Origin of the sequence: Serratia fonticola (genome assembly GCF_001006005.1) — a bacterium.
GTDB classification, from domain to species: Bacteria; Pseudomonadota; Gammaproteobacteria; order Enterobacterales; family Enterobacteriaceae; genus Chania; species Chania fonticola.
Genome location: NZ_CP011254.1, coordinates 3,744,124 through 3,974,809, shown reverse-complemented (window position 1 = coordinate 3,974,809; position 230,686 = coordinate 3,744,124). Strand labels below are relative to the sequence as shown.

The 230,686-nt window shown below is 51.6% G+C and carries 205 protein-coding genes, 1 pseudogene and 1 other annotated feature (1 of these 207 cut by a window edge); of the genes and pseudogenes, 92 read left to right on the top strand and 114 right to left on the bottom strand.

Translation table 11 applies throughout. From position 1 onward, the window contains the following. Both WN53_RS17705 and lrp read right to left on the bottom strand, forming a co-directional pair. Positions 1 to 2,324, bottom strand: partial view of a DNA translocase FtsK 4TM domain-containing protein gene (locus WN53_RS17705; RefSeq protein WP_024485998.1) — the 5' portion only. The gene continues 1,144 nt to the left of window position 1, outside the view; only the first 2,324 of its 3,468 coding nucleotides appear in the window; the start codon lies at positions 2,322 to 2,324; the stop codon falls past the left edge of the window. A gap of 120 nt (positions 2,325 to 2,444) precedes the next feature. Continuing rightward, positions 2,445 to 2,939, bottom strand: coding sequence for a leucine-responsive transcriptional regulator Lrp (lrp, locus tag WN53_RS17700; RefSeq protein WP_021804943.1), 495 nt, complete (start codon positions 2,937 to 2,939; stop codon positions 2,445 to 2,447). 224 nt (positions 2,940 to 3,163) lie between these two features. On the opposite strand from lrp, the gene WN53_RS29050 reads away from it, so the two are divergent. The 6 genes from WN53_RS29050 (at position 3,164) to infA (ending at position 9,541) form a co-directional block, all read left to right on the top strand. After that, a complete protein-coding gene (locus WN53_RS29050; RefSeq protein ID WP_255417737.1) occupies positions 3,164 to 3,286 on the top strand; it encodes a hypothetical protein in 123 nt (40 codons plus the stop codon). A gap of 351 nt (positions 3,287 to 3,637) precedes the next feature. Further along, entirely contained in the window at positions 3,638 to 4,609 is a 972-nt protein-coding gene (trxB, locus tag WN53_RS17695; RefSeq protein WP_024485999.1) for a thioredoxin-disulfide reductase, read from the top strand. Between the two features lie 345 nt (positions 4,610 to 4,954). Next, entirely contained in the window at positions 4,955 to 6,721 is a 1,767-nt protein-coding gene (gene cydD, locus WN53_RS17690) for a heme ABC transporter permease/ATP-binding protein CydD (RefSeq protein WP_024486000.1), read from the top strand. A 2-nt stretch (positions 6,722 to 6,723) separates the two neighbouring features. Then, positions 6,724 to 8,460, top strand: a complete 1,737-nt coding sequence (gene cydC, locus WN53_RS17685) for a heme ABC transporter ATP-binding protein/permease CydC (protein WP_024486001.1) — start codon at positions 6,724 to 6,726, stop codon at positions 8,458 to 8,460. A gap of 30 nt (positions 8,461 to 8,490) precedes the next feature. Continuing rightward, complete coding sequence (gene aat / locus WN53_RS17680; protein ID WP_024486002.1) at positions 8,491 to 9,216, top strand: leucyl/phenylalanyl-tRNA--protein transferase; 726 nt, start codon at positions 8,491 to 8,493, stop codon at positions 9,214 to 9,216. A 106-nt stretch (positions 9,217 to 9,322) separates the two neighbouring features. Next, a complete protein-coding gene (infA, locus tag WN53_RS17675) occupies positions 9,323 to 9,541 on the top strand; it encodes a translation initiation factor IF-1 (protein WP_002211347.1) in 219 nt (72 codons plus the stop codon). A gap of 268 nt (positions 9,542 to 9,809) precedes the next feature. Here the strand turns inward: infA and clpA are convergent, their stop codons facing one another. After that, positions 9,810 to 12,089, bottom strand: a complete 2,280-nt coding sequence (gene clpA, locus WN53_RS17670) for an ATP-dependent Clp protease ATP-binding subunit ClpA (RefSeq protein ID WP_024486003.1) — start codon at positions 12,087 to 12,089, stop codon at positions 9,810 to 9,812. Between the two features lie 26 nt (positions 12,090 to 12,115). After that, on the bottom strand, positions 12,116 to 12,436 hold the full coding sequence (gene clpS / locus WN53_RS17665) for an ATP-dependent Clp protease adapter ClpS (protein WP_021804950.1): 321 nt from the start codon (positions 12,434 to 12,436) through the stop codon (positions 12,116 to 12,118). 344 nt (positions 12,437 to 12,780) lie between these two features. On the opposite strand from clpS, the gene cspD reads away from it, so the two are divergent. Then, positions 12,781 to 13,002 (top strand): cold shock-like protein CspD, encoded by a 222-nt coding sequence (gene cspD / locus WN53_RS17660; protein WP_021804952.1) that lies wholly within the window; start codon positions 12,781 to 12,783, stop codon positions 13,000 to 13,002. Positions 13,003 to 13,078: 76 nt separating this feature from the next. On the opposite strand, the gene macB is transcribed toward cspD, so the two are convergent. After that, positions 13,079 to 15,025, bottom strand: a complete 1,947-nt coding sequence (gene macB / locus WN53_RS17655; protein WP_046808138.1) for a macrolide ABC transporter ATP-binding protein/permease MacB — start codon at positions 15,023 to 15,025, stop codon at positions 13,079 to 13,081. Next, on the bottom strand, positions 15,025 to 16,140 hold the full coding sequence (macA, locus tag WN53_RS17650; RefSeq protein ID WP_024486524.1) for a macrolide transporter subunit MacA: 1,116 nt from the start codon (positions 16,138 to 16,140) through the stop codon (positions 15,025 to 15,027). Before macA ends, macB begins: the two co-directional genes overlap by 1 nt. A 196-nt stretch (positions 16,141 to 16,336) precedes the next feature. Between macA and WN53_RS17645 the strand changes: the two genes are divergently transcribed. Beyond that, complete coding sequence (locus WN53_RS17645) at positions 16,337 to 17,278, top strand: VirK/YbjX family protein (protein WP_024486523.1); 942 nt, start codon at positions 16,337 to 16,339, stop codon at positions 17,276 to 17,278. Here WN53_RS17645 and WN53_RS17640 read toward each other — a convergent pair. Next, positions 17,275 to 18,930, bottom strand: a complete 1,656-nt coding sequence (locus WN53_RS17640) for an ATP-dependent endonuclease (RefSeq protein ID WP_024486522.1) — start codon at positions 18,928 to 18,930, stop codon at positions 17,275 to 17,277. The genes WN53_RS17645 and WN53_RS17640 overlap by 4 nt on opposite strands. A 179-nt stretch (positions 18,931 to 19,109) precedes the next feature. On the opposite strand from WN53_RS17640, the gene WN53_RS17635 reads away from it, so the two are divergent. From WN53_RS17635 to WN53_RS17610, 6 genes are all read left to right on the top strand, one after another. After that, positions 19,110 to 20,006: a LysO family transporter gene (locus tag WN53_RS17635; protein ID WP_024486521.1), complete on the top strand. Its 897-nt coding sequence runs from the start codon at positions 19,110 to 19,112 to the stop codon at positions 20,004 to 20,006. A gap of 180 nt (positions 20,007 to 20,186) precedes the next feature. Beyond that, positions 20,187 to 21,836: a hydroxylamine reductase gene (gene hcp / locus WN53_RS17630; protein WP_024486520.1), complete on the top strand. Its 1,650-nt coding sequence runs from the start codon at positions 20,187 to 20,189 to the stop codon at positions 21,834 to 21,836. Positions 21,837 to 21,891: 55 nt separating this feature from the next. After that, entirely contained in the window at positions 21,892 to 22,896 is a 1,005-nt protein-coding gene (hcr, locus tag WN53_RS17625; RefSeq protein WP_046808137.1) for an NADH oxidoreductase, read from the top strand. Positions 22,897 to 23,021: 125 nt separating this feature from the next. After that, positions 23,022 to 24,743: a ubiquinone-dependent pyruvate dehydrogenase gene (gene poxB, locus WN53_RS17620; protein ID WP_024486199.1), complete on the top strand. Its 1,722-nt coding sequence runs from the start codon at positions 23,022 to 23,024 to the stop codon at positions 24,741 to 24,743. Positions 24,744 to 24,851: 108 nt separating this feature from the next. Continuing rightward, complete coding sequence (gene ltaE, locus WN53_RS17615; protein ID WP_024486198.1) at positions 24,852 to 25,868, top strand: low-specificity L-threonine aldolase; 1,017 nt, start codon at positions 24,852 to 24,854, stop codon at positions 25,866 to 25,868. 91 nt (positions 25,869 to 25,959) lie between these two features. Further along, positions 25,960 to 26,952, top strand: coding sequence for an MBL fold metallo-hydrolase (locus WN53_RS17610; RefSeq protein WP_099049927.1), 993 nt, complete (start codon positions 25,960 to 25,962; stop codon positions 26,950 to 26,952). Between the two features lie 62 nt (positions 26,953 to 27,014). Here the strand turns inward: WN53_RS17610 and WN53_RS17605 are convergent, their stop codons facing one another. Next, positions 27,015 to 27,362 carry a DUF1294 domain-containing protein gene (locus WN53_RS17605; protein ID WP_024486196.1) on the bottom strand — a complete coding sequence of 116 codons (348 nt, stop codon included), beginning with the start codon at positions 27,360 to 27,362 and terminating at the stop codon, positions 27,015 to 27,017. 194 nt (positions 27,363 to 27,556) lie between these two features. On the opposite strand from WN53_RS17605, the gene WN53_RS17600 reads away from it, so the two are divergent. Both WN53_RS17600 and WN53_RS17595 read left to right on the top strand, forming a co-directional pair. After that, complete coding sequence (locus WN53_RS17600) at positions 27,557 to 28,999, top strand: DUF2867 domain-containing protein (protein ID WP_024486195.1); 1,443 nt, start codon at positions 27,557 to 27,559, stop codon at positions 28,997 to 28,999. A gap of 277 nt (positions 29,000 to 29,276) precedes the next feature. Then, entirely contained in the window at positions 29,277 to 30,287 is a 1,011-nt protein-coding gene (locus WN53_RS17595; RefSeq protein WP_024486194.1) for an NAD-dependent epimerase/dehydratase family protein, read from the top strand. Between the two features lie 210 nt (positions 30,288 to 30,497). On the opposite strand, the gene WN53_RS17590 is transcribed toward WN53_RS17595, so the two are convergent. Together WN53_RS17590 and WN53_RS17585 are read right to left on the bottom strand one after the other, a co-directional pair. Then, positions 30,498 to 31,334 (bottom strand): N-acetylmuramoyl-L-alanine amidase, encoded by an 837-nt coding sequence (locus WN53_RS17590; protein WP_024486193.1) that lies wholly within the window; start codon positions 31,332 to 31,334, stop codon positions 30,498 to 30,500. Positions 31,335 to 31,533: 199 nt separating this feature from the next. Continuing rightward, positions 31,534 to 31,857 carry a heavy metal-binding domain-containing protein gene (locus WN53_RS17585; RefSeq protein ID WP_024486192.1) on the bottom strand — a complete coding sequence of 108 codons (324 nt, stop codon included), beginning with the start codon at positions 31,855 to 31,857 and terminating at the stop codon, positions 31,534 to 31,536. 176 nt (positions 31,858 to 32,033) lie between these two features. On the opposite strand from WN53_RS17585, the gene WN53_RS17580 reads away from it, so the two are divergent. From WN53_RS17580 to artJ (WN53_RS17555), 6 genes are all read left to right on the top strand, one after another. Next, a complete protein-coding gene (locus tag WN53_RS17580; RefSeq protein WP_024486191.1) occupies positions 32,034 to 32,582 on the top strand; it encodes a lipoprotein in 549 nt (182 codons plus the stop codon). A 265-nt stretch (positions 32,583 to 32,847) separates the two neighbouring features. Further along, complete coding sequence (gene artP, locus WN53_RS17575) at positions 32,848 to 33,576, top strand: arginine ABC transporter ATP-binding protein ArtP (RefSeq protein ID WP_099049968.1); 729 nt, start codon at positions 32,848 to 32,850, stop codon at positions 33,574 to 33,576. A gap of 32 nt (positions 33,577 to 33,608) precedes the next feature. Next, entirely contained in the window at positions 33,609 to 34,340 is a 732-nt protein-coding gene (artJ, locus tag WN53_RS17570; RefSeq protein ID WP_046808136.1) for an arginine ABC transporter substrate-binding protein, read from the top strand. A gap of 9 nt (positions 34,341 to 34,349) precedes the next feature. Further along, the gene (gene artQ, locus WN53_RS17565) at positions 34,350 to 35,066 is read left to right on the top strand and encodes an arginine ABC transporter permease ArtQ (protein ID WP_024486188.1); all 717 of its coding nucleotides are present in this window, start codon (positions 34,350 to 34,352) and stop codon (positions 35,064 to 35,066) included. Next, positions 35,066 to 35,734 (top strand): arginine ABC transporter permease ArtM, encoded by a 669-nt coding sequence (artM, locus tag WN53_RS17560; protein ID WP_024486187.1) that lies wholly within the window; start codon positions 35,066 to 35,068, stop codon positions 35,732 to 35,734. Before artQ ends, artM begins: the two co-directional genes overlap by 1 nt. Before the next feature lie 194 nt (positions 35,735 to 35,928). After that, a complete protein-coding gene (artJ, locus tag WN53_RS17555; RefSeq protein WP_046808135.1) occupies positions 35,929 to 36,663 on the top strand; it encodes an arginine ABC transporter substrate-binding protein in 735 nt (244 codons plus the stop codon). 37 nt (positions 36,664 to 36,700) lie between these two features. On the opposite strand, the gene rlmC is transcribed toward artJ (WN53_RS17555), so the two are convergent. The 8 genes from rlmC to WN53_RS17515 all read right to left on the bottom strand — a co-directional run bounded on the left by rlmC (position 36,701) and on the right by WN53_RS17515 (position 44,576). Continuing rightward, a complete protein-coding gene (gene rlmC, locus WN53_RS17550; RefSeq protein ID WP_046808134.1) occupies positions 36,701 to 37,828 on the bottom strand; it encodes a 23S rRNA (uracil(747)-C(5))-methyltransferase RlmC in 1,128 nt (375 codons plus the stop codon). 144 nt (positions 37,829 to 37,972) lie between these two features. Beyond that, the gene (gene potI, locus WN53_RS17545; protein ID WP_024485538.1) at positions 37,973 to 38,818 is read right to left on the bottom strand and encodes a putrescine ABC transporter permease PotI; all 846 of its coding nucleotides are present in this window, start codon (positions 38,816 to 38,818) and stop codon (positions 37,973 to 37,975) included. Continuing rightward, positions 38,815 to 39,777 (bottom strand): putrescine ABC transporter permease PotH, encoded by a 963-nt coding sequence (potH, locus tag WN53_RS17540; protein ID WP_021804975.1) that lies wholly within the window; start codon positions 39,775 to 39,777, stop codon positions 38,815 to 38,817. Before potH ends, potI begins: the two co-directional genes overlap by 4 nt. Positions 39,778 to 39,801: 24 nt before the next feature. Then, on the bottom strand, positions 39,802 to 40,935 hold the full coding sequence (gene potG, locus WN53_RS17535) for a putrescine ABC transporter ATP-binding subunit PotG (RefSeq protein WP_024485539.1): 1,134 nt from the start codon (positions 40,933 to 40,935) through the stop codon (positions 39,802 to 39,804). A 222-nt stretch (positions 40,936 to 41,157) separates the two neighbouring features. Then, positions 41,158 to 42,267, bottom strand: a complete 1,110-nt coding sequence (gene potF / locus WN53_RS17530; protein ID WP_024485540.1) for a spermidine/putrescine ABC transporter substrate-binding protein PotF — start codon at positions 42,265 to 42,267, stop codon at positions 41,158 to 41,160. A 395-nt stretch (positions 42,268 to 42,662) separates the two neighbouring features. Then, positions 42,663 to 43,142, bottom strand: a complete 480-nt coding sequence (locus WN53_RS17525) for a type III secretion system chaperone family protein (protein WP_024485541.1) — start codon at positions 43,140 to 43,142, stop codon at positions 42,663 to 42,665. Between the two features lie 174 nt (positions 43,143 to 43,316). Continuing rightward, positions 43,317 to 44,219 carry a 30S ribosomal protein S6--L-glutamate ligase gene (rimK, locus tag WN53_RS17520; protein ID WP_024485542.1) on the bottom strand — a complete coding sequence of 301 codons (903 nt, stop codon included), beginning with the start codon at positions 44,217 to 44,219 and terminating at the stop codon, positions 43,317 to 43,319. A gap of 57 nt (positions 44,220 to 44,276) precedes the next feature. After that, entirely contained in the window at positions 44,277 to 44,576 is a 300-nt protein-coding gene (locus WN53_RS17515) for a YbjC family protein (protein ID WP_024485543.1), read from the bottom strand. A 237-nt stretch (positions 44,577 to 44,813) separates the two neighbouring features. Here WN53_RS17515 and WN53_RS17510 point away from each other — a divergent pair, with 237 nt between their 5' ends. Further along, on the top strand, positions 44,814 to 45,077 hold the full coding sequence (locus tag WN53_RS17510; RefSeq protein WP_021804981.1) for a GrxA family glutaredoxin: 264 nt from the start codon (positions 44,814 to 44,816) through the stop codon (positions 45,075 to 45,077). 62 nt (positions 45,078 to 45,139) lie between these two features. Here WN53_RS17510 and WN53_RS17505 read toward each other — a convergent pair whose 3' ends face one another. Further along, positions 45,140 to 45,520: an inner membrane protein YbjM gene (locus tag WN53_RS17505; protein ID WP_024485544.1), complete on the bottom strand. Its 381-nt coding sequence runs from the start codon at positions 45,518 to 45,520 to the stop codon at positions 45,140 to 45,142. A 344-nt stretch (positions 45,521 to 45,864) separates the two neighbouring features. Here WN53_RS17505 and WN53_RS17500 point away from each other — a divergent pair, with 344 nt between their 5' ends. Continuing rightward, positions 45,865 to 47,556: an aspartate:alanine antiporter gene (locus WN53_RS17500; protein WP_071680847.1), complete on the top strand. Its 1,692-nt coding sequence runs from the start codon at positions 45,865 to 45,867 to the stop codon at positions 47,554 to 47,556. Positions 47,557 to 47,851: 295 nt separating this feature from the next. Here the strand turns inward: WN53_RS17500 and WN53_RS27575 are convergent, their stop codons facing one another. Beyond that, the gene (locus WN53_RS27575; RefSeq protein WP_071784985.1) at positions 47,852 to 48,070 is read right to left on the bottom strand and encodes a DNA-binding transcriptional regulator; all 219 of its coding nucleotides are present in this window, start codon (positions 48,068 to 48,070) and stop codon (positions 47,852 to 47,854) included. An 83-nt stretch (positions 48,071 to 48,153) separates the two neighbouring features. After that, positions 48,154 to 48,270: pseudogene (locus tag WN53_RS28015) on the bottom strand (phage tail protein); the annotation flags it as partial. Positions 48,271 to 48,742: 472 nt separating this feature from the next. Here WN53_RS28015 and WN53_RS17495 point away from each other — a divergent pair. After that, positions 48,743 to 49,222: an Hcp family type VI secretion system effector gene (locus tag WN53_RS17495; RefSeq protein WP_024485546.1), complete on the top strand. Its 480-nt coding sequence runs from the start codon at positions 48,743 to 48,745 to the stop codon at positions 49,220 to 49,222. A gap of 447 nt (positions 49,223 to 49,669) precedes the next feature. Here WN53_RS17495 and WN53_RS28685 read toward each other — a convergent pair whose 3' ends face one another. From WN53_RS28685 to WN53_RS29160, 3 genes are all read right to left on the bottom strand, one after another. Beyond that, positions 49,670 to 49,951: a hypothetical protein gene (locus WN53_RS28685; RefSeq protein ID WP_158645284.1), complete on the bottom strand. Its 282-nt coding sequence runs from the start codon at positions 49,949 to 49,951 to the stop codon at positions 49,670 to 49,672. Positions 49,952 to 50,287: 336 nt separating this feature from the next. Beyond that, positions 50,288 to 51,166, bottom strand: a complete 879-nt coding sequence (locus WN53_RS17490; RefSeq protein ID WP_024485547.1) for a DUF4225 domain-containing protein — start codon at positions 51,164 to 51,166, stop codon at positions 50,288 to 50,290. Between the two features lie 253 nt (positions 51,167 to 51,419). Next, positions 51,420 to 51,560 carry a phage tail fiber protein gene (locus tag WN53_RS29160; RefSeq protein WP_425313907.1) on the bottom strand — a complete coding sequence of 47 codons (141 nt, stop codon included), beginning with the start codon at positions 51,558 to 51,560 and terminating at the stop codon, positions 51,420 to 51,422. Between the two features lie 458 nt (positions 51,561 to 52,018). On the opposite strand from WN53_RS29160, the gene WN53_RS17485 reads away from it, so the two are divergent. Beyond that, complete coding sequence (locus tag WN53_RS17485; protein WP_024485548.1) at positions 52,019 to 52,603, top strand: hypothetical protein; 585 nt, start codon at positions 52,019 to 52,021, stop codon at positions 52,601 to 52,603. Between the two features lie 215 nt (positions 52,604 to 52,818). Here the strand turns inward: WN53_RS17485 and WN53_RS17480 are convergent, their stop codons facing one another. Then, entirely contained in the window at positions 52,819 to 53,244 is a 426-nt protein-coding gene (locus WN53_RS17480; protein ID WP_024485549.1) for a universal stress protein, read from the bottom strand. A 232-nt stretch (positions 53,245 to 53,476) separates the two neighbouring features. On the opposite strand from WN53_RS17480, the gene WN53_RS17475 reads away from it, so the two are divergent. Next, positions 53,477 to 54,157, top strand: coding sequence for an isochorismatase family protein (locus WN53_RS17475; RefSeq protein ID WP_024485550.1), 681 nt, complete (start codon positions 53,477 to 53,479; stop codon positions 54,155 to 54,157). A gap of 371 nt (positions 54,158 to 54,528) precedes the next feature. Next, positions 54,529 to 55,320, top strand: a complete 792-nt coding sequence (lpxA, locus tag WN53_RS17470) for an acyl-ACP--UDP-N-acetylglucosamine O-acyltransferase (RefSeq protein WP_024485551.1) — start codon at positions 54,529 to 54,531, stop codon at positions 55,318 to 55,320. Positions 55,321 to 55,403: 83 nt separating this feature from the next. On the opposite strand, the gene eco is transcribed toward lpxA, so the two are convergent. Next, positions 55,404 to 55,916, bottom strand: coding sequence for a serine protease inhibitor ecotin (gene eco / locus WN53_RS17465; protein WP_046808133.1), 513 nt, complete (start codon positions 55,914 to 55,916; stop codon positions 55,404 to 55,406). Between the two features lie 159 nt (positions 55,917 to 56,075). Between eco and WN53_RS17460 the strand changes: the two genes are divergently transcribed. Continuing rightward, positions 56,076 to 56,834 (top strand): phosphatase PAP2 family protein, encoded by a 759-nt coding sequence (locus WN53_RS17460; RefSeq protein WP_099049926.1) that lies wholly within the window; start codon positions 56,076 to 56,078, stop codon positions 56,832 to 56,834. Between the two features lie 6 nt (positions 56,835 to 56,840). Then, the gene (ybjG, locus tag WN53_RS17455; RefSeq protein ID WP_024485553.1) at positions 56,841 to 57,446 is read left to right on the top strand and encodes an undecaprenyl-diphosphate phosphatase; all 606 of its coding nucleotides are present in this window, start codon (positions 56,841 to 56,843) and stop codon (positions 57,444 to 57,446) included. Between the two features lie 32 nt (positions 57,447 to 57,478). Here ybjG and WN53_RS17450 read toward each other — a convergent pair whose 3' ends face one another. Then, on the bottom strand, positions 57,479 to 58,297 hold the full coding sequence (locus WN53_RS17450; protein ID WP_024485554.1) for an aldose epimerase family protein: 819 nt from the start codon (positions 58,295 to 58,297) through the stop codon (positions 57,479 to 57,481). A 227-nt stretch (positions 58,298 to 58,524) separates the two neighbouring features. Here WN53_RS17450 and deoC point away from each other — a divergent pair, with 227 nt between their 5' ends. From deoC to WN53_RS17430, 4 genes are all read left to right on the top strand, one after another. Further along, on the top strand, positions 58,525 to 59,205 hold the full coding sequence (gene deoC / locus WN53_RS17445; RefSeq protein WP_024485555.1) for a deoxyribose-phosphate aldolase: 681 nt from the start codon (positions 58,525 to 58,527) through the stop codon (positions 59,203 to 59,205). A gap of 177 nt (positions 59,206 to 59,382) precedes the next feature. After that, the gene (gene deoR, locus WN53_RS17440; protein ID WP_024485556.1) at positions 59,383 to 60,147 is read left to right on the top strand and encodes a DNA-binding transcriptional repressor DeoR; all 765 of its coding nucleotides are present in this window, start codon (positions 59,383 to 59,385) and stop codon (positions 60,145 to 60,147) included. Between the two features lie 956 nt (positions 60,148 to 61,103). Continuing rightward, complete coding sequence (locus tag WN53_RS17435; protein ID WP_024485557.1) at positions 61,104 to 62,402, top strand: HAAAP family serine/threonine permease; 1,299 nt, start codon at positions 61,104 to 61,106, stop codon at positions 62,400 to 62,402. Between the two features lie 134 nt (positions 62,403 to 62,536). Next, positions 62,537 to 63,904 carry an L-serine ammonia-lyase gene (locus WN53_RS17430; RefSeq protein WP_024485558.1) on the top strand — a complete coding sequence of 456 codons (1,368 nt, stop codon included), beginning with the start codon at positions 62,537 to 62,539 and terminating at the stop codon, positions 63,902 to 63,904. 828 nt (positions 63,905 to 64,732) lie between these two features. Here WN53_RS17430 and WN53_RS17425 read toward each other — a convergent pair. After that, positions 64,733 to 65,938, bottom strand: a complete 1,206-nt coding sequence (locus tag WN53_RS17425) for a serine hydrolase (RefSeq protein WP_024484085.1) — start codon at positions 65,936 to 65,938, stop codon at positions 64,733 to 64,735. Between the two features lie 416 nt (positions 65,939 to 66,354). Here WN53_RS17425 and WN53_RS17420 point away from each other — a divergent pair, with 416 nt between their 5' ends. Together WN53_RS17420 and WN53_RS17415 are read left to right on the top strand one after the other, a co-directional pair. Further along, positions 66,355 to 67,011 (top strand): HAD family hydrolase, encoded by a 657-nt coding sequence (locus WN53_RS17420; protein ID WP_024484086.1) that lies wholly within the window; start codon positions 66,355 to 66,357, stop codon positions 67,009 to 67,011. A 73-nt stretch (positions 67,012 to 67,084) separates the two neighbouring features. Next, positions 67,085 to 67,705 carry a glutathione S-transferase family protein gene (locus tag WN53_RS17415; protein WP_024484087.1) on the top strand — a complete coding sequence of 207 codons (621 nt, stop codon included), beginning with the start codon at positions 67,085 to 67,087 and terminating at the stop codon, positions 67,703 to 67,705. 130 nt (positions 67,706 to 67,835) lie between these two features. Here WN53_RS17415 and WN53_RS17410 read toward each other — a convergent pair whose 3' ends face one another. Next, entirely contained in the window at positions 67,836 to 68,939 is a 1,104-nt protein-coding gene (locus WN53_RS17410) for a PQQ-dependent sugar dehydrogenase (protein ID WP_046808132.1), read from the bottom strand. A gap of 131 nt (positions 68,940 to 69,070) precedes the next feature. Between WN53_RS17410 and WN53_RS17405 the strand changes: the two genes are divergently transcribed. Together WN53_RS17405 and WN53_RS17400 are read left to right on the top strand one after the other, a co-directional pair. Further along, on the top strand, positions 69,071 to 69,490 hold the full coding sequence (locus WN53_RS17405; protein WP_024486982.1) for a GNAT family N-acetyltransferase: 420 nt from the start codon (positions 69,071 to 69,073) through the stop codon (positions 69,488 to 69,490). Between the two features lie 11 nt (positions 69,491 to 69,501). Further along, positions 69,502 to 70,482 carry a magnesium and cobalt transport protein CorA gene (locus WN53_RS17400; RefSeq protein ID WP_024486983.1) on the top strand — a complete coding sequence of 327 codons (981 nt, stop codon included), beginning with the start codon at positions 69,502 to 69,504 and terminating at the stop codon, positions 70,480 to 70,482. Positions 70,483 to 70,597: 115 nt separating this feature from the next. Here the strand turns inward: WN53_RS17400 and WN53_RS17395 are convergent, their stop codons facing one another. After that, on the bottom strand, positions 70,598 to 71,776 hold the full coding sequence (locus WN53_RS17395) for an HNH endonuclease (protein WP_235167098.1): 1,179 nt from the start codon (positions 71,774 to 71,776) through the stop codon (positions 70,598 to 70,600). 198 nt (positions 71,777 to 71,974) lie between these two features. Next, on the bottom strand, positions 71,975 to 72,358 hold the full coding sequence (locus WN53_RS17390) for a hypothetical protein (RefSeq protein ID WP_046808131.1): 384 nt from the start codon (positions 72,356 to 72,358) through the stop codon (positions 71,975 to 71,977). Between the two features lie 424 nt (positions 72,359 to 72,782). On the opposite strand from WN53_RS17390, the gene rimO reads away from it, so the two are divergent. Next, positions 72,783 to 74,114: a 30S ribosomal protein S12 methylthiotransferase RimO gene (gene rimO, locus WN53_RS17385; protein ID WP_024486320.1), complete on the top strand. Its 1,332-nt coding sequence runs from the start codon at positions 72,783 to 72,785 to the stop codon at positions 74,112 to 74,114. 77 nt (positions 74,115 to 74,191) lie between these two features. Here rimO and WN53_RS17380 read toward each other — a convergent pair whose 3' ends face one another. From WN53_RS17380 to WN53_RS17370, 3 genes are all read right to left on the bottom strand, one after another. Beyond that, positions 74,192 to 76,585 carry a glucose/quinate/shikimate family membrane-bound PQQ-dependent dehydrogenase gene (locus WN53_RS17380; RefSeq protein ID WP_024486321.1) on the bottom strand — a complete coding sequence of 798 codons (2,394 nt, stop codon included), beginning with the start codon at positions 76,583 to 76,585 and terminating at the stop codon, positions 74,192 to 74,194. 118 nt (positions 76,586 to 76,703) lie between these two features. Further along, on the bottom strand, positions 76,704 to 78,872 hold the full coding sequence (gene pqqU / locus WN53_RS17375; RefSeq protein WP_024486322.1) for a TonB-dependent receptor PqqU: 2,169 nt from the start codon (positions 78,870 to 78,872) through the stop codon (positions 76,704 to 76,706). A 323-nt stretch (positions 78,873 to 79,195) separates the two neighbouring features. Next, positions 79,196 to 80,020: an SDR family oxidoreductase gene (locus WN53_RS17370; RefSeq protein WP_024486323.1), complete on the bottom strand. Its 825-nt coding sequence runs from the start codon at positions 80,018 to 80,020 to the stop codon at positions 79,196 to 79,198. Positions 80,021 to 80,302: 282 nt separating this feature from the next. Between WN53_RS17370 and hisL the strand changes: the two genes are divergently transcribed. The 9 genes from hisL (at position 80,303) to hisIE (ending at position 87,582) form a co-directional block, all read left to right on the top strand. Further along, complete coding sequence (hisL, locus tag WN53_RS28470) at positions 80,303 to 80,350, top strand: his operon leader peptide (protein WP_100396937.1); 48 nt, start codon at positions 80,303 to 80,305, stop codon at positions 80,348 to 80,350. Further along, positions 80,326 to 80,461 (top strand) — a sequence feature (His leader region). Its footprint overlaps the gene before it by 25 nt. A 70-nt stretch (positions 80,462 to 80,531) precedes the next feature. After that, the gene (hisG, locus tag WN53_RS17365) at positions 80,532 to 81,431 is read left to right on the top strand and encodes an ATP phosphoribosyltransferase (protein ID WP_021179966.1); all 900 of its coding nucleotides are present in this window, start codon (positions 80,532 to 80,534) and stop codon (positions 81,429 to 81,431) included. Between the two features lie 4 nt (positions 81,432 to 81,435). After that, positions 81,436 to 82,743, top strand: a complete 1,308-nt coding sequence (gene hisD, locus WN53_RS17360; protein ID WP_024486324.1) for a histidinol dehydrogenase — start codon at positions 81,436 to 81,438, stop codon at positions 82,741 to 82,743. Further along, the gene (hisC, locus tag WN53_RS17355) at positions 82,740 to 83,804 is read left to right on the top strand and encodes a histidinol-phosphate transaminase (RefSeq protein WP_024486325.1); all 1,065 of its coding nucleotides are present in this window, start codon (positions 82,740 to 82,742) and stop codon (positions 83,802 to 83,804) included. Before hisD ends, hisC begins: the two co-directional genes overlap by 4 nt. Before the next feature lie 8 nt (positions 83,805 to 83,812). Next, positions 83,813 to 84,880: a bifunctional histidinol-phosphatase/imidazoleglycerol-phosphate dehydratase HisB gene (hisB, locus tag WN53_RS17350; protein ID WP_021179969.1), complete on the top strand. Its 1,068-nt coding sequence runs from the start codon at positions 83,813 to 83,815 to the stop codon at positions 84,878 to 84,880. Then, entirely contained in the window at positions 84,880 to 85,470 is a 591-nt protein-coding gene (gene hisH, locus WN53_RS17345; protein WP_021179970.1) for an imidazole glycerol phosphate synthase subunit HisH, read from the top strand. The genes hisB and hisH overlap by 1 nt, the downstream gene beginning before the upstream one ends. Before the next feature lie 5 nt (positions 85,471 to 85,475). After that, positions 85,476 to 86,213, top strand: coding sequence for a 1-(5-phosphoribosyl)-5-[(5-phosphoribosylamino)methylideneamino]imidazole-4-carboxamide isomerase (hisA, locus tag WN53_RS17340; protein ID WP_021179971.1), 738 nt, complete (start codon positions 85,476 to 85,478; stop codon positions 86,211 to 86,213). Beyond that, complete coding sequence (gene hisF, locus WN53_RS17335) at positions 86,195 to 86,971, top strand: imidazole glycerol phosphate synthase subunit HisF (RefSeq protein WP_024486601.1); 777 nt, start codon at positions 86,195 to 86,197, stop codon at positions 86,969 to 86,971. Before hisA ends, hisF begins: the two co-directional genes overlap by 19 nt. Continuing rightward, positions 86,965 to 87,582, top strand: coding sequence for a bifunctional phosphoribosyl-AMP cyclohydrolase/phosphoribosyl-ATP diphosphatase HisIE (gene hisIE, locus WN53_RS17330; protein ID WP_021805010.1), 618 nt, complete (start codon positions 86,965 to 86,967; stop codon positions 87,580 to 87,582). Before hisF ends, hisIE begins: the two co-directional genes overlap by 7 nt. 74 nt (positions 87,583 to 87,656) lie before the next feature. Here hisIE and gndA read toward each other — a convergent pair whose 3' ends face one another. The 30 genes from gndA to galU (WN53_RS17180) form a co-directional block, all read right to left on the bottom strand. After that, a complete protein-coding gene (gene gndA, locus WN53_RS17325; protein WP_024486600.1) occupies positions 87,657 to 89,063 on the bottom strand; it encodes an NADP-dependent phosphogluconate dehydrogenase in 1,407 nt (468 codons plus the stop codon). A 415-nt stretch (positions 89,064 to 89,478) separates the two neighbouring features. Next, positions 89,479 to 89,829: an acyltransferase family protein gene (locus tag WN53_RS17320; RefSeq protein WP_024486599.1), complete on the bottom strand. Its 351-nt coding sequence runs from the start codon at positions 89,827 to 89,829 to the stop codon at positions 89,479 to 89,481. 99 nt (positions 89,830 to 89,928) lie between these two features. Beyond that, positions 89,929 to 90,777 (bottom strand): glycosyltransferase, encoded by an 849-nt coding sequence (locus tag WN53_RS17315; RefSeq protein WP_024486598.1) that lies wholly within the window; start codon positions 90,775 to 90,777, stop codon positions 89,929 to 89,931. A 227-nt stretch (positions 90,778 to 91,004) separates the two neighbouring features. Beyond that, the gene (locus WN53_RS17310; RefSeq protein WP_046808130.1) at positions 91,005 to 92,261 is read right to left on the bottom strand and encodes a glycosyltransferase; all 1,257 of its coding nucleotides are present in this window, start codon (positions 92,259 to 92,261) and stop codon (positions 91,005 to 91,007) included. Between the two features lie 7 nt (positions 92,262 to 92,268). Continuing rightward, positions 92,269 to 92,844, bottom strand: coding sequence for a glycosyltransferase (locus WN53_RS17305; protein ID WP_046808129.1), 576 nt, complete (start codon positions 92,842 to 92,844; stop codon positions 92,269 to 92,271). Next, entirely contained in the window at positions 92,844 to 93,890 is a 1,047-nt protein-coding gene (locus WN53_RS17300) for a hypothetical protein (protein ID WP_046808128.1), read from the bottom strand. Before WN53_RS17300 ends, WN53_RS17305 begins: the two co-directional genes overlap by 1 nt. Position 93,891: 1 nt before the next feature. Then, the gene (locus WN53_RS17295) at positions 93,892 to 95,856 is read right to left on the bottom strand and encodes a class I SAM-dependent methyltransferase (RefSeq protein WP_051346297.1); all 1,965 of its coding nucleotides are present in this window, start codon (positions 95,854 to 95,856) and stop codon (positions 93,892 to 93,894) included. A 2-nt stretch (positions 95,857 to 95,858) separates the two neighbouring features. Continuing rightward, on the bottom strand, positions 95,859 to 97,220 hold the full coding sequence (locus WN53_RS17290) for an ABC transporter ATP-binding protein (RefSeq protein ID WP_024484857.1): 1,362 nt from the start codon (positions 97,218 to 97,220) through the stop codon (positions 95,859 to 95,861). After that, positions 97,210 to 98,031, bottom strand: coding sequence for an ABC transporter permease (locus WN53_RS17285; protein WP_037412243.1), 822 nt, complete (start codon positions 98,029 to 98,031; stop codon positions 97,210 to 97,212). The genes WN53_RS17290 and WN53_RS17285 overlap by 11 nt, the downstream gene beginning before the upstream one ends. Positions 98,032 to 98,856: 825 nt before the next feature. Beyond that, positions 98,857 to 99,723: a dTDP-4-dehydrorhamnose reductase gene (gene rfbD / locus WN53_RS17280; protein ID WP_024484859.1), complete on the bottom strand. Its 867-nt coding sequence runs from the start codon at positions 99,721 to 99,723 to the stop codon at positions 98,857 to 98,859. Continuing rightward, the gene (gene rfbC, locus WN53_RS17275; RefSeq protein ID WP_021805020.1) at positions 99,720 to 100,256 is read right to left on the bottom strand and encodes a dTDP-4-dehydrorhamnose 3,5-epimerase; all 537 of its coding nucleotides are present in this window, start codon (positions 100,254 to 100,256) and stop codon (positions 99,720 to 99,722) included. The genes rfbD (WN53_RS17280) and rfbC (WN53_RS17275) overlap by 4 nt, the downstream gene beginning before the upstream one ends. A 1-nt stretch (position 100,257) precedes the next feature. Continuing rightward, positions 100,258 to 101,127, bottom strand: a complete 870-nt coding sequence (gene rfbA / locus WN53_RS17270) for a glucose-1-phosphate thymidylyltransferase RfbA (RefSeq protein ID WP_024484860.1) — start codon at positions 101,125 to 101,127, stop codon at positions 100,258 to 100,260. A 14-nt stretch (positions 101,128 to 101,141) separates the two neighbouring features. Further along, positions 101,142 to 102,206: a dTDP-glucose 4,6-dehydratase gene (rffG, locus tag WN53_RS17265; RefSeq protein WP_024484861.1), complete on the bottom strand. Its 1,065-nt coding sequence runs from the start codon at positions 102,204 to 102,206 to the stop codon at positions 101,142 to 101,144. Between the two features lie 241 nt (positions 102,207 to 102,447). Next, entirely contained in the window at positions 102,448 to 103,461 is a 1,014-nt protein-coding gene (gene galE, locus WN53_RS17260) for a UDP-glucose 4-epimerase GalE (protein ID WP_024484862.1), read from the bottom strand. Positions 103,462 to 103,677: 216 nt separating this feature from the next. Next, positions 103,678 to 104,538, bottom strand: a complete 861-nt coding sequence (gene rfbD / locus WN53_RS17255; RefSeq protein WP_024484863.1) for a dTDP-4-dehydrorhamnose reductase — start codon at positions 104,536 to 104,538, stop codon at positions 103,678 to 103,680. Beyond that, positions 104,535 to 105,071 carry a dTDP-4-dehydrorhamnose 3,5-epimerase gene (gene rfbC, locus WN53_RS17250; protein ID WP_024484864.1) on the bottom strand — a complete coding sequence of 179 codons (537 nt, stop codon included), beginning with the start codon at positions 105,069 to 105,071 and terminating at the stop codon, positions 104,535 to 104,537. The genes rfbD (WN53_RS17255) and rfbC (WN53_RS17250) overlap by 4 nt, the downstream gene beginning before the upstream one ends. A gap of 1 nt (position 105,072) precedes the next feature. Next, positions 105,073 to 105,942: a glucose-1-phosphate thymidylyltransferase RfbA gene (rfbA, locus tag WN53_RS17245; RefSeq protein WP_024484865.1), complete on the bottom strand. Its 870-nt coding sequence runs from the start codon at positions 105,940 to 105,942 to the stop codon at positions 105,073 to 105,075. Between the two features lie 19 nt (positions 105,943 to 105,961). After that, complete coding sequence (gene rffG, locus WN53_RS17240; protein WP_046808127.1) at positions 105,962 to 107,026, bottom strand: dTDP-glucose 4,6-dehydratase; 1,065 nt, start codon at positions 107,024 to 107,026, stop codon at positions 105,962 to 105,964. Between the two features lie 262 nt (positions 107,027 to 107,288). Continuing rightward, positions 107,289 to 108,722 carry an undecaprenyl-phosphate galactose phosphotransferase WbaP gene (gene wbaP / locus WN53_RS17235; protein ID WP_024484866.1) on the bottom strand — a complete coding sequence of 478 codons (1,434 nt, stop codon included), beginning with the start codon at positions 108,720 to 108,722 and terminating at the stop codon, positions 107,289 to 107,291. Positions 108,723 to 108,749: 27 nt separating this feature from the next. Continuing rightward, on the bottom strand, positions 108,750 to 109,679 hold the full coding sequence (locus tag WN53_RS17230) for a glycosyltransferase family 2 protein (protein ID WP_024484867.1): 930 nt from the start codon (positions 109,677 to 109,679) through the stop codon (positions 108,750 to 108,752). Between the two features lie 14 nt (positions 109,680 to 109,693). Next, positions 109,694 to 110,923 carry an O-antigen polymerase gene (locus WN53_RS17225; protein ID WP_024484868.1) on the bottom strand — a complete coding sequence of 410 codons (1,230 nt, stop codon included), beginning with the start codon at positions 110,921 to 110,923 and terminating at the stop codon, positions 109,694 to 109,696. Positions 110,924 to 110,925: 2 nt separating this feature from the next. After that, positions 110,926 to 111,714 carry a glycosyltransferase family 2 protein gene (locus WN53_RS17220; protein ID WP_024484869.1) on the bottom strand — a complete coding sequence of 263 codons (789 nt, stop codon included), beginning with the start codon at positions 111,712 to 111,714 and terminating at the stop codon, positions 110,926 to 110,928. Further along, positions 111,711 to 112,679 (bottom strand): glycosyltransferase, encoded by a 969-nt coding sequence (locus WN53_RS17215; RefSeq protein WP_024484870.1) that lies wholly within the window; start codon positions 112,677 to 112,679, stop codon positions 111,711 to 111,713. Before WN53_RS17215 ends, WN53_RS17220 begins: the two co-directional genes overlap by 4 nt. 9 nt (positions 112,680 to 112,688) lie before the next feature. Next, positions 112,689 to 113,975, bottom strand: coding sequence for a lipopolysaccharide biosynthesis protein (locus WN53_RS17210; protein WP_024484871.1), 1,287 nt, complete (start codon positions 113,973 to 113,975; stop codon positions 112,689 to 112,691). Further along, positions 113,968 to 115,110: a glycosyltransferase gene (locus tag WN53_RS17205; protein WP_046808126.1), complete on the bottom strand. Its 1,143-nt coding sequence runs from the start codon at positions 115,108 to 115,110 to the stop codon at positions 113,968 to 113,970. Before WN53_RS17205 ends, WN53_RS17210 begins: the two co-directional genes overlap by 8 nt. A 61-nt stretch (positions 115,111 to 115,171) precedes the next feature. Then, positions 115,172 to 117,316, bottom strand: a complete 2,145-nt coding sequence (gene wzc / locus WN53_RS17200; protein WP_024484874.1) for a tyrosine-protein kinase Wzc — start codon at positions 117,314 to 117,316, stop codon at positions 115,172 to 115,174. A 12-nt stretch (positions 117,317 to 117,328) separates the two neighbouring features. After that, positions 117,329 to 117,763 carry an arsenate reductase/protein-tyrosine-phosphatase family protein gene (locus tag WN53_RS17195; protein ID WP_024484875.1) on the bottom strand — a complete coding sequence of 145 codons (435 nt, stop codon included), beginning with the start codon at positions 117,761 to 117,763 and terminating at the stop codon, positions 117,329 to 117,331. A gap of 9 nt (positions 117,764 to 117,772) precedes the next feature. Beyond that, on the bottom strand, positions 117,773 to 118,909 hold the full coding sequence (locus tag WN53_RS17190; RefSeq protein ID WP_024484876.1) for a polysaccharide export protein: 1,137 nt from the start codon (positions 118,907 to 118,909) through the stop codon (positions 117,773 to 117,775). 313 nt (positions 118,910 to 119,222) lie between these two features. Next, positions 119,223 to 120,119 carry a UTP--glucose-1-phosphate uridylyltransferase GalU gene (gene galU, locus WN53_RS17185; RefSeq protein WP_024484877.1) on the bottom strand — a complete coding sequence of 299 codons (897 nt, stop codon included), beginning with the start codon at positions 120,117 to 120,119 and terminating at the stop codon, positions 119,223 to 119,225. Positions 120,120 to 120,165: 46 nt separating this feature from the next. Next, positions 120,166 to 121,065 (bottom strand): UTP--glucose-1-phosphate uridylyltransferase GalU, encoded by a 900-nt coding sequence (gene galU, locus WN53_RS17180; protein WP_021180603.1) that lies wholly within the window; start codon positions 121,063 to 121,065, stop codon positions 120,166 to 120,168. 666 nt (positions 121,066 to 121,731) lie between these two features. On the opposite strand from galU (WN53_RS17180), the gene WN53_RS17175 reads away from it, so the two are divergent. Then, complete coding sequence (locus WN53_RS17175; protein WP_024484878.1) at positions 121,732 to 123,309, top strand: TerC family protein; 1,578 nt, start codon at positions 121,732 to 121,734, stop codon at positions 123,307 to 123,309. Positions 123,310 to 123,424: 115 nt separating this feature from the next. After that, a complete protein-coding gene (locus tag WN53_RS17170) occupies positions 123,425 to 125,188 on the top strand; it encodes a hypothetical protein (protein ID WP_046808125.1) in 1,764 nt (587 codons plus the stop codon). Between the two features lie 61 nt (positions 125,189 to 125,249). Here WN53_RS17170 and dcuC read toward each other — a convergent pair whose 3' ends face one another. After that, positions 125,250 to 126,602, bottom strand: a complete 1,353-nt coding sequence (gene dcuC, locus WN53_RS17165; RefSeq protein ID WP_024484880.1) for an anaerobic C4-dicarboxylate transporter DcuC — start codon at positions 126,600 to 126,602, stop codon at positions 125,250 to 125,252. A 569-nt stretch (positions 126,603 to 127,171) separates the two neighbouring features. Here dcuC and WN53_RS17160 point away from each other — a divergent pair. From WN53_RS17160 to araD, 7 genes are all read left to right on the top strand, one after another. Further along, the gene (locus WN53_RS17160) at positions 127,172 to 128,239 is read left to right on the top strand and encodes a zinc-binding dehydrogenase (RefSeq protein ID WP_024484881.1); all 1,068 of its coding nucleotides are present in this window, start codon (positions 127,172 to 127,174) and stop codon (positions 128,237 to 128,239) included. Between the two features lie 133 nt (positions 128,240 to 128,372). Continuing rightward, positions 128,373 to 129,290, top strand: coding sequence for an ABC transporter substrate-binding protein (locus WN53_RS17155; protein ID WP_021180599.1), 918 nt, complete (start codon positions 128,373 to 128,375; stop codon positions 129,288 to 129,290). A gap of 182 nt (positions 129,291 to 129,472) precedes the next feature. Then, on the top strand, positions 129,473 to 130,963 hold the full coding sequence (locus tag WN53_RS17150; RefSeq protein WP_024484882.1) for a sugar ABC transporter ATP-binding protein: 1,491 nt from the start codon (positions 129,473 to 129,475) through the stop codon (positions 130,961 to 130,963). Then, positions 130,960 to 131,949, top strand: coding sequence for an ABC transporter permease (locus tag WN53_RS17145; RefSeq protein ID WP_021805043.1), 990 nt, complete (start codon positions 130,960 to 130,962; stop codon positions 131,947 to 131,949). Before WN53_RS17150 ends, WN53_RS17145 begins: the two co-directional genes overlap by 4 nt. A 16-nt stretch (positions 131,950 to 131,965) precedes the next feature. Then, positions 131,966 to 133,456, top strand: a complete 1,491-nt coding sequence (locus tag WN53_RS17140) for an FGGY-family carbohydrate kinase (protein WP_024484883.1) — start codon at positions 131,966 to 131,968, stop codon at positions 133,454 to 133,456. Next, positions 133,443 to 134,312 carry an L-ribulose-5-phosphate 3-epimerase gene (locus WN53_RS17135; RefSeq protein ID WP_024484884.1) on the top strand — a complete coding sequence of 290 codons (870 nt, stop codon included), beginning with the start codon at positions 133,443 to 133,445 and terminating at the stop codon, positions 134,310 to 134,312. The genes WN53_RS17140 and WN53_RS17135 overlap by 14 nt, the downstream gene beginning before the upstream one ends. Then, positions 134,306 to 134,998, top strand: coding sequence for an L-ribulose-5-phosphate 4-epimerase (gene araD, locus WN53_RS17130; protein WP_024484885.1), 693 nt, complete (start codon positions 134,306 to 134,308; stop codon positions 134,996 to 134,998). The genes WN53_RS17135 and araD overlap by 7 nt, the downstream gene beginning before the upstream one ends. Positions 134,999 to 135,271: 273 nt before the next feature. On the opposite strand, the gene WN53_RS17125 is transcribed toward araD, so the two are convergent. The 4 genes from WN53_RS17125 to udk form a co-directional block, all read right to left on the bottom strand. After that, positions 135,272 to 136,276 (bottom strand): LacI family DNA-binding transcriptional regulator, encoded by a 1,005-nt coding sequence (locus tag WN53_RS17125; protein WP_024484886.1) that lies wholly within the window; start codon positions 136,274 to 136,276, stop codon positions 135,272 to 135,274. 155 nt (positions 136,277 to 136,431) lie between these two features. Then, on the bottom strand, positions 136,432 to 138,273 hold the full coding sequence (gene asmA, locus WN53_RS17120; RefSeq protein ID WP_024484887.1) for an outer membrane assembly protein AsmA: 1,842 nt from the start codon (positions 138,271 to 138,273) through the stop codon (positions 136,432 to 136,434). A gap of 34 nt (positions 138,274 to 138,307) precedes the next feature. Then, complete coding sequence (gene dcd, locus WN53_RS17115; RefSeq protein ID WP_024484888.1) at positions 138,308 to 138,889, bottom strand: dCTP deaminase; 582 nt, start codon at positions 138,887 to 138,889, stop codon at positions 138,308 to 138,310. A gap of 126 nt (positions 138,890 to 139,015) precedes the next feature. Next, on the bottom strand, positions 139,016 to 139,657 hold the full coding sequence (udk, locus tag WN53_RS17110; RefSeq protein ID WP_021180590.1) for a uridine kinase: 642 nt from the start codon (positions 139,655 to 139,657) through the stop codon (positions 139,016 to 139,018). A gap of 256 nt (positions 139,658 to 139,913) precedes the next feature. Between udk and WN53_RS17105 the strand changes: the two genes are divergently transcribed. After that, positions 139,914 to 140,555, top strand: a complete 642-nt coding sequence (locus tag WN53_RS17105; protein ID WP_024486866.1) for a phosphatase PAP2 family protein — start codon at positions 139,914 to 139,916, stop codon at positions 140,553 to 140,555. 457 nt (positions 140,556 to 141,012) lie between these two features. On the opposite strand, the gene apbC is transcribed toward WN53_RS17105, so the two are convergent. Continuing rightward, the gene (gene apbC / locus WN53_RS17100) at positions 141,013 to 142,125 is read right to left on the bottom strand and encodes an iron-sulfur cluster carrier protein ApbC (protein WP_021805051.1); all 1,113 of its coding nucleotides are present in this window, start codon (positions 142,123 to 142,125) and stop codon (positions 141,013 to 141,015) included. Between the two features lie 160 nt (positions 142,126 to 142,285). On the opposite strand from apbC, the gene metG reads away from it, so the two are divergent. Further along, positions 142,286 to 144,316: a methionine--tRNA ligase gene (gene metG / locus WN53_RS17095; RefSeq protein WP_024486865.1), complete on the top strand. Its 2,031-nt coding sequence runs from the start codon at positions 142,286 to 142,288 to the stop codon at positions 144,314 to 144,316. Positions 144,317 to 144,627: 311 nt separating this feature from the next. On the opposite strand, the gene WN53_RS17090 is transcribed toward metG, so the two are convergent. Continuing rightward, positions 144,628 to 144,993, bottom strand: coding sequence for an endonuclease domain-containing protein (locus tag WN53_RS17090; RefSeq protein ID WP_037412849.1), 366 nt, complete (start codon positions 144,991 to 144,993; stop codon positions 144,628 to 144,630). Positions 144,994 to 145,222: 229 nt separating this feature from the next. On the opposite strand from WN53_RS17090, the gene WN53_RS17085 reads away from it, so the two are divergent. The 7 genes from WN53_RS17085 to sanA all read left to right on the top strand — a co-directional run bounded on the left by WN53_RS17085 (position 145,223) and on the right by sanA (position 152,688). After that, positions 145,223 to 146,296: a sugar ABC transporter substrate-binding protein gene (locus WN53_RS17085; protein ID WP_021805054.1), complete on the top strand. Its 1,074-nt coding sequence runs from the start codon at positions 145,223 to 145,225 to the stop codon at positions 146,294 to 146,296. A gap of 135 nt (positions 146,297 to 146,431) precedes the next feature. After that, positions 146,432 to 147,655 (top strand): MFS transporter, encoded by a 1,224-nt coding sequence (locus tag WN53_RS17080; protein ID WP_024485742.1) that lies wholly within the window; start codon positions 146,432 to 146,434, stop codon positions 147,653 to 147,655. A 139-nt stretch (positions 147,656 to 147,794) separates the two neighbouring features. Then, positions 147,795 to 148,202: a CidA/LrgA family protein gene (locus WN53_RS17075; RefSeq protein ID WP_024485743.1), complete on the top strand. Its 408-nt coding sequence runs from the start codon at positions 147,795 to 147,797 to the stop codon at positions 148,200 to 148,202. Next, positions 148,199 to 148,894: a CidB/LrgB family autolysis modulator gene (locus tag WN53_RS17070; protein WP_021180583.1), complete on the top strand. Its 696-nt coding sequence runs from the start codon at positions 148,199 to 148,201 to the stop codon at positions 148,892 to 148,894. The genes WN53_RS17075 and WN53_RS17070 overlap by 4 nt, the downstream gene beginning before the upstream one ends. A 137-nt stretch (positions 148,895 to 149,031) precedes the next feature. Beyond that, a complete protein-coding gene (gene cdd / locus WN53_RS17065) occupies positions 149,032 to 149,916 on the top strand; it encodes a cytidine deaminase (RefSeq protein ID WP_024485744.1) in 885 nt (294 codons plus the stop codon). Positions 149,917 to 150,072: 156 nt separating this feature from the next. Continuing rightward, positions 150,073 to 151,770 (top strand): NAD-dependent malic enzyme, encoded by a 1,698-nt coding sequence (locus WN53_RS17060; protein WP_024485745.1) that lies wholly within the window; start codon positions 150,073 to 150,075, stop codon positions 151,768 to 151,770. A gap of 165 nt (positions 151,771 to 151,935) precedes the next feature. Then, positions 151,936 to 152,688: an outer membrane permeability protein SanA gene (gene sanA / locus WN53_RS17055; protein WP_024485746.1), complete on the top strand. Its 753-nt coding sequence runs from the start codon at positions 151,936 to 151,938 to the stop codon at positions 152,686 to 152,688. 302 nt (positions 152,689 to 152,990) lie between these two features. Here sanA and mglC read toward each other — a convergent pair whose 3' ends face one another. The 7 genes from mglC to WN53_RS17020 all read right to left on the bottom strand — a co-directional run bounded on the left by mglC (position 152,991) and on the right by WN53_RS17020 (position 161,453). Next, on the bottom strand, positions 152,991 to 154,001 hold the full coding sequence (mglC, locus tag WN53_RS17050) for a galactose/methyl galactoside ABC transporter permease MglC (protein WP_046808124.1): 1,011 nt from the start codon (positions 153,999 to 154,001) through the stop codon (positions 152,991 to 152,993). Between the two features lie 11 nt (positions 154,002 to 154,012). Beyond that, positions 154,013 to 155,521 carry a galactose/methyl galactoside ABC transporter ATP-binding protein MglA gene (gene mglA / locus WN53_RS17045; protein ID WP_024485748.1) on the bottom strand — a complete coding sequence of 503 codons (1,509 nt, stop codon included), beginning with the start codon at positions 155,519 to 155,521 and terminating at the stop codon, positions 154,013 to 154,015. Between the two features lie 127 nt (positions 155,522 to 155,648). Next, the gene (gene mglB / locus WN53_RS17040) at positions 155,649 to 156,641 is read right to left on the bottom strand and encodes a galactose/glucose ABC transporter substrate-binding protein MglB (protein WP_021180577.1); all 993 of its coding nucleotides are present in this window, start codon (positions 156,639 to 156,641) and stop codon (positions 155,649 to 155,651) included. Positions 156,642 to 156,898: 257 nt separating this feature from the next. Next, a complete protein-coding gene (gene galS, locus WN53_RS17035; RefSeq protein ID WP_024485749.1) occupies positions 156,899 to 157,936 on the bottom strand; it encodes an HTH-type transcriptional regulator GalS in 1,038 nt (345 codons plus the stop codon). Between the two features lie 129 nt (positions 157,937 to 158,065). Next, positions 158,066 to 159,247, bottom strand: coding sequence for a DUF418 domain-containing protein YeiB (gene yeiB / locus WN53_RS17030; protein ID WP_024485750.1), 1,182 nt, complete (start codon positions 159,245 to 159,247; stop codon positions 158,066 to 158,068). Positions 159,248 to 159,314: 67 nt separating this feature from the next. Continuing rightward, positions 159,315 to 159,980, bottom strand: a complete 666-nt coding sequence (gene folE, locus WN53_RS17025; RefSeq protein ID WP_021180574.1) for a GTP cyclohydrolase I FolE — start codon at positions 159,978 to 159,980, stop codon at positions 159,315 to 159,317. Positions 159,981 to 160,295: 315 nt separating this feature from the next. Next, positions 160,296 to 161,453, bottom strand: a complete 1,158-nt coding sequence (locus WN53_RS17020) for a YbfB/YjiJ family MFS transporter (RefSeq protein WP_024485751.1) — start codon at positions 161,451 to 161,453, stop codon at positions 160,296 to 160,298. A gap of 105 nt (positions 161,454 to 161,558) precedes the next feature. Between WN53_RS17020 and ptrR the strand changes: the two genes are divergently transcribed. The 3 genes from ptrR to fghA all read left to right on the top strand — a co-directional run bounded on the left by ptrR (position 161,559) and on the right by fghA (position 164,535). Beyond that, a complete protein-coding gene (ptrR, locus tag WN53_RS17015) occupies positions 161,559 to 162,461 on the top strand; it encodes a putrescine utilization regulator PtrR (RefSeq protein ID WP_024485752.1) in 903 nt (300 codons plus the stop codon). Between the two features lie 91 nt (positions 162,462 to 162,552). Beyond that, on the top strand, positions 162,553 to 163,677 hold the full coding sequence (locus tag WN53_RS17010) for an S-(hydroxymethyl)glutathione dehydrogenase/class III alcohol dehydrogenase (protein WP_024485753.1): 1,125 nt from the start codon (positions 162,553 to 162,555) through the stop codon (positions 163,675 to 163,677). A gap of 15 nt (positions 163,678 to 163,692) precedes the next feature. Continuing rightward, complete coding sequence (gene fghA, locus WN53_RS17005) at positions 163,693 to 164,535, top strand: S-formylglutathione hydrolase (RefSeq protein ID WP_024485754.1); 843 nt, start codon at positions 163,693 to 163,695, stop codon at positions 164,533 to 164,535. A 184-nt stretch (positions 164,536 to 164,719) separates the two neighbouring features. Here the strand turns inward: fghA and gsiD are convergent, their stop codons facing one another. From gsiD to WN53_RS16975, 6 genes are all read right to left on the bottom strand, one after another. After that, on the bottom strand, positions 164,720 to 165,625 hold the full coding sequence (gene gsiD / locus WN53_RS17000) for a glutathione ABC transporter permease GsiD (protein ID WP_024485755.1): 906 nt from the start codon (positions 165,623 to 165,625) through the stop codon (positions 164,720 to 164,722). A gap of 12 nt (positions 165,626 to 165,637) precedes the next feature. Continuing rightward, the gene (gene gsiC / locus WN53_RS16995; RefSeq protein ID WP_024485756.1) at positions 165,638 to 166,558 is read right to left on the bottom strand and encodes a glutathione ABC transporter permease GsiC; all 921 of its coding nucleotides are present in this window, start codon (positions 166,556 to 166,558) and stop codon (positions 165,638 to 165,640) included. Positions 166,559 to 166,953: 395 nt separating this feature from the next. After that, complete coding sequence (gene gsiB / locus WN53_RS16990) at positions 166,954 to 168,489, bottom strand: glutathione ABC transporter substrate-binding protein GsiB (RefSeq protein ID WP_024485987.1); 1,536 nt, start codon at positions 168,487 to 168,489, stop codon at positions 166,954 to 166,956. A gap of 25 nt (positions 168,490 to 168,514) precedes the next feature. Further along, positions 168,515 to 170,392, bottom strand: a complete 1,878-nt coding sequence (locus WN53_RS16985; RefSeq protein WP_024485986.1) for a dipeptide ABC transporter ATP-binding protein — start codon at positions 170,390 to 170,392, stop codon at positions 168,515 to 168,517. Between the two features lie 19 nt (positions 170,393 to 170,411). After that, positions 170,412 to 171,371: an isoaspartyl peptidase/L-asparaginase family protein gene (locus WN53_RS16980; RefSeq protein WP_024485985.1), complete on the bottom strand. Its 960-nt coding sequence runs from the start codon at positions 171,369 to 171,371 to the stop codon at positions 170,412 to 170,414. Positions 171,372 to 171,710: 339 nt separating this feature from the next. Continuing rightward, positions 171,711 to 172,247, bottom strand: a complete 537-nt coding sequence (locus tag WN53_RS16975) for a DUF924 family protein (protein WP_024485984.1) — start codon at positions 172,245 to 172,247, stop codon at positions 171,711 to 171,713. 118 nt (positions 172,248 to 172,365) lie between these two features. Between WN53_RS16975 and moeA the strand changes: the two genes are divergently transcribed. The 3 genes from moeA to WN53_RS16960 all read left to right on the top strand — a co-directional run bounded on the left by moeA (position 172,366) and on the right by WN53_RS16960 (position 175,342). Beyond that, positions 172,366 to 173,604 (top strand): molybdopterin molybdotransferase MoeA, encoded by a 1,239-nt coding sequence (gene moeA, locus WN53_RS16970; protein ID WP_024485983.1) that lies wholly within the window; start codon positions 172,366 to 172,368, stop codon positions 173,602 to 173,604. A gap of 2 nt (positions 173,605 to 173,606) precedes the next feature. Further along, entirely contained in the window at positions 173,607 to 174,368 is a 762-nt protein-coding gene (gene moeB, locus WN53_RS16965; RefSeq protein ID WP_024485982.1) for a molybdopterin-synthase adenylyltransferase MoeB, read from the top strand. A gap of 290 nt (positions 174,369 to 174,658) precedes the next feature. Continuing rightward, positions 174,659 to 175,342, top strand: a complete 684-nt coding sequence (locus WN53_RS16960; protein ID WP_024485981.1) for a YdhT family protein — start codon at positions 174,659 to 174,661, stop codon at positions 175,340 to 175,342. A gap of 233 nt (positions 175,343 to 175,575) precedes the next feature. Here WN53_RS16960 and WN53_RS16955 read toward each other — a convergent pair whose 3' ends face one another. The 3 genes from WN53_RS16955 to cynR all read right to left on the bottom strand — a co-directional run bounded on the left by WN53_RS16955 (position 175,576) and on the right by cynR (position 179,465). After that, positions 175,576 to 177,168, bottom strand: a complete 1,593-nt coding sequence (locus WN53_RS16955; RefSeq protein ID WP_021180561.1) for an ABC-F family ATPase — start codon at positions 177,166 to 177,168, stop codon at positions 175,576 to 175,578. Positions 177,169 to 177,547: 379 nt separating this feature from the next. Further along, complete coding sequence (locus WN53_RS16950) at positions 177,548 to 178,207, bottom strand: hypothetical protein (protein WP_024485979.1); 660 nt, start codon at positions 178,205 to 178,207, stop codon at positions 177,548 to 177,550. A gap of 373 nt (positions 178,208 to 178,580) precedes the next feature. Next, complete coding sequence (gene cynR / locus WN53_RS16945) at positions 178,581 to 179,465, bottom strand: transcriptional regulator CynR (RefSeq protein ID WP_024485978.1); 885 nt, start codon at positions 179,463 to 179,465, stop codon at positions 178,581 to 178,583. A gap of 118 nt (positions 179,466 to 179,583) precedes the next feature. Here cynR and WN53_RS16940 point away from each other — a divergent pair, with 118 nt between their 5' ends. Together WN53_RS16940 and cynS are read left to right on the top strand one after the other, a co-directional pair. Next, on the top strand, positions 179,584 to 180,237 hold the full coding sequence (locus WN53_RS16940; RefSeq protein ID WP_024485977.1) for a carbonic anhydrase: 654 nt from the start codon (positions 179,584 to 179,586) through the stop codon (positions 180,235 to 180,237). Positions 180,238 to 180,261: 24 nt separating this feature from the next. After that, complete coding sequence (cynS, locus tag WN53_RS16935; RefSeq protein ID WP_024485976.1) at positions 180,262 to 180,732, top strand: cyanase; 471 nt, start codon at positions 180,262 to 180,264, stop codon at positions 180,730 to 180,732. A 64-nt stretch (positions 180,733 to 180,796) separates the two neighbouring features. On the opposite strand, the gene WN53_RS16930 is transcribed toward cynS, so the two are convergent. After that, positions 180,797 to 181,141 (bottom strand): antibiotic biosynthesis monooxygenase family protein, encoded by a 345-nt coding sequence (locus WN53_RS16930; protein ID WP_024485975.1) that lies wholly within the window; start codon positions 181,139 to 181,141, stop codon positions 180,797 to 180,799. Then, positions 181,122 to 182,099, bottom strand: coding sequence for a cytochrome P450 family protein (locus tag WN53_RS16925; protein WP_024485974.1), 978 nt, complete (start codon positions 182,097 to 182,099; stop codon positions 181,122 to 181,124). The genes WN53_RS16930 and WN53_RS16925 overlap by 20 nt, the downstream gene beginning before the upstream one ends. A gap of 79 nt (positions 182,100 to 182,178) precedes the next feature. Here WN53_RS16925 and WN53_RS16920 point away from each other — a divergent pair, with 79 nt between their 5' ends. From WN53_RS16920 to WN53_RS16900, 4 genes are all read left to right on the top strand, one after another. Further along, a complete protein-coding gene (locus WN53_RS16920; RefSeq protein WP_024485973.1) occupies positions 182,179 to 182,862 on the top strand; it encodes an ArsR/SmtB family transcription factor in 684 nt (227 codons plus the stop codon). 77 nt (positions 182,863 to 182,939) lie between these two features. Beyond that, a complete protein-coding gene (locus WN53_RS16915) occupies positions 182,940 to 183,647 on the top strand; it encodes a glutathione S-transferase N-terminal domain-containing protein (protein ID WP_024485972.1) in 708 nt (235 codons plus the stop codon). Positions 183,648 to 183,785: 138 nt separating this feature from the next. Then, positions 183,786 to 185,198: an alkaline phosphatase gene (gene phoA / locus WN53_RS16910; protein ID WP_046808122.1), complete on the top strand. Its 1,413-nt coding sequence runs from the start codon at positions 183,786 to 183,788 to the stop codon at positions 185,196 to 185,198. Positions 185,199 to 185,785: 587 nt separating this feature from the next. Beyond that, positions 185,786 to 186,229, top strand: coding sequence for a helix-turn-helix domain-containing protein (locus WN53_RS16900; RefSeq protein WP_021180553.1), 444 nt, complete (start codon positions 185,786 to 185,788; stop codon positions 186,227 to 186,229). A 267-nt stretch (positions 186,230 to 186,496) separates the two neighbouring features. Here the strand turns inward: WN53_RS16900 and WN53_RS16895 are convergent, their stop codons facing one another. From WN53_RS16895 to WN53_RS16880, 4 genes are all read right to left on the bottom strand, one after another. Then, a complete protein-coding gene (locus WN53_RS16895; protein ID WP_024486930.1) occupies positions 186,497 to 187,528 on the bottom strand; it encodes a fimbrial protein in 1,032 nt (343 codons plus the stop codon). Further along, a complete protein-coding gene (locus WN53_RS16890; RefSeq protein WP_046808120.1) occupies positions 187,525 to 190,083 on the bottom strand; it encodes a fimbria/pilus outer membrane usher protein in 2,559 nt (852 codons plus the stop codon). The genes WN53_RS16895 and WN53_RS16890 overlap by 4 nt, the downstream gene beginning before the upstream one ends. 74 nt (positions 190,084 to 190,157) lie before the next feature. After that, on the bottom strand, positions 190,158 to 190,889 hold the full coding sequence (locus WN53_RS16885; RefSeq protein ID WP_024484530.1) for a fimbrial biogenesis chaperone: 732 nt from the start codon (positions 190,887 to 190,889) through the stop codon (positions 190,158 to 190,160). A 169-nt stretch (positions 190,890 to 191,058) separates the two neighbouring features. Then, the gene (locus tag WN53_RS16880; RefSeq protein WP_037412058.1) at positions 191,059 to 191,616 is read right to left on the bottom strand and encodes a fimbrial protein; all 558 of its coding nucleotides are present in this window, start codon (positions 191,614 to 191,616) and stop codon (positions 191,059 to 191,061) included. Positions 191,617 to 192,087: 471 nt separating this feature from the next. On the opposite strand from WN53_RS16880, the gene WN53_RS16875 reads away from it, so the two are divergent. Further along, positions 192,088 to 192,804, top strand: coding sequence for an EAL domain-containing protein (locus WN53_RS16875; protein WP_024484532.1), 717 nt, complete (start codon positions 192,088 to 192,090; stop codon positions 192,802 to 192,804). Positions 192,805 to 192,825: 21 nt separating this feature from the next. Then, positions 192,826 to 193,416: a helix-turn-helix transcriptional regulator gene (locus WN53_RS16870; protein ID WP_024484533.1), complete on the top strand. Its 591-nt coding sequence runs from the start codon at positions 192,826 to 192,828 to the stop codon at positions 193,414 to 193,416. A gap of 77 nt (positions 193,417 to 193,493) precedes the next feature. Here the strand turns inward: WN53_RS16870 and WN53_RS16865 are convergent, their stop codons facing one another. Genes WN53_RS16865 through WN53_RS16855 form a run of 3 tightly spaced genes read right to left on the bottom strand, consistent with a single transcriptional unit; the run spans position 193,494 to position 195,243 of the window. After that, positions 193,494 to 193,784, bottom strand: a complete 291-nt coding sequence (locus WN53_RS16865; RefSeq protein WP_024484534.1) for a pentapeptide MXKDX repeat protein — start codon at positions 193,782 to 193,784, stop codon at positions 193,494 to 193,496. Positions 193,785 to 193,844: 60 nt separating this feature from the next. After that, complete coding sequence (locus WN53_RS16860; protein ID WP_024484535.1) at positions 193,845 to 194,633, bottom strand: molybdopterin-dependent oxidoreductase; 789 nt, start codon at positions 194,631 to 194,633, stop codon at positions 193,845 to 193,847. 10 nt (positions 194,634 to 194,643) lie between these two features. Further along, a complete protein-coding gene (locus WN53_RS16855) occupies positions 194,644 to 195,243 on the bottom strand; it encodes a cytochrome b/b6 domain-containing protein (RefSeq protein WP_024484536.1) in 600 nt (199 codons plus the stop codon). Between the two features lie 150 nt (positions 195,244 to 195,393). Between WN53_RS16855 and WN53_RS16850 the strand changes: the two genes are divergently transcribed. Beyond that, the gene (locus tag WN53_RS16850; RefSeq protein WP_024484537.1) at positions 195,394 to 196,107 is read left to right on the top strand and encodes a response regulator transcription factor; all 714 of its coding nucleotides are present in this window, start codon (positions 195,394 to 195,396) and stop codon (positions 196,105 to 196,107) included. A gap of 3 nt (positions 196,108 to 196,110) precedes the next feature. Next, positions 196,111 to 197,577, top strand: a complete 1,467-nt coding sequence (locus tag WN53_RS16845; protein ID WP_024484538.1) for a HAMP domain-containing sensor histidine kinase — start codon at positions 196,111 to 196,113, stop codon at positions 197,575 to 197,577. 92 nt (positions 197,578 to 197,669) lie between these two features. Here WN53_RS16845 and WN53_RS16840 read toward each other — a convergent pair whose 3' ends face one another. The 10 genes from WN53_RS16840 to ygbI form a co-directional block, all read right to left on the bottom strand. Then, positions 197,670 to 199,763 carry a fimbria/pilus outer membrane usher protein gene (locus tag WN53_RS16840; RefSeq protein ID WP_080949241.1) on the bottom strand — a complete coding sequence of 698 codons (2,094 nt, stop codon included), beginning with the start codon at positions 199,761 to 199,763 and terminating at the stop codon, positions 197,670 to 197,672. 88 nt (positions 199,764 to 199,851) lie between these two features. Beyond that, positions 199,852 to 200,340: a hypothetical protein gene (locus WN53_RS16835; protein ID WP_024484541.1), complete on the bottom strand. Its 489-nt coding sequence runs from the start codon at positions 200,338 to 200,340 to the stop codon at positions 199,852 to 199,854. A 414-nt stretch (positions 200,341 to 200,754) separates the two neighbouring features. After that, the gene (locus WN53_RS16830; RefSeq protein ID WP_244887724.1) at positions 200,755 to 201,369 is read right to left on the bottom strand and encodes a LuxR C-terminal-related transcriptional regulator; all 615 of its coding nucleotides are present in this window, start codon (positions 201,367 to 201,369) and stop codon (positions 200,755 to 200,757) included. 146 nt (positions 201,370 to 201,515) lie between these two features. Beyond that, a complete protein-coding gene (locus WN53_RS16825; protein WP_037412060.1) occupies positions 201,516 to 202,175 on the bottom strand; it encodes a fimbrial biogenesis chaperone in 660 nt (219 codons plus the stop codon). Positions 202,176 to 202,184: 9 nt separating this feature from the next. Next, positions 202,185 to 203,828 (bottom strand): fimbrial adhesin EcpD, encoded by a 1,644-nt coding sequence (gene ecpD, locus WN53_RS16820; protein ID WP_024484544.1) that lies wholly within the window; start codon positions 203,826 to 203,828, stop codon positions 202,185 to 202,187. Beyond that, positions 203,818 to 206,301 (bottom strand): fimbrial biogenesis outer membrane usher protein, encoded by a 2,484-nt coding sequence (locus WN53_RS16815; RefSeq protein WP_046808118.1) that lies wholly within the window; start codon positions 206,299 to 206,301, stop codon positions 203,818 to 203,820. The genes ecpD and WN53_RS16815 overlap by 11 nt, the downstream gene beginning before the upstream one ends. Before the next feature lie 115 nt (positions 206,302 to 206,416). Continuing rightward, a complete protein-coding gene (locus tag WN53_RS16810) occupies positions 206,417 to 207,085 on the bottom strand; it encodes an EcpB family pilus assembly chaperone (protein ID WP_024484546.1) in 669 nt (222 codons plus the stop codon). A gap of 77 nt (positions 207,086 to 207,162) precedes the next feature. Next, positions 207,163 to 207,753 carry a common pilus major fimbrillin subunit EcpA gene (gene ecpA / locus WN53_RS16805; RefSeq protein ID WP_024484547.1) on the bottom strand — a complete coding sequence of 197 codons (591 nt, stop codon included), beginning with the start codon at positions 207,751 to 207,753 and terminating at the stop codon, positions 207,163 to 207,165. Positions 207,754 to 208,833: 1,080 nt separating this feature from the next. Beyond that, positions 208,834 to 209,622 (bottom strand): winged helix-turn-helix domain-containing protein, encoded by a 789-nt coding sequence (locus WN53_RS16800; RefSeq protein WP_024484548.1) that lies wholly within the window; start codon positions 209,620 to 209,622, stop codon positions 208,834 to 208,836. A gap of 729 nt (positions 209,623 to 210,351) precedes the next feature. Continuing rightward, positions 210,352 to 211,116 carry a DNA-binding transcriptional repressor YgbI gene (ygbI, locus tag WN53_RS16795; protein WP_024484549.1) on the bottom strand — a complete coding sequence of 255 codons (765 nt, stop codon included), beginning with the start codon at positions 211,114 to 211,116 and terminating at the stop codon, positions 210,352 to 210,354. Positions 211,117 to 211,377: 261 nt separating this feature from the next. Here ygbI and ltnD point away from each other — a divergent pair, with 261 nt between their 5' ends. The 6 genes from ltnD to WN53_RS16765 all read left to right on the top strand — a co-directional run bounded on the left by ltnD (position 211,378) and on the right by WN53_RS16765 (position 217,081). Next, positions 211,378 to 212,292 (top strand): L-threonate dehydrogenase, encoded by a 915-nt coding sequence (gene ltnD / locus WN53_RS16790; RefSeq protein WP_024484550.1) that lies wholly within the window; start codon positions 211,378 to 211,380, stop codon positions 212,290 to 212,292. Continuing rightward, complete coding sequence (gene otnK, locus WN53_RS16785; protein WP_024484551.1) at positions 212,292 to 213,554, top strand: 3-oxo-tetronate kinase; 1,263 nt, start codon at positions 212,292 to 212,294, stop codon at positions 213,552 to 213,554. The genes ltnD and otnK overlap by 1 nt, the downstream gene beginning before the upstream one ends. A gap of 2 nt (positions 213,555 to 213,556) precedes the next feature. After that, positions 213,557 to 214,189, top strand: a complete 633-nt coding sequence (otnC, locus tag WN53_RS16780; RefSeq protein WP_024484552.1) for a 3-oxo-tetronate 4-phosphate decarboxylase — start codon at positions 213,557 to 213,559, stop codon at positions 214,187 to 214,189. Between the two features lie 3 nt (positions 214,190 to 214,192). Beyond that, positions 214,193 to 214,969 (top strand): HPr family phosphocarrier protein, encoded by a 777-nt coding sequence (locus tag WN53_RS16775; RefSeq protein ID WP_024484553.1) that lies wholly within the window; start codon positions 214,193 to 214,195, stop codon positions 214,967 to 214,969. A gap of 111 nt (positions 214,970 to 215,080) precedes the next feature. Beyond that, positions 215,081 to 216,451, top strand: a complete 1,371-nt coding sequence (locus WN53_RS16770) for a GntP family transporter (RefSeq protein ID WP_024484554.1) — start codon at positions 215,081 to 215,083, stop codon at positions 216,449 to 216,451. 99 nt (positions 216,452 to 216,550) lie between these two features. Further along, on the top strand, positions 216,551 to 217,081 hold the full coding sequence (locus WN53_RS16765) for a GNAT family N-acetyltransferase (RefSeq protein ID WP_024484555.1): 531 nt from the start codon (positions 216,551 to 216,553) through the stop codon (positions 217,079 to 217,081). Here the strand turns inward: WN53_RS16765 and WN53_RS16760 are convergent. Next, on the bottom strand, positions 217,064 to 217,939 hold the full coding sequence (locus WN53_RS16760; RefSeq protein ID WP_024484556.1) for a LysR family transcriptional regulator: 876 nt from the start codon (positions 217,937 to 217,939) through the stop codon (positions 217,064 to 217,066). The two genes, WN53_RS16765 and WN53_RS16760, sit on opposite strands and share 18 nt — an antisense overlap. Positions 217,940 to 218,032: 93 nt before the next feature. Between WN53_RS16760 and WN53_RS16755 the strand changes: the two genes are divergently transcribed. After that, positions 218,033 to 219,034 carry a nitrilase family protein gene (locus WN53_RS16755; RefSeq protein ID WP_024484557.1) on the top strand — a complete coding sequence of 334 codons (1,002 nt, stop codon included), beginning with the start codon at positions 218,033 to 218,035 and terminating at the stop codon, positions 219,032 to 219,034. 202 nt (positions 219,035 to 219,236) lie between these two features. On the opposite strand, the gene ompX is transcribed toward WN53_RS16755, so the two are convergent. After that, positions 219,237 to 219,755: an outer membrane protein OmpX gene (gene ompX, locus WN53_RS16750; RefSeq protein ID WP_024484558.1), complete on the bottom strand. Its 519-nt coding sequence runs from the start codon at positions 219,753 to 219,755 to the stop codon at positions 219,237 to 219,239. Between the two features lie 393 nt (positions 219,756 to 220,148). Here ompX and rhtA point away from each other — a divergent pair, with 393 nt between their 5' ends. Then, positions 220,149 to 221,036 carry a threonine/homoserine exporter RhtA gene (rhtA, locus tag WN53_RS16745; protein ID WP_024484559.1) on the top strand — a complete coding sequence of 296 codons (888 nt, stop codon included), beginning with the start codon at positions 220,149 to 220,151 and terminating at the stop codon, positions 221,034 to 221,036. A gap of 133 nt (positions 221,037 to 221,169) precedes the next feature. Next, entirely contained in the window at positions 221,170 to 221,637 is a 468-nt protein-coding gene (gene nanQ / locus WN53_RS16740) for an N-acetylneuraminate anomerase (protein ID WP_024484560.1), read from the top strand. A 43-nt stretch (positions 221,638 to 221,680) separates the two neighbouring features. Here the strand turns inward: nanQ and WN53_RS16735 are convergent, their stop codons facing one another. From WN53_RS16735 to WN53_RS16710, 6 genes are all read right to left on the bottom strand, one after another. Beyond that, a complete protein-coding gene (locus WN53_RS16735; protein WP_024484561.1) occupies positions 221,681 to 222,886 on the bottom strand; it encodes an aldose 1-epimerase family protein in 1,206 nt (401 codons plus the stop codon). A 271-nt stretch (positions 222,887 to 223,157) separates the two neighbouring features. Then, positions 223,158 to 223,691, bottom strand: a complete 534-nt coding sequence (locus WN53_RS16730; protein WP_024484562.1) for a shikimate kinase — start codon at positions 223,689 to 223,691, stop codon at positions 223,158 to 223,160. A 66-nt stretch (positions 223,692 to 223,757) separates the two neighbouring features. Then, positions 223,758 to 224,720, bottom strand: coding sequence for an aminoimidazole riboside kinase (locus tag WN53_RS16725; RefSeq protein ID WP_024484563.1), 963 nt, complete (start codon positions 224,718 to 224,720; stop codon positions 223,758 to 223,760). A gap of 23 nt (positions 224,721 to 224,743) precedes the next feature. After that, positions 224,744 to 226,111 carry a carbohydrate porin gene (locus WN53_RS16720; protein ID WP_161629426.1) on the bottom strand — a complete coding sequence of 456 codons (1,368 nt, stop codon included), beginning with the start codon at positions 226,109 to 226,111 and terminating at the stop codon, positions 224,744 to 224,746. Between the two features lie 181 nt (positions 226,112 to 226,292). Beyond that, complete coding sequence (locus tag WN53_RS16715; protein ID WP_024484565.1) at positions 226,293 to 227,726, bottom strand: glycoside hydrolase family 32 protein; 1,434 nt, start codon at positions 227,724 to 227,726, stop codon at positions 226,293 to 226,295. An 18-nt stretch (positions 227,727 to 227,744) separates the two neighbouring features. Beyond that, positions 227,745 to 228,986, bottom strand: coding sequence for an MFS transporter (locus WN53_RS16710; RefSeq protein WP_024484566.1), 1,242 nt, complete (start codon positions 228,984 to 228,986; stop codon positions 227,745 to 227,747). A 245-nt stretch (positions 228,987 to 229,231) separates the two neighbouring features. Between WN53_RS16710 and WN53_RS16705 the strand changes: the two genes are divergently transcribed. Next, complete coding sequence (locus WN53_RS16705; protein ID WP_024484567.1) at positions 229,232 to 230,239, top strand: LacI family DNA-binding transcriptional regulator; 1,008 nt, start codon at positions 229,232 to 229,234, stop codon at positions 230,237 to 230,239. The last annotated feature ends 447 nt before the right edge of the window (positions 230,240 to 230,686 follow it).

Here is a 230,686-nt window from a genome sequence, read left to right as displayed (position 1 = left end):
ACTTCGCGCAGATACACGGTTTGCCGTTTGACGTTCGGTAATTCCAGGCCGACGTAAGGCTTACCCGGGATCACCTCCACCACACGTACGGCGGAAGTTGACAATGAACGGGCCAGATCGCGCGACAGGTTGGAGATACGCGCGGCCTTGACGCCAGGAGCCAAATCCAGTTCGAAGCGGGTAATGACCGGGCCAGGCAGAATATCGACCACGTCGGCCTTGACGCGGTAATCTGCCAGGCTGGCTTCCACCAGCCGCGCTTTCTGTTCCAGCGCAAAGGTATCGACCGGTTCGACCTCTTTCGGGGCCTCGGTCAACAGATCCAGCGTTGGCAGTGGCGTAGTCGGTTTCTGCAGCGGCATATCATTGCGCATCAGGAATGGATGGATCAGGCTGTCCATCGCTGGTGCTGGCGGTTGCTGCTGAACGGGTGGCTGATAAGTCTGTTGCGGCTGGTAACCAGGCGCAGGGTTGGTTTGCGGACGCGGTGCCTGATAAGCGGGCACCTCAGGCTCAAACTGCCCGAACGGCACATCGTCTTCCAACTCGCTTTCCTGCTCGATGCTATCCTCAAGCTGTGGCGACAGAGTAAACAGCGGCTCGGTTGGGCCGTCATCCACCAGATCTGCCATCGGTGAGAAACTGTAGGCCTGGCGAGTATCCACCGGACGAGTCACAGGAGCCGGTTCTGGTTCAGGCTGCGGTGCTTCTACGCCATAGCGTGCCTGTTGTTGCGCGGCAAATGCCTGACCGAGTTCGGCCTCACGCTGCGCATCTTCGTCATCTTGTTGTTCTTGCGAATACTCTTCGCCATAGCGCTGGCTTTGCTGTTCGGCAAAGGCCTGACGCAATGCAGCTTCTTGCAGGACTTCATCTTCTTCCTGCGGATTGCTGACCAGTTCTGGCTGCGGTTCATCCCCACGGTTGCGCTGCTCCTGCTCCGCGATCCGCTGCGAAGGCAGCTTGATGCCGTAGGAGGCCAGCTCACGCCGGGTTGGAATACGCACCGGATTTGGCCGTGGCAGTTCCGGGCCGATGCCCTGCTTGATCTGCGAGCTTGCATCGCTGGTGGCAGTGAACGCTGGCATGAAGGTGTTGTTTACCACGCCAGCGGTCACTGCGGCTGCGGCAGTTGCCGCTGGTTTCACGACCTCTCTGGCGCTGAAACCCGTTGAGCCAATGACATCGTCGCTATCCCGCTGGGCCGCAGAGAAATCAAACGGTGACGGCTCTGGTTTTGGCGTAACGGGGGTCTGCCAGTCACCCAGGCGCGGCTCATGTTCCTCACGATAAGGCTCCGTTACGCGCGTCGTTCTCGGTGCCGGGGTCTCTTCTGGCAGTTCAAACGAATACAGCGGCGGCGTGTCTTGTGGTTGCGCAGGAGTTAATGGATGCTGACTGATGGAAGCAGGCGCCGTCGGAGCCACGGTGACCGGAGCTTGAACAGCCGCTTTCGGCATTACCGGGATATCGGTAACGACCGGCGCTGGCTCGGCAAGCGGGAGGTCATCATCGCTGGCACGCAAGCCACTCAATAAAGGATCTGCGGCATCTTGCGCTTCTTCTTCGGCGGTTTCGGTCACGGAAGAGGCAGAGAACAACGCGTCGTCCTCATCTACTGCCGTAGCAGCAGGTGCCACAGGTTGGCCGCTTTCTTCGCGATCGTCGAACACGACATCGTCATCGTCGTGATAGCGGTCTTCACGGCGTGAACGGTTAGTCATAAAGGTAGCGGCACCCAGCACGACACCACCAATCTTTTCCGCAATCACCAGCCATGACCAACCGGTGAACAGGGTCAGCCCCACCGCCCAAATGCCGAGCAGCGCCAAAGTGGCGCCAATGCCGTTAAACCACGGCAACATGGCATTGCTTAGCAGGCTGCCAATCACCCCGCCTGAAGCGAAGTAATAGAGATCGTCAACGTTCAACGCCGCCAGGCCACACGAGGTAAGCACCAGCGCCAATGTGCCGATCAAACGTAACGAGAGCCCAAAGAAATCGACGTAATCGCCGTTATCGCGCCGACGGTAACCCGACAGGCACAACACCAGCATAATCGGTGGGATCGCATAGGCAAGGACCCCAAAGGTGAAGAACAACGTGTCGGCCAACCATGCACCTACTCCGCCGCCCAGATTGTGGATAGGCTCATGCCAGGCAGTTTGCGACCAACTAGGATCGGAAGGATTGAAACTGACCAACGCAGCCATAAGGTAAACGGCAAAAATTGCCACCACGATCAACACAGCCTCGAGCAAACGCCGCCCACTGCTGAGTTTTTTCAGGGTAACTTCTTTATCTTCTGTGTATTCCTGGCTCAAGAAAGGCACTCCAGGTTCCTGTTGACGGATAGAGTAACGGCGCCGAGAAATTTCCCCGGCGCCAAAACTGTATGAATAAACAGGAGTGTAACGAATTTAATCAGGTTTTGCACCTGCACCTTACCGTGTTTTGATAACCAGACGGTTACTCTGTTTGACTTCTTCCATCACGACGTAAGTACGGGTGTCATTAACCCCCGGTAAACGCAACAGAGTTTCGCCTAACAGCTTACGGTAAGCTGACATATCTGGCACACGGGTTTTCAACAGATAGTCGAAATCACCGGAAACCAGATGACACTCCTGAATTTCTTCAAGTTTTTGCACCGCAGAGTTGAATTGCTCAAACACATCCGGCGCGCCGCGGTTCAACGTGATTTCCACGAAGACCAGCAGGGAAGCATCCAGATAATGCGGGTTAAGCAATGCGGTATACCCATGAATAAAGCCTTGACGCTCAAGACGGCGCACACGCTCCAAACAAGGGGTTGGGGATAACCCCACGCGCTTTGAAAGTTCGACGTTCGAAATGCGCCCATCCTTCTGCAACTCATTGAGGATGTTGCGATCGATACGGTCGAGATCTTTCCCCGGGCGTTTTTTAGTATCTACCATTATTATTGTCTCTCTTATGTTCTTCCCTGCACTTGCCACACCCTAGCCAACGTCAATGTGCAAGGATTTGTTCCAAGCGAAGACCCGATGCCAGTGTTAAGCGGTTCATCCCCCTGAGGGGACAGGATACGTAATACCAACCGCCCTTGTGCTTCGTCACTATTCGTCACTACCATCTTCCGCCGTTGCCCAGCCTGTCTGTCACCTCTGGACAACGAATTCAAATGATTTACGTTCAGAAATCCATCAACTCCCGCCAGGGCAAACCCTCCCTCACCCATCGCGACCCGGCAATGTTTTGCCTGGGTGGCGAAAATGCCTACGATTTGCTGCTGGCACGGGGTTAATTTCTTCTTCCTATGATGTTTTCGCAAATGCGCAGCGGATTGTCAAAGTAAAAGAAGTAAAATCAGTAGAACGTACCGCAAGCAAAACTGAGCACCTGATTTTTTGTTAGGAATTTCCCCCATTCAAAACCGGGCAGTTACCCTCATAAACCCGGCAATAATCGCGTTTTTAGCCTATTGCTGTACAAAATTATCGCGTTCACTCCCCCGCCCTGCCGGGGGATAAAAACCCGGCTAATAGGCGCTGGTTATCAAACAAATCGGTAACAACATCCCCTGGCGCTTTTTTTACTGCCGCATTTTCCCTACAATCGGTTCCATTGTCCGCCATTGTGGGAAACGAGGTTATTCATGGGCACGGCTAAACATAGCAAATTATTGATCCTGGGCTCTGGCCCGGCTGGCTACACCGCAGCGGTTTATGCAGCGCGCGCGAACCTGAACCCGGTATTGATCACCGGTATGGAGCAAGGCGGTCAGTTGACCACCACCACCGAAGTCGAGAACTGGCCAGGCGATGCCGAAGGCTTGACCGGCCCGGCGCTGATGGAGCGGATGCGTGAGCACGCAGAAAAGTTCGACACCGAGATCGTGTTTGACCATATCAACAGTGTCGATCTGCAGAACCGCCCTTTCCGCCTGTTGGGTGATAGCGGTGAATATACCTGCGATGCCTTGATTATCGCGACTGGCGCATCGGCCCGTTATTTAGGCCTGCCATCAGAAGAAGCTTTCAAGGGCAAAGGGGTCTCCGCCTGTGCTACCTGCGATGGTTTCTTCTATCGCAACCAGAAGGTCGCCGTGGTCGGTGGTGGTAACACCGCCGTGGAAGAAGCGCTGTATCTGTCAAACATCGCCTCTGAAGTTCACCTGGTGCACCGCCGCGACACTTTCCGCAGTGAAAAGATCCTGATCAATCGCCTGATGGAAAAAGTGAAAAACGGCAACATCATCCTGCATACGGACAGCACGCTGGACGAAGTGTTGGGCGATCAGATGGGCGTCACCGGAATGCGCCTGCGCAGCACCAAAGATGCTGAGCAGACCAAAGAGTTAGAGCTTGCTGGCGTATTTATCGCGATCGGTCACAGCCCGAACACCGCAATCTTTGGCGGGCAGCTTGAGCTGGAAAACGGCTATATCAAGGTGCAGTCCGGTATTCACGGTAACGCGACCCAGACCTCCATTCCGGGCGTATTTGCCGCAGGTGACGTCATGGATCACATTTACCGCCAGGCGATCACCTCAGCCGGAACGGGCTGTATGGCCGCACTGGACGCCGAACGCTATCTCGACGGTATCGCGCAGGCCGAATGCAAATAACCCTTCAGCGATAAACGTTACCGAGGCGGCCGATTGGCCGCCTTATTTATTTCCAACCACGCCCACGCTGAAAGCGTGACTGCTGCCCGAATGATTAAGCTGCTGGCTCAGTAGGTAGGGGCACTGCATGCTGCGCCTATTTAGATAATCAATCGGTTAGCTAGGAGCCTCCCTGGAAATTCAGCATCGTTGCCACTTTGCCATCAACCTCAGATTTATTTCACGTCTACCGAGTGACGAGGTAACATTAGCGTTCACTTGTCTTATTTCCCGCTGAGACAAACACTTTTTTAACAGTACGTTAACCAAGCCTGCTACAACAGGCATCGGCGACGCAGACACCTGATGAAAAAAACCAGACAGCACCAGTTAACCCGTTGGCTCAAAACACAGAGTACGTTGGCGCAGCGTTGGCTGCGTTTATCCATGCTGTTAGGTCTGGCAAGCGGCATTTTGATCGTCGCCCAGGCCTGGCTGTTGGCCTCATTGCTCCATGCGCTGATTATTGAGCATCAGCCCCGTGGCGAACTGGTTTCGTCGTTTATCTGGTTGGCCGCCACCTTTGCCTTGCGCGCCTTCTTGAGCTGGCTGCGCGAACGGGTCGGCTTCATCTGCGGGCAGGTTATTCGCCAGCGTATGCGTGCGCAGGTGCTGGCTAAGCTGCAACAGCTTGGCCCCGCCTGGATCCAGGGCAAGCCTGCCGGCAGCTGGGCCAGTATCATCGTTGAGCAGATTGAGGATATGCAGGATTACTATTCCCGCTATCTGCCACAGATGTATCTGGCCGTGTTTATTCCGGTGCTGATCCTGATCACCGTCTTCCCGATCAACTGGGCGGCCGGGTTTATCCTGCTGGCTACCGCCCCGCTAATCCCACTATTTATGGCGCTGGTCGGTATGGGGGCAGCCGATGCCAACCGCCGTAACTTTGTCGCGCTGGCAAGGCTCAGTGGCAATTTCCTCGATCGCCTGCGCGGCCTGGATACCCTGCGTCTGTTTAATCGCGGCCAGGCTGAAACCGACCACATTGCCAAATCCTCAGAAGATTTCCGCCAGCGCACCATGGAAGTGCTGCGTCTGGCCTTCCTCTCCTCCGCCGTGCTGGAGTTCTTCGCCTCGATTTCCATCGCCGTGGTGGCGGTCTATTTTGGCTTCTCCTACCTCGGTGAACTGAACTTTGGCAGCTATGGCATGGGCGTAACGCTGTTTGCCGGTTTTCTGGTGCTGATCCTGGCACCGGAGTTTTTCCAACCGCTGCGCGATCTGGGCGCCTTTTACCATGCCAAAGCCCAGGCCGTGGGCGCTGCTGAAGCGCTGGAAACTTTCCTGGCCGCCGAGGGCGAGCAGGTTGGTAATGGCTCTCAAACGCTAAATAGCGAAGAACCACTGACCCTGCAGGCACAACAGTTGGAAATCCTCTCACCCAATGGCGTAGTGCTTGCAGGGCCGCTTGATTTTACCCTGCCAGCCAATCAGCGTATTGCCTTGGTCGGGCTTAGCGGTGCCGGGAAAAGCTCGTTGTTGAACCTGCTTCTGGGCTTCCTGCCCTACCGGGGCTCGTTGCTGATCAACGGTATCGAACTGCGCGAGCTGGCTGCGGTTAACTGGCGCCAGCAACTGGGCTGGGTGGGGCAAAACCCCCATCTGCCAGCTCAAACTCTGCGGGACAATATTCTGCTCGGCTATCCGCAGGCCAGCGAGGCCCAATTGCAACAGGCGGTTGAACAGGCTTACGTCAGTGAATTCCTGCCGCATTTACCAAAAGGGTTGGCAACCGATCTGGGTGATGGCGCTGCCCGCCTTTCCGTTGGGCAAGCTCAGCGTGTGGCCGTGGCGCGGGCGCTGCTCAGCCCCCGCCGTTTGCTGTTACTGGATGAACCTGCGGCCAGCCTGGACGCCCACAGCGAGCGTTTGGTGATGCAGGCGCTGAATGCCGCCTCCCATCAGCAGACCACGCTGTTGGTCACGCACCAGTTGGAAGATACCGAAGATTATGACCAGATTTGGGTGATGGACAGCGGCAAAATCGTGCAGCAGGGCAACTACGCCACGCTCAGCACCCAGCCCGGTCTGTTTGCCAAACTGATTGCACACCGCATCGGGGAGCTATAATCATGCGCGTTTTGCTGCCATTCCTGGCGTTGTATCGTCGCCACACGTTTCTGATTTTACTGGGTATCGTGCTGGCTATCGTCACCCTGCTGGCCAGTATCGGCCTGCTGGCGCTGTCCGGCTGGTTCCTGGCTGCCTCTTCGCTGGCCGGGCTGGCGGGGTTGTATACCTTCAACTACATGCTACCGGCCGCTGGCGTACGGGGTGCGGCAATCTTCCGTACCGCCGGGCGTTATGCAGAACGGGTCGTCAGCCATGACGCCACTTTCCGGGTGTTGTCCCATCTGCGGGTATTTACCTTCCGCAAGATCCTGCCGCTGTCACCGGGTGGTATTGCCCGCTTCCGTCAGGCTGAGCTGCTCAACCGCCTGGTTGCCGACGTCGATACGCTCGATCACCTCTACCTACGCGTTATTTCGCCGATGGTCAGCGCTGCGGTGGTGATTGTGGTGGTCACCTTCGGCCTCAGTTGGCTGGATGTTCCACTAGCCCTGACGTTGGGCGGAATTCTGTTATTGCTGTTGCTGGCCGTTCCGCCGGTCTTCTATCGCGCAGGTAAGCCCATCGGGGAAGAGTTGACCCTGTTACGCAGCCAGTACCGCACCGACCTGACCGCCTGGCTCCAGGGTCAGGCCGAACTGGTGGTGTTTGGCGCGCTGGACGGTTTCCGGCATAAGCTCAACGCAACCGAACAGCGCTGGCAGAGCCGTCAGTGGCAACAGGCTTCGCTAGGGGGGATTGCCCAGGCACTGATGATCCTGGCAAGTGGCCTCACCGTCACGCTATTAATGTGGCTAGCCGCCGCGGGGATCGGTGGCGATACCCAACCTGGGGCCCTGATTGCCCTGTTTGCCTTTGCCGCTCTGGCCTCTTTTGAAGCCATGATGCCCGTCGCCGCCGCGTTCCAACATCTGGGCCAGGTGATCGCTTCGGCGACCCGGGTCAAGCAGATCATCGATCAACAACCGGAAGTCACCTTCCCTGCCAGCGGTCCAGCCTCACAGCCGGGTGCAGAGCTGCAACTGAGCGAGGTGTCCTTCACCTATCCCGACCAGCCGCTGCCGGTGTTGAACAACGTGACGTTGAACATCGCCGCTGGTGAGCACATCGCGCTGTTGGGCCGTACCGGCTGTGGTAAATCGACCCTATTGCAATTGCTGACCCGCGCCTGGAATGCTGACAGCGGCCAAATCCTGCTCAACGGCCAACCACTGGCCAGCTATGATGAAGCTACGCTGCGCGCCATGACTACGGTCGTGAGCCAACGGGTGCATATCTTCAGCAGTACCCTGCGTGAAAACCTGCGTATCGCCGCACCTGCGGCCAGCGATGAGGACTTGAACCTCGCACTGCAACAAGTTGGTCTGGATAAGCTGCTGGAAAATGAGGGGCTGAATGCCTGGCTGGGTGAAGGTGGCCGCCAGCTTTCCGGTGGTGAGCAACGTCGTCTGGGCATTGCCCGCGCCCTGCTGCATCAAGCCCCGCTATTACTGCTGGATGAGCCGACCGAGGGGCTGGATGCCGAGACGGAGCAACAGATCCTGGCCCTGCTGCGCCAGCATTGCCGCGGCAAGACGTTAATTCTGGTGACTCACAGACTCTATGGGCTGGAGCATTTCGATCGCATCTGCGTGATGGACGGCGGCAGTATCGTGGAACAAGGCAGCCACGCAGCGCTGATGCGCCAGCCTGGCCGTTACGCCCAATTCCGCCAACGTATCAGTAATGTATCGCTGTAAAACCGCCTGTGGGCGACGCTAAGAGGTTTTATGCGCATTGTTAAGCTGTCATCGCAGTCTGTAGCGTTTCCTTCACCAGAGACCGCCCTGCACGATCCTAACGGACTGCTGGCCATCGGTGGCGATTTAACGCCTGCGCGGCTGCTGGCAGCCTATGAACGCGGTATCTTCCCCTGGTATTCGCCTGGGGAAGCCATACTCTGGTGGTCACCGGACCCACGGGCGGTGCTGTTCCCAGCGCAATTCCATGTCAGCCGCAGCCTCAAGCGATTGCTGCGCAACCCGCCTTTCCGTATTACTCTCAATCATGACTTTGCCGCCGTGATCGCCGCATGCTCATACCGGCCCGATGAAGGCACCTGGATCGGCGAAGAGGTACAGCAAGCCTATTTACAATTGCATCACCTCGGGCACGCCCATTCCATTGAGGTGTGGCAGGGGGAAGAACTGGTCGGCGGCCTGTACGGTGTCGCCCAGGGAGCGCTGTTCTGCGGTGAATCAATGTTTAGCCGCACTACCAACGCATCAAAGTGTGCTTTATGGGCGTTTTGCCGCCATTTTGCCGGTTATGGAGGAGAATTGGTTGACTGTCAGGTGCTTAACGCTCACACTGCCCGGCTTGGAGCGAGAGAAATTCCCCGCCGCCAATTTTTGCAGCAGTTGAGCAACCTTCAGCGCAGAGTGTTAGCGCCGGAATGCTGGACAGCGCAAGTCATACCCCCACAGCTGGTTGAACTGCCCTCCCAAACTGACTAATTTTGTGGAATCGGTGCATTGTTCACCGACACTCCTTTACATAATGTGGGTTTTTCGGCATTATCTTGCCGGTTAAAAACTAAGGTAGTTAGACCTAGAGGATTCGATGGCCAAAGAAGACAATATTGAAATGCAGGGCACCGTTCTTGATACGCTGCCGAACACCATGTTCCGTGTTGAATTGGAAAACGGGCACGTGGTTACCGCTCATATCTCCGGTAAAATGCGCAAAAACTATATCCGCATCCTGACGGGTGACAAAGTCACTGTAGAGCTGACCCCGTACGACCTGAGCAAAGGCCGCATTGTCTTCCGTAGCCGTTAATCGGCTCACCCGTCGCCAGCCACTGGCGACACCGAGGATGTGATCCCTCAAAAGAGCCCTTTCCGTTTACCCCCGCAGCAACGTTCTCCACCGAGTTGTGTTGGCGCAGGTAAACTGAGAGGGCTCACTCATTTTGTTGGAGGCGAATATTTTCGTCCCGACGGGCGCAGCATGCAGCGCCCCTACGCAGTTTAGTTCCGTAGTTAGTGACGTTTACGTATAAAAAAAGCGATGCCAAGGCATCGCTTTTTTATTACCGGTCTACCGCTTAGTGCACAGCACCTTCATCCGCTTTACGCTTCTGGGCGCTGAGGAAGTGGTAAGTCAGCGTTTTCTTGTCTGCGTCCAGCTCGACTTTCACCGAGCCGCCGTCAACCAGAGAACCAAACAGCAGTTCGTTGGCCAGCGGTTTTTTCAGGCTTTCCTGCATCACACGCGCCATTGGACGAGCGCCCATCGCACGGTCATAGCCTTTCACCGACAGCCAGTCACGCGCTTCGTCGCTCACTTCCATCGACACGCCCTTGGCATCCAGCTGTGCCTGCAGTTCGACGATAAACTTGTCGACCACCTGCTGGATCACCGCAGGGGACAGATGGTTGAACCAGATGACGTTGTCCAGACGGTTACGGAATTCTGGCGTAAACACCTTCTTGATCTCGTCCATCGCATCGATGCTGTTGTCCTGTTCGATCAGACCAATCGATTTACGCTCCGTTTCGCGTACCCCGGCGTTGGTGGTCATCACCAGGATCACGTTACGGAAATCTGCTTTACGGCCGTTGTTATCGGTCAGCGTCCCGTTGTCCATCACCTGCAACAGCAGGTTGAACACGTCCGGGTGCGCTTTCTCGATTTCATCCAGCAGTACCACCGCGTGCGGATGTTTGATCACCGCATCGGTCAGCAGGCCGCCCTGATCGTAACCGACGTAGCCCGGAGGCGCGCCAATCAGACGGCTGACGGTATGACGTTCCATATATTCGGACATATCAAACCGCAGCAGTTCGATATCCAGCGCTTTCGCCAGCTGCACGGTAACCTCGGTTTTCCCAACCCCGGTCGGCCCAGCGAACAGGAAGGAACCCACAGGCTTGCGATCCTGGCCCAGACCGGCACGGCTCATCTTGATCGCTTCGGTCAGCGCCTCGATGGCAGGATCCTGTCCAAACACCAGCATTTTCAGGCGGTCGCTCAGGCTTCTCAACACGTCGCGATCGCTGGCGGAGACAGTTTTTTCCGGGATACGCGCAATGCGTGCGACCACGGATTCGATATCCGCCACGTTGACCGTTTTCTTACGCTTGTTCACCGGCAGCAACCGGCTACGCGCACCAGCCTCATCGATCACGTCGATCGCCTTGTCCGGCAGATGACGGTCGTTGATGTATTTCACCGACAGCTCTACCGCAGCACGTACCGCTTTAGCGGTGTAACGCACGTCATGGTGCGCTTCGTACTTGGTTTTCAGACCGTTGATGATCTGAATGGTCTCTTCCGGCGTCGGCTCGGTAATGTCTATTTTCTGGAAGCGACGCGCCAGCGCACGGTCTTTTTCGAAAATATTGCTGAACTCCTGATAGGTGGTGGAACCAATCACCCGGATTTTACCGCTCGACAGCAGCGGTTTGATCAGGTTGGCGGCATCCACTTGCCCACCGGAAGCCGCACCGGCACCGATGATGGTGTGAATTTCGTCGATAAACAGGATGCTGTTCTTATCCTGCTCCAGCTGTTTGAGCAGCGCCTTGAAGCGCTTTTCGAAGTCGCCACGGTATTTGGTGCCCGCCAGTAATGAGCCGATATCCAGCGAGTAGAGCGTGCAGTCTGCCATCACCTCTGGCACGTCGCCCTGCACGATCCGCCACGCCAGCCCTTCGGCAATGGCGGTTTTACCTACGCCTGATTCCCCCACCAACAGCGGGTTGTTTTTACGGCGGCGGCACAGCACCTGAATAGCGCGCTCCAGTTCACGGTCACGGCCAATCAGCGGATCGATACCGCCGACGCGGGCCAGTTGGTTGAGGTTGGTGGTGAAGTTTTCCATACGGTCTTCCCCTCCAGGCTGCTCTTCGTTTACCGGGTTTTCCGCATTAGGTGCCTGGCCCGGCTCATCTTTACGTGTACCATGTGAAATGAAGTTCACCACGTCCAGACGGCTGACGTCGTGTTTACGCAGCAGGTATGCCGCCTGGGACTCCTGTTCGCTGAAGATCGCCACCAACACGTTGGCACCGCTCACTTCGCTCCGGCCGGAGGACTGCACGTGGAATACCGCACGCTGCAGTACACGCTGGAAGCTGAGCGTCGGCTGGGTGTCGCGCTCCTCTTCGCTGGTGGGCAGCGTTGGTGTGGTTTGTTCGATAAAGGCTTCCAGCTCCTGGCGTAACGCAGCCAGATCCACCGTACAAGCCTCGAGCGCTTCGCGCGCGGCAGGGTTGCTGAGTAACGCCAGCAACAGGTGCTCCACGGTCATAAACTCATGTCTGTGCTCGCGCGCTCTGGCGAAAGCCATGTTGAGACTGAGTTCCAATTCTTGATTGAGCATAGGCACCTCCCCAATAGATTGCCTTTTCAGGCTTTTTCCAGCGTACAGAGCAACGGATGCTCATTCTCCCTTGCGTAACGGTTCACATGGACCACCTTGGTTTCTGCGACCTCGGCGGTGAAAACACCGCAGATCGCCTTGCCTTGATAGTGGACCGTGAGCATCAGTTGCGTTGCACGTTCAATATCATAAGAAAAGAACTTTTGCAGAACGTCAATCACAAATTCCATCGGTGTGTAATCGTCGTTGTTAAGTATAACTTTATACATTGACGGCGGTTTTACCGCATCGATTTGTTTTTCTTCGGCCAAGTGTTCAATATTTAGCCAATCGTTGCTATTGCCCATTGCTGCTCATCTTCTCTGCCATGCCTCAGTATATGGGGCCATGTTCGGGTTATTCAAACGGGAGTATCAAGACTATTTTACCATCTTCGCGGTTAACGTGCCGCAGCACAACGCGATTAATCGCCCTTATCGCAGCCACAATTTGTTACCAAACCATGTCAATAGCGTTAACTACTTCAAACTTTGGTGAACTGCCCGACGCGGTCATTGGCCGATCCCTTGACGTGTTGATCATTTGCTCTAGAGTGTAATTTTGTGAGTTGTTGGTCTTTTGACCAGTTGGTACTCACCTGGATCAGTTATTCATCTCATTTTAAAAATAGCATTGCGAGGGATGTAGCAGCATGGAGACGGGTACTGTTAAATGGTTCAATAACGCCAAAGGGTTCGGCTTTATCTGCCCGGAAGGCGGCGGTGAAGATATCTTCGCGCATTATTCAACAATTAAAATGGATGGCTACCGAACGTTGAAAGCGGGCCAACAGGTCAGGTTTGACGTACATCAAGGGCCGAAAGGGAACCACGCGAGCCTGATTATGCCGCTGGAAAGCGAGGCAATGGCCTAAACGCTCCCCTTCAGCCACTTCTGCACTGCCAACTCAAAATGCCAGCCGCCGTACGACTGGCATTTTATTTTTGCTGTTACTCACGTGCCAACGCATCAATCGGATTCAACCGCGCAGCGCTACGTGCCGGCAGATAGCCGAACACCACGCCAATACCGGTGGAACACAAGAACGCACTCAGCAAGGCCACCGGCGGGAAGCTGATCTGCCAGCCCGGCATCGCTAACTGCACCAGCAGGCCAATCGCGAACGACAGCGCTATCCCCAACGCGCCCCCCACCAGGCAGACCAGCACCGCCTCGATCAGGAACTGTTGCAGGACATCGCCAGAGCGCGCGCCCACCGCCATGCGAATGCCGATTTCACGCGTCCTTTCCGTTACCGAGACCAGCATGATATTCATCACCCCAATCCCGCCAACCACCAGCGAAATCACCGCCACCAGGGTCAGGAACAGTTGCAACGTGCGGGTGGTTTTCTCCGCGGTTTGCACCAGGCTGTCCATGTTGTAGGTGAAGAAGTCTTTCTTGCCGTGGCGCAGCGTCAGCAACCGCGTCAACTGCTGTTCCGCTTCCTGGCTGTTATAACCCTCACGGATACGCACGGTGATCGAGTCAAAATAGTCGTTGCCCATCAGGCGATTGGCCATCGTGCTATAGGGCACCCATACGCTCAGCGCCTTGCTGCTGCCGAACATCGACTGCTTTTCCTGCGCCACACCCACTACCGTGGCTGGCATATTGCCGATCAGGATCACCTCACCCACCACGTTTTTTTTATGCGGGAACAGCCGCCGCTGAGTATTGGCGTCGATCACCACCACCTGCGCCTGGGATTGCACCTGGAGGGTATCGATACCGACCCCCTGGGAAAGCGTCATGCCGTAAACTCGAAAATATTGTTCACTGACGCCCGCGACGTTGGCGGCAACATCAATATTGCCAAACCGTAGCCGCATGCTGCTGCTGATATTCGGCGAAAGCGCACTGACATAAGGCTGCTCACGCAACGCGCTTAGATCGCCATACTTCAACGCCTGGCGGAAGCTGGGATCATCGTCTCCAAAGTCTTTACCGGGATAGATGTCCACGGTGTTGGTGCCGATGGATTTGATGTCTGCCAGGATCATCTGTTTGGCCGCGTCGCCGATCACCAGAATCGAGACCACTGAGGCAATGCCGATGATGATCCCCAACATGGTTAACGCCGTGCGCATCTTGTTGGCTGCCATAGCCCGCCAAGCCATGACCAACGCTTCACGGAAACGACCAGCTACCTGCTGCCAGGAAGGCGCTGGCGTGGCCATATCCAGCATTTTGGCCTGCGGGTTACCCTGCGCCTGTGGCCGAGAGTCGGCGATGATTTCACCGTCGCGGATCTCGATAATCCGCTCCGCCTGCTGTGCTACCGCCGGATCGTGCGTGACGATAATCACGGTGTGCCCCTGCTCGCGCAGTTGCTTGAGGATCGTCATTACCTCTTCACCGGAATGGCTGTCGAGCGCACCGGTCGGTTCATCCGCCAGGATCACCTGACCACCGTTCATCAAAGCCCGCGCAATACTGACACGCTGCTGCTGCCCGCCCGAAAGCTGGCTTGGCCGGTAGGTAATACGTTCCCCCAACCCCAGACGTTGCAACAAGGCCGCCGCCCTTTCGCGCCGTGCTGCCTTGCTTAGCCCGGCATAAACTGCAGGCACCTCCACGTTATGCGCCGCACTCAGATGGGGTAGCAGATGATAACGCTGGAAGATAAAGCCAAAATGCTCGCGCCGCAGCTGGGCCAGCGCATCGCCATCAAGCGTTGCCACATCCTGCCCGGCTACGCGGTAAGTCCCGGCGCTGGGCTTGTCCAGGCAGCCGAGAATGTTCATCAGCGTCGATTTACCGGAGCCAGAAGCCCCCATAATCGCCACCATCTCACCAGCATCAATGCGCAGACTGACGTTTTTCAGCACGTCTATGGTCTGATCGCCGGAGAGGTAGCTGCGCCGGATATCACTCAGTTCTAACAGTGCCGTCATCAGCTGGCCTCCGCGCCGCCGCGGCTGACAATCACTTCTTCACCGGCCTGCAACCCGCTGACAATCTGCACATCCACATTGTTGCGAATGCCGATCGTGACTTCCCGCTTCTCTTCCTTGCCCTGTTTCAGCACCGAAATGTGGTAACGGTTATCGGCGATCTGATCCCCCAATGCCGCCAGCGGGATCACCAGCGCATCGCTGACGCCAGCCAGCTGAATATGCACCTGTGCGGTCATTTGCAGACGCAGCAAGCCCTGTGGGTTTGGCACTTCGAAACGCGCGTAATAGAAAATGGCGTTGTTGACCTTCTCTGGCGTGGGCTGAATGTCTTTCAGCTCGCCGTCAAAACGTTTGCTCGGATCGCCCAGCACGGTAAACCAGGCTTTCAACCCCGGCTTGAGGTGGATCACGTCCGCCTCGGAAACCTGGGCCTTCACCATCATGCTACTCATGTCTGCCAACGTCAGAATGTTGGGCGCTTGCTGCGCGGCGATCACCGTCTGGCCCTGTAAGGTGGTGATCTGAACCACATCACCGTCCATCGGCGCTTCGATACGGGTATAGGCAAGATTGATCTTGGCGGTATCCAGGCTGGCCTGATTTTTGGCGATCTGCGCTCTGGTGGTTTCAACCTGCGCTTTTTTTACCGCCAGCTCAGTGGTGAATTTATCCAAATCCTGGCGCGACACCGCCTGCACCTTGGCCAGTTCGCGGTTACGCTGCAAGGTCACCGCCGCCAGTTGTTGCTCTGCCAAAGCCTGTTGCAGCTGGGCTTGCAGTTGCTGCAGGGTGGCTTCGCCTTCGCGAATGCTGTTTTGTGCCTGTTCGGGATCGATAATGCCGAGCAGTTGGCCTTTTTGTACCTTATCGCCAATCTCGACCTTCAGGCTCTCCAACTGTCCGCTGACCTGAGCCCCCACATCAACCTTACGCACCGCATCCAGTTGGCCGGTTGCCAATACGCTTTGCTCCAGATCGCGTTTAGCAACCTTGACGGTCTTAAACTCCACCGGGGCCGGATGGCTAAAGTGCCAATAAGCCACAACGGCAAGCACCACCAGAACGGCACACACCAGCAACCCGCGTTTCTTACTTTTGAATAACCACGTCAATGTTTGTTCCTACCTGTTTCCTGTCGTTCTCAGGCTGCCAACCATGGCAACCCAAGTAAATTAGCATGTTGCGTTTCCGATAATTAAACCCAGGCTCAACGTATTTCGAGCAAGGCAATTTTGCCCTGCCGTATTGAACTCCTGTTTAGTGAAACCTTGATGAAATAGTCTTTTAGACACAAACCAGGATTTCATCATGTCTCAGCTAAGCTATCCACTCATATCGGCCAAACCGGCCAGCCAACTGATGACGGCACTGATCAACGGCGAGAAAGTGCCCAGCAATGCCTGGAAAAAAACGTCATTCCGCCTTAAGTTTCTTGGCCGTTCGCTGCTCTGCTGGCCCACGACTAGCAGCCTGCTCAATACGCTGGCCGCCAACCCGCTGCTGGATGAGATTTTAAACGCACAGCCCAATCTGCCCTGCAAGCTGCATCGCCCCTATCTGGCGAACAACATGAGCCGCATCGACCGTCTGTTTGCCCTGCGCGATCACTACGATCTGCTCGCCCAACGCATGCCGCTGAAGATGCACCTCGGCCAACTGAGCAGCCATCCCTTTACCTTAAGCCGCGCACAGGACAAAAATGGTGAGCACATCTGCCTGCAACTGGCCTCTCTGGACCACTTGAATAAAGAGGGGGAAACGACCCTGCTGTTGCGCAATAGCCAAGGGGTCATGCTGGCTGAAATGACCTTCACCTTGATGAATTACCAGCAACAACCCACGTTATTTATCGGCGGTATGCAAGGCGCCAATTCCACGGTGCCGCACGCTGAAATCCAGAATACGACTAAAGCCTGCCACGGCCTGTTTCCAAAACGCCTGGTGTTGGAAGGCATTTGCCACCTGGCACAACAGTTGGGTATCCGGCAGTTGATCGCGGTAGGCAACACCACCCATATTTACCAAAACTGGCGTTACCACCACAAAAAGAAAAGTCAGCTGCATGCTGATTACGATCAGTTCTGGCTTTCCATGGGCGGCAAGCAACTCGATAACGGCTATTTCCTGTTACCCGAGCGCATTGGCCGCAAGCCGATGGAAACCATCGCCAGCAAAAAACGCGCGGAATATCGTCGCCGTTACCAGTTACTGGATGAGCTCCAACAGGGGATTAGCAAACACTTTTCTTAATCCGCCCGGCCCCGCGCCAGCCACATCACGCGGGAGAACATTTTCTTCAACAACGGGGGCACCGAGTCGGTGCCCCACACCCCGGCCTGCATGGCCACCTCAATCGCCAGATCGGGTTTTGAAGTGTGATGCACCGCTTTGATGATCACCTTACGCACCGGCATCTGTACCTTTAGCGGTACCGAAGCCACCCGGTGATAGACCGAGCTGAATCCCTCCCGATACATGAAATGCTCCATATCCGGCGCAGGTAGCGCGGTCAAACGATCGCGCTCGTTATCTTCGTGATTATCCAGCATGCTGCGCACGGCATTGGCATATTTCTTCCCGGCTTCGTCACCATCTACCAGGGCGTGCCATTCAATGCCCATGCGCCGGGCAAACTTCAGCAAGGGTTTCAGCCCGCATTGGGCAAACTCGATCACCCTTACGCCTTCGGACTCGAAACGATAGCCACACTGGCGCGCAAGCTCGTTGAGCAACCAGACTTCGGTTTCCCCTTCCACCAGCAGCCAGCAGCGGGCAAACAGCGAGGCCGGCCGGTTAAAGCGGATGTGGAACGCAATGCGCCGCCCATCCTCCGCACTTAGCCCCTTTGGCCCAAGGCGATAGGTGGCAACCCGGGCAGATTCGCGCACCAGACGGCAAATATGCTCCACCGGCACCAGCGACACCAGCTCGCTGGAGTTGGTGGTGGTAATGCGCTGCAACGGCATCTGGTTGAGCAACCCCCAGGCTACCGACAGCATGATGGGATGCAGGCGCGTTTCCGGGTCTTCAACCAGCAATAATGGCCGGGCATGGGGATCGAGTTTTACGTTGCCCTTGGCCTGCAGCAACGTAGAGAACATCCCCAGCAGGATCAGTCGCATGCTGCGGCTGTTAGGTTCGGCAATCATGCGGTTGATGCTGTCCAACGATCGCCACGCCTGTTGTTCCGGTTGGCGACGATGGCGAGGCCCGGCAATCTGCGAACCTTGCTCGGCAAAATAGTGTTCCAGCAACTGCTGCATCGCCGCCAGCCCCTGCCGTAGTTCGGCATTGGTCAGCTTTTGCGGGTTGCGCACCAGTTCACGCGTCAGTTGATCCAACTGCTGTGCCAGGGCTTCGTTATCGGCAGGAAGGCGATCGCTGAGTGAGCTGGGCCGCAGGCGGCGGATAAAGCGCGCATCACGCAGCCGCAGCACCGGATGAATACGGATCAGGGCGTGTACCAGTTGATCGATATGGTGCAGGTGCAAGGCGTTGCCATCGGCATCAAGAAAACGCCGCCAGGTGCATACCGTGCCATCATCGTCTAATTCCCCCACGCAGCAGTAGTGAATGCGGCTCAGGTTATCTTCCCCCTTCGACCACAGAGGTGAAAGATGGCGATAGCGCGGCAGATGCGCATGGCCGGTATCCTTTTCACAAAAGGTAAAGATAATCTGCAAATGACGATCTTTGGCCGCCTCGTCGCCAGGTGGGAAGTAGAAATCTTTGGCTTCAAAGCGGTACAGCGTCTGTTCGGGGGCCAGCAAAAAGGTCATGGCGTCCAGCAGGCTGGACTTGCCCCAGGCATTTTCCCCGAGTAGCACGGTATTATCATCCAACGTCAGTGAAAGCCGGTTGATACCGCGGAATCCTACAATCTCAATACGCTCCAGGTACATCTGCTGACTCCTTTATTCGCCTGATACCTTGAGGATGAGCAATAAAGCCATTACAGGTCAAGCAGACATTGCCACAGCGTGCTGCAAACCACGTAAATACGCCACTTTACTCCTTAGCCCATTTTGGTTAGCGTGTTAGGTTTGCCGCATTATCCCAACTTAAAGGACGCTAGTTTCACATGTATTCAGGACTGCTGATTATACTGATACCGCTGATCGTCGGTTATCTTGTCCCCTTGCGTAGCGTCACCCTGATCCGGGCCATTAACCGCCTGCTGAGCTGGATGGTGTATGTGATCCTGTTCATTATGGGGATCAGCCTGGCATTCCTGGAAAACCTCAGCAGCAACCTGATGCTGATCTTTCAGTACACCCTGGTGTTTTTTCTGTGTATTTTCTGCGCCAATCTTCTGTGGTTATCGCTGTTTGAACGCCGCCGCCCCTGGCACAGTACCCACAAGCAAGAAACGTTGCCCTCACGCCTGCATATGGCATTGGAATCCCTGAAGCTTTGTGGGGTGGTAGTGGGTGGCTTTGCCTTGGGTCTCACCCAGTGGCACTGGCTGCAATATGCCGGTCAAGGCAGTGAATACGCCCTACTGTTTCTGCTGCTTCTGGTAGGCGCACAGCTACGCAACAGTGGGATGACGCTGCGCCAGATTGCCCTCAATCGCCGTGGCATGATGGTCGCCGTGGTGGTGGCGCTCAGTTCGCTGGCGGGCGGTGCAGTGGCAGCATTGCTGCTGGGGCTGCCGCTGAAAGCCGGTTTGGCGATGGCTTCGGGTTTTGGCTGGTACTCCCTTTCCGGCATCCTGATCACCGACGCCTATGGCCCAGTGATGGGCAGCGCCGCCTTCTTCAACGATCTCGCTCGTGAGCTGGTGGCAATAATGCTGCTCCCTACGCTGGTGCGCCGTAGCCGCTCCTCTGCATTGGGTTTATGTGGTGCCACTTCGATGGATTTCACACTGCCGGTTCTGCAACGCAGCGGCGGGATAGAAATGGTGCCTCCCGCCATCGTGCACGGATTCTTGCTGAGCCTGTTGGCTCCGGTGTTAATCGCCCTATTCTCCTGACACCCACGGGCGCGGATCGCCGCGCCTGCTGATCAAAACGTAATAATTCCCATCCGCACGCCAACTTGTTCTAAATCAAACTTTGTTAAAGTTGTATCACAAAAGCCTTTTTAAGGTTGCGTCATCGATCTATGCTTCAAAACAAGCATTATAAATGCAACTTTAAAAAAGGAAGCGATTATGTTCTGTGTGCAATGTGAACAAACCATCCGGACACCGGCAGGTAACGGCTGCTCTTACGCTCAAGGGATGTGCGGCAAAACGGCAGAAACCTCCGACCTGCAGGATCTGTTGATAGCGGCGTTGCAAGGGCTCTCTGCCTGGGCCTTGCAGGCGCGCGCGTTGGGCATTATCGATCATGATGTCGACAGTTTCTCCCCACGCGCCTTCTTCTCTACGCTGACTAACGTTAACTTCGATTCCGAACGCATTATCGGTTATGCACGTGACACTATTGCCCTGCGTGACTCGCTGGCGGTTCGCTGCCGCCTGCTCGACGCCAGTGTGCAGGTCGATCACCCGCTGGCTCAGCTGCAACTGGCCGGCGACGATATGCCTGCGCTGTTGCAACAGGCTGCACAGTTTGCTCTCAATAAAGATAAAGCCGAGGTAGGCGACGATATCCACGGTCTGCGGATGCTGTGCCTGTACGGCCTGAAAGGGGCCGCCGCCTATATGGAACATGCCCATGTGCTGGGCCAGTTCGACAACCAGATCTATGCCGATTACCACGCCTTCATGGCCTGGCTGGGCACCCAACCGAGCGATCTGGACACCCTGCTGAACAACTCGATGGCCATCGGCAAAATGAACTTCAGCGTGATGGCTATTCTGGATCGCGGCGAAACCAGTGCCTTTGGCGACCCACAGCCGACCACGGTCAACGTGCGCCCGGTGGCGGGCAAGGCGATCCTGATCTCCGGCCACGATCTGAAAGATCTGCGCTTGCTGCTGGAACAGACCGCGGGTACCGGCATCAACGTCTATACCCACGGCGAAATGTTACCGGCCCATGGCTATCCAGAGCTGAAAAAATTCCCGCACCTGGTGGGTAACTACGGCAGTGGTTGGCAAAATCAGCAGACCGAATTCGCCAAATTCCCGGGCTCGATCGTCATGACCTCCAACTGCATTATCGATCCGAACGTCGGCAACTATGGCGATCGCATCTGGACGCGCAGCATTGTTGGCTGGCCTGGTGTCAACCATCTGGAAGGGGATGATTTCAGCACCGTGATCGCTCAGGCGCAGCAGTTGGCTGGCTTCCCTTATAGCGAAATCGAACAACTGATCACCGTCGGTTTTGGCCGCCAGGTACTGCTCAGCGCTGCCGATACCGTGGTTGACTTGGTAGTACAGAAAAAACTGCGCCACGTATTTCTGGTGGGTGGTTGCGACGGCAGCCGTGATGAACGCAGCTACTTCACCGATTTTGCCCGCAGCGTGCCACAAGATTGCCTGATCATGACGCTGGGGTGCGGTAAATACCGCTTCAACAAGCTGGACTTCGGCACGCTGGAAGGCCTACCGCGCCTGCTGGACGTTGGCCAATGTAACGATGCCTATTCCGCCGTAATGCTGGCAGTCAAACTCGCCGAGAAAGTCGGTGGCACGGTCAACGATCTGCCGCTCAGCCTGGTGCTGTCGTGGTTCGAGCAGAAAGCGATCGTCATTCTGCTGACGCTGCTGTCGCTAGGGGTGAAAAATATCGTCACCGGCCCAAGTGCCCCGGCCTTCCTGACCGACAATCTGTTGGCGGTGCTGAATGAAAAATTCGGCCTGCGTTCGGTCACCACCGTAGAGCAGGATATGCAAACCCTTCTCGGCTAAGGCCGTTGTTTCGGGGCTGCCCATCGCGGCGGCCCCGTTTGTTTTGAGGTGCCCTATGAGCCAACCCAGCCCACTTTGCCCTAACCCGATGCAGGTGCACTCCTTGCAACAGGAAACCGCCGACGTCTGGACGCTGAACCTGATCAATAACGACTTTTATCCTTATCAGCCCGGACAGTTTGCGTTGGTCAGCATTCGCGACAGTGAAGATACGCTGCGCGCCTATACCCTCTCCTCTTCGCCCGGCCTGAGTCCTTTTATCAGCATCAGCGTACGTTGCCTGGCGGATGGCCTCGGCTCACGCTGGCTGACGCAAGAGGTCAAACCTGGCCAAACACTTTGGCTATCAGATGCCCAGGGAGAATTCAGCTGCGTGCAACACCCCAGCGATAGCTACCTGATGCTGGCTGCCGGCTGTGGCGTCACGCCGATCATGTCGATGTGCCGCTGGCTGGTGGTGAACAAGCCGCAATGTGATATCCGGGTGATCTTTAACGTCCGCACCCCTGCCGATGTGATTTTTGCCGAACAGTGGCAACGGCTATGTGCCGCCCATCCACAATTGCAATTGACCTTGATGGCAGAGCAGGATGCGCAACCCGGCTTCCTGTCTGGCCGCATCAATGAGCAAGTGTTGCAACAGGCCGCGCCGGATATTGCCTCACGTACCGTGATGACCTGCGGCCCGGCCCCTTACATGCAACAGGTTGAACAGCTTTGCCTGGGGCTCGGCGTCCCCACAGCCAACTTCCACCAGGAACAGTTCCACACCTCGGCGCAGTTGGATGATGGGAAAAGCGAACAGTTAACATTGCGCATCGGTCAGCCGCTGCGTGAATTCCACGTGCCCGTCGGCAGCACCTTGCTCGCCGCTTTAGAAGCCCATAAGTTACCGGTCAATGCCGCCTGCCGTGCTGGCGTTTGCGGCTCGTGCAAAACCCGTATTATCGATGGCCAATACACCACCACCAGCACCATGACGTTAACCCAGGCGGAAATCGAACAGGGCTACGTGCTGGCCTGTAGCTGCCAGCTACAGGGTGACGTCACCCTCGCCTGACGCTTTGGCCCCATCTTCCCGATGGGGCACATATCGGCAAGCGTATCCCCTAATGCCCTTCTACACTTTCTGTTTGCCTCTAACCGGGCGAGTACCCCTCATTTTGGATAATGACTGGAGGAACGATGAAGCAAACAGTAGCCACGCTGATCGCCAAAACGCTGGAACAGGCAGGTGTAAAACGGATCTGGGGCGTTACCGGCGATTCGCTCAACGGCCTGAGTGACAGCCTGCATCGGATGGGAACCATCGCCTGGATGGGCACCCGCCATGAGGAAGTCGCCGCCTTTGCTGCCGGTGCCGAAGCGCAGCTCACTGGCCAACTGGCGGTCTGCGCAGGTTCCTGCGGCCCCGGCAACCTACACCTGATCAACGGCCTGTTCGATTGCCACCGCAATCACGTCCCGGTGCTGGCTATCGCCGCCCATATTCCTTCCAGCGAGATCGGCAGCGGCTACTTCCAGGAGACGCACCCGCAAGAGCTGTTCCGCGAATGCAGCCACTACTGCGAGCTGGTGTCCAATCCTGAGCAACTGCCGCGAGTGCTTGAGATTGCCATGCGCAAAGCGATCCTCAATCGTGGCGTCTCGGTGATAGTGCTGCCGGGGGATGTCGCCCTGCAAATGGCCCCAGAAGATGCCAGCATGGTGTGGCATACGCCCGCGCACCCACTGATGCAGCCACCGATGAGCGAGCTGCAAAAACTGGCAGAAACGCTGAACAGCGCCAAAAACATCACCCTGATGTGTGGCAGCGGCTGCGCCGGTTCGCATGACGAAGTCGTCAAACTGGCCGAACTGCTGCAGGCCCCGATTGTGCACGCCCTGCGCGGTAAAGAGCATATCGAATGGGATAACCCTTACAGCGTCGGTATGACCGGGCTGATTGGTTTCTCTTCCGGCTATCATGCCATGATGAACGCGGATACCCTGGTGCTGCTAGGCACTCAGTTCCCTTATCGGGCGTTTTATCCTAGCAATGCCAATATCATTCAGATCGATATCAACCCCGGCAGCATCGGCGCCCATTGCCCGGTCAATATGGCGCTAATGGGCGATATCAAAACGACGCTCAGCGCCTTGCTGCCGCAGTTGCAAGCCAAGAGCGACCGCAAGTTTCTGGATAAAGCGCTGGAGCATTACCGGGAAGCGCGTAAAGATCTCGACGGGTTGGCTACCGCCAACGATGACCAGCCGATCCATCCACAATATCTGGCACAGCAAATCAGCAACTCAGCCACGGATGACGCCATCTTCACCTGCGATGTCGGCACGCCGACGGTGTGGGCAGCGCGGTATTTGAAAATGAACGGCAAACGCCGCCTGCTCGGCTCGTTCAACCATGGCTCAATGGCCAACGCCATGCCGCAGGCGATTGGTGCCCAAGCCACCGAACCGGATAAACAGGTGATCGCCATGTGCGGTGACGGTGGCTTCACCATGCTGATGGGGGATTTTCTGTCGCTGGCCCAGTTGCAGCTGCCGGTCAAGGTGGTGGTATTCAATAACAGCGTGCTGGGCTTTGTGGCGATGGAGATGAAAGCCGGTGGCTATCTTACCGACGGCACCGATCTGCACAACCCAGACTTTGCCGCCATCGCCAATGCGGCAGGTATCAAAGGCATTCGGGTAGAAAAGGCCTCCGAGCTGGACGCGGCATTGCAGGAAATGCTTGCGCATCCTGGCCCGGCCTTGCTCGACGTGGTCACGGCCAAACAAGAGCTGGCGATGCCGCCGCAGATCAAATTCGAACAGGCTAAAGGGTTCAGCCTGTATATGCTGCGCGCCATCATCAATGGCCGGGGCGATGAGGTCGTCGAACTGGCTAAAACCAACTGGCTGCGTTAATCGCTTCTGGGGGCAATGAAGTTGGTTGTCCCCTGCATTTTCCGCTTTTGCCCCGCGCTAATCCGGTTATGATGAAAGCCACTTCCTCATCAGCTACCAAGGACCCGTATGCTTATCGATTTACGCAGTGACACCGTTACCCAACCTAGCGCAGAGATGCGCACCGCCATGGCGCAGGCTGACGTCGGCGACGACGTGTATGGCGACGATCCCACCGTCAACGCCCTCCAGGCTGAAGCGGTCAGACTCTCTGGCAAAGAGGCGGCATTATTCCTGCCTACCGGCACCCAGGCCAACCTGGTAGCCCTGCTGAGCCATTGCCAGCGTGGTGAGGAATATATCGTTGGCCAGCAGGCGCATAACTACAAATATGAAGCCGGTGGTGCCGCCGTGCTGGGCAGCATCCAGCCCCAGCCGATCGAAGCCAATCCCGATGGCACGCTGCCGTTAGATAAAGTCGCCGCCGCCATCAAGCCTGATGATATTCACTTTGCCAAGACTCGTCTGCTGAGCCTGGAAAACACCATCAGCGGCCGCGTGCTGCCGCTGGAATATCTGCAACAGGCCTGGCAGTTCACTCGTGAGCACAAACTTGCTCTGCACATTGACGGCGCGCGCATTTTCAACGCGGCGGTGGCGCTTAACGTACCGCTGAAAACCCTTGCCCAGTATTGCGACACCTTCACCATTTGCCTGTCGAAAGGCCTGGGGGCACCGGTTGGCTCGCTGCTATGCGGTAGCGAAGAGTTTATTCAGCGTGCCAACCGCTGGCGCAAGATGACCGGTGGCGGTATGCGCCAGGCCGGTATTCTGGCGGCTGCCGGGCTCTATGCCTTGGAGCACAACGTCGAGCGGCTGAAAGAAGATCATGACAACGCCAAATGGCTCGAACAGCAGTTGCGTGACATTGGCGTGGATATTGCCGAGCCGGGCGCACAAACCAACGTGCTCTATCTGCGCCAATCCCCGGAGCTGGCGGCCAAGCTCGGCCCCTGGATGCGCGAACGTGGCGTGTTGATCAGCGCCGGGCCGTTAACCCGTATCCTGACGCATCTCAACGTTAGCCGCCAAGATCTGCAAAAAGTGGTCGATCTGTGGCGGGAATTCTTGCAGCAGCACGCCTAACTTTTTTGCAGTAACACCGGGAGGCCCGCTTCCCGGTTCTCGCCAAACCCGCCATCTCAGCCTAGTTCCAATACCTGAAGGGATATCCTCTATGAGTCATAAATTTCGCCAGACGTTATTAGCTCTCACCCTCGTTAGCAGTGGAATGATGTTTACCTTGCCAGCTAGCGCCGCCCCAGCGCCGGCCCAACAGCAAACGCAGGCTCCCGGCTATTACCGCATGATGTTGGGTAACCTAGAGGTGACAGCGCTGTACGACGGTTACGTCAAACTGGACGCCAAGCTGTTCCATGGTGTCAGCGAACCGGATATGCAAAAGTTGTTCGCCCGCATGTTTACCGACAGCAAGTCAGGCATTCAGACAGCGGTTAACGCGTTTCTGGTGAATACCGGTACGCATCTGGTTCTGGTTGATGCCGGTACCTCGCAGTGTTTTGGACCGACGTTGGGGGCCATCAAAAACAACCTGCGCGCGGCAGGTTATCAGCCAGAGCAGGTTGATATGATATTGCTGACGCATCTGCACCCCGATCACGCCTGCGGCATCACCGATCAGGGCAAGGCCGCCTTCCCTAACGCCACTGTCTATGCCTCCAAGGCCGACGGGGATTATTGGCTGAGTAAAGAGATGGCGTCCAAAGCCCCGAAGGACGCGCAACCGATGTTCAAGATGGCCCGGGACGCCGTGGCCCCTTATGCCGAACAGGGCAAGCTGAAACTTTACAGCCCTGGGGAGCAGTTACTTCCTGGGCTGGAGGTGATAGCGACACCGGGCCATACGCCTGGACATACTTCTTACCTGTTCAGCTCCGGCGGCCAGAAACTGCTGTTGTGGGGGGATATCGTCCACAGTCACTCTTTGCAGTTTGCCAAACCTGAAGTCGCGGTGGACTTTGACACGGACTCCAAACAGGCGATCGCTACCCGGCAGAAGGTGTTTGCCGATGCGGCTGAAAACAAGCTGTGGGTTGGCGGAGCGCACTTACCTTTCCCTGGCCTGGGCCACGTGCGCGTCGAAGGTAAAGGCTATGCGTGGGTGCCGGTTGAATATGCTCCAGTGGTAGTCGGCGAGAAGAAACCTTAACGCAGATTGATGACAACGGGCGTCACATACGGCGCCCGTTTAATTGCGCACATTGCGGTAACTTAAACCACCATCCGGCCATAGAGCCAGTAACCCACAGCCAGTATCAGCAGCAGGTTCAGCACTACGCTGAGGATAAAATAGGTTTTGAACGGCTGTTTCTGCGTTTTATGACGGAACAGTCGTTGCCCGATAATGGCCCCTATCCAACCGCCCAACACGCCGAACAGCAGCAGGGTGATTTCCGGTACCCGTTGCCAACTTTTGCAGGCGGCCAGCTTATCGACGCCGTAGATTAGCAGGGTCAGCAAGTTTACCAACAGCAACCACGTCCACAGCGGAGCGGGAAAACACAGGCTGCCAGCCAAGGCAATTAGCAGCAGCAAATAACACAGAGAATTGATTTTCATCGGGCATAGGCTCATTGCTTGATCGCCGCGTAGTGTGAACTGCCCTACGTGCAGATGCAACTTTTGATACCCATACAAAAAGTGCATTTAGCTCGCTAATTTGTCATTCTATACCCTATGGATTTCAAGCCGCAGCTTGAAAGATGACGAGTAAAACTACGCTCACATTAACATCAATAAACTAAGGCAGCGCAATGACCTCCCAACGTATTCTGGTTCTTGGAGCCAGCGGTTATATTGGCCAACACCTGATCCCCCGGTTGACCGAACAGGGCCACGAAATCACCGCAGCAGCACGCCGCATAGAATGGTTGGAAGAGCAAAACTGGCCGCACGTAAGCTGCCGCTACGTGGATGTCTACCGTCCAGAAACGCTAACGGCGGCGCTATGGCAGATCGATGCCGTTTACTACCTGATCCACGGCATGGGCGATGGCGATGATTTTATCGAAAAGGAGCGCCAGGCGGCGGAGAACCTGCGGGATGCCTTGCGAGGATCCAACGTTAAACAGGTTATTTTCCTTGGTGCACTGCAACCAGAGGGCAGTAGCTCCCCTCACCTCATCGCCCGTAAGCTGACCGGCGAAATCCTGCGCCAAAGCGGCATTCCCGTCACCGAATTACGCGCCAGCATCGTGGTTGGCCCAGGGTCAGCCGCGTTCGAGATTATGCGCGATATGGTCTATAACCTGCCGATCCTGACGCCACCGCGTTGGGTGCGGTCAAAATCGTCCCCGGTCGCACTGGATAACCTGCTCACTTACCTGACCGGGCTACTGCAACATCCAGCGCAGGAAAACCGGATTTTTGACGTGGCCGGGCCGGAGTACATCAGTTACCAAACCATGTTCGAGCGCTTTATCAAGATCAGCGGCAAAAAGCGCTGGCTGATCCCGGTGCCGCTGCCGACACGCTTTATCTCGGTATGGTTTATCAGCATGATCACCTCTGTGCCAACCTCGATTGCCAGCGCGCTCATTCAGGGGCTGAACCATGACTTACCTGCCGATGGCAAACCGCTGCAAGCCTTGATCCCACAGCCACTACAAACCTTTGATGAGGCCGTGAAGGAGACGCTACGCCGCGAAGACGAGGTGGTCGACTCTGCCGACTGGGGTTACGATCCTGAAGCCCGAGCCCGCTGGCGCCCCGGTTACGGTTTCTACCCCAAACATGCAGGCTGCGAACTGGATACCCAGGCCTCCAGTGAAGCGCTATGGCACGTCGTGCAGCAGTTGGGCGGCAAAGAGGGATACTTCTACGCCAACATTCTGTGGCAAATCCGTGCCCGCATGGACGATATGATCGGCAACGGCGTCGTTTATGGCCGACCGCAGCGTGATACCCTGGAAATCGGCGATCTGGTCGATGGCTGGAAGGTGATCACCAAGAAGCCATTGCGCCAGCTGGCATTGATGTTCGGGATGAAAGCTCCGGGGCTTGGTCGCCTGACCTTCAGTATCAAAGACCTGGGCGATCGCCGCCAGCTCGATGTCCGCGCCTGGTGGCATCCTGCCGGTTTCAGCGGGCTGTTATACTGGTTTGTCATGATGCCTGCCCACCTGTTTATTTTCCGTGGCATGGCCAAACGGATTGCCCAATTGGCCGAAGAGTACGATAACCAGCGTCCTCATTAGTTTCTACCCTATGGATTTCAAGCTGCAGCTAGGCGACAAGCTTACTCATCCTCAGGAGCTTACTTTTCGTAAGTGACTGGGGTGAGTAAGTGCAGGTAACAACGCTGCAGCTTGAAAGACGACGGGTATAATTGTTGATCAATCGCACAGTTTTCTGTCTCGGTTAGGTCCTTTCTCATTGCATAGCGCACAAAATCACGAAAGAATGGCACCTTATTTGCTGGGGCGCGCTAAAACGCCCTCAGCATCCTGATTTTTGGTGAGAACAGAGTGAGTTATGAAGGTATTGGTCACCGGTGCAACCAGTGGGTTAGGCCGTAACGCCGTTGAATATCTCCGCCGCCAAGGCATAAAAGTACGTGCCACCGGGCGCAATCAGGCCATGGGTTGCCTGCTGGAAAAAATGGGTGCCGAATTCATCCATGCCGATCTCACCAACCTGATCTCTTCGCAGGCCAAAGCCATGCTGGCGGATGTGGACGTGCTGTGGCACTGCTCCGGTTTCACTTCCCCATGGGGTACAGAAGAAGCCTTCGAACTGGCCAACGTCCGCGCTACCCGCCGTTTGGGGGAATGGGCTGCGGCCTACGGTGTGGAACGGTTCATTCATATTTCGTCGCCGGCGATTTACTTTGATTATCACCATCACCGCAATGTGGATGAAGACTTCCGCCCGATTCGTTATGCCAACGAGTTTGCCCGCAGCAAGGCCGCCGGGGAACAGGTGGTGCAACAGTTGGCGCTGTCCAACCCGCAAACCCATTTCACTATCCTGCGCCCACAGGGGCTATTTGGCCCACACGACAAAATCATGCTGCCGCGCCTGCTGCATATGATCAAACATTACGGCAGCCTGCTGCTACCGCGTGGCGGGGATGCACTGGTCGATATGACCTATCTGGATAATGCGGTACACGCCATGTGGCTGGCCACCGTGAAGGAAGAGACTCCTTCTGGCCGGGCCTACAACATCTCCAACCAGCAAGCTTGCACGCTACGCACCGTGCTGCAACAGCTGATCGATGAGTTGGGCATGAAGTGTCGCATCCGCTCGGTGCCCTACCCGATGCTGGATATGATGGCTCGTGGCATGGAAAAGCTGGGCAGTAAAAGCGATAAAGAACCCGTATTGACCCATTACAGCGTCGCCAAGCTCAATTTCGATCTGACGCTGAACACCACTCGCGCACAGCAGGAACTGGGTTATCAACCCGTGGTTTCGCTAGAAGAAGGCATTAGCCGTACCGCTCGCTGGTTAAAAGATCACGGTAATCTGCACGGGCTATAACTAACCCCTCACCCCAACCCTCTCCCACAGGGAGAGGGAGCTGTTAGTCCCTGCACATTTGGTAGTAAAAAGATAATCTCAGCAAACTCGAACGATCCCCTTCCATACGGAGAGGGAGCTGTTAGTCCCTGCACATTTGGCAGTAAAAAGATAATCTCAGCAAACTCGAACGGTCCACTGTGGGAGAGCGTGAGGGCATTTCTTTTGGCGTTAGCGCATAGCTCCGTATCTGCTTAGCAACGCCTCAATAATCGCCTCGCTTTCTGCATCCGGCTCACCGCGATAATCGCTGGGCCGGAAATGCATCTGAAACGCCGCTACCAGATTCCGCTGCTGCTTGGCATCCCATGTGGGATCAACGCCATAGCCGTAGCGCGCCAGCTTTTCCAACAGTGATGCCATCGCCACCGGCTCATGCTTATCACGACCTGCCAGGTAACGTTCCACCTCCCGCTCATCCGGCCAGGCACCAATGCCTGCCTGCGCCAGCTGTTGCCATGGGAAGAGTGGGCCAGGATCCTGCTTGCGCTGCGGTGCGATGTCACTGTGCCCTACCACGTCCGTCGGTTGCAGCGCGTAACGCTGCACAATATCTCGGCTAAGTTGGATCAGTAACGCAATTTGCTCTGGCGTATAAGGCTGCCAGTCTGTCTCCAACAAGTTACGCGTAAAGCCCCGGTTGACGATCTCAATACCGATCGAGGTATCATTCAAATTGGTACGCCCACGCCAATTGCTGGCCCCGGCATGCCAGGCCCGCAGTGCTTCGGGTACCAGTTGATAAGCCACCGGTTTGCCGCCCTGCTTTGAAGGATGCGCAGGCAACAAGTAATGGGCGCTGACGTGCTCGTCCGTCAGCGTTTTTAGCGATGAGTGAAAGTTTTCTGCGGTGTAATGCATCACCAGGAAGCGAATACGCTGATCGGCCCCTGGTGCCTGATGCTGCGTTTCCAACTGATAGCTACCGTGATCCACCAGCGTGCTGGTGGATTGCTGTTGGCAACCCGTCAAAACTCCAATCGCAGCGATCCACAACCACTTAACCAAAATACGCTCCTTCCTGCTGTGAAATTCCGCCATCAGGATATGACAGGATTTGGCGCAGTCGACTAACTTTCTGTTGCAGTTCACAGCTTCCCTGCTCGGCATTTGCCATTTAACTTCCTTGTTATCGCACCGCACTGCCGCACATATTTGACCGTAGGGTGCCGCATGCTTAGCAGAATTGTGTGCCTGTCGGTAAATGTCAGCGGCTGACTTTTACCGCAGTACCACTGACGCTGACCATCAGCATGGTGCTATCTTTACCTACGGTTTGATAATCGATATCGATGCCGACTACCGCGTTAGCCCCAAGTTCTTTGGCCTGCTCCTGCACCTCCTGAAAGGCTAACTGACGCGCCTTGCGCAGCTCTTTCTCATAGGCACCGGAACGGCCACCAACGATATCACGCACGCCAGCAAAGAAATCACGGAAAATATTGGCACCCAGAATCGCCTCGCCGGTAACTACACCGCAATATTCGGTGATGGTAAACCCTTCCAGGGTGTGGGTAGTGGACAATTGCATCAAGAACTCCTTATAAAATCAAATCATTGCTGTGGTAGGACAGCTAATTTAAGCGGATGTTCTGTGGCACAATGGCACACAGCACCAATGCAAGGACCAAAAACGCCTTTATACTGTAGGCTAGTCCCGAGGTTTTCGGTCTTCATGGTTGAGAGACTTTTACATAAGGTTATGAGATGAAAACAAAAACGCTTGCTGTTGTTTTACCCTTGGCCCTGTTCTTAAGCGCCTGTACCACCGTCGAACCGGCCTTTAAGGATGTTGGCGTTCGCACTGGCGCCTGCGTAGAGGGTGGCCCGGATACGGTGGCCCAGAAATTCTATGACCTGCGCATTCAGCAAGGCCCAAGCACCGCACTGCCGGACAGCAGTCGTCTGGCACAGTTGCAGCCTTACCTGAGCCAGGTGCTGTATCAGGATCTGGTCAGTGCCGCTCAGCACCCTGGCAAACATACCATCACCGGCGATCTGTTCTCTGGCAATGCCCAGGGGCCAACCAGCGCATCAGTTGCCAGCGCCTCCACCATTCCTAACACCGATGCCAAAAACATCCCGCTGCGTGTACAGCTGACCCACCAGAAAGAAGGTGCCAGTGCAATCAACTGGCAGGACGAAGTACTGATGGTCCGTGAAGGCACCTGCTGGGTGGTTGACGACATCCGCTTCCTCAACATCCCGCAGCATGCCGCCAGCGGTACGCTGCGTCAGGTTCTTGAGAACCAGTAACACCAAGATGGCAGCCGGGTGTATCACCTTCCCGGTTGCCAATTCCCCCCCCCTCAGAAATGCTCAAAAATCCATCACCTTGAGAAAAATAGCTAGCTATCTCACAGTGTGCGCGACAAATCAGCCATTCAGCCAGCGCTCACGGTATCTTCTGCTATTATTTAGTCATTCTGCGACGTACTAATAAATTTTAACTCACAAAGATTGCATAAGTATTCTGTGGAAGTTACCATTCCCGGCATCAATGTCTATTCAATTTCAGCGCATGAGTATTCAACTAAAAGATATCAACTGCTTTTACGGCGCACATCAGGCGCTGTTTAACATTACACTGGATTGCCCTGCCGGCGAGACTCTGGTGCTGCTTGGTCCAAGCGGTGCGGGTAAGAGTTCGCTGCTGCGGGTGCTTAACCTGCTGGAAATGCCACGCTCTGGCCACCTGCGAATCGCGGGCAATCAGTTCGACTTTAAACAGTCACCGGGGGAGAAATCCATCCGCGAACTGCGCCAAAACGTAGGCATGGTGTTCCAGCAGTACAATCTCTGGCCACATCTGACCGTGGTGCAAAACCTGATCGAAGCGCCCTGCCGCGTACTTGGCCTGACCAAGGCACAAGCGATGGCGCGTGCCGATAAGTTGCTGACCCGGTTACGCCTGACCGATTTTGCCGATCGTTTCCCACTGCATCTCTCCGGTGGCCAACAACAGCGCGTAGCCATTGCTCGTGCGCTGATGATGGAGCCTCAGGTTCTGCTGTTCGATGAGCCTACGGCCGCGCTGGATCCGGAAATTACCGCGCAGATCGTCAGCATCATTCGCGAGTTGGCGGGCACCGGTATCACTCAGGTGATCGTCACCCATGAGGTTGAAGTAGCGCGTAAAACCGCCAGCCGCGTGGTGTATATGGAAAATGGCCATATCGTCGAACAGGGCGATGCCAGCCACTTTGCACAACCGCAAACCGTAGAGTTTGCCAATTACTTATCACACTAATAGCGATATTTGCTGTTCTCAGGGAGTTTGCGATGAAAAAACTACTAATCGCCGCCGTTCTGGCTGGCATCAGCGTTTCTGCCTCAGCAGCCGAAACAATTCGTTTCGCTACCGAAGCTTCCTACCCTCCGTTCGAATTTGTCGCGGCGGATAACAAGATCCAGGGCTTCGACGTCGATCTGGCCAACGCTCTGTGTAAAGAGATGCAGGCTGAGTGTACCTTTACCAACCAGGGCTTCGACAGCCTGATCCCAAGCCTGAAGTTCAAGCGTTTCGATGCCGTGATGGCCGGTATGGATATCACCCCTGAGCGCGAAAAGCAGGTACTGTTCAGCAAGCCTTACTACGATAACTCGGCCCTGTTTATTGCCGAGAAAGGCAAAGTGGCCGACGTGGCCGCGCTGAAAGGCAAACGCGTTGGCGTACAAAACGGCACCACGCACCAGAAATTCCTTACCGATAAACACCCGGAAATCACCACCGTGGGTTACGACAGCTATCAGAATGCCATTCTAGATTTGAAAAATGGCCGTGTTGATGCGGTGTTCGGCGATACCGCCGTGGTTAACGAGTGGCTGAAAGAAAACGCTGCGCTGACCGCCGTGGGCGATAAAGTGACGGATAAAGACTACTTCGGTAGCGGTCTGGGCATTGCCATGCGCCTGCAAAATACCGAACTGCAGGGCAAATTCAACGCCGCCCTGGATAAAATCAAGCAGGATGGGACTTACGAAGCCATCTACAAAAAATGGTTCCAGCAGTAATCATTATCCATGAATGAAATCCAACCTTTAGCTAGCGCCGCCGGGATGACCGTCGGCCTTGCCGTTTGTGCCCTGGTCCTCGGCCTGATCCTGGCGATGCTGTTTGCCGTCTGGGAGTCATCCCGCTGGAAAGCGGTCAGTTGGCTCGGCACCGCCTGGGTGACCCTGCTGCGCGGCTTGCCAGAAATTCTGGTGGTGCTGTTTATCTACTTTGGCTCCTCACAGCTGCTGATGATGCTGTCCGACGGCTTTGTCCTGAACTTCGGCCTGTTCCAACTGCCGGTGCAGCTGTCCATCGATAATTTCGAAGTCAGCCCGTTCCTGTGCGGCGTTATCGCCCTGGCTCTGCTCTATTCTGCCTACGCATCGCAAACGCTGCGTGGGGCGCTGAAAGCGGTGCCACAGGGCCAATGGGAATCCGGCCAGGCTTTGGGACTAAGCAAGACGGCTATCTTCTTCCGCTTGATCATGCCACAAATGTGGCGTCACGCGCTGCCGGGGCTGGGCAACCAGTGGCTGGTGCTGCTGAAAGATACCGCACTGGTGTCGTTGATTAGCGTTAACGATTTGATGTTGCAGACCAAAAGTATTGCCACCCGCACCCAGGAGCCGTTTACCTGGTATGTGATTGCTGCGGCAATCTATTTGGTTATCACCCTGCTGAGCCAATACATCCTTAAGCGGATCGAGCTGCGCACCACACGTTTTGAGCGGGGGCCAGCCTGATGCTTGAGTTCATCCCCGAAATCATCAAAGGCTTGCATACCAGCCTGTCTCTGACGATTGTCGCACTGATTGTTGCCTTGCTGATGTCGCTAGTGCTGACGGTGATCCTGACGTTAAAAACCCCGGTGCTGACGCAGTTGGTGAAGGTCTACATTACGTTGTTCACCGGTACGCCGTTGCTGGTGCAGATCTTCCTGATTTACTACGGCCCTGGCCAGTTCCCGGCGATCCGTGAGTATCCCTGGCTGTGGAACCTGCTGTCGCAACCCTGGCTCTGCGCGATGATTGCGCTGGCGCTGAACAGTGCGGCCTACACCACCCTGTTGTTCCATGGGGCGGTGCGCGCTATCCCGGCGGGCCAATGGCAATCCTGTGAAGCGCTGGGCATGTCACGCCAGCAAACGCTGCGTATTCTGCTGCCGTATGCCTTCAAACGTGCCTTGTCATCCTACTCCAATGAAGTGGTGCTGGTGTTCAAGAGTACCTCGCTTGCCTATACCATTACGCTGATGGAAGTGATGGGCTATAGCCAACTGATGTACGGCCGGACTTATGACGTGATGGTCTTCGGTGCCGCTGGCATTGTGTACCTGTGCGTCAATGGCCTGCTGACGTTACTGATGCGTATAGTTGAACGCCGCGCATTGGCATTTGAACGGCGTAACTGAGCCAAGCCTCGCTGAACTAGCCCTGCCTTGCGCAGGGCTTTTTTATGGCTGAAAATAATTTTCTAGTCATTTATATTGAATAGTCATTCACTAAATGGCATTGTTATCGGCATAGCCACTCACAATGCCCTTGGGGCGTTGTCAGAAAAAAAGGTGGCGAGACAACAATCAAATTTACGACAGGAGCCGTACCGATGAAAAAGCTGTTACTTGCCGCCACCATTCTCGCCGGGATCACCTTTAACGCTGCCGCCGCAGACACTATCCGTTTCGCCTCTTCAGCGACCTACCCGCCGTTTGAATCTCTGGATGCCAATAACCAGATCGTCGGTTTCGATATCGATTTGGCCAAGGCCTTGTGCAAGCAGATGCAGGCCGACTGCACCTTTACCAACCAGGCCTTTGACAGCCTGATCGCCGCGCTGAAATTTAAAAAATATGACGCGGTGATTTCTGGTATGGACATTACTCCGGAGCGCAGCAAGCAGGTAACCTTTACCCAGCCCTATTATGCCAACTCGGCCATCGTCATTGCTCAGAAAGGCAAGTTCGCTACGCTGGCGGATTTGAAAGGCAAAAAGCTGGGGATGGAAAACGGCACCACGCATCAAAAATACATGCAGGACAAGCACCCGGAAATTAATACCGTGTCTTATGACAGCTACCAAAATGCCGTGCTAGAGCTGAAGAATGGCCGTATTGATGGCGTGTTCGGTGACACTGCGGTGGTTAATGAGTGGCTGAAGAATAATCCGGAACTGGCCGCCGTAGGTGAGCACGTAACCGATGCGCAGTACTTTGGTACCGGCCTGGGCATTGCCGTACGCCCCGACAATCAGGCACTACTGGCCAAGCTGAATGCTGCGCTGGATGCGATCAAGGCGGATGGGACCTACAAGGCGATCAACGATAAGTGGTTCCCGCAGTAATACCTCAGCTAGACTACAGGCCCTCACTGGAGGGCCATTATTTCCGGACTAGCAGCGTCAACACTTCGTAATGGGCAGTATGCGGGAACATATCAAATAGCTGAACACGCTCAACTCGGTAATCCGGCAACATCGCCAAATCCTTCGCCATACTTAGCGCATTGCAGCTGGAATAAAGAATAAAACCCGGCGCCATGCGGTTGAGATAATCACACAGCTCGTTGCCAATCCCCCGACGCGGTGGGTTCACCAAAACCAACTCAGGAACCTCTCCCTCAGCGGTGGCAAATCGGGTCGAATCCAGCGCCTGAAAATCTACCTGCTGTAAGCCGAGAGTTTGTGCCGACTGTTTGGCACAGGCAATCGCCTCTGCGCTGATTTCAATGCCGGTCAGCCGGGTTTGCGGCTGTGCGCAATGCAACCCGAAGCCGCCAACGCCACAGAACAGATCCCACATGCTGGCAATCCCCAGCGCCCGTACCCAATCCCGTGCGGTGGCATACAGCTGGCTGGCCACCTGCGGATTGGTTTGAAAAAAGCTCTGCGGGCGAATGTATAACGGCACCTGGTTGAACCGCTCTTCCAGCGCCTGCTGTTCGGTCAGCGGGATTTCATGCTCACCTTCCATGATCGCCATGTGTACTGGCTGAATATTGGCGGAGATCACCTTCAACTGCGGCAACTGCTCTTGTAACCAAGGCAAGGCCGCACGGAGTTGCGCCAGCTTGCTTTCGGAACGCAGCACAAAGCGCAGCATCAGGCCGCCGCTGAAGGTGCTTTCCGTCAGTAGTAAATATTTCAGCTCGCCACGTTTGCGCGCCACGTTATAAGGCGTTAATCCAGCGCGGGGGATAAAGTCTTTCAAGACCGCGAAAATCGGGGCAAAGCTGGACGGATACAACGGACAATCACACAGGTCTACCGGCGTGCCATCACGGTGCAACATGCCAAGCAACGGCCGCTCAACGCTACCGCTGACCACCATTTTCGCCTTGTTGCGAAATGCACTCTGTTCACCCGTCACCGGTTCCAACCACTGCGCGACATCGCGATCCGCCAGCAAGGATTGCAGATGATGTTGTTTTTCTTCCAGTTGCTGGGGATAAGGCTTTTCCAGCCACTGACAGGAACGGCAGGTGCCCGCCGAGTACAAAGCGCAATGCATGAATAGTAACCGTTAACTCAGGATGACCAATGGGGGCGCAGATTGTACCACCCAATGCGGACAAAAACTTATTTACGAGGTCAGAACAAGATAAAACGCCGCCCGGTCAGGCGGCGCTTGAAGCTCGATTAATCGTCAACAGCATCAGCCACGAGCAGCCCTTTGCAGTTCACGCGCGCGCTGTTTTTCCGCCCGCGCCATAAACCACCAGGCAATAAACCCGAGGATCCCAACCACCAGCAGGATCAGCGTCGCCAAAGCGTTGATTTCCGGGTTAACTCCCATACGCACACTGGAGAATACCAGCATTGGTAAGGTGGTAGCCCCAGGCCCGGCCACGAAGCTGGCAATCACCAGATCGTCCAACGAAAGAGTAAACGCCAGCATCCAGCCCGAGATCAGCGCCGGGGCAATCATCGGCAAGGTGATCACGGAAAACACTTTCAGCGGCGTCGCGCCCAGATCCATAGCTGCCTCTTCGATCGAACGATCCAGTTCACGCAGGCGCGAACTGATAACGACCGACACATAGGCGGTACAGAAGGTGACGTGCGCCAACCAGATGGTGAACATTCCACGCTCAGAAGGCCAACCAAAGGTGTGCCCCATCGCCACAAACAGCAGCAGCAGCGACAAACCGGTGATCACGTCTGGCATAACCAGCGGTGCGGTGAGCATAAAGGCAAACCCGGTCGAACCCCGGAAACGCCCAAAGCGCACCATCACCATCGCGGCAATGGTACCGAGGATCACCGCTGCCGTGGCGGAAGCAGCCGCAATGGTCAAACTCAGGCCAACTGCGCTGATCATCGCCGAATCGTGGAACAATTCGATATACCAACGGAACGACCATCCCGCCCAAACGGTAACCAGCTTGGAGCTGTTGAACGAGTAGATCACCAGCATCAGCATCGGTGCGTAGAGGAAGGTGAAACCGACCACCAGAATCGCTATGCGCCACGGTGAGCGCACTACCGGCAAGTTATTCATCCCTGCCCTCCCATTTCCTTGTTCTGGTGCTTGTGGAACCAGAGAATAGGTACAATCAGCAACAGCAGCATCACGGTAGCAACCGCCGAGGCGACCGGCCAGTCACGGTTATTGAAGAACTCCTGCCAGAGCACGCGGCCAATCATGATGCTGTCTGGCCCGCCGAGCAGTTCCGGGATCACGAACTCCCCCACCGCCGGGATAAACACCAGCATCGAGCCGGCAATGATACCGCCACGCGTTAACGGCATGATCACGCTGAAGAAGGTTTTCAACGGCTTGGCCCCCAGATCCAGCGAGGCTTCAACCAGCGAGTAATCAAGGCGCGTCAGCGCGGTATAAATCGGCAACACCATAAACGGCAGATAGGAATAAACGATACCGATATACACCGCCAGATTGGTATGCAGGATCACCAGCGGCTGATCGATCACCCCCAACCACATCAGGAAGTTGTTCAACACCCCGTTGTTCTTCAGTATCCCCATCCAGGCATACACGCGGATCAGGAATGACGTCCAGGAAGGCAGGATCACCAACAGCAGCAGAATGTTGCGGGTCGACGGTTTACTGTGTGCCACCGCCCACGCCAGCGGATAGCCGATCACCAGGCAGCATAACGTTGAAACCGCCGCTATCTGCAAGGATTGCAGATAGGCATCGATGTATAACGGGTCATCGGTCAACTGCAGGTAGTTGGCAAAGTTCAGTGCAATATCGAGTTTGCCGTCTGCCCAACTCATCAGATCGGTATAAGGCGGTACCGCCAAGGCCAGCTCTGAGAGGCTGATCTTGAACACGATCAGGAACGGCAGCATAAACAACAGCAGCAGCCACAGCAGCGGCAGCGCGATCACCAACTTGCGGCCATGGGCCATCTGCAAACGTTGGATAAACGCCTTAATCGGGCCGGGTACTCTTGCCGGAGGCTCCGGCGAACGTTCAGAAAGCAATGTCATGGTGGTTACTCCTCACGTTCTCAACTACACCGTCAGAACCACACAGCTGTCGGTTTCCCAACACAGGCGCACTTCATCACCCCAGGTCGGCATCCCTTTGCGGAAGCGATGGCCGTTTTGCAGCTGCGCACTGATCATCTGCCCGCTGAGCAGTTTGACGTGGTAGATCGACAGATCGCCCAGATAGGCGATGTTCACCACCTCTCCCACCGCAAAGTTGCAGCCGTCTTCCGGCACTTCCTCACACAGCATGATCTTTTCCGGGCGGAGCGCGACCTGAATAGGCACACCGTCTACCACCGATGAATCAGGATCGACCTTAAGCGCATGGCGTAAACCCGGACTTTGCAGGATCAATGCATCATCCCGCCGCTCCTGCAACACGCAATCGAACACGTTGACCGAACCGATAAACTCGGCGCTGAAACGGCTGTTCGGGTGCTCGTAGATCTCTTCCGGCTCACCGATTTGCACAAACTTGCCGCGGTTCATGATGGCGATACGGCCAGCCATGGTCATCGCTTCTTCCTGATCGTGGGTGACCATGACGCAGGTCGCGCCCACGCGCTCCAGGATATCCACCACTTCCAGCTGCATACGATCGCGCAGTTTCTTATCCAGCGCGCCCATTGGTTCATCCAACAACAACAGCTTTGGCCGTTTAGCCAGGCTACGCGCCAGTGCCACACGCTGGCGTTGACCGCCGGAGAGCTGGTGCGGCTTACGTTTGGCGTATTCCTGCATATGTACCAGCGTCAGCATTTCTGTGACGCGCTCGTTAATTTGCGCGCGCGGCATTTTGTCCTGCTTGAGGCCAAACGCGATGTTCTGCTCCACCGTCATATGGGGGAACAGCGCATAGGACTGGAACATCATATTGACCGGGCGCTGGTATGGCGGCACATGGGACATGTCCTGGCCATCGAGGACAATTTGCCCTTCCGTCGGCTGTTCAAAACCGGCCAACATACGCAGCAACGTCGATTTTCCGCAGCCAGAGGGCCCCAACAGCGCAAAAATTTCGCCCTTGTAGATCGTCAGGCTGACGTCTTCTACCGCGTTCTGGCCGTCAAAGGTTTTGGTAAGGTTACGGATTTCCAGCAGAGGGGTGAAGACCTTCTGCGATTTGGCTAGCGGACGAGGGGTAACATCGTTCAATCGGGGTGCTCTCCGGCTAAAGCAGTGCGAACAACCACAGCAATTGCCATGGCCCAAAATGGCAATGCAGGCGGGTTAACCCCACCTGCTTATCAATACCCTATGGATTTCGAGCTGCGGCTAGGCGACAAGCTTACTCATCCCCAGGAGCTTACTTTTGGGTAAGTGACTGGGGTGAGTAAGTGCAGGTAACAACGCTGCAGCTTGAAAGACGACAGGTATTTACTTCCCGCTTTTAACTTTAGTCCATGCCCGGGTAACAACACGGTCAAGTTTTGGCGACTGCACATTCAGCGTGAACAGCTTGGCACGAATATCTGCCGGTGGGTAAACGTTCGGGTTATCACGCACCTCGGCATTCACCAGCGGCGTTGCGTCTTTCACCGCGTTAGCATAAAACACGTGGTTGCTGATATCCGCGATCACCTCTGGCTTGAGCAGGAAGTTCAGGAACTGGTAGGCCGCATCTTTGTTTTTGGCATCGGCTGGCATCGCAAACATGTCAAAGTAGGTCAGCGCCCCTTCTTTTGGAATGGAGTAGGCCACATTGACGCCGTTTTTGGCTTCCTTGGCACGGTTGGCGGCCTGCATGATGTCGCCAGACCAGCCAATGGCCACGCAAATATCCCCGTTAGCCAGATCGTTAATGTACTGGGAAGAGTGGAAATAGCGGATATTCGGACGCAGTTTCATCAACAGATCGTTGGCCGCACCGGTGTAATCTTCCGCACTGGTGCTGTTAGGATCTTTACCCAGATAGTGTAAGACGGTGGCATACACTTCGCTTGGCGCATCCAGGAAGGAGACACCACAGCTTTTCAGTTTCTCCAGGTTTTCCGGCTTGAGGATCAGGTCCCAGCTATCGACCGGGGCATCTTTACCCAGCACCGCTTTGACCTTATCGACGTTATAGCCAATGCCGGTGGTCACCATCATGTAAGGGATACCGTACTTATTATCCTTGTCGTTATGCGCAACCAGTTGCAGCATCTCGGGATCAAGGTTTTTGTAATTAGGTATCTTGCTCTTGTCCAGCGCTTCAAAAATACCGGCTTTGGACTGACGCTCAAGGAAGTTGGAGGAAGGAACCACCAAGTCATAACCGGTGCTGCCCGCCATCAGTTTGCCTTCCAGAACCTCGTTGGAATCAAAGACGTCATACACCACTTTGATGCCGGTTTCTTTCTGGAATTTGGCCAGGGTATCCGGCGCAATGTAGTCGGACCAATTGTAGATGTGCAGCGTATTGTCTGCGGCCGACGCGGTGAGGCAAGCCGTCATCAGCAAGCCGCCAACCACACCCGATAACCACTTTTTACGTTGGGTGACCATCCGTAACTTCCTCCAAAACAAGGGGTAAATTTGTATCTTGAAAGGATACAACGCCTTTGATTAGCCGAGCGCAATCGTTGCGATCGCGAGTGAATAGCTATGCAGTTGATTGCATGCGATTTTCTCACCTGCCAGCCCACGAGGTCACAAACAGGAGCGTGAGCCTTTAGCAAGATCAGCAGCATAACCGGAGTTGCCAGACGGTGCCAGCCTCCAGGGTAAAAAACGCCGTTTATCGATTAATTATGCACGGGGTCTGTATGTGATGCGGCAATAACGGCCTAAAAGACGAGAAATATCTGGCAATAAGGGCTGAAACGCAGAATATCTGGTTGTGGGGGAAAGTCCGGGCTGCGTGCCGCCAGAGCTGCGGCACACATAATGTACAGCGAAGATTAATGCAGCATCGGTTGGCTGGCTACGGTAGCCGGGTTATCTTCTTCATCACCCATAAACAGCAGATCGTTCGCCCTGGCTTCCAGGATCACCATCGAGATCTGTTCTTCGCCCTGTTGCATAAAGTGGGCAAACTGCTCATAGGCTACGCCCACGGCAATGCTCAAAGACTGGCAAACAATCAGCTTTGGCAAGTTATCGTCTTGAATATCAACAAAGGCCTTGATGGTCAGCGAGCTGGCATTGATTTGACTGAGATCGGCCACCAGCGGGATCAGTGCGGTTGGCTTGACTTCGGCCAGCGCGGAAAACAGGATCACATTGTCCACCAGATCGAGCTTGGCATCGAATACGCCGTCAAAGTTTTGCATGTGCGGCAGGTGTAGCGCCTGGCAAGAGTCACATTCAAAAAACGAGATCCCCAACTGATCCAACCAACGTCGTAATAACGCCAAATCGGGGACGATGAGTGAATCCATAAATTACCAGCCTCACAGGGTTCAATGACATGAAAAGGCGCATAGCTTACGGAATATTCAATCGAGATGCCACGATCAAAGCCGCTTAATTCACTAATACGACAACATCGCACAACCTATCCGCACCTGCGATCCCCCGTACACGCTTGGCGCGACAGAGGAAAGCGCAATTTATCATCCGCCAGATTTCAGACGAAAGCCAGGCCGGGCTTGTTGCTCAATGTACTCGATCATCATGCCTGCAATATCCAATCCGGTGGTGGTTTCAACGCCTTCCAACCCCGGCGATGCATTCACTTCCATCACCAGCGGGCCACGATCGGCACGTAGGATATCAACCCCGGCAACATCCAGCCCCAGCGTCTCCACGGCCTTGATCGCGGTTGCGCGTTCCTTGCCGGTGATATGCACTTTACGAGCCGTGCCACCACGGTGCAGGTTCGACCGAAACTCCCCAGGCTTTGCCTGGCGTTCAATCGCGGCAACTACCCTGCCGCCAACGACCAGGCAGCGAATGTCACAGCCGTTGGCTTCGCGGATATACTCCTGCACCAGGATATGGGCATTCAGGCCACGAAAGGCGTCGATCACGCTCTCCGCCGCCTGACGAGTTTCGGCCAATACCACGCCGATCCCCTGTGTCCCTTCAACCAGCTTCACCACCAGCGGTGCGCCACCCACCAGTTCGATCAAATCACCGGTGTCATCCGGCGAATGCGCAAAGCCGGTAATGGGCAGATCAATCCCCTGGCGCGCCAGCAGTTGCAGCGAACGCAGCTTGTCACGGGCGCGGGTAATGGCTACAGATTCATTGAGCGGATAGCTGCCGAGCAGTTCAAACTGGCGCAGCACGGCAGTGCCATAAAACGTAATAGCAGAACCGATACGCGGGATCACGGCATCGTAACGTTCCAACTGGCGGCCACGATAATGAATGCTAGGTGCCGCCGGGTTGATATTCATATAACAAGACTGCGGATCGATAACATCGATACGGTGCCCACGCTGCTCTGCAGCCTCACGCAGTCTTTTACATGAGTACAGCGAACCATCGCGTGAAAGAATGGCAATTTTCACTCGTCACCCCTAAAGGCGTTGATCACCTGCATTGGCAGGCATTCCCCATAGCCGCGTTTAGTCTTGCGGTCCCTGGTCTTGTTTATCTTTCGGCGGGGTACGCCGATCGTTCTGCGGCGGCTGGCCACCGCGCAGTAGCGGGCCGAACCCTTGAACTACGCGCCAGACCAAAAACGCGGCTGCCGGAACCATCATGAAGACGCCAAGAAAGATCATGCCAACCGCCGCCTGTTGCGAAGCCAGTATACCCGGCAAGCGCACGTAGTCATGAATACTCAGATAAGAGAGTATCAACAGCACCATGCCCAATCCTTCAAGCACCAGCACAGAACGCGGTAAGTCACCGAATGAACGCATATTTTTTTCTCCAGACTCACTGTGTCCAGTGTAGTAAATTCGCCATCACAGCAACAGCCCTAGTTGATTAATCGGTTCTATAAATCAAACCAAGAGGCAGATCCTGCTTTTTTTTAGCTCCACCAACGGGCATAGTAAGCGCCATGACGTGAGTGATAGCGCAACTGAAGTCTTTTTATGACGGAAGGAATGTCGTTACAATACGGTTAATTATTAATAACAGACTAGGAGTGTTACATGTTTGCTGTAATCTTCGGGCGTCCGGGCTGTCCTTACTGTGTCCGTGCTAAAGAGCTGGCAGAGAAATTGACTGAAGAGCGTGACGATTTCAACTTCCGTTATGTTGATATTCACGCAGAAGGCATCACCAAGGCCGATTTGGAAAAAACCGTGGGCAAACCGGTAGAAACCGTGCCGCAGATCTTTATCGATCAGACCCACATTGGCGGCTGCACCGATTTTGAAGCCTACGCCAAAGAAAATCTGAACCTGTTCCAGTAAGCTTCAAGCTCGAACAAAAAAAGGCCACCGAACGCAGGTGGCCTTTTTTACGATTAGGGTTTTTACCGCCGATAGAACTGTTGCAAAGCATGCAACACCATGCGCATTAATAAATACAGCATCCCACCGAACACACACCAAAATACGGCGCTGACCGCATAAGCCAACTCCTGCCAAAACGAATGGCCGGGCGTTAACCAAAAGTGGCGAATGAGCAAACACAGCGGTACCGCACACAGTGCGCCAAGCAACGGACACAGGATACGCTGCTTGCTCGACAAATAGCTGGCGATAAAACCGGGAATAATAAACAACAGCAGGCCGGTTTCACCATGATGCTCAGGCTCTGTCACGCCGAGGGCACCGCTCTTCTGGCCCAGAAAAACCAGGCTAAACAACAGAAAACAGCTGAAAATGCCCACCCAGTATCGATAACTCACCATCCACCTCTCCCCTCCATACCCGAAAAACGACGGATATCGCGATGTGACCGCTCACTACATCGTAAAAAACAGCCTATCGCACAGACCTTGCGACACACAGCCGAAATCGACAGCGCTGGCTGAACTTTTTCCTTGGTCAAAAAGGGTTAAATACGTATGCCGACACAGCTTTATGCTGGCTGTCATACGTGATAGCGACTAGAATAAGCGCCGCCATTCGATGGTTCGGATCGCCTTCCGATGGTTGGTTGTTATCTCAGTTTTATCCATATACTCTATGGCTGAATCTAACTCTTATAGTGTTCTTTATCAAGAACTTACTGGTAAACAATAAGTTATCCCCCGTGAACATAAACGTCGCAAGTTTGTTAAATGGTAACTACATCCTGTTACTGTTTGTGGTACTCGCCCTGGGGCTCTGCCTCGGAAAGGTTCGTCTTGGCTCCGTTCAACTCGGTAATTCCATTGGCGTTTTAGTGGTCTCGCTGTTGCTCGGCCAGCAACACTTTGCCATTAACACCGAAGCGTTAAGCCTCGGCTTCATGCTGTTTATTTTTTGCGTCGGTGTTGAAGCTGGCCCCAATTTCTTCTCGATTTTTTTCCGCGACGGCAAAAACTACTTCATGCTGGCGCTGGTGATGGTCGGTTCAGCGATGGTGATCGCTATCGGTCTGGGTAAGCTGTTCCACTGGGATATCGGCCTTACTGCCGGCATGCTCGCCGGTTCGATGACCTCCACACCGGTGTTGGTGGGTGCAGGCGATACGCTGCGTAATACCATCACCAGCGGCCCGGCACTGCTTGCAGCCCAAGACCATCTGAGCCTGGGCTACGCCCTGACCTACCTGATTGGCCTGGTCAGCCTGATTTTCGGCGCACGTTACCTGCCTAAGCTACAGCATCAGGACCTCTCTACCTCTGCCCAACAAATCGCCCGTGAGCGCGGTCTGGATACCGATAGTCAGCGTAAGGTTTATTTGCCAGTGATCCGCGCCTATCGCGTTGGCCAGGAACTGGTTGCCTGGGCAGACGGCAAGAACCTGCGCGAGCTCGGCATTTACCGCCAAACCGGTTGTTACATCGAAAGAATTCGCCGCAACGGCATTCTGGCCAACCCAGACGGAGATGCGGTGTTACAGGTCGGGGATGAAATCTCACTGGTCGGCTACCCTGATGCTCACGCACGCCTGGACCCAAGCTTCCGTAACGGTAAGGAAGTGTTCGACCGGGATCTGCTGGATATGCGCATCGTGACCGAAGAGATCGTGGTCAAAAACAGCAATGCGGTAGGCAAGCGCCTGAGCCAGTTGAAGCTGACCGATCATGGTTGCTTCCTCAACCGCGTGATCCGCAGCCAGATTGAAATGCCGATCGATGACAGCATAGTGTTGAACAAAGGCGATGTGCTGCAGGTTAGCGGCGATGCCCGCCGGGTAAAAAGCGTGGCAGAGAAGATCGGCTTTATCTCCATTCATAGCCAGGTTACCGATCTGCTGGCGTTCTGCGCCTTCTTTATCATCGGCCTGCTGATCGGCCAGATCACCATTCAGTTCACCAGCAGCTTCTCCTTTGGCATCGGCAACGCCGCAGGGCTATTGATGTCCGGCATCATGCTGGGCTTCCTGCGTGCCAACCACCCGACCTTTGGTTATATCCCTCAGGGCGCGTTGAACATGGTGAAAGAGTTCGGCCTGATGGTGTTTATGGCCGGTGTAGGCCTGAGCGCAGGGGCAGGTATTGGCAATACCCTAGGCGCAGTAGGTGGCCAGATGCTGATCGCAGGCTTGATCGTCAGCCTGGTACCGGTAGTGATCTGCTTCCTGTTCGGTGCCTACATTCTGCGTATGAACCGTGCCCTGCTGTTTGGTGCCATTATGGGGGCACGTACCTGCGCTCCGGCGATGGAAATCATTAGTGACACTGCACGTAGTAATATTCCAGCATTGGGATATGCAGGCACCTACGCCATCGCTAACGTGTTGTTAACCTTGGCAGGTTCGCTCATCGTGGTGATCTGGCCAGGTATCATGGGGTAGCAAGGCGGTCTGAGAAGTGGTGCTACGGCGACATATTTTTTAATTTTTCTAGCAACAGGTAGAACTTTTCGATCGGGACATAGTCTGAATTAGTGCCACTGCTTTTCTTTGATGTCCCCATTTTGTGGAGCCCGTTAGTCCCGCCTTTTTAGGTTCAAGATTAGCGGGTTTTTTGTTGCCTGAATTTTACACCCCTTAAAAACAGTCACTTAGGGAACGTCATTTTACTGAGTGGCGACAAAATGGCGGCACACGATTTGCAGCCATAAAAAAACCTGCTTTCGCAGGCTTCTAGTCAGATCCAAAGTGCTCCCTGATTTCCCCTGGTTGGGTGTGGCGGCACGATATCAATCTTCTCCGGTGTCACGATTTGGCGTTGGATAGACTCCAGGGTTACAAACGTACAACTACAGTTTATATTCTGGCACTGGTGATAACGCTCTTTAGTGTTCTCACTCAGATAACGACTGGTGCGGGCATGTGCTGCAGTTCGGCAAATCGGGCAATGCATCATTAGGTATCCCCTCCTCTATCCCTTAATGCTGGCGATAATACCTCTCAAGATCGGGAACGAAACTACCTTTGATACGCCGGTGATCATGACAAGAAGCCCCCCACCTTTCCGGCCAGCTCCCCGGCTTGCCCGTACCGCTCACCCGCCTGCTGTCGCAGGTCGCCAAACATCGCTGCCAGGGACTCATCGACCCGTTTTACGTCAGGGTAAACTCGGTGCAGCGCGGGCTGTTCCGGGGCCATGACGGATGCCATCGTTGATTTCGATGACACGCACGCCGTGATGATAGTCAGCCATAAGCGGCTTGATCCGTTGTGAGTTGGTGCAAACAGCATGCCACCAGGTAGACAAGGCTGCACGTGGTGACAGATGGAATGCCGACCAGATAACAGCCTGTAGAAGGGAAGCAAGGCAATGCAGGGAGTACGATCGTTTTCACCGATCAATATCGTGTTATTGATCTAGCGAATCGATTGGACGGGTTTTAGCCATTCCTCTAGGGTTAATGGGCTTCTTGTGGCAACACCAGGGAAACGCCACAACCCCAAGAGCCCGCATTTTATGCGGGCTTTATTATGGGTGCTTATGTTACATTCAGCAGGTTCACTTAATGATATAAACCTCTACGCTTCGTGGCACCAAGTCACATTGTTAATATAAGGATATTGAATAATGGCTAACGTAATCTATGCGACATTGAAAGGTAAACAGCAGGGACTTATTTCTGCCGGATGTTCCTCTATGGATTCCATTGGTAATAAGGGGCAAACCGGTCATTTAGACCAAATCCTGATTAATAGCCTGAACTATGCAATGAGCAGGGAACAGCATGTCAGCCATCACCCTGTCGTGTTTACCAAACCTATCGATAAATCCTCGCCTTTGCTGGGCGTGGCTATTTCCAGCAATGAATCGCTTGAAGTCCTGTTTGAGTTCTACAGAACCAATGCGTCCGGTGCGCAAGAGCTTTACTTCACCATCTTACTCACTGATGCCACCATTTCCGATATCTCAGGCTCACACCCTCACTCAATTACCCACAGCGGCGCACAACCGCAAGAAACTATCTCTTTGAAATACAAGAGCATTACCTGGAGTCATATCATTGCGGGCACCAGTGGTTACAGCATTTGGGATGACAGAGTCTATTGATATTAAGGGGGGATGGTTAATGCCATCCCTTACTATATCAGCAGCTTTTTATAATAGAAATCAATTCAAACATTAATGCTGAGAATAGATAATTCACTGTCTACCTTTACCATGAGCCAACATGCTTATCACTACACATAATAGAGCATAAATGAGCGGGCCATAGTACATGAAGTCGTCGTCTTCTGGAACGGGGATCCCCAAAATGGGGATCACATGAACTCTCAAAACTATCATATGGAAAAGAACAAACAAGAAGGAAATCATGACTCCATAAAAATTATGCAGAGGGTAGTAAGACGATGTCAACCTTCTATTTGCAATAGTATAAAATAACAAGACCTATGATAGAGAAAATAGAGTATATATAGCCCATGAAATCACTTAGAAACTTTATTAAAAAAACAGAGACAGAGAGATACAGTCTTCAATCCTCTCTGCCATTGATTAGTTTTTACTTTTATTATGAGCCACTGCACAGACGGCAGCGGTCAACAATCCATACAAATACGGGGCATATGACATGAACTCGTTATCTTCTGGTACGGCAATACCAAGAACAGGAATTTTTTGGAAATTAAAGACATAGATATGGAACAGCATAAATAATGATGCGACTAAGATGGCACGAAATTTAGTGTATGGATAATCAGATGACGTCAGTCGCTTTATAAGCCAGTACAAAGGTACTATTGATGCAATTGAAATCAATGAATAAATATAGTTCATACACTCTCTCGAAAAATCAAACAATACAACCAAAACACATCATAAACTTGGCTGTCCATATATAATTTAACTACTTAAATGCTTTCATACTCACTATCGTACATAATAATCCATAAAGAAAAGGCGCGTATACCATAAACTCATTATCTTCTGGAACGGCTACCCCTAAAAATGGAATCTCTTTGAAATGGAAGATATATAGATGAAACACCATAAACAAGGTAATTACAACTAATGCACCGAACCTAGTGTAGGGATAAAATGATGATGACAACTTACGAACAATCAAAAACAAAGGCCATAAGGTGACAACTGAAAAAAGTGAATATAAGTAGCTCATTTTGCAGCCTTATATGAGTTATACTGCCCAATTATAGTATTAACATCACCATAATATTCTAATAGCAATTCATTTCTAGTCATTAACTTAATGCCCATTTCTTTCATTCCCCAAAGTAGATCAGTGTCAATATAGCGGTATAATCGCACGGCATCCTCCTCTAATCGCAGGCCAAGCAAACCATTTATTGATAGACTTAGATCGACAACCGTATAGATAACATCTGCATCCTTGGCACTTATACCTAACAAAGCCCCAACACCTTCATAAATAAACTTAAGCGGGCCAGTATAACTTTCCCGATAAAGAAGAAAATACCCATTCTCAACGACATTATTTATGCCGTGGGCAATTAACAGGCCCCCAATAGGTGCACTTGCTCCGCTACTGGCAACACCAACTCCCGTTACAAACTGCAATCCACCACTAACAAAACCGACACCGGCAACAATTAAATCGACATCAATAACATCCTTGCCGTTTTTACCTTTAGAAACTTTATTCACTACAGGTTTAACAACCACAGCTTGCCGATATTGTTTTCTTGTTAAGGTTTCATCTTGCTTTCTTAGGTTTGCGATTTCCTGGTCTAACGATCTCATCGCTTGATCTTGTGTTATTTCACCCGTATTGACTTTGGATGTAATGTCATTGGAGTAGGAAACAACCTCACTAATAAATTTATCCTTTGCCAAGCTCCACTTCATATACTTACTGGCAACGCTGTTCATTACCTGCATAAGCTCATTTTGCTTATAACTGATAATAACGCCAATGACTTTTTGCTCTCCTCGCTCCCTGTCCTCTCGATTTATATACGGATCGCGTTGGATGTCTTCCAACTCGTCATACATTTCTTGCATCAATCTATCCATGAAAAAACCACTCTCTAATCTATCGTTTATCCCAAGACCGCTTGGTTTATATAATTGATAAGCATACCTTACGCAAGATATTTCGATTGCCAGGCAGATCACAGAGCGAGCTTTAGACTTGCTAATCAGATCCCTCAAGATGAAAACCCGATTATTAGTGGGTCATTACTTAAGCATCAGGCGATAGCGGCCAATCAATATCCGGCGTTGCCGTCACCGCTGTGAGTAGCCTGCCCAACCTTGAGATTGGCGCTCACAATGGCGTTATGCCCAAAACCACATCACCATTCTTTACGTTGACCGAGAAAGGCCGTAGCGCGTTATAGGGACCACATGGGGCTTTAGCATTGGTCATAAGAAAATACAGACTGTTACTATCATTGCGCCAATACATCCCATAATCGCCGCCAACAATCGGTAGTTATCCGAGGTAGTCGACTAGGTTTCAGCACTAGTCTTTAACTTTACACCAGCAGCATATTGTTTATTGGTCAAAGTATCCTAACAGAAATATTAATGCGATATAAAATACTGAAGGTAGATGTACATGAACGCAAGAGGAGAGATCTGTTACCAATAGCGTTAACCCTATCTCATATTTTAAACTGACAGAATTTAACCTATCGAGGTTATTGACAACACTATTCTTTTAATGACAACGTAGTGAAACACCGAGGTAATGTCGCTCAACGAAGGGAGTCTGACATCGGTTACAAATATCATTAATGCCAGGGAGGTGAGCATGTAAAACCAATACAATAACAGCACCAGAAATAAAATACCGAGTTTTGGCAGTTTAATGATTTTTTATGTATCATTTCACAATCCCGAAAGGATTTATAGGATTGCATCATGAAAGTGAGTTTTTTAGGGTACCTTTTTCTGGTTTTAACCAGCTCCTTTTTTTGTGGGAGCTTAAGCGCAGTCGGCACCGGCACGCTTACGGTGAAGTTTGGTCAGACAACGGAGGATAGTTTTAAGGCGACTCACCCGGAAGCGGTCAATGTGGGTTATAATAACGAACTGAAAGGAAATATTTATAAAGAAACACCCGATAACAACAAGGACAAACGAAGCGGTATCATTTTTGAAAGTACCAAAGATGTTTTTGTCTTGTTTGATCAGAATAAGAATTTATCCGCACTGCAGTTACAATTTAAAAACGATCAGTTTGGTCTCATTAGTGCGATTTTAGCCAGTAAGTACACTACCACCGTAAAGAAAACCCCATTTATCGGCACTGACTATATGGAGCTATACAATGAAGGGGTTTCTATTTACTTGATGGATCCTATTTTCTATTCAAACACGTCACTCTTCTTTATAAGGACCGACATTAGAAATAAAATCCTAAAAGACCTCTCCACGGAGATGCTCAATGATGATATTGATGTACTGAATTACCTCGTGGAAAGAAGCTTCCCTTCAAAAGAGTAATCCAATAAGTGCCCCTGCTATTATGCAGAATATCAAAATAACATAATAGCGGGCGGAGTAAAAATCAGCATCCAATCACCAAGGGGTGTAACAACAATAAGAACATCTAGAGCTGGGGTATGGCAATGACGGGCTGTTGAAACAGTTCCGCAATGATACCGCTCGGCCTCTTATTGTGATGCCTTTCTCCATGCCATTCAGATCCAACACTCCCCTCAATGTTTTTCGATCGGCACCACCAGCATATCAACCGCAATATGGTTTATCGTGCGGCGCGTACTGGATACCAAACGGCTCCACATATCGTGGTGGTGACCAAAAATCACCAAATCAATCCCCTTCTCACTGATGGCATTGTTCAGCGCTTCGCATAGTTCACCACGGCCAATGATCACTTCACTGATGGGATACTCCGCCTGCTGCTGGATAGCGTTAAGCATGTTCTTTACTCGTTCGGTGAAAGTCTTATCGGTATAGTTGAATTCGCCACTACCAAACTCGCTATAGTGGTTAGCTTGCTCATCGATATAAATCAACGACAGTTTGGCCTGCAGTGCGCCAGCCAATTCAGAACCTTTACGCACCAGCAGTTCGGCATCGTCACTCAGATCGGTTGCAATAGCGATATGTTGATAAGTCATATTGTCGACCCTCCGTATTACCTAATACCCAGCCTGATAACCTACCTATTAATTCTAGTCTAGTCTGAGAGTAGCTGCTCATCCTCTTATCGTTCTACTACTGGAACAATCCATCTCGGCATCAGGCACTACTGCAAAATCTGCACGTGGCTAAACTCTCTCTTATGCACAGGACATCCCTGTTGCCACAGAGAATCATGTGACGAACAACCACTAATTGAGAGGATTGACGATGAGTACTCCAGCTAACTTTAATGGCCAGCGTCCTGTTATTGATGCCAATGATGCGGTGATGCTGCTGATCGACCACCAAAGCGGTCTGTTCCAAACCGTAGGCGATATGCCAATGACCGAACTGCGCGCCCGCGCTGCAGCATTAGCTAAAATCGCCACGCTGAGCCAGTTGCCAGTGATCACCACCGCCTCCGTACCGCAAGGGCCAAACGGCCCCCTGATCCCGGAAATCCATCAAAACGCACCACATGCCCAATATGTGGCACGCAGAGGCGAAATCAACGCCTGGGATAACCCTGAGTTTGTCGCTGCGGTTAAAGCTACCGGGCGCAAGACATTGATTATTGCCGGCACCATTACCAGTGTATGTATGGCGTTCCCGGCTATCAGCGCAGTCTATGAAGGCTATAAAGTCTTTGCTGTCGTTGATGCCTCAGGCACTTACTCCAAAATGGCTCAGGAAATCACCCTGGCGCGAGTCGTACAGGCTGGCGTCGTTCCTATCGACACCGCTGGTGTCGCTTCCGAGTTACAACGCACCTGGAATCGTGAGGACGCCATGGCGTGGGCAGAGGTCTACACCCATATCTTCCCGGCCTACCAACTGTTGATTGAAAGCTATACCAAGGCGCAGGAAGTGGTGCAAAACCAGGAAAAGCTGGACTCCCAAGCGTCTTAAGCGCCATAGCGTGCGTTAGCTAACCTATTGGTTCCCAAACGGGCGCGGCATGGTGCTGCGCCCCCGTATGTTGTGACGCCGGAGAGGGAATGTCTGCGGTCTTGGTTAACCGCTCCGCATCTAGCCCCCCAGCCCCATCTCCCATTACAGAAAGGTTCAGAAAATAAAGAAAATATATGATGGTGTGATATGCCTGGTAACTCCTTATACTCGGCCCTGTCGATAAGAAAAATCACCTGACCACCAACGCCCAACTCTTTCCCCTCCCATTCGACGCTTACTCTCAGATTAATCCAGACTTCGGCTTAATCATTTACCCGTGATTGGCCCTGAGTGCCGGAAACGCCACGCGCCATTATCAGGATAACGCAATGTCAATTTCACCCTCTGCCCGGGTCGCAAGCAGCAGCTTGATTGAACCGGGGGCGATTATCGGTGCGCGCGTCAGCATTGGCCCTTTCTGCATCATTGCAGCTGGCGTCGAGATTGGTGATGACACGGTGATAGCCTCTCATGTCAGCATTAACGGCCTCACCCGTATTGGCTGTAATAACGTTATCGGGCAATTTTCCACCATCGGCGAAGTGAATCAGGATTTGAAATATGCTGGTGAAGCGACGGACGTGGTCATCGGCGACAGAAACAGGATCGGCAAGAATGCGACGATTCATCGCGGCACCGCTCAAGGCTATCGGCGAACGACTATCGGCAATGACAACCTGTTCTTGAACAACGTTCACATTGGCCATGATTGCATTGTCGGCAATACCACGGTTATCGGTGATAACTCGGGGCTAGCCGGGCATGTTGAGCTGGATGATTTTGTGCAGATAGGCAATATATGCGCGATACATCAGTTTTGTCTGTTGGGTGCCCATGCCCATATCGCCCATCAGTCCGGCGTGGTGCAGGATGTTCCACCTTTTGTCAGTGCCAGTGGCAACCGCGCGGCCCCCATCGGTGTTAACGAGTCAGCGGCAGCCTTCCAAGCGCTGGACGATCGGCAACAGCAAGTGATCCAAGCCCTGTATAACATGCTGTATCACAATGCATTGGCGATCGATGAGGTGAAGCAGGAGGCGCAGCGCTTGAGCGAAATCTATCCGCTACTGCAATGGTTTACTTCTTTCTTCTCTCGCTCGGCGCGCGGCATTATCCGTTAGGTAATCCATTGATTATTCAGTGGAGCATGGCAGGCAAGCGGGCGCAGCATGCAGCGCCCCTACAATGCGTAGTCTACAGTCGTTTATTTAATTACCGCACGGCCAGTATTTTCGCTGGCAGACCAGATACGATAGCGCACCTCGACGTCCTTCGGCACGTAAACCACGATCGGCAAGCGGCTGTTATAGCGCTGCATCGCGGCATCCCCCAGATGAGCGGCAACGAACTCCTGACGCTTAGTATTATCCGGGCAAGCCATCATGGTAGAGGCCGGAGCCGAGAGCTTCGGCAGTACAAAATAGTTGTAACCCCAACCGGCCAGCGTTTTACTCTCCAGGTTGCCGCCCATCATGTGACGATTGCAATCCACTTCCAGCGTTTGGCCAATCAGCAGCTCAACCTTAAAGTTTTCTTCATTCTCCTGCTTGGGTAAATAAATGACCTGCCGGCTCATGCCCGGCTCTGCTTTCGGGAACGGTGCTACTTTTTCCAACGGCTGCATATTGAGATCGTCATTACTTGCGGTGGTTGCAGCAACGGCGCTGACAGACGCGGCCATCAGCAGGCTGGTCACTACCATAGAAAGCTTGTTCATTTTTTATCCTTACAATTCATAACCTAAATACCCAACTACGCTAGCATACTTTACGCCGTTAAATTATAGGTCAAATCTGGATATCACCCTCAGACCCCTGCCATCCATTAAGGTTTTCTTAAGACGGGATGATTACAGTAGCCTGATCCGTTACCGCCTATGAGCCTTCGTGTGAACCCATCAAACGCCAAACAATCGTCATTAAATCAATCCTCAACGGCTAGCCAAATTCAGACTGACGCCCTTTACTCCTTGCCCGCATCCTTTTACCGTTGGCAAGCCTTTGGGCTGATGATGGCTGCGCTGCTGTTTATCTGGCTGTCACGCAATGAACAGTTGGATTGGGCAATCAGTAATTATTGGTATGACGCCGCCAGCCAGCGTTTTCCTTGGCAGAACAACTACTGGCTGGATCTGATCAACCATCGGTTGTTAAAGATTTCGGTGATCGCCGGAGCGGTGCTGGCGCTGTTTTGGGGCATTTATCGCCGTAATGTGCGGCTGATTGTCGCCATGCTGTTGATCGGCATTGGGCCGTTGGTGGTGGGGATCCTGAAGGCAACCAGCGCACACTCATGCCCTTGGGATCTGCTGGAGTACGGTGGTAAAGCGATGTCGTTTCCCCTGTTTGGCAGCACGCCAGCCTTTCCGGGGCCTGGCCGTTGCTTCCCCGGTGGCCACGCTTCCAGCGGCTTTGCCGTGATGGCACTGTTCTTTCTGTTTTATCCGCAACGCCCGCGCCTGGCTTACTGGTGCTGGCTGGGCGGCATCACGCTTGGCATGCTTATGGGCTTTGGCCAGGTCATGCGGGGCGCACATTTTCTTTCCCATAACCTGTGGGCCGGGTGGTGGGTTTGGTTCAGCCAATTGGCTGTTTATTGGTGTATTAGCGGCTATTTTCGCCGTAAGACGAGGTAATACTTAATGGAGCAGTTGAACTATCTTCTTTTCGCCTGGATCGATGCCACTCCGGCCAGCCCGGAATGGTTGATCGATCTTGCCACCTTCATCGCACGGGATCTGATCGTCATTATCCCGCTGCTGATTGTCGGCCTGTGGTTCTGGGGGGCGCATAGCCAACTGGCAGCACAGCGAGAAGTGGTAGCCAAAACGACCATTGCCCTGTTATTTGCCATGAGCGCTTCGGCCGCTATCGGTGCGCTGTTGCCCCATGAGCGCCCGTTTGTCACCGGCATCGGCTATACCTTCCTGGCGCATGCACCAGACAGTTCTTTCCCCAGCGATCATGGCACCGCCATCTTCACCTTCGCCCTGGCCTTCCTGTGCTGGCATCGTGTCTGGTCAGGTATTTTGCTGATGGTCGCGGCAGTCGCCATTGCCTGGTCCCGCGTGTTCCTTGGTGTGCACTGGCCGCTGGATATGGTGGGCGGTTTCCTGCTGGCCTGTGTAGGGTGTCTGTTTGCCCAATTGGTGTGGAACCTGTTTGGTGAGGCTATCGCCCAACGTCTGACGCGTCTGTACCATTTCCTGTTCGCCTTCCCGATCCGTAAAGGATGGGTGAAGGAGTAATACCTGCCCGCGGGGGGCTTGCCCCCCGCCAGCTATAGCATGCCGGTCGTCACGCGAAACTCCCGCATCTCCCCCGCTTTTAACATCACTGCCATTGGCATTGCTGCAACCTCTGGGCTGCAACTGGCCGGCTGGACAAACGCCGTCGCCCGCGAGTTGGCTCGTGGCCGCTGTAAGACGGCATAGCTGAATTGGCGGGTGGCAAAACGGGTTACATACCTTCTGCCGCACGGCGCCAGCATAAAGAACTCGGCCTGATCGACATACAGCGAGAGGTCGTCAGAGCAAATGACCCGCTGTGGATTATCACGGATATTGAGCGCACAGCCCGGCAGATTTTGGCGGAAAACGGCACCCTCTGCGCAGGCGTAGTTCATATGGCACATATAACTTAATGGCTGGGCCTGCTCGGCCAGGTTGTTGATCACCATTTCAATACTGAACTGTGTGCTGTTGGCGGCTAGCTGAACGGCCGGTTGGATGCGGCAAGGGCCATCGGCCGTGCTGGCTCGTACAGTGATTACCTCCTCCTCGACCTCCAGCCAGACATCAATCACCGGACCATAATTAGCTGGCAAGCCTTGGTGAGAGGCAAAGCAACCACGGGCATCATTACGCAGTGGCTGCGCCTGGCTGGCTTTTGCTTTGAGAGACTGGCCGTCAAACACCGCATCCCAAATCATCAAATCCTGGTAGGGCAATAACGTTAAGGTACCCCGCTGGTTTTGCAGCGCCAACGCGGCGATGTCACCAGGAAACATAAACGCGGTCACCGTAAAACCAGCGCCGCAATACACTTCATTCGGCTGTATGCCGAACAATCCAGGGCTCAGATTAATGATCGTCTTCATCTTCTTTCCTCAGGGAGCAGCCGTTGCTCAGTGAACGGATTGGTCAAGGTGTAATCTATGTTATTTAAATAACATTTACCAGCGCATTCTGTGGCAGGTTATGCTCATTAATTCCGCTTATGACTGAAAAATTAGTGTTAATACAGCTACCAATCACGATGTGACAATGTTAGGATTATAACATCACTAACATCCCAAAGCGTTATTACACCCACTGAGGAATTACCATGACTACTGAACAGATTGATTACGCTCGCTATATCGACCATACCCTGCTGGCTATGGACACCACGGAAAGCCAGATCAACCAACTGTGCGAAGAAGCGCGTCAGCATAATTTCTATGCCGTTTGCGTTAACTCGGGTTATGTCCCGTTGGCCGCTCACCTGTTGCAGGAAAGCAACGTTAAAGTATGCTCGGTTATCGGCTTCCCTCTGGGGGCTGGTTTGACCGTCTCCAAGGCTTTCGAAGCCAAAGCGGCCATTGCCGCCGGCGCCCAGGAAATCGACATGGTGATCAACGTCGGTTGGCTGAAAAGCGGCCTGAATGACGAAGTGAAGGCCGATATCGCCGCGGTGCGTGAAGTTTGCGCGGCTATCCCGTTGAAGGTAATATTGGAAACCTGTCTGCTCAGCGATGAACAAATCGTTGTAGTTTGTGAAATGTGTCGTGAACTGGATGTCGCTTTCGTTAAAACCTCTACCGGTTTCAGCACAGGCGGCGCTCGTGAAGACCACGTCAAACTGATGCGTGCTACCGTAGGCAGCGAGATGGGCGTCAAAGCCTCTGGCGCAGTGCGCGATCGCGCTACCGCAGGGAAAATGATTGCCGCCGGTGCAACACGTATCGGCACCAGCTCGGGCGTTGCGATCGTTTCTGGCGATGCAGCTGACACCGGTAGCTACTGATTTTCGCTAGCTCTATCTAGGTATAGCGACATCTAATGCGGGGTTGTGCCCTCAGTGCGAACTGGGTCTGCACTACTCCGCATTATTGTGTTGGAGCGAACGAAAGAAACTTTTGGCTCCTTTATCCCTTTCGGCCACACTTGAGAAACTTGGGGTATAAACCTGTAGGAAAAACTGATGGAAACCCGGCGCGACGAACGTATCAACCGGCTAGTTCAGGCTCTAAAGCGTTCTGACAAGATCCACTTAAAAGAAGCAGCCGCACTGCTCGGCGTCTCGGAAATGACCATCCGGCGCGATCTCAGTGCCGAACCTGCGGCAGTGGTCTTGCTTGGGGGTTATGTCGTAGCCGATCCGCGTATCAACGGGGTCACCAATTATTTTGTCTCCGACCAGAAAGCCAAACAGGTGGCGGAAAAGCGCCGTATTGGCATGTTGGCGGCACCGCTAGTCAACGAAAATGACACGGTGTTCTTTGACTGTGGCACCACCACCCCGGCCATTATCGACGCCATTGCCGATGAACTCCCCTTTACAGCCATTTGCCACTCACTCAACACCTTTCTGGCGCTGCAGGACAAGCCCAACTGCAAGGTGATCCTGTGCGGCGGCGAATTTAAACCGAGCAACTACATTTTTACCGCTGTTGGCCAACATAACGAGTTGGACCACATCTGCCCTAACGTGGCCTTTATCTCAGCGGCAGGCATCACTTTGCAGCACGGCGCAACCTGTTTCAATCTTGATGAACTGGCGATGAAACACAAAGTGTTGGACAAGGCGCAGCAAAAAATCCTGGTCGCCGACCACAGCAAATTTGCCCAAACCAAGCCTGCCTGCATCGGGCCGCTGGCATTGTTCGACAAAGTCATCACCGATCGCCAGCCTGACCCCGAATTCATCGACTTTTTCAACCAACACGCGGTCACTTTGCGTTTCTGATCTTGGCCTCACTGCCAATTTTATGCCGTGTCCCTGGTGCTACTTGAGGGGCGCGGTTGCCAATTTCTGGTTAAACTCAGGTTTTTTTTTAAGCAATTAAACTTAAATTATTCCTAATGGCCGATAATTACAGGTTAATGGATTGCAACAACTTGCCAGCGTTATTATTTCCCGCAGAACATTATTGCAGTAATTTGCATCAAATCTCCCCCGGATAAAATGGCTCCTTACCTTCACCAGCCTTGTTATGCTGCCTTTTGTTTAAAAATTATCAGCTATTTTTAATCAAATTATCAGGATTTATCCTTATTCATATGATGATTAAGAACGTCTTATTAGGTCCGTCATCTTCCAGCCATATTGACAATGAAAATCACTAAATAAGTGTAAAAACAATCAGATAAACATTTCCCCCTCAATAACAAAACGTGATCTAAATCACTAAAACAGCTTAATCCGGCATTTTAGCTAGATCCAAACCATCACATAAAATATATTGCTCGCCCTGCCACACAAGACAGGTTTTTATCCGGTTAAACATCATACAAACCGGATAAAGGTTGTGGGATTAGTGAGAACGGTTGCAGCATGATGTTTCGCACAAACGCGCAACATTTGCATGAAAATTTACAATAAAAGCCATTAACCGCACACATAACGCATTTGGGAGCAAGATCACGGTTGTTTCTGCTGTAAATCGTTATCTTGCCGCCAACAAAATCGGTGGGCAGTTGCTCCTCCGACAGAAACATCGGCGTTGACCCCGTTAACAGCAGAAACCATTTAGGCAGGTTAGCAACATCATTAGCCTGTTAAACAATTCAGAGGCGCAATTCAACCTCTAGTTGTAACAACTGATTTTACCACTGGCGGGATAGCAACTTATTTCACCAGCGGATTTTAAACTTAAGTTTTTCTTTTTATTTTAAATTATCGTGTTCACCTCGGAGATATTTATGGACACTACACAGACCGGCACTATCGCCTCTGCAGCCTCAGGTTCCAGCACGGCCTGGCGTAAATCAGATACCATGTGGATGTTGGGCCTCTACGGCACCGCCATCGGCGCTGGCGTCTTGTTCTTGCCAATCAACGCCGGTATCGGTGGTTTGATCCCGCTGATCATCATGGCCATCATCGCCTTCCCGATGACCTTCTTTGCCCACCGTGGCCTGTGCCGTTTCGTTTTGTCCGGCAAAAACCCAGGTGAAGACATCACCGAAGTGGTAGAAGAACACTTTGGTATCAGCGCAGGTAAACTGATCACCCTGCTCTACTTCTTCGCCATTTACCCAATCCTGCTGGTTTATAGCGTTGCGATCACCAACACCGTGGACAGCTTCATCACCCACCAGTTGGGTATGGCCTCGCCACCACGCGCCATCCTGTCGCTGATCCTGATCGTTGGCCTGATGGGCATCGTGCGTTTCGGTGAGCAGGCGATCGTGAAGACCATGAGTATCCTGGTATTCCCGTTTGTTGCGGTGCTGATGCTGCTGGCGCTTTATCTGATCCCTAACTGGAGCAGTGCCATCTTCGAAAACGTCTCACTGGCCGGTTCTGGCGGCAGCCTGGGCCACGGCCTGGTGATCACCCTGTGGCTGGCAATCCCGGTTATGGTGTTCTCGTTCAACCACTCACCGATCATCTCCGCCTTTGCTGTAGCAAAACGCGAAGAGTACGGCGTGGACGCTGAGAAGAAATGTTCCCGCATCCTGGGCTATGCACACATCATGATGGTGCTGACCGTGATGTTCTTTGTTTTCAGCTGCGTGCTGAGCCTGTCCCCGGCGGATCTGGCCGAAGCCAAAGCGCAAAACATCTCCATCCTGTCTTACCTGGCTAACCACTTTAACAACCCGGTGATCGAGTACATCGCACCAGTCATCGCTTTCATCGCCATCACCAAATCCTTCCTGGGCCACTACCTCGGTGCTCGTGAAGGCTTTAACGGCATGATTGCCAAATCGATGAGAAGCCGTGGCAAGACTATCACCACCAACAAGCTGAACCGCATCACTGCCATCTTCATGCTGGTGACCACCTGGATCGTTGCCACGCTGAACCCAAGCATTCTGGGCATGATCGAGAACCTGGGTGGCCCAATCATCGCGATGCTGCTGTTCCTGATGCCGATGTATGCGATCCGTAAAGTGCCTGCCATGCGCAAGTACAGCGGCCATATCAGCAACGTATTTGTGGTCGTGATGGGCCTGATTGCCATCTCCGCCATCCTGTACACACTGTTCGGTTAATAGCGCTCAGCCGGTGCCCAATGGCACCGGCTATCTCGAATCTCCCCCTCCTACCCCGCCGCGAACTCAAGCATGACCCATATGCCCCCTAAACGGCAGGCTGAGGGAATTAACTTCAAGAAGGAAGCGAGACTATGGTCAGCGTTTTCGATATTTTCAAAATTGGCATCGGCCCTTCCAGTTCCCACACCGTCGGCCCGATGAAAGCCGGTAAACAGTTTGTCGATGATTTGCAGGCTGCCGGGCAACTCCACGATACAACACGGGTGGCGGTTGACGTCTACGGCTCACTGTCACTGACGGGTAAAGGGCACCATACCGACATCGCGATTATTATGGGCCTGGCGGGCAATCTGCCCCATGACGTGGACATCGACAGCATCGCCGGCTTTATTCGTGATGTGGAACAGCGTGGCCGCCTATTGTTGGCAAAGGGTGAGCACGAGGTTGATTTTCCACAGATTGGTGGCATGAACTTCCACAGCACTAACCTGCCGCTGCACGAAAACGGCATGTCGATCAGCGCCTATGCTGGCGATCGGTTGCTGCACAGCAAAACCTATTACTCCATCGGCGGCGGATTTATCGTTGATGAAGAAAACTTCGGCCAATCGGCCAACAATAGCGTCGCGGTCCCCTACCCTTATCGTTCCGCGCTGGATTTGCAGCAGCACTGCAAAGATACCGGGCTGTCACTTTCCGGGTTGGTGATGCAGAACGAACTGGCATTGCGCAGCAAAGCAGAGATCGAAGCGCACTTTGCCGACGTCTGGCAGGTGATGCGTGCCGGTATCGAACGCGGTATGAATACCGAAGGGTTGCTCCCCGGCCCGATGAAAGTACAGCGCCGTGCCGCCGCCCTGCGCCGCATTCTGGTAACCGGTGACAAGAACAATATCGACCCGATGAACGTAGTGGATTGGATCAATATGTTCGCGTTTGCGGTCAACGAAGAGAACGCTGCGGGTGGCCGAGTTGTCACGGCACCCACCAACGGAGCCTGCGGTATCATTCCAGCGGTGCTGGCGTATTACGACCAGTTTATCCGCCCGGTGAACACCAACTCCTACAGCCGTTACTTCCTGACTGCCGGTGTGATAGGCACGCTGTACAAGATGAATGCTTCCATCTCCGGCGCCGAAGTGGGCTGCCAAGGGGAAGTCGGCGTGGCCTGCTCGATGGCGGCAGCTGGTCTGGCGGAGTTGATGGGCGGTAGCCCGGCACAGGTTTGTATCGCCGCAGAGATTGCCATGGAGCACCATCTGGGGCTGACCTGTGATCCCCTGGCCGGACAGGTTCAGGTGCCTTGTATCGAACGTAACGCGATTTCTGCCGTGAAGGCAGTCAACGCCGCACGTATGGCACTGCGTCGCACCAGCGAGCCACGCGTTTGCCTGGATAAGGTGATCGAAACCATGTACGAAACCGGCAAGGACATGAACTCCAAATACCGCGAGACATCACAGGGCGGATTGGCCATCAAGGTTGTGGCGTGTAATTGATTTTTTGCCCGCTGAAGTAATCGCTGTTTCCCCTCACCCCAACCCTCTCCCACAGGAGAGGGAGCTGTACGGAGTTACATTCAGGTACAGGCGTTAATCTGTGGCACTGCGTAGTAGCGTTGCCTGTGAGGTCAAACACGAGAGTTTATTTGTAGCACGGTAAGTCCCCTATCCCTTTTGGAGAGGGAGCTGTACGGCGTTACATTCAGGTACAGGCGTTAATCTGTGGCACTGCGCAGGGGCGTTGCCTGTGGGGTCAAACACGAGAGTTTATTTGTAGCACGGTAAGTCCCCTCTCCCTGTGGGAGAGGGAGCTGTACGGAGTTACATTCAGGTACAAGCGTTAATCTGCGGCACTGCGTAGTGGCGTTGCCTGTGAGGTCAAACACGAGAGTTTATTTGTAGCATGATAAGTCCCCTATCCCTTTTGGAGAGGGAGCTGTACGGAGTTACATTCAGGTACAGGCGTTAATCTGTGGCACTGCGTAGTAGCGTTGCCTGTGAGGTCAAACACGAGAGTTTATTTGTAGCACGGTAAGTCCCCTATCCCTTTTGGAGAGGGAGCTGTACGGAGTTACATTCAGGTACAGGCGTTAATCTGTGGCACTGCGTAGTGGCGTTGCCTGTGAGGTCAAACACGAGAGTTTATTTGTAGCGCGACAAGTCCCCTCGCCCTTTGGGAGAGGGAGCTGTACGGAGTTACATTCAGGTCTGCGGCACTGCGTAGTGGCGTTGCCTGTGGGGTCAAACACGAGAGTTTATTTGTAGCACGGTAAGTCCCCTCTCCCTTTGGGAGAGGGTTAGGGTGAGGGGTATATTGGCCGAGGATCAGCCGAAAATACCGCCAAACCACTGGGTCAGCTTCATCATCACAAAGTCCCACATGCGGCTAAAGAAGTTCCCTTCCTTCACTTCCTGCATCACCACCAGCGGGTGCTGATCGATAGTTTTGCCATCCAGCTGGAAATCGATGGTGCCTACCACCTGATTTTTGGCCAGCGGCGCTTCCAGCGTCGGTTGGTTAAGCTTGTAGCTGGCCTTCAGGTTTTTCATCTGCCCCTTAGGAATAGTCACGGCGGCATCCTTCGCCACGCCCAGCGGCACTTCGCCCACGTCGCCAAACCACACTTTCTGCGTCACAAAGGCTTTATCGGCCTTGATCGGCGTTGCGGTTTCATAGAAGCGGAAGCCCCAGGTCAGCAACTTCTCGCTTTCGCTAAAGCGCACACGGTCACTCGGAGCCCCTAGCACCACCGAAATCAGGCGCATTGGGCCATCGGTGGCCGAGGCGACGAGGTTATGCCCAGCCCCGCCGGTGTAACCGGTTTTGATACCATCCACATTCAGGTTGGTGCTCCACAGCAGGCGGTTACGGTTTATCTGGCGGATCTTGTTGAAGGTGAATTCTTTTTCTTTATGCAACGCGTACTCATCCGGCACGTCGCGGATCAGCGCCTGGCTCAGCAACGCCATATCGCGTGCGGTGCTGTACTGCCCTTCGGCATCCAGACCATGCACGGTCAGGAAGTGGGTATTTTGCAGGCCGAGGGACTTGCCATAATTGTTCATCAAGCCAACGAACGAATCCTGGCTACCCGCCACGAAGTCTGCCAAGGCGATGCTGGCGTCGTTACCTGACTGGATGACAATGCCTTTATTGAGTTCCGATACCGGCACCTGATCGCCGGGTTTGATAAACATCAAAGAAGAACCACGCAACACCGGGTTGCCGGTTGCCCAGGCATCTTTGCCCACGGTGACCAGATCGTCCGGTTTGATCTTACCGGCTTTCATCGCCTGGCCAATCACGTAACTGGACATGATTTTAGTCAGGCTCGCGGGATCTAGACGGGTATCCGCATTACCTTCTGCCAGGATCTTGCCGCTGTCGTAATCCATCAATACATAGGCTTTCGCATCGACCTGCGGTGCGGCCGGAGCCTCTGCTGCCTGTACGGTAGGCACAACCAACAACATGACACCTACGCTGAGGGCCAATTTACCAAGAGGAGTGGAACGGTTATTTTTCATCATGACGTCGCCAGAGTGTCCATTCAAACCATTGAAATAGCGTTAACTTTCAAACATGTTCACGTTTTCAGCCAACCAGCGAGAGTGGCACGAGGCCGCGCTGCCAACCGCGAAATACCCAGCGGCTCCCATTTGGGCCAACGCGGCACCGAAAGTGCCCTCGTTGTGAGTTTATTAGATTGCTCTTATTTTTGCAGGGTTTAGGCTGATTTTTCTGCATTTTTACATAACTGTACGTTACCGCAGAGAAATTGGCTGGAAATCAGGCTATGTGCCAGGTTATGCAAACTTTCAACAAACCGTCGCCGCACTGTCATCAAAGTTACTTATGCTCTGAGCATTTCACCGCGGCAACTGGTTCACAGCCGCGCGTATCCGTTATCCTATAGCCCGCAGCATTCCTTGCCGGAGAAATATTGATGGATTTAGCCCTGTTCGACCTGGATGAAACCCTGATTGATGATGACAGCGCCAGCCTTTGGGTTCGCTGGCTGGTAGCCGAAGGATTCGCACCGGCAGAGTTGGAACGCCAAGAGCAGCTGTTGATGCAATCCTATTATCAGGGCCAGCTGTCGATGGAAGATTATATGCAGGCAACGCTGGTTCCGCTGGCGGGTCTGAGTACCCAGACCGTCGCTGGTTGGGTGCAGCGCTATATTCGCCGGGATATCCTGCCCCGCGTCTACCCCGCGGCACGCGAACGCATGCAATGGCATCGCGAACGCGGCGACTGCATTCTGGTGATTTCAGCAACCGGTGAACATCTGGTTGCCCCCATCGCCGAGCAACTGGGGGCCGATGGCGCGCTGGCTATCGGTGTCGAAGTGTCAGAGGGCCGTTTTACCGGCAAGACCTACGGCACCATGACCTATCAGCAGGGTAAGGTCATCCGCCTGCAACAGTGGTTACAGCAACACCCTGAACTGCAATTTGCCCATAGCCACGGCTATAGCGACTCCATTAACGATAAAGCCATGCTGGAATACGTCGACAGCGCCACCGTTATCAACCCGAATAGCGATCTTGGCGCGTTGGCAGAGCTGCACGGTTGGGAAGTCTGCCACTGGGAACGCTGATTTCAAGGTGACAAAAACGGCTTTGTAGCGTAGGTATGAGAGTTACTTTTATCTGTCGATGAAGAGGTGCTTTGTGCTGACCATTTGGGGCCGTGAAAATTCTAACAACGTCAAGAAAGTGCGCTGGTGTGCCGCTGAGTTAGGGCTGAATTACACCCATATCAACGCCGGTGGTGCCTACGGCAAGGTTAACGAAGAACCTTACCGATCGCTCAACCCCAACGGTCTGGTACCGCTGTTGCAGGATGGGGATTTCGTGCTGTGGGAATCCAATACCATCGTGCGTTATCTGGCGGCCAAGTTCGGCCAGACGCCATTCTACCCGCAGGATCTCCAGGCTCGCGCTGCGGCAGAAAAATGGATGGACTGGAATACCTCAACCATCACCGGCCCCTTCCGCAACGTGTTCTGGGGCATGGTTCGCACTCCGCCCGAAAAGCGTGATATGGCCCTGATTGAGGCTGGCATTGCTGAACTGGAGCAACACTTTGCTATCATCGAACGGACGTTGGCTGAGCAGCCTTTCCTCTCAGGCCAAGAGTTCGGCATCGGCGATATTCCGCTCGGCAGCTTTGTTTACGCCTGGTTTTCCATGCCGATCGAACGCCAGCCCAGCCCGCATATGGAACGCTGGTATCAGCGGTTATGCGCACGCCCTGCTTACCAGCACGCGGTGATGATACCGCTCACTTAATTGCCACAGTGCCCCTACCGAGGCTCTTCGTACAACGCAGGGCTAGACGACGAAATCGTGCGGCGGATTATCCGAATGAACTCCAGAGAGGTCATCACCGCCGCCGATCTCAAACTCATCTGACTGGGCGCTAATCGCGCCCAACCCGCAGCAGTTTCCCATTACTGTCATCGGTCAGCAGATAAAGGTAACCATCCGGCCCGACGCGCACGTCGCGAATACGCTCATTGCGATCGCCCAATAGCCGCTCTTCTGCCACTATTTTGTCACCGTCCAGCGTCAAACGGATCAGATCCCGTTGTGCCAACGCGCCAATAAACAGAGAGTGCTGCCATTGGGGGAATCGCGGGTTATCGTAAAACGCCATCCCGCTGACCCCCGGCGAAACTTTCCAATAATTCAGCGGCTGTTCGGTTCCTGGCACAACCTGGCCCTTAGCTTCAGGGATGGCTAACCCTGAATAATTAATTCCATAGGTCGCTATCGGCCAGCCATAGTTTTTGCCCGGTAGAGGAATATTGATTTCATCACCGCCGCGTGGGCCATGCTCATGCTCCCAAATCTCCCCACTCCAGGGGTTCAGCACCAATCCTTGCGGATTGCGATGGCCATAAGACCAAATCTCCGGTCGCTTGCCCTTTTGGTCAACAAACGGGTTATCGGCGGGTACCTTGCCCTCTGCCGTTAGCCGAACAATTTTGCCTTGCAGTTTGTCCGTTTCCTGAGCCGTCGCTCGTTGGTTGTTTTCACCCAAGGTAATAAACAGATAGCCCTGGCGATCAAAGGCGAGTTTAGAGCCAAAATGGTTGCCGGTAGACAACTTGGGCTGCTGGCGAAAAATGACACGAAAATCTTCCAGCTGTTTATTGTCTGCACTCAGGCGCCCATAACCGACAGCGGTACCGGCCTTGTCTGCATCCCCTGCCTCTGCAAAGCTAAGGTAAACCCGGCGGCTAGTGACAAAATCCGGAGCCAGCACCACGTCTAGTAATCCTCCTTGCCCCTGCGCATAGACGTCTGGCACACCGGTTATTGGTGAGGAAAGCCCGGCAGACGGCTGCCATAACCGCAAACGGCCAGGACGTTCCGTTATCAGGATACCGCTATCGTTCGGCAAGAAGGCCAGCGACCAGGGATGCTCAAGGCTGTCCTGTAATTCAGTCACTACCGGTGCCGCATGCAGCAGGCCATTGCCGAACAGCAACCAACCCGCAATCAAAAAAGGCCGCAACATGTCATCTCCTTAAATTGGTAGAGTCCAATGAGTTTAGCCCAGACGGTAAAGTTCGTGCTTTAATCTAAATTTCAATATGTTGCATTTTTTCTTTGCTGTGCTTAAGTTAGTTGAACCGTCCAGGAGGCACAATGAAGATCACCGTAACAGACGCACTACAGCCAGAAGAAACCGCAGAAATCCGTAACCATTTGATGGCCTATAATCATCAATTCGTCGGCGATATTCTGAATAAGAACATCGGGGTATTTGCCCTGGATGATAACGGCAATAAGATTGCTGGCTTAACCGGCAGCACCGTAGGCCGCTGGCTGAGCATTGAGCTGCTATGGGTTTCCGATACATTGCGGGGTGAAGGGGTCGGCAGGAAAATAATCCAGGCGGCCGAACAGCAGGCGATTGCCGCTGGGTGCCGCTATGCTCGGGTAGATACTTTCAGCTTCCAGGCTCGGCCATTCTACGAAAAACTGGGCTATCAGCTTCAGATGACGCTACACGATTATCCGGTAGAACATGAACGCTATTTCTTCACCAAAACCCTCACAGACTGACAGGTAACGCGATGGAAACCCAAGCAATGGTAATCAACTGCGTGGCGTACAAGGCCGGTAAACGGCTGACCGACGTGACGATTGAAGATATCAGTGAAGTGGTCAAGGAGCCGGACACCTTTATCTGGCTGGGCTTGTGGCAACCGGAAGACGCGTTCATGCGCAAGATCCAGGAGGAGTTCGGCCTGCACGATCTGGCGATCGAAGACGCCTTATGTGCCCATCAACGGCCGAAAATAGAGACCTATGGTGACTCGCTGTTCATCGTGGTGAAAACCGCACAGTGGATGAAAGAAGAAGTCGAATACGGTGAGACCCACTTTTTCGTTGGTAAAAACTTCCTGATCAGCGTGCGCCACGGTGCTTCTTCCAGCTATGCGCCTATCCGCGCCAAGGCAGAGGAAAACCCCAAGCAACTGTGCCACGGGCCTGGTTTTGCGCTGTATTCGGTATTGGATTTTATCGTCGACAACTATCGCCATATCGTCGGCAAGTTCGAAACGATGATCGAAGACATTGAGTCCAACATGTTCAGGTCGGAGTTTGACGAAACCGCCATCGAAAACGTCTACAGCCTGCGCCGCCACCTGCTCGGCCTGCGTAATGCCGCCCTGCCGATGGATGAGATCTGCAACCAACTGATCCATCTGCATGAGGATGTGATCCCTAAAGAATTGCGGGCCTACGTTCGCGACGTGCAGGACCATACCCGGCAGGTCGCCAGCACGATAGATGATATGCGCGAAATGCTGACCAACGCCATGCACGTCAATCTGGCATTGGTGACCGTCAAGCAAAACGAAGTGGTTAAGCGATTGGCAGGCTGGGGGGCGATCCTGGCCATTCCAACGGTGATCTTCAGCCTGTACGGCATGAACTTCTCGGATATGCCCGAATTGAAGTTCCCCTGGGCTTACCACACCACGCTGGGCGTCACCGTCGCCGGTTGCTTCTTCCTGTACCAAAAACTCAAGCGTTCCGGCTGGTTATAGATCCGTACTGGCATTACTCAACTGGATACGCGACGTAGGGGCGCTGCATGCTGCGCCCGCTTATCTCCATGCTGCGCCTACTCAGATAATCAATGACTCCAGTTTCAGGAGTTAGCTACTGCAAAATACCAGTGCAAAACTCTCGATGGCGAGCCAGATGTTCTCTCAGTGGCCAATCGCCCTTGGAATTTGGCAGATCAATCCTTCGGCCTAACAATTCTGCATACTCGGAATCTAATAACATAGGGGCCAAACAGACTTGAAAATCATCATCAAGCCAAAGTAGGCCTTTATCAAAAAGCGTATGAATATCGGTTTTAAGGAGAATTCCGTGTTTTGCCTCACAATGCCATGCTCCTGCGTAAGGCCTGATATGTGCAGCCTCAAGCAATGCCGTAATAGTTGAGCCCGTTACGGGACATTTTCCCTGATAGGCCGCCATTAGCCGCCGTCTAAAGATAGGTTGCCCTTCGCGAATGACAGCTTCACGCATTGCCCTCACGCGAGCATCGTTGAAATCATCATCTGTTGTTTCTGTGTCATTGTCGCAAGTTTCAATACGGAGTTGGTGCATGATCGCATCGGTATGCCACGGATCTACAATCTTAATCGGGGTCTTTCCATCATCAGCTATATCCCATACACCATGCAATTCAGGAATATATTCGACATAGCGCGTAGCTCTCAGCTCTCCTGAACGGTAAAAGGTATCACAAGGATGCCCCTTATCGCTTCGCGTATCTGTTCTTCCTTGTAAATAGCGATATCGATGATTACTGTTCACAGTTAACGCGTCCAACTGAATGCGAATTTCATTCGCTTTTAGTGGGGCGTTGCTATTCATTATCCAATTTATTACATCGATGGCTGAAGCCTCGCCTAACTTTCGAACAGCATAAACAACTCTGAGTCGGTTAGGTTCAAGGTACTCATCAGGAATCTCATGATCATCAAGCAAAGTATTACTACTAAATCCATGATAACGCATCCAATCCCCCCATTGTCGCGAATGGGTGCTAATCCCAACCCTGTCAGGTTCACGTCTGTTGATCTCTGCCTTAAATTCTTGACTGGTTGGTGCCCGACCTAATTGAACATACAGATCGTGGCAGCAATCCCAAACAGCCCTGACCCGTTCCCCATCGGGATAACCTGTTTTACTCAAACTCATAAAGTATCCTTTTGCCTTATTTTTGCGGCCGCCAGCAGCATTGTTTGGTATCAAGCTTACCCTTTTAGAAAAATCCGATTTCCAACCAATGCCACAAACAGAGATACCTATACGAAATTTCACCCAACAGCTAACGATCAGTTCCGATTGCGAGATTTTCCCGAGGATCCAGAACAAACGCAAAACATAGCTATGATATTGATTATTATATTAATTAATAAAAAAACTGATACACCCTGATGAATCCCCAAAGAATATAGCTTTCATTTTGGGGATAAAAGCCTCCTTGCAAATGTAGGCAAGAAAGCTTTTTTATTTCGCTTAAAGTTGCTTAATTGGATAGGTATTTTTGGTACTGGAGCCATCACTATACGTTTCAGTGACCGTTAAATCCCCCCCACTGATTGAGTATTTCACGACACTATCCATAGGATCATCACGCCAACGACCAATGCTATCAGGGTTATCTGAAGCCCATAAAACTTGATCGCCGATTAGCTTGCACTTGATACCCCAACGGGAGTTATCGTCCTTCCTAATGTAATGAACATAAGCTATACCTGATTTAACCTTGTCCAATTTCATGATCTTGTGATCGCGGCCGAACATAGAAGCAGCTGCGGCCTTACAGGCCTTCCCCACATCAGCCTCTGCTGCATATAACGGTGAACTGAACAATAACGAAAGTATTAACAACTTCTTCATAAAAAATCGCTCCTTAGTCTAACCATACGTTTCTGCTGTTATCGTCATCCGTGCGAACAACTTTACCTTAAACGTTGTAACAACCTAGTGAGAGTCTACGCATAAGCGAGATTGAGCTCGTTGAGAGAGTTAACCCCATTAGAATTCCGGACCTCTTAGCTTGCTTCCTGTACCAAAAACTCAAGCGTTCCGGCTGGTTATAGATCGCCATCAAAACGGCTTATACTGCTATAGCTGAGACTGCTGCTGATGCGTCTAGACGGGTGCAGCATGCAGCGCCCCTACGGTCGAACAGTTTGGCCGTTAAAAATCCGGCCACTTTGTCATCAATCTAGGCCGTTTTTGTTTACGCCGCCAACATATAACGGTGTAATTTCCCGTTGCCCAAGTGTAAAATCCGCCCGTTTCTATTTTGGATTGAGCTATGTCACAAACTATGACCCCAAAAGCCCCCCGTGTCGGCTTTGTCTCACTAGGTTGCCCGAAAAACCTGGTTGATTCTGAACGGATCCTGACTGAACTGCGTAACGAAGGTTACCAGGTAGTGCCTCGCTATGATGATGCCGAGCTGGTGATCGTGAACACCTGCGGCTTTATCGACAGCGCCGTTCAAGAGTCACTGGAAGCGATCGGTGAAGCCTTGAACGAGAATGGCAAGGTGATTGTGACCGGCTGCCTCGGTGCCAAGGAAAACCAAATCCGTGAGGTGCATCCGAAGGTCCTGGAAATTACCGGGCCGCACAGCTACGAACAGGTTTTGTCCCACGTTCACCAATATGTGCCGAAACCGGAACATAACCCCTTTACCAGCCTGACCCCGGCGCAGGGCGTGAAGCTGACGCCAAAGCACTACGCCTACCTGAAGATTTCCGAAGGCTGTAACCATCGCTGCACCTTCTGCATCATCCCATCGATGCGTGGCGACTTGGACAGCCGCCCGATCGGCTCCGTGCTGGATGAAGCCAAACGCCTGGTGGAATCTGGGGTGAAAGAGCTGTTGGTGATCTCACAAGACACCTCAGCCTACGGCGTCGATGTCAAACACCGTACCGGTTTCTGGAACGGCCAGCCGGTAAAAACCAGCATGGTCAGCCTGTGTGAGCAGCTTTCCAGCCTGGGTGCCTGGGTGCGTCTGCACTACGTTTACCCTTACCCGCACGTGGATGACGTGATCCCGCTGATGGCAGAAGGCAAGATCCTGCCTTATCTGGATATTCCACTGCAGCACGCCAGCCCGAAGATCCTCAAGCTGATGAAACGCCCTGGCGCGGTTGAACGCACGCTGGAGCGCATCAAGCGCTGGCGCGAAATCTGCCCGGAGCTGACGCTGCGCTCCACCTTTATCGTTGGCTTCCCTGGGGAAACCGAAGAAGACTTCCAGATGCTGCTCGACTTCCTTACCGAAGCCAAGCTGGATCGCGTTGGCTGCTTCAAGTTCAGCCCGGTAGAAGGTGCTGCCGCTAATGAACTGGCTGACCCAGTGCCAGAAGAGGTGAAGGAAGAACGCTTCCATCGCTTTATGCAGCTGCAGCAGCAAATCTCCGCCCAACGCTTGCAAGACAAGATTGGCCGCGAAGTGCTGGTGCTGATCGACGAAGTGGATGAGGAAGGTGCTATTGGCCGCAGCATGGCGGACGCACCGGAAATCGACGGCGCGGTCTACCTCAACGGTGAAGCCAATGTCAAAGTCGGCGACATCGTCAAAGTGAAGATTGAGAACGCCGACGAGTACGATCTCTGGGGTTCCAAGGTCTGATTTCGACCACCGCGGAAAACAATAAAGGGGTTAGCAGCAATGCTAACCCCTTTATTTATTGGTGAACTACCAGCTAGTTACTTTTCGTCCGGCAGAGCATAAGCAATGACATAGTCACCCCGCTCTACGGCCTGACGAGCACCACCAGCGCTGATGATAATGTATTGCTTGCCGTTCTTCGGCGACACAAAGGTCATTGGGCCGGACTGGCTGCCCACTGGCAGGCGCTCTTTCCAGATCTCTTTCCCAGTTGCCGTATCGAAGGCACGCAGGTAGAAATCCTGAGTACCAGCAAAGAACAGCAGACCGGATTGAGTAGACAGGCTAGCACCCAGCGTTGGCATGCCCACTTCCATAGGCATACGCATTTTGATGCCCAGCGGCCCCGTATCCTGCACCGTACCTACCGGAACCTGCCACACCAGCTTGCCAGACTTCAGGTCTACCGCTGACATGGTGCCAAACGGTGGCTTCTGGCATGGAATGCCCAGTGGGGAAAGGAAGCGTTCACGGATCGCACCGAACGGCGTACCGTCCATCGGAACCAGACCCATTTCGATGCCGCTGGCGCCGGTCGGCACCTTGCTGCGTGGCACCATCGAGTTGGCCAGCCCCAAACGCATATCGTTAACAAACATGATGGCATTGTTCGGATCCACCGAAACGCTACCCCAGTTCATCCCGCCCAACGAGCCAGGATATTGTAGAGCACGGTCGATACCCGGCGGTGTATAGACGCCCTGGTGACGCATCCCTTTGAACTCGATACGGCACAGCAGTTGATCGAGCGGCGTTGCGCCCCACATGTCTGACTCGGTCAGCGTCTGGTTGCCAATATTCGGCATTCCCACCGAGAACGGCTGGGTTTTGGAGTAACGTTCGCCAGGCACATTGCCCTGCGGTACTTCACGCTCTTCCACTTTCGCCACCGGCTGACCGTTCTCACGGTTGAGCATAAAGATCATGCCCTGCTTACTGGTTTGCACCAGCACGGGTGTCGTGCCACCCTTACCATCTGGCAGATCGTACAGTAACGGTTGAGACGGCAGGTCAAAGTCCCACAGATCATGGTGCGTGGTTTGGAAATGCCAACGCACTTTGCCGCTGGTGGCATCAACAGCCACAATGGAAGAACTGTATTTATCATCCAGCGCGGTACGCTCGCCGCCAAAGAAGTCAGGGGTGGCGTTACCGGTCGGCAGATAGATCAGATTCAGTTTGGCGTCGTAGGACATTGCGGACCATACGTTCGGCGTACCGCGCGTATAGGTTTCACCCGCTGGTGGCAGCTTGGTAATGGCCGGATTACCCGGATCCCATGCCCAGGCAAGTTCACCAGTATGCACATCATAAGCACGCACCACACCAGGAGGTTCGCCGGTAGAGAAGTTGTCCGCCACGCGGCCACCGACGACCACCAGGTTACCCGCCACCAATGGGGTTGAGGTTTGCTGGTAATAACCCGGTTTAACTTCGCCCATGCCCGCTTTCAGATCGACGGTGCCGTTATCACCAAAGTCGGCGCAAGGTTTGCCGGTATCGGCATCAATGGCAATCAAACGCGCATCGATGGTTGGCAGGAACAGACGGCGTTCGCACATGGCTGGTGCCGTAGCGCTAGCGGCAACCACTGGCGATGAGGCAGGCTGAGCCGCATTGTCGTAATAACCCAGGCCACGGCAGCGCTGCCAGTTAGGGGCTGAGGCTTTAGGATCGAATGACCACTGTTGTTTGCCGGTATCGGCCTCCAACGACAGCACTTTGCCGTAGGCGGTACAGACATACAGGGTATTGCCGACCTGCAGCGGAGTATTCTGGTCTTCAGCGCCGGAACCGTTGCTTTGTGGAATATCGCCGGTATGGGCAATCCACGCCACCTTCAGCTTGCTGACGTTAGACTTGTTGATCTGATCCAGCGCGGCAAAACGGTCACCGTGGGTGGTATTCCCCCAATGTTCCCAGTTTTTCTGCTCACTACCGGCAGCCACCGGTTTAACCGGGATATCTTCCTTGGCCGCCACCAGTGGCGTAGGCACAAAGGTGTAACCAAATCCGGCCACCAGCGCAACCGCCAGCAACCCAGCCAAAGAATAGCTGACGAAGCCGCGAACCGGATGACCGGCACGTTTCTTCAACCATGGATAGGCCAACGCGGCCAGGAAGGCCAGCACGCCGAACATAAACAAGCGTGAGAACAACGGCCAGAAATCCAGGCCAACATCCCACAACGCCCAAATCAGGGTGAACACAAAGGCCAGCGCATACACCCATATGCCCGCAGGTTTGAGCTTGATCACCAGTACCGCAGCGATCAGCATCACCACGCCCATCAGCCCAAAATAGAGGCTCCCCCCCAATGAAGCCAGGTAAACGCCGCCGATTGCCAGCGCGAGGCCGATGACACCCATCAGCCCCCCCAGCAGCCACATCAAGTAATTCCCTATACTTCGTTTATTGCCTGTCTTTGCCATATTCACTTTCTCCCACCGCTAGCAACGCGCAAATTTTGGCGCACTCACTGGTGTAATAAATAACCATCCCAAGATAACAACTCAACGGGGGTTAGGTTCCCCGCTGTACTACTGCTTACTACTCAAATGAATAAGCAACACTCATGCCCCCACCCCAGTTTCTGCCTGGAGCAGGTTCGAAATAGCGGCCATTGCCTTCGTTGACAATCACCGAGCCGACGTACTGGCGATCAAACAGATTGTCCACCCGGCCAAAAACGGTAAATTGCCAGTTCCCTACCGGGTAGCGATATCCGGTATTCAGCGCCGCCACGGTGTAGGACGGTGCCTGCTGTGAATTCTGATCGTTGGTCTGGATATCGCTCATGTAGCGCACTTCAGCACCGGCGAACCAACCTTGCGGCGGCGACCAGGCCAGCGAGGCGTACCCCATATTGCGGGCAATCCCGGGCAGGCGGTTGCCCTTTGGCACCTGCTTTGCGGCAGAACAGGTGCTGTCGCCACAGACATCATCGCGGTAAGTGGCATCCAGCAGCGTCCAGGCCATTTGCAGACGCCAGTCGTAGCTGAACTGTTGATCCAGCGCTAACTCCACCCCACGGCGACGGGTTTGCCCCGCGTTCTTGTAGCTGGTGCGCCCGTTGCTGCTCTCATCGACGACAATTTCGTTTTTGGTATCCGTCTGGAACAACGCCGCGCTGAACAGGCCGTTGCCGATACGGGTCTTGCTTCCCAGTTCAACGGTATCGCTGGTAGCAGGTTTTAGACCAAGATTGAGCCCCGCCACGCCACCTGGGCGATAAGAGAGTTCATTGATGGTAGGGGTTTCAAAGCCACGCCCGGCGGAAGCGTACACATTCCAGCCCTTGGTCAACGCATAGTTGAGCGAGCCTACTGGCAACCACTGGTGATAGCGGGCGTCACCACTGTCATCACCATTACTGCCGGTAATATAGTGATCGTTGGAATCGAAATTGACGGTGCTGAAGCGCACTCCGGCATCCAGCGTCAAACGTTGGGTCAGGTTCCAGGAAGTTTGCAGATAGGGATCCACATTCCACATCAGGTTGCGTTCATCCCGCCGTAGATTACCCTTGGTCCCTAATTCGCTAACGCCGTTGACTACCGTGAAATTCTCATAGCCTTTGCGCTGCTCAGTCATGGTTTCGTAGTCGAGCCCCCCCGTCACGCTGAAGGGCAACGTGGCGATTTCACCGCGATGAGTCCAGCGAGTATCGATGCCCTGGTAATGACGCGCCAGAGAGATCACTCCGCCGGGATGTTGTTCACTACGCTGCTGTACGGCTACAGGAATTGACTGATACTGCGTGGTTTCCCGCTCACCGGCGTAAGTCATGATGCTCAGATCGTCATTGGCGCTCATCTGGCGTTCATAGCGCAACCCGGCCTGGGTTTGCGAAATGGTTTTACGCGTGTTGTATTGACCTGCTCTTGGTGCCTGGCGCGGATTGTCGTGCCATTCGGCTTCGGTTAAACCACCGGGATCGTCGGCATTAATATCCACCGAGTTAAACAACAGCGTCAGCGTGCTGACATCATCAATGCGCACACCCAAACGCGCGTTACCCAGGTTCTTGCGTGCCCCGCTGTGGTCGCGGAACCCTTCGGTAGTAAAACGAGTCGCGGAGACGGCGTAGTTCACGTCACCTGCGTGCGTGCCATCGCCGGTTGCACCGCTGGCTTTCATGCCGTAGCGCCAGGTGCCGTCACTGCCGCTATACATACCCGCTTCAATCTTGTCCGGCTGTTGGCCGGTTTCGGTCTCTACGTTGATGACGCCACCAGAAGCGTTGCCATACAGAGCAGAAAACGGCCCGCGCAAGACCTCAATCTTATCCACTGAATTAAGATCGATATTCGACGTTTGCCCTTGACCATCCGGCATGGTGGCAGGAATACCATCCACATAAATGCGCACGCCGCGTACACCGTACATTGAGCGCGAGCCAAACCCACGGATTGACAGTTGCAAATCTTGCGCATAATTCTGGCGATTTTGAATTTGCAGCCCCGGCACGCTGCCCAGCCCTTCGGAGAGATTAATCTGCGGCCTGGCCTGACGAAGTTCATCGCCATTAAGCACGCTAACCGCTGCCGGAGTACTCAATTCTGAAAGACCGCTGCGCTTGGCCGTGACCACCATGGAAGATTGGTCCACTGCCCGATCGCTGGCCTGTACGTTTACCGCCACACACAGAGCGCAAGGTAACAGCGCAGAAATGGCGATAGGTGAGATCGCTGTATTTTTTTTATTAAGAAAATTCATGTAAAAACTGCCATTAGACGCTTGAGAGGATAGGTACCTTTTAGAAAAAACCGAGCGTATGTTAATACTTATCGCAACAATTTGAAAATAGCGGAGAGAAACTCAAACTTCCGTTAACTCGAATTTCACACAAATGATAAATATAGATGATGTATATCAGGAGAGGGAATAGGAAGGATTTAGATTATTACTTTCAATATCAATGCGTAAAATTAATTTCCCTGTAATTTAGTCGAGTTTAATAATCAAACTGACAGATTAAAAAGAAGCAAGGTTTTTTTAGGGGAGTACTGCCCCGCAGGCAGCGGGACAGTTCGATTTGGTTAACTGATCGGCATGCGATTCGGGTCTGGGTATTGATATTCAAACCCCAACTCATTACAGATACGGCTACCGTCCACCAGCCGCCCCTCTTGTTCATCTTCTTGCGCAAACTGCGGAGGTTGCAGCTGCAGTTGCTCGGCCAGCGCAGGGTAGAAATCACGTTTGAGCGGATGGCCTGGCGCACAAAGATTATAGGTGTGCCCGCCCTTCGGCAGCTTCAGCAGCAGTTGAATGGCTGCAATCACGTCATCCTGATGTACCAAATTGACCCCGTGTGAACCGCCCTTGACGTCAACCTTACCCGCCAGGAAACGCCCTGGATGACGATCCCCACCCACCAGCCCTGCCAAGCGCAAAACGTCCACCGACGTGTTGGGCAATTGATGCAGCCACAGCTCCAACTCCTCCAGCACTCGGCCAGCCGACGTCACCGGCTTGAGCGGCGAATCTTCCCGAACGGTGCCGGTGGTTTCACCGTATACCGACGTGGAGCTGGTAAAGATAATATGCGGCACGCCAAACGCTATCGCGCTGTCTACCAGCATACGTACGGCATCAAAGTAGCTTGCGCTCCCCTCAACGGTGCGGCTGGCTGGCAGAGTGATCACCAACGCATCCGTGTACAACAGCTGTTCCAGATCGTGAGCTTCGCAAATCAGCTCCGGCGTCAGTTCCAGGCGATAACATTCGATACCACTCATCCGCGCGGCTTCTACCCCATCCGGCGTAGTTTTACTGCCAACCACTTCATACCCATGGCCCATTAACGATAAAGCCAGCGGCATCCCTAACCAACCCAGACCCACAATGGCGACTTTTTTCATCAGTATGCCCCTAAGAATCGACTAACAAGCCCAACTTCACCGTTGCGGAAGGCCAACGGCCACACCGCAGGCGATAGTGAGATACTCCCCTAGGCTACGCCACCGCGCTGGTGGTTACAATCGGTTAACCTTAACGTTGGGTAAACCGCGTGCGGCTAATAACTCAGGCACTTTCAATAAATTAAATTCATAACCACAAAAAAGGGTTGCAAGTTATACAACGGATAGTTTAGCTTAATTAGCACCTCAGCACTGGCTGACCCAATTTTAAAGAGAAATGACATGACTCGCGTTCAGTTCAACCACCATCATCACCATCATCCTGACTAGTCTTTCAGGCGATGTGTGCTGGAAGACGATTCTCGAATCTTCCAGTGGCGCGTAGAACGAACTAAACGCAAGAAAGAGCCCTCGGAAGATATCTTCCGAGGGTTTTTTTTTGGCTCCGGACAGACAGAAAATATAATTTTAATAACAAATTCATAAAATTACAGATTAAACAGAGGTTACCATGTTGGACAAAACACGTTTACGTATCGCCATGCAGAAATCAGGCCGCCTGAGTGAAGAGTCTCAGGAATTGCTGGCCCGCTGTGGCATCAAGATCAACCTGCAGCAACAACGCCTGATTGCCTTCGCCGAGAATATGCCGATCGATATCCTGCGCGTACGTGATGACGATATCCCTGGCCTGGTGATGGATGGCGTGGTGGATCTGGGCATCATCGGTGAGAACGTGCTGGAAGAGGAACTGCTCAACCGCCGTGCTCAGGGCGAAGACCCGCGTTACTTCACGCTGCGCCGCCTGGACTTTGGGGGTTGCCGCCTGTCGCTGGCCACCTCGCTGGATAGCGAATACTCCGGCCCGCAAAGCCTGCAAGACTCCCGCATCGCAACCTCTTACCCGCACCTGCTCAAGCAATACCTCGATAAACAAGGCGTTCGTTTTAAATCTTGCCTGCTGAACGGCTCGGTGGAAGTGGCTCCGCGCGCAGGCTTGGCAGACGCTATCTGTGACCTGGTGTCTACCGGCGCAACCCTGGAAGCCAACGGCCTGCGTGAAGTGGAAGTGATTTACCGCTCGAAAGCCTGCCTGATCCAGCGTGACGGTGAAATGCCGGAAGCCAAACAACAGCTGATCGACCGCCTGATGACCCGCATCCAAGGCGTGATCCAGGCGCGCGAATCCAAATACATCATGCTGCACGCGCCAAGCGAACGCCTGGACGAAATCGTCGCGCTGCTGCCGGGTGCCGAACGCCCTACCATTCTGCCACTGGCAGGCTCTCAGAACCGCGTAGCCATGCACATGGTCAGCAGTGAGACTCTGTTCTGGGAAACCATGGAAAAACTGAAGGCCCTGGGTGCCAGCTCCATTCTGGTGCTGCCAATTGAGAAGATGATGGAGTAACGCCATGCCAAACTTCAATACCGTCGTCAATTGGGGCAGCTGCAGCGCGGAACAGCGCGCGGAGTTGCTGATGCGCCCGGCCATTTCGGCTTCGGACAGCATCACCCGCACGGTGCGTGAGATCCTCGATAGCGTGAAAGCCAACGGGGACCGCGCGCTACGTGAGTACAGCGCCAAGTTTGATAAAACCGAAGTCGCGGCATTACGCGTAACGGCAGAGCAGATTGACCAGGCCTGCGCCCGTCTAGGTGACGAGATCAAACAGGCGATGGCGGTAGCCGTCGCCAACGTGGAAACCTTCCACAATGCGCAACAACTGCCAGCGGTGGACGTAGAAACCCTGCCCGGCGTGCGTTGTCAGCAGGTGACCCGTCCAATCGATTCGGTGGGTCTGTATATCCCTGGTGGCTCCGCACCGCTGTTCTCCACGGTATTGATGTTGGCGACCCCGGCACGCATTGCCGGTTGCCGCCGCGTGGTGCTGTGTTCACCACCGCCGATTGCCGATGAGATCCTGTATGCCGCCAAACTCTGTGGCGTGCAGGAAGTGTTCCAGGTTGGTGGCGCGCAGGCGATTGCCGCCATGGCGTTTGGCACGGATTCGGTGCCACGGGTAGCGAAAATCTTCGGGCCGGGCAACGCCTTCGTGACTGAAGCCAAACGTCAGATCAGCCAACGGTTGGACGGTGCGGCCATCGATATGCCTGCTGGCCCTTCCGAGGTGCTGGTAATTGCAGACAGCGGCGCAACCCCGGCGTTTGTCGCTTCCGATCTGCTGTCTCAGGCCGAGCATGGCCCAGACTCACAGGTCATTCTGTTAACCCCAGACGCCGCGATGGCCGAAGCGGTCGCCATGGCGGTTGAGCAACAGCTGGCGCAACTGCCACGGGCAGAAACCGCTCGCCAAGCTCTGGCCAGCAGCCGCCTGATTGTGGCGAAGGATTTGGCCGAGTGTGTCGCCATCAGCAACCAGTACGGCCCAGAGCATCTGATTATTCAGACCCGCAGTGCGCGCGATCTGGTAGACAGCATCACCAGCGCTGGTTCGGTGTTCCTCGGTGACTGGTCGCCGGAATCTGCCGGGGATTATGCCTCCGGCACCAACCACGTGCTGCCAACCTATGGCTATACCGCCACCTGCTCTAGCCTGGGGCTGGCGGATTTCCAAAAGCGCATGACGGTACAGGAACTGACGCCAAAAGGCTTTATGACCCTGGCCCCGACCATTGAAATCCTGGCTGCCGCCGAACAGTTGGTCGCCCACAAAAACGCCGTGACCCTACGCGTCGCCGCACTGAAGGAGCAAGCATGAGCATCGAAGAATTAGCACGCAAAAACGTGCGCGAGCTGACCCCGTATCAGTCGGCCCGCCGCCTTGGTGGCAAGGGTGATGTCTGGCTGAATGCCAACGAATACCCGGTTGCACCAGAGTTTCAGCTGACCGCCCAGACCTTTAACCGCTATCCGGAATGCCAACCCGCGCTGGTGATTGAGCGCTACGCCGCCTACGCCGGGGTGAATAAAGACCAGGTGTTGGTCAGCCGTGGCGCAGATGAAGGTATCGAACTGCTGATCCGTGCCTTTTGCGAGCCAGGTAAAGACGCTATCTTGTTCTGCCCACCGACTTACGGCATGTACGCCGTCAGCGCCGAGACGTTTGGCGTAGAGCGCCGCACGGTCGAAGCCAAAGAAGACTGGCAGCTCGATCTGCCTGCCATTGCCGCCAGCCTGGATAACGTCAAGCTGATCTACGCCTGCAGCCCGAATAACCCGACCGGCAATCTGCTCGATCCCGACGATCTGCGCAACCTGCTGGAACTGGCCAAAGGCAAAGCTATCGTCGCCATCGATGAAGCTTATATTGAATTCTGCCCGCAGGCGTCGGTTGCTAGCTGGCTGAGCGATTACCCACACCTGGTAGTATTACGCACGCTGTCCAAAGCCTTTGCTCTGGCTGGCCTGCGCTGCGGCTTTACCCTGGCCAATGAGGACGTGATCGCCCTGCTGCTGAAAGTGATTGCCCCGTATCCGCTCTCAACCCCGGTGGCCGATATCGCCGCCCAGGCGCTGAGCACCGAGGGGATCCGCGTTATGCGCCAGCGCGTCACCGAGATTGCCGCCAACCGCAGTTGGCTACAACAGGCGTTACAAGACTGCGCCTGCGTGGAGCAGGTCTTCACCAGTGACAGCAATTACCTGCTGGTTCGCTTTACCGCCTCAAGTCATGTCTTTAAAACCTTATGGGATCAGGGCATTATCTTGCGAGACCAAAATAAACAGCCTGGCCTGTCCGGTTGCCTGCGTATCACCATCGGCACCCGAAACGAATGCCAGCGCGTCGTTGACGCACTCAATACTCTGCCCGGCGCATAGGAGCCAACGTGAGCCAAAAATATCTCTTTATTGACCGTGACGGCACGCTGATTGCTGAACCCCCTGAAGATTTCCAGGTCGACCGCCTGGATAAACTGGCGCTGGAGCCGGAGGTGATCCCTGCCCTGCTGGCCTTGCAGCAAGCTGGTTTCACCCTGGTGATGATCACCAATCAGGACGGCCTCGGCACCGCCAGCTTCCCGCAGGAAACCTTCGATCCACCGCACAACCTGATGATGCAGATCCTAAGCTCACAGGGCGTCAAATTCGACGATATCCTGATCTGCCCGCACAAGCCGGAAGACCATTGCGAATGTCGTAAACCGAAGGTCGCCATGGTCAAAGGCTATCTGGAGCCGGGCGTAATAGACGTGGCCAACAGCTATGTGATTGGCGATCGTCAAACCGACATCCAACTGGCAGCCAATATGGGTATTCAGGGGCTGCTGTATCAGCGCCAGGCGCTGGGCTGGCAGGCCATCACCCAACAACTGACCAAACGCGATCGCTATGCGCACGTTAACCGCGTGACCAAAGAGACGCAGATTGACGTTAAGGTCTGGTTGGATCGTGAAGGCGGCAGCAAGATCAAAACCGGCGTCGGCTTCTTCGACCACATGCTGGATCAGATTGCCACCCACGGCGGCTTCCGGATGGATATTCAGGTGAACGGCGATCTGTACATCGACGATCACCACACGGTAGAAGACACCGGATTGGCGCTGGGCGAAGCTTTGAGTAAAGCCCTAGGTGACAAACGCGGCATCGCACGCTTCGGCTTCGTGTTGCCGATGGATGAATGCCTGGCCCGTTGCGCACTGGATATCTCCGGCCGCCCGCACCTGGAATATAAAGCCGAGTTCAACTACCAACGCGTAGGCGATCTCAGCACCGAGATGATCGAGCACTTCTTCCGCTCGCTGTCTTACACCATGGGCTGCACCCTGCACCTGCGCACCAAAGGCAAAAACGACCATCACCGCGTCGAAAGCCTGTTCAAGGTGTTTGGCCGCACGCTGCGCCAGGCGATCCGCGTTGAGGGTAATACGCTGCCTAGCTCGAAAGGAGTGCTGTGATGAACGTGGTGATCCTGGATACCGGCTGCGCCAACCTCGCCTCGGTCAACTATGCGGTGCAACGCCTGGGCTATCAGCCACAGGTGAGCCGCGATCCGGAGATCGTGCTGCGCGCCGACAAACTGTTCCTGCCTGGTGTAGGCACTGCACAGGCGGCGATGGACCAGTTGGAACAGCGCGACCTGATCGATCTGATCAAAGCCTGTACCCAGCCGGTGCTGGGGATCTGCCTGGGCATGCAGTTGCTGGCAGCCAGCAGTGAAGAAAATGGGGGTATCAAAACGCTAGGGATTATCGATACTCCGGTAACACAGATGACCGATTTTGGCCTGCCTCTGCCCCATATGGGCTGGAACCAGGTTACGGCTCAGGCCGGCGATCATTTGTTCCGCGGCATCGAGGATGGTGCTTACTTTTACTTCGTTCACAGTTATGCGATGCCGATATGCTCAAGCACCATCGCTCAGGCGAACTACGGCGAGCCCTTCACCGCCGCCGTACAAAAAGACAACTTCTTTGGCGTGCAGTTTCATCCAGAGCGATCTGGCAACGCCGGGGCGCAACTGTTGAAGAACTTTCTGGAGATGTAGGCAGCATGATTATTCCCGCTTTGGATTTGATCGACGGTAACGTAGTGCGCCTGCATCAGGGCGATTACGGCCAACAGCGCGACTACGGCAACGATCCGCTGCTGCGTCTGCAAGACTATCAGCAGCAAGGGGCGCAAGTTTTACACCTGGTTGATTTGACCGGGGCCAAAGACCCGGCGGCTCGCCAGATCCCGCTGTTGCGTAAACTGCTGGCCGGAGTGAGCGTGCCAGTACAGGTTGGCGGCGGTATCCGTAACGAACAAGACGTTGCGGCACTGCTGGAAGCCGGAGCCACGCGTGTGGTCATCGGCTCCACTGCAGTCAAGCAGCCAGAGATGGTGCAGGGTTGGTTTGAACGCTACGGTGCCGATGCCATGGTGCTGGCGCTGGACGTACGCATCGATGCCGCAGGCCGCAAGAACGTGGCTATCAGCGGTTGGCAGGAAGACTCGGAGGCCACACTGGAACAGGTGGTTGAACAATACCTGCCGTTTGGCCTGAAACATGTGCTGTGCACCGATATCTCACGCGACGGTACGCTGAAAGGCTCTAATGTGGGGCTGTATCAGGAAGTGTGCCAGCGCTATCCGCAGATCGCCTTCCAGGCTTCTGGCGGCATCGGCAACCTGGACGATATCGCCCAGTTGCGTGGCAGTGGTGTGGAAGGGGTGATCGTCGGGCGCGCCCTGTTGGATGGTAAATTCAGCGTTGAGGAGGCTATCGCATGCTGGCAAAACGGATAATCCCTTGTCTGGACGTTAAGGACGGGCAAGTGGTCAAGGGCGTACAGTTCCGTAACCACGAAATCATTGGCGACATCGTGCCGCTGGCCCAGCGCTACGCGCAAGAAGGTGCCGACGAACTGGTCTTTTACGATATCACCGCTTCCAGCGATGGCCGGGTGGTAGATAAAAGCTGGGTATCACGGGTTGCGGAAGTGATCGATATTCCGTTCTGCGTGGCCGGGGGCATCAAGAGTGCCGAAGACGCCAGCCAGATCCTCTCCTTTGGGGCGGACAAAATCTCCATCAACTCCCCTGCGCTGGCCGACCCAACGCTGATCAGCCGCCTGGCAGATCGCTTCGGTGTGCAGTGCATCGTGGTCGGGATCGACACCTGGTATGAAGCCGAAACTGGCAAATACCACGTCAACCAATATACCGGAGATGAAAGCCGCACCCGAGTCACCGAGTGGCAAACCCTCGATTGGGTGCAGGAAGTGCAAAAGCGTGGCGCCGGGGAGATTGTGCTCAACATGATGAACCAGGACGGCGTACGCAACGGTTACGATCTGGAACAGCTGAAGCGGGTACGTGAGGTGTGCAAGGTGCCGCTGATCGCCTCCGGCGGTGCCGGTACCATGGAACACTTCCTGGAAGCCTTCCGCGATGCCGACGTTGACGGCGCGCTGGCGGCTTCGGTATTCCATAAGCAAATCATCAATATCGGCGAACTGAAAAGGTTCCTGGCAGAGAAAGGCGTGGAGATACGCGTGTGTTAACAGAACAACAGAAAGCTAAGCTGGATTGGGCAAAAACCGACAACCTGATGCCGGCAATCGTACAACATGCCGTTTCCGGCGAAGTATTAATGCTGGGCTATATGGATCAAGCCGCGCTGGACGTGACCGAGCAAACTGGCAAGGTGACGTTCTTCTCACGCACCAAGCAGCGCCTGTGGACCAAAGGCGAAAGCTCAGGCAACTTCCTTAACGTGGTCAGCATTACGCCAGACTGCGATAACGATACCCTGCTGATCCTGGCCAACCCGATCGGCCCAACCTGCCATTTGGGCAACGACAGTTGCTTCCATCCGGCAAGTAGCGACTGGGGCTTCCTGTACCAGCTTGAGCAATTGTTGGCTTCGCGTAAAACCGCCAGCCCGGATAGCTCTTACACAGCCAAGCTGTATGCCAGCGGTACCAAGCGTATTGCACAGAAGGTGGGCGAGGAAGGCGTAGAAACCGCCCTGGCCGCCACGGTGAACGATCGCGAAGAGCTGACCAACGAAGCTTCCGACCTGATTTACCACCTGCTGGTGCTGTTGCAGGATCAGGAGCTGGATTTGAGCAAGGTGATTGGCCGCCTGCGCGAACGGCACGAGAAGAAATAATCCTGTTTTGCAGGAAATAAAAAAGCCGCCGGGCGTTAACCTCGGCGGCTTTTTTTATCGTTCAACGTGCGGGATTATTCCATCCATTCGGTATGGAATACGCCTTCTTTGTCGGTACGCTTATAAGTGTGAGCACCGAAGTAGTCACGCTGCGCCTGGATCAGGTTGGCAGGCAGTACAGCAGAACGGTAGCTGTCGTAGTACGCGATGGCCGCAGAGAAGGTTGGCGTTGGGATGCCGTTCTGCACCGCATAGGAAACCACGTCACGCAGCGCCTGCTGATACTCATCGGCGATTTGCTTGAAGTAAGGTGCCAGCAGCAGGTTGGCGATGTCGGCATTCTCAACGTAGGCATCGGTGATCTTCTGCAGGAACTGAGCGCGGATGATGCAGCCGGCACGGAAGATCTTGGCAATTTCGCCGTAGTTCAGATCCCAGTTGTTTTCCTTGGAGGCCGCTTTCAACTGAGAGAAGCCCTGTGCATAAGAAACGATTTTACCCAGGTACAGAGCGCGACGAACTTTCTCGACAAACTCGGCTTTCTCGCCGCTGAAGGCTGCAACCTTCGGGCCGGTCAGGACTTTAGAAGCCGCTACGCGCTGGTCTTTCAGAGAAGACAAGTAACGCGCAAACACCGACTCGGTGATCAATGACAGTGGCTCGCCCAGATCCAGAGAGCTCTGGCTGGTCCATTTGCCGGTGCCTTTGTTGGCCGCTTCATCCAAGATCACATCAACCAGGTATTTACCCTCTTCGTCTTTCTTGGTGAAGATGTCTTTGGTGATGTCGATCAGGTAGCTGTTCAGTTCGCCCTTGTTCCACTCGGCGAAGGTTTCAGCCAGCTGCTCGTTGTTCAGATTCAGCGCCTGCTTCAGCAAGGAGTAGGCTTCTGCGATCAGCTGCATGTCGCCATATTCGATACCGTTGTGCACCATCTTCACGTAGTGGCCAGCACCGTCGGCACCGATATAGGCCACGCATGGCTCACCTTCGGCCACAGCAGCGATTTTCTTCAGGATGGGTGCCACCAGCTCGTAAGCTTCTTTCTGGCCACCAGGCATGATTGAAGGCCCTTTCAGCGCCCCTTCTTCGCCACCGGAAACGCCGGTGCCAATAAAGTTGAAGCCCTGAGCAGACAGCTCGCGGTTACGACGGATAGTGTCCTGATAGTAGGTGTTACCACCGTCTATCAGGATATCGCCTTTATCCAGGTGCGGAGTCAGCGAGGCAATGGTCTTGTCCGTAGCTTCGCCCGCTTTTACCATCAGCAAAATGCGGCGCGGTGTTTCCAGCGATGCAACAAACTCTTCGACGGTATAGTGCGGCACCAGGTTTTTGCCCGGGTTCTCTGCGATAACTTCGTCAGTCTTGTCGCCTGAACGGTTAAAGATAGAAACGGTGTAGCCACGGCTTTCGATGTTCAAAGCCAGATTGCGGCCCATCACCGCCATGCCGACAACGCCGATTTGCTGTTTGGACATTAGGAACTCCTGTCTGAGGATGACACCTGTATCACGGCTCTTGGCCAACAGGTTTTTGATGTGGCCAACATGTTAACTCAGGATTGTGTTCGCTGGGTAGTGATTGGTGCGATAGGTCACATAATTGCATAAAGAGTATACTTGGGCGATTGACTTCAAGTTCTCATCTACTGGACGCTTGGTTAGTCACTACTTTTTCATAAAGTGTTTTTCAAAGACGTGCCATGAAAGCGAAGCCATCACTAATGTTAAGGCTAAAACTAGCGTGAGCGACTGCCCATGGGATAGCCAATCAAGTTTTTTGACTGATAGCAGAATGGGTAGATGCCATAAGAGATAGTGCCGCAATAGTAAAGAGGATATAAAACTCTCTTAAGAATCGGTGTTACTTTAAGAGAACACAGAGACAGAATTATCATGCCGAATGCTGATGCCAACAACGTTCGGAAAAATACCACCATCCATGGATAGTTCCAGTACGCAATCGCCTTTTCATAAAGGACGATATGAATTTTTCTTTCCCATTGTTCTCCAGCTGTTTAAAAACAGACATAGCAATAACAAAACCCGAAATCACAAAAAACATGTCAACGCCCATCCAAACAAATCGGAACCAAAGAAGAGGTCCGCTGATAGGAAATGATGACCAATTGAAGTGCTCGATCACATGGTAAACAACGACAGATATTGCAGCGAAACCTCTTAAAATATCTATAGAGTCAAAGTGATATTTGACATTTATCTTTTCGGCTTTGGCCACAGACATTTTTATTATTACTTTTAATAAGAGAGCCAACAAGGAACGACATACTATTTTGATCGATTACATCTGTAGTAAGAAAACGCCTACCAATACCGAGTTACTTTATTTATCATCCTCAACACGAGTAAATTGCGGCATGTTATTTTCAGCTCTAGGGAGTTTACTTAAACAACGATTGTTTAAATCTGTTCTTTGTTGATCGAAGAACCATCCCCATTTATTGAAGTATTTCACGGCAGAAATAATATGGTAAGCCAAAAAACGCTTATCTCTGTAAGAACGCCGCTGCGACTCGTGAACAACAACCGAGTCAGGGCAATAGCTTACCTTATGGCCTTCGCAAATTCTTCTTGATAAATCAACATCTTCAAGATAGAGAAAGAAGCGCGTATCAAAATAACCAACGTCACGAATAGCCTTATTACTCACCAACATAAAACAACCAGAAAGCGAAGGTGCAAAGAATGCTTTACTATAATCCGCAGCATGGAGTTCGTAGTCTTGATTTAGCGAACTTGTAAATTGAGAGATAAATCTCCGCATAAACAATTGATAAGGTGATGGCAATGTTTTACACGCATGTTGTAAGCGCCCGTCAGGGTAAACAATTTTGGGAACAGCCAAGTCAATATTACCTTGTAAGCAAAACTGATATAGCTTATCCACTTCACCTTTTTTAAAATCAATATCTGGATTACAAATTAAAAAATGGCCTGAATGCTCTTGGAAGCGAGAAAACACCTGATTATGACCAGCACCGAAGCCTGCATTCTCCTCAACACGAATAACTTCAATTTTGGGATTATCCAGTTCTAGCAACCAGTGGCAATGCGCGCCATTATCTACAATAACCAGCTTTGAAACACTATCCTCCTCTAACAAGGAAGTCAAGGTTCTGCTTACAGATTGATACTCATGTCGATACAACACAAGAGATGCAATTATTTTCACTTAAAACACCAAATTAAGTACGTGGGTATTCTGGCGAACACATAACGACTCCATCATGTTACCTCCTAAAAATCCAATATGTGTCATCCAAAAAATCATATAACAGCCAGTATCAATTATAGTTTAAAATCAGGTAGTTAAAAACCTTCATCATCAAGAAAAGAAAAAAGCCCTGTATTTGGTAAACGTTTGGTTTAATACAGGGCATAGATAATTAATCAGATATTTTAGTTTAGAAAGCGGCGCTTGATGCCTTTAATACCTTCATTCTTAAGCACTTCCCACCCTCTTTTACCCAGAGTCATACCAACCCGTGGATTTGTCAGGGAACGCTTTATCATACTCACAAACCGGTCTTTATCGAATTCGGCATTACCACCACGGAAACCAGGCGTCAGAACAATACTAAATTGGCGTAAAGCTTCATCTTTGGTTTGTGGATCAAACAGCTCTGGATACTCTTTTGCACCTTGCGTAATCCACCACTGATTATAGGTAGTGACGTCAAAAGGCGTTGGGAAAGCATTTTGTAGGTCAATTCGTTCGCGGTAAACGATACGTTGCGCTTTAGAAATAGCCGATCCGTCAGAGTGCTGACCGTATGCCCAAACCACCTTAGCTAATGGATCTTGAGCCAAGTTCTTGGTTTGATCGTCATACCAATCAATAAGCTTATGCACATCCGAGTTTTCACCCGCATTTTTGGATGCCATGATCCTATGCGCACCACTGTCGAAACCGGTAAAGTGGTAGAAACCTAATGGTTCACCATCAACAAAATAGTTACCTTGAGAATCAATAGTAAATTCACGGGTCGTCAGGTTCCATGTCGCAACGTTGTGACGGCTAGAACGCATAATCGCAACATCAGTAAAGAATGCAGGTACCAGATCAATCCAGCGCTGGTCGGTAAACAAACCATTAGGAATGTCCGCACGGCAGAAGTGATAGATGCGCTCCCCCCACCATTTAGCGAATGACAGGCCCACATCAGTCGCGGCAACTGCGCAGAATCCAAGGTTGTAAACACCGTGCTTCAGGCTGCAAATTTCATTATCCATTACCGCTGACAACGAAGTCTCTGGCTTGGTTTGATGTGGAGTCAACACCACATTCGCTGAATCAAGAGCTTCCAGGATATCATCCAGGCGTGAGAAAACCACTGTGTCTGGATCAAGATAGATAACTTTCTTGCAGCCTGGTAACTGTAACAACCGCGCTAACATGAAAGGCTTGATGGCCGTCGCCAGTTCAACGATGGTATGGCAATAAGCCCAACCTTTCCAATCAGGTATATCCAATTCAGAAACGGAAACAACTTCATCAAAAGGCTCGTTGCTCAAGTCAATTTCGGGCCTTTTTTCATCGGCTAAAGCAAGATGGATAGTCCATTCTGGGTGATATTTCCTAATGGACTGAAAAAGCATTCTCACTTTAGGAATGTAATTGAATGCCGCACTGGTAAAAACATGAACTTCAGACATATCTGCCTCATTGGATTGAATATACTTGCCGGTGAAATTTTACCAACTCTTGCAACACGATTCCAGCTGACATAGAAGACAAGACTAAACCATCTTGATAAGTTCTAAGGCGTTCGGCTGGAGCTCCCAGATCAAAACTAGCAACAGGGTAACCTAGCTCCATCATTTCCTGAACCACATAAGAAAACGTTTCAGGCCAAATAGATGGGAATAAAATGATATTAACACCATGCTTTTCAAGCAAACTTGGCAACTCCTCATGCTTGTATGCCCCAGTTTGAGTAACAATATCTGCAGGACAGGATGATTCAACAGTGCCAATAATAACTATTTCCGCAGGGTATTGCTTATCTTTTATTTCTTGAGCCAACTCCTTAACAATTTGCGCCCCCTTATGATAGCCAATTATTCCGACGACACCTATTTTCAACTGCTGTGTCTGCTCTATATTCGCCTTAGCTGGGAGATAATCTACAGTATGAGGAATAACAACTGCATTTTCTTCTTGGATCTGCGGGTAAACACGCCGATAGAGATCCAGAGTGTTTTGAGAAAAAGTAACAATTTTGTCAGAGGCGATCATCAATCCCCCCACTTGTCTCGCCACTCTTCTATATCATTTGATTCAAATAAAGTAGTAAATCCAAAGGTATTGTTACGTAAACATGAAGCGCAAACTGACGGATCCGGTATGTCACAATACTTCCCTTGGTCGTTAATCAGGAAGTGGGATGGACATAACGGGAAGAGATCATGGGCCTGAGTTATCAGTTGAGCATTAGTTTTCATTTTCAAACCGATAAGAAAACCCGGTATTTCTTCCGGACTCGTAAATGAAACTCCTGTATTATAGATGATCTCTTTTATTTTAACGAAGGCAAGCAGGTCATAGATAAATTTATAACCAGGTATTTTAAACTTAAACTCGCCTTTTTCACCGCGAACGATCAATTTATAAGATAATGTGGTTATATCAAAAGAAAGCACCAGTGCCGAGTAACCAGCACTCATCTTCTCTTGAATCAATCGATTTCTATAATGGTTAACTCCACCACCCAAATCATGATCGATTAAAAAGATGACTCGTTCTCTCTCCGCTGGATTGAGAAATGCAACAATATCGTCAGCTGAGCCAAGGTTTTTACTCGGGGTTTTATTTTTATATCGGCTGAACTTTTCATATAACAATGAAAATTTGCCAGATTTTATCAACATGAAGGCACGTTTGAGCAACACCGTAAACTGTTTAAAAATCAGTTTCTTCGATGTTGCTCCGCCACTATCTACATCTATAGCCACATTTAAACAACTATTTGGTATGTCAACGCTCTCAGTCGAACCATCTGAATAGGTACATAACAATTTTAGATCTGCAATCTTAGCTTCTGAGCCAAATGAACCATAAATAATATATCCGGAATGCTTGGCTTGCTTAAAGCTTGAAAAATAAGCACCAACATCATCCCTGCACTTCCCATAGTCGATTTTCAGAACATTATCAGTATCACTTTCAGGCAAAGATAAACAAAGCTTGGTAATACTTTTATCTTCATGAAAAATCCATCCATAGCTGAAGATAGTACCATTTTGTTGAACAAAGTAATCGATCGACCAATGCAGTTTGCTCATTTCAGTTCCTATTACCTTTAATGAGTCTGGATAATTTCCCTAAAATTCCAGACTGATACATCTGTAACTCTGCTTCCAACTTATGAATTTTATCTAATCGGTCATATGCAAAACTTTCAGCAATATCTTTTGCACTGTGCAAAGCTGCAATTTCAGCGAGCCTGTCATGAGCCAGTTTTTCCGCAATGTCTTTGGATTGCTGCTGGCTGGCAATCACTTCTTTCGCTTGGTGCAAGTTCTCTTTTATCTGGGCAAAAGACATGGAAACACATTCAGCATCATTCACCTCATAGAGACCGGGTAAAACATGTTCCGGGTACCAGGTTATGAGTGAACTTTCCTGTTCACCAGTTGAGAAAGCATGTAATGCAGACTCTAGCTGAAGATAATCGTCAAGTAAGGATTTATCAGCAGAGAAAGACAATGCCTCAAAAAGCTGCTGGATGAACTCTCCCCGTGTAAGAGAAGAGCCAGAATCAGGAATTGCGAAGCAAGATATCTTACCTAGTAGGGACAAGGCCGCACGGAAAACCAAGTGGCCAACAGTTAACCCTTCTTTTGCCAACCATTCACGTTCAAAATAGCGTGGCTGCCCTTCTGCATCGATGACAAAGTTGGAAGGAATAGCATCCAGATAAGTCGGTGGTAACATGGTACTCTGGGTAAATTCATCATAGCTCACCCCTTCACCACGCAGTGCTATTTCCAGACACTCGATATAATAACGGAAATAGCCAGCTACGTACTCCATCGACCACCCCGGAGTCGTCACAATCTTGATAAACTCTGTCGATAATGAGGGGCCTTTGATATAGGTTTCATAACCATCAAGTCTAAAGCCGATAAGTTTATCATCCGGAGCCAAGACGTCACTCAGCAACTCTCTTTTAACAACAACCTGATTTTCCGCGGTATATTTAAAAACCGTCTTTTTGCTAAATGGACGGTGCCTTTCCCCACCATAATGCACAGCAAGTAGATTTTTATCTAAAACTTCCGCAGCGGTATTACTGGCAACCAATAGGAAAGAGTTGCTCATTTCAACCGCTAGCTTGTTATTGAAAACAACGGGCCATGCCAGCTCAGGAATTAAATGCAGCTTCTCTGGCAACTGCATATCGGCACGAACTGACTGAGTGGCAAAAACAGAGGCATCAAACTCATCACTGTTGGCTCCTACCTCCGTTACCACCGATACGGGCAGTTTATAATCAGGGAAAGGCAATAACGTCTGTACTGAAGATAACCCTACCGTAGCAAGCTTCTCTAGCAAGACATGATGACCGTAGGTTTCAGCCTGCTGTTTCGTATAGCGACCTTCAATGCCATACATAACCTGCCCAATATGATCCTCCCGCGCACCAGCAAAATATTTGAGGCCCAACTGGTTTTCGATCGCGATCAACAGTTTACCATCAGGTTTGAGACGCGCTTTGATGTTGTTAAGCATGCTGATAGCACTATCACTACCTTGGCTGAACAAATTGGAGTATTCAAGTACGCCAATCAAGGTAATCACATCAAATTTTTCTTCACATTCAAAGTCGTCGAAACGTTCACTGACAACGGTTACATTGGCAAGGTCCAGCGTTCTGGCTCGTGCTATTGCAGCACGTCTTAAGCTCCCTTCAAGAGCAAGAACCTCGGCTCCCGACTCCCCCAAGAAACGAGTAATCGCACCACAGCCGGCACCTATTTCAAGTATTTTGACGCCTGGGGTGAAGAGCGAATTTAATGGCCGCAGTAAATTAGAACGTAAGCTGGAAAAATGATAGGTGGTTACCCAATCTGAACACCGAGCTCTAAGTTCCGGAGATGATACGCTGCGATCTTTAGTATTGCTGACGATATTTAATAGTAGATTCTCTTGAGCATCGCCATCACTATAAGGAATACCGGTGTAATCAACACGAGCCCAGATACCTGAAGCTTCGCGAAAAGAATAAAGATTAGTATCTAAAAACATAATTATTTACCAAATGAAGAGTTAATTTTTAGGTTTAATTCTAAGTTTGTCATCCCTGAAAAAGATTCCACAGTTGGCACAAGGAAATGAATTACATCGTATCGCCTATCATGCGGTACCACCTCATTATCCTTCATAGAGGCGATCCCTAAAGAAATGAAATAATCACCAGCGCCTAGTTTGTTATCGAATTCAAATTCAACAATTGAGTGGGTGTTTTCCCTACCATGTTGAAGGGTATCTTCATTTAGCAAATGTGAATTTGTATTATATACCGTCACTCCTTCCTTGGTTTTCACTGCAAAACCAATGATAGGGTTATGTATATTTTTTTCGAAATAAATTGAACAACGAATTTTTATTTTTTCGTCAGCATAGACAGTTGCTGGGTTAAGGCGTTCCCCAGCAAATAATTGATAATCTAGCCAAGAAGCGGCACGATCACCCCAGCGATATTCGTTTTTATTATAATTAGCCTTGGTATTAAAGCAGTCTGTATCCAAGCTCAACCCCGCCGCAACAGATGACGCTGAGTTTTGGGTATTGTTTCCTAGGGCACTAGCTTCAGTTACCACATCATCTTTGGCTGGACTCTGGGTTTTGCCAAACAGTATGTCCATATATTTGTTGACAGCGACTTTAGGAGAACCTTGATATAACTTATTCCCACCACTAAGAAGGACCGCTTTGTCGCAATGCGTGACAATCTGCTCACCAGAGTGGGTCACTAACAGGATACTGGTTCCATTATTCTTCAACTGTCTTAAACGGTCAAAACACTTCGCTTGAAACTTAGCATCGCCAACAGCCAAAGCTTCATCGACAATAAGGATATCAGGATCGACTTGTGCCTGCACTGCAAAGGCCAGCCTGACCACCATACCGCTAGAGTAGGTTTTGACCGGCTGCTCAATAAAGTCTCCGATATCAGCAAAGGCGGCAATAGCATCGAATTTATTATCGATTTCCGATTTGGAAAGACCCAAAATTGCAGCGTTAAGATAGATATTCTCTCTGCCGGTAAACTCAGGGTTGAACCCTGAGCCTAACTCAAGTAGGGCAGCTATTCGGCCTGTAGTCTCCACTGTACCACTTGTCGCAGTCAACGTACCGCAAATAACCTGCAAAAGGGTGGATTTTCCACTGCCATTTTTGCCAATAAGACCAACGGTTTCGCCTTTCATAACGTCAAAAGAGATACCATTTAACGCCCAGAATTCTTTATAGTAGTTTTCTGACTCACTAGTGATAAGGCGTTTTAATTTCGGCAATACAAACTGTTTTAATCTGTCATGCGGATTATTATAGACATAGAAACATTTTCTTATATCTTTAATGCTGATGGCTATATTATCAGAGGACATCTGCAAATCCCTTTCTCGTTTTTTGGAAAACAAAAAAACCGAACCAGGCAAAAACCAAGCAACCAACTAAATAGATGATATAACTAACCGATGAAGGAATAACACCAAAATACATGACATCTCGGAATTGTGCGATAGCAGGTGCTAAAGGATTAAGGTTTAGCAGTGGCCTATACTTTTCTGGAATAGCGGTGATTGGATAAAAAATAGGTGATAAGAACATGAGTGCAGTGACCAAGATCGTAATCATTTGCCCTACATCTCGCAAAAATACGCCTAAAGAAGACAGCAACCAACCTACACCGGTAACAAAAATGAACAATGGTAATAATATAACTGGAAGCAGAAACACAGTGATATGTGGAATGCCAGCTTCGATAGTATAAAAGATCAGCCAAACAACAATACTGATTGCCGCATGAAACAATGCGGAACATGCGCTAATTATGGGTAATATTTCTAATGGAAAAATCACCTTCTTGACATAGTTTACATTAGATAATATTAATCCTGGTGATTTTATTGCACACTCGCTGAAAAAGTTAAAAACAATCAACCCTGCAAATAACACCAATGCAAATTCAGCTCTGGAGGTACTCTCTGTACTCCAGCGTGCGTTGAAGATAAAACTAAAAACAAAAGTATAAACCACCAGCATAAAGATAGGGTTAAAGAAAGACCAAAGAATGCCAAAGACCGAACCTTTATATCTGCCAGACACTTCTCTTTTGGTTAGATTAAGAATAAGTTTTCTATGCAGCCAAAAGCTCGATACTATAGCGATTGGTGATGAACTGTTGCTTTTTTTCATCAAAATATTCCAATGATTATTGCTGAACTCACACAAATACTGACAAGGTTACTTGGAAATGCCTCACGTGGGTTTATATATCAAATAATAATTGGTCATTCATAAACCTTAAATGTATATGAGTAATTTACTAGAAACGATAACCGGTTGGTTTTATCTCCATCCCCTACCATAATAGAGGATACTTGTCATGTTCATTAGTTCCCCTACGGTTTATGCCATTTAAAAATCGAATCAACACCCCACAAAATGAAACACTATTAATACATAAAAACCAAATAGTCAATAAGAAAAATCCCATTAACGTTCCATTTTGAATATCACATCAACACCATGAAAATTCGGTATTTTCAACAAATATACCCACCAGATTGCCAAAAAAAAGCACGCTACCGCCCTTGGCATGCAGTAGCCAATAGATATATCTCAACTTTAGAGTGGATTTTTCCCCGAGAAAAGCCCGACTACTTGCCATAAAAGCCAAAATAGACTAATAGGGTTCGTCCACACAAAACTTCGGGCCATATGCTACCACCATATCGATTAAAACACCTTTAGATTCTTGATAGTTTCAGTATGTTCTTAATTGAATTGCAGTAAAAACAACCAACTCACTAGCAGTGATATGGACCACGGCTTCTATTGAGTAAGGAAACATCTTCGAGTAGGTGTTCAGTTGACAAATGACGGAGGGATACTGAGAGGGGTTTTATTGAATACTATCATAGGGATATGGGTTATTAGATGTTAGGAGAACAGTATATTAAACGTAGTCGCGGTGCCCAGCCGGTTCGCTGGGCACGACGCAATGCACTTATTGACTTCCTATGCTGGTTCTGAACAGCTCTTGACTACACTGCCGACTCTATCTTGCCACTGGGATAGCACAACCCCACACGCTTTGATTTTTTCGCAATTTAACAGCGAATACTTAGGTCTTTGTGCAGGAGTTGGGTATTGATCGGTGGTGATAGCGTTAACCGTCGGGCTACGGGTCAAAAGACCTTGCTCAAACGCAGAGGTGAAGATAAATTCGGCGAATTCGTTCCAAGTAACATCTTTGTCACCGCAAAAATGATAAATGCCACCTTCCGCATCAGCTTTCAACAGGTCGATGATGGCAGCAGCAATATCACCAGCGTAAGTTGGGCAACCGCGCTGGTCTGATACAATGCCCAAAACGTCGCGATCTTGCGCCAGACGCAGCATTGTTTTCACGAAATTATTGCCATACTCACTGAATACCCAAGCGGTGCGGATAATGATAGCTTCTGGCTGGGTAACCATGACAGCAATCTCACCATCTAGTTTAGTCTTACCATAAACCCCTAACGGGTTAGTTATGTCATTTTCGCAGTAAGGTGTATCAGCCAGACCATCAAAGACATAGTCTGTTGATACATGAACTAGACGGCAATCGGCGATTTTGGCAGCCAAAGCCAGGTTTTTAGGCCCTTGCTCATTGATCAACTTGGCCATTTCACAATCATTTTCCGCTTTATCTACGGCGGTATAGGCTGCTGCATTCACTATCACATCAGGCAGAAAGGTGAGTGTGGTCTTCTTAACCTTTTCGAAATCAGTAATATCCAAAGAATCACTGTCGGTTGCCAGTATTTCCCAACCTGCAGGTAGGCGATCGATAAAGCAACGCCCCAATTGCCCATTGGCACCAGTCAACAAAACCTTCATTGGCCTAACTCCTTAAAAAGTTTGCCAATTTTATCTTTTTCAGAAAGTAGCGGGTTCTCTAATGGCCATTCGATTCCCACCGCTGGATCGTTCCATAACAAACAGCCTTCATGTGCAGGATTGTAATAGTCCGTACATTTATATTCAAAGTCTGCGACATCAGAAAGCACAACAAAACCATGAGCCAAGCCCGGTGGGACCCAAAACTGGGTTTTGTTTTCTTCGGAAAGGATCACCCCTTCCCAAGCACCGTACGTTGGAGAGCCTGGACGGATATCAACCGCGACATCAAACACTTCACCACGCACTACACGCACTAGTTTGCCCTGAGGATTTATCTTTTGGAAATGCAGGCCACGCAGCACACCGCGTGATGAACGCGAGTGGTTATCCTGAACAAAATCCAGATCGATATCTAACATTTCCTGGTAGCGTCTCTTTTCAAACGTCTCAAGGAAAAAGCCTCGTGCATCGCCAAATACCTTGGGTTGAATAATCTTCACACCATCGATTTTGGTATCTGTGACTTGCATTCTATTTCTCCAAACTCAGTTGCAATAAATACTGCCCGTACAGGGTCTTGCTAAGCAGTTTAGCCTCAGCCTCTACTTGCTCACGAGTCAGCCACCCTTTGCGGTAGGCGATCTCTTCCAAGCAAGCAACTTTGAACCCTTGGCGATTTTCGATCGTATGTACAAACTGGGAAGCCTCAATCAGACTATCGTGAGTACCGGTATCCAACCACGCAAAACCGCGCCCAAGCAACTCAACGTTGAGAGCCTCTTTATCCAGATACATCTGGTTGAGAGTGGTGATCTCTAGTTCACCACGTGCGGATGGCTTGACCTGCTTCGCCATCTCAACAACATGATGATCATAGAAGTAAAGCCCGGTAACGGCCCAATTGGATTTAGGTTTCGCTGGCTTTTCTTCCAGAGATAATGCCCGGAAGTCATCATCAAATTCCACCACGCCAAAGCGTTCAGGATCCATGACCTGGTAGCCAAATACGGTTGCACCCTGGTTACGATCAACTACAGACGTCAACTTCTTGCCAAAACTCTGGCCAAAGAAAATATTGTCCCCTAATACCAGAGCACAACTGTCCCCATTGATGAACTCTTCGCCAATCAGGAATGCCTGCGCTAATCCATCCGGGCTAGGTTGAATGGCATAGCTCAATGAGATGCCAAAACGACTCCCGTCGCCGAGTAACCGCTTAAATGACGGCATATCCTCTGGCGTGGAGATAATCAGAATGTCGCGGATCCCCGCCAGCATCAATACTGAAAGCGGATAGTAAATCATCGGCTTATCGTAGATCGGCAAGAGCTGCTTTGAAACACCACGAGTAATAGGATAAAGACGTGTGCCTGACCCACCCGCTAAAACAATACCTTTCATTTTCACACCTTAAATTAGCGGGTTAGACCCAGACGTTCCCCGGCATATGAACCATCTTTAACACGGCTCCACCAAGCTTGGTTAGCCAGATACCACTCAACCGTTTTTCTAATGCCGCTCTCGAAGGTTTCTTGAGGCTTCCAGCCCAATTCACGATCAATTTTTGAGGCATCAATGGCATAGCGCATGTCGTGACCAGGACGATCGGTAACAAAGGTGATCAGGTCTTCATACTTAGCCAGATTACCTGGCTTATTCGGCACCAATTCGTCTAGCAAACGGCAGATCGTTTGCACAACTTCGATATTTTTACGCTCGTTATGACCGCCAATGTTGTAGGTTTCACCGACTTCACCTTCACAGACCACTTTGTACAGTGCTCGTGCGTGATCTTCCACATACAGCCAATCACGCACTTGAGTACCGTTGCCATAGATCGGCAACACTTTACCTTCAAGAGCGTTAAGAATGGTTAGCGGGATTAGCTTTTCCGGGAAGTGGTAAGGACCGTAGTTGTTAGAACAATTCGTTACGATAGTTGGCAGACCATAAGTGCGCAACCAAGCCCTGACAAGGTGATCGCTTGAGGCTTTCGAAGCTGAATAAGGGCTGCTTGGCGCATAAGGTGTGGTTTCCGTGAACAGATCATCGGTACCGTGCAGATCGCCGTAAACTTCATCAGTGGAGATATGATGGAAGCGGAATGCCTTCTTGGCCTGCTCACCTAAAGTTTGCCAGTACTGACGGGCCGCTTCCAACAGGGTATAGGTACCCACAATATTGGTTTCAATAAATGCGGCGGGACCATCAATGGAACGATCGACGTGGCTCTCGGCTGCCAAGTGCATAACAGCATCAGGCTGGAACTCGGCAAAGACACGGTCCAGTTCCTGACGATTACAGATATCCACCTCTGCAAACTGGTAACGTTCGCTGCTTGCTATTGGCGCTAAAGACTCGAGATTGCCAGCATATGTCAGGCTATCTAAGATCAAGATTTGGTCTTGGGTGTCGTTGATGATGTGCCGCGCAACGGCGGAACCAATGAAGCCAGCGCCACCGGTAATGATAATTTTCATATAACCCTCTAAACAGCCAAGCGTGGCCCTTTGCAGCCACGCCAGTGTCTATGATTTCAAATTAACCAAACGTTACTCTGTAGTAACTTGGCTATAGTGACCTTAGTACTCAATCACTTAAAAATCAATAAACTACAGCATTACTTATGTTAAAGAAGCGTAATATTGTACAAGAACCAACACTCATTCACCATCAGAATACAGGCAATAAAAGTTCAGCATTGAAAATAAAACGCGACTATCAGCGATAGCCTTTTGGGTTCTTGCTTTGCCAATTCCAGGTATCGCGCATCATGGTGTCAATACCCCGAGAGACCTCCCAACCAAGCTCTTTCCTGGCCAGGTTGGCATCGGCCCAGAACGCAGGCAAATCACCATCACGACGCGGCAAGATCTGATAAGGGATAGCGACACCTGAAGCTTTCTCAAAAGCATGCACCATCTCCAGCACAGAGAACCCAACACCGGCCCCCAGATTATAAGCTTTGAACCCTTCGACCTTCTTCAAATGATCCATCGCCATCAGGTGGCCTTCAGCCAGATCCATCACGTGGATGTAGTCACGCACGCCGGTACCATCTTCCGTTGGATAATCACCACCGAAAACACCCAGCGTCTCTAGCTTGCCGATAGCAACCTGCGAAATGTAAGGCAACAGGTTATTAGGGATGCCATTGGGATCTTCACCAATCAGGCCAGACTCATGAGCACCGACTGGGTTGAAGTAACGTAGAGCGATAATCGAGAACTGCGGCTCAGCCTTGGCGAAGTCCTGCAGGATTTGCTCAACCATCAGTTTGGATGTGCCATACGGGCTCGTCGTACCACCAATAGGCGTGGTTTCAACATAAGGTACTGGGGAGTTAGCCCCATAAACTGTGGCTGAGGAACTGAAGATAAACTGATTAACTCCGGCACGACGCATCTCATCCAGGAGCACTAGAGTGCCAGAGACGTTGTTCTGATAATACTCTAACGGTTTGCGGGTGGACTCCCCTACCGCTTTGAGGCCAGCAAAGTGAATCACCGCCGAGATACGGTGACCATCGAAGATGCGGTTCAGACATTCCGGATCTTGGATATCGCCTTGGTAGAAGATGGCTGCCTTGCCTGTTAGTTGCTCCACTCGGTGCAGCGACTCTTCGGATGAGTTCGAGAGGTTGTCTAGAACCACAACCTCCTCTCCCCGTTCCAGCAAGGCCAGAACGGTGTGGGAGCCGATATAGCCGGCTCCGCCGGTGACTAGAATTGCCATCTGAACTCCTTGCAAGCGCCTGATGCGCTGAAAATGAATATTTTGAGCTGCTATTCTAACCTTCTGGTCACTAAGAGTATTGAGTCATGATAAAAATTTTACTTAAAAAAAAGGCCACATCTCTGCAGCCTTCTCGAAGTCTTCCGTTTCAAGGTCATTCACTATGCCCACTGCGCCCATTATAGTTGCGTGGAAGGAATTAGATGAATTTAACAATTACTTAGGCTGAATGGTGATAATCTCGTCAATGCGATCCTTCCACGGTGACAAGATGACACCTTGGTTTTGTATTTTTTCGCAGTTAAGGACGGAGTACTTTGGCCTTCTGGCTGGCGTGGGATACTGTGACGTTGTAATCCCATTAACTATCGGTGCCTTGGCTAAAACGCCTTGCTTGATTGCTGCTGAAAAAATAGCTTCAGCAAACTCACTCCAGGCCACAGTTTCATCGCCACAGAAATGATAGACCCCACCTGCTGCATTTCTCTGCAAGAGCTCGATAATTGCCTGAGCAATATCGCCTGCATAGGTAGGGCAGCCAAACTGGTCGGATACCACACCTAAAGTGTCACGATCCTGCGCAAGCATTAGCATAGTTTTAACGAAATTATTTCCGTACTCACTAAAAACCCAGGCTGTACGAATAATCAACGCATTCGGTAGGTGGTGGCTAACCGCAATTTCGCCGTCCAGTTTAGTTTTGCCATACACCCCTAGCGGGTTAGTGGGTGCGGTTTCAATATAGGGAGTAGTAGCCTCACCATCAAAAACGTAATCCGTAGAAACATGGACCAGGCGAGCCCCAACTTCATTGGCCGCCAAAGCCAAATTCTTCGGACCTACTTCATTAATCAATGCCGCGATTTCATGGTCAGTTTCTGCTTTATCAACAGCAGTGAATGCCGCAGCATTCACGATAACATTAGGTCGATAATCAACTACAGCACTTTTTACCTTAGCAAGATCAGTGATATCAAGCACATCTGCATCAGTTGCCCACACATCCCACCCGGCTGGTAAGCGATCCTGGAAGCAACTTCCCAGTTGCCCTTTCGCGCCAGTTAGTAAGATTCTCATAGCCCTAGATCCTGGAATAACATGCCGACTTTATCTTTTTCGGACAACAATGGATTATCGATCGGCCATTCAATACCAACTTGTGGATCATTCCATAGCAGACAGCCTTCATGTGCTGGATTATAATAATCGGTGCATTTATATTCGAAATCTGCAACATCGGAAAGCACAACGAAACCATGAGCCAAACCCGGCGGAACCCAGAACTGGGTTTTGTTTTCTTCGGAGAGGATAACCCCCTCCCAAGCACCGTAAGTTGGAGAGCCATGACGGATATCTACCGCAACGTCAAACACTTCGCCACGCACAACACGAACCAGTTTGCCCTGAGGATTTATCTTTTGGAAATGAAGGCCACGCAATACACCACGCACAGAGCGCGAGTGGTTATCCTGAACAAAATCAAGGTCAATATCTAGCATTTCTTGATAACGTTTCTTTTCAAACGTTTCGAGGAAAAAACCCCGAGCATCGCCAAATACTTTCGGCTGGATGATTTTCACACCATCGATTTTTGTGTCTATTACCTGCATCTTATAACTCCCCAATTAGATGCGACAAATACTGGCCGTAGAGTGTTTTGCCAAGTAATCTTGCTTCTTCAGCAACTTGCTCACGAGAAAGCCAACCCTTGCGGAAAGCGATCTCTTCCAGACAAGCAACTTTAAAACCCTGACGTTTTTCAATGGTATGGATAAATTGAGATGCCTCGACCAAGCTGTCGTGAGTACCAGTATCTAACCAAGCAAAACCCCGGCCAAGCAACTCAACATTTAGCTTACCTGCGTCCAGGTACATTTGATTAAGCGTAGTTATCTCTAACTCACCACGGTGGGATGGTTTAACCTGTTTTGCCATTTCAACGACTTCATTATCGTAAAAATACAAGCCGGTAACCGCCCAGTTAGATTTCGGTACAGTTGGCTTTTCTTCAAGGGATAATGCGCGGAAATTGTCATCAAACTCAACCACGCCAAAACGTTCAGGGTCCATTACTTGATAGCCAAACACCGTAGCTCCGGAATTTTTTTCGACCACATTTTCAAGTTTTTTGCCAAAACTTTGGCCAAAATAAATATTATCCCCCAGAACCAATGCACAACGATCACCATTGATGAACTCTTCACCAATCAGGAAGGCCTGAGCCAGACCGTCAGGGCTTGGCTGGATTGCATAGCTCAGCTTAATACCAAAGCGACTTCCGTCGCCCAATAAGCGTTTGAACGAAGGCATATCTTCAGGGGTAGATATAATTAAAATATCGCGAATACCTGCCAGCATTAACACTGAGATCGGGTAATAAACCATCGGTTTATCATAAATTGGTAACAGTTGCTTAGAAACACCACGTGTAATCGGATACAAACGAGTACCTGAACCACCCGCGAGTACAATTCCTTTCATTTCAGATTCCTAAATCAGATTAATGGGTTAACCCCAGACGCTCACCAGCATATGAACCATCTTTAACGCGGCTCCACCAGGCTTCGTTAGCCAAATACCACTCAACCGTTTTTCTAATACCGCTCTCGAAGGTTTCTTGCGGTTTCCAGCCCAGTTCACGGTCAATTTTCGTGGCATCAATCGCATAGCGCATGTCGTGACCAGGGCGGTCAGTCACATAGGTGATCAAATCTTCATACTTGAGCAGATTACCAGGCTTGTTAGGGACCAATTCGTCCAGCAATCGGCAGATGGTCTGCACCACGTCTATATTCTTACGTTCGTTATGACCGCCAATGTTATAGGTTTCCCCGATTTCACCTTCACAAACAACCTTGTACAAAGCCCGTGCGTGATCTTCTACATACAACCAATCCCGAACTTGAGCACCATTACCGTATACCGGTAAAGCTTTACCCTCGAGCGCATTGAGGATCGTCAACGGTATCAACTTTTCGGGGAAGTGATAAGGGCCATAATTGTTTGAACAGTTGGTCACAATAGTCGGTAAGCCATAGGTACGCAGCCAAGCTCTGACAAGATGATCACTTGAGGCTTTCGAGGCTGAGTAAGGACTACTTGGCGCATAAGGCGTGGTTTCGGTAAACAGGTCTTCCGTCCCGTGTAAATCGCCATAAACCTCATCGGTTGAGATATGATGGAAACGGAAAGCTTTTTTAGCCGAGTCATCCAAAGCTAGCCAGTACTGACGCGCAGCTTCTAAAAGAGTATAGGTACCTACAATATTGGTTTCGATAAATGCGGCAGGACCATCAATGGAACGATCAACATGGCTCTCGGCGGCCAGGTGCATAACCGCATCAGGCTGGAACTCGGCAAATACACGGTCCAACTCTTGACGATTACAAATATCTACATATTCAAATTTGTAGCGTTCGCTGGTAGCGATTGTGTCTAAAGACTCTAGATTCCCGGCATATGTCAGGCTATCTAAAATCAATATTTGATCCTGAGTATTGTTGATAATATGACGTGCAACGGCTGAGCCAATAAAACCGGCACCACCAGTAACTATAATTTTCATAAGCCCTCTATAAATAGCATGATGCGGCCTGAATAACCACCCTGTCATTTAAAATAATAAGTTAATCTCACTCACAAGTACTAATTTACACAATGAATTTTAAAACACGATGACAACGTCATTGTCATAGATAAAAGGGAACATACCATATTTAGATAGAAAATACATGTTGTGATTATATTACTTAACAAAATTGCCATCAAATATCACAGCGCAATTATATACATGATGAGTATAGTATACTACATAGGCATATTTAATTTTAATATGCACCATCTCTTTTTAAGACAACATTAATCGTTTTAAAAAGAATAGCAATATCATTCCATAACGACCAGTTTTTCACGTACCAAGCATCAAAATATACGCGGGTGTCATAATCAACATCATTTCGTCCGCTTACTTGCCATAAGCCCGTCATACCAGGCTTTGCCATCAGATAGTAATCAACATCTCCCGCATAACGCTCTAATTCAGCTTCAATAACGGGACGTGGCCCAACCAGACTCATTTCACCTTTCAAAACATTAAAAAGCTGCGGCAACTCATCGAGGCTTGTTTTACGAATAAATTTACCAACACGAGTGATTCGAGGGTCATTTTTAAGTTTAAAATCTCTATCCCATTCAGCTCTTGCGTCAGGATCATTACTCAAAAGCTCTTTAAGTACTTCCTGTGAATTCATAACCATCGAACGAAATTTCAAGCACTTAAACTTATTACCATCTCGTCCTATTCTCTCATGCCCGTAAATTGCTTGCCCGCCATCTTTAGATACAAGATATGTTAAAGCCAATAAAATTGGTGATAACAAGGTGATGATTAAACTAGCCCCCAAAATATCAAATGTTCTTTTTAGAAAACGTGAAGTTCTTTTTGCTAAATTATTACTTATTCTTAGGATCATTACCTCATGACTAAAAATAAAAGACATTTCAGTTCCATAAAGAGGGACACCACGCAATGTAGGTATTACCGAGACAGAACGACAACGGTGTTTTGAAAGTTTCTTTAACCACAAGTCTCGTAAAAAATGCTCCTCAAACTCCAATGCGACAATGAATTGAGTTGTTTCAGGATCACATTTCATCCATAAGTCGTCTTCATTACAAATAACTTGAACACCAAATATTTCTTTTTCGCATTCATCTTGGCTTGAATAAAAACCACATATTGCAAATCCCAACACTTCTTCACTTTGAAGTGCAGCATAAGCATCGCGAGCATTTCTACCCGATCCTATAATAATAGTATGCTTCTGCCACATACCAAATTTAATTAATAACTTTTTTGTTATAGAACGAGCCAAAGGTACTAAAATCAACGCAGAGCACCATGTAAACACCCAAACATAACGCGAGAATTGCCACTTAGAAAATGCGACTAGTGCTAAATCCAGCACAGCAAAAATAAGAATAGTTCTAAAAACCTCTTTCAATTCGAACCAGAATGGTTTGCGATAGCTATAATGACGTAATCTGACCCAAAACCATGCAACACAAAGAACTGCCAGCATAATATGTGTAAGTATTCTGGCAGGCATTTCAGATGAAGGTATATACTTATTTACATCTTTCTCAAAAAAAACAATGACTGTAATTGCCAACACCAGTGATAGTATAAAAGAAATAAAATCTGAAATAGCCAATAAAAACTTAACAACTGTTGTTTTCTTTGAGTAACTTAGAGCACTCATATGATCATCCTTTCTTAGGCAAAACTGTCAATCTATCACACTATCCCAGTAACGCTTGTGCATACTTAATGCACGCCTTAATTTTAAAGGAAGTTTAGTATAATTCTGACCAAATTTATAGCCTAATAACTTTGCACCATTGCTAATAAATGCTTGAGGTATAGATATCGGAGAATTTTTCAATAAATATTTTAGCTCAGAAATAATAAATTTTTTCCCCTCGCCACCCGCCCCTCCAAATGATTCCCTTATCCATTTTTCATCATTATGAAAGACACCAATATCAAAGTAGCGTTTAAATTCCTCAGTACATGAGTAGTTATGAGAGTGCCTTACTTCTGCGTCAGATACGTAAGCTATTTTATATCCAGCTAAGATTAGTTTAGCTGCAAAAAACATGTCTTCACAAAGAATTGTGTTGTTAGGGAAACAACCAAGTTCTTTAAAAGAAGATATCCGATATGCCGAAAATGAATTTGATATAAATGCGGCTTTTATTCCCATCGTTGGTATCAGATTCTTTTCACTAACATAACTGTGCTCTTTATAGTTAAATAAACGCGCATGCGTAGCAAGATGATTAGCATTTAAGTGAGGTAACTGTCTTCCATAAGCTGCTGCTATGTCATCGTTATTAATAAAGACATCTATAATCCTTTCCAAAGCATTCGCATTATTAAGAATAGCATCTTGAGTTAAAAAAACCACAATATCAGCGTCACCAGCCATTTTGACAGCTAGATTTCTCGTACCACCATGATTGAACTCTTCTTTTTTTATTTTAACTACATTGAAAGAAAAATCTGACGCTATATTTGTAGTCTCATCACCTGAATCAGAATCAACTATAATAGTTTTATAAGGTGTAATAGTTTGCGTCATTATCGAGTTCAAAAGTTCTAACCAATGACCGCCTTTAACTGCATTATAAGTTGGTATAAATAGTAATACTTTCATAGATAACCTTAACTTTAGCTAAAAATCAACTTCCCGTTAACCTTAATCTTAATAAAAATAAAGAAATAAAATATAAACTGGCCAATGAAATTTAAGTTAGTGAAATTATCAGAATATATTGACAAAACACATGCGGTCGATATTGTAATCAGAGAAAAGAAAGCAAGTGCAGTTTTGCCACAAGAATAAATGACGCCGGAAACAAACCCAAGAAGTACCATTAAGATATTTATGCCGAACCAACCATTATCGATATAAGGTTGTAACATCGCAGTTGATACGTTGAAGGCCTCACTTTCGAACCAAGAACCAACATTTGACGCAGCTGCGGCAAAATTATATCTGCTATTACCTCCACTGATTAAATCCAAAACAACCGAAGGCACTAAAGAACTCAATGTACGGTTAAAAAACAAATTATACTCTGGGACGGCATTCTGTGTTGCATATACTAAGTTATGTAATGGAGTTGTCATATATAAATACACCCAATTAAACCCTGGGATCATTTCAATGACACTATCACTCGCAAAGCCACCTAACTCATCAATATGACCAGCACCACTCCTAATGTCACCGACGACACCAAAAATTATGACGACTATCAGGCCGATAAGAAAAACTTTAAAAAACTTTGATAAACTAACATTATTCAATGTTAAAAAAACAAATATCCATTGAGTAATGCCCACCATAAATATCTTTCTGCTGACAATTAATACCGCCCATAAAAATGTGTACCCGATAATACATAAATATATTTTTTCCTTGGTTTTTTGATAAAGCAATATAGATATTGTAGATAGACTAAGGAAACCAGCCATTAGTAGACCATGGACAGAAGGAATTCCAAAATCAAAGTGACTAACGTTTGCCCCTTTTATTTTTGAAAGCAGTGGAATATATCCTTCAACCCCAAACTCAAGTATTGATAGTGCTACTAGAGTATAAAAAACAAATTTAACACGGCTTAACTCAAAATTGCTAAACCGCAAAACCATAGTTCTTTTTTTTCCGCCGAGCATATACCTAATCAAGATAACTGCATAATGTGCTACTAGAGCCGGTACAACAACAGCTAGAGAAACAGTTATCACAGCATCCATTGAAAAATATAATCGGGGTGATAGAGATAATAAGTATAAAAAAGAAACTAATATCCATGCTAAAACAAGCATTAATGCTGGATTTATGAAAACCTTTTTCTTAAATATCGCTATTTCAAATGATTTATCATTATTCATTATTACTTTACCTTCGATCCTTGTCGTAAAGATAGGACAAGTTTCCTTATGAGTAAATCAAAGCGAAATTTAATCATAGCAACAAAGTTAGCTTTATAATTTGAATAATGCTTTTCTAATATATACTCTCTAGAAAATATTCCTTTATCAAAACCAGTTGAGATCGAGCCATGACTTTCAATGCAAATAGAAAGCATATCATCAATGTAATAACCTCTGTACTTTTCTGCAAGCCTAATTGCTACTTCCCAATCCTGAAATCTTGGTAAATTCTCATCAAACAATCCAATAGAAATTAATGCATCTTTCCGCACTAACAAACACTGTGTACTAACAAAGTTTTTTTTCAATAATTTAGATAATGTAGGTGCCTTTTCTAAATACTGACAGCCTCCATTGAGATTTCCATGGATTGTAAAATAGCTGTTAACACCCCGAGCAAATGAGTGAACTATATATTCAACGTCATTAATTTTGTTTGCGAATTGTGAAAAAATTTTTTCAACTTTATCCGCTCTCCAGAAATCATCGCTATCATTAAATGCAATCCAATTACCTTTAGCACTTGCTATACCAATATTTCTAGCTGCACAAGCACCTTTTCGTCCTCCTGTGGACAATATCTTTATATCCAAATCTGATATCATTTCCAAACTTTTATCAGTAGAACCGTCATCAACAACAATTACCTCAATACTAATATTTACTTCTGATTGAGATAATACAGATTTTACAGCATCCCTGATGGATGCCTCGCGATTGAAACAAGGTATTACTACACTTAAAATCATAAGAACTTAACCATCCCTAATTTATTTTTTTTAGCATCAGCGAAAGCCCTAATGAAAACAGACCAATTTCGAGGATTTATGAAATTTAGTTTACCTACTCGTATATCTTTAAGAATTTGAATTAAGATAAAGAAAATCATATTTATATAAAAAAGTAGTGTTTTCTTCTTATAACGAATGTCAGTTATGACACCATTTCTAACTGTGTAATATACTCTCATTTCACTCGATTCGGGATCTATAATTGCAGAACCATTTCTATTCACGTGCCAAGACTGGTCAATATCTGTTACTGAAACACTTTTTAGAATAGTTATCATGTATCCTTTATTTCTGATCCTAAGTGAATACTCATAATCATCAGAATATAAGAACAAGTCTTTATCAGGCAAACCGACATCTTCAATTATTGCTCGATCTAAAACCATGCCTCCATAAGGTACAATGTCGGAATAAATATAGTCCTCACTATCTGATTTTTCCTTTTTAAAATAGGACAAAAAATTATATCCAAGAAAACTATCATTCAAATATAAAATATTTTCTTTTTTGTCTAAGGAACATTGCTGAATATTGCGATCTTTTCTATTGGCACAAATAACAATTTTTGAGTTTTTATTTTCATTATACTGATCTGCTATTTTCATTAATCCATTTCGAGATATAACGTTATCGTCATCCAATAATATTACAAAATCTTCCTTCCTATTTTCCAAGAAAAACTTCAATCCTTGACAGTATCCACCTGCAGAACCTATATTTTCATCATTTAAAATAACATTTATTCTTTCGTCGTTACATATCTTTAATAGAGAGGTCCTAGATACTGTATCCTGACCATTACTGACAACAATAATCCCTTTAACATCTTCCATCATTAATGATTGGATAACCTTATCAATAAGGTCAAGTCTTGTACCATATGTGACTATTAATGCGCATATGTTATTTTTATCCACTTCCATCCCCTTCCTCTAACTTGGATAAATACTGACCGCACAATAAACAAGTGCATAAAGTGACGGAAAAATGAAAAACAATGTGGGTTTTAACCCCATCTTGGCTATCGTAATAAAATAGAATAGCGCAATACATATTTCCACCGAAATAAAGGCATACGCCAATCCCAATGCACTAAATCTAGGTACCAAGTATAATGATAAAAACACAATCATTATTAATGAACATATGTTTACTTTTAATATTTTCTTCTGATGTCCGTTGACAATCAGATAACTTGAAAACAAACCATAAGAAAATACAATAAGAACATATAATGATAAAATTCTTAGTATACTTATCGAACCATCATATTTCCCGAAAAAGAAATTAGTAAATATAATCGGAACGATAAAATTGAGACATATATAGATAAAAAATGCTGGTGAAATACATAGTAAAGCAAACTTCCAATTAAATAAAGGCAGTTTATCACTAGAAAAAGTCTGAGTTAATGAGTTGGAAAATGCAAACAATATAAAGACACAAGGCAATACAAATTTTGCAGCTCCGATATATAAACCAGCCTCACTTACCGAACCAAAATATTGTAAAACAAAAACTCCAACTCGATTATATATACCATTAACTATTGATATTGATAAAAATGGTATTAGAAGAACTGCATTTTCAATATATGTCGAAGAACTTACTCGACTGGGTAGATCACCGATACTTCCTTCCGCGGTTCGCCACATTCTATTCAAGTAAATGCTACTGATGGCAACAGGAATTAACCAAAGCATCATTACTTCATGTATGTTAACTTTTAAATTTAGATAGAATGTAATTAAAATAAATAACAGCCTTAGTCCTGCCGTCAACATATCCTTTAGTATCATTTCATTTTTCTTTCCTTTAAAAAGAAAAGTTGCTTGAGCAGGTACTGTCAAAATATAAACGGCAGAAAAAAATAGTGTTATAAGTAGATCAAGATAATTTACATCCTTCAAAACGAAAATGAAAATTATATAAAATATTACTGCGAGTGTTATAGCATTGTATAGTTGAAACTGAAACGAGAACTTGATGTTTGAGAACGGTTCTGATTTTTCTCTTAATTTATTAATGATAAAATTGCGTACCCCTGATTCGCCAATCACCATGAACAATGCGAATATTTCTGTAAGGACACCAACACTACCAAATATCTCAAGTGAGAGCAGACGCATCAAAAGTAGTGTGGAAATAAAATTAAATACCTGTACTGTAATATTACTTAAAGCATATGCGGCAGCACTACCCACAATTTTTTTATTCACACCTTTCCTCAACTATCTCATCGACTTTATTGAGTAAAAAAGAGATATTCTTTTCCCAATCATTGTTTTCAATAATATTATTTCTTATTCTAATCTTAATTTTATCAATATTTATTTTTTTAATGTCAGTTATAAGACTAATAATAAATTCAACTGCATCGTCGGTATCTTTATATATGTACCCTGTAGTATAGTTTTCTATAAGATCATCGGCTCCCGAATTTTGGCTAACAACTGGTATGCAGCATGCATAGCCAGCTTCTACTACAGATAATGGGTAGCCTTCGAATCTTGATGTTAGCAAAAATATATCTGCTTCATTGTAATAACGAGCCAATACTTTCAGATCGGATATTTCTCCGATAAAATTAATTTTTCCACTAACACTAGGGTTATCATAATAAAGTTTATCGATAACATTTTTAAACCCTGAGTCAATTGGTCCAACAATATTTGCGTAAAATTCATGATTTTTCGCGTGCAACTTCAAAAGAATATCTAATGCTTCCTCTGTGTTCTTTTGATAACTTCCAATTCTCCCTACAACTAGCACATTTAACGGAGTAATCTTATTACTTGCTTTAGCTGATAATCTGTCTAATTCTTTGCTTAAATCTTCCGAAACGCCATTCGGAATATATATAGATTTAATTCCTTGTCTTAATAACTCTTGGCCAATATACTTGTGCTCAAAAGTTACAATATCAACTTTTTTGATTAAATGATTTTTAATAAAATCAAACACCCCTTTATTTTTTTTATTGTAAAGTAAACCTTCATTCTTAATCTGATTTAGATCAAAGTCCCCTTTTATAAAGACAACTCCTTTGGGATTGATTAATTTATAAAAGTAGGCATAAATAAGGGAGTACACTCTCACGTGATATAAATTTAGCAATTCAATATTCTTCGCTTGTTGCACAAGCAATAGCAATAGCTTGAAATTTAACTTATACCTTTTCCAAACTGTCTCTATTCTTCTAATTTTCACACCAGGTAATGAATTGCTTATTTCACAAAAACTCCATAGCTCTGCATTATATTTTTTGTTTTTACTGATATAATACAATATTTGCCCAACATCTTTATTGAGATGTACATTTTCCGCGCGTTCGAATATTGTTACAACATTCATGTTAGGGACTACCATGATAAAGTATAGATGCTGAAATAAACAGCATCTATCTGTTTAAAAGTTATTTATAAGAATACACATAATTGCCGTAAGCATAACTCGTAGAGGCTTTTTTAACTATAGCATTTATAATTACACCTCTAACATCAATTCCATTTTGTTCAAAACGCCGGATTCCAACTTCTATCTCTTTGATAGTATTCACTCCAAATCTTGCAACTAAGAGTGTAGTCCCAACATGGCGTCCTATAACTGCAGCATCAGTTACTGCCAAAATAGGGGGGGTGTCAACAACAACAAAATCATAATTCTTGCTTGCCCAATCGAGAAGATCTGAGAAACTCTTATTCATCAATAGCTCAGACGGATTAGGAGGAATCATACCTCTAGGTATAAAGTCAAGGTTAGCCAACTGGGTTTTCTTTATAGCAGTGCTATGTGAAATAACGCCACTTAACGTTTCAGATAACCCATTGTTGTGTTCTGAATTCAAAATACTATGTAAATATCCCTTGCGCATGTCAGCATCAATGACCAAAACCTTTTTATCTGACATTGCTATTATTGCAGCCAAATTCGTACTGACGAAAGATTTACCTATACCTGGGCTGGCACCTGAAATCATAAGAACATTATTTTTAGCTTCCATCATAGCAAAATGTAGACTCGTTCTAAGACTTCTAATCGCTTCGATTGCTAAATCTGCAGGATTTCCTATTGCTAACAACATATTAGATTTTGTTGTTTTTGATCGAGTTACAAGCTTTTTATCCTCCTTCATCTGCCATTCAGAGAGAGGAATATTAGCATAAACATTTATCCCAATCTCCTCAAGTTGTTCAGCACTTTCAACACCCTTATGGAGAACTGTTTTAAGAATCGCATAGCCAGCACTTAGTATAATACCTAACATGGCAAACAGTAGAATAGATACAGGCTTATTGGGTTTAACTGGTTTCGGTTGAGTGATTGCAGAGTCGACAATTCGTACGTTACCTACAGTACTAGCTTTTGTTATACTCAACTCTTGCTGTTTGTTTAACATCTGCATATAAACTTCTTGCCCAGCATTAACATCTCGAGTCAACCTAAGAATCTCTTGCTGGGTTTTTGGTAATCCACTGATCTTTTTATTAAGCTTACCTTTTTCGTCTTCTAAGGTTTTTCTTTTTTCCATTAAAGCTTTATAGGATGGGTGCTCTTTTGTATATAATTTAGATATCTCAGCCTCTTTAAATGTAAGTTCATTTAGTTGAGTATCTAATGCAACACCAGATTCTAAGGCTGCTTTTGCCTCAAGAGATAAATCAACCGAATCATTTTGCTGCCTATATTTGTTTAACTTTGTTTCAGCATCATCGAGAGCCCCCCTAACTTCAGGTAACTGTTCTTTAAGGAAAGTTAAACTTCTAGCTGCCTCTTCAGATTTTCTTTCAACATTTTGGAGCAGATAATTTTGGCTAATCGAATTCAGTATCTTTTTTATTTCTGATGGATCACTTCCTGTTAAACTTAGTGACAATACGCCTGTATCCTTTCCTTTATCGGTAACCGTTAAATCGTTCAGAATCTCATTTATAGCTTCTAACTTAGAAATCTTCTTGATTTCAAAAACTTCGCCATCATCAAATTTTGCGTCACTGATAAGGACTGTAACATGCTCATTTTTCAGAAGCTGCCCTACATTACCTTTGGCTATATCCTCACCATCTTTTGTAATTGAAAACTGAGAATCATCTAATAACTTTATTTCAAAATATTGATTTATATCATTTTCAGAAACTTCAAATCTACTCAATGCTAATTCTGACTTTGGTTTTCCAACTATTCTTGCAAACCCTTTGCCAAAAATAGGGAAAAACTTTTGCTCAACTACAACATCTAAATTCAAGTCATCTACAGTTTTGCCCAGAACCATTCTAGATTTGATTAGCTCAATTTCTGCCGCTGAAGGTGGTTGGTTTGATGGAAGGATTTCTGACAAATTACTTAAAATAGAGTTTCCAGAGTTTTGTTCAACTTGAATTAGAGCATCGGCGCGATAAATCGGGGTTGAAAATAGTACATAAAGGGTACCAATAACTGTAAACAGTGCAGTCATGCCCAAGATCATCCAGCGATGATCGACCAAGCTGCCCCAAATTCTACCTATATCGATACCTTCATTTTCTTGCTGGAAGGTAGATTCACGTTTTTTATCTGACATAGCAATCTCTAGTTATCGATTCAAAGCTCTGACCCATTCACGAGTCGCATCATTAAGTTGCTTAAACACAAAACTGAATGCTTCTTTACTTTTTTTGTATGGATCGGGAATATCTTGCCCTCCAATCCAGTGTCCAAAAAGCATTATTTTCCCTCTGGACTCAGGTGCAATGTTGCAAACTGCTTCGATATGCTTCCTCTCCATTACCAGGATTAGATCATATTCTCTACATAACTTTGAAGTCAGCTGTTTTGCTATATGCCCATCCAAAGAAATATCATTTTCACCAGCTATCTCAGCTGCATATTCATCTGCAGAATGGCCAACTAAAGCACCCAATCCAGCTGATGAAATCTTTATCTCAGGCAAGGATTCTTTTAGTAAACGTTCCCCTGTTGGGGAACGACATATATTTCCGATGCAAACAACAAGTATCGATTTAAACATCATGCGTTCCTATGGCCAATTTCTTATACGCAAGCTACCTTCTGTCAGTTCGTTAAAACCAGAAATTGTCGGTACTAATTGACTAATTACACGATTCCATCGAACGATTGGAGCGGTAGTAACATATACAATATCATAGGGTTGTAGATGGAATTCAGTACCCATAACCATCGCAGCTGCATCCGATGCGTTTAATTGATAAATAGACGCTAGCTTATTTCCTTCTGTACCACGCAGCGGTCGAATGACAAATACGCCAGTTGCATCAGCAAAACTTTGATCCATCCCTTCCGCATTCCCTAATGCTTCAGTTAATGTCATACCACTTCGGTCCATTTTCAAAGTGGTTTGTTTTTTAACCTCTCCCATTACGAATACTTTTAAATCATCGTTCCGAGGAATATAGAGAATATCACCTGGATGGAGGAGCCTATTTTGATTCAGATCACCACGCTGCATTAGTGCTTGAAGAGATATATGTTGCTCTTTACCATCATGAGTTAATACTACATTTCGCCAATCAGCATTCTCAGATAGTCCTCCAGCTGAGTTTATCGCATCCATAATTGTCAGTGGCACATTAGTTATTGGCTGTTGCCCTGATTTCTCAACTTCCCCTGTGACATAAACCTTTTGCGAACGGAAAGCAGCGATACTCACATCTACTTGAGGACTTTCTATGTATTGAGCCAATCTACCTGCAATCTCAGTACGAATTTGTGCCATTGTTTTCCCTACGACTTTCACTTTTCCTATGTAGGGATAAAAAATTGTACCATCAGAATTAACCCAGTTTCCGGTATCGCTCGCACTACGGTACTGACCTGCAGGAGTAGTCAATTCTGGGTGATCCCAAACGGTCACCATCAGTACATCTCCTACACCAATACGATATTCGTAGTTCTGCAGCTCAACTTCTAGCGCGGGATTGGTTTGTGCGATAACTGGCTTTGGCCTCATTTTTTCGACCAAGCTTGGTGTCATCGGATAGATATCAACTAACTTATCGAGATTAAAGTCGCTGTCTTGCTGCTTGACAACGTTTTTCCCACTGGTCGACAGGTGGGTGCCCGGAACGACAGTACAGCCGCTAATCACACTGATCGATACCAAGAGCGGTATCAGCTTCCATTGTTTCTTTGCCATCGAATTTTCATCACTTTCAAAGTAAGTAAACTTGCAATGCTAAACACCTGGCCAACCGTGGCCACTTGGGGGGGGCTTAGCAAAATTTTTTGTTTGCGCTATGTACGGCAGTCCTGCGATACAGGCATGAAAGCACTCATTGAGCAAACGTTGAGCCTGGGTTTGCTATGATGCCTCTCAAACTCGTAGTGAGTGGCGCATGCACCAGGAGTGTTTTCATGTGCGAACGGTCTCGAATAAGCCAAAAGGCCCGCTGAGATTTCCGCAGGCCTCTAACTATAAAGATTTTTCTGCTCTTTTTCAGTACAAATTACTACAATTTTAGCTTCTCGGCCCATTCACGGAATGCTTTGCCCTGCGTTGGGTGGCGTAAGCCATAGGTAACAAAGGCTCGCAGATAGCCTAGTTTTTCACCGCAGTTGAACGATTCTCCCACCAGTTCCATCGCTTCTACCGTCTGTTGTTTCATCAGGTCAGCAATCGCATCAGTCAGTTGAATTCGGCCCCAGGCGCCTGGCTGAGTTTTTTCCAAAATCGGCCAGATGTCGGCAGAGAGCACATAACGGCCTACAGCAGAATAATTGGATTTCAGTTTCACTTCACGGCTTGGCTTCTCAATAATCGAAGTCATGCGTGAACTTTCCCCTGGTTGCAGGGTAGTGGTCTCACATTCCGCCACCGAGTAATCATGCAGCACATTCTCATCTGCAGGCTGCACCAGCACCTGGCTCAGCCCGTTATCTTCGAAGCGGGCAATCATATGCGCCAGGTTGTCTTTGTGCATATCCGCCTTGGCGTCATCCAGCAGCACGTCCGGCAGCACCACCACGAAAGGTGAATCACCTACCAGTGGTTTGGCACAAAGTACCGCATGCCCCAACCCTTTCGGTTGTCCTTGGCGGATGTGCATCAGGGTTACGCCCTTCGGCGTAATGGATTTAACTTCATCCAGCAGCTGACGCTTCACGCGCGCTTCCAGCATCGCCTCAAGCTCATAAGACGTGTCGAAATGGTTTTCGATCGCGTTCTTGGAGGAGTGGGTAACCAGAATGATTTCCTTTATCCCGGCAGCCACGCATTCGTTGACGATATATTGGATCAACGGCTTATCAACGATCGGCAGCATCTCTTTTGGGATCGCCTTGGTCGCAGGCAACATGCGCATACCCAGACCAGCAACAGGAATGACGGCTTTCAACTTCTTCGACATGGTGTTCCTCTTAAAATCTTGTGGTCGTGCTAACCGGCTCAGGCAATTACTTGCTGTTCAGGGTCTGTTTCATCCACTGGGTAAAGTTTTCGCCTTCGGAAGGGTGGCGCAGGGCATACTGTACAAACGCCTTCATATAGCCCAGTTTGTCACCACAGTCGTGGGATTTGCCGCTCATATGGAAAGCTTCTACCGTTTCCTGCTCCATCAGCATGGCAATGGCGTCGGTCAGTTGGATTTCATCGCCTGCTCCCGGAGGCGTTTTCTCCAGCAACGGCCAGATATCGGCTGAGAGGACATAACGCCCTACCACTGCCAGGTTAGATGGCGCATCTTCCCGCGCAGGTTTCTCTACCACCGCGGTCATTGGCGTACTTGCACCCGCGGCTAACGCCACGCCGCCGCAATCGACCACACCGTATTTGGAAACGTCCTCTTCTGGCACTGGCTCAACCATAATCTGGCTAAAGCCGGTTTGCTCAAAACGCTGGATCATTTTGGCCAGGTTTTCTTTCTGCAGATCGGCGGTAGAGTCATCCAATAACACGTCCGGCAACAGCACCACAAATGGGTTATCCCCAATCATTGGTTGAGCGCATAACACCGCGTGACCCAGCCCTTTGGCTTGCCCTTGACGTACCTGCATCACCGTTACATCTGGCGGGCAGATACTTTGTACTTCAGCAAGCAACTGGCGTTTTACCCGAGCTTCCAACGTCGCTTCCAGCTCAAAGGAGGTATCAAAGTGGTTTTCGATCGCGTTTTTCGATGAGTGCGTAACCAGTACGATATCTTTGATGCCAGCTGCAACGCATTCGCTCACGATGTACTGAATCAATGGCTTATCGACCACAGGCAGCATTTCTTTAGGGATCGCCTTGGTTGCGGGCAGCATACGCGTGCCCAAACCTGCTACTGGGATAACGGCCTTCAATCTTTTTTGCATAAATTTCTTCCACCGACAAATAACAAGTAAGTGTAACAGAGCCAGGAAAAGTGGTTAACCCTAACGTCACAATGAGATTTAACTATAAAAATCAATTAATTAAAATCATAAGGTGACGCTTTAGGCACGCTACCGCCCTTGGCTTGCAGCTACCAATGCACTGTAGACAATGTTTTAACTAACAAGCGTGCAACCGACTCCACGCTCGTAGATGAACCTGAGGTTCTGTTCAGAATCTAATGAGAGGCAAGTCGCAGAGTAAGGAAAAGGCGGCGCCTTCCTGGCCAAGTGGTCAGTCTTGCTATCATTTATAGGATGCTAAGATTCTTATACTATTGACCCGGTGAAACAAGTCTTAGTGGCTGCATTAAGACCTTTTCAGAATAAGACTACTAAGGATACGCGACTTTTAAGATTTTACTCGTTTAACTAGTTTATAACAAATTGATTATAATGCTTATTATCTAAGCGCAGAATTTATAAGCAGCTATTTGTTCTATGTTTTCTGGTGCTTACCCCCAATGACCAGATCCTGACACTGTCTAATTATTCTACTAACATAGATTACCCGCACCCAGTGCGGATTTAATGTTGAAATCCCCTCCCTCAGCGTCCATCATTCTCAATGCGGCATAAGCCGTCGAACTAAAAGGTGAAATTAGGCGTATGGAATGGATCGCAGATCCAACAATTTGGGCCGGCTTGGCCACCCTGGTTGTACTGGAAATCGTACTGGGCATTGACAACCTGATCTTTATCGCCATTTTGGCGGAGAAATTACCTAAAAAACAACGTGATAAAGCCCGCATTGTCGGTCTTTTACTGGCGTTGGTGATGCGCCTGGCGCTGCTTGCCTCGATATCCTGGCTAGCCACCCTGACCAAACCGCTGTTTGTGGCCATGGGGCACGCTTTCAGTGGCCGCGACCTGATAATGCTGGTCGGGGGTATCTTCCTGCTGTTTAAAGCCACCATGGAGCTGAACGAGCGGCTGGAGGGTAAAGACGAAGAACACCATGGGTCACGCAAAGGAGCGCGTTTCTGGCCGGTGGTCGCGCAGATTGTGGTGTTGGATGCCGTCTTCTCGCTGGATTCGGTGATCACCGCCGTCGGGATGGTCGATCATCTGGCCGTGATGATGATCGCAGTATGTATCGCCATTGGTTTGATGTTGCTGGCCAGCAAACCGCTCACGCGCTTTGTGAATGCCCACCCCACCATTGTTATTCTGTGCCTCAGCTTCTTGCTGATGATTGGTTTCAGCCTGGTGGCCGAAGGCTTTGGCTATGCCATTCCGAAGGGCTATCTCTACGCAGCGATCGGTTTCTCGGTGATGATCGAAGCCTTGAACCAGTTTGCCCAATTTAACCGCCGCCGTTTCCTTTCCAAGGTGCGGCCTTTGCGTGAACGTACCGCAGAAGCCGTATTGCGCATGTTAAGCGGTAAGCATGAAGAGGCCGAGATCGACAGCCATTCGGCACATCTGCTGGCAGACAGCTATAACGAGAATGGTGAAATCTTCAACCAGCAGGAACGCCATATGATCGAGCGGGTGCTGGGCATGGCACAGCGCACCGTCAGCAGTATCATGACTTCGCGGCACGATGTGGAATACCTTGGGCTTAACGGTCCGCTGGATAAATTGACGCAGCTGTTGGAGAAAAACCAGCATACGCGCATCGTGGTAACCGAAAATAGCGCCAGCGATGAGCCATTAGGAGTGATCCACACCATTGATGTGCTGAAACAACAGTTGCAGCAATCACCGCTGGATCTGCGGGCCTTGGTGCGCCAGCCGCTGATCTTCCCGGAGCAGTTAACGTTGCTGTCTGCGTTGGAGCAGTTCCGCCAGGCCAAAACCCACTTTGCGTTTGTAGTGGATGAGTTTGGTTCGGTCGAAGGTGTGGTGACGTTAACCGACGTGATGGAAACCATCGCTGGTAATCTGCCTGAGGCCGATGAAGAGGTTGATGCACGCCATGATATCCAACAAACCAGCGAAGGTTACTGGATTGCCAATGGCCATATGCCACTGGAAGATCTGGTGCTGTATGTACCACTGCCGATAGAAGAAAAGCGGGAATATCATACCTTGGCAGGCTTGCTGATGGAGCATTGCCAGCGCATTCCACGCGAAGGGGAACAGCTGAAGATTGGCGACTATCTTTTTGAACCATTGGAAATCAATAGCCACCGCATCGTGAAGGTGAAGATCACGACGTTAGTGACACCTAACGAAGAGTAGCCCAATACCGGGCAATAACCCAGAGTGCCCGGTATTATTTATAAGTGAATTCGTTATAATAATTATGAAAATAAAAATCCATCTAAAGACTAAAAATTGACAAGAGGCAAGTAATATGAAAGAAAGAAGAAATTTTTTACGCAGCGCCCTACTTTCTTTAATAGCGGCCCCAAGCCTTATCAATGCAAAAAAAAACAGCAGTGACCTTCAAACAGATACCAGTGACAAAGTGAATCCATCAGAAAAAACCATTAAAAAAGAACACTTTAGCACTGATAGTGTTAATGTTAAAGATTTCGGAGCGGTCGGAGATTGGGACCCAATAACATCTACAGGGCATGACGACACAATCGCATTCCAAAAAGCTATCGATTATGCACAAAAAAACCAACTGCCTCTCAAAATACCCAAGGCGAGGTATGCTGTTTCAAAGATTACATTCTCAAGCATTTATAACTACATAATTTGCGACGGAGCAAGAATATATGGAATATCGAAAAAAAAGGTAGACTGTATAATATCTTTTTACAACTCAAGAGAAACAATTCTAACAGGTTCCGTAATTATAACCAGTGATGGTGACAAGATTGATAGTACATATCATAATAATTATGAATGCGCATTGCGAATCCACTCAGAAACATCCAGCAAAAACAAATCTCAAATGATGTGGTTTGACAACATCATGATATCTAACTTTAAAAATGGACTTGTCATTGGGAATAGTTTTGGGGTTTCGGAGCAACCATACCTACCGCAATCGGAAATTTGGTTCACAGCGTTCCAAACGCGTGGAGTTTTAAGACCAATATATTGTAATGCATCTAATAGCATAACTTATTTTGATAAGTCTCTAATTCTCTCACAAAAAAATGAAGCATCTGATTCCTGGTGGGATGATGAAGTCGGCTGGTGTGTAAGATGCGATGTAGGTACTTTGGTTTTCTCTAATTGTGAACTTCAGAGAGCCAGCCGCAAGGGATATTGCATTTATGGTAAGGATATGTTTTTTTTCTCAGGAATCCATGAATATAGCTGTTCCAACTATATAACCGGCACCGTTGAAATAAAAAATATCGTTAATGGCTTTTTTGGAAGCGGTGGTGTAACACCTTTTATAATTAGCGAAAAAGCATCTGGCCGATTATTGTTAGATGATATAAGAGTACGCAGATCTAATAAGGTCTCCCAAAATGACTATACAAACCTTATTGAGTGTCACTCACACAACTTCTCGTTAGATATTATAAACTGTTTATTTCATGAGTTCTCACTGGACTTAGTCAGCGGAAATGGATGGTTTATACGCGGGGGTAATTTAAACATAAGGAACTCAAGACTAAGCAATGAAACCATAGAGAAAGCAATAATCAATTTAAATAACAGCGTCAACATACTTAACTCCGTTGATCCTACAGGGTTTAGCATTAAGGATAATAAAAAAATAGATGAATCAGGATGGTTTGTCACAGAAAAAACAAAAAATTCCAATTTCGAGGTGAGTAGCTCTACATTATTTAACGGGACCCAACAGTCATACTCTCTGTCCTCGGAAGAAGGAATGATTACTATAACAAGTAAAGAGTTTAAAATTATTAATAACGAATTTATTTTAGAATTAGATATTTACTTCAACCAATCTTCTTTAACGAATGGTACACTAGTTATATCTATGCGGCTATTTGATTTCAGAATGAACGAAATCACACCTAAACTAATACTGATAAAGAAAGAATCAAAAGACATAAATTTAAATGAAAACACAACCAAGATTAGAGTTTTCGGAAAAAAAAACACTACAGCTTTTTATGCTAAGATCGTGATTGAAACTCATAATTTTAACATTTTAAACTTTACGAATATAAAAATTCTTCAATAATTTACGAATGGAAGAGAAAAAATTCTAACTGCTATTCCTCTTCCATTCTATGAATCTAATTTCAGTGCACAGGCACCAACAACTCAGTAGCCACAATCACCACCACCAGCCCGACAATCACCGGTACCGAGGTGCGTTTCACCACTTCGAACGGTGAGATTTTTGCCATACCGGAAACCGCTACCACTACACCAGAAACCGGCGAGAGCGTACGGCCCAGGTTGGAAGCCTGCAGCATCGGGATCACCAGGTAAGCCGGGTTAACCCCCATCTGTGCCGCCAGTTTCGGGATCAGCTCAACAAACGCATAGAACGGCGCATTACCAGAGCCGGTCGTCATCGCCGCCAGCATGGTGATCACTACCAGAACCAGCATCATGATGATACCGCCGGTGCCAAATGACTGTGCCAGGCTGATCAAGCCGCTGATGAAGCCAACGGTGCTCAAGCCTTGGGCAAACACCCCTGCCGCGACCAACAGCATCACCACGCTGGCAAACGCATCGGCCATGCCACGGTAAGCCACTTCTAAACCGGCAAACACCGTTTTGGCATTGAAGCTGCGTATAAACTCGATCACCGCGGCCATGAACATACAAATCACCAATACGGTAATGATGTGCAGCTCCGGCCCCCATTTACCATCAAAGACCAGTACCCCCAGGATCGGGGTAAACGGCAAGATGGCGTAAAAACCGGGCGCATTGGTAGTGATTTCACTCACGTCCATGATGTGATGCTGTTCGTTGGCTTTACGGTCGAGGTAGCGCTGCCAGAAGAAGTGGGCAATCGCCATACAGACAATGGCGGCGATGGAGATAGGCAGCGTGGTTTTGAAGGCGAAATCCACCAGCGGCATTTCGGCCGCCTTGGCTGCCAGCACCACATCACCCGAAGTAGGCGAAAGGATAATGGCTGCAGGAGAAGCACAGATAGCCGCCGCCGCACCGCGGCTGATCCCCACGTTAACCATCAGCGGGAACAGCGTTGCCATCAGTAGCACGCCCAGCCCTGTCGCCGAAGAGACGGCCAGTGACATCAGGCAGGCAACAAAGTAGGCCGCAATCATCAGCAAATACGGGGAGTTGATCATCTGCAGTGGGCGGGAAGCCAGCTTGACCACCACGTCATTGGCGCCAATGTGCGTCATATAGGCGGCAAAGCCACACAGCATCATGATCATCATGCCGAGATCGCCACCGCGGCTCATCAGCAGGATTTTGACATATTCGAAAATATCGGTGGCGCGCCAGCCGGTCGAAGTCGCACTGGCGGGCAGCAGATTTTTGCCCATAAATGCACTCACCGCCAGCAGCACCAGGCCGCCAACCATTAACACCCCGGTGGCAGAATAGCCCTTGATGATGTAACGGCCAACGAACACCGCCACCAAGGCTCCTATCAGAAGTTCCATTGTTATCCCTCGATTTAATTATTTTATTTCAGCTCATCGCCCGATAGCAGCCGAATAACGCCACACTCTGCCGAAAATCAGTACAGGATATTATGACATTCATCAATGTTGCGGGGGGAAACTATCAACAAATCGTGAAATTCCAAGCCAGGTCGCTTTGGCGATAGCCTTCCACCTGTCGGGTAGATACCGGAAACTGCAGCCAGACAGCCCAGAGTAAGCCAACTGACCATCCAGTCGAATAATAATTGATTTAATTTCAATAAATTAAATGACTCATCGCTCCCCTATCTTGCATACAGCCGACATAACATTGTGATCATGATCTGAATTTGTAGAATCTTTACGCCAGATGTTAACGATGTGTGAGTTTGATCAAACAAATGTTTTCTCCAGTTTGGTTATATGATCGCCAATGTTCACGTTGTCATTTTTGGTAAATCGTTCAAATTTGTTCATAAGATAATGAATGATATAACTTAAATAAGCATTATCCTTTTTATTTCACTAAAAATGACAACGTCAACATTGGTTTCGTATCGCTATCTAGCATGATAATGGAGAGGAAAATGAGTCAGTTACCCGAAAAGATGAGCGCGGTAGTTTGCCATGGCCCGCAGGATTACCGGTTTGAACAAGTCCCTACCCCACTACCTAAAGCCAAGGAGTTGGTGATCAAGGTCGAAGGTTGCGGGATCTGTGCCGGCGATTGTAAGTGTAAAAATGGTGCCCAGATGTTTTGGGGTGAAAACCCTTGGGTAAAACCGCCGGTAGTGCCCGGCCACGAATTCTACGGCCGCATTGTTGCCATGGGAGAAGGCACAGAGCAGAAGTACAAGATTGGCGAACGCGTCATTGCCGAACAGATCGTGCCCTGCTGGGAGTGCCGTTATTGTAAGTCCGGCAGCTATTGGATGTGCGAAACGCACAATATCTACGGCTTCCAAAAGGACGTGGCCGAGGGAGGAATGTCGGAATACATGCGTTTTTCCGCTAATGCCATCGTGCACAAGATCCCGGAAAGCCTCAGCCATGAAGATGCCGTGCTGATCGAGCCGATGGCCTGTGCCATCCACACCGTTGCCCGTGGGGATATCCAGTTAGACGACGTTGTGGTGCTGGCCGGTGCTGGGCCGTTGGGTCTGTGTATGGTGCAGGTTGCCAAGTTGAAAACACCGAAAAAGCTGATCGTGATTGATGCCATCGACGAACGTTTAGAGCTGGCAAAAGCGTTCGGTGCCGACGTGGTCATCAACCCGCTCAAGGAAGATGCCGATAAAATCGTCAAGGCATTAACCGACGGCTACGGTTGTGATGTTTACATCGAAGCAACCGGCGCACCGATCGGCGTGACCCAAGGATTGCAGATGATCCGTAAGCTCGGCCGCTTTGTCGAGTTCAGCGTGTTTGGCAAGGAAACCACCGTAGACTGGTCCATTATCGGCGATCGCAAAGAGTTGGATATTCGCGGTGCGCACCTGGCACCTTACAGCTATGAAATTGCCATCGATCTTTTTGAACGCGGTCTGGTGACCTCCAAAGGCGTGGTGACCCACAGTTATTCACTAAAAGAGTGGGATCAGGCATTCGCCCTGGCCGATTCAACGGATTCCATCAAGGTTATTTTAGTTCCTTAATATTGAGTGATTAGTTTTAAGCAAACAATGATAACGCCCTTTGATGGCGAGGCCGACCTCTGGCCGATAACCACCTAATTATTATAAATAACACTGAAAGAAAAATACCGCCCCTACAACAGGAGAATAAACTATGTTTTCATTATTCAAGAAAACCTTACCCGTGATGCTCGCCGGCGGCATGCTGCTGGCCAGCCAATCGGCATTAGCCAAACAGATCACCATTGGCGTTTCATTCCAGGAAATGAATAACGACTATTTTGTCTCCATGAAACAGGCATTAGAGCAGGCCGCCGGTGATATTGGCGCCAAGCTGTATATTGCGGATGCCCATCATGACGTCTCAAAGCAGATTAATGATGTGGAAGATATGCTGCAAAAGAAAGTCGATATTTTACTGATTAACCCTACAGATTCGGTTGGCGTGCAGTCGGCAGTGATCTCGGCCCACAAGGCCGGAGCGGTGGTCGTGGCGATCGATGCCCAGGCCGAAGGCCCGTTGGATTCCTTTGTCGGTTCGGAAAACTATGATGCCGGTTTCCAGGCAGGTGAATACCTGGCCAAATCCCTGGGCAACAAAGGCAAAGTGGCGATCCTGGACGGTATCCCGGTGGTGCCGATCCTGGAACGCGTCCGTGGTTTTGAAGACGCCATTAAAAAGCACCCGGAAATGAAGATTGTCACCAAGCAGAACGGCAAGCAAGAGCGTGATACCGCACTGACCGTAACCGAAAACATGCTGCAATCCACTCCCGATCTGGCCGGTATCTTTAGCGTCAACGACGTAGGTGCCCTGGGCGCATTGGCAGCCATTGAGAGTAACGGTGCCAAGGTCAAGTTGGTCAGCGTCGATGGCCAGCCTGAAGCGATTAAGGAGATCCTGAAACCGAACTCGCCGTTTATCGCCACCTCCGCCCAGTTCCCACGCGACCAGGCACGTATTGCCTTGGGGATTGCTCTGGCCCGCTACTGGGGTGCCAACGTGCCAAGCACAATTCCGGTGAAAGTAAAGCTGATCGACAGCAGCAACGCCAAAGGCTTTAGCTGGTAAACACCCGGCCTCGAGTTTGATGACCACGCGGCAATGCTGCTGAATGTGTAGTTTGCCTCAAACCAACGCATTGATTATCAAAGCGGGCGCAGAATACGGCGCCCCTACAACACAACGAGCCGGTTGAGGTTTGTACCCGCCCCATTTCACAACGGTGGGTATAAAACCCGAAGGAGTTAACCGTGACGGCGTTATTAGAATTAAAACAGATCAAGAAGTCCTTTCCGGGCGTGAAGGCATTGGACGGTATTGACCTCACCATTCAACACGGCCAAATACACGCCTTGCTAGGGGAAAACGGAGCCGGTAAATCGACGTTGGTGAAAATCCTGTGTGGTATTCACCAACCGGACTCTGGCGAAATAATCATGGAGGGTACCAGCCGCCAGTTTGATAATTATCGGCAGGCCATTAACGCCGGAGTGGGGATCATATTTCAGGAATTCTCGCTTATTCCTTATATGAACGCTCTGGACAATATTTTCCTCAACCGGGAAATCAGGAACCGCTGGGGATTATTAGATCGAAAAGCGATGCGCAAGAAAGCCGAAGCTATTTTCAAGCGGCTGACGGTGAATATCGATCTGGATTGCCCGGTGGCGCAGTTGAGCGTGGCGCAGCAGCAGTTTGTCGAGATTGCCAAGGCGCTGTCGCTGGACGCCCGCATACTGGTGCTGGATGAGCCTACCGCCACCTTGACGCCGGGCGAAGCCGATCACCTGTTCAGCGTAATGAACGATCTGAAACTGCTGGGCGTCGGCATGATTTTCATCTCACACCACCTGGATGAAATCTTCACTATCTGCGACCAGATCACCGTCTTGCGCGACGGCACCTATGTGCAAACGCTGCCCACGGCCGACACCAACGTGGATGAACTGGTCAAGCTGATGGTCGGGCGCAAAATCGAAAATGCCTTCCCGGTGAAATCGCACCCTGTCGATACCTCGGTTCGCTTGCTGGAAGCCAGCATTCAGCGCTCCAAGCATCAGCAGGAAGATCGCTTCCACTTGTTCAAAGGCGAGATCCTGGGATTTGCCGGATTAGTGGGCTCGGGCCGTACCGAGACGGTCTCTGCGCTGATCGGTGCCAGCGCCTGCTATCGCAAGCAGGTCAGCCTTAGTGGGCAACCAACCACCCTGCGGAACCCGGCTTTGGCATTGAAGCAAGGCATTGGCCTACTGCCGGAAAGCCGTAAAACCGAAGGGTTGGTGCTGCCTTTTTCCGTAGCACAAAACATCACCCTCAACCGCCACGAGCGGTTCGGCAAGATATTCGTTAACGCCCGCAAGGACGACGATATCGTTCAGCGCCTGATCCGCGCGGTAGGCGTGAAAACCCCGGACGCGGATACCGCCGTCAGCACCCTGAGCGGCGGCAACCAGCAAAAAGTGGTCATTGCCCGCTGGCTGAACAATGACTGCAACATCCTTATTTTTGATGAGCCTACCCGTGGCATTGACGTCGGCGCCAAATCCGAAATCTATCAGCTGATGCAACAGCTCACGCAGAAAGGCATTTCTATCATCATGATTTCATCCGAATTACCGGAAATTATCGGCGTTTGCGATCGCGTGCTGGTGTTCCGTGGCGGCCACATTGTTGCCGAATTGGCAGGGGATGAAATCGAATCTCATAACATCATGCTTCATGCAACCGGGAGTGCATTATGATCGGAATTGAACAATCCCCACCTACCCACGCGGCCCAGAAGCAGAGCCTCGGCAAGCGCTGGGAGAAGTTGCTGCACCACCCCGCGATGCTGCCTTTTATCGGCTTCGCCATTCTGTTCCTGCTGATGAGCGGGCTTAATGACAGCTTCCTGACGGTCAACAACCTGACCAACGTGGCACGCCAGGTGTCGATCAACGCCATTATTGCCGTGGGCATGACCTGCGCAATCCTGACTGGGGGCATCGATCTCTCGGTCGGGCCGGTGATGGCACTGTCCGGTTCCATTGCCGCTGGCCTGATGCTGGGAGGGATCCCTATTCCTCTGGCGATGGTCGCCGCGTTGGCGATCGGCGCCCTGTTTGGCCTGGCCAACGGTGCCTGCATTGCCTATCTGCGCATGCCGCCGATTATCGTCACCCTCGCCTCAATGGGGATCGCTCGTGGTTTAGCACTGCTGTACACCGGCGGCTACCCGATTTCTGGCTTGCCGGACATGTTCTCCTTCTTCGGCCGCGGTTCCGTATTAGGTATTCAAGTACCGGTGCTGATCATGGTCGGCGTTTATATTCTGGCCTACCTGATGCTTAACCACCTGCCGTTTGGCCGCTATGTCTACGCCATTGGCGGCAACGAAGAAGCCGCGCGCCTGAGCGGGATCCGCGTGCCCCGTTACAAAGTCCTGGTGTATGTGGTGAGCGGAACGACCGCCGCACTGGCTGGGTTGGTACTCACTTCACGCCTGATGAGCGGGCAGCCCAACGCCGGTGAAGGTTTTGAACTGGATGCCATCGCCGCCGTAGTGCTTGGTGGGGCCGCCATCTCAGGAGGCAGAGGCGCCATTATCGGCACGCTGGTAGGAGCCATGATGCTTGGCGTACTGAATAACGGCCTCAACCTGATGAGCGTGTCGCCTTACATCCAGAACGTGGTCAAGGGCGGCATTATCCTCGCCGCTATCTACCTCAGTTCCAGCCGCCGTAAATAAGCTAAGGAGAACCGATATGGGATATTTTCTGGGCATTGATATTGGCGGCACGCTGATCAAGGCAGGTCTATACCGAGCTAACGGTGAAGAAATTGCCGTAGCGGAGTGTGATGGGGAAACTGTTTCCCCACAACCCGGTTTCTCTGAGCGCGAGATGGAACCCTTGTGGCGTGACCTTTGCCAGACCATTCGTCAGGTACTCAACCTAGCGGATATAACCGGCGATCGGGTGCGTGGCGTAAGCTTCTCATCACACGGCAAAGGGCTATATGCGATTGATAAAAAGGGCCAGCCGGTCCGCAACGGCATCGTTTCTTCGGATACTCGTGCCGGGGCGATGGTGGTTGAGTTACAGCAGCAAGGTATTGAAGCCGTCACCTACCCCCGTAGCCTGCAACCCATTTGGAACAGCCATCCGGCAGTGCTGTTACGTTGGTTGAAACAGCATGAGCCCGCGCAATATGAGGCGATTGATCGAGTGTTGATGGCTCATGACTACCTGCGCTTTCGCCTGACGGGTGAAGCAACGGCGGAGATCACCAACATCTCCGGCAGCAACCTGTTCAACCAGCAAACGGCCGACTACGACCCAGTGTTGATGGCGGCATTCGGCATTGAGGAAGTGGCCGACAAAACCGCGCCACTGCTAGGTTCCGCCGAGCTTGCCGGGCAAGTGACCTCTACTGCTGCCGCCCAATGCGGATTACCGGCAGGAACGGCGGTGTATGGCGGCCTGTTTGATGTGGTTGGCGCGGCCTTGTGCTCGGGAGTGGTCGACGATCGCACCCTGAGCGCCGTGGCGGGTACCTGGTCGATCGCTACCTGCGTAACGGAGAACCTGATCCCCTCCTCCCATCCTTTTGCCTGGGGGCGTTATTGCATGGAGGGCCGCTACTTTGTTCACGAAGGCAGCCCAACCTCGGCGAGCAATCTGGCCTGGTTCTTACGGCAGTTTTGCGACAACGATCATCAGCGTTATGCGCAGTTCAACCGTTGGGTACAAGAACGCAGCAAGCAGCCGAGCGACATCACATTCCTGCCGTACCTGTTCGGCTCCAACCTCGGTAGCAATCTGCCGGGCGGGCTGATTGGCCTGGGCGGGCACCATGACATGGCCGATATCGTGCATGCGATCTATCAAGGCATCGTGTTCTCTCATCTGGTTCATCAGGATCGTCTGGTGGCGCTAAATCCACGCGTAGAGCGTATTCGCATGACCGGCGGCCCCACACAGTCCGACGTCTGGATGCAGATGTTTGCCAACGCCGGTAATTTGCCGCTGGAGGTGGTGAATATCCAGCAAAGTGGCTGCCGTGCCGCAGCGATCTGTGCCGCCGTGGGTGCCGGGGAGTACAGCAGCTTTACCGAGGCCGTGCTGGTTATTCAGCCTGAAGTACATACCTATTACCCCGACGCGGCGGCTAACCGACGCTTACGCGATCGCTTTGCGGGCTACCTGAATATCGCCCAAGCATTAAATGAGGCCAACCAGCATGCAAACCACTAATAACGTCTCGCTTGGGCTGTACGAAAAAGCCTTGCCAGCGGATCTTGATTGGGCACAACGCCTGGGTATCGCCAGCGAACTGGGCTTCCAGTTTATGGAGATCTCCATTGATGAGCAGCCGGAGCGTCAGCAGCGCCTGGACTGGGATCGTCAGCAGCGGCTGGCGCTGATCAACGCCCGTTTTGACAGTGGCATCACGGTGCCCAGCATGTGCTTATCCGCCCATCGTCGTTATCCGTTTGGCAGCAACGACGCCGCCATCCGCCAACAGGCGCGCACGTTGATGGAAAAGGCGTTGGATTTCGCCGTCGACGTCGGGATCAGGAATATTCAGCTAGCGGGTTATGACGTCTATTACGAAACTGCCGATCGCCATACACGCCAGCGTTTTATCGAAGGTATGCAATGGGCGGTAGAGCTGGCGGCCAAGGCACAGGTGATGCTGTCCGTGGAGATCATGGATACCACCTTTATCAACAGCATCAGCAAATGGCGCGAATTTGCCAGGCAGATTGAAAGCCCGTGGTTTACCGTCTATCCCGATATCGGCAACCTCAGCGCCTGGGGCAATGACGTCGATTTTGAGCTGGAGCAAGGCATCGACAAGATCACCGCCATCCATTTAAAAGATACTTTGCCAGTGCTGCCTGGCACCACAGGGCAATTCCGCGATGTGCCTTTCGGCAGCGGCTGCGTGGACTTTGCCCATACCTTTGCCGTGTTGAACCGGCTCAACTATCGCGGCCCATTCCTGCTGGAAATGTGGACGCGCAACGATGGCCAGGATATCCAGCATATCACCCAGGCCAAGAGCTGGATCGAGCAGCAGATGAAACAGGGAGGCATCACATGTTAAGCGAGTTGAAACAGCAGGTATTGGCGGCCAATCTCAGCCTGCCGGGTTATGGTTTGGTGACCTTTACCTGGGGTAACGTGTCGGCGATCGATCGCCAGCAGGGGCTGGTGGTGATCAAGCCTTCGGGGATCGCCTATGAGGTAATGACGGTGGATGACCTAGTGGTGGTGGATTTGGACGGAGTTATCCAAGAAGGGCAGCGTAAACCGTCCTCGGATACCGATACTCATTTGGCGCTGTATCGCGCCTTTCCCGCTATCGGCGGCATCGTTCATACCCACAGCCGTAATGCCACCATCTGGGCACAGGCTGGCCAGGCGATCCCGGCCCTGGGAACCACCCATGCCGACTATTTTTATGGCGACATTCCCTGTACCCGCCCCATGCGTGAAGACGAGATTGCTGGCGACTATGAGCGGGAAACTGGCCAGGTGATTATCGAGACGTTCCAACAGGCGAAGCGCGATCCGCAACAGGTGCCGGGGGTGTTGGTCTATTCTCATGGGCCGTTCGCCTGGGGAAAAACGGCGGCGGATGCGGTGCATAATGCGGTGGTGATGGAGGAAGTGGCAGCAATGGCGATGGCTACGCGGCAATTGACTCCGACGATCCCACCCATGCAACCCGCGCTGCTGGATAAGCACTTTTTACGCAAGCACGGTAAAAATGCTTACTATGGGCAGTAATGGGGTGGATTAGCCTGATATTTCAGCGAATTACCCCTCACCCTAACCCTCACCCACAGGGAGAGGGGACCGAACGTGCCACTGATTAATCTAGGGTGTCTACTTTGGCTAGACCAGAACATAAGCCCCTGCTCGGCACCAATTAGGCCACAGACAACCCTCTGAACCTGATTGGCTACCCCTTTGGGATGCCACAGATTAGCTTTCGCACCCAATAACATCACTGGAGCAGCTCCCTCTCCCTGTGGGAGAGGGTTGGGGTGAGGGGCCACATCACTCGACAAGCAACATCCCGGTAAAGAATTCCCGCCTCAATGGCTGATCGCTGTGATTATTTTTAATCGCATTAAACAATAACTCCGCCGCGATTTCCCCTAACACCTGCGTATCGTGATAAACCCCGGCAATATGCTGCCCATAATCCCGCGCCTTGGGCGGTTCATCGATCGAGAAAAATTTCACCCGATGGTAAATACCCAACTGATGGCATAAAGAAATTGCACCCAATGTGATAATACCGTTGAGGCCAACAATATAATCTGGTTGATGCTGTTCATCGGCAAGATATTCTTTTACCCGTGCCGCCTGCGAAATAAAATCATAGTCGCCATGGATAATGGTGATTTTACTCCCCTTCTCATCCAGAGCATCAATAATCCCCTGGGTTCGTGCCAAGGTAATTTCCGAGTCGGCCGGGCCGCCCAGGATCAGGATATTACTTTCCGGCTGCTCGGCCAGATATTTCCCGGCCAGTTTGCCTATCTCTTGGTTGTTGAGGAACACGCCACTAAGCTGTTGATTATAAATGTCCCTGTCGATCAGGATCAGCGGAGTATGATAGCGTTCGGCCTGATCAAGGTAGGCGGGTTGATAGTGCCGATCGTCGCGTACGGCAGAAAGCAAAATGCCCCGCGCCTTATAACCGAACAGCGCCTGTACCGCCTGCATTTCAGCCTCTTCGCTGCCGTCGGTATCAAACAGCATAATCTGATAGCCCTGCATGCGGGCAATGCGCGATACGGTTTGGATCAGGTTGGAATAAAAAGGGTTATACATGCTGCTGGTAACAATGCCGATAATTTGGCTGCTGCTTTTCTTTAATCCCTGAGCGAAAGCATTGGGAACATAATTAAGCTCTTTGGCAATAGCATGAATTTTCTCTAGCGTTTCAGACTTTACCAGTTCGGGTTTATTAAAAGCACGGGAGACAGTGATATTGGTCACGTTGGCTCGGCGGGCAATATCCACAATGGTGGCATTAGAATTCGCTTTTGACACCGTCAATCCTTGCTTTATTCATTAACAGATCCCTTATTGTAGGGAAGCCATCAGCAGTATGCCAGATGAATATCAAAGGTATCGATTTTGTCATTTGGGGGGCAAACCCGCGCTCACCATAACCTAAAGAGAGCGCGGCCAGTGTTTGATAAGGTTTACAGCTTATCGAGCAGCTTTTTCAGATCCTGGCCATCCTGGGAGCCTTTATTCTTCTCCGCCCACTTGTTCAAGGCGTCTTTGGCACGATCCTGCAGCTTTTTACGCAATAGCTGATCGACCTGTAGCTGATAATTGAGCTGATCCCAAGGGCCATAGACACGCAGTGGGATCGGCGTTTCGCGCAGTTGTGCGATTAACGCATTGTTGCCCTGCCAACCCCCAGTTACCAGTACGTTCATGGTTAAATCGCACTGTTTGCCAGGCATATTAAGCGTACCGCTACCGGTCAGGCTCATCACCGGCGACTCTGCCTGTAACTCGCTGAGCGTGATCTGCCCCTTGCTCAAGCTGGCCTTGGCGCTCATTTGTTGCACCGCGGTGTAGCGCTGGTTGTTATCCTCACCACGCACGCTACTGTCATTACGCGCCACGGCTTGCTGGATAAGCTGTTGAATATTCAAACCATGAAGTTGCGCATTCTGCATGGACAGCTCCGCCGTTCCTTGCCAGCGATGTTCGAAAGCCTTGGCATTGAGACGGTCGCCGCTCAAATCGCCCTGCATGTTGAACGTGCCGGTCAACGCCGATGGCATGTCGAAGGCCTTGAGTACCTCGCCCAGCTCAATTTGCCGTAACTGTGGCTGCAGTTTAATCAGCGGCTTATCAGTTCGCGCATCCATCGAACCAGGCAGGGAGAAATCACCACTGGCCAACTTGCCAGACAGCGTAGTCACCGTCATTAATCCCTGTTGGTTGCTTGCCTGCACCGCCAGCTGATTAATCGACATCCCACGGTAGGTAACCTGGTCCGCCTTCAGCTTGAGTTGCGCGTTGAAGTCACGTAACACCTGTAAATTCTGTTGCGGATCGTCCGCCTGATTGGCAATCACCGGGGATGCAGTCACCGGCGGCGGCAGCTTCTCCTCATCAGGGGTTTTTGTCTGCCAGCCCGAGAGTGCATCCAGATTGAGTTGTGTGGCACTGAGATCCAAGGTGTAAGCAGGCACTGGTCCGAACTGCGCGCTAGCACTCCCAGTCAACTGGCTATCATTGGCACTGAGCATCAGTTGGCTCAAGACAATCTGCTGAGAAGCCTGCTGATAAACCGCCTGTACGCTCCCTTCCCCCTTGATGGCACCGGCAAGAATATCTGCGCCCTCAAGCTGGTAGCTAAACTGCGTGACCTGCGCGCCTATCTGGCGGGGAAACTGTTGCAGATCGAGATTGGCCGCCAGGTTGAAGCTCAGATCGCGTTGGTCGCGATTCACCCTGCTGGAAAGCTCTATCTGCGCCTGATGCTTGTCATTCTGCTGCAGGGTCAGATTGATATCGCGAACGTTAATCTGCTCGTTGTTGGCTCGCTGCCAGATCAGCAGGCTGTCTACCACCCGCAGGTTGTCGATATCAAATTTCCACAGGGATCCCGAGCCATCATCTGCCTGGTTACCACCAGGGGCGATAGGGGCATCGGGCTGGTTTTGTTCTGCGCTGTCGGGGGTCAGGCGGATGACGGCATTTTTCAGCATCACCTGCTTAACGTAAAGCTGGTGGGAGAGAAGCGGCAGCAGTTTGACGTCCAGACGCATATTATCTGCGCTGACCGCCGGAGCCGCTGCCCCTGGCGCCGTCAGCGTCATTCGCCCGGCAAGAATGCTCAACTGTGGCCAGACGTGCCAACGAAGGTCGCCTTCCAGCGTCAGATGATAGCCGCTGCTCTGCTCAACCTTCTTGATCATATAGCCGCGGAAATCATTCGGATTAACCAACAGCACCAAGGCAGACATCCCTGCCACCAGCACCACCAGCAAAATCACCAAAGTCGTCAGTAGTCTTCTCATGCCATCCTCGTGTCAGCGTAATACCGGTTCGCTGTTAATCCTTGTCAATACGACTGGCCACGGCCCCTTGCTGATCCCTGTATTTCGCGTCCTGGCGGCTATTGTATGGCCGTGCCGCAGGCCCGGAAAGCGGTTCAAAACTCAGCGCACCGATCAACATGCCAGGGCGTAATGCCAACGGCAGCTTACCTGAATTATAGAACTCCAGCACAATGCAGCCTTGCCAGCCTGGATCGATACGGTGTGCGGTAACGTGCACCATCAATCCCAGGCGGGCTAACGAAGAGCGGCCATCGAGCCAGCCAACCAGATCGTTAGGGATGGTAACCGACTCCAGCGTCACCGCCAGCGCCAGTTCACCTGGATGAAGGAAGAAGGCTTCGCCTTCCGGCAGCACGATTTCATCGCTCATTACGCGGTCGAGGGCGGCGCTCACTTCATCCTTTGGGCCACTGAGATCGATAAAGGCAGCGGTATGACCACGGAACACACGGAACTGATTGCCCAGACGGACATCCACTGTGGCCCCGTTAATACGCTCAATGGGAGGACGCGGTGAAATCACCAGTTTTCCGTTATCCAGCCAGGCTTCGATATCGCGGTCGCACAGTCTCATTATTTTCTCCATTCCATCAAGGCGCATAAACTTATACGAAAATTGCCACACAACGGGCTCAAGGTCTATGTCAGGGCTCAAATAGTTCGCTAAAGGCCAGCAAAAACAGGCTGGCCTGTTAATGAGTTATTCAAAGAATTGGCTGATTTTTGCCTTCAGGATATCTATCGCGATACGGTTTTTACCCCCGCGCGGTACGATAATATCGGCGTATTGCTTTGAAGGCTCAATAAACTGCAGGAACATTGGGCGGACGGTTTTCTGGTACTGCGCCATCACGGAATCCATGGAGCGGCCACGCTCATTCACGTCGCGCTTCATACGGCGCATCAGGCAAATATCCAGCGGGGTATCGACGAAGATCGAGAAGTTCATTTCCTGGCGCAGGCGGATATCCGTCAATAACAGGATCCCTTCCAGGATGATGACTTTCTTGGGCTCGAGATGGATCGTCTCTTTCTTACGCGTATGTTCGGTGTAGCTATACAGCGGCAGCTCAATCGCCTGGCCGGATTTCAGCATTTGCAGATGCTGGAACAGCAGATTGTGATCCATGGCGCTGGGGTGGTCATAGTTGGTTTTGACCCGCTCTTCCATGGTCAGGTGCGTCTGGTCTTTGTAGTAACTGTCTTCCGGGATCACACCGATATGTTGATCGCCAACCTGATCGCGAAGTTCGCGGTATAACGTACTGGCAATAAGGCTTTTTCCGGAGGCTGATGCGCCAGCTATACCAATAATGACGCACTGATGCGACTTGTCAGTCATAAAATTAAAGACCTGATTTCATATGTGGGGAAAGGGGGTATAAAACAGGTCAATTATAGGGAGTTAGTGCTCCCGGCGCCAGCGTTTAGACGGTAAGGCGGGAGATTATCCCCACAAACCGGCGTAATTGACATGCAGAGTATCTTTTGCCGCGGGATTTAAGATTTTTTACGCTACTGCAAATCGGCGACTCAGGGTACAATTCACGCCATCATCAAGACCGTCTTCGATCCTATTTCTTAGAGTACAACCGCACATGAACTGGCATTTTCTGACTTTTTTTGGTGACAGCATGCTGCTGCTGCCCTGCGCAGCCATCGTCTTTATTATTTTACTCCTGTCCCCTACCAGCAGAAAACCAACCTGGCAATGGATGCTATTGTTTGGCGGCGTGGGTGCCGTAGTTTGCGTATCGAAGCTGGCGTTTATGGGTTGGGGCATCGGCAGCCGCCACTGGGATTTTACCGGGTTCAGTGGCCACTCGGCCCTGTCTGCCAGTATCTGGCCGGTTTTGCTGTGGTTGCTCTGTGGGCGTTTCTCGTCGCCAGTAAGACGCACCGCGGTGATCGTCGGTTATCTGTTGGCCGCCGTAGTCGGTTATTCACGTTTGGTGATCCACGCCCATTCCACTTCTGAGGTGATCACCGGCCTGGCACTCGGCTTTATCGTCAGCAGCACCTTCTTAATACTACAACGTGGCACGCAGCCACCGCGGCTGTCCTACCGCAAAATCGCCGTTACGCTGGCGCTGCCCCTTGTCCTGATCAATTCCGGCACTGCGGCACCGACCCAGGGGTTACTGGAAAGGATTGCCGTGACTATTGCGCCGGTAGAAAAACCTTTTGTCCGGGCTGATTTGCACAAAAAACCACAGGTTTCAGCACCTCAGAGTCGTTAATGACCCCTCACCCTAACCCTCTCCCACAGGGCTGAGGAATCCCCAGAAAAATTTAGACGAGAAATAGGCTGTTTTTTACCCAAAACCGGACTAAAAAATAGCCTCAAGCAGACGAGAAGAAGTGGTTCGTCATTCTCTCACTGCCAATTTACGAACAAAATGGAACGGATTGATCGTAAAACACTCGCTCTAATTCTCTGAAACCACTAAGAAAAAATTAGTGGGGATTCCTCAGCCCACAGGGAGAGGGAACCGATCGAGTTAGGTTGAAAGTGTAGTGATTCCTCATCAGTACCAGCTGACTGACCCTGTTCATCCTGGTTAAAGTGACGGTCGAGCTGCCTGATCACCTTATTACTTCCAAAAGAGCAGGGGCTATCAGCTCCCTCTCCCTGTGGGAGAGGGTTGGGGTGAGGGGCAGACGAGAGCACTAAACTAACAATTTAATGCAGGGCAATCACAGAGCGCGGAAGGAGATCTCGGTAGGGATGGCTTCCCCCTGCCAATACATCTGAGCCGCAACGCGCCCCGCCAGTTGACGGTACATCTCGGCAAACTCGCTGTCCGGGCGGCTGACCACGGTCGGTTGCCCGCGATCCAGATCTTCCCGCAACGAGATATGCAACGGCATCTGCCCCAACAGGCGGCTATGGTATTTCTGCACCAGTTTCTCTGCCCCACCAGTGCCGAAAATTGGCTCGTGGTGACCACAGTTGCTGCACACATGCATGCTCATGTTTTCAACGATGCCCAATACTGGCACATGCACCTTTTCGAACATCACAATGCCTTTGGCGGCATCAAGCAGGGCGATATCCTGTGGTGTCGTTACCACCAGCGCACCGGTCACCGGGATATTCTGCGACAGGGTCAGTTGGATATCCCCTGTCCCCGGCGGCATATCCAGCACCAGATAATCCAGATCCGGCCACAGCGTATCCTGCAACAGTTGCAGCAGCGCCTTGCTGGCCATCGGCCCGCGCCACACCATGGCGTTGTCGTCGGTCACCAGGTAGCCGATAGAGTTGGTCGCTAAACCGTGCGCCATGATCGGAGCCATATGCTGGCCGTCCGGCGAGGTTGGGCGTTCATGTTCAGTCCCCAGCATGTTGGGGATCGACGGGCCATAAATGTCCGCATCCAGGATCCCCACTTTGGCACCTTCGGCGATCAGTGCCAGCGCCAGGTTGACTGCGGTGCTGGATTTCCCCACCCCGCCTTTGCCTGAGCTGACGGCAATTATGTTACGCACTCCCTTCACACCGGCCTGGTCATTGGCACGTTTCAAGGTGGTGATATCGTGTTTCAGCTTCCATTCGATAGCCTGAACGCCGGTCACGCGCAGCAGTTCGGCGCTTACCGACTCTTTCAGCGCCTCAAACCCGCTTTGCCAGGCAAACGGCATGACCAATTCGATATGCAGGACATTGTCCAGCAGCGTGCAGTGGTGGATGGCTTTCAGTGCGGTCAGATTGTTTTTTAACGTCGGGTGTTCGAAGGCGGCCAATACTCCGGTCACCAGGGCGCGCAGAACTTCAGGGTTGGTCTGCTCAGGGGATTTGGCGTTCATCCCGGCTCCTTGATTTTGAATGGATAGCAACCTGATAAGCATATCAGAACTGCAGGGTAACTCGCTCGTATAACCCGAAAGAAACCGCCCTAGCAGCAGAGAGCGCGATCGGGTAACATCAAAGACCCTTTTCACTCATTAAAGAAAGCAACTTTTCATTATGGCTCAAGTCGCGAAAAAATTATTGGTGACGTGCGCGCTACCGTACGCAAATGGTTCCATCCATCTCGGCCACATGCTCGAGCACATCCAGGCAGATATCTGGGTTCGTTACCAACGAATGCGCGGCAACGAAGTTCATTTCATCTGTGCGGATGACGCGCACGGTACGCCAATCATGCTCAAAGCGCAGCAGATGGGTATCCCGCCGGAAGAGATGATCGCGGAAATGAGCCGCGAGCACCAACAGGATTTCGCCGGTTTTGGCATCAGCTATGAGAATTATCATTCGACCCATAGCGAAGAAAACCGTGAACTGTCAGGTGTGATCTATGGCCGCTTGAAAGAGAACGGTCATATCAAGCGACGCACCATTTCTCAGCTTTACGATCCCGAGAAAGGCATGTTCCTGCCGGATCGTTTTGTGAAGGGCACCTGCCCGAAATGTAAATCTCCGGATCAATATGGCGATAACTGCGAAGTTTGTGGCGCAACCTACAGCCCAACCGAGCTGATCGACCCTAAATCCGTGGTTTCCGGCGCTACCCCGGAAATGCGTGATTCTGAGCACTATTTCTTCGACCTGCCTGCTTTCAGCGACATGCTGCAAGCCTGGACACGCTCCGGCGCGCTGCAAGAGCAGGTGGCAAACAAGATGCAGGAATGGTTCGAATCCGGCCTGCAACAGTGGGATATCTCCCGTGATGCACCGTATTTCGGCTTCGAAATTCCGGATGCCCCAGGCAAATATTTCTACGTCTGGCTGGATGCGCCAATCGGTTACATGGGCTCGTTCAAGAACCTGTGCGACAAGCGCGGCGATCTGGATTTTGACGAGTTCTGGCGTAAAAACTCCACTACCGAGCTGTATCACTTCATCGGTAAGGATATCGTCTACTTCCACAGCCTGTTCTGGCCGGCAATGTTGGAAGGCAGTGATTTCCGCAAGCCAACCAGCCTGTTTGTGCACGGCTATGTGACGGTGAACGGCGCCAAGATGTCCAAGTCGCGCGGCACCTTCATTAAAGCTGGTACCTACCTCAAGCACCTGGATGCCGATTGCCTGCGTTATTACTACGCCGCCAAGCTCTCTTCACGCATCGACGATATCGACCTGAATCTGGAAGACTTCGTGCAGCGCGTGAATGCGGATATCGTGAACAAAGTGGTCAACCTGGCTTCCCGTAACGCTGGCTTTATCAACAAGCGTTTTGCCGGGCAGTTAGCCGATCACCTGGCCGACCCTGCGCTGTACCAGACCTTTGTTGATGCTGCCACCAGCATTGCGCAGGCCTATGCCAGCCGTGAAACCAGCCGGGCGATCCGCGAGATCATGGCGCTGGCCGATCTGGCCAACCGCTATGTCGATGAGCAGGCTCCTTGGGTCGTAGCGAAAGAAGAAGGCCGCGACGCCGATCTGCAAGCTATCTGTTCGATGGGCATCAACCTGTTCCGCGTGCTGATGACCTACCTGAAGCCGGTACTGCCTGCGTTGACCGAACGTGCCGAAGCGTTCCTCAACTGCGAACTGAGCTGGGATGGCATTGAGCAGCCGCTGCTGGGCCATCAGGTGAGCACCTTCAAGGCGTTGTTCAACCGTATCGATCTCGACAAAGTGAATGAAATGGTAAATGCATCAAAAGAAGATCTGGCCGCCAGCCAGAAGGTTGTCAGCGGCCCGCTGGCGGACGATCCGATCCAGGACACCATCAGCTTTGACGATTTTGCCAAGGTCGATATGCGCATCGCGCTGATCAAGAGCGCCGAGTTTGTTGAAGGCTCCGACAAGCTGCTGAAGCTGCAGTTGGATCTGGGCGGTGAATCACGCCAGATCTTCTCCGGTATTCGCTCTGCCTACCCTGATCCTTCACTGCTGGAAGGGCGTTTGACGATTATGGTGGCCAACCTGGCACCGCGTAAAATGCGCTTTGGCGTTTCCGAAGGGATGGTGATGGCGGCTGGCCCTGGCGGCAAGGAGATCTTCCTGCTCAGCCCGGACAGCGGCGCACAGCCTGGCATGCAGGTTAAGTAAGCTTTTGTAATATCGAGCAAAGTCCCCTCACCCTAACCCTCTCCCACAGGGAGAGGGGACTGATCGAGTTCGTTGATTTTCCTGAGTAATACCCAGCCTTTCTTCTTACTCCTTACTTTCCGAAGCCGCACGGACTAACTATACGCTCCGGACAACTCCGTCGCCCTCAAGGGGACTGATCGAGTTCGTTGATTTCTCTGAGTCATACCCAACCTTTCTTCTTATTCATTTCTTTCCGAAGCAGCACGGGCTAACTATATGCTCCGGGCAGCTCCCTCGCCCTACGGGAGAGGGTTGGGGTGAGGGGTATCTCAGAAGCCAGAATGAGGGGACATACGACCCTGCAGATGCCATAAAATCACCTGTCTCACGCCCTCCCAATTAAGTAAAACCTCATCATTCCAAAAACGAATCACGGTAAAACCTTGCTGCTTTAGAAAATGGGTACGCTGCTGATCATAAGCCACCTGCACCGAATGCTGGCCGCCATCCAGCTCAACAATCAGCCTCGCCTGCCAACACGCAAAATCGGCAAAGAAAGGCCCAACCGGAAATTGTCGCCGAAACTTAAACCCCGCCAAGCGGCGATCGCGCAGCTGCAGCCACAAGGCTAGTTCTGCCTCGGTCATATCAGATCTTAAACGGCGTGCCTTAATCAGCGTGATTGCACTCTTCATCAGCCAAGATTACCGCCACCAGCACCGTCGATCTCCCGGCTCCTGCCAAAACTGCGCACCCCATCCAAACCAATCGTTATAACACCTGAGAAAAATTCATAAGCCGGTGGATTCCCAATTGCCAGGCATCTGGTTATGATGCTGCATTGCATAAAATAGACGTCCAGACGGAAAGATATCTAAAACATCCAATTTTGCCGGGAACTCTTCACCTGCTTCGGAGCCAATCATGAAAACAATAAAGACCTCACTGCTCGCCCTCAGCCTGCTAACCAGCCTGCCCCTGCTGGCCGCTGAAGCCACGCTTGCCCCCGTTCCTGACGCTATTGCCCAGCATCAAGGGCAGATCCGCGTGGCGGTGATCCGTAACCTGGGTTCCGATGACAACACCACCCAGTTTTTGGCCGGAGCAATCCAGGAGGGGCGCAAGCTCGGTTTCAAGGTCGATACCTTTCTGAGCAACGGCGATGACGCGCGTTTTCAGGACTTCGTCAACCAGGCCATCAGCCAGAAGTATGACGGCATCATTCTTTCTCAAGGCCGCGCGCCCTATTCCACCGATCTGGTTAAGCGCATCGCTGCGGCAGGTATCGCGGTGTCGGCCTTTGATACCGACGTTAGCGGCGAGATCCCCGGCGTCACCGTTTCCCAACAGGATGATGCCTCGCTGGCCAATGAATCCTTCGGCCAGTTGATTAAAGACTTCGACGGCAAGGCCAACATTATCAAGCTGTGGGTTGCTGGCTTCCCGCCGATGGAGCGCCGCCAGGCCGCTTACCAGCAGTTGCTCAAGCAAAATCCGGGCATTCATGAGTTGGAATCGATCGGGGCGGTTTCCTCCGACGTCCAGGGCGATACCGCCAATAAAGTCGGTGCGGTGCTGGCCAAATACCCGAAAGGCAAAATCGACGCCATCTGGGGCACCTGGGATGCCTTCAGCCAGGGAGCCTATAAGGCGCTGCAAGAAAATGGCCGCACCGAGATCAAGCTCTACAGCATCGATATCTCCAACCAGGATCTGCAACTGATGCGCGAAGCTGGTAGCCCGTGGAAGGTCAGCGTCGCGGTAGATACCAAGCTGATCGGGGCCGTCAACCTGCGCCTGATTGCCAACAAGCTGGCGGGCGAGCCAACGCCTGCCACCTATCAGTTTAAAGCCGCCGCCATCCCGCAGGCCTTGCTGGTCAGCCAGACCGGTCCAATCAACGTAGCCTCGCTGGGTAAAATTATTCCAGGCTGGGGCAGCAGCGAGGACTTCATCCAACCCTGGTTTGCCACCCTGCAGGCCAAATCCGGTAAATAATGCTGTTTTACCTAGGGGCTACAGACGTAGCCTCTTTTTTTTAAACAATTTTTCCGTTCGCCCCTTCTCTGCACCACAAAATAAGCTACTGTAGTTGCACTGGCGTAATAACTGTATGCATCAACAGGTTTGGTTATGAAGGGATTCCCCCCACTGATTAAAATATTGCTGGCAAGTTCGCTGGTGCTGACCATTGGCCGTGGCGTCACGCTGCCCTTTATCACCATTTACCTGACCGAGCACTTCCACCTGCTGCCGAAAAGCGTGGGCATTATCTTGGGCGTCAGCCTGACTATCGGCATCATCAGCAGCTTTTATGGCGGCTATCTGGTCGATCGCTTTAATAAAAATCCGCTGATCCTGCTCGCCATCCTGCTATTTTCGCTGAGCTTTTTTGCTATCCCATGGGTCACGCACCCCGCTGGCGTTATCCTGGTGCTGGCCATCTTGCATACCGCCTATGCGGTGCTCAGCATCGCCATCAAGGCCTGCTTTGCCAGTTGGTTGCCGGTAAATCAGCGTATCAAGGCGTTCTCGATCAACTATACGCTGGTGAACGTTGGCTGGGCCGTCGGCTCATCGTTGGGTGTGATGGTAGCCGGTTACAGCCCACTGCTGCCTTTCTACCTGTCCGGTGGGTTGGCGTTACTGACTGTGATAACCCTGAGCTTCCGCCTGCGCAGCTATCCATCGCCACCGATAGAAGACACTGGCAACACTCCACCGTCGGTTCTCAACTTCCGCCAGACGTTGAAGGTGCTACGCGGCGATCGGCGGCTGATTTATTTCACCCTTGGCAGCACGTTAGGCGCGGTGGTGTTTGGCCAATTTACCGGCTATCTGTCGCAGTATCTGATCATCGTTAGCGATGCCGAATTTGCTTACAAAGTGATTGGCGTGGTGATGATCGTCAACGCCTGCATCGTCATCGCCCTGCAGTATCTGCTGAGCCGCGGTATGCGCCAGGACAACATGCTGCGCTGGCTGATGCTGGGCACGCTGTTCTTCGTCCTGGGGCTGATCGGCTTTATGCTGGCAGGCCTTTCGATATGGCTATGGGTGCTGGCCATGGCGATTTTCACCCTGGGGGAAATCATCGTCATTCCGGTCGAATATATGTTTATCGACTTTATCGCCCCGCCTCACCTGAAAGGCAGCTATTACGGCGTGCAGAGCCTGAGTAATCTGGGAGGTGCCATCAACCCGGTGATGTGCGGTTTCCTGCTGAGCTATGCGCCACCGCCGGTCATGTTCCTGGTGTTGATCGCCGCTGCGTTGTTCAGCCTGCTGTTCTTTTTCCTCGGCCATCGTTTGGCGGAACAGCAAAAGCCGCTTGCCAGCCTGAGCAACACGGAATAGCCTGGCCCGCTACACTTAAGGCGGGCCGTAATCTTGCCAAAATGGCATGATAGGCATAGCGAGAATTCATGATGCGTTTTGTGGCGTAGCTCACAGTTTAATTGTATGATGAATGCATCAACATCAACGAGAATGCACTATGGGCAACCTATTTAACCTGTGTTGGAAATATGTCAGGGCGATCGTGCTGATCTACCTCAGCCTGTTCGCCGGTAACGCCATTGCGGCGGTGCTGCCGATCGCCATTCCCGGCAGCATTATCGGGATGTTGATCCTGTTTGCCCTGCTCTCTTCACAAATTCTACCGGCCAAATGGGTCAAGCCTGGCTGCCATCTGTTTATCCGCTATATGGTGCTGCTGTTCGTGCCAATCGGCGTCGGTATCATGAAGTATTACGACCAGATAGTTGACGATTTGGCTCCGCTAATCGTGTCTTGCCTGATCAGTACGCTGCTGGTGTTTGTGGTGGTTGGCTATACTTCACATTACTTCCACCGCGAGCGTCCCATCCTCGGTAAAGCAAAAGATGCGGGGGATGAGCAATGATGCAAAATATCTGGTGGTCCTTACCACTGACCCTGGTGGTGTTTTACGCGGCACGCAAGCTGGCGCAAAAGCTCCACATGCCGTTGCTGAACCCATTATTGGTCTCGATGGCGGTGATTATCCCGCTGCTGTTGCTGACCGGCATTCCGTATGAACGCTATTTTCAAGGCAGCAAAATCCTCAACGATCTGCTGCAACCGGCGGTGGTCGCCCTTGCCTTTCCGCTATACGAGCAGATCCATCAGATCCGCGCGCGTTGGAAATCCATCATCACCGTCTGTTTTATTGGCAGCATGACCGCAATGATCAGCGGCGGTGCCATTGCCCTGCTGATGGGGGCCAAACCCGAGATTGCCGCCTCGATCTTGCCCAAATCGGTGACGACTCCGATAGCCATGGCGGTAGCCGAGTCGATTGGCGGCATCCCGGCCATCAGCGCGGTGTGCGTAATTTTTGTCGGTATTCTGGGGGCGGTTTTTGGCCATTCGCTGCTTAGCCTGTTGCGGATCAACACCAATTCATCGCGCGGTTTGGCGATGGGTACCGCCTCGCATGCGTTGGGTACAGCACGCTGCGTAGAAATGGATTACCAACAGGGCGCATTCAGTTCGCTGGCTCTGGTTATCTGCGGGATTATCACTTCCCTGACCGCGCCGTTTGTGTTCCCGATATTGTTGCGACTGTTTGGTTAACGGCTAAAAACTTGCGATATGTCTCGCATTTATGGTTTTCATTGCACTGGTTTCATTAAAAAATAGATATAAATCACATTTTGTTGTGGGCCGGTTGCCTAGAATGTTAACCCGTTAACTTGTAGAGAGACTTCCTTATGCATTCTCGCTTTCACTCCGCCTACAGCGAATTGCCTGCGGCCTTGCAATCCGCCCTGCTGCCCTATTTAGATGCACCTGATTTCGCAGCCATGTTCAAGGCCGAGCAGATTGCGGCGATCAAGCAACAGTGCGGGTTGGATGACGATGCTCTGGCCTTTGCTCTGCTGCCATTGGCGGCGGCCTGCTCGTTAACGCCGATTTCGCATTTCCACGTTGGGGCGGTGGCACGTGGCGTCAGCGGCAACTGGTATTTTGGTGGCAACATGGAATTCCGTGGTGCGCCTATGCAACAAACCGTGCATGCGGAACAGTGCGCTGTCACGCATGCTTGGTTGCGTGGCGAAGCCAAACTGGTTGCGGTCACCGTCAACTACTCACCCTGCGGCCACTGCCGCCAGTTTATGAATGAGCTTAACAGCGGCACCGAGTTGGAGATCCACCTGCCTGCACGGGCAACCGCCACGCTGGGTGATTACCTGCCTTACTCCTTCGGCCCGAAAGATCTGCAAATCAGCGAGTTGCTGATGGATCCGGTCGATCACGGTTTCCAACTGACGCTGGATGATGAACTGGCGAAAGCTGCCCTGGATGCCGCCAACCGCAGCCATGCCCCTTACAGCACTGCCCATAGCGGCGTAGCGCTGGAAGCCGAAGACGGCAAGGTTTACGCTGGCCGCTATGCAGAAAATGCCGCGTTCAACCCTAGCCTGCCGCCATTGCAGGCCGCCCTGATCCTGATGAATGTCTCCGGTGGCGATTGCCAGAAAATCCGTCGTGCCGTATTGGCAGAAGCGGAAGGCGCAATCCTGACCCAGTGGGATGCCACCCGCGCCACCCTGGCGGCCTTGGGCTGCGAAGACGTCCAACGCGTCACCTTCTGATCCCTCAGGCGGAGCCACCGTGCTCCGCCGCAATCCGTCTAAAAAACCAGCAACAAGCGACAATTCCTCATTATTTACTAACAAATGCTGTACATATTTTGCCGATCTCTTAGGATCGGCAGTAATAAAGCTTACCCTAGGCAAAGAGTAAAACTGATGGAACTGGAATACGAAAGCAAACGCCCTCTCTACATCCCCTACGCTGGCCCCATTCTGTTGGAGTTCCCGTTACTGAACAAAGGCAGCGCCTTTTCCGAAGAAGAGCGCAGTAACTTCAACCTGCACGGCCTGCTGCCGGAAGCGATAGAAACCATCGAAGAACAGGTGGAACGCGCTTACCGTCAGTATCAGGATTTCAAGAACGATAACGACAAGCACATCTACCTGCGCAATATCCAGGACACCAACGAAACGCTGTTCTATCGCCTGCTGGATTCGCACCTGAGCGAGATGATGCCCATCATCTATACGCCAACCGTGGGCGAAGCCTGTGAGCATTTCTCTGATATCTATCGCCGCGCACGTGGGCTGTTTATCTCCTACCCGAACCGCGATCGCATCGACGATATGCTGCAAAACGCCACCAAGCAGAACGTTAAGGTGATTGTGGTCACCGACGGGGAACGCATCCTTGGCCTGGGCGACCAGGGCATCGGGGGCATGGGTATTCCAATCGGTAAACTCTCTCTGTACACCGCCTGTGGCGGCATCAGCCCGGCCTATACCTTGCCGGTGGTGCTGGACGTGGGTACCAACAACCCGCAGCGCCTGAACGATCCGCTCTATATGGGGTGGCGTCATCCGCGTATTTCTGGCGATGAATATCACGCCTTTGTGGAAGAATTCATCCAGGCGGTGAAACGCCGTTGGCCGAACGTGCTGTTACAGTTTGAAGATTTCGCCCAGAACAACGCCACACCGCTGCTTAATCGCTATCGTGATGAGCTGTGCTGCTTTAACGACGATATCCAAGGCACCGCCGCCGTGACGCTGGGCAGCCTGATTGCCGCCAGCCGTGCTGCTGGTAGCCAACTACGCGATCAAACCGTTGCCTTCCTGGGTGCCGGTTCCGCAGGTTGTGGTATTGCCGAGCAGATCATTGCCCAGATGAAATCCGAAGGATTGAGCGAAGAAGAAGCCCGCGCCCGCGTGTTCATGGTTGACCGCTTTGGCCTGCTGACGGATAAGCTGCCGAACCTGCTCGATTTCCAGAGCAAACTGGTGCAGAAAAGTGCCAGTCTGCAGCAATGGCAGGTGGAGAGCGATGCGATCTCCCTGCTGGAAGTAGTGCGCAACGCCAAGCCGACCGTGCTGATCGGCGTCTCTGGCCAGCCGGGGCTGTTTACCGAAGAGCTGATCCGTGAGATGCACCAGCATTGCCCGCGCCCGATCGTGATGCCGCTGTCCAACCCAACTTCCCGCGTGGAAGCCCGGCCAGAAGATATCATCAACTGGACCGACGGTGCCGCACTGGTCGCCACCGGTAGCCCGTTCTCACCGGTAACCTATAAAGACCAGTTGTTCCCGATTGCCCAGTGCAACAACTCCTATATCTTCCCGGGGATTGGGCTTGGCGTATTGGCTGCAGGGGCAAAACGGGTCACCGATGCCATGCTGATGGCTGCCAGCCGTGCCCTAGCCGACTGCTCTCCTCTAGCTACCGACGGCCACGGCGCACTGCTGCCGAATATCGATGATATTCAGGGCGTATCCAAATGCATCGCGATGGAAGTGGGTAAAGCCGCTCAGTTGCAGGGTGTCGCCGTGGTGACGTCGGAAGAGGCGTTGTCTAAAGCCATTGAGCATAACTTCTGGCGTCCGCAGTATCGTATCTACAAGCGTACCTCGTTCTAAGTTCCTCACCGGGCCTGTTAGTCAGGCCCGGTTCTCACGCCTAGACAAGATTATGCTGAAAAATGCAGCGTAACCGCTGCGGTAAACGGCTCATTGCTTGCGTCTGCCGGGCAGGTAAAGTAGCCTTGAGTCTTACTTTAGCCCTCGTTCGCGCAAGGCATCAACATGTGGAAACGCCTGATAATTAGCCTGTTCATCATCATTTCGGTGCTGATGCTGTCGGCTATCGCGCTCGATCGCTGGATAAGCTGGAAAACCGCGCCTTACATTTACGAAGAAATGCAAACGCTACCACACCGTCAGGTGGGGGTGGTGCTTGGCACCTCCAAATATTACCGTACCGGAGTGCTTAACCAATATTACCGCTACCGTATTCAAGGGGCGATCAACGCCTATAACAGCGGCAAGGTGAAGTACCTGCTGCTGAGCGGCGATAATGCCCAGCAAAGCTACAACGAGCCGATGACCATGCGCCGCGATCTGCTGGCCGCTGGCGTTGCGCCTAGCGATATCGTGCTCGACTACGCCGGTTTCCGTACCCTCGACTCCATCGTTCGTACGCGCAAGGTGTTCGATACCAACGACTTCATCATCATCACCCAGCGATTCCACTGCGAGCGCGCCCTGTTTATCGCCCTGCATATGGGCATTCAGGCGCAATGCTATGCGGTACCTTCGCCAAAAAACATGATGACGGTGCGCGTACGCGAGATCTTTGCCCGCCTGGGAGCCTTGACCGATCTGTATATCCTCAAGCGTGAGCCCCGCTTCCTTGGCCCATTAATCCCGATATCTGCGATGCACAAGGTGCCGGAAGATGCGCCGGGTTACCCGGCTGTGTCGCCGGAGCAGTTGGTAGAGCTGGAGCACAAGCTGGCGGCAGAAAAGGTTAAGGCTCAGCAGCAGAAGAAAAGCTGAGTTTGACCTCACGCTTCAGCGATCGCCCCTCACCCTAACCCTCTCCCAAAGGGCGAGGGGACCGTACGTGCCACAGATTAACTCCTGCGTCTGACCACAACACCGAATGCGTCATGGCCACAAATAAACTCCTGTCCCTGAACGCAGCTCCGTTCTGCCCCCTCTCCTTTTTGGGGAGAGGGTTGGGGTGAGGGGGAACAGCGACGACTGGAATAACACTAAGATGGCATATCTGCCGTGTTACATAGCAAAAGCAAAACGGCCAGCAGATGCTGGCCGTTATCGTAAAGCGCAAAACAGACTTATTTTTTCTTGGCGTACTTCAGGGAGTCCAACGCTACCGCGAAGATGATAATGCTACCCTTGATAATGTACTGCCAGTAAGGGTTCACGCCGATATAGGTCAGGCCGTAGTTGATGACGGTAAAGATGATCACCCCGGTCACCACGCCCAGCACCGTACCTACCCCACCGGCGAACGACACCCCGCCGACCACACAGGCCGCGATGGCATCCAGTTCATACATAAAGCCGAGGTTGTTGGTGGCACTACCGATACGGCCCGCCTCCAGTAAACCGCCAAAGGCATAGAACACCCCGGACAGCGCATAAATCATGATCAGGTTCAGCGGGACGTTGACGCCAGAGACTTTCGCCGCTTCCGGGTTGCCGCCGATGGCGAAGATATTCTTGCCGAAGCGGGTTTTATTCCACAGCACCCAGACAAAGGCGATCGCAATAATGGCGTAGAAGGTGATATATGACAGCTTGAAGTCACCGAATCGCAAGAATCCTTGGGCAAAGGTGGAGAATTTCGGATCGAAACCGGCCACCGGTGAAGCCCCCACGTAATCGTAATACAGGGAGTTGATCCCATAAACGATGATCATGGTGCCCAACGTGGTGATAAACGGCGTCACGTTGAGATAGGCGATAATCAAGCCGTTGACCAGGCCAATCACCGCGCCCACGGCGCAAACCAGCAAGATCACCAGCGGGATCGACCAGGTTTCCATCTGCGGGAACACTTTGTTGACGTTATCCATCGATTGCAGCAGGGTCGCGGCAATCACCGCTGCCAACCCTACCTGACGCCCGGCGGAAAGGTCTGTCCCCTGCGTGACGATCAGCCCGGCCACGCCCAGCGCAATGATAATACGCACCGAGGATTGGGTCAGGATATTACTCAGGTTCATCAGGCTTAAAAAGGTTGGGTCCTGGATAATAATAATCGCCAGTAACACCAACAGGACCAGATAAATGCCACCCTCTTTAAAATAGGTGAACAAGGTTTTTTTATTTAGTGCGCTCATAATTACGATCCTTAAAGATGCAAGGAGGCTAGCCGCAATATTTCATTTTGCGAGGTCTGTTTGGTATTCACAATGCCCGCAACCTGACCATTACTCATCACCAATATTCTGTCGGTAATTCCCAAAAGCTCCGGCATTTCGGAAGAGATTATAATGATCCCCTTGCCCTTCTTCGCCAATTCGGTCATTAACTGGTAAATTTCAAACTTGGCCCCCACGTCGATACCGCGCGTTGGCTCATCCATCATCAGGATTTCCGGCTGTGTCAGCAGCCAGCGACCAATGATCACCTTTTGCTGATTACCGCCGGAAAGCGAACCGATATTGGTATGGTGGCCCGGCGTTTTCACCCGCATGGCATCGATCACCCATTGGGTGTCGCTTTTCATCCGGTTATTATCCAGCAGGCCCATCTTGTTTTTGTATTGCCGAATATTGGCAATCAACGAGTTAAAGCCAATATTCAGGTAAGCATAAATACCGGTGGAACGACGCTCTTCCGTCACCAGGGCAAAACCGTGGTTGATGGCTTCGTTAGCACTGTTATTGTTGATATTTTTACCGTGCAGCTTGATGGTGCCGGCCACCTTCTCGCGGATGCCAAACAGGGTTTCCACAATGTCGGTGCGCTTGGCGCCCACCAGCCCGGCAATGCCCAGGATCTCCCCCTGATGCAGATCGAAAGAGATATCGCGGATCGAAGGCTGGCGCAAAGAGGTCAGGCCTTTCACCTCTAAAATCACCTCTCCCGGCGTATTCTGACGATCGGGGAAACGCTGGCTCAGCGAACGCCCAACCATCATCGAGATAATCTTGTCCATATCCAGCCCTTCCAGCGGCTGGGTGGCGATCCATTGGCCGTCGCGCAGAATGGTGATTTCATCGCATAGCTGGAAGATCTCCTCCATCTTGTGCGAGATATACACGATGCCGCAGCCACGGTCTTTCAGCTTACGGATAATGGTGAACAGATGATTCACCTCCTTCTCGGTCAGAGAAGAAGTTGGCTCATCCATAATCACAATTTTAGCGTTGTAGGAGAACGCCTTGGCAATTTCGATCATCTGCATCTGGGATACCGACAGCGTGCCGACTTTGGCACGGGGATCGATATCGATATCCAGTTCGTCGAAAATTTCCTTGGTGTCTTTGTACATCTTGTCCTGATCGACAAACAGCCCTTTGGTCGGGTAGCGCCCCAGCCACATGTTGTCCATCACGGTACGTTGCAACACCAGGTTCAGTTCCTGGTGCACCATCGAAACGCCCTGCTCCAACGCCTCTTTGGAACTTTTGAAATCGACTTCCTGCCCCTGAAACAGAATACTGCCGGAGTCTTTTTTATAAATGCCAAACAGGCATTTTAATAAGGTGGATTTTCCGGCGCCGTTCTCCCCCATTAGTGCATGAATGGAGTTTGGACGTACGCGTAAATTCACTTTGTCTAATGCCTTTACGCCGGGAAACGACTTACTGATATCCGTCATTTCCAGTAGCCACTCACGAGAGTTTTCGGCCATAAATAGTCCTGGCTAATTCTGGAACCAGCACTCTCCCAAGCTGGCTTGCAGCAGTGGAGAATTAACGGGTTCTTCTAATAAGTTCCCCCGCCTAAATACCGGCGGGGGCATTTCTCTCTATCTCGGTTTATTTCACGAACTGAGACAGGTTATCTTTATCTACACCCACGTAAGGAATACGCACGATTTTATCGACGATCTTCCATTGGGTGCCGTCAGCGGCAGGTTTGCCCGCGGCTAAGTTCTTCGCCAGATCGAAGGTCGCCTTTGCCTGATTGTCGGCATCGTTCAGCACGGTACCGGCCATCGCCCCGGATTTCACCATTGCCAGTGCTTCTGGCAGGGCATCGACACCAAAGACCGGAATGCTGCTCTTGTTGTGAGCTTTCAGGGCTTCAACCGCCCCCATGGCCATCGCATCGTTGTTGGCGATTACCACTTCGATCTTGTTGGCGTTAGGGCCAGACAGCCAGGCGTCCATCTTGTCTTTTGCCTGAGCGGTATCCCACATCGCGGTGTCCATCTGCAGTTGCTGAGTCTTGTCGCCTTTTTCATTCAGCGTTTTGATCACGTAGGTGGTACGCGCTTCTGCATCCGGGTGGCCCGGCTCACCTTTCAACAGCACATATTGGATCTGGCCGTCTTTGTTCAGATCCCAGGCAGGGTTGGCTTTCCAGTGTTTGGCAATCAGTTCGCCCTGGATCACGCCAGACTCTTTAGAGTCGGTACCGACGTAATAGGCTTTGTCGTAGCTATCCAACGCCTTGCGAGAAGGTTCTTTGTTGTAGAACACCACCGGGATATCGTTGGCACGCGCCTTGTCAATCACCACCGGAGCAGCGGCAGGGTCCACCAGGTTGATCGCCAGCGCTTTTACGCCTTTGGCAATCAGCACGTCGATCTGGTCATTCTGCTTGGACTGGTCATTCTGTGAGTCATTCATCAGCAGCGTGACATCCGGAGAAGCCTTGGCATCTTTCTCGATCGCCTTACGCACCACCGACATAAAGTTGTCGTCATATTTGTAAATCGTGACGCCAATGCGGGTATCAGCATGCGCAGCTGCGCCAAACATCATGCTTGCGGCCAGCGCGGCCAGGGTGAAAACCTTCTTATTCATTGTCTGTCTCCGGTTTGTAGAGGGTCGTACTCGGTATTAAGCCTTTAGCCACAATGCACACAGTTGGGCGTGGCAGTTTCAAAAGAATTCCTGTCATCCATGTTGCTTGTTATTCCTGTGATGCTGTGTCAGCGCCAGATTAAAAGTTTGGCTGGCAAGAGCCTTTGCGCTGGAAAACGACTAGAGCATAGACGGCACTATGTTAATAATCTGTGAATTTTCTCACAGATTGAAAACGGTTACACAATATTAAATGTTCAGAGAGTGACCGAAGCCTCACTTTGCCACGGCGCGACAGAGTGGCGGCGTACCAGCGTCGGCATGAACAGGTGTGAAGCCTGAGGTTCAAGCAGCCCGGCAGCGCCCTTCAGCGCCAGCTCCGTAGCCAGGGTGGCCATTGAAACGATCGGATAACGGATGGTGGTCAGCTTGGGGCTGGTATAGCGGGCAATGGGGATATCATCAAACCCCACCAGCGAGAAATGCTGCGGCACTGTGATACCGTTTTCTTTCAGCACCGCCATCGCACCGGCTGCCATGGCGTCGTTATAGGCGAATACCGCGCTCAGGTGCAGGTTGCGGCCCAGCAGTTCAACCATTGCCGCTTCACCGCCTTGCAAATCCGGTGAGCCGTAGGCCCGCCAGCTATCCGGTGGGGAAAAACCGGCCGCGGCCATCGCCTGGCTATAGCCTTGCTGGCGCAGCGGGCCGTCTTCGATGGGGTGATCGGAACCCAGATAACCGATCCGCTGATGCCCCTGCGAGAGCAGCAAGCGCATGGCAACTTCTGCGCCAAACACATTGTTCAGGCCAACGCAGCGGTGCTCATAGCCCGTTACAATTCTGTTAATTAACACCATGCCCGGGATCTGATCCATAAAGGCGATCAGTTCCGCGTCGCCTAACGCTTTTGCATGAACAATCAAGGCATTGCAGCGTTGACGGATCAGCACCTCGATGGCATGGCGTTCTTTGTCCGCCTGATGGTAACTGTTGCCGATCAGCAGATATTTGTGGTTTTGCTGCGCCACCGTGTCTACCGCTTTCACTAACGCGCCGAAGAACGGATCGGAGACATCCATCACCACCACGCCCAGCGTTTCACTGCTCTGGGTAGCCAACGCCTGCGCGTTGGCGTTTGGCCGATAACCCAGTTCCGCCACCGCCTTCAGCACCTGTTCGCGGGTCTCTTTGCTGGTCAGGGCACTGTTGTTCAACACTCGCGAGACGGTAGCGACGGACACACCCGCACGCTTCGCCACATCGCGAATGGTGGTTGAATGCACAGAATTCATGAAACGTCCCGAGGTCGACAGAGTAGACAGTGGCGCTATCCTACCCCGTTTGTCATCCTCCTCAGCGTGAATTCCGTCACAGGAAAGAAAACGTTTACATACAATTTTTTAACCTACCTGCGCCAGATCTCATTTTGTCGGCTGACGGAGACTTTCGCCCGCAGCAAGGGAAGTGAGCTTGCGCCATAGCCATTCCATCGGGCCCTGTGCGAAGTAACGCAGCCACAGCGTGGAAAACAGCAGGTTGGCCAGCCACACCAAGGGAACGACCGCCAATAGCTGCAAACGGTCGAGCTGTTGATAGAGGCCAAAATGAAAGAATAGCGTGCTGCAAATCAGGGTTTGTAGCAGGTAATTACTTAGCGCCATCCGCCCAACCTGGGTTAACCAGTGGCTGATACGCAGGCGGGAAAGCGTTGGCCAAAAACCGTAGACCAGAGCCAGGTAGCCAATGGCCTGCAGCGGCGAACCCAACTCACGCGGCACCTGCAACAGAAAGCCACTCCAGCGATAATCCCAATTCAGCTGCCACTGCAACAGCACACCGGGCAACTGGATCAGCAATGAAAGCGGTATCAGCCAGGCGGCCTGACGGCGGTAGTAAGCCGGTGAATAGCTGTTACGCAGCCAACCGCTGCGCATCATGCCTGCACCAAACAGCATCAGCCCGGCCAATTGCCAGCCATACTGCGCACCGATGGCTATCAGGCTGGAAGAGAGCAGATCCAGACGGCTGCGCCAGGCTTCCGGGCCGCCTTGCAGCTTCCAGAACTTCTCATACTGCAATTCGGCCACGCTCGGCTGCCAGAAACTGCCCGGCTCACCGTGAGAGATAAACCCTAGCAGCAGCAACACCGCCACGCCGATCAGATACAGCACCGCACCGGTTTTCAACAGGGTGAAGGTATTCTGTGCGTCACGGATCATCCGCCAGCACACCAGGCCGATCAGCCCGTAGGCCAGCAGGATGTCCCCATCCCATAAGAAAATGGCGTGCCCGAGACCAATCAGGACCAACCAGGATAACCGGGCGCGGATCCAGACTTTGCCCCGCCGTAGCAGCAGTTGCAGCCCGGCCCCAAACAGCAGCGCGAACATGGCAAGGAACTTGACCTGAGCGAACAGATCCAACAGTGCCCAGGTCCAGACATCGCGTGTAGAGGGCATCCCCAGATAGGCAGGGTTGAGGTAGGCGACTTTCGGCAGGCCAAATGCGCTGATATTCAGCAGCAGAATGCCAAGGATGGCGATACCGCGTACGCAGTCCAGCGTAGCAATGCGTGGTAGCCGGGGAGTTTCGTTAGCGTTCATGTTATTCCGCTGTATTTCTATCAGTAAAAAGGCGCCCACAGGCGCCTTCATCGTCACAGCTCAGCCATCAACCGTGATGGTGACGCACCGCACGCAGGAACTCCTGGCGCGTATTCTGGCTGGATTTGAACAGCCCGCCCAGCGACGTGGTAGTGGTAGCACTGGTAGCGTCACGAATACCACGAGCTTTAACACAGTAATGCACTGCATCGATCGATACCGCCACGTTGTTGGTGCCTAACAGCGTTTGCAACGCCACCAGGATCTGCTGAGTCAGCCGCTCCTGTACCTGTGGGCGACGGGCAAAGAACTGCACGATGCGGTTGATTTTCGACAGGCCAATCACCGAGTCTTTAGGAATATACGCCACGGTGGCTTTACCATCGATGGTGACAAAGTGATGTTCGCAGGTGCTGGTCAAGGTAATATCACGCACCGTTACCATTTCGTCCACTTTCATCTTGTTTTCGATGACGGTGATCTTCGGGAAGTTGGCGTAATCCAGACCGGAGAAGATCTCATCGACATACATTTTCGCAATACGGTGTGGCGTTTCTGCCAGGCTGTCGTCGGACAGATCGAGGTTCAACAGCTGCATGATTTCCGTCATGTGCTCTTTGATACGGCGCTTGCGCGTCTCGCGATCCAACACTTCCCCACATAACGGGGTTTCCAGGCCGCGCGCTTCAAGCGCCGCGTGCACCAGTGCAGCTTCATTACTTAACGATGTCATGGCGATGTATCTCCAGCAGGCGGCCCCGGCAATATCCCCGTGGTCTTTCAAATTGCAGCGTTATTATTGGCTGTTGGTTACTTGCCCCGTGTGATGAGGACGCAGTATACAGCGCCCCTACAAATCCAGGGAAAGAGCTAACTGCAGCTTGAAAGACGACGGATAGATAACGTGAACCCGATCAATATTTTCCCCCACTCTAGAGGAGAGTGAGACGTTTATCCAGTGATTGTGTTTCATCCTGGTATGAAAAATCCGCATCCAGCCCGTAGCAGGCTGGCTGCGGCTATCCCACATTTTTTGTATGTATTTTACTCAAGATAAAGTTGGCTTGTTTGCCGTGGCCCGCGCCGGGGTATTGATCACCAGCACACCGGCGATCACCAGCCCCAGTACCGCCACATACAGCGCGGGTTCCAGGCGATGCGTCAGTGCCGTTGACACCGCCGAGAGCATCGGGCCAACCAACTGGCCGATGGCATAACCCGTGGTCAACAACCCGGCCATATAACGTGCGTGATTCGGAGCCAATTCCCTACCGTGCTGGATAGATAGCTGTACCACGCTGAGGAACCCACCGCCGGTTAGCATAGCCCCTATTGCCAGGCCGGTAACGCCCGGCACCACTTCGGCACAAAGCACGCCCAGCGCCTGTACCCACAGCGTGATCGCCAGGCGGGTCTGCGTGGTGAGCCGATGACGGGTTGCAATCCCGATGATAATCCCCAGCACCGCCGCACCGCCAAAAATCGGCCAGACAAACTGGGCGAACAGGCTTTCAGGGAAGCGGGCCGCCGCCATCTGTGACAGGAAGGTCGCAGGCAGGATATAGCCAAAGCCCGCCAGGCTGTAGCTCCACACCAGGCGCTTTAATGCCGGGGTGAGCACCAGTGGCTCAGGCTTCACATCGGGACGATGCAGCTCCCCTGCCCTTGGCAAATTAATGCTGATCGCGGCAATTAACACTAATGCCAATGCGCCATATACCAGCCAGGCCTGCGAAGCGCTCAAGCCCCAACTGTTGATCGCCACCGCCAGCATGCCGCTGATGAATATCCCGGCCCCAGGCCCGGCAAATACCGCCGCACTCAACGCGGGGCGGCCATAATGCGCCAACCGCTCGTTAGTCCAGGCCGCCACCAACACCATCGACCAACCGCTGGCCCAACCAATCGCAAAGCGCACTGCACCGTGCAACCACTCCCCCGATACCAAGGCAGACAGCAGCGTCAGTGCCACCGCTCCCCACACGCCAAGCCAAAGGCGGCGCTCCACATGGCGGCTGGCACGCATCGCATCATAGGCACCGCACAGGTAGCCCAGGTAGTTCAACGCCGCTACCAGCCCGGCCCCGGTCAGAGTGAACTGGTGCTCAGCAATCATCAGCGGCACCTGCGGGGTAAAGGCAAACCGGCCAATCCCCATCGCCACGATCAAAGCAATAAAACCACTCAAGGCTATTTTTAGCGCCATCGCTGTATCCAACCTGTTAAAAGAAAGTTGCGGCTAGCATGCCGCAGTATTACACTCACAAAAACTGAATAATACTCATCAAGTTCATCACGAAAAGAGAAGGTTATGGATCTCACCCAACTGCGCATGTTCTGCTGCGTGGCCGAAACTGGCTCCGTCGCCCGTGCCGCCGAGCAACTGCACCGCGTGCCGTCAAACTTGACCACGCGCCTGCGCCAGCTCGAGCAGGAACTGGGCACCGATCTGTTTATCCGTGAGAAGCAGCGTCTGCGTCTCTCGCCGATGGGCCATAATTTTCTCTGCTACGCCCACCGCATTCTGGCGCTGAGTGAAGAAGCCATGAGCATCACCCATGCCGGGGAACCGGCCGGTAACTTTGCGCTTGGCTCGATGGAAAGCACCGCCGCCACCCGGCTACCTACTTTGCTGGCAGCTTATCATCAGCGATTCCCGCAGGTTTCCCTTTCGCTGGCTACCGGCACCTCCGGGGAAATCATCGAGCGTGTACGCGCGGGAACCTTGGCTGCCGCCTTGGTAGATGGCCCGTTGCAACATGATGAACTGAACGGCTGTGTCGCTTTCCCCGAACGCATGGTGGTGATCACCTGCCTGGATCATCCGCCCATTCACAGCGCTCAGGATGTCAAAGGGGAAACCCTGTTTGCCTTCCGCGCCAGCTGCTCTTATCGCCTGCGCCTGGAGTCCTGGTTCAAGCGTGACGGTTCATTGCCAGGCACCATCATGGAGATCCAGTCTTATCACTCCATGCTGGCCTGCGTGGCCAGCGGTGCCGGGCTGGCGATGATCCCATATTCGGTGCTCAACCTGCTGCCCGGCTACAAGCGAGTCAAAGTTCATTCACTCCCTGCCGACATTGCCGAAACTGCTACCTGGCTGTTATGGCGGCGTGATGCGTTTGGGCCAAACGTCCGCGTGTTAAAACAACTGATTATAGAACAGGCTGAAAGTTCGGAGGCGGATGCTGAGTCCATCCTCCTGACAGAGTAGTGGCGCCGCAAGTGCTGCCCATTCAGATATCAATGAATTAATTCGGGTCGAACATGTTCGACCCCCTAAAAGTAACGATTAGGAGAACATGATGGAATTTATCAAAACCCGTGCTGCCGTGGCTTGGGGACCTAACCAGCCGCTGAAGATTGAAGAAGTCGATCTGATGCCGCCACAGAAAGGTGAAGTGCTGGTGCGCATCGTCGCTACCGGCGTTTGCCATACCGATGCCTATACCCTGTCAGGCAAAGATCCGGAAGGCGTGTTCCCGGCGATCCTGGGCCACGAAGGCGGCGGCATAGTCGAAGCGATCGGCGAAGGCGTGACCAGCGTTGCCGTCGGCGACCACGTGATCCCGCTGTACACCCCAGAATGCGGCGAGTGCAAATTCTGTAAATCCGGCAAAACCAACCTGTGTCAGGCCATCCGTGCCACCCAGGGCAAGGGTCTGATGCCAGACGGCACCACTCGCTTCTTTAAAGACGGCAAGCCGATTTTCCACTACATGGGCACCTCCACCTTTGCTGAACGCACCGTAGTACCAGAAATCTCACTGGCAAAAATCAGCAAAGAAGCGCCGTTGGAAGAGGTTTGTCTACTTGGTTGTGGCGTCACCACCGGCATGGGTGCAGTGATCAACACCGCCAAGGTCAAGGCTGGCGATACCGTGGCTATCTTCGGCCTGGGCGGCATCGGGCTGTCGGCGATTATCGGCGCTCAGATGGCCGGTGCCAGCCGCATCATCGGTATCGATCTCAACACCAGCAAGTTCGAACTGGCTCGCAAGCTGGGCGCGACCGACCTGATCAATCCAAAAGATTACGATAAACCTATCCAGGACGTGATCGTCGAGCTGACCGACGGCGGGGTCGACTTCTCCTTTGAATGTATCGGCAACGTCAACGTGATGCGTTCAGCGCTGGAGTGCTGCCACAAGGGCTGGGGTGAGTCGGTCATTATCGGCGTTGCCGGTGCCGGCGAAGAGATCGCGACCCGTCCGTTCCAACTGGTGACTGGCCGCGTCTGGCGCGGTTCCGCCTTTGGTGGCGTGAAAGGCCGCAGCCAACTGCCGGGGATCGTGCAGCGTTATCTGGACGGCGAGTTCGCACTGAACGACTTTATCACTCATACCATGGGGCTGGAGCAGATCAACGAAGCGTTCGATCTGATGCATGAAGGCAAATCGATCCGTTCCGTGATCCATTTCGATAAATAAGCCAGGAGGCAGAGGATGACGATGTCATTAGAACTTCTCGAAGAGCACCGCATGTTCGGTGGTTGGCAACAACGTTACCGTCACGCGGCGCAGAGCCTGAATTGCAACATGACGTTCAGTATCTATCTGCCACCACCGCGCGACGATAACCCGCCGCCGGTGCTGTATTGGCTGTCGGGGCTGACCTGCAATGATGAAAACTTCACGTTGAAGGCCGGTGCCCAGCGCGTTGCCGCAGAATTAGGGTTGGTGCTGGTGATGGCAGATACCAGCCCACGCGGCGATGAGGTGCCGAATGACGAAGGTTACGATCTGGGCCAGGGGGCGGGGTTCTACCTCAATGCCACTCAGGCACCTTGGGATCAGCACTTTCGCATGTATGACTACATCAGCGATGAACTGCCAGCGCTGATCAAGCAGCATTTCAGCGTCAGCGATCGTCAATCCATTGCGGGCCACTCGATGGGCGGCCATGGTGCGTTAATGATGGCAATGCGTAATCCGCAGCGTTTTCGTTCGGCGTCGGCCTTTGCGCCGATCGTCAACCCTTGCCAGGTGCCTTGGGGCCGTAAAGCCTTTGCGGCCTATCTGGGGGATGACGAAACGCAGTGGCTGCAATATGACAGTTGCCATTTGCTGGCCAGAGGGGCGGAACAGTTGCCGATGTTGATTGACCAAGGAGATGGGGATCAGTTTCTGGCGGATCAGCTGCAACCGGCCAAGCTGGCGGAGTTGGCACGCCAGCGCGACTGGCCACTAACCCTGCGCATCCAGCCGGGTTACGACCACAGCTACTTCACCATCGCTACCTTTATCGAAGATCATCTGCGTTTTCATGCCGAGCATCTGTTTAAATAGTCGATACCCCCCTCACCCTAACCCTCTCCCTCAAGGGAGAGGGGACCGATCGAGTAAGTTTGAAAATGCAGTGACGCACCTTGGATGAAGGAGTGATCGAATTTGCTGAGATAGCCTCTTTAACTTCCAAAAGAGCAGGGACTTTCAGCTCCCTCTCCCTGTGGGAGAGGGTTGGGGTGAGGGGTCATCCCTTCAGTTTCGGATCCAATGCATCACGTAGCCCATCGCCTAACAGGTTAAACGCCAGTACGGTAAAAAAGATTGCCAGGCTGGGGAAAATCGCCACATGCGGGGCAATCACCATATCCGCCCGCGCTTCATTGAGCATCGCGCCCCATTCCGGCGTTGGCGGCTGCGCCCCCAATCCCAAGAACGACAGGCTGGCAGCAGTAATGATTGAAGTACCGATACGCATGGTGAAATAAACCACGATCGACGAGATGGTGCCCGGCAAGATATGCCGCAGGATGATGGTCCAGTCCGAAGCGCCGATGCTGCGCGCCGATTCAATGTAGGTCAGGTGCTTCAGCACCAGAGTATTGCCACGCACCAGGCGCGCAAACGCCGGAATGCTGAAGATGGCCACGGCGACAATCACGTTGGCCATGCCGCTGCCCATGATCGCCACCACGCCAATCGCCAGCAGAATACCGGGGAAGGCAAACAGCACATCGCTGATACGCATAACGATGCGATCCCACCAGCCTTCGTAATAGCCCGCCAGCAGCCCGAGCACCGTGCCAATCACGCTGCCAACCAGCACCGAGAACACCCCGGCGGCCAAAGAGATCCGCGCGCCCATCAGAATACGGCTGAAAATATCCCGGCCCAGCGAATCTACCCCGAGCCAGTGCACCAGCGAAGGCCCCTCATTGAGCCGATCGTAATCAAAGAAGTTTTCCGCATCAAAAGGCACCAGATGCGGTGCCAGCAGCGCAGCGGCCACCAGCAGCAACACAAACACGCCGGCCACCATTGCGACCTGCTGGCGACGAAAGCGCCGCCAGAACTCATGCCAAGGCGTACGCACCGCGTTGGGATTAATCACCGGCATTGCCTTGAGCGCGGCATTACGCCGCCAATACTTCATCATACGGCCTGCCTATTGGTAACGAATCGAAGGGTTGATTGCCGCATACAGCATATCCACCAACAGATTAATCAGAATAAATTCCAGCGAGAACAGCAGCACTTCGGCCTGGATCACCGGGTAATCGCGCATTTCTACCGAATCCACCAGCAGGCGCCCCAACCCCGGCCAGTTAAATACCTTCTCGACCACGATCGAGCCACCCAGCAGGAAACCAAACTGTAGGCCCATCATGGTGATCACCGGGATCATGGCGTTGCGTAGCCCGTGTTTGACGATCACCAGTGTCTCCGGCACGCCCTTGGCGCGGGCGGTGCGCATGTAATCTTCCTGCATCACCTCAACGAACGAGGCGCGGGTGAAGCGGGCCATCACCGCCGCTACCGCAGCGCCCAGCGTGATTGAAGGCAAGATGTAATGCAGCCAAGTATCCGCTCCGACCGTCGGCAGCCAGCCGAGGTTGACCGAGAACACCTGCATCAGCAACATCCCCAACGCAAAGGCCGGGAAAGAGATGCCCGACACGGCCAGCGTCATCCCCAGCCGATCCGGCCAGCGGTTGCGCCATACGGCGGAAATCATGCCGATCGCCATGCCAAAAATCACCGCCCACACCATGCTGGCGATGGTCAGCCAGAAGGTTGGCATAAAGCGCGAAGCGATCTCTTCACTGACCGGGCGTTTTGACACCATCGACGTGCCGAAATCGCCCTGCAAAATATTGACAAAGAAATGCACAAACTGCTGTGGCAACGGCTTGTCCAGCCCCAGATCCTGGCGCACCAGTTGGACGACGGCTTCGTCGGCCTCCGGCCCCGCGGCCAACCGCGCCGGATCGCCCGGCAGCATGTGGACAAACAAGAACACCAGCACGGCCACGATCAGCAGCGTCGGGATCAGGCCCAGCAGGCGTTTTAGAAAATAATTAAGCATTCCCCTCACCCTAACCCTCTCCCACAGGGAGAGGGGACTGAATGTGCTACTAATTAAGTTCCGTTGCTAACCTCACCACCGGAACAGTGCCATAAATTAACGCCTGTAACTGTTCACAACACCCATCTGCTCTCTCCCACAAGGAGAGGGGACTGAATGTGCTACTAATTAAGTTCCGTTGCTAACCTCACCACCGGAACAGTGCCATAAATTAACGCCTGTAACTGTTCACAACACCCATCTGCTCTCTCCCACAAGGAGAGGGGACTGAATGTGCTACTGATTAAGTTCCGTTGCTAACCTCACCACCGGAACAGTGCCATAAATTAACGCCTGTAACAGCTCACAACACCCATCTGCTCCCTCTCCCTGTGGGAGAGGGTTGGGGTGAGGGCTTATTTCAAGTCCGCGTTATCAAAGTTAAACGAGGTGTCCGGCATCACATAGAAGCCGCTCAGCTGTTTGTTGTTGGCAGACAGCAGGCGCTCGGTCACCAGGAAAATCCATGGTGCGTCGGCCCAGATGCGGTCTTGTGCATCTTTGTACAGCGCCTGTTTCTGGGCACGATCGGTGGTGGCCAACGCGTCGGCCAGATCCTTATCGACCTGCGGATTGCTGTAGAACGCAGTGTTGAATTGCTTAGGCGGTGCAGATTGAGTGGCGAACAGCGGCGTCAGCGCCCAATCGGCTTCGCCGGTCGAGGCAGACCAGCCGGTATAGAACATACGCACGCCGGTATCCTTCACGCCCACGCTTTCCACCTGCGCCGCACGTTGGCCCGCATCCATCGCGGTGACGGTCACTTTGACCCCGACCTGCGCCAGCTGCTGTTGAGCAAACTGCAACACTTTCTGCGCGGTACTGTGGTTATGGGAAGACCACAGCGTGGTAGTAAACCCATTCGGATAGCCCGCTTCTTTCAGCAGCTCACGCGCCTTGGCTGGATCGTATGGCCAAGCGTTGTAGCGGGTAGCAAAATCAATGGCCGGAGGCACCGGACCTTCCGCCGGCACGGCAAAGCCGGAGAACGCCACCTTAATCAGCGCGTCCTTGTTGATCGCATAGTTCAGTGCCTGGCGCACCTTCGGGTTATCGAACGGCTTCTGCGTCACGTTCATGCTGATGTAGCGTTGCAGGATCGACGGCGCGGCCACCAAATCCAGCTTGCTGTTTTTCTCCAGCACCTTGGCTTGCTCATAAGGGATTGGGAAAGCAAAGGTCGCTTCGCCGGTTTGCAGCATCGCCGCACGGGTGTTGTTATCCACTACTGGCCGCCAGGTGATGCTGTCCAGCTTCGGTAAGCCCGCTTTCCAATAGCCGTCGAATTTCTTCACTTTCACATAGTCGGTCTGGTTCCAGGTTTCGAACTGGTAAGGGCCGGTACCCACCGGATGGAAACCGATCTCCTTGCCATACTGCTTGAGGGCCGCCGGGGAAATCATCGCCGCCGCCGGGTGCGCCAGGTTGTTGATAAACGCCGAGAATGGAGCTTTCAGCACGACCTTGACCGTGGTGGGATCGACCACTTCGGTTTTATCGAGCATCTTGAACAGGTTGTAGCGTTTCAGGCGATTATCCGGGTTACTGGCGCGATCCAGGTTAACCTTGACCGCTTCGGCATCGAATGCGCTGCCGTCGTGGAATTTAACCCCCGGCTGGAGCTTGATGGTGTAGGTCAGACCGTCTTTGCTGACGTCGTAACTGTCCGCCAGGACGTTCACCAGCTTCATATCCTTATCAAAGCCAAACAGCCCCTGATAGAAGGATTTGGCGACCGCCTGCGACAAGGTGTCGTTGGCATCGTACGGGTCGAGCGTGGTGAAGTTGGACGCTACGGCAATCACCGCATCTTTGGCAGCCCAAGCCGGGCCAGCAGCGGCAGCCAGCAGTACGGCGGCCAAAACATTACGCTTGAATGTGTGCTTAGTCATATCGCTTAACTCTCCTGAGGCAAGGCTAAAAAGCACCGGCAATAGGGTGACGGGCCACAAAGTGCCCTGGCCCTACCTGCACTAAAGGTGCGGTAACGGGTTCATCGTGCAGCCCACGGATCGGGCTGGGTATTTCATCCACCAGCAACGGCTGACGTTTATGCGCATGGGTTGGATCGGCCACCGGCACGGCGGCCATCAGCTTACGGGTATAGGCATGCTGCGGGTTTTCAAACACCGCGCGGCGTGGGCCGATCTCAACAATCTGGCCCAGATACATCACCGCGACGCGATGGCAGACTCGTTCCACTACTGCCATATCGTGGGAAATAAACAGAAATGCGATGCCCAATTCACGCTGTAAATCGAGCAGCAGATTGACAATTTGCGCCTGAATCGACACGTCCAGCGCGGAGACCGCCTCATCGGCAATCACCACTTTCGGATTGAGTGCCAACGCGCGGGCAATGCAGATACGCTGGCGTTGGCCACCGGAGAACTCATGCGGATAACGCCGCGCATGCTCCGGCTTCAGCCCTACCCGCTCCAATAGCCAGGCCACCCGTTTTTCAGCCTCCGCCCCGCGAGCAACGTTGTGCACCAGCAACGGCTCCATGATGGAGAAACCAACGGTAAGCCGTGGGTCCAGGGAAGCGTAAGGGTCTTGAAAGATAAACTGAATATCACGGCGTAAATGCTGTAAGGCAGAGCCTTTCAAGCGGTTGATCTGTTGGCCGTTGAAGGTAATGGTGCCGCGTTGGCTATCGACCAGTTTTAACAGTGAGCGGCCGGTGGTGGATTTGCCACAGCCGGATTCGCCGACCAACCCCAACGTTTCGCTGGGATAGAGGTCGAAGCTGATATTTTCCACCGCATGCACACGGCGCGTGACGCGGTTGAGAATGCCGCTGCGCAGATCGAAGCGCGTGACCAGATTTTCTACCTGCAAGATCGGCGTAGCTCCTGCGGGTATGGTGTCTTGCGGCTGGTCGTTATCGTCAACACCAGCTAACGGAAATTTTGCCGGGAAGTCTTTATCTGCCATCGCGCCCAGCTGTGGCACGGCGGCCAACAAAGCTTGAGTGTAAGGCTGCTGTGGAGCGGCGAACAGCGAGCGCACCTCCCCCTGTTCCACCTTTTCGCCTTGGTGCATCACCAGTACCCGATCGGCAATCTCCGCCACCACGCCCATATCGTGGGTAATGAAGATCACCCCCATGTGCATTTCCTGCTGCAACACGCGGATCAGTTGCAGGATTTGCGCCTGAATGGTGACGTCCAGCGCAGTGGTGGGTTCATCGGCAATCAGCAGCGCCGGTTTGCACGACAGCGCCATGGCAATCATCACCCGCTGGCGCATCCCGCCAGACAGTTGATGCGGATAGCGGCCAAGGACGTTTTTGGCCTCGGGAATACGTACCAGATCGAGCATACGCAGCGCTTCGCGGTTAGCGCTGCGGTGATCCATCCCCTGATGCAGACGCAGAGATTCGGCGATCTGCTCCCCCACCGGAAACACCGGGTTGAGCGAGGTCATCGGTTCTTGAAAAATCATCGCCATATCGGCGCCGCGTAAGGTTCGCAAGGTGCTCTGCTTTGCCTTGGCCAGATCGAGCACCTGACCGTTACGCCGGCGAAAATGCATCGCGCCGCTGGTCAACTCACCGCCGCCCTGCTCGACCAGACGCATCAACGCCAGTGAGGTGACCGACTTGCCGGAGCCGGATTCTCCAACGATCGCCAGTGTTTCGCCACGGTCGACGTCGAAATCCAGATGGCGCACCGCCTCAACGACGTCGCCTTCTTGGCGAAATTGTACGCACAGATCGCTCACCGCCAAGACGCGCTCGGGCGGTAAAATCAGCCCACGTTCTGCCTGTGGCTGGATGGCAGTATCGGTCATGCGCCCTCCCGGCAAGCATTCAGCGGTAGATACCCACGGAAGGGGCATCGCCGACATAGCCGAAACCGCGATACATTCCTTCACTGTTAAATGGCAGTGCGACGTTGCCAAAACGATCGATGGCAATCAGCCCGCCGCTGCCGCCCAGCGCCAACAGCTTTTCCATCACCACTTTGTCGCAGGCCTGTTGCAGGGTTAGACCGGCATATTCAATCAGAGCAGAAACGTCGTAGGCCGCGACGGTACGCATAAAGATTTCGCCGGTACCGGTGCTGGAAACCGCCACCGTAGCGTTGTTGGCATAGCAACCGGCGCCAATAATCGGCGTATCGCCAATGCGCCCTGCCGCCTTGTTGGTCATGCCACCGGTTGAGGTAGCCGCTGCCAGGTTGCCCAAAGCATCCAGCGCTACCGCACCCACGGTGCCAAATTTGCGATCGGGATCCAGTGGGTCGCCGCTGAGCGCCGCCGCGCCGTCGTGATCGAGCAACACCCGACCCTGCTCTGCCTGAGCACGGTGCAATTGGTCAAAACGTTCCTGGGTAAAGAAGAAATCGGGATCGACCATTTCCAGACCGTGATTGGCGGCAAATCTTTCTGCCCCTTCCCCGCCAAACAGCACATGAGTGCTATTTTCCAGCACCGTACGCGCGGCCAGTACCGGGTTGCGTATCCGGCTGACCCCGGCGACCGCCCCGGCATCACAGGTTCGGCCATCCATCACGCAGGCATCCAGCTCATGGGTGCCCTGGTGGGTAAATACCGCGCCTTTGCCTGCGTTGAACAGCGGGCACTCTTCCAGCAGCCTGACGGCCTCCGTTACCGCGTCCAGTGCGCTGCCGCCTGCAGCCAAAATAGCCTGCCCGGCAGCCACAATGTCGGAAAGCGCCTGGATATAATCTTGTTCCTTCTCTGCACTCAATGCCGCACGGGTAATTGCGCCCGCACCACCATGAATGGCAATCACTGGTTTGCTCATTGACCTGACACCTGTGTCTATCCGCGGCAATTCAAGCAGGTACCGCATGAAAATGGAGAGAGAATTATTATTTAGTCTTTTTCGACTATATTTAGCCCGGCAATCGATGTAAAGCACAAACTCGTCGCCAAGCATTAAGCGTAGCCTGCTTAGACTATTTTGTGCATTGAAAGAGCTAAATGGTATAAAAACAGAGGGTTATCGGGGTTTTCATTTACCGCTGACAGATTTAACCGGCCTATTGGCGGAGGCAGAAAATAGGCCGGCTCGGTTCATGTTTAATAAGCGTTATCCCATTCCCTCTCCGCTATTCCCCGCCTACACGCCAATGAAAAATATTCAGAAACCCGATCCCGGTTGCTGCAGAAATTCCTGCTCCTCAAACGTAGATTTCCGGCCTAATATCTCGTTACGATGGGGATAACGTCCAAAACGATCGATTATGGCCTTATGACGTATTTCAAACTCCAACTGATCGCCATTATTTAATTGGCGAAACAGCTCCAACGCCTGCTGGTGGATCAAGGCGGATTCGGAATGCATAAACGGCAAATAGAGGAAGCCGCGCTGCTCGACCGTCAGGTTTTCACATAATCCAGTGGCGATCGCTTCCTGAGCCAGCACCAGCGCCATTCCGTCACAAGCAAAGGAGCGTGGCGTGTTGCGAAACAGATTACGGCTGAACTGATCGAGTACGATGATTTCCGCCAGTCGTCCTTTGATGGTCGCACGCCAATGTGCCAGTTCACCTTGGGACGCCGCCTGCCACAGTTGGCCAAAGCGGGTGTGCAGTACACGATCGAACTCATCGTCCTTTTTAAACCACATGGCTGGGTCGATCTCTTCGAACCAAAAATCCAGTACGTGCTGGTGCATGGCTGTCTCCTGTTATTGATTTCAATACGTTAACCTGGTTTCTCCACCACGGCGTTATCTGCCATAATAGCCCTACTTTGCCGAAAAATTCGCGCACGCCGATTACGGAGTTTTGTTTATGGATCACTGTCATACTTCTGACCTCATTTCTCTTGAGCAGGCACTGGAGAAAATGCTCTCCCAGATCGCGCCACTGCAACAGAGCGAATCTATCGCCTTGACCAGCGCAGCCGGACGCATTACTGCCACCCCGGTGGTCTCCCCTATCGATGTCCCGCCCTTCGCCAACTCGGCGATGGACGGCTACGCGGTACGTCTCAGTGACCTGAACGGCAACTCTCCGTTACCGGTAGCGGGTAAAGCCTTTGCCGGTGCACCGTTTACGGATGCCTGGCCTGCCAACACCTGCGTACGCATCATGACCGGAGCGCCAATTCCAGCCGGTGCGGATGCGGTGATCATGCAAGAACAGGCTGAAGTAACCGAGGCTGGAGTGCGTTTCAACGCCCCGGTAACCGCTGGGCAAAATATCCGTTTGGCGGGTGAAGATATCCTTCGTGGGGCGAGCGTGCTGCCCGCCGGGATCACGTTGGGGGCCGCACAGTTGCCGTTACTAGCTTCATTGGGCGTGGCCGATGTGCGGGTGATGCGTAAATTGAAGGTGGCGGTATTCTCCACCGGTGACGAATTACAGCCGGTCGGCCAGCCGCTACAAGCCGGGCAGATCTACGACACCAACCGCTTTGCCGTACGCCTGATGCTGGAACAGCTCGGCTGCACGGTGATCGATCTGGGGATTATTCGTGATAATCAGGAAGCATTACGCGCGGCGTTTATCCAGGCGGATAGCGAGGCCGACGTGGTGATCAGCAGCGGCGGCGTTTCCGTTGGTGAAGCCGATTACACCAAGCAGATGCTGGATGAACTCGGCAAAGTCAGCTTCTGGAAGCTGGCCATCAAACCGGGCAAACCTTTTGCTTTCGGCAAGCTCCAGCACGCCTGGTTCTGTGGCCTACCTGGCAACCCGGTCTCTGCGGCTTTGACCTTCTATCAACTGGTGCAACCGCTGCTGGCCAAGCTGGCCGGTCACACCGAATGGCAACTGCCACCCCGCCTGAAAGCTCGCGCCCTGACGCCACTGAAAAAGTCGCCGGGTCGCCTCGATTTCCAGCGCGGCATCTTCACCAGCAATGCCCAGGGCGAGCTGGAAGTGAGCACCACTGGCCATCAGGGTTCCCATGTGTTTAGCTCATTCAGCCAGGGTAACTGCTTTATCGTGCTGGAGCGTGAACGTGGCTCGGTAGCCGCTGGAGAGACAGTAGAGATCGAACCTTTCAATGCGTTGCTGAGGAACTGAACATGCTGCCGGAATTAACCGATGCACAAGCGCTGCGCTACAACCGCCAGATCGTACTGCGGGGTTTCGACTTCGACGGTCAGGAAAAGCTGCAGGCGGCGCACGTGCTGATCGTTGGGCTTGGCGGGCTGGGCTGTGCGGCGGCGCCTTATTTGGCTGCCGCTGGCGTAGGCCATCTGACGCTGGTTGATTTCGACACGGTTTCCCTCTCCAATCTACAGCGCCAGATCCTGCACCGGGATGATCGCATTGGTATGGCGAAGGTCGAATCTGCCCGCATTGAGCTGAGCTCCATCAATCCTCATATCCGTATTGATACCCTGGACACACAGCTGGATGACGAGCAAATGGCGGCGCAGATTGCCGCCTGCGACGTGGTGCTGGACTGTACCGATAACGTGGCAACCCGCGATCTGCTCAACCGCCTGTGCCATGCACAGCGTAAACCGCTGGTCTCAGGGGCTGCCATCCGTATGGAGGGCCAGCTCAGCGTCTTTACCTATCAGCCGGAACAGCCCTGTTATCGCTGCCTGAGCAGGCTGTTTGGGGAAAATGCGCTGACCTGCGTTGAGGCTGGCGTGATGGCGCCTTTAGTCGGCACTATCGGTACGCTGCAGGCGATGGAAGCCATCAAGCTGTTGGCAAACTATGGCCAGCCTTTGGTAGGGAAGTTGTTGATGTTTGATGCGATGAGCATGCAGTTCCGGGAGATGAAGCTGCCGAAGGATCCGCGGTGTGAAGTGTGTAGCGGCAACCCCTTGTAGACATTCGCTAAATCAAAAACATAGCGATGCAGCTCAAATGTAACTGTATTTATCCCCACCTCCCTAAAGCCCTCCCTCCAACCCGCATATGGCGTGTCTTACACGCCAACAAAACCTACTGGAAAAACCTCAGCGGTACGCCCATTACACAGCGCAGTGGCACCACAGATACAATCTCATGACTGTGGATGTCCTGCCATCCACAGCACAATGTAAATGCCGAGAGTTTAAGCCGGGTATATGGAATATTAGCCACACACCAAATTCACCATTACCTAAAAGGAAATATTATGTCTAGTGTTAATTCACCTATCGAAGGCACCATCATGATTGCAGGTACTCTGTATGGTGGTGTCGCTTTCTCTCAAGACAATCAGAATGTCGTTGGCAAATCCAGCCCGGTAAATATCGTACATTGTGGCAATAACGCAATGGTATACGATGATGTTGTTTCCGCCACCGACGACGTTGACTTCCCCAACATCGGTGGAAGAATAGCAACAACGGGCGAAAACTCGTACATTACAGGCGGCAACGAGTCGTTGACCTCGGCATTGGGTTCTTCTTCTTCTATCATGCTTGGATATCTCTACCCTGACGTAGAACAATTGACATTAACACAAGCCGTTGCCGTTACTGCTAATACAAATGGCACTATTAAAACAGCGGGCTATGTGGATAATTCTGTTTTAATGGCAGCTGGAGATACAAGCCAGATTATTGATCGTGGTAACAACAACGTACTCTTCTCCTCTGGAGCGGATAACACCATTCAGTCCGATGGTGGAAGCGGTGCTGTTATTTTTACCGCAAAAAACCCCCGCTATTTTACCCTCAATGAGCAAGGTGTTGCGGCTATTACCTGGCATGATGGTATTCGTACTCGCGTCACCGTTATTTACGAAGGGGAAAATGGAATCGAAAAAGGTGAGATGTATCGCCTGGATGAAAACGGCAGTGTCGTTGCCGTCTGATTAAGTACTCGATGAGTATAAGAACCGCCTTATTGAAGTGAATTCCATTTATTGGACACTTTATCTGGCGGTTTTTTGCGATTGTGTACGCGGTAAAACGTAGGGCTCTATTATCTCCCGTGTTTCATTCAGCGTTTTGAACTGCCAAAGCACCCGAAAACCACGTTTTTCAGGTGTTTGTCATCATAATGATGGGCCGTTTTATCGACCCATATTCTTCAGCAAGTACCGGATCAGTTGATACCCTGGCTACGCAGATAGTCTTCGTAGTTGCCGGTAAAGTCGATCACCTTGTTCGGGGTCATTTCAAGAACACGGGTGGCCAACGAGCTAACGAACTCACGGTCGTGGGAAACGAAGATCAGGGTGCCTTCATACATTTCCAACGCCATGTTCAGTGACTCGATGGATTCCATATCCATGTGGTTGGTCGGTTCATCCATGATCAGGATGTTCGGACGCTGCATCATGATCTTGCCGAACAGCATACGGCCCTTCTCACCACCGGAAAGCACTTTTACGCGCTTCTTGATATCGTCCTGGCTGAACAACAGGCGGCCAAGAATGCTGCGTACCGCCTGCTCATCGTCCTTTTCCTGCTTCCACTGGCTCATCCAGTCGAACACGCTCAGGGTTTCATCAAACTCGTATTCGTGATCCTGTGCGTAGTAACCGATCTTGGCGTTTTCGGACCATTTCACGGTGCCGTGATCCGGCTGCAGGTCACCCACCAGCGTTTTCAGCAGGGTGGATTTACCGATACCGTTGGCACCCAGGATCGCCACTTTCTCGCCCACTTCAACCATCAGGTTGAGTTTGCTGAACAGCGGGCCGTTGTCGAAGCCTTTGGCCAGCGCTTCCACTTCCAGCGCGTTACGGAACAGCTTCTTGTCCTGCTCAAAACGGATGAACGGGTTCTGACGGCTGGAGGCTTTCACCTCTTCCAACTGGATCTTGTCAATCTGGCGGGCACGAGAGGTAGCCTGCTTGGATTTTGAGGCGTTGGCGCTGAAGCGGCTAACGAAGGACTGCAATTCGTTAATCTGTGCCTTCTTCTTGGCGTTATCAGACATCAGGCGCTCACGAGCCTGGGTAGCCGCCGTCATGTATTCGTCGTAGTTGCCTGGGTAGACACGCAGTTCGCCGTAGTCCAGATCCGCCATGTGGGTACAAACCATGTTCAGGAAGTGACGGTCGTGCGAAATGATGATCATGGTGCTGTTACGCTCGTTCAGCACCTGCTCCAGCCAGCGAATGGTATCGATGTCCAGGTTGTTCGTTGGTTCGTCGAGCAGCAGGATTTCCGGATCGGAGAACAGGGCCTGAGCCAACAGAACACGCAGTTTGAAGCCGGGAGCGATCTCGCTCATCGGGCCATAATGCTGTTCTACCGGAATACCTACGCCGAGCAGCAACTCACCGGCACGTGCTTCTGCGGTGTAGCCGTCCATCTCGCCATAGGCCACTTCCAGATCGGCCACTTTATAGCCGTCTTCTTCGCTCATCTCCGCCATGGCGTAGATGCGGTCACGCTCTTCCTTCACCGCCCACAGTTCGGTGTGGCCCATGATCACGGTGTCCAGCACGCTGAACTGTTCAAAAGCGAACTGATCCTGGCGCAGTTTACCCAGGCGCTCATTCGGATCCAGGAACACGTTACCGCCGCTCGGCGCCAGATCGCCACCGAGGATTTTCATGAACGTCGATTTACCGCAGCCGTTGGCTCCGATCAGACCATAGCGGTTACCGCCGCCAAATTTGACAGAGATGTTTTCAAACAACGGCTTACTGCCGAACTGCATAGTGATGTTGTTAGTGCTTAACACAGCGCTCGCTCTTAATTTGATTGGGAATGTGATTTGGCGCGCATTATGCCATAACGGCGGTCAGAGATCGCGAGGATTTTTGGTTGATTTTTGAGCACGGGTCAGCATTAACCGTAATGCGGACAATAACCATACAAAGCACAATGTCATAACAGCACTTATCTTTGATTATTAGTCTGCCACGAGTAATGCAGGCTAATAATTTTTATCAATGGGTATAATATAAGTTAATGCGATTGAAACAATTATTGTGCCACTGATGTAAAGCACCCTCTCCATTATTGTGTCAAAATGAAAAAAGAAATACACGCATAGTAGAAAACAGATGGAGCCTAGCAAGTGAATCAAAGTGTTTGCTATAGTGAAACACACTTTGTCTTTAAGTTTTTTTCCCATTTAGCTCTTTCTCAACAAGTGATACTATTTTATTAAACGGTTCTTGCCCCTGTTTCTGTCTAACAGAGAGCGCATCAATAAACGGATCAACAAATGGTTGAATCAAGAAATAAAGAAAGTCTAAATCACCTTTATGTCTGAGAGCATAGTACACTGAGAGATTTTTATCTTTCAACTCTTCTGACTTGTAAATGCTTCTTGTCGCTAGGCCACCAGTCAACAAAATAGTGCTAACTGTGCTAATTCTAAACGCTAACAGTCTAGAGTAGACGGCTGTTTTAAGAATTATATTTGCTAATTTACCACTAAGATATGCATTTGTTATCATCCTTCCTGCTATAGAGCCAACAGTTTTTGCATAAATTGAATCTTGTGTTTCTTTAGATGCGTTTTTATCAAATTCATCAAGTACGGTTTTAATGCTTTCTACTAGGTTTTCATTCTCAAGTATACCGCACTTAATAGCTTTCATCATTCGCATCGTGTCACCTTGATTGCGAGATCTATTCTCCGTGTCAATATATCCATAAGCAAGATAACCAAAATCAATAGGTACGCTTGCTACTCCGTGTGCTAGTCCTACGAGCATCTCTGGCGTCAGTATCACCTGCACTATTCGCTTAGCTATTGCTTGATATTCCATATCATCCCCTTTTGACGCAGCCATCATACAATATGATTAATGTGTTATCAATCTGCATCATGCCCCATGAATAAATGGGGCGTTATACATAAAAAAGCATAGCCCTGTATTCATGAAAGTCCTAAGTGGGCGCAGCATGCAGCGCCCCTACAAAAGGTAGCTGGTTGAGGAATGTTACAGGTGATTTTATATTTATAACTTATTTATTCGAATAAGAATTCCACATCTATAAAACCATAAAAATAATGATCCAGGGTATTTTAAGTTCCACTGCTAGTAAATTCGCGTGTTGGCGTTCTGCATCATCCCCACCTGCTGCACCATTACGCTCAGCTATTTAGATGTTCTCCCCCTGAGATCCGCCATCCGCACCTTAAATTTCCAATGTCCGCTCATGCAGCATTTCAATAAATGCCCGTGAAGCGGCGCTGCGGTAACCCTCTTTGCGTTGCAGCACCACGGCGTGGCGCTCGGGCATGGGAACCGACAGCTTGATAGGCAGCAGCAGCGGATTACTCCGTGCGATGGCCTGCGGCAGAATGGTCGCGAACTGGCCGTGGCGAACAATCTCGACGATGCCGCTAATCGCATTCGCCTCCATGGCAACCTGAGGATAAATCGCGTGCTGCTGGAAATATTCATCTACATAATGACGCGTGGCGAAGTCGCCGTTGAGTAGCACCAACGGCACCTGTTGCACCTCTGCTACGCTCAAGGCGGCGCGGCGCTTGGCAAGCTGATGCCCCTTCCCTATCATCAGTTGCAGCCGCTCCGTGAACAACCTGGCAGCGGCTATATCCGCAGAGTGAACCGGCTCGAAGGCAATCCCCAGATCCAATTGGTCATCGCACAATAACGCCTCCATCTTATCCTGCGTCATCTCACGGATGTTCAGCGTAATCCCCGGGTAGCGCCGGAAAAAGCCGTCGACCAACGGTCCAATCAGGTAGGAGGTAAAGGTCGGCGTCATCGCCAAACGCAGGTTACCGCGTTCCAACGTCGCGACATCCTGAATGGCCCGCTTGCCAGCCTCCAGATCCTGTAATGCTAGTCGGGCATAGCGCATCCATGCCTGACCCGCATCGGTGAGTTGCACCCTACGCCCGGAACGGTCGAACAGCTCTACCTGTAACGTCTCTTCCAACTGTTTGATCTGCTGTGACAAGGTCGGCTGAGAAACATGCAGCACCTCCGCCGCCCGGGTGAAGTTCCCCTGCTCCGCCACCGCCAGAAAGTAACGTATGTGCCGCAGTAACATAACGCCTCAACTATTAGTTATCCCTATCGTGACGATTATAAATGAGTCTTGGAACCTATAGCTAGAAAAGTCCATTCTTGCCTCCATTGAAAGCGAGCCACACATTGATGGAGTCACCATGCAAGAGGTTATTGACGGTTTTCTGAAGTTCCAGCGCGAGGCTTTTGTTGAGCGCACAGAACTGTTCAAACGTCTGGCCACCAGCCAGAGCCCACGCACCCTATTTATCTCATGTTCCGACAGCCGATTGGTGCCGGAGCTGATCACCCAACGCGAGCCGGGCGACCTGTTCGTCATCCGCAACGCGGGCAATATTGTCCCTTCTTTCGGGCCTGAGCCCGGTGGCGTTTCGGCCTCTGTGGAATATGCCGTTGCCGCACTAGGCGTAGAGGATATCGTGATTTGCGGCCACTCCGATTGCGGCGCCATGACCGCCATCGCCACCTGCAAATGCCTGGATCATATGCCCACCGTAGCCAACTGGCTGCGCTATGCCGATGCCGCCAAGGCAGTCAATCAGGCCAATGAACACGCCAGCGAGCACGATCGCATTAACTCGATGGTGCGTGAAAACGTCATCGCCCAACTGACCAACCTGAAAACACACCCTTCGGTCGCGCTGGCGCTCGATCGAGGCAATCTGCGACTGCATGGCTGGATCTACGATATCGCTACCGGCTGTATTGATGCATTAGATGGCAATACCCGCCGTTTCGTGCCGCTGGCGAGCAACCCAAGCGTCACCGCCAGCCCAGCTATACAACGCTTCTAATCTACCAAACCTATTGGAGTCAACATGACACAGTCTCTACATAACACTTCCGCACGTCAGAACCTGACCGACATCATCATGGAGGCTAAAGTCCGTAAAGGCCTGACCTTCGAAGCCATTAATCAAGACACCGGCTTGAGCTTGGCGTTTGTGACCGCCGCACTACTTGGCCAGCATCCGTTGCCGGAACAGGCCGCCCGTATAGTAGCCGCAAAGCTGGATTTGGATGAAGATGCGGTGCGCCTGCTGCAAACCATCCCGGTGCGCGGCAGTATTCCCGGCGGTGTGCCGACCGATCCGACCATCTATCGTTTCTACGAGATGGTGCAGATCTACGGCTCAACCCTGCGGGCGCTGGTGCATGAACAATTTGGTGACGGGGTGATCAGCGCCATCAACTTCAAGCTGGATATCAAAAAGGTCCAAGACCCCGATGGCGGTGAACGCGCGGTGATCACGCTGGATGGTAAGTACCTGCCAACCAAGCCATTCTAGGCCGTTAAGTCATCAAATTATTAAGTTAATGTAATCCAGCGCCTGAACCTCGGCGCTGGAACACTCAACCATGAAAATGGCGGCTATCCGCCGGAGCCTGCTCACGCGGTTCCAAGCCATCATCCCGCACCACCTCGGCCACCCGCAGCCGGTAATATTCCAACACCTCATGCCTGCCACGCGCCTGGGCTTGACGGTGTTGCTCCAGGTTGCGCCACTGCTGTACCGCCGCCTTGTCACGCCAGAACGACAGCGATAACAATTTGTCCGGTTCACTCAGGCTTTGAAAACGTTCGATAGAGATAAAGCCATCAATTTCCGCCAGCAACGGTTTCAGCTCCGCCGCCAACTCAAGATAGGTTTCCCGCTGCCCAGCGGCAGCACGTAGTTCAAAAATCACCGCGATCATGATTGTTCTCCTCGGCAGTATAAAATTCAGGTACACACGCATTTTGCGAAACACGCCAGCGAAAATGGCTTAACAGTTCGGGCTTAAAGTTGAGTTTGGACAAATGATCGATCCCCGCCAAGGCGATCAACCGTGCCCACCGTTCTCCTGGGCAGCGATGAGCACCATGACCAAAGGCAAAACTCTCTTGCGGCGTTTTCAACTGCACCAATACGCTCTGCCCCACCGCCAGCGGTTGGCCATCAAGCCACGTAGCCTGTCGCGCAAACCTGCGGGTAGTATGGATCGGCGGAGTTTGCTGCAACACCGCCAAGATCAACGCTTCTGCCGGTTGATGGCGCTGATTTGCCAGCAGCAGTGTCTGGCCGATTAATCCGGCGGTGCCCTCACAGGCCTGGAACAAAAGCCCGATGGCATTGGCTATCGCCAGCGAACGATCGCCAATGTGTTGGCACAGTAGTTCAAACAACGGTCCATCTGCCCGTTGCATCCGGATCTGCAACTTCCCGGCGGCTACCGCCCCCGCAGCCATCTGCTCTACGCTGCCGCCAGGAGCAATACAGCACACAAAGTCCAACACCTCATCCACCAAGGTAGATCGATCCTGATGTGTCACGCCCAATAAGTCAGCCAGTACGCAAATCGGCAAAGCGTAGTTAAACCGGGTGAGTTGCTCTGCCGTTGTCAAACTAGCCGCTAGCCGTTGAGCCACGTAAACCGTCGTTTGGCGGATCTCATCGTCAGTGATCGCGGCCAGAGCCGCCTCGATCGCCCCCTTTAATTCACGCTGCCCGGCACCATCATTCATACGTACCAGAGAGGCGAAAATCGATTGGGCGGGCGTCCCAATCAAAGCAGTGGGTACCGGCTCATCCGTGGGGCGAACACCGAGGTGAGGATGGGTTAAGGCTTCACGCACCGCTTGCCGCGATGCAACAGAAAAGGGGCAGGCCGTCATGGCAATTTCCTTCCGATAAGAATAGAGAACAGCCATTGTCGGGTTAGACGAGCAGCAATACTTCGGTTACTCTCGAAGTATGAATGACAATACGCTTGAAGACCGCCTGGCCGCATTGACGGCCGCTATCGCCGATCGCACCCGAGCGCGCATGCTATGCCTGCTGATGGATGGGCGCGCCTATACCGCAACGGAGCTGAGTGCTGCGGTGGACGTCGCTGCCTCCACCGCCAGCAGCCATCTGGCACGTTTGCAGGAGCAAAACCTGATCGGCTGTGTCAAACAGGGCCGCAATCGCTTTTACCGTCTGGCGGGCAAACCGGTGGCCGATATGCTGGAAAGCCTGATGGCGTTGGCCGGTGTAGAACGCCCGACGGTGAAAAGCAGCACTCCGGCCTCATTGCGTTATGCACGCACCTGCTATGACCACATGGCAGGTGAGATCGCGGTTCAAATACATCATCAGTTGCTGGCGCGGGCCTGGTTAATCGGAGATAACGACTATCAGCTCAGTGAGTCCGGGCAGGCTGCCTTGACACAGTTGGGTATCGACTGCTCCCCGGCCCCGACCCGGCGGCGTTTTGCCTGCGATTGTCTGGACTGGAGCGAACGCAAGGCTCATCTCGGTGGCGCTCTGGGCGCTGCCATGTTGGCCGCATTTGAAAAACGTGGATGGGTTCAGCGCCAGCTAGATAGCCGTGAGCTGCAACTGACCGCCGCTGGTAGAAAAGCGCTGAGCGCACATTTTGGCCTGGCGCTTTGAATGCCTGACAAGCTAGCTTAGCTGCCATACTCAATGGGTTTACCTGTTGACGATCCCGTCATATCCGAGGAGTTATCATGTCCGATATTAACCAATTCCCGATCGCCAAACGTTGGCCCGCCAAGCATCCTGAACGTTTACAACTCTACTCGCTGCCGACCCCTAATGGGGTGAAAGTCTCCATCATGCTCGAAGAGATCGGCCTGCCCTATGAGGCGCATCTGATCGACATCGGCAAAAATGAAACCTGGACGCCGGAGTTCCTGTCGCTCAATCCTAACGGTAAAATCCCGGCGATCCTCGATCCTGCGGGCCCAGACGGTAAGCCGTTAGCGCTGTTCGAATCCGGGGCTATCCTGCTGTATCTGGCAGAGAAATGCGGCCAGTTGTTACCCAAGGATCCCGCCCAGCGTTATGAAACCATCCAGTGGGTGTTTTTCCAGATGGCATCCGTTGGGCCGATGTTTGGCCAGCTAGGCTTCTTCCACAAATTCGCCGGACGTGAATATGAAGACAAACGGCCATTTGAACGCTACCAAAAGGAGTCCAAACGGCTGCTGGGTGTGCTGGAAGAACGGCTGCAAGGGCGTGATTGGATCATGGGTGCGGAATACACCATTGCCGATATCTCCCTGCTTGGCTGGGTACGCAACCTGATTGGTTTTTATGAAGCGCGCGACGTGGTGGAGTTCGACAGCTTCCCGCTCGTGGGCCAATGGCTGGAACGTGGACTGGCAAGGCCAGCCGTACAGCGCGGTATCAATATTCCTGCCCGCCAAGCCTGATAAGCTATTGGGATAGCCAGGAAAGGCTATCCCTTTTCCCACCTGACGCGTCATAAAAATGTCACTTTCCTGCTCTACTCTCCCGTGTAACAAAATAATGCCAACCCTATTTTTGTATTACGACAAGGAGCCCTACCCATGCAGCAGTCCGTTTCCCTGATCGCCGGTGCCGTATTATCCGCTCTGTTATGTTCCACCGCCCTCGCTGATAATAATCAACCCACCAACCGCGCGGCTCGTGGCGATATTACCGAACCCGGCGGTGCACGCCGTTTGGCAGGCGATCAAACCGCTGCACTGCAAGCGTCGCTGTCGAATAAAACCGCTAAAAACGTGATCCTGCTGATCGGCGACGGCATGGGCGATTCGGAAATCACTGGCGCACGTAACTATGCCGAAGGCGCAGGCGGTTACTTCAAAGGGATCGATGCCCTGCCGCTGACCGGCCAATACACCCACTACTCGCTGGATAAGAAAAGCCATAAGCCGGACTATGTCACCGACTCTGCAGCCTCGGCCACCGCTTGGGCTACCGGCGTCAAGACCTATAACGGCGCGTTGGGCGTGGATGTGAATGGCAAAGATCAACCGACGATTCTGGAACTGGCCAAGGCCGCAGGTAAAGCCACAGGCAACGTCTCCACGGCGGAACTGCAAGATGCCACACCGGCGGCACTGGTTTCGCACGTAACCTCGCGCAAGTGCTACGGCCCAGAGGAGACCAGTGAGCAATGTGCCAGCAACGCGTTAGAAAACGGCGGGCATGGATCGATCACCGAGCAGTTGATTAAAACCCGCGCCGACGTCACGCTGGGCGGCGGGGCAAAATCCTTCGCTCAGTTGGCGAAAAGCGGCGAATGGCAGGGGAAAACGCTGAAAGCCCAGGCCGCCGCATTAGGCTACCAATGGGTGGAGGATGCCGAAAGTCTGAACGCGATTAACCTCGCCAATCAGCAAAAGCCGCTACTGGGCCTGTTTGCGCCAGGCAATATGCCAGTACGCTGGAAGGGACCGAAAGCGTCCTACCACGGTAATCTCGATCAGCCTGCGGTAACCTGTGAGAATAATCCAGAACGCGGCGCCAATGTGCCAACGCTGGCGGCGATGACCGAGAAAGCCATCGAGCTGCTGAAGAACAACCCGAACGGTTTCTTCCTGCAGGTGGAAGGGGCGTCCATCGACAAACAGGATCATGATGCCAACCCATGCGGCCAGTTTGGCGAAACGGTCGATCTGGATGAGGCAGTACAAAAAGCGTTGGAGTTCGCCCGCGCCGATGGTAATACCCTGGTGATCGTCACCGCCGACCACGCCCACTCCAGCCAGATTATTGCCGCCAAGGCCAAGGCGCCGGGGATAACCCAATCATTGACCACCAAGGACGGCGCTGTGATGACCATCAGCTATGGCAACTCGGAAGAAGGCTCCCAGGGCCATACCGGTACTCAGTTGCGCGTTGCCGCTTATGGCCCACATGCTGCCAACATCGTGGGGCTGACCGATCAGACCGATCTGTTCTTCACCATGCGCGACGCCATGAACATCAAGTAACTAACAGGCTCATTCCCCTCACCCTAACCCTCTCCCAAAAGGAGAGGGGACCGATCGAGTTCGCTGATTTTTCTGCGTAATACTTCATCCATCTTCTTTCTCATCACGTTCCAGAGCAGCACAGCCTCATCAGCGACGCCGGACAACTCCCTCTCCCAAAAGGAGAGGGGACCGATCGAGTTCGCTGATTTTTCTGCGTAATACTTCTTCCATCTTCTTTCTCATCACGTTTCGGAGCAGCACAGCCTCATCAGCGACGCCGGACAACTCCCTCTCCCAAAAGGAGAGGAGACCGAACGAGTTCGCTGATTTTTCTGCGTAATACTTCATCCATCTTCTTTCTCATCACGTTTCGGAGCAGCACAGCCTCATCAGAGATACCGGGCAGCTCCCTCTCCCTGTGGGAGAGGGTTGGGGTGAGGGGAAACTAAACCCCTACCCCTTGCGGAGCATTTTTCGCCACGTCAATTATCCAAGTTTACCCTTGCGTAACCGCCAAGGCGCGCCTATTATCAAAGAATAAACTTGGATTATTAAGTCCCATTTGACTGTGACCCGAATGTCGTCGCTGCAGGAGAATTAAACCAATGGATCGCGCCAATATCATTCACGACTTGCTGAACTGGATCGAAAACCACCTGGATCAACCGCTGCTGCTGGATAACGTGGCAGCAAAATCTGGCTACTCCAAATGGCATCTGCAACGTATGTTCCGCAGTACCACTGGCCATGCGCTCGGCAGCTATATCCGCGAGCGCCGTTTGTCCAAGGCCGCACAGGCACTACGCGCCACGCCGCGTCCCATTCTGGATATCGCCCTGCAGTTCCATTTTGATTCCCAGCCTTCATTTTCCCGGGCCTTTAAAAAGCAGTTTGGTGAAACGCCGGCGGTCTATCGCCGCACGCCGCAGCAAGATGAAGTGGCGCTCTCCTCAGAGCACAGCTATCGGCACAGCACACCGAGCCTGCATTCACTGTACAAACGCCAATGCGTAGACGAAGGCTGCACCAACTGGGTCGGCCAGCGTTAAAAGCAAAAAAGGCCAACGGGATATAAACCCATTGGCCTCAGATTGATGACAAAGTGGCAATATTGCTGAATGGGTCGGGATCTATCTTTACCAGTATTTGCTAACCCATTGATTATCCAGACGGGCGCAGCATGCAGCGCCCCTACATTGTAAGCCCGGTGAGGGTTTGTCAGCAGTCTCAGGCCAACGGGGTATAAAACCATTGGCCTTATTGTTTGGTAAATGGACGCTGTATACAGCGCCCGTCTTGAACTGGCTGACGTCTTATCAGTTATATTCGAGGGTAAAGGTGGCAATCGACTTGATGGTGCCGCCCTTCATTTTCGCTGCGGTCTGATAGTAACGCGCCTTGAGCGGCAAGGTGATGGTATTGGTCTGGTTGGCAATGGTATGCCCGGCATACACCGCCGTGCCGCTAGTGATTGGCGTTGAGTTATTGCCGGTCAGCAGTTGGACACCGACGCCGCTGGCAGCATTGCTATCCTGTACCGGCTGGAGCACGCCCGGTGCATTCGAGGCATCGCGGGTATAGTCAAAACGTACGTTCACCAGCCCTTCCCCTGTGCCGCCAGGTAACAGTTCCGTCCCCGTCCCCCCCACACAGTTGATGTTAATCGAAAAGTCCTGCTCTGCAGCGGTACTGCCCACGCCTTTAAACGCCGCAGTAGCCACCGTACTCAGGTTGATCACCTTGTTTTTGGAACCGGCGTCCACCGAACAGGACGAGGTGACAATGGTGATACTGTTCGCCAACACGTGGGAGATCAGGATCGGTCTTGAAGGACCCGTCCCATCCGCATAGTAAGAAGAATACTGCCCGGGGGCTAACGAGCCGGTACCGGTATTCTGGGCAATTTTGATCACCTCAACCACAAAATACCCCTCAGCCAGATACACCCTGCCGTTACGATAGATCTCGTGCGGATAATAGGCACCTTCCTGCGTACCGATCTGGCGATAGAGCCGCAGCCCCACGCCCGGCACGTTGGTGGTCCAGATTTTGTCGCTGATGGAACTCGGGCCGCCTTGTAAAATGCGACCGTACAACGTGCTATTACCGCTGCAAGAAATATTGTCATCCCGGCGGATATCGAACTTGCCGGTGGCCAAGATATCGCCCACCTTGGTATTCGGCGTAATCAATACTCTGCCGACGTTCATAATGATGTCCTGCGGCCTGGTCGTGTTAACCCGACATTGAGCATATGCCTGTTGCCCGGCCATCATCAGTAACAAAAACAACATGGCTTGTTTAGGGTGCTGGCGCATGGCGGTGAATTTATGGATAACGTTGATCATTTGCAGCTCGCCTCGATAATTTCGTAATCAGTGCTGTTTTGTGTTTTGGCCTGGTAGTTCACGGCACACTGTTGTGTCGGCTGAGTACCCCATTTCACCAATAGCAGCCCCTGTAACGCTTCGGTACGCAGATAGATGCGGCTGCCCTGGCCGACGATCCCGATCACCTGGTTACGGGTATCCAATACTTCGGCACCAAAAGGTAATGCCGTGTTGTTCGGGCCCAGCGCATGAATAATCAGCGCCTGACCTTTGATGGTCTTGAACTCCAGCTTGGCAATCGCACCGGCATAAGGCGCTACCTGCTGGCTGCTGCTTTCAAGCTCAACATCGCGTGACATGCCGTTAGGATCCAGCGTGACGTTGGTCATGCGGTATGGGGCAACATAAGGCACCACTGCATAGCCGTTATCATCGATTCGCACCCCAGGAGAGTTGGTAACAATCGCCCCTGCGGCATCCGGCGCTTCAACCAATACCATGGTCTGGCCACGCTGAGGCGTCATGGTCACGCCACCGCTATGGGCCACAATGCTGCCGGAAGCCCCAATGGACGACTGGCGGAAATCGCGGCCATAGCTGTAAGAACCGTTCATGGTAGCGAAACGACTGCGATATTCCCCATTCACACTGGTGTTGGTCCCACCGCTTTGGTCGTTAGCCAAAGTGGCGCTGTAGCTGATGTTGTTATCCTCCCCAGTGGAGCCGTTAATCCCGATGCGGCTGCTGTCGTAGCCTTGGTCGTTGTAGGCCAGTGCGCTGTTCAGGCTGATGTTTTGCGAGCCAATGTTGAATGGGATCGAGAAGTTCAGGAAGTAACGGGTTTCATCGTGGTTATAAGTATCGGTGGTACGCATGGCGGACAAACCGTAAGTAACTCGGCCAATGAAGTTGTTGTAACCCACCTGATACTGTTTGGAGGTACCGCCACGGTTCCAGTAATCGCGCACCGAACCGGTGATATACAGCGATCCCAGATTGGCACCCAGCCCCTGGTTCAGCGTGAGCTGATATTCACTGCGCTGGCGGTTAACCGCATCGGCACTTAAGCCCCGGCTCTCATTATCACGGGCATACACCGCATCACGCAGTGACAGATAGCCGGAAGTCGAGTAGCGATAGGCCGCAATGGTGAAGTTGGTATTGGTTTCCGACATCAGTTTGCTATAGCTGATCTTGTAGCTCTGGCCGGACATATCACCCTGTTTCAGGCGGGTGTTAGCCTGAGTCACGTCGACGGCAAAAGCCCCCAACGGTGTTGCCACCGCACTCCCCAGCAGCACTGCACTGTAACCGTCACTCACGGTCGCCCCGGTGTAACCGGTCAGAATATTGGTAAACCCGCGCTGATAAGTCGCCTGGAACATCTCGGGCTTAGTATGTAAATTATCATCGCGAACTTGGCCAGCAGTTAACGCATAGCGCTGGATCCCCGGGCGCAACATCTGTGCCACCGAAGCATAGGGAACACTGAACTGGCGCACGGAACCGTCGGCCTCATTGACCGTGACGTCCAGATCGCCGCCGTAGCCGGTAGGGAACAGATCGTTAATCACGAACTCGCCCGGCGCTACGGTGGTTTGATAGATCAACTGGTTGTTCTGGCGAACTTCCACCAAGGCGTTGCTTTGTGCCACACCGCGCACCACGGGTGCATAGCCGTTAAGGGAGTCCGGCAGCATGCGATCGTCGGAGCTCAGTTGCGCACCGCGAAAACCGATCGAATCAAAGAAATCCCCGCTGGTAAAGGCATCTCCCAAGGTCAGCATACCGCGCACAGCCGGAATGGCACGCTGTGCATAGGTGGCCGTGTTCTGCCAATGGGTGCTTTCCTGACTACGCCAGTTCACGTTAGAGTCATGGCGCAGCTGCCAACCGGCAATGTTCACCCCGGCGTTCATCGTCAGATAAGCGTTGGTCGAGTCCGAGTTGCCACCGGAATTGGAGCTGTGCGAATTAAAGGCGTTGAAGTTATAGGACAGAAAACCAGCGGTGATGCCGCGATCCCAGAATTTCGGATCGACATAACCACGTGCGGTACGGCGCAGCGCGACCTGGGGAACGCTGACATCCATACGCAAGGTGCTGGTATTGAGGCGGTAAGACGCTTCCGGCACCCATTCCCCCAGCGGCTTGCAGCTGCTGGTCGTCACCGCCGGATCGCTACCCATTGCCGCAGTATCGACGCCAAACTCTTCCAGAGACAGCAGGCTAAAGCAGGTATCGGCACTGTCTTTACCCGGCACGCTCTTGAATTCGATGTTCTTTTTGCCCTTCCATTCCCCGTTGACGTAAACATCCAGAGAATATTTCCCCGCCAATACCGGGTTGCCATCACGAAAGCGCGAAAGATCCACGCCCTGCGCCTGGCCAACCAGGAAATTGCTGTTGAAAGTGGCTTCGACCGGTGCAGCGGCCTGGTTGGCATCGTTTTGAGCCGCTGCCAGCGAAAATGCCGGGGTGGTCAGGCAAAGGGCACTACCGGTCAACAGCAGGATGGATCTGTAATTGAAAAGTGCCGACTTTACGGCGGAAGAGATAGGTAACTCGTTCATATCCATGCATTCCTTTACCAAATTAAGCGTCCCCGCCGGCTGACTTCACCTCGCGGCATGGGGCTTTCCAGGAGTTACTTTTGCTGATTTTTGCTGCGTTGAACCCGGCCACCAAAGTCATTGATGGTGGTGTACTCAATATCAGCGATCCGCGAACTGTCACCGGTAAAGGCCAGCGTTTTTTCCTGGCCAGGGGCCAGCATGTCGCCATGCGGTGCCAACGTGACTTTCTTGCGATTGGCAACGGCATTGATTTCGGTGAAGGAGACATAAAACGGCGTGGGATTTTTCACTTTCACACCGCCCGCCACGAAGCTCCACTGCAGTTTTTCTGGCGCGTCATTGGCTACGCCGCTCAGGCCTTGCGGGCGATAGAACAACTTCACACGGGTTCTGAAGGCCACCTGCAGGAAGTTTTCTGGCGTGGTGTCGGCAGCTGCTCCGGTTGGTGCAGGGGGAATTTCCAGCACGTTCAACCAGAACAGAGATTCTTTGTCTTGCGTCAACGCCGTAGTGGTCAGCGAAACGCGCAGCGCCTGGCCGCCGTTGGGCTCAATACGGCTGATCGGAGGCGAAATAATAAAAGGAGCCTTGCTGTTTTCTGGCGTCGTTTCGGCGTTGCCCTCATCGATCCAGGCCTGGACCAGCGCCGGGGCGGTCCCATTGTTGGATAGTTGGACGGTCACTTCCCGCTGTTTGGCCGGATAAATAACGCGTGTGCCGTTCACAATAACGCTGGCAAAAGCGCTGCTGCTGAAAAGCACGGCCATCAGCAATACGCTGTATTTCTTAAACGATTTTTTCATTTTAATATCACTACTATAGAAATACAGCGGGGGAAAAGTTTCCACCCGCCAGAATAAATACCCGATGATTTTCACTCCCTGAAATTAGAGGCTATCAGGGCGAAAAAAATCGCCCCGAAAGGTCACAGGGAGGAAACAACATTTAACTAGAAAAGGGACGGGTAATAACTTATTGGTAGATGATGGTGTATTGTACGTTTGAGGTCACATCACCAGCGCCCGCCGCTGCGGTTGCGAAATATTCCGCATAGTAGTTCAGGTCAGCTGAATCACCTTCATTGGCAACGGTAACCCACTGGGAGTTGGCCTGTGCGCCGTTGTTGGTAGCAGCCAGAATTGGCAGGAACTGGTTGTTGCTACCCAGCAGCTGGATTTGCACGTTGGTCGCGGCGTTGGTTTTGGTTTGGTTATTCAAACGACCCGTTTTGAAATCAACGGTTGAACCTGGTTCGAAATAGGTTGCTACCTGGCCTTTAGAGCATTTGGTCAGGTTGATTGCGAATGGAGTACGGCCCGCAGTAGCGCTAACTGCATTCAGGGTAGAAGAAGATACGGTTGGCAGAGTAACGGTAAAATCTTTACCACCCGGGGTGCTGATAGTACAGGTCTGGTCGGTCACTTTACCGTTGAAAGTAATAGTACCATCGGCAGCCTGTGCTGAAAGAGAAGGAATGGCGGTGGCGCATACAGTCAGTGCTAATACAGCGGACAGCTTAGAGATTTTCATATTTTCGACTCTCGGTGAATTAATACATCCGTTAAGTACATTCAACGATGCTACTCCCTGTCAGGAATGAAGCCCGATGAATCCATTGCCCGGCGAAATATAGTCCAAGAACATTCTCATTGATAAATCGTTTAAAACATTCATAACGCCCCTCATGATAGGAAAAAACTATCAACAAATACATATCGATCGATGTTGACGATTTACCCAGTTCGTAATAATCTTAGTTCGTCAACTTTATCGGTCAAAAAATTCGATAAAACGCCTAAAAACCAGAATATAACTCTGTTAATGCGCTTTCAGCCATCTTGAACGCAAGCGTGTTCCCTCTGAAATTTCAATCTTTTAGAGGAATTTACCACCAGGTAAGATGATTCTTTCTTTAATAAGATTATTACCAATAAACAGCCATTTATTTCTTTGTTTATTGTTTAAAATCATACAGATAAATTTAAATCAAAGGATTGAGAAATGCGCAGCGCTTTTAACGATAAAAATAACGGCATTAATTATGTTTTCCAGCCTATGTTTGCCAAATCTGGGCAACTGCTGGCCGTTGAATGTTTATCGCGCTTCTCTTTCGATAGCGAATTTGCGCATTTCTCTCCAGAACAATTCTTTCAGCAGGCCGACAGGGAAACCCGCGTCGAGATCCTGCATCAACAAATTGAATTGATAGAAAAATACCGTGACTGGTTTCAACAACACCAAATCATTGCCACCATCAATGTCGACGACCATTCGCTGCAGGCGCTGGCAAACGGTGCGTTGGCCGATAAAATCCGCGCGATGAATTGTCTGCATTTCGAAATCAACGAAAACGCCAGCAGGCTGGTAAAAAACCGCGTCCATAACGACCCCTCTCTGAATAATTATTCATTTTGGCTCGATGATTTTGGTTCTGGCTATGCCGGGTTTTCCGCCTTGTATAACAGCCGTTTCCGCTTCGTTAAACTCGATCGACAACTGCTGTGGGACTTTATGAAAAAGCCCGGCGGTGAGGGGTTGATGCGCGCATTGTTGCGTTTTTTTCACCTGAATCATTACCGGGTGATTATCGAAGGAGTTGAAACGCACGAACAAAAAAAATGGCTGGACGAAATGCCTTACTATGCACTGCAGGGGAAGTTGTGGCAGGAATCCAGCATCAACGATTTAAATCAGCTGCTTGCTGCTGAATACTTTTAACTCATTATGGGTATCCCCAATATGTCTAAAAACAATGTCCTGGTGATTAGTGAGTGTAAGTACAGCTATGTCGGGCTTTCAATGCTGTTGAAAAAGCATTATGGCAAGTACGATATCAAGCTGTTTTCGGACTTTATGCACGGTGGTGCGAAGGCGGAGAAAATTATCAAGCATGATATTGCGTTGATTTTCACCTCGCAAAATCTGGAACAAAGCGTCAACGTGATCGAAAGCCTGGTGTCTGTGCATCAGCAACACATGAGCTCAACGCGTATTCTGGTGTTTTATGATGATGAGCGGGTGGCGAAACTGTTGACGATCCTGGGGATCTCGGTGGAACTGGTATCGGCGCGCATGCCGCTTTATTTACTAGAAGAAAAAGTGGAAAACCTGCTGGCGAGCGAAGAGTCGGGGCAATTGAAGGTGCAGAAAACCCGCGAACTCAGCCCGGCAGAAAGCGATGTGATCTTCAACCTGTTGCGCGGCGATAGTCTGCTGAACATTGCAGCCAAGCGCGGAACCCATCCGAAAACCATTTTTTCACAGAAATACAGTGCATTAAAGAAGTTGCGTCTACGAAATATGAGCACCATTTTCGTCGCTGGCAATTGAGCAACAGGGGCGGACTCAGCAATTGAGCGCGCCCCTTGCCGTACCAGAGACAGGATAACTGGCGGTCATCGGCACCTTTACTGGCTCATAGCGTCTTTCTTCATACCCTCTTTAGCCATGGAGTCCTTTTTCATCCCGTCTTTGGCCATAGAGTCCTTCTTCATGCCATCTTTGGCCATGGAGTCCTTCTTCACGCAGTCTTTATCCATACACTCTTTTTTCATGCCCTGTTTAGCCATCCCATCGTGCGACATCTGGCTCATACCGTCCTTTTTCATTGCGTCCTTGCCCATGCTGTCGGCCGCATTGGCTCCGGTGATACCCAGCATCAGTGCGCTACACATCATCATGGCAAATAACTTTTTCATGGTATTTCCTTTTCTTGGTTAACCGGCACGCGTCGTGCCATGAAACTGCATCGGCGGCAATCAACTACCGCCAAACCAGTTGTAGCCTTGGTCTTCCCAGTAGCCGCCGGGAAAGTGGTTGGTGACTTCGATCACTTGAATATGTTTGGGATTCTTGTAACCCAGCTTGGTGGGCATCCGCAGTTTCATCGGATAGCCGTATTTACGCGGCAAAATCTGCCCGTCGTAGGTCAGCGCCATCAGCGTTTGCGGATGCAACGCCGTGGCCATATCGATGCTGGTGTAGTAGTCGTCGGCACACTTAAAGCCGATGTAGCGGGCGTTAAGATCTGCGCCAATCGCTTTCAGGAAGGTGGCAAATGGCACTCCACCCCATTTGCCGATGGCGCTCCAGCCCTCCACACAGATGTGCCTGGTGATCTGGCTGATTTGCGTCATTTGATGCAACTGTGCCAACGTCCAGGGCTGCTTGTGCAGCACCAACCCCGCCACTTCCAACCGATAATCGTCGCCATTGATATCCGGCGCCTGATCCTCGCTATAGAAAGCATTAAACGGGAATGGCCGAGTGATCATCGATTCGGCATACTCTGGTGCCAGATGGTTGGCATTGAACAGCCAGCCCTGAACCCGATCGTTAAAGCGTGAGATGCGGCTCAAGGCCTGATCTACCTGAGCGTTATCGCTGAGATCGCAGCCGGTCAGCATCGCTACGCCCCCCAGGGTCAAGCCATTGCGCAGAAAACGGCGGCGTGACGACGATGCCAACTGGCGCGCTAACAGGCGCTGTGCCTCTTTAACGATATCCTGGCCTTCACTGAGGCTGAGAGGGGGTTTTTCCATTTTCATCGGTGTCTCCTTAGCGTCCACGCAACATGGCCAGCAACGTACGTGGCACCAGGGCCACCATCACCAGATGGATCACCACGAAGCCAACCAGCGCCGTCATGGCAAAAAAGTGCACATAGCGGGCCGCGTCGTAGCCCCCAAGCAGGGTGCGTAACAGGGGAAACTGCACCGACTTCCACAACACCAACCCAGAGAGCACCATCAGGACGCTAACCACGATAGCCACCAGATAGGCCACACGCTGCACCATGTTGTAGTGGCGCAGATCGGCATGTGACAACTTGCCGCACAGTGCGGCCCAAAGATCGGCCACAAACTGCCTGGGGCTGAGCGGCCAGAATTGTCGTTTAAAGCGGCCACTGAACAGGTTGATCAGCAGATAGCACAGGCCATTGATGCCAAACAGCCACATACCGGCAAAATGCCATTGCAGCGCGCCCCCCAGCCAACCGCCTAGCGTCAGCTCGTTGATAAAACTAAAGTTAAACAACGGGGAAGCGTTATAAATGCGCCAACCGCTGGTAACCATAATCAGCATGGCAAGTGCGTTCAACCAGTGTGTCAGCCTTAGCCACAGCGGGTGGATAAGGGTCTGTTTCGCCGTGATCATCGCTGCTCTCCTGCCCCGTATCGGTTCGATGTCGGCAGTATTCAACGGATTTGTTCCCCAAGACCTCACGCAAAGTTAAATAAAATGTGATCACTTCCAAGGTGGGGGTTGTGTAGACTTCAGGTAGGCCAGTTAACTGCGGTAGAGAAAATGGAAAAGGCAAAACGAATCTTGATCGTCGAAGACGACGGCCATATCGCCGAACTGTTGCAACTGCATCTGCGCGATGAAGGCTATGACATCAGCCACGCGGCCGATGGCAATCAGGGCATGGCAATGCTGGAACAAGGAGGTTGGGACGCGCTGATCCTCGATCTGATGCTGCCGGGCATCGATGGCCTGGAAATCTGCCGCCGCGCACGCAATATGACGCGCTATACGCCAATCATTATCACCAGCGCCCGCTCTAGTGAAGTCCACCGGGTGCTGGGGTTGGAACTGGGTGCAGACGACTATTTGGCCAAACCCTTTTCCATGCTGGAGCTGGTCGCACGCGTCAAAGCCCTGTTCCGCCGCCAAGAGGCGATGACCCGTAACCTTCGGATGGAGGCGGGAACGTTAAGCATGAACGGGCTAGTGATCGATCCCATCGCCCGCGAAGTTCTTCTAAACCAGCAAACGGTGGAACTGACACCACGCGAGTTCGACCTGCTGTATTTCTTCGCCCGCCACCCCGGCAAAGTGTTTTCCCGCCTCAGCCTGCTCAATCAGGTCTGGGGCTATGAACATGAAGGGTATGAACACACGGTGAATACCCACATTAACCGGCTACGGATCAAGATTGAGCGCAACCCGGCAGAACCCGAGCACATCCTCACCGTGTGGGGTAAGGGCTATAAATTCGCGGCTTCGCCGCAAGGGTAAATGATGAAAAATCTCACGCTGACACAACGCCTGACTCTGGTTTTCGCCCTGCTGCTGCTCATCTGCTGTTCGATCTCCGGATGGCTACAGGTACGCAGCAGCACGCAATATAGCCAGGCGGTGATCCAACGGCTTTCCACCAATCTGGCGCAGCATATTGCCACCAGCAACCCGCTGTTGAGTTCACAGGGCTGGAACGATCGGTCGGTGCATACCCTGTTCGATAAACTGATGGCGGTTAATCCGAGCGTTGAGGTTTATCTGCTGGATAAACAAGGCAATATCGTCGGCAACGCGGCACCTGCCGGGCACATGAAACGCCAAAAGGTCGATCTGTTACCGATACAGACATTGTTGAACGGGGCCGAAATGCCCCTCTATGGCGACGATCCGCGCAATCTTAATAACCAAAAAGTCTTCAGCGCCGCGCCGCTGCGGGTAAATGGCGAGATTGAAGGCTATTTGTACGTGGTGCTGCTGGGGGAAGATTATGATGCGCTGGCCAATAGCGCCCAGATCAATTCTGCCATTTATACCGCGCTGTGGTCGATGGGGCTGGTGGCGCTGTTCGGGCTGCTGGCTGGGGGCTTTGCCTTCCACTGGGTAACACGGCCGATCCGCCGTCTGACCCAGCAGGTTAGTGCTCTGGATAGCGACGGCATCGCAGCACTGCAAACCTATGCCAATACCCCTGCGGAGAGTCACAGCCGTGATGAGGTCAGCCAGTTGCAGCAGGCATTCCGCCGTATGGCGCAACGCATTACCGAGCAGTGGCAAACCCTGTCGCAACAGGACCAGCAACGGCGCGAGTTTATCGCCAATATCTCTCACGATCTGCGTACTCCATTGACCTCGCTGCATGGTTATCTGGAAACGCTGTCGGTGAAATCCGCCAGCCTGACACCCACCGACCGTCAACGCTATCTGGAGATCGCCCTGGCACAGAGCCGTAAAGTCGGGCGGCTGGCGCAAGAGCTGTTTGAGCTGGCAAGGCTAGAGTACGGCGTAGTGAAGCCTCAGAAAGAACCTTTCTCTCTCAGTGAGTTAGTGCAGGACGTATTCCAGAAGTTCGAATTGGCCGCCGAGGCTCGCCAACAGCGCCTGCTTGCCGATATTCAGCCGGGCATCCCCCAGGTGTTTGCCGATCTGAGCATGATGGAACGGGTGCTGACTAACCTGCTGGATAACGCGATCCGCCATACGCCAAGCGGTGGAGAGATTGAAGTGCGCCTGTGGCCGCAGGGTAATAAGGTGATGGTTCAGGTCAATGACAGCGGGCCTGGCATTCCCTTGGAACTGCGCCCAGATCTGTTTATCCGTCCGTCAATTCTCAACCATGCTCGCCGCCACGCAGGGGGTTTGGGGCTGATGATTGTCAAACGCATTCTGCAGTTACACGACAGTGACATTACGCTAGTGGATCAGCAGCATGCTGGCGCCTGCTTTCGTTTCTCCCTGTCGGTAATCTAGCTAAAGTGCCGGCAACCAGCCTCCAGAGAAGGGCTTATGGCGTGCCGGCACCCAGTATGATTTCCACCTGTTGCCCTCTTCGGCACAGCTATTTAGTTGAGCAACTCATAATAGGATAAGGCCCCTAATGTCGGCACTTTAACGACTTCATTGGCTGGTTCACCAAACTCCCTCTCTTGGCCTATCTCATCATTGACCACGTTGACCTGGTAAGGAATGAGATTGGGGATAATGGCATAACCGCGACTGTCGGTAACCACATCAACCTGCTCGGGGATCGTCGCATTGGGATGCTTTTTGCTATAAACCAGTGCGTTAGTGTCACCTAACGTTGGCCCTAGGGTAATCCCCGCCTGGTGGGCAACCAATGAACCTGAGCTGTTCGCCGAGTAAAGCGCATAGTTTGTTCCAGACTGGTATCTGATAGCCGATTCACCCGCAGCATAGCGGTAATTGGCACTCGCCTGATAACTTGCCTTGCTCTGTTTGCCCTTGCGGCTAGTCACCCGGTAGTTAAGGTTGTTATCTAAATGTCTACCGCTAACGCCAAGCTCAGTTTGATAGTGATCATAGGGGTTATAGCTGTATCCCAGATTCAGGCTGGTGTTATCAACCCCCATTCTCTTTAAGGGTATCCTGAAGGTAATACCAAACAGCATTTCATTTTTTTGCGTAGGGTATTGATAATAGGACAGGTCAAGGTCATAGGATAAGTTGACGGTGTTTTGCATAAACTTCAGCGAGTAGAACGTCCGCTTACCTTGATCTTCTTTGTATTTTTCCTGGTTGATATTTAACGACAAGCTCTGTGAGGTACCGATCAATGCGCTTAGCGAAAAATCAAAACCATATTCTTTTTTATAATAATCACAGCAATAATAATCTGTTTTAGCATTATACGCGTAATTATTGAAATCATTAAAATGAGGTTGCAGATAATACTCGCCATTTAACCTGATGCTGGCATTGGCCTTGTTGAAATTAGCCACATAGTGTAAACGCAACTTCTCACCATTCACCTGACCCTGCTCTGCCGATGTTATACTGCTGTACTGATGATTAAAGGTAACATCACCGAATTGATTGAGTCGCTGACCAATACCTAGTGAGTGGCTATAGTAATTTTGCGATATCAACGCGCCACCAAATAAAGAGCTTTGTGCAGTGAGGCCATATCCAGCGCCCCCCTGAAAGAAAATGGGGTTAGACTCTTCCATTCTCTCACTACTCATAAACTTGCCGAATGAGATATCATATTTCCACATATTCTTATCCAGGATATTGTCCAGCCGACTCCAGGGCACGTCATAATAAATGATGCTACCGTCGCTTTCTCTCACCGTCATGGTAATAGAACCCGACTTGTCAAACAGTTTGATATTTCTCAGCACGAAATCCCCGGTTTGAACCATCGTACGGTAAACCGGTTGGCCGTTCTGCCGGATCTCCACTTCAGCATCACTAGTGGCCACACCGTATACCCAAGGCAACACCGGCCCCTGTGACGAAGGAAACATATTATCGTCCGAGGACAATTTTATCCCGCGATAGGGGAAAGGATCCAGATAGAAAGTATTATTGTAGCCCTCACCAAAATGCAAGCGAGAGTTCATCTCGGGGATATCTCTTTCAGCATAGAGATCGGAAAACCTTATCCGTTGCTGTAGCATATCCTCATTATCATGAAACTGCCGTGATCTTAACCGCCAGTGTTGATAGTTGATGCCAGACTCTAACTCAACGACTAAGTTATCTTTTCTTTTCCTTCTGATATAACGCTCTCCATGATATTTTTTATAGTTAACATCATAGTTTATCAGGATAGCTGGAATACCCTCATCTCTATACTCGATAGCCAAGCGAGGATCGGCCTTGACCTCCGTCGACTCTAAGAATGTAAAAAAAAGAAAATTCACCTTATCAATTAAGGTAACGGTAATATTTAATGGATAAAGATCTTTAACTTTGATACAGCCGGTTTCTGGTACCTCACTCATGTTTGTTGGTGAGAGGATTTCCCATTCCATAAGCTTTTGTCTATCAAAGCACGGGAAACCGTCATCCGCCATGTCCAATTCAATATGACCTATATCCCGATCCCCTTGGGAGATATAAAAATACTCCCCTGCATTGGCAAACCAGGCTGCCATTAATAAACTAGGGAAAACGAATGAAGTTTTATTCATATTGTTCGGTGGGAATAATAGAATTTATAAAAATGCACCGGCAGTCATAATTAAACAGGCCGGTACATTATTATTTAATTAAAACAGTTTATTTACCTTCAACAGAAGGCAGAACCGCTTCCAATTTATCCAACTCACTCATCATAGCACGATAAACATAGAGTTTAGACTGAGCATGGCGCCCATCTAATTTGTTTGTTGCGCCAAGATCACGCAGCTTTTTGAGCAATTTCTGGGTATTGGGTTGGTTGGCATCGGCCTTGGGAATGGCGCTATATTCTGCAAAGAGATCCTGCCACTCTGCATCCCAAGCCTCTTGCTGGTTATACCCTGGCGTGATTGCAGTTCTGGTTTTAGCGGCAACTGAACTGCAGTACTTATGCGCGCCACCGAGTGTGCCATAAATAACCCAGAGAGGTGATTTAACCCTAGGATCATTGCCATATTGCTGGATATCACTGATGCACTTGGTAACTTCATTACGCATGCGTTGCTCTTGACTGCTGATACCAGCAAAAGCATTGGCTGAGAACACCAGAGCACCGAGCATTAAAAGCCCAATTTTACTTTTATTCATCTATATAGATCCTTCTAAAATAATTAATTAACAACATGAATACGCCGTTCTTAAAGGCAGAAGGACCTTAATTTATAGCATTTATTAAGACAATAAAATTCAGCTGAAATGTTTTACTTTCGGATCTTTCATGAGAAATTTTTTATTACAACCAGTAAATTCTCAAATTAACCTCGGAAATGATAATATTATCACGCTATTAATAATGCCAGGCCTGCTTGATTTACAACCAGCCGTAACGCGAAACAACGACCTACTTCGCTCACAAGTGATAAATATATATCGTTATAAAAGCGCCAAAATTAAGAGTAAACTTAGAAAAAAGGCGGCCTGCACTGATTTGGCCAGACCGGTTGACAGAGGAATTGTTTGAACTAGCGGAGCTGGCGTACCCTCAGAAAGAAGCCTTCTCTCTTAGTGAGGTGGAGCAGGATGTATTCCAGAAATGACAGTTTCATCCCAATATCGGGTTCTGAACGCCAACAGCAGCATCATAAAGCCAACCTGATTCAGCCCCAGCTTGCGCATAATATTCAGCTTATGGGTGCAAACGGTCTTATAGCTGCGCCCGATAAGCTGAGCGGCATGCTGCGCATTGGCTCCGCCAACCATCAACCCCAAGATACGCCATTCGCAACCTGATAATGGCAGCTGCCTCTGCGACAGCAACTGCCGCATCGCTGGGCTACGATAACTGGAAGTGGGATGGGCCGCCGAAATGGCTGCCAGCAAATAATTCACATTATCCCGCTTGGCAACTAATGAGAGGTGTTTTTGCGCGGCAAGCAGCGATAAAATATCGGGATTGATGATATCGGTGAAAACCACCAGGGACGCCTTTGGCCAAAGCTTACCGGCGGTCAACACGAATCGCACTACCTGATAAATGTCTTCGGTATGATGGTAGAGCTCCATAATAACCGTTTGCTGTTCGTTATTATGGAGTGACGAGACAATCTCTTTCAGGCTACATAGACGGCTGATTTTTTTATTTTTCGGGTCAATCAATGCTTGCAGGCCGATATTCACCAAAGGATGGGGATCAAAGATAATAAAAGTCTCGTTATAAAAGGCATGCATAATTAATTATCCCATTGAAAATATTATATTTTTTAGTTTATAAAATCCACCTGAAACCAGCGTTTCCTGCCGAACGGTCAATAAAATCTTGCTATTTAAATGCAACTTTTATCCACGTTAATAAACTTGTCGTTATAAATAATAAATTTCTGACCTTGTAGTTTGATACCCGGATGCGACAGCGTATCTCCTGGGCGTAAATATTCGGTGATCCCTTCTTCATCGGTGCTATCACAACCGGGTTTCAGCAGAAACTTAAAAAAGGTATTGCCGGTGTTTTTGAGCGTGCCGCGCTGCTTATCGAGTTGGTAGGAAAACCGGGTTTCACGTGGTCTGACAACCAGAATGGTATCCATCACCACGATCGGCTCAAGGTTGGCACCGGCTTTCCTGCTCTGCCCGCTGGTCAATAGGTTAGTCGGTACCTCGCGAAATGAGACGCGATAATAACGCTCTTTATTGTCCTTCGGCCCATGGTAATAGAACTTGTAATACTCCCCCTGTCCCGCCTGCAACGTCAGTTGTTTGGGGGCGAACAAAAGCTCACCCTCTGCCGGACGGGTTCGCACCTCTTGCTCCCCTGGCCGATCGATGGCACGAATGGAAACCTGATAAAACCGGGCGCTGGCGTTATTGTTCAACACCCGCTTGGCGACAAAGGACTGATCCTGATCCATCGCAAACGTCATGGTACCCACGTTGATCGCCCCGGCGGTAAAGGGCAGGAAGATTAGCCATAGCAGCAGAGTTTTCACATCATCCCCTTAATTGATATTGCGCCAAGTTGCCTCAACGTGAATTTCACCGGCGGCATGCACATCGCCATACCAGGCGTTACCTTCCACCGTTTTCAGCGAGATAGGATCGTTCATCGGGATCCTGAACTTGACCTTGGTCTTGTTCATCACCCCCACGTCACCGGAAATATCATTCCATGGGGTGCTGCTCCATAGGGCGTTGGTCATATCGTGCCACTGGCTGTCACAACCGGCATCAAACACCTGCTCCGTCCCGGTGCTGGTGGTGATACTGAGCTGGGCCGGGAATGGAACCTGCGTAGTATTGTCTGGAGAGGAGAAAATACAGTAGTTGATCCCCCGCAGTGACTGCGTTGGGCCAGTCGCCATCACCCTTACCTGATCGGCATTGGTCTTGGCGCTGGTGGTCACAATATAGCCAAACTCCAACGGTGGCTCTGAGGGGCCAACATACCCTTCCCGATGCGGGCTGTTATCGAAATCCTCGGAAATAATGCTGATACTGAAATCACGAGGCTTGATGATCAGTTGGTTAGAAGTCGAGAACTCATACCATCCCGATTCCGGCGAGGTGATGTTCTGGAAACGGAAGTTAATCAGATCGTGCGTGCCGCCGTCGGTGATCCCCAGTCTGACCATCTGTTTGAAGAAATTACTGGCAAAAAATACGTAAACGGCATTGCTGCTCTTCAACTCGTTAAACGTATAGTAGCTGCCGGTACCCGAGGTATTTTTCCAACTGTTGCCATTCAAACTGAATTGCAGATCGGCCGCATTAACCGCCGATGACAGTGCGGCATGGTTGATCGACGGAAAAATATGGATCGAGGTGTTACTGACGCTGCCATCCGTTTGCAGATCGTAGCTGACCATCTTGCACATGATACCGCTGCGGGCACCGACGGTTTGGTTGCGGCAGTCCGCATTACCTTCACCGATGATCGGTATCCCATCACTGTTGACGAACACTTCCGATACCGCATTGGTATTGATAAAACGCAGGTGTGCCGCCTTGGCATGGGTGACGGTACGTCGATACCAGGTGCCACGGGCCTGATCCTGGCAGCGTTCGCCGTTGCTGGCATTGTAGACAACGTTGGTCTGACAACCGTTGATCTGCATGCTGAACGAACTACCCGTTCCCATCTGTTTCAGGTATTGATAAAAACTCGGCGACATCATGCCATGCATCCATTTTGCCCCGCCGGAGGTGACGACTGCACCGTAAAACCCTTTTTCATCAGTGGTTTCAGGCAAGATCAGACTGGTATCCATATTGCAGCCGGCATACCAGTTGATGCAACGCAAGCCAAGGAATGGGCTTTTAATAGGCGCATTTTCCAGCCACATATCAAAGCGGTTGTTAGCCGTCAGCAAATAGTTATAGCCATTATCGACGTAGCCCAGGCTCTGCTGGTAAATGGTGCCGGAACCACCATATTTCAGGCCGGTCCATTTATTGGCACCGGTCAGACGCGGCTCGAGCCCCCCTGCCGGGGTTACAAAGAAGTTATCGTCCGCATTGTTCTCAACAAAGACAAACTTCATCGTTGCGGCATCTCCCAGATTGGTCGGGTTCACCGCCTGCGCCGGGGCGATGCTCAGCAGGCCGCCAATCAACAGTGCCAAACGTATGTTATTAGCCTTCATTGCTCATATCTCCTGGTTGGCTCACTTTGGCGTAGGACTTCAAGCCGCGGCAAACCACGTCGCCGACCCAGACCGCACCCTGTGCCTTGCTCAGATCCAGCGCCACCTCACAGCTTTGATTGTGGCGGTAGGTAAAATCGATTACCGGGAATTTCTTATCCACATCCATCACGAACTCCCCTTTTTCATCCGTACGGGTACGCCCGATATGGTTGTTGATATTGGCGTTGGCCAGCAGCGTGCCGTCCTCGGCCTTGATACGGCCAAATACCGTGACCATCTGTTTGATTTGCGGTTCGATGACCGCCACGTTGCCCGGGTACAGCGTCAGGCTGTTCTTACGATTGGTGACGATATCGAAGCTTTCCGCCGAGTTTTTGTTGTTCATCAGCTCCACGACATACTGACCATAAGGGGACAGTGGCAGATAGTTCTTGTCGCCGGTCAGCTTTACGACGCGGCCATCCACGCGCGCGGTCAGCATGCCTTCATTTTCCAGGCCGGTATTGATAATGATCCCTGAGTTACCTTCATTGCGCCCGCTTGCCGCGATATGACGCCCCTGCCAACCGACGCTACCGTTAGCGGTCAGGCTGGTATTCACGTAGCCGTCTGCGGAACTGCTAACGTTGACGGTGCCGGTAGAATACTTGGTGTCAAAACGGGCGTAGGCGCCGCCGTTAAAGCTGTTATCCCCGTTGGTGTCCCCTGAGATTGCGCGCGATAGGTTTGCCCCCACGGTACGGATCGGCCCATCGGCGATCTCTTTACGCGCCGCAATATTGGCCGTGGTGTAGCCGTTCTGGTTAGAAACCCCGGCGCTGAACCAATTGCCCAGCGGCAATGAGAAATCGAGCGCAATGTACTTACCGGTATTGCCGCCGGAATGACCATTATTGTATCGCTGTACCCCGGCACGTATGCCCAGCGTGCCGTAACGGCCGGTGAACAGATTCTGGTAGTAATCTACGTTGTAGTAATGGCTGCTATTTTTCTTGTCATCGTTATAACTGACGCTGAGCGTGCCGAGGTGAGGCACAATCGCCCCCAAGTTCAGCGAGCCGCCGATCGCCCGGTTATGGGCATCGTTTTGGCGCAGTTTGTTGCCGATCACCGTTTTTTCTTCGTTGGCCCACAGCGTACTGAAACCGCCGGGCAGCGTGGCGCTCACAGTGTTGATCAGCGTCCAGGATCGGTCTGTGGCTACCATGCTCTGCGTGCTAACCTGCACCGCATCGATGATCGGTATGCTTAAACGGCCTTCCGCCACCGAAGTGCTGTCCAGGGAATAGCCGGACAGCGCCCAGTTAAAGCGAGACAGGTTGCCAGAGGCTGAAGCCCCCAACAGGTAGCTATCTTTAGCCTCAGCGAAGCGATCGTTGTCGCCACGCCACTCATCCATACGCACCATGCCGCCCCAATACTGCCAGAACATCGGCGCACCCGCGGCGTGCAGCGGACTATAGAGTTTGTTAACCCGCTGCATACGGCGGTTGATCACCTGACCATTGACGATCACCTCAACCTGCACATCATAAATACCAAAAGGCAGCGTGCCGGTATCCACTTCGTGGTTACCCATAGAGAAATTCTGTACGCTGAGCAGGCGGCCATCACGTGACAGGTGAACTTCACCCGCCGAGGGGAAGAAGGCGACAATCGGCGTTAACGACTGGCTATTATCAAACACCGTCGAATTGGCCCGGCTGCCATAGGACATGCCGTAGATTTTGCTCGAATTGATGGTGGTCACTGGCCCCAGCGATTGCAGGTTCCAGCTGTCGAGCATGCCTGCGGCAAAGCGTCGGCCAGCGAAGTCACGCTCATACATCAGCTTATACAGCGTCGAATCCTGGTTGCTGCTGCCAATCCCATAGACAGAACCGTTCACTTCCACATGATGCTCACGCAGAGAGGTGACGTTATTCAGCGATAAATAGCTGGAGGTAAAACCTTCACTGGCTTTGGTGCGGTTGTCGTAAACGCCCAGGTTATAGGCCAGCGTGCTGCTTATCTCATCAACACTCGACGCACCAATATCGCTGGCACGCTCACGCAATACCGTACCCAAGGCTGATTGCTTCACTACCAATTGCAGGTTCAACTGGCGGAAATCCAACGCCAGCCAGGCATCATCCGACAGCGTAATGCGTTGCTTATCATCAAAGTTGGCGTCATTGAGCGCATTGAGCTGCTTGGTGATCGCGGCGGTCAGCTGTGCGCCACCCTCGTTATCTTCCAGGGTAATTTCGCTAATTTTCAGATGATTGTCATCAAGCACCAGCAATGCGCGCCCAATGCGTTGGTCGTCTTTCAAGGTGTTGTTTTGTTCAAAATGCAGCAATAACGGGATACTCATCCCCTCACGCAATGCCATGCTGAAAGTCTGGGGGATCAACACGCCATCAATTTGGGTTAGCCCGGCGGCAAGTGCCGACTGCCCAGGGATCATCACGGCCGGGATAACGCTCATCCCCACCGCTACTGATATCTTGAGTAATGCACTATCCAGTGCTAGTTTCACGTCTAACTCCTTGAACTATTATGCATTCCTTTACTGCAACATCCTGTGGCAGCCCAACTCGGTGTTATTTGACTTGAATAAATTGCTCTCCATACCAAAGCGCAACGTGGCTTTTCTTATCATTGATATCCACTTTTGACAGACCACGATCTTTACCTGGCATGACAAAGTAGTTTTCCTTGCAGCTGCTGCCTTCTTTCTTATTCTTGCAGGGGCCGTAGGCCACCATTTTGAAGGTGGCGTTGCCGGTATTGGCGACTTTGTTATTGGTAAACTGATGATTAAAATTAACCTGGCGTGGCGTAACGACTAAAATGGTGCCAATACGCGCCGAGGTGGTGGCCACGCCATTGCGTTTGGCGGTATTCTGCCCCGCATCCGTTAATGCCTGATCGAACCAGACAATCCGGTAATAGCGTTCTTGATTATCTTCTGGGCCCTTATAATAAAAACGGATCACGTCCCTGGCGTTGGCTGGCATCATCAGGCTGGCCGGTGACAACAGCATTTCGTCTTTCGTCGCCATCGGGATCACCACGCCGGATTCGGTCGGGTCGGAAATCCTTTCTATTTTTATATTCACCAGCCGGCCGCTATCCGTTGTATTTTTAATTTCTTTACTTAGCGTCGCGCTATTACTGGGCATAAAGGAACTGACCGCGCCAACATCCAGCGCCAAAGCGCTATGGCAAAGGGACAGCAACAGGGGAATAGAAAAATAGAAACGATTCATAGCGGTATTCCAAACTCTTTAGCTGACAAAAACAGGGGGTTTCCCCCCTGTTAAAACGCATTACTCTGGGGAAATGATTATGCGGTAGTCCAGGTAGCGTTGAACTCTACGCTCACGTCGCCACTCCAGATACCTTCAGGCAGGGTGCTGAAATCAGTCACAGCAGTTGCGCCATCAGCCGTTGCGCCGATGATGGTGAAGGTGAACTGATCTTGTGCACTGGTACGAACAGCTTTGTCGTAAGCGCCAGACAGTGCGCTCAGGTTGCCACCCAGAATACCGGCTTTAACATCGATCATAGGGGTTTCAGCGGTTTTCTCTACGGCAGCACCGTTATAGTTAACGCCCACTTCCAGGGTAGAACCAGAGGTATCGAGCTGAGTCAGAGTGTTGGATACCAGCTTGGAGGTCAGTTTAAAATCGGTGGCGGTTCCTTCGCCCTCGATAGTCACGTCGAACAGACCTTTCTGGCTGTTGAAGCCTTTGATGCCTTCAGCATATTGGAAAGACAGGCTGCCGATTGGCGTCACAACCAACTTGCTGGTGGTATCTTTCTTGGCAGTGGCTGACCAGGTAGCCAAGGCTTGTGCGGTAACGTCTGCTGCCTGAGCGGTGCCCACTACTGCGAATGCTGAAACGATTGCCAGAGCAAGTGTGATCTTTTTCATGGTAAAACTCCCTAAGTTATAGATTTCTATTGTCCGTTAAATGTGCCGATCTTTGTCATCTCCACTCACTCCGGTATTGCCAGTTGCTAGCGGGATAACGCCAAGTGTTGATAAGCAACGTGAGTATGCCTCTCGTCCCACCTGGCGAGAAAAATCTTAACCCAAACCAATCTTAATATAATCATTAACTATTAAATGTGAAATATTTAGATTTAAATCCTGTTATTAATCTTTTTAATACCAGATTAAGGATAAAAAAACCGCACACATAAAGTGAGTAGCAGAATAATCCTAGATTAATTCGATCAACCATTAACCCGTTTATGACCACCGTTATTCAGTAACCTTTCAAGTGAAAAAATCAGCCTGTACATTTAAAACTTGTCAGTTAAGGCAACCCATTTCCCCTCACCCCAACCCTCTCCCAAAGGGCGAGGGAGCTGGTACGGTGCCGTGTTCAGGTACGGAGGTGAGCTGCGACAGGGTTGATGCAAAGGCGGAGTGCCGTAATAAAGTTCGGTCCCTTCTCCTTTTGGACTAGGGAGCCATTACGCTGCCGTATTCAGGTGCAAAGGTGAGCGGCGACAAGGTTGATGCAAAGGCGGAGTGCCGTAATAAAATTGTGCACATTCTGTCCCCTCTCCTTTTTGGGCGAGGGAGCTGGTACGGTGCCGTGTTCAGGTGCGGAGGTAAGCTGCGACAGGGTTGATGCAAAGGTGGAGTGCCGTAATAAAATTGTGCACGTTCGGTCCCTTCTCCTTTTGGACTAGGGAGCCGTTACGCTGCCATGTTCTGGTGCAGAGATGATCTGCAAAAGAGTTGATGCAGAGGTGATCGGCAAAAAGGTTGAGTGCCGTAATTACATCGTGGCACGTTCGGTCTCCTCTCCTTTTGGGAGAGGGCTAGCGTGAGGAGCATTACTGTTTCAGGGTAGTCAGCCAGCGGAATAATAAGGGGGATAAATCACTGCAGCGATCGTACTTGAGGGAAAATAACGTTAGTAAAGTGGTTAAATCTCAGGCCATGATGTTCTGGCTGTCGGTCGGTCGTTTATCCCGCCAGCCAATCATCATTATTCATTTAAAGGGAGGATTCGCTTTCCAGACCAGAACAAAGTTCAATCTTATGTTCTCGCAAAATCTTGCAGCGGAGAAAAAATAGCCGTGAGATGCCAGAAATGTACGACTTCACCTGATTGCCACGCATCAGTAACAGGTATTCATCCGGTTGGCATTGGATTTTTTGCCTTGCCACCTGCACCAACACATCATCGCTGAATGCCGGATCTGCCCGAACCGTGGAGTTCGACATAAATACCGCACAGTTACCCGATTTGCCCAGATAGCTCTCTTGCCGGATGCTTGGATTGAAAATATAGAACGTGATGCCGGCCAACACCACACACACAAAGCCCACTATCCCCCAACCATAGCGCAAGGAAGCACGTGAAAACACCTTGCCTACCACCACGGGTATGGTTTTAGCGGCTGATACCGGCGGTTCGGCATCAAGGATCGGCGTATCCTTTTCATCCTCACAAGACACAATCTGGATTTCGCTGTGCAGCATAAAACCCACCTTGGGAACCGTGACGATCACTTCCTCATCAATTCCCAGCGCCTTGATCACTCTACGTAACTTGCTCACGCACTGGTTAAGATTATTGTTACTGGAAATCATCCCATAATCATCCCACACCTTTTTGAAGATCACTTCACGGCTCACAGCATCGCCCTGGTGGACAATCAGTAACTGTAGCAAGCGCTTGGATGGGTTGGAGATGGTGACAGTATCGTCAAACAGATCGCTCAAACTCAGCGTTCCGCTATCGACATCGAAGATAATACGGTCATTAAGTTTATATTTCATTATATTCACGACTTTCACTATAAAAACAGACAGCCCAGGCATTAATCGTTAATAAAATCATTTAATTGAAATTAAAAAAAAAAGCCTGCGTGAACGTTTTTATCGCTAGTAAATAGACCGCGGGTAATTGTCATTAACTGTGGCATTTTTCCTTCTCCCTGGAATAAGAATTTTCTCATGACCAAAACAAAGATTATCGAAACACGCTGATTATTGATATATTGATTCGTTAAATTCCATAAGGTTAGATTTTTATGCTGCCAAAAATATGTTTTTAGAGAAAAACTTCACAAAAACACCTTGCCGAGCCTATTTTAATGTAAAAATATCGCAGATTTAACCATCACTAAGATCTTACAGGGCTGGGAAAGTCGGTGTTTTCGGCTAGCATTGATAACCTTTATCGTTTAAATCAATGGTTTTAACCTGCCACACTGCCAGATAACTGCCTTAGCATGACACTGGCTTTACATAGCGATATAACCTGGTGTTACCCATACTCATTAGGATGTAGACCAGCACCACATTAAGGTGGATCCTTAAAAATAACTTATTAATTTTTTATGGGTAAATATTATGTGGTAGCAGGCTGACGGTGCCACTGACTGGTACCTGGACGTGATGGAATTATTGCAGTTCAATACTTGGTATTATCTGCTGTGGAGAGTGCGGCCACGATCTGGGCAGCGATAGCCACCCCGATGTTTATCAGATTCGCGGGATTGAAGGTCACGGCACCGCAGTAAGCAACGTAATATTTGCCTGCATAATCGCCTCACGCGCCGCATCCGGCAGGTGATCGTCAGTGATGATCACCTCAAAGACCGAAATCGGCAGCGCCAGATAGGTGGCCACCTTGCCATATTTGGAAGTATCACTCAGCAAAATGCGGCGGCGGCTGGCCTCAACGATGGCGTTTTTCACCACCACCTTATCCTCGTTCGGAGTAGACAAACCCCGCATGCTCCATGAAGAAGCAGAGATAAACGCCAGATCGATAAACAGATTACGTAAAGCCTGAGCCGCAGCGGCCCCCACGCAGGAACGGTTTTCCCGGCATACCGTACCGCCGGTGTGGATCAGCTTGCACTGGCTGTGTTCGAGCAAATAGGCGGCGATAACAAAATCGTTGGTCACCACGGTGATATCGTCACGGTCGCCGAGCTGACGAGCCAGGGCCAACGTGGTGGTGCCTGCGTCCAGATAGATGCAACTGTTGGCCGGGATCTGCCGCGCGGCCAGTTGCCCAATAGCGGCTTTCTGCTGGCTGAACATCCCTTCCTTATCCTGATGCGAAGGCTCAATCGCCACGCGCTCGGCCGCCTGTACGCCGCCGGAGACGGACAGTACACTGCCCTGCTCTTCCAGTTTTTGCAGATCGCGCCGGATGGTCATGTGCGAGACCCCCAACCTTTCGGTCAGTTCAGCTATGCTGACTGCGCCGCGCTCGGACACCAGCGCCAAAATTTGTTGGTGGCGTTCAACAGGTATCACGGTTTCCCCCCCTCAGACTGCGATGATAATAATTGTGATTTTACGTCAATTTTCGTGCGACGGCAGTAAAGCTTTTCAGGCTGTGAAGCCGGTCATAATCATAAAAAACATTTAAAAGCATTATGTTAGCAAGAGTAACCGTTTTTGCGACCGTCCGTTGTATTGTTAATAATTGTGAAGGCGATCACCGATATCCGCGCCAATAACGCTTACATTTAACACATCAAAACAAATAATCACTAAAATTAACAGAGGTGCATCATGGCACAACCAGGAAACTACGCAGTTTGTATCGTCGGTTTGGGTTCAATGGGCATGGGCGCGGCAACATCCTGCATCAATGCCGGGCTGACTACCTATGGTGTCGATCTCAACCCACAGGCACTGGCAGCGCTACAACAAGCCGGTGCCAAACAGGCCGCCACCAGCGCAGCAGACTTTGCAACCGAACTGGATGCGGTGCTGCTGTTGGTGGTTAATGCCAACCAGGTAAAACAGATCCTGTTTGGGGAAAACGGCCTGGCGGCACAGTTGAAACCGAATACGCCGGTGATGGTGTCATCCACCATTGCGGCTGCGGATGCCAAGGAGATCGAACAGAAACTGTTGGCGTATAACCTGCCGATGCTGGATGCCCCGGTTTCCGGCGGTGCAGCCAAGGCAGCGGCTGGCCAAATGACCGTGATGGCCTCGGGCAGTGAGAGCACCTTCGCCCAGTTGCAACCGGTGCTGGATGCCGTGGCCGGGAAAGTGTACCGCATCGGCGACGAGATTGGCCTGGGTGCAACGGTCAAGATCATCCATCAACTGTTGGCAGGCGTACATATTGCCGCCGGTGCCGAAGCGATGGCGCTGGCCGCTCGCGCCGGTATCCCGCTGGACGTGATGTACGATGTGGTCACCAACGCCGCAGGCAACTCCTGGATGTTTGAGAACCGTATGCGCCACGTGGTCGATGGCGACTACTCACCAAAATCTGCAGTAGATATCTTCGTCAAGGATCTTGGGCTGGTGGCCGATACCGCCAAAGCGCTGCACTTCCCGCTGCCTTTGGCCTCCACGGCGTTCAACATGTTTACTTCCGCCAGCAACGCAGGTTTCGGCAAGGAAGATGACAGCGCAGTGATCAAGATCTTCGCCGGGATCGAACTGCCGAAGAATAAGGAGAACTCATAATGTTACTCGGAGTGATTGCAGACGACTTTACCGGCGCCACCGATATCGCCAGCTTCCTGGTGGAAAACGGTTTGCCTACGGTCCAGCTCAATGGCGTGCCGCAGGATGATACCCCTGTCGACTCGCAGGCGGTGGTGATCAGCCTGAAATCGCGCTCCTGCCCGGTCGACCAGGCGGTCGAGCAGTCGTTGCAGGCTTTAGCCTGGCTACAGCGCCAGGGTTGCCGCCAGTTCTACTTTAAATACTGTTCCACCTTCGACAGCACAGCCCAGGGCAATATCGGACCGGTTACCGATGCCTTGCTCGATGCGCTTGGCGAACAGCAAACGGTGATTTCTCCTGCGCTACCGGTAAATGGCCGCACGGTATATCAAGGCTATCTGTTCGTGATGGACCAGTTGCTGTCGGAATCCGGTATGCGCAACCATCCGGTGACGCCAATGACCGACAGTAATCTGATGCGGCTGATGGAGGCCCAGGCCAGCGGCCGTTGCGGGCTGGTCAACGCAGTAGAGATGGATCGTGGTGCCGATTCGGTGCAGGAGAAACTGCAACAGTTGGCGCAACAAGGTGTGCGCTACGCGGTATTGGATACTCTGAACGAACAGCATCTGCTGACCCAGGGCGAAGCGCTGAAAACCATGAAGTTGGTCACCGGAGGTTCAGGGCTGGCGATCGGCATTGCCCGCCAATGGGCGCAGCCAGGTCAGGAAAAAGCTCAATCAGCCGGAGCGCCACAGGGGAAGAAAGCCGTGGTACTTTCCGGCTCCTGCTCCACCATGACCAACAAGCAGGTAGCACGCTACCGCCAACAGGCTCCAGCACAGAGTATTGATGTCTCGCGCTGCATCACAGCAGGCGATCGCAGCGCCTACGCAGCCGAGCTAAGCGCTTGGGTAGAACAGCAGGCCGAACAGCCACTAGCCCCGTTGCTGTACGCCACCGCCGAACCGGAGCAACTGCAAAAAACCCAGCAGCAATACGGCACCGAAGCCGCCAGCCAGGCGGTTGAAGCCCTGTTTGCTGAAGTGGTTAAACGCCTGCAACAACAGGGTTTCAGCCGCTTTATCGTCGCCGGTGGTGAAACCTCTGGCGTGGTCACCCAGGCATTGGGGATCCGCGGCTTCCATATCGGCCCATGCATTTCTCCAGGCGTGCCTTGGGTACGCGCAATTGAACAACCGGTATCACTGGCCCTGAAATCGGGCAACTTCGGCGATGAAAACTTTTTCGCCAGAGCACAAACGGAGTTTTCAGTATGACGATGACCGCTGACACTGAACAGCTGGCAAGGGAAGAGATGGTGCGCCTGGGGGCTTCGTTCTTCCAGCGCGGCTACGCTACCGGTTCAGCAGGCAACCTTTCGCTGTTGTTGCCAGATGGTACCCTGCTTGCCACCCCCACCGGCTCTTGCCTGGGGGAGTTGCAGGTAGACAAACTGTCGAAAGTCAGCCTGAGCGGTGAATGGATTTCTGGCGACAAGCCCTCGAAAGAGATCAGCTTTCACCGCGCGCTGTACCAGAACAACCCGGCGTGCAAGGCAGTAGTGCACCTGCATTGCACCTATCTGACCGCGCTTTCCTGCCTGCAAGGGCTGGATACGGCAAATGCCATCAAGCCGTTCACCCCTTATGTGGTGATGCGCGTCGGCCAGGTGCCGGTGGTGCCTTACTACCGCCCCGGCGATCTGCGGCTGGCGGAAGATCTGGGCAAGCTGGCCCCAAGCTACAAGGCTTTCCTGTTGGCGAACCACGGCCCCGTGGTCACCGGCGAGAGCCTGCGGGAAGCCGCGAACAATACCGAAGAAATGGAAGATGCGGCCAAGCTGATTTTCACCCTCGGCAACCGCCCAATTCGCTATTTAACCGATGATGAAATTGCCGAGTTACGGAGCTGAACCATGCCAAAATTTGCTGCCAATTTATCGATGATGTTTACCGAGCATTCGTTTCTGGATCGTTTTGATGCCGCTGCGGCGGCCGGATTTAAAGCGGTAGAGTTCCTGTTCCCTTATGATTACCCCGCCGATCTACTGGCGGAGAAACTGCAACAAAATGGTCTACAGCAGGTGTTGTTCAATACCGCGCCGGGCGATGTGGGCGCAGGTGAATGGGGGCTGGCAGCGTTACCGGGCCGCGAGCAGGATGCCCGCGCGGATATCGATCGTGCTCTGGAATATGCCATCGCCCTCAAGTGCCCTAACGTTCACGTGATGGCTGGCGTAGTGCCGCCAGGGGAAGATATTGCCCGCTATCGGGAAACCTTCATCAGCAATATCCGTTACGCCGCCGACGCCTTCGCCCCTCACGGCATCAAGGTGTTGATCGAAGCGCTCAGCCCACCGATCAAGCCCAACTACCTGTTCTCCAGCCAGCATCAGGCGGCGGAACTGGTAGCCACCATCGATCGCCCGAACGTGTTTATTCAGTTCGACTTCTTCCACGCGCAACTGGTGGACGGCAATATCAGTAATCTGATTGCAACGCTTGCCGGGCGCTATGCCCATATCCAGATCGCCTCGGTGCCAGACCGTAATGAACCCGATGACGGTGAGCTGAATTATCCTTGGCTATTCGCCCAACTCGACAAGGTGGGTTACCAAGGGTGGATCGGTTGTGAATATAAACCTCGTGGAGAAACGACGGCGGGTCTGGGTTGGGTGAAACCTTACCTGTAATCAACAACTCGTAGTGCCAACACCAGTTTCAATAATATAAAAAATAAACGCACCCGTATCGCCCCAGGGCGATCGCGGTGCCGGACTCTTACCTGAATTAAAGGCTATGCTATGTCTCCAACTATGCTACTGATCATTGCCGTACTGGGTGTCGTACTGCTGCTATTGATGGTCATCAAGGCGAAGGTTCAGCCGTTTGTCGCCCTGCTGGTCGTTAGTCTACTGGTCGCGCTTGCCAGCGGGATCCCAACCGGTGAAGTCATGAAAGTGATGACCGCCGGGATGGGCGGTGTACTCGGCTCGGTGACCATTATCATCGGCCTGGGTGCCATGCTGGGTAGAATGATCGAACATTCGGGCGGCGCTGAATCCCTGGCGCAACGTTTCAGCAAAGCGCTGGGGCCAAAACGCACCATTGCCGCGCTAACCAGTGCCGCGTTCGTCCTGGGTATTCCGGTGTTTTTCGACGTCGGCTTTATCATCCTGGCACCGATCATCTATGGCTTTGCCAAAGTGGCAAAAGTCTCACCATTGAAGTTTGGCTTGCCGATGGCCGGTGTGATGCTGACGGTCCACGTTGCTCTGCCACCACACCCAGGCCCGGTCGCGGCTGCGGGGCTGTTGAATGCGGATATCGGTTGGTTGACCATTATCGGCCTGGTCATCTGTATCCCAGTGGGGATTATTGGTTACTTCGCGGCGAAATATCTTAACCGTAAAGCCTACCCCCTCTCCATTGAGGTGTTGGAACAGCTGCAACTGGCATCCCCAGAACCGGCACCGGAAGACAGAGCCCCACTCAGCGATCGGATCAATCCTCCGAGCGCCGGGTTGATTACCGCGCTGATCGTGATCCCTATCGCCATCATTATGCTGGGTACCGTTTCTGCAACCTTGTTACCTGCCGGTTCACCAATCCGTGATGCCTTGTCATTAATCGGCTCGCCGGGCGTAGCGTTAATGATCGCTCTGGTATTGGCATTCTATTTCCTGGCAATCCGCCGTGGCTGGAGCTTGCAACACACTAGCGATGTGATGGGAGGCGCGTTACCGACAGCAGCGGTGGTCATTATGGTTACCGGTGCGGGTGGGGTGTTTGGCAAGGTGCTGGTCGAGTCTGGCGTAGGTAAAGCGCTGGCAGATGTGCTGACCACCATTGGCCTGCCATTGATCCCGGCGGCATTTATCATCTCGCTGGCACTGCGTGCCTCGCAGGGGTCGGCTACCGTCGCCATTCTGACGACCGGCGGGTTGCTGTCCGAAGCGGTTATCGGGCTTAACTCGATGCAGTTGGTGTTAGTCACGCTCGCCACTTGCTTCGGCGGCCTGGGGCTATCCCACGTTAACGACTCCGGTTTCTGGATTGTCACCAAATACCTTGGCCTGTCAGTGGCTGATGGCCTGAAAACCTGGACGGTATTAACCACCCTGCTCGGTTTAAGTGGCTTCGCCTTTACCTGGCTGCTGTGGCTGGTAGTGTAACTTCCCGGTATTGCTAGAGCCAAAACAGTTCGGCTACAGTAATGAGTATCTTGAGGCGTTGCTCCGGCAGCGCCTTTTCTCTTGTTCAGGAAGGAAGCCATGCCCACTCACACCGTTGCCCCCACCTTGATCACCGAACGTCTGATCCTGGATGCCCACCGGCTGGAAGACTTTGACGATTTGGCCGCTATGTGGGCCGATCCTGCGGTAGTGCGCTATATCGGCAGCACGCCACGCGACAAGGAGGACAGCTGGGGCCGCCTGTTGCGCTACATCGGCCACTGGAAATTGCTGGGGTATGGCTACTGGGCGGTGCGGGAGAAAAACACCGGCAGGTATATCGGCGGCATTGGCTTCGCCGATTTTCACCGTGATATTCAACCCGCACTCGATGTCCCCGAAATGGGCTGGACGCTGATCACGGCTGCGCACGGTAAAGGTTATGCCACCGAAGCCTTGAATGCCGCACTAGTCTGGGCCAAAGAGAATTTCTCACAGGACAAAGTCGTTTGTATCATCTCGCCGGATAACCGCCCTTCGCTTGGCCTGGCGAAGAAAGTCGGCTTTGTGGCAAGCCACCGCAGCGAATACCACCAGCTGCCAACGGTGGTGTTATACCGGCCGCTGTGAGTTCAAGATATCTTGGATAAAATTATCCCGTAGCGCATCAGGCCGCTGCGGGTTCCACGCCAGCCCAACCTGCCACTGCGTCTGCTCGCCGCTTAACGGCAGAATATCGACCCCAGCCGGAGCAATAAACGCAATGCTTTGCGGCAACAGCGCCACGCCTATCCCCGCCGCCACCAGCGCCAACAAGGTTTGGATATCCTCTGCCTGCTGCACCACGTTGGCCCGCAGCCCCTGGGCGGCAATAAAACGCAAAGCCTGCTCACTCAACCCTCGGCCACGCGAAGGCTCCAACTGTAACAGAGGAAAACGGTGGAAATCCGTCAACAGACTCTCCTCCTGCAACGCCATCGTTCGCGGCGCGGCCAGCACCAGCCGATCGTTCAGCAAAGGCAGAGCCTGCAAGGGAGCAACAACGGGTAAGCGCACAAATCCAGCCTGTAGATCGCCGCTTAGCAACAACTGGCATTGCCGTTCAGAAGGAAGATCCTCCAAGCCAACCACCACCGACGGAAAGCGCTGGCGAAATGCCGCCACCCGTTGCGGCGCCAGATGAAAGCTGGAAAGCCCAAAGCCTAAGGCCAGGCGCCCGGTTTCCCCCTTCACCACCTGCACCGCGTACAGATGAAACTGCTCGTATTGGGTCAATAACTCCCGCGCTCTGGGGAGCAGTGCAGCACCGTTGGCCGTCACTCGCGCACCTTGACGGCCCCGTTCAAACAGGCGGGTGCCCAGTTGCAGTTCGATGGCTTGAATTTGCTTGCTCAACGCGGGCTGGGTGATGCACAGCCGCTCGGCGGCCAGGTGATAGCGCCCCAGTTCGGCCAACGCGACAAAGGCACGTAGTTGACGATTATCCATTCCATTAAGTTATCAAAAGAGGATTTTAATTGATTATACAGTAATCGATGCGGCTGCTGTAATTAGCGAACAAAAACCCCACAGGAGCTTGCTATGACCACGACCCTTCGTGCTGCGTCGGTACAATTTCAACACCGCGCCAACGACAAGAACTACAATCTCGGCATTATGGAAGACTTTATCGCCCAAGCCGCCGCCGACAACGTACAGGTCCTCGCTTTCCCGGAAATGTGCATTACCGGCTACTGGCACGTACGCCATCTGGCGGACAGCGAAATCACCGCTTTAGCTGAGCCTATCGCCACCAGCCCCTCACTGGCACGCATCCGCCCGCTGGCAGAGCGGTATCGAATGGCCATCGGCGTTGGGCTGATTGAGCTGGGTGAAGACGGCCAGCTGTACAACGCTTATGCGGTTTGCCTGCCGGATGGCCAAACCCATGTGCACCGCAAGCTCCATCCTTTTGAACATCCGCTAATCGCTAAAGGCGATAGTTATACCGTGTTTGACACCCCTTGGGGCGTACGCATGGGGATCCTGATCTGCTGGGACAACAACCTGGTAGAGAACGCCCGTGCCACTACGCTGCTGGGTGCCGATATTCTGTTCGCCCCTCACCAGACCGGGGGGACAAATTCACGCAGCCCGCACGGCATGAAGCCGATACCGCTGCCGTTATGGCAGCAACGTAAAGAAAATCCGGCGGCGATCGAAGAGGCTTTTCGCGGCGAAATTGGCCGCGGTTGGCTGCTGCGCTGGTTGCCTTCTCGCGCCCATGATAATGGCCTGTTTATTCTGTTCAGCAACGGTGTGGGGCGAGACGATGATGAGGTGCGCACCGGCAATGCGATGCTGCTGGATCCTTATGGCCGTATCCTGTCAGAGACCTGGGCAGCGCAGGACGCCATGGTCACCGCCGATCTGGATCTGAGCTTAATCCCCATGAGCAGCGGGCGGCGTTGGATCCACGGCCGTCGGCCAGAGCTCTATGGATTGTTGACCGAGCCGCAGGGATATGAGCGCGATCCCCGTACGGCGCGTTTTTCATTGCAACCGACCACGGTATTGGGCAAGCCCAATAAATCGATGGATTAGCTAGAGGAGAAATTAGACGGGTACCACATTCAACTAAACGGGCACAGCATGCAGCGCCCCTACCTATGGAGTCGGCTAACGCTAGAGGTTTGTCGATCGTTTCAATAAGTTACCGGCAAAAAAAATCCGCCCCTAAAAGGCGGATTTTCATTGAGCATGACCAATAGGGTCACACGCTCATGCCCGAAGGCATGGGGAAATCTTAGAAGCGGTAACCTACACCCACATTCCAGGTGCCAACGTCAACGCTGCGGATACGGCTCTGCTCGTAACCCACGTCCAGAGCAACCTGTTGCATTGGGTTGAACTGCAGACCAGCACCGTAGGTGAAACCGTAGTCGCTGGTGTTGTTGTGGTCTGAACCGTCTTGAGCGTTGGAAGTGAATTTACCATAGCCCACACCGATCACACCGTAGATGCTCGCCCAATCGTTGAAACGATAAGCAGGACCCGCAGTGATGGAGTTGTATTGTGCTTTGTTGTAGAAGCCGTCTTCAGAGTTGTTCTTTTCCAGGTGGGTGAAAGAACCGATCACACCCAGTGGGCTGTTGTCGTACTCGTAACGGTACTTCAGGTTGAAACCACCGGCCTTGTTGGCAACGCCTTGGAGATCGCCCTGGGCATAGCCAGCGGATACGGTGCTCTCACCAGCAAATGCGGTACCTGCTGTTACGGCCAATACACAAGCTGCTACTGCGGAAAGACATGCAATTTTTTTCATAACCACCTCAAACGCGTTTTATTATTAAAGTGCTTCAATTTCTCATACATTGAAAATATAGCAAAAATTAGCGTGAAACTCTGCCTTTAAATGAGTGTCTAAATCTTTGTATCGTGTAACAGAAGATTTCAAGAACACTATAGCATGCTAATTTTCCTATATTTTTCGCGAATTATACTCCTTTTTGTGACGCTAATCACCTATCTGAGTTCCAGAATACTCTTAAAAAAAGCGCACTTATTGGTTGCTTGAACCAAGTTGGCGCATATTTTTGACAGATTCAACCCGGTCCCCCGTTTTTCGTCAACACCTTGCTGCCAATTCCTTTACACTGTGCAACACCTGAACTCATTACCTTCCCAGACGCTGGGGAGTTCCATAAGGCCAGAAAGGATGTCTTCGTCTGTAACCACTAAAGCGTCTTCCACGCTGGTGCCCGTGTGTTTACTGATCATTGCCATGATCTCGATCCAGAGCGGGGCTTCATTAGCCAAAAGCCTGTTCCCGCTGGTGGGTGCCGAAGGCATCACCACCCTGCGCCTGAGCATAGGTACGCTGATCCTGTTTATCATTTTCCGTCCGTGGCGCATGCGTTTCGCCGCCGGTAGCCGGTTGCCCTTGCTGATCTATGGTCTGTCACTGGGGGCGATGAACTACCTGTTTTATCTTTCTTTACGCACGGTGCCGCTGGGCATTGCGGTGGCACTGGAGTTTACCGGCCCGCTGGCGGTGGCAATGTTCTCTTCCCGCCGCCCGATCGATTTTATCTGGGTGGCGCTGGCCATTGCCGGTTTGTGGTTCCTGCTGCCGCTTGGCCACGATATGGGCAGTATCGATCCAGTGGGGGCAGCTTGTGCGTTGGGTGCCGGTGCCTGCTGGGCGATATACATTATTTTCGGCCAGAAGGCCGGGGGAGATCACGGGCCGGGCACCGTAGCCGTGGGGTCATTGATCGCCGCTATCGTGTTCTGCCCGATCGGTGCCTGGCAAGCCGGCAGTGCGCTGTTGAACGTGGATATTCTACCGGTGGCGTTGGCCGTCGCGGTGCTGTCTACCGCGTTGCCTTACTCATTGGAAATTATCGCGTTACCCAAGATCCCCGCCCGTACCTTTGGCACCCTGATGAGCCTGGAACCGGCAATGGCCGCCCTTTCCGGCATGATCTTCCTCAACGAACATCTTAACCAAACGCAATGGTTGGCATTGGCCGCCATCATTACCGCCTCCATGGGGGCCACGTTAACCATCAAACCCAAGCCACAGGTTGAAAGCCTCTCGTAAGCCCGCTGGCGCCTGGCGGAAAGTCCCCGGCGCCACGCTCAAAAGGTTGCATGATTGCAAGCCAGTTAACTTTTTTCCTGAACAATAATAGACATACTCTCAGCAAGTCTTTTATTTATTAGGGAGCATCAGGATGATCTATGGCAGTTTGTACAACCCCCGCTTTGGACGTGGTCTCTCACCCGCTTTAGCCAATATCCTCAATACCGTACGTCAGTATGATTTGCCTAACCTGCCGTTGGGCCGGCACGAGATCGATGGCGAACGGGTGTTTATGAACGTGATGGAGCTGATGACGGAGCCAGCAGAAAGCAAACGCGCCGAGCTTCACCAGGAGTATCTGGATATCCAGATCCTGATCGGCGGTGAAGAGCGGATCGATTTTGGCCTGCCAGACAGTTGGGAAAGCAACGATCTTTACGATGAAAGCAAAGATCTGCAATGGCTGGATATCAAACGCAGCCCGCAAACCCTGAACCTAATGCCGGGTATGTATGTGATCTTCTTCCCACTGGAGCCACACAAACCCGGCTGCCAGATAACTGAGCCGAAAAACATCAAGAAAGTGGTGGTGAAAGTCCACTACGAACTGCTGCTTTGACGCCAAAGAGCCGGTCGCTTGACCGGCTCCCCCTCACCAGAGGCTATTCCACCGCAATTGGAGTATCGACGAGTTTAACTTCACGGTCACCTTGCAGCGTTTTTATCTTGTTTTGGTACTCTTTTACTTGTTCAGCATTGTTCAGCAAAGTGTAAGTCAGCTCGAAATCGGTACTCTTCCCAGGCTGTAATTGTTTGATTCGCCCCTGCTCACGTTCGATTTTTACCGGATACGCGTAGCTGGTCCCTGGCTCAATCCCGGTAACATAGCCCTGGCGTTCAGTATCCGTGTTTTTCCACAACGTCAAAACTGGCAACTGGTGAGTATCAAAACCAATTGCAACTCCCCGATCCGCTTTCTTGTTGTTCATCATCGCCAGGGTTTTTCCTTGAGAATCACTGTAAGGCACGATATTGAACACCATCTCATCAAAGCCTTTGGTAGGCCCCAGGTAAGTATGCCAATCTTTCAAACCGCCCTTGGCATAATCATTAAACGGCGAAATCTCCTTGATTGCCGCACTGAACACCGCTCCCTCTTCCAGCAGCGGCTTACCGAAGTTACTGTGATAAATAATCTGATAGTCACGCGGATAATCAGCATGATTGGTTAGACGATCGTGAACCGTAAACTGCTGCGCACCAGGGACGTAACGCAGTTCAGTCCAGGTTTCCAGATTACTTTTCTTAAAGGTATTTTCTTTCAGCAGACCGCGGATACGGATTTCATATGGTGCTTTTTCTGCAATCTCTACCACCACCTTGGAAGCCGGGGTATTTCCTGCACGGCCATGTAACGTATACAGCGTGCCGTTTTCTACGCCCGGGTGCCCGGTCCATTCGTAGCCGCAGCGCACCAGCATTTCGTTAAAACCGTCAAGCCAACCCACACCGTTGCGACTCTCCAGGTTGATATAAGCCGGGTTGACTACCTCGGTCACCGGCGAATCCCACCCCAACCTTACGCCGGAACCGTTGACATGCAGAATATCCATACCGCGCGTTGGGCTAAGGGTGATGGTCAACCCCTCACTGGTCAGGGTAAGGACTTTCGATCCCTCTTGCTTGCCACCATGCAAGACTTGCTGTTGCAAGCTGAAGCGCGGAGCGGGAATTTTCAGCTGTGAGCTGTCAATCCGCCAATTGCCAAGTTCAATACCGTTCTCACTGTCGGTTAATACGATAGTTTGAGCACCGGCATACCCAGAAATCAAAGAGATAGCGAGCGAAAGCACAGTAAGCTTGTTCATTTATTGTTCCTTCCTGGTTAGCTGAATGGTTTTAGCAAAACCATCACAAACTAAGTTCTTAGCCCACTTGAAAATGCGATGAGGGTCACTTTTTCTACAATGAGGATGGATAAAACAAAAATTTCGTGACTTACAGCGAGAAAAATCATGAATATTGAAGCTTATCTGACAAATTAATCAGATGAAGATCATGTTCCAGGCTGAAGTAGATTCAGCCTGGAACAGAGGCTCATGCCTAGCGAATATAAAAAGCTGAATCGAATAAAGCTCTCTAACAGAGGCTTGCCAGAAAAGCCGCTGTTTCCGCCGGAGAGCGCAGTTGGATAAAACGAATATGGCGATTGGCTGGGTCCTGCTGGTCCGCCAGATACTTTATACGATTCTTGCGGTAGGTTTTGATGGTCCACAGGATGATCGACTCACGGCTAAAGAAAGAGCGGCGAAAGCTCTCACAATTGCCGGTATCGGACCAGAGCTCAGTCTTGTGCCAAGCCCGCACCGACGCGCGGCGAACGGCCTGCCATAGCGTGCGACAGAATCCGTAGTCAACCCAGACAACCCAGTCAACGTCCCGCCATTTCACGGCTTTGGTCCGGGTATAGTTGCCATCCAATACCCACCCCGCAGGGGCTGATACCAACGCCTGTTCGACCAGGTGCAAGAACTCGTCATCTGAGGCATTTTGCCAGTGTGGCCGCCAGTAAAGCTTATCCATTTCGATATAAGGTACGGCCAGCTTTTGCGCCAATTGGCGGGCAACGGTGCTTTTACCGCTGCCACTGGTGCCCACCACGTTAATTTTCATGCTTTCCGTCGGTATCCATTTTAACTGACTTATAGACACCTGATATTACAATAGGTCTGCTGCATTTCACTCATGAGGGTTTATAGAATTAACCTTAAATGTCAGTCTATGCTCAGACCCAATAAAACTTCTGACACCCTCCGCATCGGGTAATGCTGATAAAGCTCCTTTTTGTGTCGTCGCCAGCGCGCCACAGGCGCTGGCTTGCGTCAGGGCTAATTTCAATTGTTCAAAATCCTGCAAACCATTTCCGAAAGAGATATTTGCCAACAATCCAGCGATAAAGGCATCTCCTGCCCCCGTCGTATCTAAACTATTCACCTTGTACGAGTCTACGTGTATGACCAGATCTTGCCATAAGGCGATAGCCCCTTGGATACCACGGGTGACAATTTTAAGGCTAGAAGGAAATCGCTTTACTCTTTCCAGCGCTTTTTCATAATGAGTCGTACCGGTTATCCAGTATAATTCTTCTTCTGAGAGTTTTAAAATATCTGACTGATGAGCAAATTCAGTGACCGTTGCCAGCATCTCCTGTGGATTTCCCCACATTTTCTCCCGCAGGTTGACATCAAAGCTCAAGATGCCACCGCGTTGCTTTAGTAAACTTATCGCCTTGACCAAGGTCTCACGGCTCTGCTTGGCAACCAGAGCCAACGAACAAAAGTGCAATATATCATCACCAAAATCGGGTAGATTTTTAGAGGATAAAAACTGGTCGGCAGAAGGATTCACCAGAAATGTAAAACTGCGATCGCCATCATTCCCCAGCGCTACCAGCACGGTACTGGTATGATATTGCTCATCAAATTGTATATACTGCGTTTCGACTCCCTCTGAATAGAGCGTTTGCTGGAGAAAGTGGCCAAATGGATCATCACCAACTCTGCCAATAAAACCACAATCACATCCCAAACGAGCTGCACCCACAGCAACATTTAACGGCGCACCACCAGCGCAAGCTTTATATTGCCTATCTGGCTGAGGTAATAAATCGATTACCGCATCACCAACCGTCCACAGTTTCATGGTATTTCCTTAACGACACAATTTTAGAATAAATATTTGAAGCGCACCCTCATGCCATAGCGCATATCGGTGTCACCTGGATTTATCGTCGAAGCATCCAGCCAGGAAGCATAAGCCCCTAGGTAGGTATTAAAGTTTGGCATATCCATAATATTCGGCAGTTGCCAGGAGGTATGAATGGTGTGGATATCGTAGTTTCCTGGTGCCAGGATCGCGCAATCGCCGTCGCATTCAGCATTCACACTGTCCATATTGAAACGGTCGATTTTATTATGCGCGTAGATATAGCCTAGCTCAACGCGATGCCATAGCGCATTGATACCAGCGCTGAAGTTCTTTTCATCCGTCGCATCAAGATATGCGGTACTCAGGTTCACCACCGCCCCGTTCTGCGCATCGGTTTTCAGCGTGTTCCAGCTCATGGTCATGCCGTAGCCGGTACGCCTGGACTGATCGACCCAAAGGCCCTGCTGATTCTGATAGCCGTAGGCATTATTAACGAGGTTGCTCTCCAGCGCGGCAGCCACCGACCACTCGCCGGATTGCCACGCGGCTACAGGGCGCACGTAAACGACGTTTTTACGGCTATCCAGCGCGTTGCCGTGATAGTTCTGGTCGACAAACAGCGAACTACCGTCCTCCACCAGCGTATTCACTTCAAAATACCAGTTATCAAGCGTTTTACTGAACAGGAAGTTGCCGCCGCTGCTGCTGCGCCCGCGCCCCTCTTTCATCATGTAAATGTAGCCGTAGCCGTCGGAATACAGGTCGTTGGCCGTATTACCAGAATATTCAATAAAGGTATCCTGATTAAGCGGAAAAATATCAAATGCTTCAAAACGGCCCATTTTAATCTTCCAGTCATCCTGCTGGCCGAAGAAAAATGCCGCATCGTCAAGATTCATTTTTCCATTCATATCCGCAAGCGGCTGTACGCTGAAACCGGCATATTTCCCATTCGACCCTTTACGTAATCCATCAAAGCCAAGCAGTATACGCCCGTTAATATCCCAGCGTTCTTTATCGCCCGGCGCCCAGTTTTTATTAGCGCTGGTTTTCAACGAGGTTAGACTGCCGGTACGGCTAGCGCCATCCATATTAAACTCAACGTCACCATAGAATTTTAATTCACCATAGTCATTAAGCTGTAATGCTGGCTTGGTCGGCGTCACATTGGCCACCGTGACCGGTGTATCCTGCCGTTTCAGCGCACGAATCTCCGTCTCCGCACGGACGGCCCGCTGCTCGGTCTCGTTCAGCCGCTGTTCCAGGTACGCCAAACGCTCCTCGATGGATAGAGGTGCTTGGGCGTTCGCGTAAGCGCTTGCTAAAAGCGTGAGCAAACATCCGGCCCGGACTTTTTTCACATGTAAACCATCATTATTTTTCATCGTTAATCCATTATTATTTAATTTATATTTATGGGTAAAACTCGATGATAAAGACAATAATTACCCACCCGTCATGACAAACGGGTTATTAACATATTTAAAACCTATGCTTTAAATCGTTCGGGATGTGATACCAGCGTGCGCAATACTTTAGTTACCACATCCCTGACATATAAATAGATTATTCGAGCTGCCAGGCCCCCGCCTCGAATAGGGAAGCCGAACCGCTCCAGGCAAATAGCATTAGCTCACGGCGCGCAGCGTCCGGATAAATACGGCTACTGAGGCACGCTTCACCATCATTAGCAAAAACTTCCACGGAGGAGCTATCAAAGAACAACCGCAGTTTAAGCGATGCTCCTGCTGTCAACGGTACGCTTCGTACCCCGCACAGGCCATACTGCGGATAACGGCGCTCCAGAACCAGACGCTGCATCTGCGCATCAACATAAACGCGCAGACCGTCGCCGAAGCTGATGCCATACTGTTCTGCGCTGCTGTTAGCACAATCCCAGTTTAGGATCACCTCCATCGCTTCACAGTTTTCCACCATCGTGGTCTGCTGATTTTTCAACGTACTCACTGGCCATGGGAACCACGCGCCACGCAGGCCCTCTACCTCTTTGGCCGGGCGCATTTGCAGACGGTTGTCTGCGCCGAGGCTCAGTTCTCGCGGAAGAGAGAGCATTCCCGCCCAGCCATCTTGCTGTTCGGGCAACGGCGATTCCCACATATCCAGCCAGCCGATAACGATGCGGCGGCCATCGGGAGTCAGGAAGCTTTGCGGTGCATAAAAATCGTGGCCGTGGTCGAGTTCAATAAACTCGCTTTTGCGAACAAACGGCTGCCCCGGTTGCCACTCACCAAGCAGATAGCCGCTCTGGAACAGATTACGGTTGTTGAAACCTTCAGCCGCCATCCCCTGGGGAGAAAACATCAGGATGCGTTTATCCTCGAGGGTGAAGAAGTCCGGGCACTCCCACATATAGCCCATCTCTGTTTCCGCCTCATCAAGGACTCCGGCATCGTGCCACTGATGCAGGTCGGCGGAACGGTACAGGCGCACCTGGCCGGTCTCGCCATCGCGAGCGCCGACTATCATGTACCAGCTATCTCCTTCTCGCCACACCTTCGGATCGCGGAAATGGTGCAGACCCGGTGGAGTATCCACCACGATCCCCTGGCGCTCGAAGTAGACGCCGTCGCGGCTAGTAGCAAGACACTGCACCTGATAAAGGTTAGCCTCATCGCTGGCGTCGCCATGGAATTTATGCCCGGTATAAATCAACGCCAGCGTGTCGCCATCAACAACCGCCGAGCCAGAGAAACAACCGTCTTTATCTTCCGGGCCTTCCGGAGCCAGCGCGATCGGCAGGTGCTCCCAATGAACCAGATCTTTACTGCGCGCATGGCCCCAGTGCATCGGCCCCCACTGCGTGGAATACGGATGATGCTGGTAAAAAGCGTGATACCACCCGTCAAACCAGACCAGACCGTTAGGATCGTTAATCCAGCCCGCGCGTGCGGCAAGATGGTAGCGCGGATACCAACGCAAGTTCAGCGTTTCACGTTTAGCCTGCAGTTCCTGTTCAGCCTTGGATATTGAATACGTCATAGTCTTTACTCTTTTCAATCATATAGCGGAAGGTTGCGGCATCAGAGGATCTGAAGATAACTTACTGGAGCGCAACAGGAAGATGGAGATAAAGGTGGTGCAGAACACCAGGAGTCCCATAATCAGATAGGACTGGGCAAAGCCGTATTTTTCGTAGCTATAGCCTGCCAGCGGCGACAGTACCGAAGCGATAACCGAGCTGGTGCAGGCGAACCCCACCAGATAGAGGGTGGCAGACAGGCGTTTGTCGAAATTCAAGCTGTTGTATTTAAAGATAGCGACCAGCAGGATCGGCAGCTCTACCGCGTGCAACAGTTTAGTGATGGAAATCAGCAGCGGCCCTTCCACCAACCCGGAGGCCACCATACGCAACGCCATTACCATCCCGGCGAAAATCAGACCATTTTTCGCGCCGATGCGGTTCACTAACCACGGGGCGCAAAACATCCCGGCGGCTTCGAGGAACACCTGGAACGAGTTGAGATAACCGTACATGGCGTTGCCTTCCTGCAACGTGGCGAATTGTGAAGAGAAGTAAACCGGGAACTGCTGATCGTAAACGCCGTAAATACAGGTACCGATGACGAAAAACACCAGCGCCCAAAAGCGCGGTAGCGTCAGCAGACGCAGCACATCATCCAGCTTCACTTTGCCACCGGACACCGCCTCCTGCATCGCGTGCGGTGCAGAAGACACCCGCAACCGCGCCAGCAGGATAAAGAACACCAGCCCGGCACAGCTGGAGACCGCGAAGTTGAGTTTCGGGTTGATGTTAAACAGGAGCCCTGCGAAGAACGTCGCCACCGCCCAACCCAGCGATCCCCACATCCGCGCCTTGCCGAATTCGAACTGGCTCTGGCGCGCCACGCGTTCGGTGTACGATTCGAGCACGCCTATACCGCCGTTAAAGGTTATGCCGATATAGATCCCACCGAAGAGACTCCCGAGCAATATATTGATTTGTAACAGATAACTGAACAGCAAATAGGCAGGCCCGGAAAGGATTAACAGCCCGGTAAGGGTCCAGAGCAGGTTTTTACGCAGGCCGAGTTTATCTTGGATAAAGCCGTAGAAGATTTGCGCCAGTAGTGCGGAGACGGAAAGCACCGCGTAGATAATCCCGGTGTCTCCCGCTTTCAACCCCACTTCCTGGTGCAACCAGATAGAGAGTAAAGAGCCAGTAGAGGACCATGACACGAAAAAGAAGAACAGTAATGCACTGAGTAGTGGGTAGCTGTGAGAGTGATGCGCTTTCATAATGGCATTCTCGTGTTGAAGTAATGCTCGCATGGTAACGTTAACAAATAAAAAAGCGCTTGTCGTTTTGCTGAGATTCATGATGTTAATCACAAAAGTTAACGTTAACATAAAAAAAGTGAGATCGCGATCATAAATTACTCGCTACGGTTCTTTCGCTTTCTACGACAGAATAGCCGCTGAACCTTTTACATCAGTAACTTCGTCGTATAGCCTGTTACCTGAAAGCAATGAAGAGAGTAATAGATATGGCTTCTCTAAAGGATGTGGCGAAACTGGCCAATGTGTCGCTCATGACGGTCTCCCGCGCGCTCAATAGCCCGGAAAGGCTCAAGCCTGAGACCTTGGCACGCGTGCAGCTCGCCATCAATGAGACCAATTACGTTCCCGATTTGTCAGCGAAAAAAATGCGTGGTGCTCATGCTACGCCGAATACTATCGGGGTGCTGGCTCTCGATACTGTTACCACGCCATTCTCGGTGGAAATCACTCTGTCGATCGAAGAGACCGCCCGGGCGTATGGCTGGAACAGTTTCGTGGTAAATATGTTCTCTGACGATAATCCAGATACCATTGTCGACCTTTTGCTTTCACACCGGCCGGACGGCATCATCTACACCACCATGGGGTTACGTCAGGTGCCACTGCCGACCAAACTGCTCACCCTCCCGTGCGTGCTGGCCAACTGTGAAAGTTTGCACGATCCTGTCGCCAGCTACATTCCGGACGACGAACAAGGTCAGTTCGAGGCGGTCCAGGCTCTGCTCGCGGCAGGTCATCGTCAACCACTCTGCCTGCATCTGCCAAAACACCATCTTGCCACCTTGCGTCGCCGTCAGGGACTGGAGCGCGCCTGCCGGCAAGCAGGTATCAATCCTGACACCCTCATGCATGTCTATATGGAGCATGGCGATGAGCATTACCGTGATATCCCAGCCATTGTGCTAGCGCATATCAAGCAGGGTAATCCGATGTTCGACTCGGTCATATGCGGCAACGATCGTATCGCCTTTATGGTCTATCAGACACTACTGGCGCAGGGCCTGCGCATCCCACAAGATGTGGCAGTCGTGGGTTACGACAATATGGTCGGCATTGGCGAGCTATTCTTGCCGCCGCTCTCGACGGTACAACTGCCACATTACGAAATAGGTCGTCATGCTGCGCTGCATATTATCCAGGGCAAGACGCAGACCGATACGGTCAAGATACCCGCGCCCTTGCTCAACAGAGACTCGATCCATAGCAAACTGTGATGGTACAAAAAAGAGTTACGGCGCACACCCTGGGGATAATTGGCTATCAATATGAATTAATGGAAAAAACAAGCCCTATTTCAACGCTCAGAAACACCCTGCAATAATTGCGCATTGAAATATCCCTTCAATCGGTGTCTATTATTAGTGGGGGATCTCAACCCTTATCCTCTAAAAGCTTAAAAACGTTTCTTATCAACACATCACGAATCATAAAATATGCCATACGCCTTTCTACTGAAAATATCCAGCGGTTATTGCCTATTTATTTAATCGCCCTTTTCGCCCTGCAAAATAAATTTAAGCTGCTATAATTTCTCCCGTAACAAAATAGGAAGAATACCCTATGGATTTCAAGTTGCAGCTAGGCGACAAGCTATCTCATCCCCAGGAGCTTACGTTTAGTAAGTGACTGGGGTGAGATAGTGCAGGTAACAACGCTGCAGC

Coding starts and splice junctions, on each gene's coding strand:
- lrp (WP_021804943.1), bottom strand. CDS start 2,939: ATGGTAGATACTAAAAAACGCCCGGGGAAAGATCTCGACCGTATCGAT.
- WN53_RS29050 (WP_255417737.1), top strand. CDS start 3,164: ATGATTTACGTTCAGAAATCCATCAACTCCCGCCAGGGCAAACCCTCC.
- trxB (WP_024485999.1), top strand. CDS start 3,638: ATGGGCACGGCTAAACATAGCAAATTATTGATCCTGGGCTCTGGCCCG.
- cydD (WP_024486000.1), top strand. CDS start 4,955: ATGAAAAAAACCAGACAGCACCAGTTAACCCGTTGGCTCAAAACACAG.
- cydC (WP_024486001.1), top strand. CDS start 6,724: ATGCGCGTTTTGCTGCCATTCCTGGCGTTGTATCGTCGCCACACGTTT.
- aat (WP_024486002.1), top strand. CDS start 8,491: ATGCGCATTGTTAAGCTGTCATCGCAGTCTGTAGCGTTTCCTTCACCA.
- infA (WP_002211347.1), top strand. CDS start 9,323: ATGGCCAAAGAAGACAATATTGAAATGCAGGGCACCGTTCTTGATACG.
- clpA (WP_024486003.1), bottom strand. CDS start 12,089: ATGCTCAATCAAGAATTGGAACTCAGTCTCAACATGGCTTTCGCCAGA.
- clpS (WP_021804950.1), bottom strand. CDS start 12,436: ATGGGCAATAGCAACGATTGGCTAAATATTGAACACTTGGCCGAAGAA.
- cspD (WP_021804952.1), top strand. CDS start 12,781: ATGGAGACGGGTACTGTTAAATGGTTCAATAACGCCAAAGGGTTCGGC.
- macB (WP_046808138.1), bottom strand. CDS start 15,025: ATGACGGCACTGTTAGAACTGAGTGATATCCGGCGCAGCTACCTCTCC.
- WN53_RS17645 (WP_024486523.1), top strand. CDS start 16,337: ATGTCTCAGCTAAGCTATCCACTCATATCGGCCAAACCGGCCAGCCAA.
- WN53_RS17640 (WP_024486522.1), bottom strand. CDS start 18,930: ATGTACCTGGAGCGTATTGAGATTGTAGGATTCCGCGGTATCAACCGG.
- WN53_RS17635 (WP_024486521.1), top strand. CDS start 19,110: ATGTATTCAGGACTGCTGATTATACTGATACCGCTGATCGTCGGTTAT.
- hcp (WP_024486520.1), top strand. CDS start 20,187: ATGTTCTGTGTGCAATGTGAACAAACCATCCGGACACCGGCAGGTAAC.
- hcr (WP_046808137.1), top strand. CDS start 21,892: ATGAGCCAACCCAGCCCACTTTGCCCTAACCCGATGCAGGTGCACTCC.
- poxB (WP_024486199.1), top strand. CDS start 23,022: ATGAAGCAAACAGTAGCCACGCTGATCGCCAAAACGCTGGAACAGGCA.
- ltaE (WP_024486198.1), top strand. CDS start 24,852: ATGCTTATCGATTTACGCAGTGACACCGTTACCCAACCTAGCGCAGAG.
- WN53_RS17610 (WP_099049927.1), top strand. CDS start 25,960: ATGAGTCATAAATTTCGCCAGACGTTATTAGCTCTCACCCTCGTTAGC.
- WN53_RS17605 (WP_024486196.1), bottom strand. CDS start 27,362: ATGAAAATCAATTCTCTGTGTTATTTGCTGCTGCTAATTGCCTTGGCT.
- WN53_RS17600 (WP_024486195.1), top strand. CDS start 27,557: ATGACCTCCCAACGTATTCTGGTTCTTGGAGCCAGCGGTTATATTGGC.
- WN53_RS17595 (WP_024486194.1), top strand. CDS start 29,277: ATGAAGGTATTGGTCACCGGTGCAACCAGTGGGTTAGGCCGTAACGCC.
- WN53_RS17585 (WP_024486192.1), bottom strand. CDS start 31,857: ATGCAATTGTCCACTACCCACACCCTGGAAGGGTTTACCATCACCGAA.
- WN53_RS17580 (WP_024486191.1), top strand. CDS start 32,034: ATGAAAACAAAAACGCTTGCTGTTGTTTTACCCTTGGCCCTGTTCTTA.
- artP (WP_099049968.1), top strand. CDS start 32,848: ATGAGTATTCAACTAAAAGATATCAACTGCTTTTACGGCGCACATCAG.
- artJ (WP_046808136.1), top strand. CDS start 33,609: ATGAAAAAACTACTAATCGCCGCCGTTCTGGCTGGCATCAGCGTTTCT.
- artQ (WP_024486188.1), top strand. CDS start 34,350: ATGAATGAAATCCAACCTTTAGCTAGCGCCGCCGGGATGACCGTCGGC.
- artM (WP_024486187.1), top strand. CDS start 35,066: ATGCTTGAGTTCATCCCCGAAATCATCAAAGGCTTGCATACCAGCCTG.
- artJ (WP_046808135.1), top strand. CDS start 35,929: ATGAAAAAGCTGTTACTTGCCGCCACCATTCTCGCCGGGATCACCTTT.
- rlmC (WP_046808134.1), bottom strand. CDS start 37,828: ATGCATTGCGCTTTGTACTCGGCGGGCACCTGCCGTTCCTGTCAGTGG.
- potI (WP_024485538.1), bottom strand. CDS start 38,818: ATGAATAACTTGCCGGTAGTGCGCTCACCGTGGCGCATAGCGATTCTG.
- potH (WP_021804975.1), bottom strand. CDS start 39,777: ATGACATTGCTTTCTGAACGTTCGCCGGAGCCTCCGGCAAGAGTACCC.
- potF (WP_024485540.1), bottom strand. CDS start 42,267: ATGGTCACCCAACGTAAAAAGTGGTTATCGGGTGTGGTTGGCGGCTTG.
- WN53_RS17525 (WP_024485541.1), bottom strand. CDS start 43,142: ATGGATTCACTCATCGTCCCCGATTTGGCGTTATTACGACGTTGGTTG.
- WN53_RS17515 (WP_024485543.1), bottom strand. CDS start 44,576: ATGCGTTCATTCGGTGACTTACCGCGTTCTGTGCTGGTGCTTGAAGGA.
- WN53_RS17510 (WP_021804981.1), top strand. CDS start 44,814: ATGTTTGCTGTAATCTTCGGGCGTCCGGGCTGTCCTTACTGTGTCCGT.
- WN53_RS17505 (WP_024485544.1), bottom strand. CDS start 45,520: ATGGTGAGTTATCGATACTGGGTGGGCATTTTCAGCTGTTTTCTGTTG.
- WN53_RS27575 (WP_071784985.1), bottom strand. CDS start 48,070: ATGATGCATTGCCCGATTTGCCGAACTGCAGCACATGCCCGCACCAGT.
- WN53_RS17495 (WP_024485546.1), top strand. CDS start 48,743: ATGGCTAACGTAATCTATGCGACATTGAAAGGTAAACAGCAGGGACTT.
- WN53_RS28685 (WP_158645284.1), bottom strand. CDS start 49,951: ATGAACTATATTTATTCATTGATTTCAATTGCATCAATAGTACCTTTG.
- WN53_RS17490 (WP_024485547.1), bottom strand. CDS start 51,166: ATGGATAGATTGATGCAAGAAATGTATGACGAGTTGGAAGACATCCAA.
- WN53_RS29160 (WP_425313907.1), bottom strand. CDS start 51,560: ATGTATTGGCGCAATGATAGTAACAGTCTGTATTTTCTTATGACCAAT.
- WN53_RS17485 (WP_024485548.1), top strand. CDS start 52,019: ATGAAAGTGAGTTTTTTAGGGTACCTTTTTCTGGTTTTAACCAGCTCC.
- WN53_RS17480 (WP_024485549.1), bottom strand. CDS start 53,244: ATGACTTATCAACATATCGCTATTGCAACCGATCTGAGTGACGATGCC.
- WN53_RS17475 (WP_024485550.1), top strand. CDS start 53,477: ATGAGTACTCCAGCTAACTTTAATGGCCAGCGTCCTGTTATTGATGCC.
- lpxA (WP_024485551.1), top strand. CDS start 54,529: ATGTCAATTTCACCCTCTGCCCGGGTCGCAAGCAGCAGCTTGATTGAA.
- eco (WP_046808133.1), bottom strand. CDS start 55,916: ATGAACAAGCTTTCTATGGTAGTGACCAGCCTGCTGATGGCCGCGTCT.
- WN53_RS17460 (WP_099049926.1), top strand. CDS start 56,076: ATGAGCCTTCGTGTGAACCCATCAAACGCCAAACAATCGTCATTAAAT.
- ybjG (WP_024485553.1), top strand. CDS start 56,841: ATGGAGCAGTTGAACTATCTTCTTTTCGCCTGGATCGATGCCACTCCG.
- WN53_RS17450 (WP_024485554.1), bottom strand. CDS start 58,297: ATGAAGACGATCATTAATCTGAGCCCTGGATTGTTCGGCATACAGCCG.
- deoC (WP_024485555.1), top strand. CDS start 58,525: ATGACTACTGAACAGATTGATTACGCTCGCTATATCGACCATACCCTG.
- deoR (WP_024485556.1), top strand. CDS start 59,383: ATGGAAACCCGGCGCGACGAACGTATCAACCGGCTAGTTCAGGCTCTA.
- WN53_RS17435 (WP_024485557.1), top strand. CDS start 61,104: ATGGACACTACACAGACCGGCACTATCGCCTCTGCAGCCTCAGGTTCC.
- WN53_RS17430 (WP_024485558.1), top strand. CDS start 62,537: ATGGTCAGCGTTTTCGATATTTTCAAAATTGGCATCGGCCCTTCCAGT.
- WN53_RS17425 (WP_024484085.1), bottom strand. CDS start 65,938: ATGATGAAAAATAACCGTTCCACTCCTCTTGGTAAATTGGCCCTCAGC.
- WN53_RS17420 (WP_024484086.1), top strand. CDS start 66,355: ATGGATTTAGCCCTGTTCGACCTGGATGAAACCCTGATTGATGATGAC.
- WN53_RS17410 (WP_046808132.1), bottom strand. CDS start 68,939: ATGTTGCGGCCTTTTTTGATTGCGGGTTGGTTGCTGTTCGGCAATGGC.
- WN53_RS17405 (WP_024486982.1), top strand. CDS start 69,071: ATGAAGATCACCGTAACAGACGCACTACAGCCAGAAGAAACCGCAGAA.
- WN53_RS17400 (WP_024486983.1), top strand. CDS start 69,502: ATGGAAACCCAAGCAATGGTAATCAACTGCGTGGCGTACAAGGCCGGT.
- WN53_RS17390 (WP_046808131.1), bottom strand. CDS start 72,358: ATGAAGAAGTTGTTAATACTTTCGTTATTGTTCAGTTCACCGTTATAT.
- rimO (WP_024486320.1), top strand. CDS start 72,783: ATGTCACAAACTATGACCCCAAAAGCCCCCCGTGTCGGCTTTGTCTCA.
- WN53_RS17380 (WP_024486321.1), bottom strand. CDS start 76,585: ATGGCAAAGACAGGCAATAAACGAAGTATAGGGAATTACTTGATGTGG.
- pqqU (WP_024486322.1), bottom strand. CDS start 78,872: ATGAATTTTCTTAATAAAAAAAATACAGCGATCTCACCTATCGCCATT.
- WN53_RS17370 (WP_024486323.1), bottom strand. CDS start 80,020: ATGAAAAAAGTCGCCATTGTGGGTCTGGGTTGGTTAGGGATGCCGCTG.
- hisG (WP_021179966.1), top strand. CDS start 80,532: ATGTTGGACAAAACACGTTTACGTATCGCCATGCAGAAATCAGGCCGC.
- hisD (WP_024486324.1), top strand. CDS start 81,436: ATGCCAAACTTCAATACCGTCGTCAATTGGGGCAGCTGCAGCGCGGAA.
- hisC (WP_024486325.1), top strand. CDS start 82,740: ATGAGCATCGAAGAATTAGCACGCAAAAACGTGCGCGAGCTGACCCCG.
- hisH (WP_021179970.1), top strand. CDS start 84,880: ATGAACGTGGTGATCCTGGATACCGGCTGCGCCAACCTCGCCTCGGTC.
- hisA (WP_021179971.1), top strand. CDS start 85,476: ATGATTATTCCCGCTTTGGATTTGATCGACGGTAACGTAGTGCGCCTG.
- hisF (WP_024486601.1), top strand. CDS start 86,195: ATGCTGGCAAAACGGATAATCCCTTGTCTGGACGTTAAGGACGGGCAA.
- gndA (WP_024486600.1), bottom strand. CDS start 89,063: ATGTCCAAACAGCAAATCGGCGTTGTCGGCATGGCGGTGATGGGCCGC.
- WN53_RS17320 (WP_024486599.1), bottom strand. CDS start 89,829: ATGTCTGTGGCCAAAGCCGAAAAGATAAATGTCAAATATCACTTTGAC.
- WN53_RS17310 (WP_046808130.1), bottom strand. CDS start 92,261: ATGTCTGAAGTTCATGTTTTTACCAGTGCGGCATTCAATTACATTCCT.
- WN53_RS17305 (WP_046808129.1), bottom strand. CDS start 92,844: ATGATCGCCTCTGACAAAATTGTTACTTTTTCTCAAAACACTCTGGAT.
- WN53_RS17300 (WP_046808128.1), bottom strand. CDS start 93,890: ATGAGCAAACTGCATTGGTCGATCGATTACTTTGTTCAACAAAATGGT.
- WN53_RS17295 (WP_051346297.1), bottom strand. CDS start 95,856: ATGTTTTTAGATACTAATCTTTATTCTTTTCGCGAAGCTTCAGGTATC.
- WN53_RS17290 (WP_024484857.1), bottom strand. CDS start 97,220: ATGTCCTCTGATAATATAGCCATCAGCATTAAAGATATAAGAAAATGT.
- WN53_RS17285 (WP_037412243.1), bottom strand. CDS start 98,031: ATGAAAAAAAGCAACAGTTCATCACCAATCGCTATAGTATCGAGCTTT.
- rfbD (WP_024484859.1), bottom strand. CDS start 99,723: ATGAAGGTTTTGTTGACTGGTGCCAATGGGCAATTGGGGCGTTGCTTT.
- rfbC (WP_021805020.1), bottom strand. CDS start 100,256: ATGCAAGTCACAGATACCAAAATCGATGGTGTGAAGATTATTCAACCC.
- rfbA (WP_024484860.1), bottom strand. CDS start 101,127: ATGAAAGGTATTGTTTTAGCGGGTGGGTCAGGCACACGTCTTTATCCT.
- rffG (WP_024484861.1), bottom strand. CDS start 102,206: ATGAAAATTATCATTACCGGTGGCGCTGGCTTCATTGGTTCCGCCGTT.
- galE (WP_024484862.1), bottom strand. CDS start 103,461: ATGGCAATTCTAGTCACCGGCGGAGCCGGCTATATCGGCTCCCACACC.
- rfbD (WP_024484863.1), bottom strand. CDS start 104,538: ATGAGAATCTTACTAACTGGCGCGAAAGGGCAACTGGGAAGTTGCTTC.
- rfbC (WP_024484864.1), bottom strand. CDS start 105,071: ATGCAGGTAATAGACACAAAAATCGATGGTGTGAAAATCATCCAGCCG.
- rfbA (WP_024484865.1), bottom strand. CDS start 105,942: ATGAAAGGAATTGTACTCGCGGGTGGTTCAGGTACTCGTTTGTATCCG.
- rffG (WP_046808127.1), bottom strand. CDS start 107,026: ATGAAAATTATAGTTACTGGTGGTGCCGGTTTTATTGGCTCAGCCGTT.
- wbaP (WP_024484866.1), bottom strand. CDS start 108,722: ATGAGTGCTCTAAGTTACTCAAAGAAAACAACAGTTGTTAAGTTTTTA.
- WN53_RS17230 (WP_024484867.1), bottom strand. CDS start 109,679: ATGAAAGTATTACTATTTATACCAACTTATAATGCAGTTAAAGGCGGT.
- WN53_RS17225 (WP_024484868.1), bottom strand. CDS start 110,923: ATGAATAATGATAAATCATTTGAAATAGCGATATTTAAGAAAAAGGTT.
- WN53_RS17220 (WP_024484869.1), bottom strand. CDS start 111,714: ATGATTTTAAGTGTAGTAATACCTTGTTTCAATCGCGAGGCATCCATC.
- WN53_RS17215 (WP_024484870.1), bottom strand. CDS start 112,679: ATGGAAGTGGATAAAAATAACATATGCGCATTAATAGTCACATATGGT.
- WN53_RS17205 (WP_046808126.1), bottom strand. CDS start 115,110: ATGAATGTTGTAACAATATTCGAACGCGCGGAAAATGTACATCTCAAT.
- wzc (WP_024484874.1), bottom strand. CDS start 117,316: ATGTCAGATAAAAAACGTGAATCTACCTTCCAGCAAGAAAATGAAGGT.
- WN53_RS17195 (WP_024484875.1), bottom strand. CDS start 117,763: ATGTTTAAATCGATACTTGTTGTTTGCATCGGAAATATATGTCGTTCC.
- WN53_RS17190 (WP_024484876.1), bottom strand. CDS start 118,909: ATGGCAAAGAAACAATGGAAGCTGATACCGCTCTTGGTATCGATCAGT.
- galU (WP_024484877.1), bottom strand. CDS start 120,119: ATGTCGAAGAAGTTGAAAGCCGTCATTCCTGTTGCTGGTCTGGGTATG.
- galU (WP_021180603.1), bottom strand. CDS start 121,065: ATGCAAAAAAGATTGAAGGCCGTTATCCCAGTAGCAGGTTTGGGCACG.
- WN53_RS17175 (WP_024484878.1), top strand. CDS start 121,732: ATGGAATGGATCGCAGATCCAACAATTTGGGCCGGCTTGGCCACCCTG.
- WN53_RS17170 (WP_046808125.1), top strand. CDS start 123,425: ATGAAAGAAAGAAGAAATTTTTTACGCAGCGCCCTACTTTCTTTAATA.
- dcuC (WP_024484880.1), bottom strand. CDS start 126,602: ATGGAACTTCTGATAGGAGCCTTGGTGGCGGTGTTCGTTGGCCGTTAC.
- WN53_RS17160 (WP_024484881.1), top strand. CDS start 127,172: ATGAGTCAGTTACCCGAAAAGATGAGCGCGGTAGTTTGCCATGGCCCG.
- WN53_RS17155 (WP_021180599.1), top strand. CDS start 128,373: ATGTTTTCATTATTCAAGAAAACCTTACCCGTGATGCTCGCCGGCGGC.
- WN53_RS17145 (WP_021805043.1), top strand. CDS start 130,960: ATGATCGGAATTGAACAATCCCCACCTACCCACGCGGCCCAGAAGCAG.
- WN53_RS17140 (WP_024484883.1), top strand. CDS start 131,966: ATGGGATATTTTCTGGGCATTGATATTGGCGGCACGCTGATCAAGGCA.
- WN53_RS17135 (WP_024484884.1), top strand. CDS start 133,443: ATGCAAACCACTAATAACGTCTCGCTTGGGCTGTACGAAAAAGCCTTG.
- araD (WP_024484885.1), top strand. CDS start 134,306: ATGTTAAGCGAGTTGAAACAGCAGGTATTGGCGGCCAATCTCAGCCTG.
- asmA (WP_024484887.1), bottom strand. CDS start 138,273: ATGAGAAGACTACTGACGACTTTGGTGATTTTGCTGGTGGTGCTGGTG.
- dcd (WP_024484888.1), bottom strand. CDS start 138,889: ATGAGACTGTGCGACCGCGATATCGAAGCCTGGCTGGATAACGGAAAA.
- udk (WP_021180590.1), bottom strand. CDS start 139,657: ATGACTGACAAGTCGCATCAGTGCGTCATTATTGGTATAGCTGGCGCA.
- WN53_RS17105 (WP_024486866.1), top strand. CDS start 139,914: ATGAACTGGCATTTTCTGACTTTTTTTGGTGACAGCATGCTGCTGCTG.
- apbC (WP_021805051.1), bottom strand. CDS start 142,125: ATGAACGCCAAATCCCCTGAGCAGACCAACCCTGAAGTTCTGCGCGCC.
- metG (WP_024486865.1), top strand. CDS start 142,286: ATGGCTCAAGTCGCGAAAAAATTATTGGTGACGTGCGCGCTACCGTAC.
- WN53_RS17090 (WP_037412849.1), bottom strand. CDS start 144,993: ATGAAGAGTGCAATCACGCTGATTAAGGCACGCCGTTTAAGATCTGAT.
- WN53_RS17085 (WP_021805054.1), top strand. CDS start 145,223: ATGAAAACAATAAAGACCTCACTGCTCGCCCTCAGCCTGCTAACCAGC.
- WN53_RS17080 (WP_024485742.1), top strand. CDS start 146,432: ATGAAGGGATTCCCCCCACTGATTAAAATATTGCTGGCAAGTTCGCTG.
- WN53_RS17075 (WP_024485743.1), top strand. CDS start 147,795: ATGGGCAACCTATTTAACCTGTGTTGGAAATATGTCAGGGCGATCGTG.
- WN53_RS17070 (WP_021180583.1), top strand. CDS start 148,199: ATGATGCAAAATATCTGGTGGTCCTTACCACTGACCCTGGTGGTGTTT.
- cdd (WP_024485744.1), top strand. CDS start 149,032: ATGCATTCTCGCTTTCACTCCGCCTACAGCGAATTGCCTGCGGCCTTG.
- WN53_RS17060 (WP_024485745.1), top strand. CDS start 150,073: ATGGAACTGGAATACGAAAGCAAACGCCCTCTCTACATCCCCTACGCT.
- sanA (WP_024485746.1), top strand. CDS start 151,936: ATGTGGAAACGCCTGATAATTAGCCTGTTCATCATCATTTCGGTGCTG.
- mglC (WP_046808124.1), bottom strand. CDS start 154,001: ATGAGCGCACTAAATAAAAAAACCTTGTTCACCTATTTTAAAGAGGGT.
- mglA (WP_024485748.1), bottom strand. CDS start 155,521: ATGGCCGAAAACTCTCGTGAGTGGCTACTGGAAATGACGGATATCAGT.
- mglB (WP_021180577.1), bottom strand. CDS start 156,641: ATGAATAAGAAGGTTTTCACCCTGGCCGCGCTGGCCGCAAGCATGATG.
- galS (WP_024485749.1), bottom strand. CDS start 157,936: ATGAATTCTGTGCATTCAACCACCATTCGCGATGTGGCGAAGCGTGCG.
- yeiB (WP_024485750.1), bottom strand. CDS start 159,247: ATGAACGCTAACGAAACTCCCCGGCTACCACGCATTGCTACGCTGGAC.
- folE (WP_021180574.1), bottom strand. CDS start 159,980: ATGACATCGTTAAGTAATGAAGCTGCACTGGTGCACGCGGCGCTTGAA.
- WN53_RS17020 (WP_024485751.1), bottom strand. CDS start 161,453: ATGGCGCTAAAAATAGCCTTGAGTGGTTTTATTGCTTTGATCGTGGCG.
- ptrR (WP_024485752.1), top strand. CDS start 161,559: ATGGATCTCACCCAACTGCGCATGTTCTGCTGCGTGGCCGAAACTGGC.
- WN53_RS17010 (WP_024485753.1), top strand. CDS start 162,553: ATGGAATTTATCAAAACCCGTGCTGCCGTGGCTTGGGGACCTAACCAG.
- fghA (WP_024485754.1), top strand. CDS start 163,693: ATGACGATGTCATTAGAACTTCTCGAAGAGCACCGCATGTTCGGTGGT.
- gsiD (WP_024485755.1), bottom strand. CDS start 165,625: ATGAAGTATTGGCGGCGTAATGCCGCGCTCAAGGCAATGCCGGTGATT.
- gsiC (WP_024485756.1), bottom strand. CDS start 166,558: ATGCTTAATTATTTTCTAAAACGCCTGCTGGGCCTGATCCCGACGCTG.
- gsiB (WP_024485987.1), bottom strand. CDS start 168,489: ATGACTAAGCACACATTCAAGCGTAATGTTTTGGCCGCCGTACTGCTG.
- WN53_RS16985 (WP_024485986.1), bottom strand. CDS start 170,392: ATGACCGATACTGCCATCCAGCCACAGGCAGAACGTGGGCTGATTTTA.
- WN53_RS16980 (WP_024485985.1), bottom strand. CDS start 171,371: ATGAGCAAACCAGTGATTGCCATTCATGGTGGTGCGGGCGCAATTACC.
- WN53_RS16975 (WP_024485984.1), bottom strand. CDS start 172,247: ATGCACCAGCACGTACTGGATTTTTGGTTCGAAGAGATCGACCCAGCC.
- moeA (WP_024485983.1), top strand. CDS start 172,366: ATGGATCACTGTCATACTTCTGACCTCATTTCTCTTGAGCAGGCACTG.
- moeB (WP_024485982.1), top strand. CDS start 173,607: ATGCTGCCGGAATTAACCGATGCACAAGCGCTGCGCTACAACCGCCAG.
- WN53_RS16960 (WP_024485981.1), top strand. CDS start 174,659: ATGTCTAGTGTTAATTCACCTATCGAAGGCACCATCATGATTGCAGGT.
- WN53_RS16950 (WP_024485979.1), bottom strand. CDS start 178,207: ATGGAATATCAAGCAATAGCTAAGCGAATAGTGCAGGTGATACTGACG.
- cynR (WP_024485978.1), bottom strand. CDS start 179,465: ATGTTACTGCGGCACATACGTTACTTTCTGGCGGTGGCGGAGCAGGGG.
- WN53_RS16940 (WP_024485977.1), top strand. CDS start 179,584: ATGCAAGAGGTTATTGACGGTTTTCTGAAGTTCCAGCGCGAGGCTTTT.
- cynS (WP_024485976.1), top strand. CDS start 180,262: ATGACACAGTCTCTACATAACACTTCCGCACGTCAGAACCTGACCGAC.
- WN53_RS16930 (WP_024485975.1), bottom strand. CDS start 181,141: ATGATCGCGGTGATTTTTGAACTACGTGCTGCCGCTGGGCAGCGGGAA.
- WN53_RS16925 (WP_024485974.1), bottom strand. CDS start 182,099: ATGACGGCCTGCCCCTTTTCTGTTGCATCGCGGCAAGCGGTGCGTGAA.
- WN53_RS16920 (WP_024485973.1), top strand. CDS start 182,179: ATGAATGACAATACGCTTGAAGACCGCCTGGCCGCATTGACGGCCGCT.
- WN53_RS16915 (WP_024485972.1), top strand. CDS start 182,940: ATGTCCGATATTAACCAATTCCCGATCGCCAAACGTTGGCCCGCCAAG.
- phoA (WP_046808122.1), top strand. CDS start 183,786: ATGCAGCAGTCCGTTTCCCTGATCGCCGGTGCCGTATTATCCGCTCTG.
- WN53_RS16900 (WP_021180553.1), top strand. CDS start 185,786: ATGGATCGCGCCAATATCATTCACGACTTGCTGAACTGGATCGAAAAC.
- WN53_RS16895 (WP_024486930.1), bottom strand. CDS start 187,528: ATGATCAACGTTATCCATAAATTCACCGCCATGCGCCAGCACCCTAAA.
- WN53_RS16890 (WP_046808120.1), bottom strand. CDS start 190,083: ATGAACGAGTTACCTATCTCTTCCGCCGTAAAGTCGGCACTTTTCAAT.
- WN53_RS16885 (WP_024484530.1), bottom strand. CDS start 190,889: ATGAAAAAATCGTTTAAGAAATACAGCGTATTGCTGATGGCCGTGCTT.
- WN53_RS16880 (WP_037412058.1), bottom strand. CDS start 191,616: ATGAAAATCTCTAAGCTGTCCGCTGTATTAGCACTGACTGTATGCGCC.
- WN53_RS16875 (WP_024484532.1), top strand. CDS start 192,088: ATGCGCAGCGCTTTTAACGATAAAAATAACGGCATTAATTATGTTTTC.
- WN53_RS16870 (WP_024484533.1), top strand. CDS start 192,826: ATGTCTAAAAACAATGTCCTGGTGATTAGTGAGTGTAAGTACAGCTAT.
- WN53_RS16865 (WP_024484534.1), bottom strand. CDS start 193,784: ATGAAAAAGTTATTTGCCATGATGATGTGTAGCGCACTGATGCTGGGT.
- WN53_RS16860 (WP_024484535.1), bottom strand. CDS start 194,633: ATGAAAATGGAAAAACCCCCTCTCAGCCTCAGTGAAGGCCAGGATATC.
- WN53_RS16855 (WP_024484536.1), bottom strand. CDS start 195,243: ATGATCACGGCGAAACAGACCCTTATCCACCCGCTGTGGCTAAGGCTG.
- WN53_RS16850 (WP_024484537.1), top strand. CDS start 195,394: ATGGAAAAGGCAAAACGAATCTTGATCGTCGAAGACGACGGCCATATC.
- WN53_RS16845 (WP_024484538.1), top strand. CDS start 196,111: ATGAAAAATCTCACGCTGACACAACGCCTGACTCTGGTTTTCGCCCTG.
- WN53_RS16840 (WP_080949241.1), bottom strand. CDS start 199,763: ATGAATAAAACTTCATTCGTTTTCCCTAGTTTATTAATGGCAGCCTGG.
- WN53_RS16835 (WP_024484541.1), bottom strand. CDS start 200,340: ATGAATAAAAGTAAAATTGGGCTTTTAATGCTCGGTGCTCTGGTGTTC.
- ecpD (WP_024484544.1), bottom strand. CDS start 203,828: ATGAAGGCTAATAACATACGTTTGGCACTGTTGATTGGCGGCCTGCTG.
- WN53_RS16815 (WP_046808118.1), bottom strand. CDS start 206,301: ATGAGCGTTATCCCGGCCGTGATGATCCCTGGGCAGTCGGCACTTGCC.
- WN53_RS16810 (WP_024484546.1), bottom strand. CDS start 207,085: ATGAATCGTTTCTATTTTTCTATTCCCCTGTTGCTGTCCCTTTGCCAT.
- ecpA (WP_024484547.1), bottom strand. CDS start 207,753: ATGAAAAAGATCACACTTGCTCTGGCAATCGTTTCAGCATTCGCAGTA.
- WN53_RS16800 (WP_024484548.1), bottom strand. CDS start 209,622: ATGAAATATAAACTTAATGACCGTATTATCTTCGATGTCGATAGCGGA.
- ltnD (WP_024484550.1), top strand. CDS start 211,378: ATGGCACAACCAGGAAACTACGCAGTTTGTATCGTCGGTTTGGGTTCA.
- otnK (WP_024484551.1), top strand. CDS start 212,292: ATGTTACTCGGAGTGATTGCAGACGACTTTACCGGCGCCACCGATATC.
- otnC (WP_024484552.1), top strand. CDS start 213,557: ATGACCGCTGACACTGAACAGCTGGCAAGGGAAGAGATGGTGCGCCTG.
- WN53_RS16775 (WP_024484553.1), top strand. CDS start 214,193: ATGCCAAAATTTGCTGCCAATTTATCGATGATGTTTACCGAGCATTCG.
- WN53_RS16770 (WP_024484554.1), top strand. CDS start 215,081: ATGTCTCCAACTATGCTACTGATCATTGCCGTACTGGGTGTCGTACTG.
- WN53_RS16765 (WP_024484555.1), top strand. CDS start 216,551: ATGCCCACTCACACCGTTGCCCCCACCTTGATCACCGAACGTCTGATC.
- WN53_RS16760 (WP_024484556.1), bottom strand. CDS start 217,939: ATGGATAATCGTCAACTACGTGCCTTTGTCGCGTTGGCCGAACTGGGG.
- WN53_RS16755 (WP_024484557.1), top strand. CDS start 218,033: ATGACCACGACCCTTCGTGCTGCGTCGGTACAATTTCAACACCGCGCC.
- ompX (WP_024484558.1), bottom strand. CDS start 219,755: ATGAAAAAAATTGCATGTCTTTCCGCAGTAGCAGCTTGTGTATTGGCC.
- rhtA (WP_024484559.1), top strand. CDS start 220,149: ATGTCTTCGTCTGTAACCACTAAAGCGTCTTCCACGCTGGTGCCCGTG.
- nanQ (WP_024484560.1), top strand. CDS start 221,170: ATGATCTATGGCAGTTTGTACAACCCCCGCTTTGGACGTGGTCTCTCA.
- WN53_RS16735 (WP_024484561.1), bottom strand. CDS start 222,886: ATGAACAAGCTTACTGTGCTTTCGCTCGCTATCTCTTTGATTTCTGGG.
- WN53_RS16730 (WP_024484562.1), bottom strand. CDS start 223,691: ATGAAAATTAACGTGGTGGGCACCAGTGGCAGCGGTAAAAGCACCGTT.
- WN53_RS16725 (WP_024484563.1), bottom strand. CDS start 224,720: ATGAAACTGTGGACGGTTGGTGATGCGGTAATCGATTTATTACCTCAG.
- WN53_RS16720 (WP_161629426.1), bottom strand. CDS start 226,111: ATGAAAAATAATGATGGTTTACATGTGAAAAAAGTCCGGGCCGGATGT.
- WN53_RS16715 (WP_024484565.1), bottom strand. CDS start 227,726: ATGACGTATTCAATATCCAAGGCTGAACAGGAACTGCAGGCTAAACGT.
- WN53_RS16705 (WP_024484567.1), top strand. CDS start 229,232: ATGGCTTCTCTAAAGGATGTGGCGAAACTGGCCAATGTGTCGCTCATG.